This window comes from Methylobacterium brachiatum (assembly GCF_020523825.1).
Classification (GTDB): Bacteria; Pseudomonadota; Alphaproteobacteria; order Rhizobiales; family Beijerinckiaceae; genus Methylobacterium; species Methylobacterium brachiatum.
Genome location: NZ_JAJALK010000012.1, coordinates 1 through 202,714 on the forward strand (window position 1 = coordinate 1; position 202,714 = coordinate 202,714).

General features: G+C 70.6%; 188 protein-coding genes, 1 tRNA gene, 1 pseudogene and 1 riboswitch. Of the genes and pseudogenes, 87 read left to right on the top strand and 103 right to left on the bottom strand.

All coding sequences use genetic code 11. From position 1 onward, the window contains the following. From LGR69_RS22650 to LGR69_RS22685, 8 genes and pseudogenes are all read right to left on the bottom strand, one after another. A pseudogene (locus LGR69_RS22650) lies at positions 1-617 on the bottom strand (IS630 family transposase); the annotation flags it as partial. Positions 618-802: 185 nt separating this feature from the next. After that, positions 803-1,288, bottom strand: coding sequence for a F0F1 ATP synthase subunit B family protein (locus LGR69_RS22655; RefSeq protein WP_193375362.1), 486 nt, complete (start codon positions 1,286-1,288; stop codon positions 803-805). A gap of 15 nt (positions 1,289-1,303) precedes the next feature. Then, positions 1,304-1,882, bottom strand: a complete 579-nt coding sequence (locus LGR69_RS22660; protein ID WP_007566768.1) for a F0F1 ATP synthase subunit B family protein — start codon at positions 1,880-1,882, stop codon at positions 1,304-1,306. A 150-nt stretch (positions 1,883-2,032) separates the two neighbouring features. Continuing rightward, the gene (locus tag LGR69_RS22665; RefSeq protein ID WP_007566773.1) at positions 2,033-2,260 is read right to left on the bottom strand and encodes a F0F1 ATP synthase subunit C; all 228 of its coding nucleotides are present in this window, start codon (positions 2,258-2,260) and stop codon (positions 2,033-2,035) included. Between the two features lie 107 nt (positions 2,261-2,367). Further along, positions 2,368-3,123, bottom strand: a complete 756-nt coding sequence (locus LGR69_RS22670; protein WP_007566775.1) for a F0F1 ATP synthase subunit A — start codon at positions 3,121-3,123, stop codon at positions 2,368-2,370. 73 nt (positions 3,124-3,196) lie between these two features. Next, a complete protein-coding gene (locus LGR69_RS22675; protein ID WP_230367420.1) occupies positions 3,197-3,571 on the bottom strand; it encodes an AtpZ/AtpI family protein in 375 nt (124 codons plus the stop codon). A gap of 188 nt (positions 3,572-3,759) precedes the next feature. Next, positions 3,760-4,404 carry a DsbA family protein gene (locus LGR69_RS22680; protein ID WP_007566782.1) on the bottom strand — a complete coding sequence of 215 codons (645 nt, stop codon included), beginning with the start codon at positions 4,402-4,404 and terminating at the stop codon, positions 3,760-3,762. A gap of 114 nt (positions 4,405-4,518) precedes the next feature. Continuing rightward, positions 4,519-5,001, bottom strand: a complete 483-nt coding sequence (locus LGR69_RS22685; RefSeq protein ID WP_230367421.1) for a DUF721 domain-containing protein — start codon at positions 4,999-5,001, stop codon at positions 4,519-4,521. Between the two features lie 131 nt (positions 5,002-5,132). On the opposite strand from LGR69_RS22685, the gene mutY reads away from it, so the two are divergent. Continuing rightward, entirely contained in the window at positions 5,133-6,473 is a 1,341-nt protein-coding gene (mutY, locus tag LGR69_RS22690; RefSeq protein ID WP_230367422.1) for an A/G-specific adenine glycosylase, read from the top strand. A 137-nt stretch (positions 6,474-6,610) separates the two neighbouring features. Here mutY and LGR69_RS22695 read toward each other — a convergent pair whose 3' ends face one another. Beyond that, a complete protein-coding gene (locus tag LGR69_RS22695) occupies positions 6,611-7,801 on the bottom strand; it encodes a site-specific DNA-methyltransferase (RefSeq protein WP_279884749.1) in 1,191 nt (396 codons plus the stop codon). A gap of 571 nt (positions 7,802-8,372) precedes the next feature. Between LGR69_RS22695 and LGR69_RS22700 the strand changes: the two genes are divergently transcribed. The 5 genes from LGR69_RS22700 (at position 8,373) to LGR69_RS22720 (ending at position 12,976) form a co-directional block, all read left to right on the top strand. Then, a complete protein-coding gene (locus LGR69_RS22700; protein ID WP_007566791.1) occupies positions 8,373-8,723 on the top strand; it encodes a septal ring lytic transglycosylase RlpA family protein in 351 nt (116 codons plus the stop codon). Between the two features lie 174 nt (positions 8,724-8,897). Next, positions 8,898-9,212: a polyhydroxyalkanoic acid system family protein gene (locus LGR69_RS22705; protein WP_039903737.1), complete on the top strand. Its 315-nt coding sequence runs from the start codon at positions 8,898-8,900 to the stop codon at positions 9,210-9,212. 79 nt (positions 9,213-9,291) lie between these two features. After that, the gene (locus LGR69_RS22710) at positions 9,292-9,528 is read left to right on the top strand and encodes a hypothetical protein (protein ID WP_122162777.1); all 237 of its coding nucleotides are present in this window, start codon (positions 9,292-9,294) and stop codon (positions 9,526-9,528) included. A 54-nt stretch (positions 9,529-9,582) separates the two neighbouring features. Further along, complete coding sequence (locus tag LGR69_RS22715; RefSeq protein WP_230367423.1) at positions 9,583-11,382, top strand: ATP-binding cassette domain-containing protein; 1,800 nt, start codon at positions 9,583-9,585, stop codon at positions 11,380-11,382. Between the two features lie 103 nt (positions 11,383-11,485). Next, complete coding sequence (locus LGR69_RS22720; protein WP_230367424.1) at positions 11,486-12,976, top strand: carboxypeptidase M32; 1,491 nt, start codon at positions 11,486-11,488, stop codon at positions 12,974-12,976. A gap of 341 nt (positions 12,977-13,317) precedes the next feature. Here LGR69_RS22720 and LGR69_RS22725 read toward each other — a convergent pair whose 3' ends face one another. The 3 genes from LGR69_RS22725 to LGR69_RS22735 all read right to left on the bottom strand — a co-directional run bounded on the left by LGR69_RS22725 (position 13,318) and on the right by LGR69_RS22735 (position 20,318). Beyond that, entirely contained in the window at positions 13,318-16,794 is a 3,477-nt protein-coding gene (locus LGR69_RS22725; RefSeq protein ID WP_230367425.1) for a YhaN family protein, read from the bottom strand. A 10-nt stretch (positions 16,795-16,804) separates the two neighbouring features. Next, the gene (locus tag LGR69_RS22730; protein WP_230367426.1) at positions 16,805-18,043 is read right to left on the bottom strand and encodes a metallophosphoesterase family protein; all 1,239 of its coding nucleotides are present in this window, start codon (positions 18,041-18,043) and stop codon (positions 16,805-16,807) included. A gap of 235 nt (positions 18,044-18,278) precedes the next feature. Further along, complete coding sequence (locus tag LGR69_RS22735) at positions 18,279-20,318, bottom strand: YgiQ family radical SAM protein (RefSeq protein WP_230367427.1); 2,040 nt, start codon at positions 20,316-20,318, stop codon at positions 18,279-18,281. Between the two features lie 354 nt (positions 20,319-20,672). Between LGR69_RS22735 and LGR69_RS22740 the strand changes: the two genes are divergently transcribed. Then, complete coding sequence (locus tag LGR69_RS22740) at positions 20,673-21,452, top strand: endonuclease/exonuclease/phosphatase family protein (RefSeq protein ID WP_007566806.1); 780 nt, start codon at positions 20,673-20,675, stop codon at positions 21,450-21,452. Here the strand turns inward: LGR69_RS22740 and LGR69_RS22745 are convergent. From LGR69_RS22745 to LGR69_RS22770, 6 genes are all read right to left on the bottom strand, one after another. Continuing rightward, the gene (locus LGR69_RS22745) at positions 21,370-22,806 is read right to left on the bottom strand and encodes a phospholipase D-like domain-containing protein (RefSeq protein WP_230367428.1); all 1,437 of its coding nucleotides are present in this window, start codon (positions 22,804-22,806) and stop codon (positions 21,370-21,372) included. The genes LGR69_RS22740 and LGR69_RS22745 overlap by 83 nt on opposite strands. Positions 22,807-22,872: 66 nt before the next feature. Next, on the bottom strand, positions 22,873-23,187 hold the full coding sequence (locus LGR69_RS22750) for a hypothetical protein (RefSeq protein ID WP_007566810.1): 315 nt from the start codon (positions 23,185-23,187) through the stop codon (positions 22,873-22,875). Between the two features lie 120 nt (positions 23,188-23,307). Next, a complete protein-coding gene (locus LGR69_RS22755) occupies positions 23,308-24,114 on the bottom strand; it encodes an enoyl-CoA hydratase (protein ID WP_230367429.1) in 807 nt (268 codons plus the stop codon). 61 nt (positions 24,115-24,175) lie between these two features. Next, positions 24,176-24,841 (bottom strand): AAA family ATPase, encoded by a 666-nt coding sequence (locus LGR69_RS22760; protein ID WP_230367430.1) that lies wholly within the window; start codon positions 24,839-24,841, stop codon positions 24,176-24,178. Then, a complete protein-coding gene (locus LGR69_RS22765) occupies positions 24,838-25,074 on the bottom strand; it encodes a hypothetical protein (protein WP_007566816.1) in 237 nt (78 codons plus the stop codon). Before LGR69_RS22765 ends, LGR69_RS22760 begins: the two co-directional genes overlap by 4 nt. Positions 25,075-25,156: 82 nt before the next feature. Continuing rightward, the gene (locus tag LGR69_RS22770; protein ID WP_122160483.1) at positions 25,157-25,618 is read right to left on the bottom strand and encodes an AMP-dependent synthetase; all 462 of its coding nucleotides are present in this window, start codon (positions 25,616-25,618) and stop codon (positions 25,157-25,159) included. 273 nt (positions 25,619-25,891) lie between these two features. Between LGR69_RS22770 and LGR69_RS22775 the strand changes: the two genes are divergently transcribed. Further along, on the top strand, positions 25,892-26,302 hold the full coding sequence (locus tag LGR69_RS22775; RefSeq protein WP_007566820.1) for a hypothetical protein: 411 nt from the start codon (positions 25,892-25,894) through the stop codon (positions 26,300-26,302). Positions 26,303-26,306: 4 nt separating this feature from the next. Here the strand turns inward: LGR69_RS22775 and LGR69_RS22780 are convergent, their stop codons facing one another. Then, on the bottom strand, positions 26,307-26,996 hold the full coding sequence (locus LGR69_RS22780; protein ID WP_007566822.1) for a uracil-DNA glycosylase: 690 nt from the start codon (positions 26,994-26,996) through the stop codon (positions 26,307-26,309). Positions 26,997-27,246: 250 nt separating this feature from the next. On the opposite strand from LGR69_RS22780, the gene hemH reads away from it, so the two are divergent. Together hemH and LGR69_RS22790 are read left to right on the top strand one after the other, a co-directional pair. Next, complete coding sequence (gene hemH / locus LGR69_RS22785) at positions 27,247-28,329, top strand: ferrochelatase (RefSeq protein ID WP_007566825.1); 1,083 nt, start codon at positions 27,247-27,249, stop codon at positions 28,327-28,329. A 94-nt stretch (positions 28,330-28,423) separates the two neighbouring features. Beyond that, positions 28,424-28,582 (top strand): hypothetical protein, encoded by a 159-nt coding sequence (locus LGR69_RS22790; protein ID WP_163006024.1) that lies wholly within the window; start codon positions 28,424-28,426, stop codon positions 28,580-28,582. 246 nt (positions 28,583-28,828) lie between these two features. Here LGR69_RS22790 and LGR69_RS22795 read toward each other — a convergent pair whose 3' ends face one another. Next, positions 28,829-29,740, bottom strand: a complete 912-nt coding sequence (locus LGR69_RS22795) for a peptidylprolyl isomerase (RefSeq protein WP_007566832.1) — start codon at positions 29,738-29,740, stop codon at positions 28,829-28,831. Positions 29,741-29,988: 248 nt separating this feature from the next. On the opposite strand from LGR69_RS22795, the gene secA reads away from it, so the two are divergent. The 6 genes from secA to LGR69_RS22825 all read left to right on the top strand — a co-directional run bounded on the left by secA (position 29,989) and on the right by LGR69_RS22825 (position 41,567). Beyond that, positions 29,989-32,883, top strand: a complete 2,895-nt coding sequence (gene secA / locus LGR69_RS22800) for a preprotein translocase subunit SecA (RefSeq protein WP_230367431.1) — start codon at positions 29,989-29,991, stop codon at positions 32,881-32,883. 13 nt (positions 32,884-32,896) lie between these two features. Continuing rightward, a complete protein-coding gene (gene bioD, locus LGR69_RS22805; RefSeq protein WP_230367432.1) occupies positions 32,897-33,568 on the top strand; it encodes a dethiobiotin synthase in 672 nt (223 codons plus the stop codon). A 249-nt stretch (positions 33,569-33,817) separates the two neighbouring features. Beyond that, positions 33,818-35,764 (top strand): potassium transporter Kup, encoded by a 1,947-nt coding sequence (locus LGR69_RS22810; protein WP_230367433.1) that lies wholly within the window; start codon positions 33,818-33,820, stop codon positions 35,762-35,764. A gap of 137 nt (positions 35,765-35,901) precedes the next feature. After that, complete coding sequence (ahcY, locus tag LGR69_RS22815) at positions 35,902-37,302, top strand: adenosylhomocysteinase (protein ID WP_007566841.1); 1,401 nt, start codon at positions 35,902-35,904, stop codon at positions 37,300-37,302. Between the two features lie 392 nt (positions 37,303-37,694). After that, entirely contained in the window at positions 37,695-40,247 is a 2,553-nt protein-coding gene (locus tag LGR69_RS22820) for a sensor histidine kinase (protein WP_091862577.1), read from the top strand. A gap of 87 nt (positions 40,248-40,334) precedes the next feature. Next, positions 40,335-41,567 carry an MFS transporter gene (locus tag LGR69_RS22825; RefSeq protein ID WP_230367434.1) on the top strand — a complete coding sequence of 411 codons (1,233 nt, stop codon included), beginning with the start codon at positions 40,335-40,337 and terminating at the stop codon, positions 41,565-41,567. 186 nt (positions 41,568-41,753) lie between these two features. Here the strand turns inward: LGR69_RS22825 and tolB are convergent, their stop codons facing one another. From tolB to tolQ, 4 genes are all read right to left on the bottom strand, one after another. Further along, positions 41,754-43,100, bottom strand: a complete 1,347-nt coding sequence (tolB, locus tag LGR69_RS22830; RefSeq protein ID WP_007566848.1) for a Tol-Pal system beta propeller repeat protein TolB — start codon at positions 43,098-43,100, stop codon at positions 41,754-41,756. Between the two features lie 65 nt (positions 43,101-43,165). Beyond that, positions 43,166-44,467, bottom strand: a complete 1,302-nt coding sequence (gene tolA, locus LGR69_RS22835) for a cell envelope integrity protein TolA (RefSeq protein ID WP_007566850.1) — start codon at positions 44,465-44,467, stop codon at positions 43,166-43,168. A gap of 10 nt (positions 44,468-44,477) precedes the next feature. Next, a complete protein-coding gene (locus LGR69_RS22840) occupies positions 44,478-44,924 on the bottom strand; it encodes an ExbD/TolR family protein (RefSeq protein ID WP_007566852.1) in 447 nt (148 codons plus the stop codon). Between the two features lie 25 nt (positions 44,925-44,949). Then, positions 44,950-45,666, bottom strand: coding sequence for a protein TolQ (tolQ, locus tag LGR69_RS22845; protein ID WP_007566854.1), 717 nt, complete (start codon positions 45,664-45,666; stop codon positions 44,950-44,952). Positions 45,667-45,980: 314 nt separating this feature from the next. Here tolQ and LGR69_RS22850 point away from each other — a divergent pair, with 314 nt between their 5' ends. Then, on the top strand, positions 45,981-46,769 hold the full coding sequence (locus LGR69_RS22850; RefSeq protein ID WP_091862592.1) for an HpcH/HpaI aldolase family protein: 789 nt from the start codon (positions 45,981-45,983) through the stop codon (positions 46,767-46,769). Here LGR69_RS22850 and ybgC read toward each other — a convergent pair. The 3 genes from ybgC to ruvB all read right to left on the bottom strand — a co-directional run bounded on the left by ybgC (position 46,766) and on the right by ruvB (position 49,479). Further along, positions 46,766-47,194, bottom strand: coding sequence for a tol-pal system-associated acyl-CoA thioesterase (ybgC, locus tag LGR69_RS22855; RefSeq protein ID WP_230367435.1), 429 nt, complete (start codon positions 47,192-47,194; stop codon positions 46,766-46,768). The two genes, LGR69_RS22850 and ybgC, sit on opposite strands and share 4 nt — an antisense overlap. Positions 47,195-47,335: 141 nt before the next feature. Then, positions 47,336-48,061, bottom strand: a complete 726-nt coding sequence (locus tag LGR69_RS22860) for a DUF4142 domain-containing protein (protein ID WP_007566860.1) — start codon at positions 48,059-48,061, stop codon at positions 47,336-47,338. Positions 48,062-48,429: 368 nt separating this feature from the next. Further along, positions 48,430-49,479 (bottom strand): Holliday junction branch migration DNA helicase RuvB, encoded by a 1,050-nt coding sequence (ruvB, locus tag LGR69_RS22865; RefSeq protein WP_007566861.1) that lies wholly within the window; start codon positions 49,477-49,479, stop codon positions 48,430-48,432. A 252-nt stretch (positions 49,480-49,731) separates the two neighbouring features. On the opposite strand from ruvB, the gene LGR69_RS22870 reads away from it, so the two are divergent. Both LGR69_RS22870 and LGR69_RS22875 read left to right on the top strand, forming a co-directional pair. After that, a complete protein-coding gene (locus LGR69_RS22870; protein ID WP_230367436.1) occupies positions 49,732-49,971 on the top strand; it encodes a hypothetical protein in 240 nt (79 codons plus the stop codon). A 118-nt stretch (positions 49,972-50,089) separates the two neighbouring features. Then, on the top strand, positions 50,090-50,467 hold the full coding sequence (locus LGR69_RS22875) for a hypothetical protein (RefSeq protein WP_230367437.1): 378 nt from the start codon (positions 50,090-50,092) through the stop codon (positions 50,465-50,467). Here the strand turns inward: LGR69_RS22875 and LGR69_RS22880 are convergent. Then, positions 50,442-50,795 carry a hypothetical protein gene (locus LGR69_RS22880; RefSeq protein ID WP_007566866.1) on the bottom strand — a complete coding sequence of 118 codons (354 nt, stop codon included), beginning with the start codon at positions 50,793-50,795 and terminating at the stop codon, positions 50,442-50,444. The genes LGR69_RS22875 and LGR69_RS22880 overlap by 26 nt on opposite strands. Before the next feature lie 77 nt (positions 50,796-50,872). On the opposite strand from LGR69_RS22880, the gene LGR69_RS22885 reads away from it, so the two are divergent. After that, positions 50,873-51,769 carry a GGDEF domain-containing protein gene (locus LGR69_RS22885; protein WP_091862610.1) on the top strand — a complete coding sequence of 299 codons (897 nt, stop codon included), beginning with the start codon at positions 50,873-50,875 and terminating at the stop codon, positions 51,767-51,769. Between the two features lie 214 nt (positions 51,770-51,983). Beyond that, on the top strand, positions 51,984-52,658 hold the full coding sequence (locus LGR69_RS22890) for a LuxR C-terminal-related transcriptional regulator (protein ID WP_230367438.1): 675 nt from the start codon (positions 51,984-51,986) through the stop codon (positions 52,656-52,658). A gap of 36 nt (positions 52,659-52,694) precedes the next feature. Here LGR69_RS22890 and LGR69_RS22895 read toward each other — a convergent pair whose 3' ends face one another. Beyond that, positions 52,695-53,960 carry a DNA topoisomerase IB gene (locus LGR69_RS22895; protein WP_230367439.1) on the bottom strand — a complete coding sequence of 422 codons (1,266 nt, stop codon included), beginning with the start codon at positions 53,958-53,960 and terminating at the stop codon, positions 52,695-52,697. A 134-nt stretch (positions 53,961-54,094) separates the two neighbouring features. Between LGR69_RS22895 and LGR69_RS22900 the strand changes: the two genes are divergently transcribed. From LGR69_RS22900 to LGR69_RS22915, 4 genes are all read left to right on the top strand, one after another. Then, on the top strand, positions 54,095-55,258 hold the full coding sequence (locus LGR69_RS22900; RefSeq protein WP_230367440.1) for a glycosyltransferase family 4 protein: 1,164 nt from the start codon (positions 54,095-54,097) through the stop codon (positions 55,256-55,258). Positions 55,259-55,260: 2 nt separating this feature from the next. Beyond that, positions 55,261-55,920 (top strand): class I SAM-dependent methyltransferase, encoded by a 660-nt coding sequence (locus LGR69_RS22905; RefSeq protein WP_230367441.1) that lies wholly within the window; start codon positions 55,261-55,263, stop codon positions 55,918-55,920. A gap of 275 nt (positions 55,921-56,195) precedes the next feature. Then, on the top strand, positions 56,196-56,768 hold the full coding sequence (locus tag LGR69_RS22910) for an NAD(P)H-dependent oxidoreductase (RefSeq protein WP_230367442.1): 573 nt from the start codon (positions 56,196-56,198) through the stop codon (positions 56,766-56,768). 148 nt (positions 56,769-56,916) lie between these two features. Beyond that, positions 56,917-57,525 carry a cytochrome b gene (locus tag LGR69_RS22915; RefSeq protein WP_091862682.1) on the top strand — a complete coding sequence of 203 codons (609 nt, stop codon included), beginning with the start codon at positions 56,917-56,919 and terminating at the stop codon, positions 57,523-57,525. Between the two features lies 1 nt (position 57,526). Here LGR69_RS22915 and LGR69_RS22920 read toward each other — a convergent pair whose 3' ends face one another. Both LGR69_RS22920 and LGR69_RS22925 read right to left on the bottom strand, forming a co-directional pair. Continuing rightward, complete coding sequence (locus LGR69_RS22920; RefSeq protein ID WP_230367443.1) at positions 57,527-58,426, bottom strand: AprI/Inh family metalloprotease inhibitor; 900 nt, start codon at positions 58,424-58,426, stop codon at positions 57,527-57,529. Then, positions 58,423-59,388: a 2-hydroxyacid dehydrogenase gene (locus LGR69_RS22925; protein WP_230367444.1), complete on the bottom strand. Its 966-nt coding sequence runs from the start codon at positions 59,386-59,388 to the stop codon at positions 58,423-58,425. The genes LGR69_RS22920 and LGR69_RS22925 overlap by 4 nt, the downstream gene beginning before the upstream one ends. A gap of 243 nt (positions 59,389-59,631) precedes the next feature. Between LGR69_RS22925 and leuC the strand changes: the two genes are divergently transcribed. The 4 genes from leuC to mqo all read left to right on the top strand — a co-directional run bounded on the left by leuC (position 59,632) and on the right by mqo (position 64,223). Next, complete coding sequence (gene leuC / locus LGR69_RS22930) at positions 59,632-61,044, top strand: 3-isopropylmalate dehydratase large subunit (RefSeq protein WP_007566885.1); 1,413 nt, start codon at positions 59,632-59,634, stop codon at positions 61,042-61,044. An 81-nt stretch (positions 61,045-61,125) separates the two neighbouring features. Beyond that, positions 61,126-61,210, top strand: a tRNA-Leu gene (locus LGR69_RS22935). Between the two features lie 261 nt (positions 61,211-61,471). Next, positions 61,472-61,993 carry a lipocalin-like domain-containing protein gene (locus tag LGR69_RS22940; RefSeq protein WP_091862627.1) on the top strand — a complete coding sequence of 174 codons (522 nt, stop codon included), beginning with the start codon at positions 61,472-61,474 and terminating at the stop codon, positions 61,991-61,993. A 499-nt stretch (positions 61,994-62,492) separates the two neighbouring features. Further along, a complete protein-coding gene (gene mqo, locus LGR69_RS22945; protein WP_230367445.1) occupies positions 62,493-64,223 on the top strand; it encodes a malate dehydrogenase (quinone) in 1,731 nt (576 codons plus the stop codon). A 52-nt stretch (positions 64,224-64,275) separates the two neighbouring features. Here the strand turns inward: mqo and LGR69_RS22950 are convergent, their stop codons facing one another. Together LGR69_RS22950 and LGR69_RS22955 are read right to left on the bottom strand one after the other, a co-directional pair. Further along, on the bottom strand, positions 64,276-64,545 hold the full coding sequence (locus LGR69_RS22950) for a hypothetical protein (RefSeq protein WP_007566890.1): 270 nt from the start codon (positions 64,543-64,545) through the stop codon (positions 64,276-64,278). 134 nt (positions 64,546-64,679) lie between these two features. Beyond that, complete coding sequence (locus LGR69_RS22955) at positions 64,680-64,892, bottom strand: hypothetical protein (RefSeq protein WP_007566892.1); 213 nt, start codon at positions 64,890-64,892, stop codon at positions 64,680-64,682. A gap of 363 nt (positions 64,893-65,255) precedes the next feature. Here LGR69_RS22955 and LGR69_RS22960 point away from each other — a divergent pair, with 363 nt between their 5' ends. Then, positions 65,256-65,423 (top strand): hypothetical protein, encoded by a 168-nt coding sequence (locus LGR69_RS22960; protein WP_007566894.1) that lies wholly within the window; start codon positions 65,256-65,258, stop codon positions 65,421-65,423. 29 nt (positions 65,424-65,452) lie between these two features. Here the strand turns inward: LGR69_RS22960 and LGR69_RS22965 are convergent, their stop codons facing one another. From LGR69_RS22965 to murI, 3 genes are all read right to left on the bottom strand, one after another. Beyond that, the gene (locus LGR69_RS22965) at positions 65,453-65,674 is read right to left on the bottom strand and encodes a hypothetical protein (protein WP_230367446.1); all 222 of its coding nucleotides are present in this window, start codon (positions 65,672-65,674) and stop codon (positions 65,453-65,455) included. Positions 65,675-65,698: 24 nt separating this feature from the next. Further along, positions 65,699-66,415 carry a cache domain-containing protein gene (locus LGR69_RS22970; protein ID WP_230367447.1) on the bottom strand — a complete coding sequence of 239 codons (717 nt, stop codon included), beginning with the start codon at positions 66,413-66,415 and terminating at the stop codon, positions 65,699-65,701. A gap of 136 nt (positions 66,416-66,551) precedes the next feature. Further along, positions 66,552-67,427 (bottom strand): glutamate racemase, encoded by an 876-nt coding sequence (gene murI / locus LGR69_RS22975; protein WP_230367448.1) that lies wholly within the window; start codon positions 67,425-67,427, stop codon positions 66,552-66,554. Between the two features lie 261 nt (positions 67,428-67,688). Here murI and egtB point away from each other — a divergent pair, with 261 nt between their 5' ends. The 3 genes from egtB to LGR69_RS22990 are packed head-to-tail and all read left to right on the top strand — an operon-like array spanning position 67,689 to position 71,007. Beyond that, on the top strand, positions 67,689-68,957 hold the full coding sequence (gene egtB, locus LGR69_RS22980) for an ergothioneine biosynthesis protein EgtB (protein ID WP_007566902.1): 1,269 nt from the start codon (positions 67,689-67,691) through the stop codon (positions 68,955-68,957). A gap of 17 nt (positions 68,958-68,974) precedes the next feature. Further along, positions 68,975-69,949 carry an L-histidine N(alpha)-methyltransferase gene (egtD, locus tag LGR69_RS22985; protein WP_230367449.1) on the top strand — a complete coding sequence of 325 codons (975 nt, stop codon included), beginning with the start codon at positions 68,975-68,977 and terminating at the stop codon, positions 69,947-69,949. A 41-nt stretch (positions 69,950-69,990) separates the two neighbouring features. Beyond that, positions 69,991-71,007 (top strand): adenylate/guanylate cyclase domain-containing protein, encoded by a 1,017-nt coding sequence (locus LGR69_RS22990; protein WP_230367450.1) that lies wholly within the window; start codon positions 69,991-69,993, stop codon positions 71,005-71,007. Here LGR69_RS22990 and LGR69_RS22995 read toward each other — a convergent pair. From LGR69_RS22995 to clpS, 4 genes are all read right to left on the bottom strand, one after another. Next, positions 71,004-72,302, bottom strand: coding sequence for a flavin monoamine oxidase family protein (locus LGR69_RS22995; RefSeq protein ID WP_230367451.1), 1,299 nt, complete (start codon positions 72,300-72,302; stop codon positions 71,004-71,006). The genes LGR69_RS22990 and LGR69_RS22995 overlap by 4 nt on opposite strands. Positions 72,303-72,380: 78 nt before the next feature. Next, positions 72,381-72,665, bottom strand: a complete 285-nt coding sequence (locus tag LGR69_RS23000) for a hypothetical protein (RefSeq protein ID WP_007566909.1) — start codon at positions 72,663-72,665, stop codon at positions 72,381-72,383. Positions 72,666-72,756: 91 nt separating this feature from the next. Continuing rightward, on the bottom strand, positions 72,757-75,252 hold the full coding sequence (clpA, locus tag LGR69_RS23005) for an ATP-dependent Clp protease ATP-binding subunit ClpA (RefSeq protein ID WP_230367452.1): 2,496 nt from the start codon (positions 75,250-75,252) through the stop codon (positions 72,757-72,759). Between the two features lie 37 nt (positions 75,253-75,289). Then, positions 75,290-75,691: an ATP-dependent Clp protease adapter ClpS gene (gene clpS, locus LGR69_RS23010; protein WP_007566913.1), complete on the bottom strand. Its 402-nt coding sequence runs from the start codon at positions 75,689-75,691 to the stop codon at positions 75,290-75,292. Positions 75,692-76,572: 881 nt separating this feature from the next. Here clpS and LGR69_RS23015 point away from each other — a divergent pair. Next, positions 76,573-78,045, top strand: a complete 1,473-nt coding sequence (locus LGR69_RS23015; protein ID WP_007569308.1) for an SPOR domain-containing protein — start codon at positions 76,573-76,575, stop codon at positions 78,043-78,045. A 110-nt stretch (positions 78,046-78,155) separates the two neighbouring features. Here the strand turns inward: LGR69_RS23015 and LGR69_RS23020 are convergent, their stop codons facing one another. Genes LGR69_RS23020 through LGR69_RS23030 form a run of 3 tightly spaced genes read right to left on the bottom strand, consistent with a single transcriptional unit; the run spans position 78,156 to position 80,281 of the window. Beyond that, positions 78,156-78,902: a J domain-containing protein gene (locus LGR69_RS23020; protein WP_230367453.1), complete on the bottom strand. Its 747-nt coding sequence runs from the start codon at positions 78,900-78,902 to the stop codon at positions 78,156-78,158. Between the two features lie 3 nt (positions 78,903-78,905). Further along, a complete protein-coding gene (locus tag LGR69_RS23025; protein ID WP_230367454.1) occupies positions 78,906-79,154 on the bottom strand; it encodes a hypothetical protein in 249 nt (82 codons plus the stop codon). Continuing rightward, complete coding sequence (locus LGR69_RS23030; protein WP_230367455.1) at positions 79,151-80,281, bottom strand: S1C family serine protease; 1,131 nt, start codon at positions 80,279-80,281, stop codon at positions 79,151-79,153. The genes LGR69_RS23025 and LGR69_RS23030 overlap by 4 nt, the downstream gene beginning before the upstream one ends. Before the next feature lie 406 nt (positions 80,282-80,687). On the opposite strand from LGR69_RS23030, the gene LGR69_RS23035 reads away from it, so the two are divergent. Next, complete coding sequence (locus LGR69_RS23035) at positions 80,688-80,903, top strand: hypothetical protein (protein WP_007569315.1); 216 nt, start codon at positions 80,688-80,690, stop codon at positions 80,901-80,903. A gap of 70 nt (positions 80,904-80,973) precedes the next feature. Here LGR69_RS23035 and LGR69_RS23040 read toward each other — a convergent pair whose 3' ends face one another. After that, complete coding sequence (locus tag LGR69_RS23040; protein ID WP_230367456.1) at positions 80,974-84,411, bottom strand: SbcC/MukB-like Walker B domain-containing protein; 3,438 nt, start codon at positions 84,409-84,411, stop codon at positions 80,974-80,976. A 173-nt stretch (positions 84,412-84,584) separates the two neighbouring features. On the opposite strand from LGR69_RS23040, the gene LGR69_RS23045 reads away from it, so the two are divergent. Beyond that, positions 84,585-86,261, top strand: coding sequence for a methyl-accepting chemotaxis protein (locus LGR69_RS23045; protein ID WP_230367457.1), 1,677 nt, complete (start codon positions 84,585-84,587; stop codon positions 86,259-86,261). Positions 86,262-86,372: 111 nt separating this feature from the next. Here LGR69_RS23045 and LGR69_RS23050 read toward each other — a convergent pair whose 3' ends face one another. The 10 genes from LGR69_RS23050 to LGR69_RS23095 all read right to left on the bottom strand — a co-directional run bounded on the left by LGR69_RS23050 (position 86,373) and on the right by LGR69_RS23095 (position 96,971). Further along, positions 86,373-86,999, bottom strand: a complete 627-nt coding sequence (locus LGR69_RS23050; RefSeq protein ID WP_230367458.1) for a DUF4194 domain-containing protein — start codon at positions 86,997-86,999, stop codon at positions 86,373-86,375. Continuing rightward, the gene (locus tag LGR69_RS23055; protein WP_230367459.1) at positions 86,992-88,362 is read right to left on the bottom strand and encodes a Wadjet anti-phage system protein JetA family protein; all 1,371 of its coding nucleotides are present in this window, start codon (positions 88,360-88,362) and stop codon (positions 86,992-86,994) included. Before LGR69_RS23055 ends, LGR69_RS23050 begins: the two co-directional genes overlap by 8 nt. Positions 88,363-88,399: 37 nt before the next feature. Then, positions 88,400-88,816, bottom strand: coding sequence for an FKBP-type peptidyl-prolyl cis-trans isomerase (locus LGR69_RS23060; protein WP_007569323.1), 417 nt, complete (start codon positions 88,814-88,816; stop codon positions 88,400-88,402). Between the two features lie 94 nt (positions 88,817-88,910). Beyond that, entirely contained in the window at positions 88,911-90,974 is a 2,064-nt protein-coding gene (locus LGR69_RS23065) for a methyl-accepting chemotaxis protein (protein ID WP_230367460.1), read from the bottom strand. 392 nt (positions 90,975-91,366) lie between these two features. Further along, positions 91,367-92,581: a carbohydrate porin gene (locus tag LGR69_RS23070; RefSeq protein WP_230367461.1), complete on the bottom strand. Its 1,215-nt coding sequence runs from the start codon at positions 92,579-92,581 to the stop codon at positions 91,367-91,369. Positions 92,582-93,213: 632 nt separating this feature from the next. Then, positions 93,214-94,482 (bottom strand): bifunctional phosphopantothenoylcysteine decarboxylase/phosphopantothenate--cysteine ligase CoaBC, encoded by a 1,269-nt coding sequence (coaBC, locus tag LGR69_RS23075; RefSeq protein WP_122160437.1) that lies wholly within the window; start codon positions 94,480-94,482, stop codon positions 93,214-93,216. Between the two features lie 51 nt (positions 94,483-94,533). Next, positions 94,534-95,256 carry a di-trans,poly-cis-decaprenylcistransferase gene (locus tag LGR69_RS23080; RefSeq protein ID WP_230367462.1) on the bottom strand — a complete coding sequence of 241 codons (723 nt, stop codon included), beginning with the start codon at positions 95,254-95,256 and terminating at the stop codon, positions 94,534-94,536. A gap of 77 nt (positions 95,257-95,333) precedes the next feature. After that, complete coding sequence (locus LGR69_RS23085; RefSeq protein ID WP_230367463.1) at positions 95,334-95,723, bottom strand: transcriptional regulator; 390 nt, start codon at positions 95,721-95,723, stop codon at positions 95,334-95,336. Then, positions 95,710-96,327 (bottom strand): hypothetical protein, encoded by a 618-nt coding sequence (locus LGR69_RS23090; protein ID WP_091864755.1) that lies wholly within the window; start codon positions 96,325-96,327, stop codon positions 95,710-95,712. The genes LGR69_RS23085 and LGR69_RS23090 overlap by 14 nt, the downstream gene beginning before the upstream one ends. A 158-nt stretch (positions 96,328-96,485) precedes the next feature. Beyond that, positions 96,486-96,971, bottom strand: coding sequence for a VOC family protein (locus LGR69_RS23095; RefSeq protein WP_091864753.1), 486 nt, complete (start codon positions 96,969-96,971; stop codon positions 96,486-96,488). 81 nt (positions 96,972-97,052) lie between these two features. Between LGR69_RS23095 and uvrB the strand changes: the two genes are divergently transcribed. Continuing rightward, positions 97,053-99,794 carry an excinuclease ABC subunit UvrB gene (gene uvrB, locus LGR69_RS23100; protein ID WP_230367464.1) on the top strand — a complete coding sequence of 914 codons (2,742 nt, stop codon included), beginning with the start codon at positions 97,053-97,055 and terminating at the stop codon, positions 99,792-99,794. Between the two features lie 11 nt (positions 99,795-99,805). Here the strand turns inward: uvrB and LGR69_RS23105 are convergent, their stop codons facing one another. Next, positions 99,806-100,024, bottom strand: a complete 219-nt coding sequence (locus LGR69_RS23105) for a hypothetical protein (protein WP_007564657.1) — start codon at positions 100,022-100,024, stop codon at positions 99,806-99,808. 140 nt (positions 100,025-100,164) lie between these two features. Here LGR69_RS23105 and LGR69_RS23110 point away from each other — a divergent pair, with 140 nt between their 5' ends. Continuing rightward, the gene (locus LGR69_RS23110; RefSeq protein WP_230367465.1) at positions 100,165-100,698 is read left to right on the top strand and encodes an ankyrin repeat domain-containing protein; all 534 of its coding nucleotides are present in this window, start codon (positions 100,165-100,167) and stop codon (positions 100,696-100,698) included. Positions 100,699-100,702: 4 nt separating this feature from the next. Here LGR69_RS23110 and LGR69_RS23115 read toward each other — a convergent pair whose 3' ends face one another. Both LGR69_RS23115 and LGR69_RS23120 read right to left on the bottom strand, forming a co-directional pair. Continuing rightward, the gene (locus LGR69_RS23115; protein ID WP_007564660.1) at positions 100,703-101,014 is read right to left on the bottom strand and encodes an addiction module antidote protein; all 312 of its coding nucleotides are present in this window, start codon (positions 101,012-101,014) and stop codon (positions 100,703-100,705) included. Between the two features lie 11 nt (positions 101,015-101,025). After that, positions 101,026-101,319 (bottom strand): type II toxin-antitoxin system RelE/ParE family toxin, encoded by a 294-nt coding sequence (locus LGR69_RS23120; RefSeq protein WP_230367466.1) that lies wholly within the window; start codon positions 101,317-101,319, stop codon positions 101,026-101,028. A 110-nt stretch (positions 101,320-101,429) separates the two neighbouring features. Between LGR69_RS23120 and LGR69_RS23125 the strand changes: the two genes are divergently transcribed. Together LGR69_RS23125 and LGR69_RS23130 are read left to right on the top strand one after the other, a co-directional pair. Beyond that, positions 101,430-103,199: a pyrroloquinoline quinone-dependent dehydrogenase gene (locus LGR69_RS23125; protein ID WP_370881394.1), complete on the top strand. Its 1,770-nt coding sequence runs from the start codon at positions 101,430-101,432 to the stop codon at positions 103,197-103,199. 59 nt (positions 103,200-103,258) lie between these two features. Continuing rightward, the gene (locus tag LGR69_RS23130) at positions 103,259-103,690 is read left to right on the top strand and encodes an acyl-CoA thioesterase (protein ID WP_007564665.1); all 432 of its coding nucleotides are present in this window, start codon (positions 103,259-103,261) and stop codon (positions 103,688-103,690) included. 73 nt (positions 103,691-103,763) lie between these two features. Here the strand turns inward: LGR69_RS23130 and LGR69_RS23135 are convergent, their stop codons facing one another. Continuing rightward, on the bottom strand, positions 103,764-104,801 hold the full coding sequence (locus LGR69_RS23135; RefSeq protein ID WP_007564667.1) for an aldo/keto reductase: 1,038 nt from the start codon (positions 104,799-104,801) through the stop codon (positions 103,764-103,766). A gap of 127 nt (positions 104,802-104,928) precedes the next feature. On the opposite strand from LGR69_RS23135, the gene LGR69_RS23140 reads away from it, so the two are divergent. After that, entirely contained in the window at positions 104,929-105,834 is a 906-nt protein-coding gene (locus LGR69_RS23140) for a LysR family transcriptional regulator (protein WP_230367467.1), read from the top strand. A 12-nt stretch (positions 105,835-105,846) separates the two neighbouring features. On the opposite strand, the gene LGR69_RS23145 is transcribed toward LGR69_RS23140, so the two are convergent. Then, a complete protein-coding gene (locus LGR69_RS23145; RefSeq protein WP_230367468.1) occupies positions 105,847-107,166 on the bottom strand; it encodes an O-antigen ligase family protein in 1,320 nt (439 codons plus the stop codon). A gap of 210 nt (positions 107,167-107,376) precedes the next feature. On the opposite strand from LGR69_RS23145, the gene LGR69_RS23150 reads away from it, so the two are divergent. The 4 genes from LGR69_RS23150 to LGR69_RS23165 all read left to right on the top strand — a co-directional run bounded on the left by LGR69_RS23150 (position 107,377) and on the right by LGR69_RS23165 (position 109,851). Next, positions 107,377-107,619, top strand: a complete 243-nt coding sequence (locus LGR69_RS23150) for an AbrB/MazE/SpoVT family DNA-binding domain-containing protein (protein WP_007564671.1) — start codon at positions 107,377-107,379, stop codon at positions 107,617-107,619. Next, positions 107,616-108,005, top strand: coding sequence for a PIN domain-containing protein (locus tag LGR69_RS23155; protein ID WP_230367469.1), 390 nt, complete (start codon positions 107,616-107,618; stop codon positions 108,003-108,005). The genes LGR69_RS23150 and LGR69_RS23155 overlap by 4 nt, the downstream gene beginning before the upstream one ends. Before the next feature lie 151 nt (positions 108,006-108,156). After that, complete coding sequence (locus LGR69_RS23160) at positions 108,157-109,176, top strand: zinc-dependent alcohol dehydrogenase family protein (protein WP_122160424.1); 1,020 nt, start codon at positions 108,157-108,159, stop codon at positions 109,174-109,176. A 54-nt stretch (positions 109,177-109,230) separates the two neighbouring features. Next, complete coding sequence (locus LGR69_RS23165) at positions 109,231-109,851, top strand: GNAT family N-acetyltransferase (RefSeq protein WP_230367470.1); 621 nt, start codon at positions 109,231-109,233, stop codon at positions 109,849-109,851. Positions 109,852-109,873: 22 nt separating this feature from the next. Here the strand turns inward: LGR69_RS23165 and LGR69_RS23170 are convergent, their stop codons facing one another. Then, complete coding sequence (locus tag LGR69_RS23170; RefSeq protein ID WP_230367471.1) at positions 109,874-110,776, bottom strand: alpha/beta hydrolase; 903 nt, start codon at positions 110,774-110,776, stop codon at positions 109,874-109,876. A gap of 134 nt (positions 110,777-110,910) precedes the next feature. Next, on the bottom strand, positions 110,911-111,882 hold the full coding sequence (locus LGR69_RS23175) for a lytic transglycosylase domain-containing protein (RefSeq protein ID WP_230367472.1): 972 nt from the start codon (positions 111,880-111,882) through the stop codon (positions 110,911-110,913). A gap of 435 nt (positions 111,883-112,317) precedes the next feature. On the opposite strand from LGR69_RS23175, the gene LGR69_RS23180 reads away from it, so the two are divergent. From LGR69_RS23180 to LGR69_RS23190, 3 genes are read left to right on the top strand one after another with little or no spacing between them, the layout of a single operon-like run. Next, positions 112,318-113,913: a flavin monoamine oxidase family protein gene (locus LGR69_RS23180; RefSeq protein WP_230367473.1), complete on the top strand. Its 1,596-nt coding sequence runs from the start codon at positions 112,318-112,320 to the stop codon at positions 113,911-113,913. Next, positions 113,910-114,335, top strand: a complete 426-nt coding sequence (locus tag LGR69_RS23185; protein WP_230367474.1) for a c-type cytochrome — start codon at positions 113,910-113,912, stop codon at positions 114,333-114,335. The genes LGR69_RS23180 and LGR69_RS23185 overlap by 4 nt, the downstream gene beginning before the upstream one ends. Then, the gene (locus LGR69_RS23190; protein WP_230367475.1) at positions 114,332-114,841 is read left to right on the top strand and encodes a RidA family protein; all 510 of its coding nucleotides are present in this window, start codon (positions 114,332-114,334) and stop codon (positions 114,839-114,841) included. The genes LGR69_RS23185 and LGR69_RS23190 overlap by 4 nt, the downstream gene beginning before the upstream one ends. Positions 114,842-114,962: 121 nt before the next feature. Here the strand turns inward: LGR69_RS23190 and LGR69_RS23195 are convergent, their stop codons facing one another. The 3 genes from LGR69_RS23195 to LGR69_RS23205 all read right to left on the bottom strand — a co-directional run bounded on the left by LGR69_RS23195 (position 114,963) and on the right by LGR69_RS23205 (position 121,176). After that, positions 114,963-116,747: a putative bifunctional diguanylate cyclase/phosphodiesterase gene (locus LGR69_RS23195; RefSeq protein ID WP_230367476.1), complete on the bottom strand. Its 1,785-nt coding sequence runs from the start codon at positions 116,745-116,747 to the stop codon at positions 114,963-114,965. A 398-nt stretch (positions 116,748-117,145) separates the two neighbouring features. Continuing rightward, positions 117,146-119,530, bottom strand: a complete 2,385-nt coding sequence (locus tag LGR69_RS23200) for a hybrid sensor histidine kinase/response regulator (protein ID WP_230367477.1) — start codon at positions 119,528-119,530, stop codon at positions 117,146-117,148. Positions 119,531-119,790: 260 nt separating this feature from the next. Continuing rightward, positions 119,791-121,176: a CoA transferase gene (locus LGR69_RS23205; protein WP_230367478.1), complete on the bottom strand. Its 1,386-nt coding sequence runs from the start codon at positions 121,174-121,176 to the stop codon at positions 119,791-119,793. Positions 121,177-121,263: 87 nt separating this feature from the next. On the opposite strand from LGR69_RS23205, the gene LGR69_RS23210 reads away from it, so the two are divergent. The 5 genes from LGR69_RS23210 (at position 121,264) to LGR69_RS23230 (ending at position 126,562) form a co-directional block, all read left to right on the top strand. Beyond that, the gene (locus LGR69_RS23210; RefSeq protein WP_230367479.1) at positions 121,264-122,901 is read left to right on the top strand and encodes an ABC transporter ATP-binding protein; all 1,638 of its coding nucleotides are present in this window, start codon (positions 121,264-121,266) and stop codon (positions 122,899-122,901) included. 1 nt (position 122,902) lies between these two features. Then, a complete protein-coding gene (locus LGR69_RS23215) occupies positions 122,903-124,123 on the top strand; it encodes a phosphopentomutase (protein ID WP_230367480.1) in 1,221 nt (406 codons plus the stop codon). A gap of 11 nt (positions 124,124-124,134) precedes the next feature. After that, positions 124,135-124,326, top strand: coding sequence for a DUF1192 domain-containing protein (locus tag LGR69_RS23220; protein ID WP_007564690.1), 192 nt, complete (start codon positions 124,135-124,137; stop codon positions 124,324-124,326). Positions 124,327-124,331: 5 nt separating this feature from the next. Then, entirely contained in the window at positions 124,332-125,630 is a 1,299-nt protein-coding gene (locus tag LGR69_RS23225; protein ID WP_230367481.1) for a leucine-rich repeat-containing protein kinase family protein, read from the top strand. A 98-nt stretch (positions 125,631-125,728) separates the two neighbouring features. Then, positions 125,729-126,562, top strand: coding sequence for a class I SAM-dependent methyltransferase (locus LGR69_RS23230; protein ID WP_230367482.1), 834 nt, complete (start codon positions 125,729-125,731; stop codon positions 126,560-126,562). A gap of 116 nt (positions 126,563-126,678) precedes the next feature. On the opposite strand, the gene LGR69_RS23235 is transcribed toward LGR69_RS23230, so the two are convergent. The 5 genes from LGR69_RS23235 to fliL all read right to left on the bottom strand — a co-directional run bounded on the left by LGR69_RS23235 (position 126,679) and on the right by fliL (position 131,068). Next, entirely contained in the window at positions 126,679-127,509 is an 831-nt protein-coding gene (locus LGR69_RS23235) for an FkbM family methyltransferase (RefSeq protein WP_230367483.1), read from the bottom strand. 306 nt (positions 127,510-127,815) lie between these two features. Beyond that, complete coding sequence (locus tag LGR69_RS23240) at positions 127,816-128,706, bottom strand: MotE family protein (protein WP_230367484.1); 891 nt, start codon at positions 128,704-128,706, stop codon at positions 127,816-127,818. Beyond that, positions 128,703-129,212 (bottom strand): DUF6468 domain-containing protein, encoded by a 510-nt coding sequence (locus LGR69_RS23245; protein WP_230367485.1) that lies wholly within the window; start codon positions 129,210-129,212, stop codon positions 128,703-128,705. The genes LGR69_RS23240 and LGR69_RS23245 overlap by 4 nt, the downstream gene beginning before the upstream one ends. A gap of 19 nt (positions 129,213-129,231) precedes the next feature. Beyond that, positions 129,232-130,446 carry a flagellar motor switch protein FliM gene (fliM, locus tag LGR69_RS23250; RefSeq protein ID WP_007564697.1) on the bottom strand — a complete coding sequence of 405 codons (1,215 nt, stop codon included), beginning with the start codon at positions 130,444-130,446 and terminating at the stop codon, positions 129,232-129,234. A 55-nt stretch (positions 130,447-130,501) separates the two neighbouring features. Beyond that, positions 130,502-131,068 carry a flagellar basal body-associated protein FliL gene (fliL, locus tag LGR69_RS23255; protein ID WP_230367486.1) on the bottom strand — a complete coding sequence of 189 codons (567 nt, stop codon included), beginning with the start codon at positions 131,066-131,068 and terminating at the stop codon, positions 130,502-130,504. A gap of 257 nt (positions 131,069-131,325) precedes the next feature. Between fliL and flgF the strand changes: the two genes are divergently transcribed. The 4 genes from flgF to flgH are packed head-to-tail and all read left to right on the top strand — an operon-like array spanning position 131,326 to position 134,845. Continuing rightward, the gene (flgF, locus tag LGR69_RS23260; protein WP_007564700.1) at positions 131,326-132,066 is read left to right on the top strand and encodes a flagellar basal-body rod protein FlgF; all 741 of its coding nucleotides are present in this window, start codon (positions 131,326-131,328) and stop codon (positions 132,064-132,066) included. 13 nt (positions 132,067-132,079) lie between these two features. After that, positions 132,080-132,871: a flagellar basal-body rod protein FlgG gene (gene flgG / locus LGR69_RS23265; protein WP_007564701.1), complete on the top strand. Its 792-nt coding sequence runs from the start codon at positions 132,080-132,082 to the stop codon at positions 132,869-132,871. Between the two features lie 34 nt (positions 132,872-132,905). Continuing rightward, positions 132,906-134,063 (top strand): flagellar basal body P-ring formation chaperone FlgA, encoded by a 1,158-nt coding sequence (gene flgA, locus LGR69_RS23270; RefSeq protein ID WP_230367487.1) that lies wholly within the window; start codon positions 132,906-132,908, stop codon positions 134,061-134,063. A 32-nt stretch (positions 134,064-134,095) separates the two neighbouring features. Next, entirely contained in the window at positions 134,096-134,845 is a 750-nt protein-coding gene (gene flgH, locus LGR69_RS23275; protein WP_007564703.1) for a flagellar basal body L-ring protein FlgH, read from the top strand. 6 nt (positions 134,846-134,851) lie between these two features. Here flgH and LGR69_RS23280 read toward each other — a convergent pair whose 3' ends face one another. The 5 genes from LGR69_RS23280 to LGR69_RS23300 all read right to left on the bottom strand — a co-directional run bounded on the left by LGR69_RS23280 (position 134,852) and on the right by LGR69_RS23300 (position 139,144). Continuing rightward, positions 134,852-136,150 carry a Gfo/Idh/MocA family protein gene (locus LGR69_RS23280; protein ID WP_007564704.1) on the bottom strand — a complete coding sequence of 433 codons (1,299 nt, stop codon included), beginning with the start codon at positions 136,148-136,150 and terminating at the stop codon, positions 134,852-134,854. 83 nt (positions 136,151-136,233) lie between these two features. Beyond that, entirely contained in the window at positions 136,234-136,608 is a 375-nt protein-coding gene (locus LGR69_RS23285) for a PilZ domain-containing protein (RefSeq protein ID WP_230367488.1), read from the bottom strand. Positions 136,609-136,701: 93 nt separating this feature from the next. Beyond that, entirely contained in the window at positions 136,702-137,460 is a 759-nt protein-coding gene (locus LGR69_RS23290) for a phosphatase PAP2 family protein (protein ID WP_007564707.1), read from the bottom strand. A 31-nt stretch (positions 137,461-137,491) separates the two neighbouring features. Continuing rightward, a complete protein-coding gene (locus tag LGR69_RS23295; protein ID WP_039903188.1) occupies positions 137,492-138,010 on the bottom strand; it encodes a 2'-5' RNA ligase family protein in 519 nt (172 codons plus the stop codon). Between the two features lie 27 nt (positions 138,011-138,037). Then, on the bottom strand, positions 138,038-139,144 hold the full coding sequence (locus LGR69_RS23300; protein WP_122160406.1) for an SPL family radical SAM protein: 1,107 nt from the start codon (positions 139,142-139,144) through the stop codon (positions 138,038-138,040). 193 nt (positions 139,145-139,337) lie between these two features. Here LGR69_RS23300 and LGR69_RS23305 point away from each other — a divergent pair, with 193 nt between their 5' ends. Then, positions 139,338-140,288, top strand: coding sequence for an alginate O-acetyltransferase AlgX-related protein (locus LGR69_RS23305; protein ID WP_230367489.1), 951 nt, complete (start codon positions 139,338-139,340; stop codon positions 140,286-140,288). Here LGR69_RS23305 and LGR69_RS23310 read toward each other — a convergent pair. Then, positions 140,282-140,506 (bottom strand): hypothetical protein, encoded by a 225-nt coding sequence (locus LGR69_RS23310; RefSeq protein ID WP_007564713.1) that lies wholly within the window; start codon positions 140,504-140,506, stop codon positions 140,282-140,284. The two genes, LGR69_RS23305 and LGR69_RS23310, sit on opposite strands and share 7 nt — an antisense overlap. 235 nt (positions 140,507-140,741) lie before the next feature. Between LGR69_RS23310 and LGR69_RS23315 the strand changes: the two genes are divergently transcribed. The 6 genes from LGR69_RS23315 to LGR69_RS23340 all read left to right on the top strand — a co-directional run bounded on the left by LGR69_RS23315 (position 140,742) and on the right by LGR69_RS23340 (position 145,035). Continuing rightward, positions 140,742-141,716, top strand: coding sequence for a glutathione S-transferase family protein (locus LGR69_RS23315; RefSeq protein WP_230367490.1), 975 nt, complete (start codon positions 140,742-140,744; stop codon positions 141,714-141,716). A 93-nt stretch (positions 141,717-141,809) separates the two neighbouring features. Beyond that, a complete protein-coding gene (locus tag LGR69_RS23320; protein ID WP_007564715.1) occupies positions 141,810-142,277 on the top strand; it encodes a hypothetical protein in 468 nt (155 codons plus the stop codon). A 72-nt stretch (positions 142,278-142,349) separates the two neighbouring features. Continuing rightward, positions 142,350-143,264 carry a thioredoxin gene (gene trxA, locus LGR69_RS23325; RefSeq protein ID WP_007564716.1) on the top strand — a complete coding sequence of 305 codons (915 nt, stop codon included), beginning with the start codon at positions 142,350-142,352 and terminating at the stop codon, positions 143,262-143,264. Positions 143,265-143,325: 61 nt separating this feature from the next. After that, positions 143,326-143,991, top strand: coding sequence for an LON peptidase substrate-binding domain-containing protein (locus LGR69_RS23330; RefSeq protein ID WP_007564717.1), 666 nt, complete (start codon positions 143,326-143,328; stop codon positions 143,989-143,991). A gap of 13 nt (positions 143,992-144,004) precedes the next feature. Continuing rightward, complete coding sequence (locus LGR69_RS23335) at positions 144,005-144,211, top strand: Trm112 family protein (RefSeq protein ID WP_007564718.1); 207 nt, start codon at positions 144,005-144,007, stop codon at positions 144,209-144,211. A gap of 434 nt (positions 144,212-144,645) precedes the next feature. Further along, positions 144,646-145,035, top strand: a complete 390-nt coding sequence (locus LGR69_RS23340) for a hypothetical protein (RefSeq protein WP_122160402.1) — start codon at positions 144,646-144,648, stop codon at positions 145,033-145,035. A gap of 8 nt (positions 145,036-145,043) precedes the next feature. Here LGR69_RS23340 and LGR69_RS23345 read toward each other — a convergent pair whose 3' ends face one another. From LGR69_RS23345 to LGR69_RS23355, 3 genes are all read right to left on the bottom strand, one after another. Continuing rightward, positions 145,044-145,406 (bottom strand): SpoIIAA family protein, encoded by a 363-nt coding sequence (locus LGR69_RS23345; RefSeq protein ID WP_007564720.1) that lies wholly within the window; start codon positions 145,404-145,406, stop codon positions 145,044-145,046. Positions 145,407-145,482: 76 nt separating this feature from the next. Next, the gene (locus LGR69_RS23350) at positions 145,483-147,669 is read right to left on the bottom strand and encodes a primosomal protein N' (RefSeq protein ID WP_230367491.1); all 2,187 of its coding nucleotides are present in this window, start codon (positions 147,667-147,669) and stop codon (positions 145,483-145,485) included. A 65-nt stretch (positions 147,670-147,734) separates the two neighbouring features. Beyond that, on the bottom strand, positions 147,735-148,901 hold the full coding sequence (locus LGR69_RS23355) for an MFS transporter (protein WP_230367492.1): 1,167 nt from the start codon (positions 148,899-148,901) through the stop codon (positions 147,735-147,737). Positions 148,902-149,066: 165 nt separating this feature from the next. Here LGR69_RS23355 and LGR69_RS23360 point away from each other — a divergent pair, with 165 nt between their 5' ends. Next, positions 149,067-149,411 carry a hypothetical protein gene (locus LGR69_RS23360; protein ID WP_122160400.1) on the top strand — a complete coding sequence of 115 codons (345 nt, stop codon included), beginning with the start codon at positions 149,067-149,069 and terminating at the stop codon, positions 149,409-149,411. A gap of 164 nt (positions 149,412-149,575) precedes the next feature. Here LGR69_RS23360 and LGR69_RS23365 read toward each other — a convergent pair whose 3' ends face one another. The 4 genes from LGR69_RS23365 to LGR69_RS23380 form a co-directional block, all read right to left on the bottom strand. Continuing rightward, positions 149,576-149,833, bottom strand: coding sequence for a hypothetical protein (locus tag LGR69_RS23365; protein ID WP_091864673.1), 258 nt, complete (start codon positions 149,831-149,833; stop codon positions 149,576-149,578). A gap of 151 nt (positions 149,834-149,984) precedes the next feature. Further along, positions 149,985-151,085, bottom strand: a complete 1,101-nt coding sequence (locus LGR69_RS23370; RefSeq protein ID WP_230367493.1) for an alpha/beta hydrolase — start codon at positions 151,083-151,085, stop codon at positions 149,985-149,987. 271 nt (positions 151,086-151,356) lie between these two features. After that, positions 151,357-152,646, bottom strand: coding sequence for an App1 family protein (locus LGR69_RS23375; protein WP_230367494.1), 1,290 nt, complete (start codon positions 152,644-152,646; stop codon positions 151,357-151,359). Positions 152,647-152,668: 22 nt separating this feature from the next. Continuing rightward, positions 152,669-153,067 carry a DUF3775 domain-containing protein gene (locus LGR69_RS23380; RefSeq protein ID WP_007564729.1) on the bottom strand — a complete coding sequence of 133 codons (399 nt, stop codon included), beginning with the start codon at positions 153,065-153,067 and terminating at the stop codon, positions 152,669-152,671. A gap of 207 nt (positions 153,068-153,274) precedes the next feature. Between LGR69_RS23380 and LGR69_RS23385 the strand changes: the two genes are divergently transcribed. Further along, the gene (locus LGR69_RS23385; RefSeq protein ID WP_230367495.1) at positions 153,275-154,837 is read left to right on the top strand and encodes a hypothetical protein; all 1,563 of its coding nucleotides are present in this window, start codon (positions 153,275-153,277) and stop codon (positions 154,835-154,837) included. A 60-nt stretch (positions 154,838-154,897) separates the two neighbouring features. Next, positions 154,898-156,220: an HlyC/CorC family transporter gene (locus LGR69_RS23390; RefSeq protein WP_007564732.1), complete on the top strand. Its 1,323-nt coding sequence runs from the start codon at positions 154,898-154,900 to the stop codon at positions 156,218-156,220. 321 nt (positions 156,221-156,541) lie between these two features. Here LGR69_RS23390 and LGR69_RS23395 read toward each other — a convergent pair whose 3' ends face one another. Next, positions 156,542-157,930, bottom strand: coding sequence for an aminotransferase (locus LGR69_RS23395; protein ID WP_230367528.1), 1,389 nt, complete (start codon positions 157,928-157,930; stop codon positions 156,542-156,544). A gap of 134 nt (positions 157,931-158,064) precedes the next feature. On the opposite strand from LGR69_RS23395, the gene LGR69_RS23400 reads away from it, so the two are divergent. After that, positions 158,065-158,625 carry a hypothetical protein gene (locus LGR69_RS23400; RefSeq protein WP_039903197.1) on the top strand — a complete coding sequence of 187 codons (561 nt, stop codon included), beginning with the start codon at positions 158,065-158,067 and terminating at the stop codon, positions 158,623-158,625. 40 nt (positions 158,626-158,665) lie between these two features. Beyond that, entirely contained in the window at positions 158,666-159,160 is a 495-nt protein-coding gene (locus LGR69_RS23405; protein WP_230367496.1) for a glutathione peroxidase, read from the top strand. A 12-nt stretch (positions 159,161-159,172) separates the two neighbouring features. Here LGR69_RS23405 and LGR69_RS23410 read toward each other — a convergent pair whose 3' ends face one another. The 4 genes from LGR69_RS23410 to LGR69_RS23425 all read right to left on the bottom strand — a co-directional run bounded on the left by LGR69_RS23410 (position 159,173) and on the right by LGR69_RS23425 (position 161,701). After that, a complete protein-coding gene (locus LGR69_RS23410; protein WP_007564738.1) occupies positions 159,173-159,472 on the bottom strand; it encodes a hypothetical protein in 300 nt (99 codons plus the stop codon). A gap of 146 nt (positions 159,473-159,618) precedes the next feature. Next, positions 159,619-160,407 (bottom strand): ATP12 family chaperone protein, encoded by a 789-nt coding sequence (locus LGR69_RS23415; RefSeq protein WP_230367497.1) that lies wholly within the window; start codon positions 160,405-160,407, stop codon positions 159,619-159,621. Between the two features lie 129 nt (positions 160,408-160,536). Further along, positions 160,537-161,226: an HAD-IA family hydrolase gene (locus LGR69_RS23420; protein WP_230367498.1), complete on the bottom strand. Its 690-nt coding sequence runs from the start codon at positions 161,224-161,226 to the stop codon at positions 160,537-160,539. Between the two features lie 31 nt (positions 161,227-161,257). Next, positions 161,258-161,701 carry a hypothetical protein gene (locus LGR69_RS23425; RefSeq protein ID WP_230367499.1) on the bottom strand — a complete coding sequence of 148 codons (444 nt, stop codon included), beginning with the start codon at positions 161,699-161,701 and terminating at the stop codon, positions 161,258-161,260. 166 nt (positions 161,702-161,867) lie between these two features. On the opposite strand from LGR69_RS23425, the gene LGR69_RS23430 reads away from it, so the two are divergent. After that, the gene (locus LGR69_RS23430) at positions 161,868-162,581 is read left to right on the top strand and encodes an alpha/beta fold hydrolase (RefSeq protein ID WP_230367500.1); all 714 of its coding nucleotides are present in this window, start codon (positions 161,868-161,870) and stop codon (positions 162,579-162,581) included. On the opposite strand, the gene LGR69_RS23435 is transcribed toward LGR69_RS23430, so the two are convergent. The 4 genes from LGR69_RS23435 to LGR69_RS23450 all read right to left on the bottom strand — a co-directional run bounded on the left by LGR69_RS23435 (position 162,548) and on the right by LGR69_RS23450 (position 166,429). Next, positions 162,548-163,957, bottom strand: a complete 1,410-nt coding sequence (locus tag LGR69_RS23435; protein WP_230367501.1) for an RluA family pseudouridine synthase — start codon at positions 163,955-163,957, stop codon at positions 162,548-162,550. The two genes, LGR69_RS23430 and LGR69_RS23435, sit on opposite strands and share 34 nt — an antisense overlap. A gap of 147 nt (positions 163,958-164,104) precedes the next feature. Then, positions 164,105-165,040, bottom strand: a complete 936-nt coding sequence (locus tag LGR69_RS23440) for a PLP-dependent cysteine synthase family protein (protein ID WP_230367502.1) — start codon at positions 165,038-165,040, stop codon at positions 164,105-164,107. A gap of 92 nt (positions 165,041-165,132) precedes the next feature. Next, entirely contained in the window at positions 165,133-165,594 is a 462-nt protein-coding gene (locus tag LGR69_RS23445; protein WP_230367503.1) for an NUDIX hydrolase, read from the bottom strand. A 220-nt stretch (positions 165,595-165,814) separates the two neighbouring features. Next, positions 165,815-166,429, bottom strand: a complete 615-nt coding sequence (locus LGR69_RS23450) for a HigA family addiction module antitoxin (RefSeq protein ID WP_230367504.1) — start codon at positions 166,427-166,429, stop codon at positions 165,815-165,817. A gap of 155 nt (positions 166,430-166,584) precedes the next feature. Beyond that, positions 166,585-166,780, top strand: a riboswitch (cobalamin riboswitch). 289 nt (positions 166,781-167,069) lie between these two features. Between LGR69_RS23450 and LGR69_RS23455 the strand changes: the two genes are divergently transcribed. The 3 genes from LGR69_RS23455 to LGR69_RS23465 all read left to right on the top strand — a co-directional run bounded on the left by LGR69_RS23455 (position 167,070) and on the right by LGR69_RS23465 (position 172,116). Next, a complete protein-coding gene (locus tag LGR69_RS23455) occupies positions 167,070-169,253 on the top strand; it encodes a TonB-dependent receptor (protein WP_230367505.1) in 2,184 nt (727 codons plus the stop codon). After that, the gene (locus LGR69_RS23460) at positions 169,250-170,710 is read left to right on the top strand and encodes a PepSY domain-containing protein (protein WP_230367506.1); all 1,461 of its coding nucleotides are present in this window, start codon (positions 169,250-169,252) and stop codon (positions 170,708-170,710) included. The genes LGR69_RS23455 and LGR69_RS23460 overlap by 4 nt, the downstream gene beginning before the upstream one ends. Positions 170,711-170,955: 245 nt before the next feature. Next, positions 170,956-172,116, top strand: coding sequence for a M20 family metallopeptidase (locus tag LGR69_RS23465; protein WP_230367507.1), 1,161 nt, complete (start codon positions 170,956-170,958; stop codon positions 172,114-172,116). Between the two features lie 22 nt (positions 172,117-172,138). Here LGR69_RS23465 and LGR69_RS23470 read toward each other — a convergent pair whose 3' ends face one another. Then, positions 172,139-173,134 (bottom strand): aldo/keto reductase, encoded by a 996-nt coding sequence (locus tag LGR69_RS23470; RefSeq protein WP_230367508.1) that lies wholly within the window; start codon positions 173,132-173,134, stop codon positions 172,139-172,141. A gap of 107 nt (positions 173,135-173,241) precedes the next feature. Between LGR69_RS23470 and LGR69_RS23475 the strand changes: the two genes are divergently transcribed. Beyond that, complete coding sequence (locus tag LGR69_RS23475) at positions 173,242-174,162, top strand: LysR family transcriptional regulator (protein WP_230367509.1); 921 nt, start codon at positions 173,242-173,244, stop codon at positions 174,160-174,162. Between the two features lie 21 nt (positions 174,163-174,183). Here the strand turns inward: LGR69_RS23475 and LGR69_RS23480 are convergent, their stop codons facing one another. Continuing rightward, positions 174,184-174,972: an SDR family NAD(P)-dependent oxidoreductase gene (locus LGR69_RS23480; protein WP_230367510.1), complete on the bottom strand. Its 789-nt coding sequence runs from the start codon at positions 174,970-174,972 to the stop codon at positions 174,184-174,186. A gap of 108 nt (positions 174,973-175,080) precedes the next feature. Here LGR69_RS23480 and LGR69_RS23485 point away from each other — a divergent pair, with 108 nt between their 5' ends. After that, positions 175,081-175,638, top strand: coding sequence for a TetR/AcrR family transcriptional regulator (locus tag LGR69_RS23485; RefSeq protein ID WP_230367529.1), 558 nt, complete (start codon positions 175,081-175,083; stop codon positions 175,636-175,638). Between the two features lie 90 nt (positions 175,639-175,728). Further along, positions 175,729-176,436: a response regulator gene (locus LGR69_RS23490; protein WP_370881396.1), complete on the top strand. Its 708-nt coding sequence runs from the start codon at positions 175,729-175,731 to the stop codon at positions 176,434-176,436. A 33-nt stretch (positions 176,437-176,469) separates the two neighbouring features. Here LGR69_RS23490 and LGR69_RS23495 read toward each other — a convergent pair whose 3' ends face one another. Next, positions 176,470-177,024: a TetR/AcrR family transcriptional regulator gene (locus LGR69_RS23495; protein WP_230367512.1), complete on the bottom strand. Its 555-nt coding sequence runs from the start codon at positions 177,022-177,024 to the stop codon at positions 176,470-176,472. Positions 177,025-177,193: 169 nt separating this feature from the next. Here LGR69_RS23495 and LGR69_RS23500 point away from each other — a divergent pair, with 169 nt between their 5' ends. From LGR69_RS23500 to LGR69_RS23525, 6 genes are all read left to right on the top strand, one after another. Next, positions 177,194-177,781 carry a sugar O-acetyltransferase gene (locus LGR69_RS23500; RefSeq protein ID WP_230367513.1) on the top strand — a complete coding sequence of 196 codons (588 nt, stop codon included), beginning with the start codon at positions 177,194-177,196 and terminating at the stop codon, positions 177,779-177,781. Positions 177,782-178,089: 308 nt separating this feature from the next. Further along, positions 178,090-178,575, top strand: a complete 486-nt coding sequence (locus LGR69_RS23505) for a MarR family winged helix-turn-helix transcriptional regulator (protein WP_230367514.1) — start codon at positions 178,090-178,092, stop codon at positions 178,573-178,575. Continuing rightward, the gene (locus LGR69_RS23510) at positions 178,572-180,608 is read left to right on the top strand and encodes an FUSC family protein (RefSeq protein WP_230367515.1); all 2,037 of its coding nucleotides are present in this window, start codon (positions 178,572-178,574) and stop codon (positions 180,606-180,608) included. Before LGR69_RS23505 ends, LGR69_RS23510 begins: the two co-directional genes overlap by 4 nt. After that, positions 180,605-180,814, top strand: a complete 210-nt coding sequence (locus LGR69_RS23515; RefSeq protein WP_091858017.1) for a DUF1656 domain-containing protein — start codon at positions 180,605-180,607, stop codon at positions 180,812-180,814. The genes LGR69_RS23510 and LGR69_RS23515 overlap by 4 nt, the downstream gene beginning before the upstream one ends. Then, entirely contained in the window at positions 180,811-181,743 is a 933-nt protein-coding gene (locus tag LGR69_RS23520) for an efflux RND transporter periplasmic adaptor subunit (protein WP_122160375.1), read from the top strand. Before LGR69_RS23515 ends, LGR69_RS23520 begins: the two co-directional genes overlap by 4 nt. 65 nt (positions 181,744-181,808) lie before the next feature. Further along, positions 181,809-182,066, top strand: coding sequence for a hypothetical protein (locus LGR69_RS23525; RefSeq protein WP_091858024.1), 258 nt, complete (start codon positions 181,809-181,811; stop codon positions 182,064-182,066). Between the two features lie 46 nt (positions 182,067-182,112). Here LGR69_RS23525 and LGR69_RS23530 read toward each other — a convergent pair whose 3' ends face one another. The 6 genes from LGR69_RS23530 to LGR69_RS23555 form a co-directional block, all read right to left on the bottom strand. Then, on the bottom strand, positions 182,113-183,585 hold the full coding sequence (locus LGR69_RS23530; protein WP_230367516.1) for an NAD-dependent succinate-semialdehyde dehydrogenase: 1,473 nt from the start codon (positions 183,583-183,585) through the stop codon (positions 182,113-182,115). Then, the gene (locus LGR69_RS23535; RefSeq protein ID WP_230367517.1) at positions 183,578-185,590 is read right to left on the bottom strand and encodes an acyl CoA:acetate/3-ketoacid CoA transferase; all 2,013 of its coding nucleotides are present in this window, start codon (positions 185,588-185,590) and stop codon (positions 183,578-183,580) included. The genes LGR69_RS23530 and LGR69_RS23535 overlap by 8 nt, the downstream gene beginning before the upstream one ends. Positions 185,591-185,881: 291 nt before the next feature. Further along, positions 185,882-186,952 carry a class III poly(R)-hydroxyalkanoic acid synthase subunit PhaC gene (gene phaC / locus LGR69_RS23540; RefSeq protein ID WP_122162769.1) on the bottom strand — a complete coding sequence of 357 codons (1,071 nt, stop codon included), beginning with the start codon at positions 186,950-186,952 and terminating at the stop codon, positions 185,882-185,884. A gap of 97 nt (positions 186,953-187,049) precedes the next feature. After that, a complete protein-coding gene (locus tag LGR69_RS23545) occupies positions 187,050-187,877 on the bottom strand; it encodes a poly(R)-hydroxyalkanoic acid synthase subunit PhaE (RefSeq protein ID WP_230367518.1) in 828 nt (275 codons plus the stop codon). A 175-nt stretch (positions 187,878-188,052) separates the two neighbouring features. Then, positions 188,053-189,228 (bottom strand): iron-containing alcohol dehydrogenase, encoded by a 1,176-nt coding sequence (locus tag LGR69_RS23550; RefSeq protein ID WP_230367519.1) that lies wholly within the window; start codon positions 189,226-189,228, stop codon positions 188,053-188,055. Between the two features lie 43 nt (positions 189,229-189,271). Next, the gene (locus LGR69_RS23555; protein WP_050735171.1) at positions 189,272-190,924 is read right to left on the bottom strand and encodes an acetolactate synthase large subunit; all 1,653 of its coding nucleotides are present in this window, start codon (positions 190,922-190,924) and stop codon (positions 189,272-189,274) included. A gap of 272 nt (positions 190,925-191,196) precedes the next feature. Here LGR69_RS23555 and LGR69_RS23560 point away from each other — a divergent pair, with 272 nt between their 5' ends. Further along, on the top strand, positions 191,197-192,687 hold the full coding sequence (locus tag LGR69_RS23560) for a DUF2252 domain-containing protein (RefSeq protein ID WP_230367520.1): 1,491 nt from the start codon (positions 191,197-191,199) through the stop codon (positions 192,685-192,687). Between the two features lie 319 nt (positions 192,688-193,006). Here LGR69_RS23560 and LGR69_RS23565 read toward each other — a convergent pair whose 3' ends face one another. Together LGR69_RS23565 and LGR69_RS23570 are read right to left on the bottom strand one after the other, a co-directional pair. Next, positions 193,007-193,945, bottom strand: coding sequence for a LysR family transcriptional regulator (locus LGR69_RS23565; RefSeq protein ID WP_230367521.1), 939 nt, complete (start codon positions 193,943-193,945; stop codon positions 193,007-193,009). 152 nt (positions 193,946-194,097) lie between these two features. Next, the gene (locus LGR69_RS23570; protein WP_230367522.1) at positions 194,098-195,741 is read right to left on the bottom strand and encodes a GMC oxidoreductase; all 1,644 of its coding nucleotides are present in this window, start codon (positions 195,739-195,741) and stop codon (positions 194,098-194,100) included. Positions 195,742-195,932: 191 nt separating this feature from the next. Here LGR69_RS23570 and LGR69_RS23575 point away from each other — a divergent pair, with 191 nt between their 5' ends. The 4 genes from LGR69_RS23575 to LGR69_RS23590 all read left to right on the top strand — a co-directional run bounded on the left by LGR69_RS23575 (position 195,933) and on the right by LGR69_RS23590 (position 200,250). Further along, positions 195,933-197,969 carry an ATP-binding protein gene (locus LGR69_RS23575; RefSeq protein WP_230367523.1) on the top strand — a complete coding sequence of 679 codons (2,037 nt, stop codon included), beginning with the start codon at positions 195,933-195,935 and terminating at the stop codon, positions 197,967-197,969. A gap of 152 nt (positions 197,970-198,121) precedes the next feature. Further along, positions 198,122-198,403: a hypothetical protein gene (locus tag LGR69_RS23580; RefSeq protein ID WP_007564802.1), complete on the top strand. Its 282-nt coding sequence runs from the start codon at positions 198,122-198,124 to the stop codon at positions 198,401-198,403. Then, the gene (gene gluQRS / locus LGR69_RS23585; protein ID WP_230367524.1) at positions 198,400-199,263 is read left to right on the top strand and encodes a tRNA glutamyl-Q(34) synthetase GluQRS; all 864 of its coding nucleotides are present in this window, start codon (positions 198,400-198,402) and stop codon (positions 199,261-199,263) included. Before LGR69_RS23580 ends, gluQRS begins: the two co-directional genes overlap by 4 nt. Positions 199,264-199,326: 63 nt before the next feature. Then, positions 199,327-200,250: a class I SAM-dependent methyltransferase gene (locus LGR69_RS23590; RefSeq protein ID WP_230367525.1), complete on the top strand. Its 924-nt coding sequence runs from the start codon at positions 199,327-199,329 to the stop codon at positions 200,248-200,250. A 99-nt stretch (positions 200,251-200,349) separates the two neighbouring features. Here LGR69_RS23590 and LGR69_RS23595 read toward each other — a convergent pair whose 3' ends face one another. Then, on the bottom strand, positions 200,350-202,383 hold the full coding sequence (locus LGR69_RS23595) for a M23 family metallopeptidase (protein WP_007564806.1): 2,034 nt from the start codon (positions 202,381-202,383) through the stop codon (positions 200,350-200,352). Between the last annotated feature and the right edge of the window lie 331 nt (positions 202,384-202,714).

The window sequence follows — 202,714 nt, forward strand, 5'->3', positions numbered from 1 at the left end:
GCGGTTGATCGGTCCGTCCAGCACGAACGGCGCGGCAATCCCGGACAGGCGCAGGCCCGCCACCAGGGTGGTGGTCTTCCAATGGCCGTGCGGCACGGGCGAGCGCAACCGCTCTCCGCGCGGTGCGCGCCCGCGGGTGCGGGCCATGTTGGTCGCCGTCCAGGTCTCGTCGAGGAACACGAGGCGGCTGGGATCAAGGTCGGGCTGGCTCTCAAACCACGCCTCGCGGGCAGCCTTCACGTCCGGGCGATCCTGCTCGGTCGCGTGAGCTGTCTTTTTTTGTACGTCAGGCCGCGGGCGTCGAGGAAGCTCCACAGGGTCCCCAGCCCGACCGTGAGCGCGTGTTCCTCCAACAGGCGGACCCGCATCTCCTCCAGGGTGATGTCGTCCCGCTCGGCGATCAGACGGCGCAGGAACGCCTCGTGCGGGTCGAGCTTGGAGCCGCGTGCCCGCCCTTGTGGTCGGGCCGCCACCGTCCCGGTCGTGGCCAGTGCCGTCATCCAGCGGACCGCCGTTGCGGCACCGACTCCGAAGCGCTTGGCCGCCTGCCGGCGCGAAGTCGAGCCTGCCGCATCCACGACACGCTCACGCAGATCCTGGCTGTAGGGTCGGCCCATGCTCTGCTCCTCATCTGGAGTGCGCAATGAATCAGCCCAACAGCCCCGCGTGAACCCCAGGCATCCGACTCAGCCCAAACCGAAAGTGCTCTAGCCCGCGTCGATGTCCCGATCGTCGACCGGGAGCACCCATAAAAAAAGCCGCCCGAAGGCGGCTTATGGTCGGTGTTTCCGCTCCCGGACGATCAGGACCGGAGGCGGGTCCGGACCTCGCCGAGGCTGGCGCGGATCAGGCCCTGGGCAGCATCGCCTTGCAGCCGCTCGCGCAGGATCGTCTCGGACACCTTCACGGCGGCGTCGGCAGCGGCCGCGCGAACCTGGGCCTCGGCCTGGACTTCGGCCTGGGCGATCTTGGTCTCGGCGGCCTTGGTACGGCGAGCCAGGAAGTCGTCGAGCTTGCGGTGGCCCTCCTCGGCGGCGCGCTTGGCCTCCTCGCGGGCGCTGGCGATGATCGCCTCTGCTTCCTTCTCGGCCTCGGCGCGACGGCGCTTGTAGTCGGCCAGCACGGTGGCGGCCTCCTCGCGCAGGCGCTTGGCCTCGTCGAGTTCGTGACGGACGCGGTTGGCGCGACCGTCGAGGCCCTTGGTCATCGCCGAGAAGGCACCCGCCTTCCAGGCGATACCCATGAAGATGAAGAACGCGACGGCGACCCAGAATTCGGCTTCGAGCAGCATCGTGGGTTCCCGTTAATGTGCGGTGGCGTCGAGAGCGCGGTCGAGCGTCGCCGAATCGGGCGCCTGGCCCGTCAGGCGCTCGACGATGGCCGACGCGGCCTCGCCGGCGATGCTGCGGACGTTGCCCATCGCGGCCTCGGTCCGGGCGCGGATCGTCGCCTCGGCAGTGGCGAGCTTCGCGTTCAGCTCCGTCTCGAGCGCCTTGCGCTTGGCGTCGGCCTCGGCGGCCAGCTCGTTCCGGGTGGTCTGGGCGATGTCGCGGGCCTTGCCCTGGGCATCGCGCAGGGCGGTCTCGTAGGCGATGCCGGCAGCGTCGGCCTCGGCCTTCATCGCCTGGGCCTGATCGAGATCGGCGCGCAGGCGCTCGGCGCGGGCATGCAGGATCGCCTGGATCCGCGGCAGCGCGACCTTGTCCATCAGGTAGTAGAGGAGACCGAAGGCCAGCGCGAGCCAGATCAGCTGCGACAGGAATCCGGAGGTCTCGAAGGGCGGGAAGGCGCCGCTATGCGCTTCGGCATGCTCGACATGGCCGGGCACGAGCTGCGTGTCGGCGCCCGGGGGCGGCGTGGTGAGGGGATTCGGCTGCGCCATGAGACCGCTACACTGACACCGTTCGCTTGGGTCACCGCCGACGCGGTGACGGAAGAAGGTGGACGCCTCGTTCGCGAAGCGCCCACCTGGTGGTCGGGCGGTGAGAGCCCGGTGGAGGCCGCGTCGCCCGCGGCCCCCGGAGCGCGTCGATCAGACGGCGAAGAGCAGCAGCAGCGCGATGAGCAGCGAGAAGATGCCCAGCGCCTCGGTCAGGGCGAAGCCCAGGAGCAGGGTGGCGCGCTGGCCGTCGGCCGCGGAGGGGTTGCGAAGGGCGCCGGCGAGGAACTGACCGAACAGGTTGCCGAGGCCGATGCCCGCACCCGCCATGCCGAGGCAGGCGAGGCCGGCGCCGATGTACTTCGCAGCGACGGGATCCATGATAACTCCTGAGGTCTCTTCAGATCGAAACGTGCGGTGACGTTCGCGGCGGGTGGAGCCGGCCAAACGGGGAGGCCGGGGTGAAGCTGAGCGGCCGGGGCGTGAGCCTAGTGGCCGGGGTGGAGCGCGTCGTTGAGGTAGATCGCCGTCAGCGTCGCGAAGACGTAGGCCTGAAGCGCCGCAACGAGGAACTCGAGAGCGGTGAGCGCGATCGTCAGGAACAGCGGAAGCGGCGATAGCACGCTCCAGGCACCTGCGAGAAGAAGCTGGACCACGAAGAACGCGAAGATCTTCATCGCGATGTGGCCGGCGAGCACGTTGGCGAACAGACGCACCGACAGGCTGATCGGCCGGGAGATGAACGAGATGATCTCGATCGGCACCAGGATCGCCAGGAGCGGCTTCGGCACGCCCGACGGCACGAACAGGCCGAAGAAGTGGGTGCCGTGCTTCATCACGCCGTAGATCACCACGACCGAGATCACCAGGGCGGCGAGGCCGAAGGTGATGATCAGGTGGCTGGTCACCGCGAAGGCGTAGGGGATCATGCCGAACAGGTTCAGGATCAGCACGAACATGAACAGCGAGAAGACCAGCGGCATGAACCGCTTGCCGCCGTCGCCGGTGGCCTGGTGCAGCGTATCCGCGATGAATTCGTAGAAGATCTCGGCCAGAGACTGCATCCGCCCCGGCACAACCGAGCGCGAGGCCGTCGCCACCACGGTGATCAGCGCGATCACCCCGACGGCGGCGAACATGTACAGAGCGGATTGTGTGAAGGCGAGTTGCTGATGGCCGATATGGCCCAGCGATACGAGCGGCTTCAGCTCGAACTGATGGATCGGGTCGATCGTGACCGCCATTCCCGCTTCCGCCCCTCTTGATCCGGCGCATCGACAGCGTCGATCGCCTCAAACCTCTATCGACCGGCGTGCCTTATGGCTCTTGCCCGTCGCCTCGTCCGGGACGCGTGCCGGCAAAACCTGACACCCGCATCACGTTGTAGATCCCCGCCACGAACCCCAGCATCAGGAGGACGATCAGGCCCCAGGGTTTCGTCCCGAAGACATGATCGACGATCCAGCCGAGTATGCCCCCCGCGATCACGCCCGCGACGAACTCCGTGGAGATCGTCATGGCCTGGCCAAGCGAGGAGGGCCCGGCAGCCCGAGGCCGCAAGGAAGGATCGGGAGCGGCTTGCGGACGCTTCCGTTCGATCTGCGTCTCGAGACGTCTGAGCCTCGCGGAGAGTTCGCTGTCCGTCGGCGTTCCCTCGGTCCCGTTCCCGTCCCTGGAATCGTCGCCGTTCACGGCTGAAACTCACAGGGCGGGAGGATCTGAAACCGGCTGGACGCCCCCATCAAGCGGGCGCACCATAGTTTCGCCTATCTTGGGTGTCAAGGCGACGCCGATACAGAGCAAGTCGTTGATTTTGATCTGCTTTTCCGGTTTTTGGGCCAGCGTGGCAGCGGTGCTTCGCGCAACGTGCCACAGACACATCAGGCGCCCAGGATCGGCTTGATCACCTTCTCCATGCCGTCGATCGTCATCTCGCCGGTGTAGCGCTCGCCGTTGATGAAGAAGGTCGGCGTCGAATCCACCTTGAGAACGTCCAGCCCGCGCTGCTTCACGGCGTTGACCGCGCCGTAGACCTTCTGGTCCTTCAGGCAGGCCTCGAACGTGTCCTTGGTGTAGCCGGCCTGCCGGAGCATCTGCTCCAGGGCATCGACCGGCTTCGGCGTGAAGGCCCAGGCCGGCTGCTGGTCGAACAGCAGGTCGGTGATCGGGTAATACTTAGCATCGCCCTGGCAGCGCGCCAGCATGAAGGCGGCGGTGGCCAGCGGGTCGAGCGGGAATTCGCGCAGGGTGAAGCGCACCTTGCCGGTATCGATGTAGCGCTCCTTGAGCACCGGCCAGGTGGTGCGGTGGAAGGCGGCGCAGTGCGAGCAGGTCATCGAGGCGTATTCGATGATCGTGCACTTGGCGTCCGCCGGACCGAGCCAGACATCCCCGAGCGGGCCGGGCTGCATCAAGGCCGCCAGGTCGGCGTTCTGGGCCCAGGCCGAGCGCGCCAGGTAGGGGAGGGCGAGGCCGGCGCCGAGCGCGAGGCCGGTGAACTTGAGAGCGTCGCGTCGCGTGGTCATGGGCAGGCTCCGCCGAATTCGTCGGTCTTGGCGTCTTAGGCTTGGCGTCCCGGTTCGGGTACTCGGGCGCGGCTGTCCTGGCAAGGCGACGCAATCGCCACCGAAACCTGATGCTTAGCGCTCCGGCCGAGTCGCCACGGCCGCGATCCCGAGCCGGTCCAGGGCGGCACGCAGGCCGTCATCGTCGATCGCCGCCACCGCGCGCTTGACCTCGACGGCCCGGGACGGATCGATGCCGGTGCGCGGCGCCGGCCGGCCGCCGCGGCCGACCCGGTCCTGCTGCAGCACGATGCGCGAGACGCAGGCCCAACCGTAATGCGCGTTGATGCGCTGGATCACCACCGGCGCCAGATGCTGGAGCTCGATGGCGAAAACGCCCTCGACCCGGACCACCAGCGTCCCGGATTCCGGTGCGTCGGAATCCTTGCGGCGACGCTTGGGCCATTCGAGTTTCGAGGGCCGGCAGTAGCGGGCCAGCCGCTCGCCCACGATCTCCGGCCAGGCGGCCAGGATGTCGGTCGACGCGAAGCCCTGCGCCGCGAAGGCCGGCCCGATGCAGCTCTCAATCAGCTCGGCCAACGGTTTGACGCGCGCCATGGTGCTTCGGGCCTCGCCATCCTTCACGTGAGTCGCACGAGGTTAGCGCAGCTTCGTTGACGAAGGGAGCACGAGCCCGGCGTTTCGCGGCCCTATGATCGTCCGGCCCCGCCTTGTATGCAGCCTCGCCCATGCCGCCCTGCCCAGCCCCGGATCCCGGGTCCGCCCCCGGACCCCGCGCCGACGACCTGCTCGCCTGGTACGACCGGCACCGGCGGGTCCTGCCCTGGCGCGCGCTCGCCGGCATAACGCCCGATCCGTACCGGGTCTGGCTCTCGGAGGTGATGCTGCAGCAGACCACGATCGCAGCGGTGCGACCGTATTTCGAGCGTTTCCTGGCCCGGTTCCCGGACGTCAGCGCGCTGGCCGAGGCCCCCGAGGAAGCGGTGATGTCGGCCTGGGCCGGGCTCGGCTACTATTCCCGGGCGCGCAACCTCCATGCCTGCGCGAAGGCGGTGGCGGCTGCGGGCCGCTTCCCCGACACGGCCGAGGGCCTGCGCAAGCTTCCGGGCATCGGCGCCTACACGGCCGGGGCGATCGCCGCGATCGCGTTCGAGCGGGCGGAGGCCGCGGTCGACGGCAATGTCGAGCGGGTTCTGAGCCGAGTCTTCGCCGTGGAGGCGCCGCTGCCCGGCAGCCGCCCGGAGATCCGCCGGCTGACCCAGGCCCTGGTGCCGCATGACCGGCCCGGCGACTTCGCGCAGGCGCTCATGGATCTCGGCGCGACGATCTGCACGCCCAAACGCCCCGCCTGCGCCCTCTGCCCCTGGATGCTGCCCTGCCAGGCGCGGGCGCGCGGCACGCAGGACACGTTCCCGCGCAAGATCAAGGTCGCCAAGGGGGCGCTGCGCCGCGGGGCGGCCTTCGTGGCGATCCGCAGCGGCGACGAGGCGGTCCTGCTGCGGACCCGCCCGCCGGAGGGGCTGCTGGGAAACATGGCGGAGCCGCCGGGCAGTGCCTGGGAGCCGGATTACGACGTCGCGGCGGCCCTGCTGGATGCGCCGATCGACGCCCGCTGGAAGCGCCTGCCGGGGCTCGTCCGCCACGGCTTCACGCATTTCCCGCTAGAGCTGACCGTGTTCTCGGCGCGGGTCGCGCTCTCGACCCCGACGCCGCCCGGCATGCGCTTCACCCCGCGCACCGCTTTGGACGAGGAGCCGCTGCCCGGCCTGATGCGCAAGGTGCTGGCCCACGCCTTCGACCCGAAGCCGGAGCCCGAGAAGAAGCCGCGCGGTCGCCCGAAGAAGGAGCCGCCGGCGATGCCGCTACTCGCGGCCATGGAGGCGCCGATCTCGATGGAAGATCCGGAGCCGCGCCCGAGCGTGCGCGCGGTGCCCAAGCCCCGGCCCAAGCCGGCACCCGAGCCGCCGCCGGAGATGGACGATTTCCTGGATGCCGAGCCGGAGGCGCCCGTCGCGCCGCCACGCGCCCGGCCGACGCCGCGCCGACCGGGCGCCGCGCGACGTCGCTAGCTCTGAGGGACCAGGTTCCCAAAGGGCGAGCCCTTTGGTGGGGTTCGGGGCAAGGCCCCGAGGCCTTTGCAGGGCTCTGCCCTGCACCCGCCAAAGGGCGAGCCCTTTGGGATCTCGTGACCAGCAGGGAGAACGGCTCAGCCGTTCGCCATCGCCTGGCGCAGTCCGGCCCGGTAGCTGTCGATGACAACCGGCTTGCCGGAGCGCTCGACGTGCCAGAAGGTCCAGCCGTTGCAGGCCGGGAGCCCCTGGACCAGGGCACCGATCTTGTGGATCGAGCCGATGACCAGGCCGTTGTCGAGCTGGCCGTCCGGACGCACCGTGGCGCGGAACCGGCGGCGCTCGTCGGTGACGATCTCGCCGGGGCGGATATGCCCGGCCTCGATCACCGAGAGGAACGGCACCCGCGGCTCGGCCCGCTTGGTCGGCGCCACCATGAGGGCGGCCTTCGACAGCGGCTGGACGGCGGCGATCCGCTCCATCGCGGCCTTCGCGTAGGTGGCCTCGCGCTCGATGCCGATGAACCGCCGGCCGAGGCGCTTGGCGACTGCGCCGGTGGTGCCGGTGCCGAAGAACGGATCGAGCACCACGTCGCCGGGATTGGTCGCCGCCATCAGGGTGCGGGCGAGCAGGGCTTCGGGCTTCTGGGTCGGGTGGACCTTGTGGCCCTCCGCATCCTTCAGCCGCTCCTCGCCGGTGCAGAGCGGGATGAACCAGTCCGAGCGCATCTGGAGGTCTTCGTTGCCTCCCTTCAGCGCGTCGTAATGGAAGGTGTAGCCCTTCGACTCCGCCGAGCGCGAGGCCCAGATCAGGGTCTCGTGGGCGTTGGTGAAGCGCTTGCCGCGGAAGTTCGGCATCGGGTTGGCCTTGCGCCACACGATGTCGTTGAGGATCCAGTAACCGAGATCCTGCAACGCGCTCCCGACCCGGAAGATGTTGTGGTACGACCCGATCACCCAGAGGGTCGCGTTCGGCTTCATGACGCGCCGGCAGGCGGCGAGCCAGTCCCGCGTGAAGGCGTCGTAGGCCTCGAAGGTCGCGAACTTGTCCCAGTCGTCGTCGACCGCGTCGACACGGCTCTGGTCCGGACGCAGCAGGCCGGCTTCGCCGAGCTGCAGGTTGTAGGGCGGATCGGCGAAGACGCAGTCGACGCTGGAAGCCGGCAGCGCGTTCATGGCCGAGATGCAATCCCCGACCAACACTTGGTCGAGGGGGAGGGGACGCTGGGTGGGTACGAGACCCATCCGTGGCGCCGACGCGGGCCGCCCGGCACGCGAGACCTGTTTCCGGGCGACGGCGTCGGCAGCCACGGTACGCGGGGAAGCCATGGCAAACACCGGTTACGCGACTGACCGGCAGACCATGCGTCGGATACGGTAAAGGTCGCGTTGTCGAAATTGCCCGGCTGCCGTCCCGTTCTGGGGCTGCAGTTTTTGCCGAGAGCGTCCCGCCCAGTCCTTCCACAGATCAAGCGCCTATTGTGCGGCGCATCGAGCCCGCCCGTCTTATGCCGCGACGCGGCTGATCAGACCGCGCACCGTCCGAGAGCCGCCATTCCTGTGGTCCGTGCCGGCACGACTGATTTCGGGTTTCGTCGGCGCCCGCATCCAGCTCAGTGGGACGCAGGGTCACACTCAACGCAGGGCTTAGGAATTTAGGCCGATCCAAGGATCGCTGCACATGACAGTTGTGTGACGCGGCGATTACCTAAGGGGACTGTCGGTCTTACAAATCGTAACACAGTCAGAAATAAACTGAAATAGAACGCACTGTAATCCACATGACCAGGCAGAACCCGGCTAAAATGTGACGTCAACCGATCCGAAAACCCCGCCATATTCCGGCCCGTTTCTCGAACGACTGGCGCCGCCCCGGAAACAACAAGGGAATGCGGGAAGAATGACATCTGGTTTCGGTAAGTTCGTGGCCACCGTTGGAATGCTCTCAGCCTTCGTCGGAACGACCCTCCCGGCTGCCGCCCAGAGCGGCGCGGCCTCCTGGTACGGGAGCGGCTCTCGCACCGCGAACGGCGAGCGTTTCAACCCCAACGGACTGACCGCTGCCCATCGCAGCCTGCCGTTCGGAACCCGGGTCCGCGTCGAGAACCGCCGGACCGGTCGCTCGGTGGTGGTGCGGATCAACGACCGCGGCCCCTTCGTGCGTGGCCGCATCATCGATCTCTCGAGGGGCTCGGCCCGCGCGCTCGGCATGGGCGGCACGAGCTACGTCTCGCTTCAAGTCCTGAACTGAGGACCCGGCGCCACCTGCGCCCGATCGCCGATGGAGGATCGGGATCCGATCCGGCTGCGCGCGCCTTGACGGCGCCCGGATCGGACCGATCCTGAAGCCGAGCGGCCTCCCGACGTTGCCTGCGGCGTCGGGAGGCCCCATGTGCTGTGGGAGCAGCCCGGATCCAGCCGCCCCATGCCCAAGCCCCTGATCGTCGATATCCCGCATGACCTCGGCCGCGACGAGGCCAAGCGGCGCCTCGAACACGGCACCGACCAAGCGCGGGCCTTCCTGGCCAAGAGCGGCGTCACCATCGACCAGCTCGCCTGGACCGGCGACCGCCTCGATTTCGGCGTCTCGGCCATGACCCAGAAGATCGGCGGCACGATCGATGTCGGCCCCGAGAGCGTGCGCCTCGAGGTGAAGCTGCCGTTCCTGCTCGCCCTGTTCGCCGAGAAGATCCAGAAGGTGGCGAGCAAGGAAGGCAATCTCCTGCTCACCAAGAAGTAGCGCGCCGGAACCCCAGCCGCAGGCCTTCGTTGCCGCCCGAACGGTGCGGGACAGCACCGCGGGCCCTCTGGAGGACAAGATGCCGGACTTCACCCTCGCCGATCCGAGCCAAGTGCCGGAAGTTCCGCCCCAGCCCATGCCGGCGCCCGAGACCCCGTACGATCCGCCGCAGGCGCCGACGCAGCCGCCCGGTCCCGAGATCCCCGGCAACACCCCGGCCGAGACGCCGGGCATCCAACCGCCGGAAATCCCGGTCAACGATCCCGGCCCGCCGGAGATCAGCCCGCCCACCGGGCCGGCCAACCCGATCGCCTGAGCGCCGGGAGCGGCCCGGTTTGAACCGGAGGCCCGGCACTGCCATAAGCCCGGCATGGCCGCTCCCCCTCTACTGACCCTCCAGGACGTCGCGCTCACCTTCGGCGGCACGCCGCTGATCAACCGCGCCGACCTGACCATCTCCCCCGGCGAGCGGACCTGCCTCGTCGGGCGGAACGGCTCGGGCAAGTCGACCCTGATGAAGATCGCCGCCGGCCTGGTCGAGCCGGACAAGGGGCGGCTGTTCGTCCAGCCCGGCACCACGATCCGCTACCTGGCGCAGGAGCCGGACTTTTCGGGGTTCTCAACCACCCTCGATTTCGTCGAGGCCGGATTGCCGCCGGGCGAATCCGCCCATCGCGCCCGATACCTGCTCGAAAGCCTCGGCATGACCGGGGCGGAGGATCCGAAGCAGCTCTCCGGCGGCGAGGGGCGGCGCGCGGCGCTCGCCCAGGCGCTGGCCCCCGAGCCCGACGTGCTGCTCCTCGACGAGCCGACCAACCATCTCGACCTACCGGCGATCGAGTGGCTCGAAGCGGAGTTGCGCGGAACCCGCGCCGCGATGGTTCTGATCAGCCACGACCGGCGGTTTCTCTCCGCGTTGTCGCGGGCCACGATCTGGCTGGACCGCGGCGAAACGCGACGGATTGAACAGGGATTCTCCAACTTCGAGGCCTGGCGCGACGCATTCTTTGAAGAGGAGGAGCGCGACCAGCACAAGCTCGACCGCAAGATCGCCGCCGAGGAGCACTGGCTGCGCTACGGCGTCACCGCACGCCGCAAGCGAAACGTCCGCCGCCTCGGCAACTTGCACGAGCTGCGCCAGAACCGCCGCGACGTCCGTCGCCCGGTGGGCAGCGTCAGCATGAACGCCTCCGAGGCCGAATCCTCCGGGAGCCTCGTGGTCGAGGCCCGGGACATTTCCAAGGCCTACGGCGACCGGACCATCGTCGACGGCCTGTCCCTGCGGGTGATGCGCGGCGACCGGCTGGGCATCGTCGGGGCCAACGGCGCCGGCAAGTCGACCCTGATCAACCTGCTGATGGGCCGGCTCGCCCCCGATTCCGGCCAGGTCGTGCTCGGCACCAACCTGATGCCGGTTGTGCTCGACCAGGCCCGGGCGACGCTGGAGCCCGGGATGACCGTCACAGAAGTGCTCACCGGCGGCCGGGGCGACAGCGTCACGGTGAACGGCCAGAGCCGCCACGTCATCGGCTATCTCAAGGACTTCCTGTTCACCCCCGAGCAGGCCCGGACCCCGGTCTCGGTGCTGTCCGGCGGCGAGCGCAACCGCCTGCTGATCGCCCGCGCGCTGGCGCAACCCGCCAACCTGCTGGTGCTCGACGAGCCGACCAACGATCTCGATCTCGAGACCCTCGACCTGCTCCAGGAGATGCTCGGCGACTACCAAGGCACCCTGATCCTGGTGAGCCACGACCGCGACTTCCTCGACCGTGTGGCCGGCAGCGTGTTGGTCTCGGAAGGGTCGGGCCGCTGGGTCGAGTATGCCGGCGGCTACAGCGACATGCTGGTCCAGCGCGGGCAGGGGGTCGAGGCGCGCACGGTCGCGCCCACGAAGAAGGAACCGCGCGAGCGCACGGCTCCGGCCGCCCAGCCGGCCGGAAAGCCGAAGCTCGGCTTCAAGGACCAGCACGAGCTGAAGACGCTCCCGGCCCGCATCGCCAAGCTGGAGGCGGCGATCGCCCAGCTGAAGGCGATCCTGGCGGATGCCGACCTCTACGCCCGCGACCCGGCCCGGTTCGACAAGGCCACCGCCATGCTGGCCCAGGCCGAGACCGAGCTGTCGCAGGCGGAGGACCGGTGGCTGGAGCTGGAGATGCTGCAGGCGGGGTGATACCGACCCGCGGCACAAACCAGGGATACTGTCTTATCGAGCCTCGGCGGGCACAGTCTCGCGGGGCCGCAACGATCGCGAACCGACCGGAACGGATGATCGCATGACCGCCTACCAGACCCTCGAACAGCGCTTCTCCCGCCTCGCGGCCCTGGAAGGCGCGGCCGGGATCCTCGGTTGGGACGCGCAGACGCTGATGCCGGACGGGGCCGCGGAGGCGCGGGGCGACCAGCTGGCGATCCTGCGCGGGCTGGCCCACGAGATCCTGACCGCGCCCGAGACGCAGGACGAGCTCGCCGCCGCCGAGCAGCAGGGCGGCCTGGATGCCTGGAATGCAGCCAACCTGCGGGAGATGCGGCGCGCCCAGGCCCATGCCGGCGCGGTGCCCCGGGACCTCGTGGAGGCGAGCTCCCGGGCCGTGTCCCGGTCCGAGATGGTCTGGCGCGAGGCGCGGCGGGATTCCGATTTCGCCCGGCTGGCGCCGTATCTCGCCGAGGTGCTGCGGCTCCAGCGGGAGATCGGGCAGGCCAAGGGCGCGGCGCTCGGGCTCGACCCCTACGATGCCCTGCTCGACAGCTACGATCCGGGCATGCGCCGGGCGGTGATCGACCCGCTGTTTACCGACCTCACGAGCTGGCTGCCGGACCTGATCGCCCGCGCCCGGGAGATCCAGTCCTCGCGCCCGGCGCCGCTGCCCCTGGAGGGGCCGTTCGACACGGGCACGCAGCGCGCGCTCGGCCTCAAGCTGATGACCGCGCTCGGCTTCGATTTCGCCCGCGGCCGCCTCGATATCAGCCTGCACCCGTTCTGCGGCGGCGCCACCGACGACGTGCGCATCACCACCCGCTACGACGAGGCCGATTTCGGCCGCGCCCTGATGGGCGTGCTGCACGAGACCGGCCACGCCCTCTACGAGCAGGGCCGCCCCGCCGCCTGGCGGCATCAGCCCGTGGGCGCCGCCCGGGGCATGAGCCTGCACGAGAGCCAGTCGCTCATCGTCGAGATGCAGGCCTGCCGCAGCCGGGAGTTCTTCACCTACCTGGCGCCGCTGCTGCGCGAGGCGTTCGGCCGCTCCGGGCCGGAATGGTCGCCGGAGAACCTGCACGCCCTGAACACGCAGGTCCGGCCGGGCTTCATCCGGGTCGATGCCGACGAGGCGACCTACCCGGCCCATATCCTGCTGCGCTACCGGCTGGAGACCGCGATGATCGCGGGCGACCTCGCGGTCGCCGACCTGCCCGGCGCCTTCAACGACGGGTTGCGCGACCTCCTCGGCCTCACCGTGCCGGAGGACCGCCTCGGGTGCCTGCAGGACATCCACTGGCCGAGCGGCGCCTTCGGCTACTTCCCGACCTACACGCTGGGCGCGCTCGCCGCGGCCCAGCTGTTCCGTGCGGCCCGCGCCGCCGAGCCGGCCCTGCCGGGCTGCCTCGCCGCGGGCGATTTCGCCCCGCTGCGCACATGGCTGCGCGCCAACGTCCACGAGGTCGGCAGCCTGCTCGGGACGGATGATCTGCTGGTCCGGGCAACGGGCGCGCCCCTGGGGACGGCGGCGTTCCGGGCGCATCTGGAGGGGCGGTATCTGGGGGGGTGAGGGGTCCATTACGGCAGGGGCTGGAACCCGACGAGCACCTCCTCCGCAAAGGCAGCGCGCCTTCCTTCAGCGAAGCGGGGTACTCATGGGGCGAAACGTTCCTGCTGCGGCAATTGAGGGTTCACAAACCGAACGATCACTCGCCTCGTCATCCCGGGGCCACGCAGTGGAGCCCGGGATCCAGAACCACCGACGGTTGAAGGACTTGCACGGTCGGCGGTTCTGGATTCCGGGCTCGCCTGCAGCGCCCCGGAATGACGGAGAAGTTTATCCGCCGCCGTCGCGGCAGCTGTAGCGGAGCGCGGTGAGGGATGGCCGCGCCCTTCCGTCAGAACCGCCCCCTACAGCTCCAGCACATCCACCGCATCGCCCAACCGATCCCGGGCGATCTCGGCGACGTGGCGGTGGTGGGTGAACAGGATCGGCTGGACGCTGGCACCGATCTCCGCGAGCGCGTCGAGGCCGTACCCGGTTCGCGCTTCGTCAAACGTTGAAAACAGATCGTCGCCGATGAACGGGGCGGGCTCGGCGCGGCCGGCGTAATCCTCCAGATAGGCCAGGCGCAGGGCGAGATAGAGCTGGTCGCGGGTGCCCTCGCTGAGCGCCTCGATCCCGACCAGCCCCCCGCCTGCGCGCTGGCCGGCGAGCTTGGGCGTGTCGGCCTCGTCGTAGGTCTGGGCGAGCCCGGTGAAGGCGCCGCCGGTGAGGGCCCGGAACAGGGCGCCGGCCCGGGCCACCAGAGGGTCCTGTTGGCCGGCCCGGTGCCGGGCCACCGCCTGGCCGAGCATCAGGCCGGCGAGCCGCAGCACCGCCCAGGAGCGGGACGCCGCCTGGAGGTCGGCTTCCGCCGCCTTGCGCTCGGCGGCGGCCAGCTCGGCGCCGCTGCCGCCTTCGAGCTCCGCCCGGCGCCTCTCGGCCCGGTCGCGGTCGGCGAAGATGACCTGGCCGCGCTCGGCCTGCTCCTCGGCCTCCATGGCGAGCCGGGCCAGTTCCGCCTCCACGGCCTCCGGGGGGAGGGCGTCGAGGCCGGCGCGGATCTCGGATTCGGGCAGGCCGTCGGCGGCGCCTGCGAGGCTGCCGCGCAGCCGCAGGCGCTCGGCCCGAAGCATCTCCCGGGCGTTCAGCCGGCCGAACACCTCCGCGATGGCAGGGGTCGGCGCCTCGGCCAGATCCGGCATGGTTTCGGCGACCTGGCGGGTCAGGTCCGATCGGGCGGCGTCGCGCAGGCCGAGGGCGTGGCGCAGGGCCGTGTCCGCTTCCTCGAAGCGCCGGTCCAGCTCGGCGCGGCGGGCCTCCCGGGCCTGGGCGGTGACCAGGCGGGCATGCAGGGTGCGGATCGCGCCGGTGGGCGGCGTATCGGCGAGGTCCGGTGCGAGGGCTTCGACCAGGGCAGCCGCTTTGGTCTGAAAGGCGTCCATGTCGCGCCGGAGCCCCGCCGCCCGGCGCTGCAGGGCGGCGCGCTCGGCGAGCCGGTCCGGCACCGTGCGCCAGGCTTCCAGCGCGCCCTCAGCCTCCTCGGGGCGGGCGGTGGCGGGCAGGCCGAGGGGCCTCAGCGCCTCCGCCCAGTCCGCCTGCCAGGCGGCGCGGCGCGACCCGGTCTCGGCCAGCGCGGCCTGCAGCTTCTCCGCGGTCGCGGCGGCGGCGCGGAGCCGGCCGCCGGTCTCGAGATTGGCCTCCCAGCGGCTCGCGAGCGTCGCGACCCGGGCCTCGAGCCGTTCGAGCGCCTGGCCGATATCGCCGTCCGGGGCCGGATCGAGCCCGGCCCGGGTGAACAGGTCGGCGAGCGGCGCCCGGGCGGATTCGATCCGGGTCTGCAGATGGTCCCGCTCGATCCGCTGCTCGGCCAGACGCTGCTCGGCCTCGATCAGGTTCTCGGTCTCGGCAAGCCAGGCCGCCATCTCGGCCGGGGGGCCGGGGACGAGGCCGGCGGGCTGCCAGGCCTCGCGCCAGGCGGCCTCGCCCTCGGCGATCTCGTCCGCGATCCCGGCGAGCACCCGTTCGGCTGCCGCCAGCGCCGCATCCTCGGCGGCGAGGCGGTCGAGATCGGCCGCGTGGGCTGCGACCCGCGCGGCGTCGGCGGCGCGCTCGTCGGCGAGGCGGTCCGCCTCGAACAGGGCGCGCTCGTAGGCGGCGAGCGTGCCGGGCTCTGTGGTCCGGCCGGCCGCGAGCGCGTCGCGCAGGGGCGCGAAGGCGGCGTCGCGCGCGGCCCGCACGGATTCGAGCCGCTCCTGGGTGGCGATCGGCCGGCCGGCCTCGCGCTCACGCAGGCGGGTCCGGGTGGCGTCCGCCTGGGCTCGCGCCGCGTCCCGGCGGTCGGTGGCGCGCTCCTGCTCGCGCCGCTTGCCGTCGAGCAGGGTGCGGTAGCGCGCGATCGTGTCGGCGCTGGGCAGGGGCATGCGGGCCAGCGCGGCGGTGTCGGCCACCGGCGGCGACAGACGCGCCGCCTGGTTGCGCAGCAGGGCCGTCTCCCGCCGGATCGCGGTGTCCAGCGCCTCGTGGGCGGCGAGGCGCTCGTGCAGCTTGGCAAGCGGCTTCAGGGCCTCGCGCAACGGCGTCGGATCGTGGGTGGCGCCGGCCGCCTCGACCTCCCGGGCCAGGCGGTCGCGCTCGGCCCTGGCGGCCGCAGCGTCGCGCGCCAGCTGCTCCTCCGCGGCGGCGAGCGTCCTGCCGTCGCGGATCAGTCGCTCGACCCGGGCGCGGGCGGCGTCGGTGGGCTGGCTGGCTTCCAGGGACGCGAGATCCGGGGCGCCGATCCGGGCGCGCAGGCGCTCCAGGTCGAGCCCGACCTTGTGGGCGTCGCCCTCGATCCGGGGCAGGTCGGTGCCGCCCTTCTCGAACTCCTTGGTGCCGCTGAATGCCGTCAGGATCTCCTCGGCCCGCAGGATCAGCGCCGGCTCCACCGGCACCGACTCGGCCTCGCCCCGCGCCCGGGCGAGGGCGGCGTCGGCGCGCGCCGCCTCGGCCTCGGCCTCACGGCAGCGTTCGAGGGCGGCGCCCAAGCGCTCGATCCAGGCGGAATCCGCCTCGGCGAGGCCGGCATCCGCGGCGATCCGGTGGTCCAGCGCGTCGATCTCGGCGACGATCGGCCGGGCGCGCTTCAGGCGCTCCAGCCGGGCGCGCTCGGTGGCCACGCGCTCGCGCTCGGCCCGCAGCGCATCGAGCTGCTGGGCGGCGGCCGCGATCTCGTCGTTCAGCGCGCGCCAGTCGCCGGCGCGCAGGCCCTTCTCGCGGATCGCCTTGCGGGCGGTCTCGTGCCGCTCCAGCGCCTGGTAGAAGGTCCGGTGCTTGGCCTGGCGAGGCGCGAAGATGCCCTCGGCCTCCGCGTCGAGGGCGGCTTGCAGCTCCGTGAGGCCGCGCAAGCCCGACCCAGCTGCGAACAGGCTGGCGCCGACCTCGCCCTCGACATCGACCATCTCGCGCCCGCCGGCCCGCAGGCTGCCGGCATCGAGGCCGAAGGCGCGGCAGAACACGGTGCGGGAAATGCCGCCGAGGAACGGCGCCAGGGCGTCGTCGGGCAGCGGCGCCTCGGCGGCGTCGATCAGCGTCCGGGTGTTGCCCTTGCGGCGGCGGAAGGCCAGGCGGCGCCCGTCGGCGGCCTCGACCTCGGCGCCGAGGCGCAGGAGCGGCATGTCGTGCAGGAAGGCGTAGCGGGTGGTCTTCTCGAAGCCGAACAGCAGGTCCGTGACCGCCGCGAGCGCCGTGCTCTTGCCGGCCTCGTTGGCGCCCAGCACCACGTGCAGGCGGGCATCGGGCCGGAAGGTCACGGTCCGATCGGTGAAGGCGCCGTAGCGCTCCAAAGCGAGGCGGATCAGCCGCATTGTGCGCGCCTCAGCAATGCCGGCCGCCGAGGCGGCCCAGGATCAGCGCCTCGGCCTCGGCACAGAGCGCGTCGAACTCGGCCTCCAGATCGGCCTCCGCGGCGGCGGATGCCGGCATGCGGGCGCCAATCTCGGCGAGCGCCGCCTTGGCCCGACTGCGGAAATCCGGGTCGCGGTCGAGATCGGCGAGCAGGGCCGCCGGGTCGATCGCCGCCCCGGAGGCCTCGACCGGAGCGCGGGGCCTCCGGGTCTCGATCTTCAGGCGCTCCAGCCAGATATCCTCGTGCAGCCGGTGGGCGGCGGCCTGGATCTCGGCGGTGACGTTGTCTCTGTCGGCCGAGAGCGCGTCATGGGCCGGGGTCGTGCCGGCCAGATGCACCCGCACCAGCACGAGGCGCTGCGCCGCCACCTCCGCCAGGGGCCGCAGGGCGGTCTCCACATCCTCGAGGGCGGCGCTTGTGTCGGCGGCCTCGCTCAGGTCGACGGTGACCTGCTCGAAGCGGGCCCGGTCGAGGGGGAAGCGGCTGACCCCGGTCACCCGCCCGTCTGCGACCTCCACCAGGACCGCGCCCTTCGCGCCGCATTCGCGCACGCTCCGGCCCTGGATGTTGCCGGGGAACACGATCCAGGGATCCTGGGACAGTTCCGCATATTCGTGGATGTGGCCGAGCGCCCAGTAATCGTAGCCCCGCGCGGTGAGGTCGGCCACCGAGCAGGGGGCGTAGGTCTCATGCGCCGCGTGGCCCGTGCAGGAGGTGTGCAGCACGCCGAGGTTGAACCAGCCGGGCAGGGCGGCCGGGTAGGTCAGCGACAGGTTCTCCTCCACGGCCCGGGCCTGGAAGCTCCGGCCGTGCACGGCGACCCGCAGGGATTCGAGGCGCAGCGTTTCGGCGCGGCTCGCGGAGAAGACATGCACCGAGGGCGGCAGGGTGATCGAGCGGGTGATCACGCTCTCGGCGTCGTGGTTGCCGCGCACCAGGATCGTCGGGATGCCGGCCCGGTCGAGGCGCGCCACCTGGCGGGCGAAGAACAGCCCGATCGTGTTGTCGGCCCAGTCGCCGTCATAGATGTCCCCGGCCACGACCACGAAGGCGACCCGCCGCTCGATCGCCTGGGTGACGAGATCCTCGAAGGCCTGCCGCCCCGCGGTGGCGAGCCGGCGGGCCAGCTCCGCGTCGCGGGTGGCGAGGCCCGAGAGCGGGCTGCCGAGATGCAGGTCCGCCGCATGGATGAAGCTGAAGCCCGACATCGGCCCCCGGTGAGCAATCGGTGAGCCGGGGTCTTAGGCCGCCGGGGCGTGCGGCCTCAAGCGGCGACGGCGCATCGCTGCACAGGCGCGGGGCGCGTGCGACGGCCTCAGGACCGGAACTCGATCAGCATGGCCCTGGCGGCGTCCGAGAAAGTCGCTTCCTGCGTGTCCACGTCGGGGCATGGCACCCCGAAGCCTGCCCGTCGCACGTCCGGCTGCGAGGCGCGCCCGACTGTCACTTCCGCAGCGGCACGCCCTTCGTGGTGAAACGCGGCGCGCCCGGATGGCGCATGGGGCGCGACTGGCTTCCGGACTTGCCCGCGCCGGCACCGGTTCCCGGGGGCTGCGAGAGCGGAACGAGCTGGTCCGGCCTCGGCCCGATGAGATCCGCGCGGCCCATCGCCCGCAGCGCCTCGCGCAACAGGGGCCAGTTCTCGGGATCGTGGTAGCGCAGGAACGCCTTGTGCAGCCGGCGCTGCCGCATCCCCTTGATCGCGTCGACCGGCTCGCTGCCGCCGCGCCGCACGCCCTGCAACGGGTTGATCTCGGTGTGGTACATGGTCGTGGCGGTCGCCATGGGCGAGGGCAGGAACGTCTGGACCTGGTCGGCGCGATAGTCGTTCTTCTTGAGCCACAGGGCGAGGTTCATCATGTCCTCGTCGGTCGTGCCCGGATGCGCCGCGATGAAATACGGGATCAGGTAGTATTTCTTGCCGGCCTGCTTGGCGGCGGCGTCGAACATCTCCTTGAAGCGGTCATACGTGCCGATTCCCGGCTTCATCATCAGGTCGAGGGGGCCGCGCTCGGTGTGCTCGGGCGCGATCTTGAGACGGCCGCCGACGTGATGGGTCACGAGCTCCTTGACGTATTCGGGGCTCCGGACCGCGAGGTCGTAGCGCACGCCGGAGGCGACCATAACCTTCTTGACGCCCTTCACCTCACGGACCTTGCGATAGAGCCGGATCAGGTCGTCGTGCGAGGTGTTCAGGTTCGGGCAAATATCCGGGAAGACGCAGGACGGCAGCCGGCACGCCGCCTCGATCTTCGGGTCCTTGCAGGCCATCCGGTACATGTTCGCCGTCGGGCCGCCGACATCGGAGATCACGCCCGTGAAGCCCGGGGTCTTGTCGCGGATCTTCTCGATCTCGCGCAGGATCGAGCCCTCCGAGCGGTTCTGGATGACACGGCCCTCGTGCTCGGTGATGGAGCAGAAGGTGCAGCCGCCGAAGCAGCCGCGCATGATCGTCACCGAGAACTTGATCATGTCCCAGGCGGGGATCTTCGCGTCGCCGTAGGACGGATGGGGGGCGCGGGCGTAGGGCAGGTCGTAGACCGCATCCATCTCCTCGCTGGAGAGCGGGATCGGCGGCGGGTTCAGCCACAGGTCGCGGTCGCCGTGGCGCTGGACGAGGGGGCGGGCGTTGCCGGGATTGGCCTCCCGGTGCAGCACCCGCGAGGCGCGGGCATAGGCCTCCTTGTCGTCCTTGACCTGCTCGTAGGCGGGGAGCCGGATCACGGTCTCGCCGGGACGACGGGAAGCGGCCTCGTCGGTCGAATCGAGATCGTCGGCGGGCAGTTCGGTGTAATGCGCGGGCACGCGGCGGAACAGGGCGACGCCTCGGACGGAGTCGAGATCGTGCGGGGCCTCGCCGGCCGCGAGGCGGTTCGCCACCTCGACGACGGCGCGCTCGGCATTGCCGTAGATGAGCAGATCGGCCTTCGCGTCCGCCAGGATGGAGCGGCGCACCTTGTCGGACCAGTAATCGTAGTGGGCGATGCGGCGCAGCGAGGCCTCGATGCCGCCGAGGATGATCGGCACGTCCTTGTAGGCCTCGCGGCAGCGCTGCGTGTAGACGATGGTCGAGCGGTCCGGCCGCCGGCCGCCTTCGCCGCCCGCCGTGTAGGCGTCGTCGTGCCGGAGGCGACGGTCCGCCGTGTAGCGGTTCACCATCGAATCGAGATTGCCGCCGGTGACGCCGAAGAACAGCGTCGGCCTGCCAAGCGCCTTGAACGGCTCCGCCGATTGCCAGTCGGGCTGCGCAATGATGCCGACCCGGAATCCCTGCGCTTCGAGCAACCGGCCGATGATGGCCATGCCGAAGCTCGGATGATCGACATAGGCGTCGCCGGTCACCAGGACGACGTCGCAGGCGTCCCACCCGAGCGCGTCCATCTCGGCGCGGCTCATGGGCAGGAATGGCGCCGCCTTCCTGGCAAGCGGCGCCTTGCAGGCGAGGGTCGCCAGGGATCGGCTCGCGGAGGCTTGGAGGTCCATGGGGTCGGTGCATAGACCGCCGAGGCCGCGAGCTCAACGAAGCGCGAGGGGATCGGGTGCTGCAACCTCCTCAAAGCGCCGGAAACCGGCGTTCAATTTGCGCTCGAAATGGCATGCGGGTGCGAGCCGGGAAGCAGGTCGTTCTCTGCCAGCGAGCTTTTGTCTCACCCCGGCATCTGCTCAACGTCCGTTCCTAGACGTCGGGACGGACGCTCGAACGGCCAGGCTGCGACCAAAGCGGCCAGCCTCCGCAAAAGCAGATCGGGCTCGCCCCCAAGCGAACGCCCGAGCTTTCGGCGCGTTGAAGCGCGGCGGTGGCGCCAGAACCACCCGGTGAGGTACGAGTCCGGCCCGATGAACAGCTTCGCCCATCCGGACCGCTCCGGCCTCGCCACGGCGCTTCCGATCCGGCCGGTGGAGCGCGCGCACGCGCCGTTCAAGATCGTGAGCTGGAACCTGCTCCGACGCACCGGCGCGGCGGTGGACGACGTCGTCGCCCTGGTCGCGCAGGAGAAGCCGGACCTTCTGCTCATGCAAGAGGCGACCCGGGCGATCGGCTTCCTGCAGGACCGGATCGGCGGCCATTACGCCTGGGCACCGTTGCCCGGGCGGATCCACGGCCTGGCGATGTGGAGCCCGAAACCGTTTCCGAATGCGCCGCGGGTGATCACGCTCCCCTCAGGCGCCCTGGTTCACCGGGTCTGCCAGGTGCTCGATCTGGGCGAGTTCGGCGTCGCGAACGTCCACCTGTCGCACGGGCAGATGCTGAACCGGCGCCAGCTGCGCCGCATCGTCGGCGAGCTGCCGCCGCGGGCCGCGGTGCTGGGCGATTACAACATCGTTGGCCCGGCGCTGATCCCGGGCTTCCGCGATGTCGGCCCCCGGAGGCCGACCCACGCGATGGTCGACGTGCTGCCGCTGCGGCTCGACCGGTGCCTCGCCCGCGGCATGATCTGCCACGAGCATGCCGTGCTGCCGCGCGGCCCCTCCGACCACCGGCCGATCGTCGTGCATCTCGGGCCGGCGCCGGAAGCGCACGCGCCCGCGCGCTTCAAAGGTATGGCAGCAGCAGTCGCACGGCTGCGTCGCGCAGACGGATCGGCAAAGCGCGCGCGGCGAGATCCTCACGGCTGAGCCGTGATTCCATCTTGCCTTGCATGAAGGCGTCGAGCTGGGCCGCGAGGTCGGCGTCGATGATCTCGACGTTCAGCTCGAAATTGAGCCGGAAGCTGCGCATGTCCCAGTTCGCGCTGCCGACGAAGCACCAGACGTCGTCGACCACCATGGCCTTCGAATGGTCGAAGGGCGGCTCGTCGAGCCAGACCCGCACCCCGGCGCGGAGCAGCGGGTCGAGATGCGCCCGGGTCGCCCAGTCGATGAACGGATGGTCGCTCACCCGCGGGATGATCACGTCCACGATGATGCCCCGGGTCGCGGCCTGCGCGAGCGCGCCGGTCACCAGTTCGTCGGGCAGGAAATAGGGGGTGACGAACCGGACCGTCCGGCGGGCGCAGGCGAGCGCCTGGAGGATGACCTGCTCGATCTTCTCGACATCCGCGTCCGGCCCCGAGGTGACCACCCGGGCGACGCTCTTGCCCACCGGCTGCAGGTCGGCGAGCCACGGCTCGGAATCGAGGATCTCGCCGTCCACGAAAGCCCAGTCGGCCGCGAAGGCCACCGCGAACTGCTCGACGACAGGCCCGCGGAGACGGAAATGGGTGTCGCGGATCGGATGCTCGGGCTTCAGGGAGACCCGGTTCGGTTGCGAGATGTTGAGGCCGCCGGTGAAGGCGACGCATCCGTCGATGATCAGCAGCTTCTTGTGTGAGCGCAGATTCAGGAACGGCATCCGCCAGGGCAGCGCCGAGTGCATGAACAGGGCCGCCGGGATGCCGAGGCTGGTGAGCCGGTGATAGACCGGCGCGCGAAAATAGCCGCCGCCGATCCCGTCGATGATCACGCGGACCTTGACGCCCCGGGCCTTCGCCTCGGCCAGGGCATCGCAGAACGCGCGGCCGGTGGGATCGTCGCGGAAGATGTAGCTCGAGAGCCCGATGCTGGCCTTGGCGTCATGGATCGCCGCCAGCATGACCGGATAGGCGGCGTCGCCGTTGCGGAACATCTGCACGTCGTTGCCCGTGAAGGCCGGGAGCCCGGTGATGCGCCGGATCGCCCGGTCCAGGGGCCAGAGCGTCTCGGGCACCACGGCATCGTCGGTATCGGGCAGCTGGGTCGCGTCGGAGGGCTTCGTGCGCAGCTTGCGCGCCCGGCGCGAGACGCGGTTGATGCCGAAGGTCAGGTAGAGCGCGGTCCCGAAGATCGGGGAGAGCCAAGCCAGCCCGATCCACCCGACCGCGACGCTGACCCGGCGCTTGCGCAGCAGGGCGTGCAGGGTGACGCCGATCGCCAGGGCGAAGCCGATGAGCGCCGCAACATCCGCCCGCAACAGCGCGGTGGATTGCAGCCATCGATACAGGGCGTCTTCCAAGGTCTCGGCATCCGGTTCGCGTCAGATGGCGCCGGATATAGCTGAAGGAAACGCCGAGGCGCGGATTTAATACGGCCGGAGGGGCGGCTGTGCGCCGGTATCGGCGGTTCCGAGGGGCCGGGCGCAGCGATACGGCCCGCTGCCGTCGAGCGCCGCGTACAGGATCCGGCCGCCATCCGCGATGCAGCGCGCCTTGGCCTCGGCATAGGGCCTGTGGAAGCTCCAGATCGTGATCATCGGGCCGACCGTGCCGAGGCAGACGCCGCCGAACAGCAGGGCGGCGGCCCAGGTCGCGCGGTCCGGACGCGGACGCGGCGGCCGGGGCGGCGGCATGGTGCCGACGAAGGCCAGGGTCAGTCCGAACAGGTCGATCGCGCTCATCAGCCGTTCCGCATGGAGGTGCCGAGCCCGGCAGGACAGGATATGCCGTCATCCTAGGGCAGGGCGCCCCCGGAACCTACGTATCCCGACGCGGGGGACCTGCGTCGTATCGCGCGGGGCTCACGGCTCCCAGCGCGGCGACCGCTTGGTGAGGAACGCGTCGATGCCCTCCTGGGCGTCGGCCATCATCATGTTCCGGGTCATGATTTCGGCCGTGTAGCCATAGGCCTCCTCCAGGCCCATCTCGATCTGCCGGCCGAACGCCTCCTTGCCGATCGCCAGGACCCGCCGCGCCTTCCCGGCGATGGTTTGGGCCATGGCGTTCACCGCCCCGTCCAGTTCGGCTGACGCCACCACGCGGTTGACCAGGCCGATCCGCAAAGCCTCCTGCGCACCGACCGGCTCGCCGACCAGCAGCATCTCCAGGGCGGCCTTGCGCGACACGGCCCGCGACAGGGCGACCATCGGGGTCGAGCAGAACAGGCCGATCTGCACCCCCGGCGTGGCGAAGCGGGCCTCCTCGGCGCAGAGGGCGAGGTCGCAGGTGGCGACGAGCTGGCAGCCCGCCGCGGTGGCGATGCCGTGCACCTGGGCGATCACCGGCTGCGGCAGGCGCGTCAGGCTCAGCATCAGGCGGGCGCAGGTGCGGAACACCGCCTCGGTCGCCGCCCGGGAGGGATCGGCGCGCATCTCCTTGAGGTCGTGCCCGGCGCAGAAGGCCGGGCCGGCCCCGCGCAGGATCACGACCCGGACCGCAGGATCCTCCCGGATCGCGTCGAGCGCGTCCTGGAGCGCGGTCATCAGCGCCATCGACAGGGCGTTGCGCGCCTGCGGACGGTTCAGCGTCAGGGTCGCGACGCCGTCGGCATCGTGGCGCAGCAGGACGGGCGCGTCCGTTGAGCTGGGGGCGGCGAGGGCTGCGGACATGGCGATATCCTAAAGCGCGCCGCGCGGGTGCGCATCAAGGCGATTCCGCGGAGGACGCGGATCACCGCTCCGGTGGGCCGCCGTCGAAGGGGTCCGATTGCGATCCGGCGTCGCCGTATGCGTCATCAAGCGTTTCCTCGGCTGGACTCTGCCTCAAGGCGACCGGGATCGCGGCCCTGGCCCCGTGCGGCAAGCTACGGCTGACCAGCTTTGTGTGGTCATTCTCGCGGCTCAAGATCAGCCTGCATCGCTTGCCGCTATTGTCAAACACCAAGCTTAGCTGAGCGATCCGCATGGCGTCTGGCAGGTGCGCCATGCTGCGTGCAAAACGGCGCTCGAGATCGGCGGCGGGAACCGGATGCCCCCCGCGTTTCACGCGCTCAGCTACGCGACTGCGCGATTGTATGATGCTGCCAATCCCTACGAAGACCAGATTGACCTTGAACCCGTGATCGCGGGTCTCGGCCATGAAGGCGCGCTCGCTGCAACCAGCCAGCGTCGTCTCGATGCCGAAGCTCTGGTGGGCATCTCGCAAGGCCTGCCGGCGTTCGATGGCGAGACGGCCCGCCCGGGCCGCCACACTTGGGTCACCACCCCGGCCGCGTGCGATCTCCCGTGCAATGTCGTCCGGACTTACCACCTCGATACGTCCGCATGCATAACGGCGCGCCAGGGTCGATTTGCCGGCGCCGTTCGGCCCGGCAAAAACCCAAAGCTGCGGCGTCATAGATCGCGGATGACTTGGTCGCCCGCCTCGTCGAATCGGACCAGCTCCCGCCGTCCGCCGGGGTATTCTTTAACGAGCAGGCCTTCGGGCGTATCGCCCTCGACGTAGTAGACCGGAAAGCCGGCTTGCAGATGCTCCCGGGCCGCCGCACCATCGTCGTGCCGCGCGTTCAGGAGGTCTCGCCAGAGGCTTTCGCTCGTATCAACGGGCTTCGTGGCTTTTATCGCTGTCATGGAGGAACCCTCCGACCGGATCTGCGACAAGCCTACCACGGAACCGCGAAGCGTGCCCTTTCGAGGTCGCCGAGAGCGCCCCTCAATCCTGCTCGGCGAGAGCGAGATCCAGGCTGGCGAAATCGGCGCCCGGGCCGTTCCACCACACGCTCGGATAGGAGGGCAGCCGGCCCATCACGCCGGCATAGGCGTCCGCCAGAGCCGTATCGATGATCACCAGCGTCGCGCCGGAACGAGCCAGGCTGTCGGCCAGCGCCTCGCCGCGGCGGCTGCCGTCGAGGGCGAGGACGCGGACCCCGATCCGCGCCAGGCCGAGGCGCATCGCCTCCGCCTGGCTGAGGTCGCGGACCAGGAGGGCGACGGTCTCGCCGGCGCGCAGGCCCTCGGCGAAAGCCCAGTGGGCGACCCGGTTGGGGCAGATCGCCGGGGTGGCGCGCCGGTCGCCTGAGGCGAGGCCGAGCCCGGATCGGAAGCGCCGATCGGGATCACGCGGGCCCGGCGCCGGGACCGGAATGTCTGCGACAGTGGAGTTCACGCCAAACATACGCTGCGAACCGCCTGGATCTGGATAAACGGTGGACCTTGGCGTGACGCGCGCAGGTTAACACTCTGTCTCACGTTCGCAGATCTCCGGAACACTGGCCGTTTTTCAGGGCTCCGGACGGCCGGGACTGCGCCTATGCCGAATCGATGATGAACGGGGCAGAGCGATTTGGAGGCAAATTCGGTCGCATTGGCCTCGGGCGCCGGCCGGCCTATCTCCCGCTCGGAGCGGGCGACCCGGAAGAGGTTGCCCCGACTGAGGAAACACCCACCCATGCGCCAGATCGCCCCCTACGCGGCCGCCTTCGCTCTCACGCTTGCAGCCCTGCCGGCGCAGGCGCAGATCCGCAACGCGCCGTCCCCGCGAGCCCTGGAATTTGCCGCCTACATCTTCGCGGCCTCGAATGTCTGCGGCTACCGGATCGGCAACGAGGCCTTCGAGGGTCTCCTGGCGAAGCAGAACGTGCGGGTCGACGACGTCCAGCCGCGGGGCCCGTTCGGCAACCGGGTGCAGACGATGTTCACCCTGATGTCGAATCAGATGGCCCAGAACCGCGACCAGGCCTGCATCGCGGTGGCCGGCGAGTACGGACCGGAGGGTGCGATCACCAAGAACGTCCTGCTGCCGGCCGGTCCGACGACCGGCGCCCCGGCCCCGACGGAGCCGGTCAAGCCCGCGCAGTGATCGTTCAGCCCAGGCGCCACGCGATCGGCGACACCCCGCGCTCGGCCAGCCAGCCATTGGCGCGGCCGAACGGGTCGGAGCCCGGGAAATCCCGGGCGCGGTTGAGCGGGGAGGGATGCCCGCTCTCGAACACGCCGTGGCGGCCTGAATCGATCAGCGCCGTCCGGGCGCGGGCCTGGGCGCCCCAGAGCAGGAAGACCGCCGGCTCCGGACGGGCCGAGACCGCGGCGACCGCCTCGTCGGTCAGAGCCGACCAACCGTAGCGCAGATGCGCGCCGGCCTTTCCGGCCTCGACGGTCAGCGCGCTGTTCAGGAGAAGGACGCCCTGGCGGGCCCAGGGGGTCAGGTCGCCGCCGGCAGCCCGTTCCGAGCCTGCCTCCGCGAGGATCACGCGCAGGGACGCGGGCAGCCGGCCGGAGCCGACATACGAGAAGGCCAGGCCGTTGGCGTCGCCGGGCGTCGGATAGGGATCCTGCCCCAGGATGACGGCGCGCACCGCCGGCAGCGGCGTCTCTGTCAGCGCGCGGAAGATGTCGGCCGGCGCCGGCAGCACCCGCGCGCCCTCGGCGATCCGGGCATCGACCCGGGCCGCTACGGCGTCGGCCGCACCGCCGGCGAAGAACGGCAGCGCCAGCCATGGCGATCCGGAGGCGCGGAAGGCCGCCAGCGCGGCGGCCACGGGGGTGTCGGTCATCGGGTCTCGCCGGGTCGGACGATGCGCTCCGCGGTTGCGGGGCACCGGCGCCATGATTAGGGAGAATGGGTCGGCCCCGCGCCAGCGCGTACGGTCCAGCATGTCGCAGCCGGCCTTCGCTGAGCGGGCGGACACCCTACATGGGGCGGACGCGATACCGAACACCCCGGTTCAGGCCCAAGCGCGTGCGCCGGCTGCCGGGTATCCGAAGCCAGAAGAAGGACTCGGCGCGCGGCGCCGGAACGCTGCCATGAACGAACGCGTCGAACCCGCCGCGCTGGCGGATGGCCGGCCCCTCTCGACCCTCGTCCCCGCCGCGGGCGGCCTTCCGGCCGACCACCCGAAGGTGGCCTGGGGCCGCGTTGGCGTGCTGCTGATGAATCTCGGCACCCCCGAGGGCACCAGCTACTGGCCGATGCGCCGCTATCTCAAGGAGTTCCTGTCGGACCGCCGGGTCATCGAGGTGCCCCGGCTGATCTGGTGGCCGCTCCTCAACCTGATCATCCTGACCAAGCGCCCGGGGCCGAAGGGTCGCGACTACGCCAGCGTCTGGAACAACGAGCGGAACGAGGGTCCGCTCAAGACCATCACCCGCGGCCAGAGCGAGCGCCTGCAAGCCGCGATGGGCGATTCCGTCGTGGTCGACTGGGCGATGCGCTACGGCAAGCCGGAGGTGGCTGAACGCCTCCAGGCGCTGCTCGACCAGGGCTGCGACCGGATCCTGCTGGTGCCGCTCTACCCGCAATATGCGGCCGCGACCTCGGCCACCGCCTGCGACCAGGCGTTCCGGGCGTTGATGGACATGCGCTGGCAGCCGACGGTGCGGGTGTCGCCGCCCTATCACGACGACCCGGTCTACATCGCCGCCATGGCCGATTCGATCCGCGAGGGCCTAGCCAAGCTCGATTTCGAGCCCGAGGTGATCCTGACCTCGTTCCACGGCGTGCCGCGCAGCTACCTGCTCAAGGGCGATCCCTATCATTGCCAGTGCCACAAGACCGGACGTCTGATCCGGGAGGCCCTGGGCATGTCGCCCGAACGGATGCGGGTGACCTTCCAGTCGCGGTTCGGCAACGAGGAATGGCTCAAGCCCTACACCGACGAGACCGTGACGGAGCTGGCGAAATCCGGCGTCAAGCGCATGGCGATCGTCGCCCCCGGCTTCACGGCGGATTGCCTGGAGACGCTGGAGGAGCTCGACGGCGAGAATCGCCATTATTTCGAGGGGAACGGGGGCGAGCGCTTCGCCTACATCCCGTGCCTGAACGATTCCGATCTCGGCATGAAGGTGATCGAGAACGTGGTGCGCCGCGAGCTTCAGGGCTGGCTCTGACGCGAAAGCGCCGCGACGCCGCTTGCGGTCGGGCCCGGCCGGCCTATCATCCTCCGAAGCTGGACGGTTTTCAGATCCGGCGTCGGAGGATCACATGGCGTTCTTCATCGGGATCGCGTGTCCCTGGCTCCTGATCGCGGTGCTCGACCGGATCGCCGAAGGCCGCCGCACGGCCGAGCTCGCCGCGCTCGGCGTCACCGCACCGACGGCCGCCGCCCGGTCCGCCTACCTGCATCCCGACCGGCCGTATTGACGAATCCGGGCGTCCGGAATCGCCGAACGTCTGAGACTGTGAGAGTTCTCCGGTCGTTCGACCACCCTCCTTGTCATCCCGGGGCCGCGACGCGGAGCCCGGGATCCAGCAACGCAGGTTGAGCAGACTTGGCGCTGTCGGCGGCTCTGGATTCCGGGCTCGCCTGCGGCGCCCCGGAATGACACGGTGATTTAACTTGTCCCCCTCCTAACCGGAGGAGGGGGAAAACCGGCCGCCCCTACCCGATCACGGCTTCTTCGTCTCGGGCGCCGGCTGGGCTGCGGCGGGCGCCGCGTCGGTGCGGTCGATCTTGGCGTCGGCGCGCAGCTTCAGGATCAGGTCCTGCTGGGCCTTGCGGACTAGGTGCTGGTCGATCTGCTCCTTCAGCTCGTCGAAGGTCGGCTGCGGCTTGGTGCGCTTCTCCTCGACCTTGATCACGTGCCAGCCGAACTGGCTCTTGACCGGGTCGGAGACCTGGCCGGGCTTCATCGCGAAGGCGGCGTTGGCGAAGTCCGGGACCATCCGCTCCTTGGTGAACCAGCCGAGATCGCCGCCCTCGGCCTTGGAGCCCGGGTCCTTCGAGGTCTCGGCGGCGACCTTGGCGAAGTCCTCGCCGCCCTTGATCCGCGCGGCGATCTTCTTCGCGTCGCCCTCGTTGTCCACGAGGATATGGCGCGCATGCACCTCCTCCTCGGGCTTCATCAGCTTGACGGTCTGGTCGTAGATCGCGTGCTCGGCCTCGGGGGTGACCGCGCGCTTGGCCTCCTGCTCCAGGTAGTCGTCGAGCAGGAGCTTGTCCCGAAAATAGGCGAGCTTGCGCTTGAACTCCGGCGTGTCGCCGATCTTGGCCGCCTCGGCGGCCTGCGCGCCGACCCGCAGGTCGACCATGTAATCCACCAGCAGGGACTTCTTCTGCGCCTCGTCGACGCCCGGCAGCGACAGGGCCGGGTCGTCCGACGCGATGGCCAGGTCGCCCTGCGTGATCGGCTTGCCGTTGACGCTGGCCACCACGGTGTCGGGGCTCGGGGCGGCCGTGTTGGCCGCGGGCGTCGAGGTCTGGGCCGGGGCCGCCTGGGGCGCCTGGGCCAGCGCGACACCGGGCATCGCGAGCATCAGGGCGAGCGCGCTCGCGCGCCGGAGGAGGGCGGTGTTCGGCATGCTGGCGTGGTCCTCGGCTGACGTCCCGGCGCCGCCCCGGTGAGGCCGGGCGGCGCGCCGCGGCACAGGTGGCGCGCGTCGCACGAGAAGGCAAGCGCTGCCGTTTCACCCGTCCTGAGCCCGATGGATCTGAGGCTGCCTCTTTCAGGTGCGCCGGCCGATGTTTACCTCTATAAGCCCGGCCAACTCCGCCAAGGCCGGCCCGCCACGTTCACCCGTGGGCGGGCTCGCGCGTCCGCAGGTCAACGATGCTCGGCTCCATCGCCAAGAAGATTTTCGGCTCCTCCAACGACCGGCGCGTCAAGGGCTATCGCCCGCGCGTGGCGCAGATCAACGCGCTGGAACCGGAGATCCAGGCCCTGTCGGACGACGCGCTCCGGGCGCGCACCGACATGCTGAAGGCGGAACTCGCCGCCGGCAAGAGCCTCAACGACATCCTGGTCCCGGCCTTCGCGACGGTGCGCGAGGCGGCCAAGCGCGTGTTCGGCCAGCGCCATTTCGACGTGCAGCTGATCGGCGGCATGGTCCTGCACGAGGGCGGCATCGCCGAGATGAAGACCGGCGAGGGCAAGACCCTGGTGGCGACGCTGCCGGTCTACCTGAACGCCCTGGAGGGCAAGGGCGTCCACGTCGTCACCGTGAACGACTACCTCGCCTCCCGCGACGCGGAATGGATGGGCCAGCTCTACCGGTTCCTGGGGCTCACCGTCGGCACCATCGTGCACGGGCTCGACGACGAGCAGCGCAAGGCGGCCTATGCCTGCGACATCACCTACGGCACCAACAACGAGTACGGATTCGACTATCTCCGCGACAACATGAAGTACGAGCTGTCGCAGCTCGCCCAGCGCGGACACAACTTCGCGATCGTCGACGAGGTCGACTCGATCCTGATCGACGAGGCGCGCACGCCGCTGATCATCTCGGGCCCGGTGGACGACCGCTCCGAGCTCTACGTCTCGGTCGACGCGATCATGCCCCGGCTGGTGCGCGAGCATTACGACCTCGACGAGAAGCAGCGCACGGTCTCGCTCACGGAAGCCGGCAACGAGTTCGTCGAGGTGACCCTGCGCGAGGTCGGCCTGCTCAAGGACGGCGACCTCTACGACGCCCACAATGTCAGCCTCGTCCACCACGTGAACCAGGCCCTGCGCGCCCACACACTGTTCACCCGGGACAAAGATTACATCGTCAAGAACGACGAGGTGGTGATCATCGACGAGTTCACCGGCCGCATGATGCAGGGCCGGCGCTACTCGGAGGGCCTGCACCAGGCGCTGGAGGCCAAGGAGCGGGTGACGATCCAGCCCGAGAACCAGACGCTCGCCTCGATCACCTTCCAGAATTATTTTCGACTTTACAATAAACTGGCGGGCATGACCGGCACGGCCTCCACGGAAGCCGACGAGTTCGCCGAGATCTACAAGCTCGACGTGGTCGACATCCCGACCAACAAGGAGGTCGAGCGCGTCGACGAGGACGACGAGGTCTACCGCACGGTCGCCGAGAAGTACGACGGCATCATCGCGGAGATCGACAAGGCGCATAGCCGGCACCAGCCGATCCTGGTCGGCACCGGCTCGATCGAGAAGTCCGAGCACCTGGCCGAGATGCTCAAGAAGCACGGCTACACGCTGCTCGACTATTCCGATCCGAACGCGCTGACCGACGTCTACAAGGCCGCCCGCGAGGGCCGGGTCACCAAGCGCTTCGCCGTGCTGAACGCCCGCTTCCACGAGCAGGAGGCCTACATCGTCGCCGAGGCCGGCGTGCCGGGCGCGATCACCATCGCCACCAACATGGCCGGCCGCGGCACCGACATCAAACTCGGCGGCAACCTCGAGATGCGGATCGAGAAGGAGCTCGGCCACCTGCCGGACGGGCCGGAACGCGACGCCGCCATCGAGGCGATCAAGGCCGAGATCGCCGACAACCGCGCCAAGGTGCTGGCCTCGGGCGAGCCGGCCGACCCCGCCGCCGGCCGCAAGAAGGCCCTGCCGGGCGGCCTCTACATCATCGGCACCGAGCGCCACGAGTCGCGGCGCATCGACAACCAGCTCCGCGGCCGCTCCGGCCGCCAGGGCGATCCCGGCCGTTCGAAGTTCTACCTGTCGCTTCAGGACGACCTGATGCGGATCTTCGGCTCCGACCGCATGGACGGGATGCTGCAGAAGCTCGGCCTTGAGCAGGGCGAGGCGATCATCCACCCCTGGATCAACAAGGCGATCGAGAAGGCGCAGCAGAAGGTCGAAGCGCGCAACTTCGACATGCGCAAGAACGTGCTCAAATACGACAACGTCATGAACGACCAGCGCAAGGTCGTGTTCGAGCAGCGCCGGGACTTCATGGCCCAGGAGAGCGTGCGCGAGACCGTGGACGAGATGCGCGAGGGCGTGATCGACGACCTCGTCGCCCGCTACATCCCGCAGAACGCCTATGCCGAGCAGTGGGACGTCGCCGCCCTGCACGAGCAGGTCCGCGAGGTGCTCAACCTCGATGTCCCTGTGGAGGATTGGGCTAAGGAAGAGGGCATCGCCGACGAGGAGATGCGCGAGCGTCTGCTCAAGGCCGCCGAGACCGCCTATGCCGAGCGGGCCGAGAAGAACGGCACCGAGATCACCGCCTATATCGAGAAGCAGGTCCTGCTCCAGACCCTGGATCACCTGTGGCGGGAGCACCTCGTGACCCTCGACCACCTGCGGCAGGTGATCGGCTGGCGCGGCTTCGCCCAGCGCGATCCGCTCAACGAGTACAAGTCCGAGGCGTTCGACCTCTTCAACAACCTGATCACGGCCCTGCGCGAGCAGGTGACGACGCAGCTCTCCCGCGTCGAGATCGTGCACCAGCAGCCCGACCAGCAGGCCTTCCCTGGCGGCACCCCGGAACTGCCCCCGATGTTCGCCCAGCATCTCGACCCGGTCACCGGCGAGAACGAGATGGATTATGCCGGGCGCGGCTCGGGCAGCGATGGCGGCGGCGGTCCGGCCTACGGCTACGCCGCGCAAGGGCTCGCGGCCGACGGCGCCGTGCTGGAACGCGACCCGAACGATGCCACGACCTGGGGCCGGGTTGGGCGCAACGAGCCGTGCCCCTGCGGCTCGGGCAAGAAGTACAAGCACTGCCACGGCACCTTCCAGGCCTGAGGCGGCCCGCCCCATGGCCGCCCGCGCGGTCTTCGTCGCCGGTGCCGGCACCGAGATCGGCAAGACCTACGTTACCGCGGCGCTGACCCGGCGCCTGCGGGCGCAGGGTCGGCCGGTGCGGACGCTGAAGCCGCTCGCGAGCGGCGTGCCGCCGCTGAGCGACCCGGCCTTCGCGGAGAGCGACACGGCCCGGCTGCTCGACGCGCAGGGCCTCGGTATCGACGACGAGACGGTCGAGGCCTGCTCACCCTGGCGGTTCGCGGCCCCGCTCGCCCCCGATCAGGCCGCGGTGCTGGAGGGCCGGTCCCTGGCGCTGCCCGACCTTATCGGCTGGTGCCGGGCGCAGATCGCCCACGGTGACGGAACCCTGATCATCGAGGGTGTCGGCGGGGTCATGAGCCCGGTCACCGAGGCGGCCACCGGGCTCGACTGGCTCAAAGCCCTCGACGTGCCGGCGGTCCTCGTCTCCGGCAGCTATCTCGGCGCGATCAGCCACGCGCTCACCGCCCGCGAGACCCTGCGCCTCCACGGCATCCCGCTCCTCGCCATCGCGGTGAGCGAGAGCGAGGGGGCTCCGGCACCGCTCGCCACCGTGGCCGCGTCGATCACGCGCCATGCCGGCGTGCCGGTCTTCGGCCTTCGGCGCGGCGAAGCCTGCCCCGAGGCGTTGGCCGATCTGGTCTGACCGGGCCTCGTCCATCGACCGGGCCAATACCTCTACCGTCATTGCGAGCGCAGCGAAGCAACCCAGTGTGGCGAGCGCTCTCAGTTCGTTGCGCATCCCTGGGTTGCTTCGCTCCGCTCGCAATGACGTGAGCGTCGAGGACAAGCTCTTCCTCCGCAAACGGATCCGGCCACGCCGGCTTCCACTTCGACGGCCGGCGCTCTACCTGTCCGGCCAGGGCGAACGATGTAATCCCGCGGGAGCCGTGCGTTGAGTCAGTCCCTTGCCCCCGCGGCGGCGCCGGGTTCCCAGGCCGGTGCCGGCGACGAGCCCGCGTCCCAGAAGGGCCGGCTCAAGCCGGCGCTGATCTTCGGGGCGCTCGGCGTCGTCTACGGCGATATCGGGACGAGCCCGCTCTACGCCTTCAAGGAGGCCGTGAAGGCGGCGACCGCGGGCGGCGCCGCGGTGCCGGCGGCCGCCACGGGTGCGGTATCGTTGATCCTGTGGGCGCTGATCCTGATCGTGTCGCTGAAATACGCGGTGTTGATCCTGCGCGCCGACAACAAGGGCGAGGGCGGCATCGTCGCCATGCTGGCCTTGCTCGGCGCCCGACAGGCCCGCCACGGGACCTGGAAGGCGGCGCTGCTGGTTGTCGGGCTGATCGGCGCGGCCCTGCTCTACGGCGATGGCGCGATCACCCCGGCGATCTCGGTGCTCTCGGCCATCGAGGGGTTGAAGGTCGACGCGCCGGCCCTCGGCCATTTCGTCGTGCCGATCACGATCGCGATCCTGGTCGCGCTGTTTTCGGTCCAGCACAAGGGCGTGGCGGCGATCGGCCGGGTGTTCGGCCCGGTGATGCTGCTGTGGTTCGTGGTGCTGGCGGCGCTCGGGATCGGCGGCATCCTGCACAAGCCGGAGATCCTCGCCGCGGTGAACCCGCTGCGCGCCGTCGACTTCATGCTGCATGCCGGCTGGCACGTGAGCTTCGCCATGCTGGGCGCCGCCTTCCTGGCGGTGACCGGCGGCGAGGCGATGTATGCCGATCTCGGCCATTTCGGCGCCATGCCGATCCGGGCGGCGTGGTTCGTCCTGGTCCTGCCGGCGCTGGTGCTCAACTATTTCGGCCAGGGCGCCCTGCTGCTGGCTTCGCCGGACGCGATCGAGAATCCGTTCTTCCGGCTCTGCCCGGATTGGGGCCATTACCCGCTGATCGCGCTGGCGACGCTCGCCACGATCATCGCCTCGCAGGCGATCATATCGGGCGTGTTCTCCCTGACCCAGCAATCGGTGCAGCTCGGCTTCCTGCCGGCGATGCGCATCGTCCAGACGGCCAAGGAGGAGCGCGGCCAGATCTACGTCCCGATGGTGAACTGGCTTCTCGCCGCCGCGACCCTGATCGCCGTGGTGATGTTCGGCTCCTCCGACGCGCTCGCCGGGGCCTACGGAATCGCGGTCTCGATGCTGATGGGGATCACCACCCTGCTCGCCGCGCTGATCGCGCTCCGCTGGGGCTACAACCCGATCCTGGTTTTCGCGGTCAACGGCCTGTTCCTCGCCATCGACGCGGTGTTCTTCGCGGCCAACAGCGTGAAGATCCTCGAGGGCGGCTGGTTTCCCCTGGTGCTCGCCGGCCTCGTCGCCCTGATGATGCTCACCTGGAAGAAGGGCAACGAGCTGGTCGAGGAGGCCCGGGTCGCCCTGCGCCTGCCGGAGGATGCCTTCCTGGCTGGGCTCCAGCACCGGGAGTTGCTGCGCCTGCCCGGCACCGCGGCCTTCCTGTCGGCGGCCGAGCACGGGATCCCGCTCCACCTGTCGCGCTTCGTCGAGCGCAACCGCGCCCTGATGGAACGGATCCTGATCATCACCGCCCTCTACGAGGAGACCCCGACGGTCCCGGCGGAACAGCGCGCCCACGTGACGATCCTGGCGCCGGACTTCTACCGGGTGATCCTCCGCTACGGCTTCATGGAGGAGGCCTCGATCCCGGAGGGGCTGGCCTGCGCCGTCGCCTCGCGCCACCTGCCGGCGCACGTGATCGAGGACATGACCGTGTTCGTCGGCCACGAGACCATCATTCCCCGGAGCGACAAGCGCGGGATGGCGCCCTGGCGGGAGAACCTGTTCGCCTTCATGCAGCGCAACGCCGAGCGCACCGGCGCCTTCTTCGACGTGCCGACGCGGCAGGTGGTCGAGGTCGGCACCGAGATCGAGATCTGAGGCTTCGGAGAGCCGCCGGGAACCCCCGCGCAGACTGGAACGCATAAAGACATGTTTATGTCTTGATTGCTTCGTATCCCGCGAAGTGGTAGGGGCTGGCCCCGAACCGCAACGCGAACACACGGAGCCGCCGACTCATGGCCAAGGATTATATCGTCAAGGACATCGGGCTGGCCGATTACGGCCGCAAGGAGATCTCGATCGCCGAGACGGAGATGCCGGGCCTGATGGCGGTCCGCGAGGAGTACGGCGCTGCGCAGCCCCTGAAGGGCGCCAAGATCGCCGGCTCGCTCCACATGACGATCCAGACCGCCGTGCTGATCGAGACCCTGAAGGCACTCGGCGCCGACATCCGCTGGGTCTCCTGCAACATCTACTCGACCCAGGACCATGCCGCCGCCGCCATCGCGGCCGCCGGCATCCCGGTCTTCGCCGTGAAGGGCGAGACCCTGGAGGAGTACTGGGACTACACCTCGCGCCTGTTCGATTGGCATGACGGCGGCATGCCGAACATGATCCTCGACGACGGCGGCGACGCCACCATGTTCGTCCATCTCGGCCTGCGCGCCGAGAACGGCGACACCGCCTTCCTCGACAAGCCGGAGAGCGAGGAGGAGGAGATCTTCTTCGCGCTGCTGAAGAAGAAGCTCGCCGAGAAGCCGAAGGGCTGGTTCGCCGGCCTCGCCGACAGCATCAAGGGCGTCTCCGAGGAGACCACCACGGGCGTCCACCGCCTGTACGTGCTGGCTAAGGAGGGCAAGCTGCTCTTCCCGGCGATCAACGTGAACGACTCGGTCACCAAGTCGAAGTTCGACAACCTCTACGGCTGCAAGGAGTCGCTGGTCGACGGCATCCGCCGCGGCACCGACGTGATGATGGCCGGCAAGGTCGCCATGGTCGCGGGCTTCGGCGATGTCGGCAAGGGTTCGGCCGCGTCCCTGCGCAACGCCGGCTGCCGCGTGCTCGTGTCGGAGATCGACCCGATCTGCGCGCTCCAGGCCGCCATGGAGGGCTACGAGGTCGTGACGATGGAGGACGCCGCCCCGCGCGCCGACATCTTCGTCACCGCCACGGGCAACAAAGACATCATCACGATCGATCACATGCGGGCCATGAAGGACCGGGCGATCGTCTGCAATATCGGCCACTTCGACAACGAGATTCAGGTCGCCGGCCTGAAGAACCTCAAGTGGTCCAACATCAAGCCGCAGGTGGACGAGATCACCTTCGCGGACGGCCACCGCATCATCCTCCTCTCGGAGGGGCGCCTGGTGAACCTCGGCAACGCGACGGGTCACCCGTCCTTCGTGATGTCGGCCTCCTTCACTAACCAGACGCTGGCCCAGATCGAGCTCTGGACCAACCCGGGCAAGTACCAGAAGCAGGTCTACACCCTGCCCAAGACCCTCGACGAGAAGGTCGCGGCGCTGCACCTGGAGAAGATCGGCGTGAAGCTCTCGAAGCTGCGCCCCGATCAGGCCGCCTATATCGGCGTCTCCGAGTCCGGCCCGTTCAAGCCCGAGCATTACCGCTACTGAGCCGGCCTCGGCCGGTGACACTTCCGGTTCGACGCCCGTCGAACCGGAAGTTGAATTCCCGACCGACGGGACGGTAGCCGGCGCGGCTTTGGCCGCTGCGATCACGAACCAAAAAGGGCCCGGCGCGCTGCGTCGGGCCCTTTCGTTTGTCAAGCCATTCCGGGCCCGACACACTGTGTCTTCTAAGTGTCGTTAACGGATGATTGTGAGCCGTCGGCGTATAGCCACGCTTCGTTCCCCTTCCGGGTGGATTCCGCAGCACGTTAAGGTGCGGGCGAATCTTAGATCGGTGGGTCCGCAACGGTTCGGGAGAATCGCCTGCGGGGACGGTGCGTTCTGCGCCGCGCGGTTGCACGCGCATTCGGATCGCCAGGGGTGGGGGCAGGGCTATCATGGGTGTCGGTCGTGCCGCGCACGTTCGAATCTGCGTGGGTGCGCTCACATTGACGGCGGCGAGCGCTGCGCTCGCCGAACTGCCCGAAACCGCGACCGCGCACGCGCCGCGTGAGATGCACGGCGTCGCCGCCCTGGCGATCTTCGGCGGCCTCGTCGCCTTCGCGGTGATTCTGTCGCTGCTCCACCTCTACGAGCGCAGTCGCTGGACCCGCCGGGAGCGCGAGCTCGCCGGCGCCCTCGACGTGCTGCGTGGCGCCCATGACCGCGCCGAGATGCTGCTCAACGCCGAGCGCCAGATCATCGTCACCTGGGACCGGCGCAGCGAGCCCGTGGTCGAGGGCGATATCAGCCTGGCGATCTACGGCGAGCGGCCGACCTCCGGCTATGCCCGCCGGGTCCTCGCCTTCGGCACCTGGCTGGTCGCCTCGGATGCCGCCGCCGTCGAGGCCGCGGTCGAGACCCTGCGGGCCCGCGGCACGAGCTTCACGCTGAGCCTGCGCACCCAGACCGGGCGCAGCATCGACGCCCATGGGCAGGCGGTGGCCGGCCGGGCGCTCCTGCGCCTGCGTGAGACCAGCCAGGAGCGCTGCGAGATCGCCGACCTGCGCGCGACCCTGGACGAGACCCGCCGCGGCCTGTCGGCGCTGGCCGGCCTGCTCGACGCGATCCCGCAGCCGGTCTGGCGCCGCAACCGCGAGGGCGGCCTGAGCTGGGTCAACGCCGCCTACGTGGCGGCCGTGGAGGCGGAGAGCCGCGAGGCCACGTTGGACCGCGGCATCGAGCTGTTCGACCGTCCGGCCCGCGAGGCCATCGCCCGGGACGAGGCGGCGCGGGCTGCCGGCCTGTCCCGCAGCGTCCCGCGGCTCTCGGCGGTGATGGCCGGCAGCCGGCGCATGCTCGACGTCTTCGAGACCACCCTGGACAGCGGCCGCGTCGGCATCGCCATCGACGTGTCCGAGCTGGAGAGCGTCCGCGCCGACCTGCAGCGCCAGATGAACGCCAACGTCCGCACCCTCGACCAATTGCCCACCGCGGTGGCGATGTTCGACGTGTCGCAGCGGCTGATCTTCCACAACGCCGCCTACCGGCAGCTCTGGGACCTCGATCAGGCGTTCCTGGACAGCCGACCCTCCGACGGCGAGATCCTCGATCACCTCCGGGCCGAGCGGAAGCTCGAGGAGCATGCCGATTTCCGCGGCTGGAAGCAGGGGGTGCTGGCCGCCTACCGGGCCGCCGAAGCCAACCAGAGCTGGTGGTACCTGCCCGACGGGCGCACGCTTCGGGTTGTCGCCGACCCGAACCCGCAGGGCGGCCTGACCTATCTGTTCGACGACGTCTCCGACAGCCTGAACGCGGAATCCCGCTACAACGCCCTGCGCCGCCTCCAGGCGGAGACGCTCGACACCCTCGCCGAGCCGGTGGCGGTGTTCGGCGCGGACGGCCGCATGACGCTCGCCAACCGGGCGTTCTGCACCGTGTGGCGGCTCGATCCGGCGGCCGTGGAGGAGCGGCCGCATGTCGATGCCGTCATCGAATCCTGCCGGTCGCTCGCGCCCGCCGAGGAGCCCTGGCTCGACATCCGCGACGCGGTGGTCGGCCTCGAATCCCGCACCGCCCGGTCCTGCCGCCTGGAGGTGGTGGACGGCACCGTCCTCGATTGCGCCGCGCAGCCGCTGCCCGAGGGCGCGACCCTGCTCACCCTGATCGACGTCACCGCGAGCGTGAATGTCGAGCGGGCGCTCACCGAGAAGAACGACGCCCTGGAGAAGGCCGCGCAGCTGCGCGACACCTTCGTGCACCATGTCTCCTACGAGCTGCGCTCGCCGCTCACCAACATCATCGGCTTCACCCAGCTGCTCGGCGACGAGACGGTGGGCGCGCTCAACGACCGGCAGCGCGAATATTCCGACCACATCATGCGCTCCTCGGCGGCGCTGCTTGTGATCATCAACGACATTCTCGACCTCGCCTCGATCGATGCCGGCTCCCTGGAGCTTCAGCGCGAGGAGGTCGACGTCCAGTCCACGATCGAGGCCGCCGTGCGCGGGATCGAGGATCGGCTGGCCGAATCCCACATCACCCTCGCGCTGGACGTGCCGGAGGATATCGGCAGCGTCCACGCGGACGGAAAGCGCGTGCGCCAGATCCTGTTCAACCTGCTGTCCAACGCCGTCGGCTTCTCGGATGCCGGGCAGCGCGTCGAGGTCCGGGCCCGCCGGGAGGCCCACGATCTGGTCCTCAGCGTGCGTGACCACGGCCGCGGCATGCCGCCCGAGATCGCCGATTCGGTCTTCAACCGCTTCGAGAGCCACACCCTGGGCACCCGCCATCGCGGGGTCGGGCTCGGCCTCTCGATCGTGCGGTCCTTCGTCGAACTCCATGGCGGGCGGGTCCATCTTGAGACCGCGCCCGGGGCCGGGACCCAGGTGACCTGTACCTTCCCGCTTTTCCCTCTTGAGGGCCCGCGTCTCGATCACCGTGAGGCGGGCCGTCCCTTCACCCTCCAGCCCGCCACTGCAACGCGCAAACCCGGCTTGGCACTCCACTAGCGGGTGCAGCGAACAGGCTCGGCCGTTTCTCCGATCCGGCCCCTGCGGCGGACTTGATTAATCCCCCGGGCGGGATCAGCAGGGGGCATGTCCGCGCATGATCGTTCCGGCTGGGCCGTCTTCGGCATCGGCGATTTCCGCCTGTTCGGTTCGGCCCGCTTCCTCACGGGCCTCGCCTATCAGATGCAGGCGGTGGCGATCGGCTGGTTCGTCTACGACCTGACCCATTCCGCCCTGGCTTTGGGCCTCGTCGGGCTGGCGGGCTTCCTGCCCGCGGTGGTCTGCGCCCTGATCACCGGCCATGTGGCGGATGCCTATGACCGGCGCCTGGTCGGCGCCGCGGCCTTCGGCCTCCAGAGTCTGGCGAGCTTCGGCCTCCTCGCCTATGCGCTGGCCGGCCTCCAGGCGGTCTGGCCGATCTACGCCCTGGTGATCGTCGTCGGCACCGCCCGGGCCTTCGCCAACCCGGCCCTGCAAGCGCTTCTGCCGACCCTGGTACCGGGCCCGCAATTCGGCTTGGCGATCGCCTGGAACGCCTCGCTCTGGCAGAGCGCCTCGGTGATGGGCCCGGCGCTGGGCGGGCTGCTCTACGCCCTCGGGCCGTCGGTCGTGTTCGGCGGCGCGACGGCGAGCTTCGCCGTCGCCAGCCTGCTGACGGCCCTGATCCGCTTCCGGCCCGCCGCCGTGACCGAGCGGCCGCCGATCACCTGGGCGGCGCTCTCGGCCGGCATCGGCTACATCCGCTCGCAGCCGGTGGTGCTGGGCGCCATCAGCCTCGACCTGTTCACGGTCCTGCTGGGCGGCGCGACCGCGCTCCTGCCGATCTATGCCGGCGAGGTGCTGCATGTCGGGCCCCTGGGCCTCGGGGCGCTGCGGAGCATGCCGGCCTTCGGAGCCGTCGCCACGGCGGTGCTGCTCGCCTATCGCCCGCTCCGGCGCCATGCCGGGGTGCGGATGCTCCGGGCGGCGGCCGTGTTCGGCGCCGCGACGGTCGTGTTCGGCCTCTCGACCTCACTGCCCCTGTCGATGGCCTGCCTGTTCGTCACGGGCGCTGCCGACATGATCTCGGTCTATGTCCGCCAGACCTTCGTGCAGGGCGAGACCCCGGACGCCATGCGCGGCCGGGTCTCCGCGGTGAACACCGTGTTCATCGGGGCCTCGAACGAGCTCGGCGAGTTCGAATCCGGCCTGCTCGCCGCTGCGATCGGGGCGGTCCCGGCGGTGGTGGCGGGTGGTGCCGCGACGATCGCCGTCGCGCTTCTCTGGGGCCGGTTCTTCCCGGCCTTGAAGGCGCGTGATCGGTTGCTGGTGCAGGGGTAGCCACCGATTCGTCAGCGACCCGCGATTATCCATATTCAGCCGTCCGCGGCTCGAAGCACGGATAAGGCCGGTACCATCAGTGACTTAAACGATAGCTTTGCCGCATGGAGAGAACGTCTCTCTCCGAACACTGCCCTTCGACGATTGGAGCCCGACTGGTAGCCGGGCTCCAAGATCCCAGAAGACTCAGCGGCCCGCGAGCAGCGGCGACCAGGTCGGGTCGGAGGCGTAGGAGGGGGTCGGGATCGGCTGCTCCACCTTGCCGGTGATGTCGACCATGAACAGCTTGCCGCCGCCCTGGCCGCCCGGATCGCGGAAGAACAGCACGTACTGCCCGTTCGGCGCGAAGGTCGGGCCCTCGTTGTGGTAGCCCTCGGTGAGGACGCGCTCGCCGGTGCCGTCGGGCTTCGACACGCAGATGGCGAAGCCGCCGTTGCGCTGGCGGGTATAGGCGATCAGGTCGCCGCGCGGGGACCAGGCCGGCTGTGAGGCCGAGCCGGCGCCGAAGGTGATCCGGTGCGGGTTCGAGCCGTCCGCACCCATCACGTAGACCTGCTGCGAGCCGCCGCGATCCGATTCGAACGCGATCTGCGAACCGTCCGGCGCGTAGGTCGGCGAAGTGTCGATCGCCATGCCGTTGGTCACCGAGTGCTGGGCCTTCGTGGCGATGTCCATCGTCACGATGTCGGCGTTGCCGCCCTGCTGCACGCTCATCACCAGGCGGCGGCCGTCCGGCGAGAAGCGCGGGCTGGCGCTCATCGAATCGACGTTGCCCAGCGCCTGGCGGGCGCCGGTCTCGAGGTTGATCACCTGGACGCGGGGCTGGTGCCCGGTGGCCTGGGACATGAAGGCGATATCCTGCGTGGCCGGCGAGTAGCGCGGGGCGACGATCGAGGTCTCGCCGCTGGTGATCGCCCGGACATTGGCGCCGTCCTGATCCATCACCATCAGGCGCTTGCGGCGGTTCTCCTTGGGGCCGCTCTCGTCCACGAAGGCGATGCGGCTGTCGAACCACGGGCCGAGGCCGGTGATCTTGGTGTAGACCGCGTCCGAGATCAGATGGCCGGTGCGCCGGGCATTGGCGGTGTCGGTGCCGTATTGCTGGCCGGTCATCTGCTGGCCGGAGGTCACGTCCCAGAGGCGGAACTCGACCTTCAGCTTACCCGACGGGTCGCGGGAAACGCGGCCCGTCACGAGGCCCTGGACGCCGGTGGCGCGCCACTTCTCGAAATTCGGCGCGGCGTCGAAGTTCGGCTGCTCGGGGAAGCGCGCATGGTCGAGGGGCGTGAAGTAGCCCGACCGGCGCAGGTTGTTGGTGACCACGCCGGAGACGAGGCCGCCGAGGCTCGGATCGCCGCCGAAATCCGCGATCGCGATCGGCATCGGCTGGAAGCTGCCGCCGCCGATGCGCAGCTGCAGCTGCGCCTGGGCCGGGGCCGCGAAGCCGAGGGCGACCGCGAGGAACGCCAGCAGCGCGACCAGGCGCGCGGCGAGGGGCGCCGGAAGAGGCCCGGCGGAGGGAAGGTTCTGCATGGGTCGGATCCGAGTGACGATCAGACGGGGGAGGGGGATGACGGCAGGCTGCGCGGACGGCGACCTCAGGTCGCCGTGAATTCGAACTCCGCGTTGATGGCCTTCCAGTCGTTGTAATACGGCGCGTAGGTGGCCGGAATGTTATACGGCGCGCAGCGGCGCACCGCCCGGAGCGCGGCTTGCGCGATCGACTGGTCCACGGCGCTCGAACCGCCCCGCATGATCCGCGGCTCGGTGCTGAGCGAGCCGTTCGGGTTCAGGCGGATGTCGAGCACCGGCAGGACCACCCCCTGGGCGGCGCCGGGGGGCGCGGAGTAGCAGCGCTCGATCTGCTGCTGCAGCAACCCGACCAGGGCGTCGCGCAGGGACGGCGACAGGCGCTGCGCGGTGCCGGTCGCGGCGCCGAGGGCCGCCACCTTCTGCACCGTGTGGCCGGTCGCGCCGGTGGATTGCGACGGCACCTTCGACGCCAGCATCGAGCGGATGTCGCCCGCGTTGAACTTGTTGGCGAGCTCGGCCTGCTTGCGTGCCTTGGCCTCGCCGTCGGCCTTGGCCTTCGCGTCCGCCATCGCCTTGGCCTTCGCCTTGGCGGCGGCCTCGGCCTTGGCGGCGGCTTCCGCCTTCTCCTGCGCGGCCTTGGCCTCGGCCATCTCCTTCTGCCGCTCGGCTTCCGCCTCGGCCTTGGCTTCGGCGGCCTTCCTGGCGGCTTCCCGAGCGGCCTCGGCCTTGGCGGCATCCGCCTTGGCCTTAGCCTCGGCTTTCGCGGCGGCGGCCTTCGCGGCGGCGGCCGCAGCTTCGGCCTCCTGCCGCTCGATCAGCTTGTCGAGCTGCTCGCGCTTCTCGGCTTCGGCCTTCGCGGCCGCCTTCGCCTCGGCCTTGGCGGCCGCGGCCTTCTCGGCGGCGGCAGCCTTGTCGGCCGCGGCTTTCTCGGCTGCTTTCTCCGCGGCCTTGGCGGCGGCCTTCTCGGCCTCGCGCTTCTCCTGGGCGGCCTTGGCGGCTTTGGCCACCTCCTGCGGATCCGGCTCGGCGCGCAGGGGCATCTCCTCCGCGTTGGCGAGCTTCATCTCGGCCGTGCGGGTCGGGGCGGTCGGCGCGTCGGTCTTGGCGTTCTCGGGCTCGCGATCCTCGACCTTCTCGGCCTGGCGATCGGCCCGCGGCTGGGCGTTGGGCATCGGCTTGTCGGCCTGGCGCTCGCCCTTGGTGATCTCGGAGAACTGGTTCTCGGTGATCACCTCGACCGGCACGCCCTCCTGCGCCTCGGGCAGGGCCGGAGCCGCCACGCTGAACAGCGCGAAGGCCAGCAGCGCCACGTGGGTGCCGGCGGAGATCCAGACACCCGGTTCCTTGCGGTCGAAGTGGAACTCCACGGTTCAGACCCTACTGATGCTCAGGCTCGGTCACGAGGGCGACCTTCTTGAAGCCGCCGCCGGTCACGATCGCCATCACCTGGGCGACGCGGCCGTAATCGACCCGCTTGTCGCCGCGTACGAACACGCGCTCCTCGGTGCCGGTCTTGGCCGTCTCGAGCAGCTTCGGGATGATTGTGTCGTCGGTCAGCTCGTCCTCGCCGAGGAAAACCTGGCCGGTCTGCCGGATCGAGAGCGTCACCGGCTTCACGTCGGAATTGAGCGGCGACGCCTTGGATTGCGGCAGGTCGAGGGGCACGCCCACCGTCATCATCGGCGCCGCGACCATGAAGATGATCAGCAGCACCAGCACGACGTCGATGAACGGCGTCATGTTGATCTCGTTGATCGGCCCGCCGCGCCGGCCTCTGCGCCGCCGCCGCTTGCCGCCGTGGGATGCTCCCGCCGCCATGCTCATGGATCAATCTCCTGGATCGGCCCGGTCAGGCGGCGAGCGAGAGGCGCTCGTCGATCTGGCGGGAGAGGATCGCGGAGAACTCGTCGGCGAAACCCTCCAGCCGCGATTGCGACTTCGAGACCTCGGCCTGGAGCTTGTTGTAGGCGAGCACCGCGGGAATCGCGGCGAACAGGCCGATCGCGGTGGCGAACAGGGCCTCGGCGATGCCGGGGGCCACGACTGCGAGCGAGGTGTTCTTGGAGGCCGCGATCGAGGTGAAGGCGGTCATGATGCCCCAGACCGTGCCGAACAGGCCGATATACGGGCCGGCCGAGCCGATCGAGGCGAGGAACAGCAGGCGCGATTCGAGCCGCTCGACCTCCCGCTGGATGGTGACGTCGAGCTGCTTCTCGATGCGCTGCGACAGGGACTGGACCTGACGGCCCGAGCCCTCGAACGAGCGCTTCCACTCGCGCATGGCGGCCACGAACACCGCGGCGAGCCCCGTGGCCGGGCGGTCGTTGAACGAGCGGAACAGCTCCTCGAGGGAGCGGCCGGACCAGAACGCATCCTCGAACGCGTCCATCTCGGCCTTGGTACGGCGGAACAGCAGCGTCTTGTCGACGATGATCGACCAGCACCAGATCGAGGCGCTGAGCAGCCCGATCATCACGATCTTCACGACGAAATGGGCTTGCAGGAACAGCCCGAGCAACGTCATGTCGGCGACAGGCGCGGCCTGCATCGCGTCGGCTGGGTTCATCCGTCGAGATCTCCTGCTCCGGATCGCGATGCGCCGGGCGAGGCCCGCGTCCGCCGGATCCGTGAGCGATATCAATGCTATCGCCCGCGAATCTGTCGAAAGTAAGGGCCGTCTTCGCGCCGGGACTCACGGCATCGCGCGGTCTTCGTTAAGGCCGCGACAGGGTTAAGGATCGGTTTCGATCCGGGCGATCCCAAGGCATTCGGAAGTATCGGCCGGGGGGCGCAACAAGGCTGGACCTTGCGAAACCGACGCCCTTATTCTCCCGGGGTCAGAGTGCCGCGCGCACCGCGAGTCTCAGTACAGGAAGCGCCATGACCCTGCCCGTCCCGAGCCTCCACGGCCTGCTGCCCGCCGAGCCCGCCCGATTCCTCGGCTGGTCCTGTATCGCCGACCCGGCCATTGCCGGCGCCCTCGCGCGGTCGGGCTTCGACGCCGTGCTCCTCGACCAGCAGCACGGCGCGCACGATTACCATTCGTGCTGCGCGGCGATCACCGAGGTGGCGCTCGCCGGCAAGCCGAGCCTGGTCCGCATCCCGGTGGGCGACTTCGCCATGGCATCGCGGATGCTGGATGCCGGCGCCTCGGGCATCGTCGCGCCGATGATCAACAGCGTGGCCGACGCGCAGGCGCTGGCCGCCGCCACCAAGTACCCGCCGGTCGGTCAGCGGAGCTGGGGGCCGGACCGCGCCATGTGGATGTCGGGTCAGAGCGATGCGACCGAGTTCCTCGCGGGCGCCAACGCCCGGGCGCTGACCATCGCCATGTGCGAGACCGCGGAGGCGATCGACGCGCTGGGGGCGATCCTGGCCCTGCCGGGCATCGACGGCATCCTGGTCGGCCCCGCCGACCTGTCGATCGCCCTGTCCAAGGGCACAACCATCGACCCGGCCGGCGCGGCGGTCACGGCGGCCCTCGGCGAGATCGTGCGCAAGACCCGGGCGGCCGGCAAGCTGCCCTGCGCCTTCTCGCCGTCGCCCCTGCGGGCCCGGGAGATGGTCGCCATGGGCTTCCAGCTGGTCTCGGTCGAGTACGACGCGATGACCATCGTGAACGCCTTCGCCAAGCTCCTGCGTGACACCGACCCGACGCGGGTCGCCTAGGTTTCGCCGGGCGTCAGGAGTCGGCGCAGGACCTCCGGCAGGCGAATGGCACGGCCGTCCCGCACGCAGGCGACCGTGACCTCGGCGGCGACCAGGAGCTCATCGCCCCGGCGGACCTCCTGGGCGAGCTGCATCGAGGCACCGCGCAGCTGCTGCGTGCGGGTCACGATGGTGAGCTGGTCGTCCATGCGGGCGGGCCGGATGAAGTCCAGCGTCATCCGGCGGACCACGAAGACGAGGCCGCTTGCCTCCCGGTGCAGCTCGGACTGGTCCCCCGCCAAGCCGCGCAGCAATTCGGTCCGGCCCCGCTCCAGGAAGCGCAGATAGCTCGCGTGGTAGACGAAGCCCGAGAAATCGGTGTCCTCGTAATAGACCCGCACCGCCAGGCGGTGAGGCTCCGTACCGGCAGGGTTCGCTTCGCTCATCGGCGTCGTCTACGGCATGGCGCGGAGGCGGGGAAACCCCGTCGTCGGAACAGTCGCGGCGGCTTGCCGCCCGGCCGGGGGGCCGACATGACGAGGGCCGCCCTAGGGCGGCCCTCGCATGGTCAGGTCTGTGCGGTCGGATCAGCCGCCGATGCGGGCGGCCAGGCTCGCCGAATGGGCGTGCTCGTCGGCGATGTAGGGCAGGGCCTCGCTTGCGAAGCGGCGGCCCTGGGCGCTGTCGCCCGACTTGGCATAGGCGTCGTAGAGCGCGAGGGTCTGGGCGTCGGACCGGGCCTGCTGGTCGATATAGGCGCGATCGAAGGACCGGCCGTTCGGGGCCGACTGCAGCCGGGCCAGACGGGCCTGACCGCGCTCGCCCAGCGCCACGCGACGACCCGGCTCGGTCGGGCTGTTGTCGACGATGCCGACCGCGCCGAGCGCGCCGCCGACGATGCTGGTGCCGAGATTGGCCGCGATGGTCACCGGGGCCAGCACGAAGCCGACCGGGTTGCTCAGATCCGTCTTGATCCCCTGGTTGTCCGAGACCACCGTGCCGTTGCGCGACAGGGAGGTGTTCGGCGGCAGCAGCGCGTCGGTGGTGGCCTTACGCTCGACCAGGACGCGGTTGGCGTAGTTGCGGACCCGCGGGTTGCGCGAACGCTGGAGGGCGATGCGGCTCGCCTCGATGCTGGTGGCGTCCGAACGCAGCGCCTCGGCGCGGAAGGCCGGGGTTTCGGTCGCGGCGGCGCCGACATCCTGCTGATTGGCGAAGGGCTGGATGCGGATCGGGAGCGCGTCCTGCGCGAAAGCCGGCGTCGTGAGCGCAGCAGCGGAAAGGCCGAGGACGGCGAGCGTGAGTGTCTTCATATCGGAAGGTGGTCCTTGGTGTTCTTATTGATGGCTCAAAGATCTCTCGAGATTCCGTGGCCGCGGCCACAGTCCCGCAATCTTGCCAGCGCCACGCGGACTGGGCGCGGTCGCGAGCACAACTGTCGCGTTTCCCCACTGTTCCGCAGGCGGGATCGCTTTTGCGTGATCGGATCCCGGGGCGCGACTACGTAAAAGCTGGGCAATAGCCTCAGCGCGTCCGGTGCGAAAACCGTGACCGGACAAGCCTTTGCCGGCTGAGCAGCCGGGCCCGGCAGCGGGCCTGAAACCCGATATCGATGCGGTTTCCTATGAGGCGGGCGTGAACCAGCCCCGTTCCGACCGCATGGATATTGACGAAAAGCAGGTCAGACGGCGTCGCCGTCATCGAAGAGCAGGTTCTGTTCCCGCTTCGGCTCGGCGAAGCCCATGTGCCGGAAGGCGTGTCGGGTGAGCACCCGGCCACGGGGCGTGCGCTGCACGAAGCCGCGCTGGATCAAGTAGGGCTCGATGATGTCCTCGATCGCGTCGCGCGGCTCGGACAGGGCGGCGCCGATCGTCTCGATGCCCACCGGCCCGCCGCCGAACGAGGTCGCGATCAGCGTCAGGTACTTGCGATCCATCACGTCGAGGCCGACCGAATCCACGTCGAGCAACTTCAGCGCCCGGTCGGCGATGGCGCGCGTCACCGTCTCGGCCTCGGCCACCACGGCGAAGTCGCGCACCCGCCGCAGCAGCCGGCCGGCGATGCGCGGCGTGCCGCGGGCCCGCCGGGCGATCTCGTTGGCGCCTTCCGGCGACATGCCGAGCCCGAGCACCCGGGCGCCGCGGGCCACGATCTTCTCGAGCTCGTCGATCTCGTAGAATTCGAGGCGGATCGGGATGCCGAACCGGTCGCGTAGCGGCGTCGTCAGCAGCCCCGCCCGGGTGGTGGCCCCGACCAGCGTGAATTTCGGCAGCTCGATCTTCACCGAGCGGGCCGCCGGGCCTTCGCCGATGATGAGGTCGAGCTGATAATCCTCCATGGCCGGGTAGAGGATTTCCTCGACCGCCGGGTTGAGGCGGTGGATCTCGTCGATGAAGAGCACGTCGCGCTCCTCGAGATTGGTCAGCTGCGCGGCGAGGTCACCGGCCTTGGCGATGACCGGGCCCGAGGTCGAGCGGAAGTTGACCCCGAGTTCCCGCGCCACGATCTGGGCCAGCGTGGTCTTGCCGAGGCCGGGCGGCCCGACGAACAGGACGTGATCGAGGGCCTGGCCGGTCATCTTGGCCGCCTCGATGAAGATCTGCATGTTGGCGCGCGCCGCCTTCTGCCCGATGAACTCGGCCAGGCTCAGCGGCCGGATCGTCTGGTCCACGTCCTCGGCGCGCTTCTCCGGCGTCAGCAGCACGTTGGTCGGGGGCTTCGGCTTGCTCATGGACCTTCGCTCGTGGACCGGCCCGCCTGACCGCTGATCGAGGGTCTACGGGAGCCGTCGCGTCCGGCCGCTTCTCCTAATACGCGCAGCCGGCGAAGTCTAAGCGCGTCGCGCGGTGCGTGCCGCAGCACACCGTCACGCCCATCGCCGTGGGCCGGGCGCCAAGAACCATCGCACCGGATGAAACCGAAATGCTGCGCCGCGCATTCCGTTGAGGAATCCTTAAACTCGGCCGCAGGGCGCTGTTCCACCATGATGATCCGATCGACCGCATTGGGCGCGGCCAGCGCCCTCCTGCTTCTGGTTGGCCTGGCGACCGCCCAGGCCGCGCCGGCCCCGAACGAGACCAAGGTGGCCGAGGCCGCCCCGTCGCAGGTTCACCCGGTCGCCGCCGTCGAGCGCGACGACGAGTCCAGCTGCAGCCGGGCGCGTCGGCGCCTGTGGATCGAGGGCGAGGGCTGGGTGGTCCGCCGGATCACGACCTGCCGTTGAGATAGCGCGTCGCCAACCATACGCATTCTGCGCGGCTGGCCGGTCGGAACGGCCGGTGATCGTGTGGGTTCCCCAGGATCGTTCCTGACGTGTTCCCCCGAGTATCGGAGCCGGCCGCATGAGAAACCGGAAAGCCGTCACCCTCGCAGGCTTCCTCTTCGCGGGACCGGCCTGCGCGCAGAGCGTCTATCCCTACGGCCCGGCCGGGGCGGGCGACTTTGCCGGCCCGTTCGTGCGCGGCACCTATATCGGCGCTCCGCTGACCCGGGTGCCGCGGCCGACCGAGATCGTGCCGTCACCCTGGAGCTACGGGACCTACGGGGTCCCGACCGTGACCGGCATCGCGGCCCCGCCCGCGCAAATGCCGACGATCACGGTCATCAACGCGACGAACCCCGCACCCCGGTCCACGCGCGAGCGCCGGGCCGAACGGACGATCGAGAGCGGCCGCACGGCCGGCGCCCAAATCATCACGGTTCAGGTTCCCCGTCGCTGAGCGCGGCGAACCAGGCGGCGTAGGGCGTGTTCCGGACGAGGTGCCGGTTGAGATCGGGGGCGCCGTCGCGCCACCAGACCGGGCCGCGCTCGCCCAAGCCGATCTTGGCCGCGTCGACCTCCGCCCGGGCGGCCTTCATCGCGGCGGCGGCGTCGGGCTCGCCCGCACGCTCGGCGGCCTTGGCCGCCTTCACGGCCCGGCGCGCATCCATCAGCCGGCCGACCAGGGCCTCGCGCCGCTCTGCCGGCAGGTCGGGATTGGCGCGCCGCCACAGGCGACCGCGGACGACGATATAGCGCAAGTCGGGCGTGGTGATGACCGCGCTCATGCTGGAATTCGGCTCCGGTGTTGGGTCGAAGTTAAGTCTTGTCCGGTAGACACCCGAGACCCGGGCCGGACCATGCCATGCAGATCGTTGTCGTCGATTCGAGCCGTGTCGTCCTGCAGATCATCGCCTCCCTGATCGAGCCGCGCGGTCATGCGGTGCACGCGTTCACGGATTCGGCGCAGGCACTGCAGTACCTCTCCGCGACGCCCTCCGTCCGCGTCCTGATCACCAGCGTCGAGGTCCGCCCCCTCTGCGGCCTCGAACTCTGCTGGTCCGCGCGACTTCTGGCGGAAGAACGCCGGCCGCTGCACGTCATCACCATGTCGTCCGCGCGCAACGTCCGCAGCCTCGCCGAGGCCCTCGACAGCGGCGCCGACGACTTCATCGAGAAGCCGCCCAGCGCCGAGGAGCTGAACGCCCGGCTGCGCGCGGCCGAGCGCCTGATCACCCTGCAGGAGGAGCTGATCCGGCTGGCCGAGACCGATCCGCTGACCGGGTCCTATAACCGCCGCGCGTTCTTCGACCGGGCGCGCATCGCCGCGGAGCAGGACGCGCGCCCGGGCCGGATCTCGGCGATCCTGGCCGACATCGACCATTTCAAGCGGATCAACGACGAGCACGGCCACGATGTCGGCGATGTCGCGATCAAGGCCGTGGCCGAGCTGATCGCCGGGGAGGGCATCGGCGGACGCCTCGGCGGCGAGGAATTCGGCATCGTCCTGCCGGGCTGCAGCCTCGCCGAGGCGACCGACCGGGCCGAACGCCTGCGGGAACGCGTCCAGGCCCTGCGTATCCGCGGCAGCAAGCATGCAATCGGCCTGACCTGCAGCTTCGGCGTCAGCACCTGGATCGAAGGCGACGACGTCCACGCCCTGATCAAGCGGGCCGATATCGCGCTCTATGCCGCCAAGAGCGGCGGCCGCAACCGCGTCGTGCCGTACCAGGGCGATGCAGGCTTGGCCGTCGCAAGCTGAGACAGCCAAGCCGCTCCGGTCTGGCACGGCCAGAAGCGGGACGGGGCCAGGCCGCGACCCATATTGGCACACCAATTCGCGGGTCGAAGACAGGAATCGACCGATTACGCGAATATAAAGCTTAATATTCGCCCCAAACTCGTGGAATGGATCTTGGAACTACGCATCCGATCCCGGCCCCTTTGTATCGGCGGGAGACGAAAGGTGCGAGGTCATGAGTACGGCCGTTGGCGTCCTGATCCTGGATGAACCGCAGGACCTGAGCGCGACTGTTCGCGCCACTCTGGAGCATATGCCGGAGTTCCATACGATCGGCGAGGAAGACTTGGGCCGGGCCGATGCCGGCTCCACGGTCGCGTTGATCTTCCTCGACGAGATCCGGCTGGCGGACGGGATCGCGCGCCTCGTCGGCCTGAAGGAGCGGCAGCCGAACCTGCGCACGCTCGTGGCTTTCGGGGCGCTGACCGCCGACGACCTCCGGGCCCTGCTGGCGGCCGGCGCCGATGCCTTCGTGGCGCGGTCGAAGTCGCCGCGGGAGCTGTGTGCGGCCCTGCTCGCCCTGGCCGAGGGATCCGATTGCCTCGTGCCGCCGGACCAGCAAGCCGCCCTGCCGGCGGAGCCGGGCGACAGCCTCGGGCTCACGCCGCGCGAGGCGGAGGTGCTGCGCTTCCTTAGCTCAGGCTTCAGCAACAAGGAGGTGGCCCGGCGCCTGGCGCTCAGCGTCCGGACAGTCGAGACCCACCGGCTCAACCTGCGCCGCAAGACGCAGACCGGGCGGCTGAAGGATCTGGTCTCGCTGGCGCGCCAGCTCGGCCTGGCTCCAGTGGTCGACAGCGAGCAGAACCGGCGCGGCGGCGGGTCCGGCAGCAGCAACCAGTCCCGGCATTGATCGGGCCAGCGGGCAGCCCCGGTGGGGCTGCCCCGCTCACGCGACGCCGGCCTGCGCCCCGGCGCGGGTCCGCGCAGCCCCGGACGATCGCGTCTTCCCGCTCGAAGCGGACTTGATCGCGGTCTTGGCGGCCGCTTTGGCCCGGGACGCCGTCCCGCCCGGCTTGCTGCGTTTGCGGGCCGAAGTCGAGGCGGGCTTGACCCGCTTGCCGGCAAGCGCCTCATCCTGCGATGCGGCCAGCCGTGCCTGGAGCAACCCGAGCACTGCCGCCTCTTCTGAGCGGAGCTTGCCGAGATCCTGGCTCAGCTCGGTCTCGACGGCATCCTTGACCTGCAGGAGGAGGTCCCCCTCCAGGTAGCAGTCGAGGATCTGGGGGTGGATGTAGCATTTGCGGCAGATCGTCGGCGTGTTGCCGAGGCGCCCCGCGACGCTCTCGATCGCCGCGCGGACATTGCGCTTGGCCCCCGCCTCGCTGTCGAAGCTCTCGAACTCGCGCAGCGCCAGCGCAGCCAGGACCGTCCCGGCCCAGGTCCGGAAATCCTTGGCGGTGAAATCCTCGCCGGTGATCTCGCGCAGATACGCGTTCACGTCGGACGAAGTGACGTCACGCTGGACGCCGTCGGCGTCGATATACTGGAACAGCTCCTGGCCGGGCAGGTCCTGGCAGGCCTTGACGATCCGGGCGACGCGCCGGTCCTTGAGCGACACGTCCCAGGTCTTCCCGCTCTTGCCCTTGAACCGGAACGACAGCTCGGCGCCCGCGATCCGGACATGAGGATCGCGCAGCGTCGTCAGGCCGTAGCTCTTGTTGGTGCGGGCGTAATCGTCGTTGCCGACCCGGATCAGCGTGGTCTCGAGCAGGTGGACCACAGTGGCCAGGACCTTCTCGCGGCACAGGCCCGGACGCCTCATGTCGGCATCGACGCGCTGGCGGATCCCCGGCAGGGCATCGGCGAAAGCCATGATGCGCGAGAACTTGTTGGCCTCGCGGGCCTGCCGGAAATCGGGGTGATAGCGGTACTGCTTGCGGCCCTTGGCGTCCCGGCCGGTCGCCTGGATATGGCCGCTGCTGCGCGCGCAGATCCAGACATCGGTATAGGCCGGCGGGATCGCGAGGGCGCGGATCCGAGCGAGGATCCGCTTGTCGCGCACCGGCGCCCCCTTCGTGTCGAGGTAACGGAAGCCTGTGCCGCTGCGCTTGCGCGTCAGGCCCGGCCGGCGGTCGTCCACATAGACGAGACCGGCCTCCTCGGCCGCAGCGCGCAGGCTTCCACCGTTCTGGTCCGTCTCGACTTCCGCCATCGCCGCCCCTCCCGGATACGCCGCCGGGGTACCGCCCGGCGAGAAGGCGCAGATCAACCGGCGGCGCCCGACCACCGTTCCGGATCTGCGCATCCGCCGCAGGCCGATCCGCGGCGACGTGCTAGAGGGGGCGGATGGATGCCGAACCCGCCCGCGAAACCGCTCCGATCCCGATGCGGAACCTCGTCTTCGTCGTCACCGAGGATTGGTTCTTCGCCTCGCATTTCCTGCCGATGGCCCGGGCCGCGATCGCCATGGGGCTCGCGGTCACGGTGGTCACCCGGGTGCGGGCGCATCGCGCCGTCATCGAGGCCACCGGCGCGCGCGTGGTTCCGCTGGAAGCGGAGCGGGCGAGCCTCAACCCGATGGCGGCCGGCTACGCGGCCGGGCAGCTCGCCGGGATCCTGAAGGCGTTGAACGCCGACATCGTCCATTGCATCGCCCTGCGGAGCATCCTGGTGGGCGGGACCGCCGCCGCCATGGCCGGCATCCCGGCGCGGGTCTACGCGCTGACCGGCCTCGGGTTGGTCGGCGCCCGCACCGATCGGATCGGACGCGCGGCCCGGCTCGGGCTCCGGGCGCTGATCCGCGGGCCGCTGGCCTCCGGGCGCACCCGCTTCCTGTTCGAGAACCCGGACGATGCGCTGGCGCTGGGCCTCGATCCGTCCGAGCATTCCGTCACGGTGATCGGCGGGGCAGGGGTCGATGGCGACGCCTTCGCGCCGCAGCCGCTGCCGCCGATGCCGCCACTGAAGGTCGCCGTGGTCGCGCGCATGCTTTGGTCGAAGGGCATCGACGTGGCGGTCGAGGCGACCCGCCTGGCCCGGGGCCGGGGCGCGGCCGTGGAGCTCGCCCTGTTCGGGGCGCCCGACCCGTCGAACCGCCGCTCCATCGACGCGGCGACCCTGCGCGATTGGAGCCGCGACGGCGTCGCCTGGCACGGCCCGAGCGCGGACGTCGCGGCGGTCTGGGCGAACCAGCACGTCGCCTGCCTGCCGTCCCGGGGCGGGGAGGGGCTTCCGCGCAGCCTGCTCGAAGCCGCCGCCTGCGGACGGGCGCTCGTCACCACCGATGTCCCGGGCTGCCGCAGCCTCGTGCGCGACGGGATCGAGGGCCTGCTCGTGCCCCCCGGCGACGCCCCGGCCCTGGCCGACGCGCTCGTTCGCCTGAGCGGCGATCCGGCCCTGGTCGCGGGCCTCGGCGCCGCGGCCCGGACCCGGATCGCGACGGGCGGCTTCACCGAATCCGCCGTGACCGATCAGGTCTGCGCCGTGTGGCGCGCGCTGCTGGACGCCTGATCATGCGCGCCCCGGACGATCCGCTCGGCTTCATTCAGGCCCATACGAGGCTGCTGCCGGTTCCCTACGCCCCGGAGATCCAGCTCCACGTCGCCGACGAGGCGACCGAGCTCTGGCAGAAGACCGAGGAGGAGTTGCAGGAGATCGGGCTGCCGCCGCCGTTCTGGGCCTTTGCCTGGGCGGGCGGGCAGGCGCTGGCCCGCTACATCCTCGACAATGTCGAGGTGGCGAACGGGCGCCGGGTGGTGGATTTCGCCTCGGGGTCGGGCCTCGTGGCGATCGCGGCCGCCCGGGCGGGCGCCCAGAGCGTCGTCGCCAGCGACCTCGACCCGTTCGCCGTTGCGGCGATCGGCATCAACGCCGCAGCCAACGGCGTCGCCGCCCAGATCCGGCCGGTCTCGAGCGACCTTCTCGGCACGGTGCCGGAGGCCGACCTCGTTCTCGCCGCCGACGTCTTCTACGAGCGCGACCTCGCCGGGGCGGTGACGGCTTGGCTGACCGATCTGCAGGCGCGCGGGCGCACGGTGCTGATCGGCGATCCGGGGCGGACCTATCTGCCGCGCGCGCGACTCGAATGCCTGGCGACCTACGCGGTGCCGGTCTCGCGCGCCCTGGAAGATGCCGAGATCAAGCAGAGCCACGTCTGGCGGTTGCACGGTTGAGACGGTGGTCCGGCCATGACGCGTCCAATCGCTCCGGCTACGGCATCGAGGCTTCATCCGCGGCCGGAATGCGCTACCTTGCGGCTGGACCGCGATCGACGGGCGCGCGTCGCGACGATGCGCCGTCCGGCGTGCCTTACGGCGGCTGACAGACCATTCCCGCGCCGGGCCCGATCGCGTCGCGATCTGGCACGGCACAAAGCCTTTGTTTCAACGCGCTCGCCGATGCCGAACCGGTATCTCTATCGGCGAGCGCTCTTGGTGAGCGTCGAGTCGTGAGCGTCAAGCCGAGCCTGCCCCGTGTCGTCGCCTTCTCCGGGAGCGCCAAGCGACCTTCGCGAACCCGCGACCTCGTCGCGGCGGTCGGCGCCGAGCTCGGCCGCCTGCGCCGGATCGACCTCACGGTCTACGATCTGATCGATGCGGGACCGGGCCTCGGCGTGGCGCTGCGGGAGGATCTGCCCTTGCCGGCGGCGCATCTGGTCGCGGCGATCGAGGGGGCGGACGCCCTGATCGTCGGGACGCCGGTCTATCAGGGCGGCTATGCCGGGCTGTTCAAGCACGTGTTCGACTTCGTCGATCCGGCTAAGATGGCGGGCATGCCGGTGGTGCTCACCGCCACGGGCGGCGGCCTGCGCCACGCCCTGGTGGTCGAGCACAGCCTGCGGCCGCTCTTCGGCTTCTTCGCGGCCCACATGGCGCCGACCTCGGTCTATGCCGGCCCCGACGACATGGCCGACGGCCGCATCACCGACGTGCTCGTGGCGGCGCGGCTCGCCACGGCGGCGGTGGAGCTGGCCGCTTTGCTCGACGTGTCCCGGGTGATCGGGGCCGGCGCGGCCGCCTGACGCATCAAGCGCCCGCTCCCTCAGCCCGCGTGGTCCGGTTTCGCGAGAATAATCTGGGATCATTCTAAAACTTGATCGGGCCCGGCATTGGTCCGCCGATGGCCATCTGTTTAGCTGCGCGGTGGACGACGCCCATCCGCGAGGGATCATGCCAGGTTCAACCGTCAAGACCGGCAGGCCGGCGCCGCTGCCCGCCACCTACGTCACGGCCTCGGGCCTGCCGCGCTATCACCCGGTCTCGCAGGCGCTGCACTGGGTGACGGCCGCCCTGGCGCTGGCGGTGCTGCCGCTGGCCTGGGTGGCGGTGAGCCTGCCGCCGGCGCCCCTGAAGGGCAACATCTTCGTGCTCCACAAGTCGGTCGGGCTGACGATCCTGGCGATCGTGGTCCTGCGGATCGTCTGGCGCATGGTCCGGCCGGCGCCGCCGGATCCCCAGGCGCCGCGGCTGCTGACCTTGATCGGCCGCGTCAACCATTGGCTGCTCTACGCGATCTTCCTGATCATGCCGGTCAGCGGCTACCTGCTGAGCGCGCTGTCGGGGCGGGACACGCCGTATTTCTGGCTGTTCACCATCCCGGGCCTGACCAAGGACGAGGGCCCGCAAAAGATCGCCGAGTCGATCCACCTCGTCGGGCAATGGTTCGTCTACGCGCTCGTGCTCCTGCACATCGCCGGCACGGTCTGGCACCTCGTGATCCGGCGCGACGGCCTGCTGGAGCGGATGCTGCCGGTCCAGGACGGGCGCGGATCCCGATAGCTCAGTCGACCTGGCGCAGCACGAAGGTGGTGCCGACCTCGGGCTCGCGGCGCCAGCGTCCGTCGCCGCTCGGCACGAGGTCGATGGTGTGGCCACGCTTGGCGGTCAGCGTCATGCGGCCATTGGCGTAGCGCCAGCGCACCGGATCGAACACCTCCAGGCCGCCGTCATGGCAGCCCGGGACGACGTGGACGCCACCGCCGGCCCCGTCGAGGGTGATCCGGCAGGTGTCCCGCTCCTGAAAACGGTCGAGGGCGTAGACGCCCGGAGCGGGCCCCGGTCCTGCCGGGGCGGTCGCGGCCGTGGTCCGCTGCAGCTCGGCCGGCACCGCCGGCGCCGTCCGGAGCGGCGACGGCGCGGGTGCGGTCTCGACACCGGCAATGTAGGGCGCCGCCGAGGCGGCCGGACGCATCGCCGCGATATCGAGCGGCACCAGGCTGTAGGTCTCGCCGCCCTCGAGCTTGGCGACCAGGCTGCGCTGGTCGGGGCGCCGGACGAATTCGAGGATCGGGCGGACGTTCCGGTCCACCAGGCGCACGCCCCGGTCGCTGAACAGCCAGCCGGCGATCCCGTTCACGATCGGCAGGGCGCGCCGGCACCCGGCCGGGAAGCTGAGCTTCTGGCCGGCATCGCCGTTCTCGCTCCGCAGGTTCATCACGCAGCGGCGGTTGGTGCCGTCGCGCGACAGGTCCCAGGTCCCGGGCACTTCGCTGAGCCGTTCGGGGAGGCTCGGCGGGGCAGGGGGCGCCGCGGGTGTCGCGATCGGAGGCGCGGCCAGCGTCCCCGGATTCAGCAGGCTCGGCTCGGGCGCCGCCGGAGAGGCCGCGGGATCTTCCTGCGCCGCCGCCGGCCACGGGATCAAGGCCAAAGCGGCGAGCAGCGCGGCCTGTGCGGGTCTCACGCGGGTGGGCTCCAGGGTGTCTCGGAAACGGGGGTCAGCGGGCCACGCCCCTCGAACCACGACACGACATTGTCGACGACGAGTTGGGCCATCGCCGTGCGGGTATGCTCGGAGGCAGAGCCGACATGCGGCAGCAGCACGGTATTGTCGAGGGCCGCGAGGTCCGCCGGCACGTGCGGCTCGTTCTCGAACACGTCGAGCCCGGCCCCCAGGATCGTGCCGGCTTTCAGCGCCGCGATCAGAGCGGTCTCGTCGACCAGGCTGCCCCGGGCGACGTTGATCAGGATCCCCTCGGGTCCCAGAGCCTCCAGGATGGATGCGTCCACCAGGCCGCGGGTGTCGTCGCCGCCGGGCGCGACCACGATCAGGATATGGACCGCCCGCGCCATCCCGATCAGGCTGTCATGGTAGGTGTAGGCCACGTCCGCCTTGCGGCTGCGGCCGTGATAATCGATCGCGACGCCGAAGCTCTCGAGCCGATGGGCGATCGCCTTCCCGATCCGGCCGAGCCCCAGGATGCCGACCCGCCGCCCGCGCAACGAGGCGGTGAGCGGGAACGGCGCCTTCGGCCAATGGCCTTCACGCAGGTAGCGGTCGGCCTGCGGGAGGCGCCGGATCGTCGCCAGAACCAGCCCGACGGCGAGGTCGGCGACCTCGTCGGTGAGCACGTCCGGCGTGTTGGTGACCACGATGCCGCGCCGATGCGCCTCGACCGCGTCGACCGCGTCGTAGCCCACGCCGAAATTGGCGATCAGCTCGAGCTTCGGCAGCTTGTCCATCAGGGCGGCGTCGACCTGGCCGCCGACGCAGAGCCCCCGGATCCGCGGTCCGATCTCGGCGAGCATCGCCTCCGGGTCCGCGGCGCCCGCGAGCCGGTGCACGGTGAACCGCCCCTCGAAGGCGGTCTCGACCAGCGGATGCATTGTCTTCAGGAGCAGGATCTCGGGCGGCGCTTCGGGCATCTCACACTCCCTCGTTCGCCCGGCCGCCTCTGCGGCCGGCACGGGTTTGATCCGGCATAGGGCCTGCGCCCGGTGCGGCGCCACCCGCCCGCGGCCTCCGGCGGTGACATCCGCGGGCGAAACGCCGAGCGGCCATTTGACAGGGACGAGACTCGCCCCTTCCGAAAACCGCGCGCGATGCCTACTAAGGAACCCGCATTATCGCGAGAGTTTTGCAGCGATCCCATCCGAAGACGAAAACCGATGACCAGCCCGCGCACCCTCTACGACAAGATTTGGGACGACCACGTCGTCGATGTCCAGCCGGATGGCACCAGCCTCCTGTACATCGACCGGCACCTCGTTCACGAAGTGACGAGCCCGCAGGCGTTCGAGGGTCTGCGCGTGGCCGGCCGCAAGGTGCGCCATCCTGAGAAGACGCTGGCGGTGGTGGACCACAACGTCCAGACCACCGACCGCTCGAAGGGCATCGACGATCCCGAGAGCCGGACCCAGCTCGAGGCGCTGGCCGAGAACGTGCGCGATTTCGGCATCGAGTTCTACGACGCCCTCGACCGGCGCCAGGGCATCGTCCACATCATCGGTCCGGAGCAGGGCTTCACGCTGCCCGGTCAGACCATCGTGTGCGGCGACTCGCACACCTCGACGCACGGCGCCTTCGGGGCGCTGGCCCACGGCATCGGCACATCCGAGGTCGAGCACGTGCTCGCCACGCAGACTTTGGTGCAGAAGAAGGCCAAGAACATGCGCGTCACGGTGGACGGCGCGCTGCCGCCCGGCGTGGGCGCCAAGGACATCATCCTGGCGATCATCGGCGAGATCGGCACCGCCGGCGGCACCGGCCACGTGATCGAATATGCCGGCGAGGCGATCCGCGCCCTCTCGATGGAGGGTCGGATGACGATCTGCAACATGTCGATCGAGGGCGGCGCCCGCGCCGGCCTGGTCGCGCCGGACGCCACCACCTACGCCTACGTGAAGGACCGCCCGAAGGCCCCCAAGGGCGCGGCCTTCGACAAGGCGCGCGCCTACTGGGAGAGCCTGCTCACCGACGAGGGCGCGTTCTTCGACCGCGAGGTCCGGCTCGACGCCGCCAGCCTGCCGCCGATCGTCAGCTGGGGCACGAGCCCGGAGGACGTGATCTCGGTGCGCGGCCGCGTGCCGGATCCGGCGGCGATCGCCGACGAGAACAAGCGGCAATCGAAGGAGAAGGCGCTGGCCTATATGGGCCTGACCCCGGGCACGCCGATCACCGACATCACCCTGGACCGGGTGTTCATCGGCTCCTGCACCAACGGCCGGATCGAGGATCTGCGGGTCGTCGCCCAGATGGTCGAGGGTCGCAAGGTGCACGAGAGCGTCTCGGCCATGGTGGTCCCGGGCTCCGGCCTGGTGAAGGCGCAGGCCGAGGCCGAGGGCATCGACCGGGTGCTGAAGGCGGCAGGCTTCGACTGGCGCGAGCCGGGCTGCTCCATGTGCCTGGGGATGAACGCCGACCGGCTCAACCCGCTGGAGCGCTGCGCCTCGACGTCGAACCGGAACTTCGAGGGCCGCCAGGGCCATCGCGGACGCACGCACCTGGTCTCGCCGGCCATGGCGGCGGCGGCGGCGGTGGCCGGCCGGTTCGTCGACATCCGGGACTGGCCGCGCGGTTGAGGCCATAAAGGCTGAAATCGCGATTGACGGACACCGTCGGTCCGAATAAACGAAGCCGTCGCCGGCCAAGGCCGGCGGCGAGCCCAGGTGGCGGAATTGGTAGACGCGCTGGTTTCAGGTACCAGTCTTGCAAGAGGTGAAGGTTCGAGTCCTTTCCTGGGCACCATCAGCCGCCTAAAGCGCTGATCCGCACAACACGTACTCCCCGACTTTACGAATGACCGGATTTGAGAGCCGGTCGAAGTCGCCCTCCGGTCCCCGTTGACCGATACGGCGCAATCACCCCCTTCGATACAAGCTTCGCGCGACCGAGCCCTGTTACGGCAGGATTGCGCGCTGTATTCCCACGGTGCCCGCGTCGGGCGGATGGCATGCCCCTGCGGCGGCATGCTCCCGATCCCCGGCGGACCGGAAGGAGAATCCCCGGATGACGAAATTCTCCGCGACGCTCGCGGCCGCCCTGCTCATGGCGGCGTCCCCCGGCATCGGGGCCGAGAATCAGCCCCCGGCCCATACGGACGAGGGCGATCTCGCCGAGAAGATCGTCGGGACCTGGGAGCTCGTCTCCTACAAGGTCGAGGACAAGGAGACCGGGGCGCTCATCGACGCGATGGGCAGCGCCCCGCGGGGCCGGGTGATCTTCACCCAGGACGGATGGGTCGCGTTCAACCTCGAAGGCACGGACCGCCGGCCCGCGGAAACCGATGCCGACCGCGCAGCCCTGATGAAGACCCTGGTCGCCTATATCGGCCGGTACCGGATCGAGGGCGACCAGTGGATCACCCATGTCCAGACCGCCTGGGCGCCGGAATGGGTCAACACCGAGCAGCGCCGTTCGATCACGCTGCACGGGGACGAGGCGGACGTGATGACGCCCTGGCGGATCATGCCCAACTGGGATGCCGGCCGGCTGTCGCGCAGCATCATCCGGTTCCGGCGCGCCCGCTAGCGACCGCGCGGGCGGGCACCGGCATGCCACGCGCGCACGCCCCGCATGTCCGGGCCGAGCATAGGCCGGGTGATTGTCCGACACCGCAGATTGTCCTTTCAGACCTCATCCTCTAAGAGGCGGGCAACAAGCCGCCGCGCCAGATCGGCCGGCGTCTTTCCACCATCGGCGGTCGCCGATCATCGTGCGATCTCCGTATCCGGTCCTGGCTCTCTATTCGGTGCGGCCGCTCCGAACTCGGCCGCGGGTTGAGAAAAGACGTTTCCATTCGGCCTAGAGCTTCCGGCCTCTGATTTTGTCAGTGCTCGGGGCGCCTGATCGGCCGCTAGACAAAAAACGATCGCACAAGATCGATCGATCACGCGTCGCGTGCCGCACCATCTGCGGGGGAACGTTCTGGAAGGCTGGACGCGCGGGGCTCCCGGCGCGTCGCTCCGACGCCTTCTGTACCGGGAAGTGCCAGACGCGCCTGCCCGGTCCGCAACCGTGAGATTTGGCGATGCGTGCCGACGATAAGAACAAGCCCCGGTCCGAGCGCTCGCCGCAGGACACGCTCGCCTTCAGCCGGCGGCAGCTTCTCGGAACGGCGGCGACCGGGCTCGCCGTGGCCGCGCTCCCCGGCAGCCTGGCTTTCGCCGACGGCGCCGACGGCAAGGTCGACGTGCTGCTGATCGGCGGCGGCATCATGAGCGCCACCCTCGGCGTGTGGCTCAATCAGCTGGAGCCGACCTGGTCGATCCAGATGGTCGAGCGCCTGGACCAGGTCGCCCTGGAGAGCTCGAACGGCTGGAACAACGCCGGCACCGGCCATTCCGCCCTCGCGGAGCTGAACTACACCCCCGAGAAGAAGAACGGCCAGGTCGAGATCGCCAAGGCGGTGGAGATCAACGAGGCCTTCCAGGTCACGCGCCAGTTCCTGGCCTCGCTGGTCAAGACCGGCGTCCTGAAGAACCCCCATTCCTTCATCAACTACACCCCGCACATGAGCTTCGTCTGGGGCGACGACAACATCGCCTACCTGAAGAAGCGCTGGGAGGCCCTGAAGGCCAGCCCGCTGTTCGCCGGCATGGAATATTCCACCGATCCGGAGCAGCTCAAGAAATGGGTGCCCCTGATGATGGAGGGGCGCGACCCGAACCAGAAAGTCGCCGCCACCTGGTCGCCGCTCGGCACCGATGTCGAGTGGGGTGAGGTCACCCGCCAGTACGTCGCGTATCTGCAGGGTCAGCCAACCTTCAAGCTGAACCTCTCCACCGAGGTCGAGGGCATCACCAAGAACGCGGACGGCTCCTGGCGCGTCACCTCCCGCAACACCAAGGACGGGTCGCGGCGCAGCGTCGACGCCAAGTTCGTGTTCATCGGCGCCGGCGGCGGCGCCCTGCACCTGCTGCAGAAGTCGGGCATCCCGGAGGGCGACGACTATGCCGGCTTCCCGGTCGGCGGCTCGTTCCTGATCAACGAGAACCCGGACGTGGCGACGCTGCACCTCGCCAAGGCCTACGGCAAGGCGTCGGTGGGCTCGCCGCCGATGTCGGTGCCGCACCTCGACACCCGCGTGCTCGGCGGCAAGCGCGTGATCCTGTTCGGCCCGTTCGCGACCTTCTCGACCAAGTTCCTCAAGGAGGGCTCGTATCTCGACCTCCTCAGCTCGACCACGACCAGCAACATCTGGCCGATGGTCCGGGTCGGCGTCGACGAGTTCCCGCTGGTCGAGTACTTGGCCGGCCAGCTCATGCTGTCGGACGACGACCGGATCGCGGCCCTGCGCGAGTACTTCCCGAAGGCCAAGAAGGAGGAGTGGCGCCTCTGGCAGGCCGGTCAGCGCGTGCAGATCATCAAGCGCGACAAGGACAAGGGCGGCGTGCTGAAGCTCGGCACCGAGATCGTCAACGCCAAGGACGGCAGCATCGCCGCCCTGCTCGGCGCCTCGCCCGGCGCCTCGACGGCGGCGCCGATCATGCTGCAGGTGCTCGAGAAGGTGTTCGCCAAGAACGTCGCGACGCCCGAATGGCAGGCCAAGATCAAGCAGATCGTCCCGAGCTACGGCACCAAGCTCAACGACGATCCGGATCGGGTCGCCGAGGAATGGGCCTATACCAGCGAGCAGCTGCAGCTGCCGGCCCCGCCGCAGATCGACAAGGCGGTGCTCAAGGCCGTCCCGACCAGCCGCAACGTGCTCAACAGCAGCAACACGCCGGTTCCGGCGCCGGTCCACGACCTGGCCCCCTGAGAACCGTCGCGATCCCGGGTCTCGCGCAACCGCGAGGCTCGGGATCGGCCTGTCAGGCGGATCGAACCGCGGCCGCGGCGCCGGCGAGGTGGAGCCAGCCGAAATCCACCGGATAGCCGAGCCCGTGGAGCATCTTCACCCGCTTCCATGAGGCTGCGCGCGCCGAGGCCTCGTTCTGTCCGGCCTCGATCTCCGCGGCTTCCATCTCCTGAAGCTCCCGGGTCAGTTCCTCGCGCAGCCCCGCCGCCTTCATGGCGCCGAGCGCCGCCGTGAAGGCCTGTTCGGTGACCCGCACCTGATCGCAAATCTGACGCACGCTCATCAGTCCTGAGCCCTCTCGCGCTGCCGTTTGACTGCCGTCCTGCAGTGACGACGACCTAGCATCCGCGATGGCGACGGGAGATGTACGTCTTTCGTGCAGGCAGGTTCACTGTTCGATGCCGCAGAGCGCACCGCCTACCGCAGCGGGAGTGAGCCGAGGCGCTGCGCGACGCGGGATGGGCGGCGCCAGCGCCGCTTGCGCCCGAACCGCCTGCGCGGGTCCAGGATGCCGGATGCCAAATCATCCTTCTGGATGATCCGCGGTTGCACGGCGGCTCCGATCGCGACCAGCGCGGCCGATCCGACCAGAGCGATGATCGCGGCACCCCAGAAGAGACTCTCGAACATCTGGCTCTCCCGATCGCTCTATCCTCTTATAGGCATGATGTCTGATCTAAATTGCGGCAAAACCTGGGCAACGCGGATTATTTTGCACATTCATCAGTATCCGTCGGCCTCGCCTGATGGATCGTGCATGGCCGGGTGTTCCGATCATATTGAGCAGCCACCGGGTACCGGAAGCCGGCGCATCTCGGAGACGGACGCCCGACGCGCATCGGCAATGCGGGTTGTATGATTTACGAAGCGTTCATCTTGCAGGTGTCCCCTGAAGCGGTTGGAAGCCGCTCAAGACCTCCGGCGAACCGTGCTTTCTTCGACGGGCCGAGGCCCAGTCCGCAGGACCGACCGCGAAACAGGGATACGCAAGCGATGCCGCGCGAGACCGAGACCACGACCCAAGAGCCGATCATGGAGCTGTGGCGGATCCTGGCGCTCGCGCTGATCGTCGCCGCCGGGATGCTGTTCGTCCACCTGATCGTGCCGGCCGAGGCCGAAGCCGCCGGCCAGGCGGGCGGCACCGTCACGACCATCCGGTAGCCGGCCCCCGGCACCGCCCGCGCCGCCCGTCAGGGGAGCGGCGGCCATAACGCGCCCGGGTCCAGGGAGAACACGGCGTCGGCGAACTCCGTCGGCGTCAGCCCGATCAGCAGGATGGCCGCCAGGATGGCGGCTGCGGGGAGCAGGACGTTCGCGACGCGCTCGGGATCGATCTGCGCCGAGCGCAGCACCATGCAGCCGGCGGTGAAGGTCGCCGCCTCCGTCAGCGGCAGGAGCTGCGCCAGGGCCACGCGTGGCCGTCCGGATCCGGCCGCCTACTCGGCTCCCGCCGTTCGCAGGCCCGCGGAATCCAGGGCGGCCGTGGCGGCCCGGATATCGCGCCGCGCCTGCGCGATGGCCGCCGCCTTCGCATCGCCCTGCGCGTTGAGCGCTTCCAGGAAGGCGATCCAGTCCGCCCGTGCCTGGCTCGGGATCTTTTCATCGAGCGTCTGCCGCAGCTGGGCGACCCGGCCATCCGGCGTCGCCGCCGCGGGCGCCGCCTGATCGGTATCGTAGACGCCCACCGCGCACATCTGGTCGCCGGCCCTGGTGTAATAGGTGGTCTTCGGCTCCTCGACCGTGCTGCCCGGCTTCGGGAACAGGTAATGGATCACCGCGATCTGACCGGGCTTGGCCGTCCCGAGCATGGTCTGGATGAAGTGGTTGCCGGTCCTGTCGTGCAGGTCGCGGACGTCGTGACCCTTCAGGATCGGGCTGGGATGGGCGGTCATGATCCCGTCCGGCCCGACACAGAACACGTAGGTGTCGGCGGTGCGGAAGCCGCGCGTCCCCGCGGTGAAGTCGGCCAACGCCCCGGCCGGGTCGGCCCGCAGCGCCTGGGCGACGCGCCCGAGCATCCAGGACGCGAAACCGTTCGGGCTCGGGTCATCGCAGGCGGTCGGGGCCTCGCCGTCGCCGCAGGCCAGAGCTGAGCCGGGCGGCTGCGCGATGCCCATCAGTGTTGCCACAAGCAGCGCCGTTCGCAGAGCCATACGACTCCCCCGAAATCAATACAGCCGCTCAGCCGAACCGATCAAAGACCGTGTCAGCAGATTATGCAAGAGCGGATTATTGATTTCGCGCGCCGAACAGGCAGGATCGAGCCGCCGGCAACCGGTCCGCGACCGGCTACTGCATCGTGAGCGGCATCGCCTCGACGGCGATCTCGCCGATCCCCCGGGCGGCCAGGGATGCGCGCAGCGGTGCGGACAGCGAGATGCCGGCCGTGAAGGCGCCGTGCACGGATCCGTCATGGTCCGCGTTCCGCCGGGCCGGGCCGATCAGCTGGACGACGCGGCGGGCGATGGCCGGAGCCGGGTCGATCCAGGCCACCGGCCAGGGCGCGAGGGCTTCGAGGCGCGCCAGCAGCAGCGGATAATGGGTGCAGGCGAGGCAGACCACGTCGGTGCGCCGTCCGTCGGGATCGGTGACGAAGCAGGGGGCGATCTCGGCCGCCAGGGCCGCGTCGTCGATCGGCGTGCCGGCGAGCTCGGCCTCGGCAAAGCCGGCGAGGTTCGGCGAGCCGACCAGGGTGACCGCGCAGGACCCGGCATAGGTCGCGATCAGGTCGTGGGTGTAGGAGCGCGCCACCGTGCCGGGGGTGGCCAGCAGGGAGATCAGGCCCGAGCGCGTCGCCGCGGCGGCCGGCTTGATCGGCGGCACCACGCCGACGAACGGCGTCGCGAAGCGCTGGCGCAGGGCCGGCAGGACCAGGGTCGAGGCGGTGTTGCAGGCGATCACGACGAGGTCGGGCCGGTGCGTCTCGAGAAGCCGCTCCATCACGGCCAGCACCCGGGCGACCAGGGCGGCCTCGGCGAGCCGGCCATACGGGAAGGCGGCGTCGTCGGCGGCGTAGACGTAGCGCCCATCGGGGCGGGCCCGGCGCACGGCATCCAGGACGGTGAGGCCGCCGAGCCCCGAGTCGAAGACCAGGATGGTCGGCTCGGGCGAAACGTGGAATGCCGCGGCGGACAGGGTGGCCCCGGCCATCAGATCGATCCGCATGGAAATTCTGGACTCCGCACTCAGCGCCTCGAATCTCGGTGCCGAGGGTTAAGGCCTCCTCACTACGGCGCAAGAAAGACCCGCGACCTTTCGTTCTCCCCGTTAACCTCCGGACCCGCGCCTGCGAAGGGGCCGGTGAGCCCGAGCGCAGGCGGATTCGCCAGCGGAGGTTGTCTGACCTCGGCAGGGACATATCTTCTGCGACCAAGCCTGGCGCCGACAAGACGGTTCCAGGAGACGCATCAATAGGGGAAGATCCGCATGGCAGCGACGGCGGCACTCCGCTCCGGCGACACGCGCGCGCAAACTGCAGCGGCGTTCCCGCCGCCCCCCGTGACGGCCCGGCCGGTCGACCGGGCCGCCTGGATCGCCGCCTACCGGCATGTCCGCAGCGAGACCGAGCGTCGCGCCGCGCCGCTCTCCGCGGAGGACCAGCAGGTCCAGTCGATGGCCGATGCCAGCCCGACCAAGTGGCACCGGGCGCATGTGACGTGGTTCTTCGAGCAGTTCCTGCTGCGCGAGCACCTGCCGGGCTACGCCATCTACGACGAGCGCCTGCACTACCTGTTCAATTCGTATTACGTGGCGGCCGGGCCGCGGCAGCCGCGCATCCAGCGGGGCATGATCACCCGCCCCACCATGGCCGAAGTGAGCGCCTACCGGGCGCATGTCGACCGGGCGGTCGAATCGCTGCTCGGCCAGGCCGCGGAGAGCGCCCTGGAGGCGGTCCTGCCGATCCTGGAGATCGGGCTCTATCACGAGCAGCAGCACCAGGAGCTCCTGCTCACCGACATCCTGCACGCCTTCGCGCAGAACCCGCTCGGGCCCGTCTACGAGTCCGCGTGGCGCTTTCCGGCGGCTTCGGGGCAGGGCGGCCAGGCCCAGCTCCCCCGCGGCATCGCCTGGATCGGGCACGAGGGCGACGGCTTCTCGTTCGACAACGAGTCGCCCCGCCACGAGGCGCTGATCCTGCCGGGCCGGATCGACAAGGCGCTGGTGACCAACCGCGAATGGCTCGCCTTCATGGAGGCCGGGGGCTACGCCAAGCCCGAGCTGTGGCTCTCGGACGGCTGGTATGCCGGCCAGGCCGAGGGCTGGGAGGCGCCGGGCTATTGGCGCCGGGACGGGGAGGGCTGGGCGACGATGACCCTCGGCGGCATCCGGCCCGTGGAGCTCGACGCGCCGGTCACCCACATCAGCTACTACGAAGCGGACGCCTATGCCCGCTGGGCCGGCCGGACCCTGCCGACCGAGTTCGAATGGGAGGTCGCGGCCCGGGACGGTGCCCTGCCGGACGCGTTCGGCCTCGTCTGGCAATGGACCCGCAGCGCCTACGCGGCCTATCCGGGCTACCGGCCGTTGCCGGGGGCCCTGGGCGAGTACAACGGCAAGTTCATGGTCAGCCAGTTCGTTCTGCGCGGCTCGTCCGTCGCCACGCCCGAGGGCCATGCGAGGCTGCCCTACCGCAACTTCTTCTATCCGCATCAGCGCTGGCAGTTCACCGGCCTGCGCCTCGCCGACGCCGCCTGACGCGCCCGGAGCCTCCCTTGACCGTCAAGCCCAGCTTTTCCGACGCGACTCCGGTCGCCCTGGACACACCCGAACTCGCCTTCCTCGCCGACGTGCAGGACGGCCTCGCGAAGACGCAAAAGGCGCTGTCGCCGAAATATTTCTACGATTCCGCCGGGTCCGATCTGTTCGAGGCGATCACGCGGCTGCCGGAATATTACCCGACCCGCACCGAGATCGGCATCCTCGATCGCAGCGGCCCGGAGATGGCCGCCCTGCTGCCGGCCCGGGCCGCGCTGGTCGAATTCGGCAGCGGCTCGACCAACAAGCTGCGGCGCCTGCTGCGCCACCTGGACAAGCTCGCCGCCTACGTGCCGGTGGACGTCTCCGGCGAGTTCCTGCGGTCCCAGGCGGAGGTGCTGAGCGGCGATTTTCCCCATCTCCGGGTCGAGCCGGTGGTGGCCGATTTCACCCGTGACTTCGATCTGCCCGAGAGCCTCGCCGGCATGCCCCGGGCCGGCTTCTTCCCGGGCTCGACCATCGGGAATTTCGAGCCGAGCGAGGCCGAGGAGCTGCTGCGGCGGTTCGGGCGGATCCTCGGGGAGGGGGCGCACATGATCGTGGGCGTCGACCTCGTGAAGGATGCCGCGATCCTGGAGCGGGCCTACGACGATGCCGCGGGCGTCACCGCGGCCTTCAACCTCAACCTGTTGACCCGGATCAACAGGGAACTCGCCGGACGCTTCGACCTCGGCGCCTTCTCCCATCGCGCCGTGTTCAACGCGGACGCATCGCGGATCGAGATGCATCTGGTCTCGGACGGCGCGCAGGAGGTGGCGATCGGGTCCGAGACCTTCTCGTTCGCGGCCGGCGAGACGATCCACACCGAGAGCAGCTACAAGTACACGGTCGAGACCTTCCGGGCTCTCGTGGAGCGGGCCGGCTGGACCTGGGTCCAGGTCTGGACCGACCCGGAGGGGTTGTTCTCGGTCCACGCGCTCCGGCAAGACTGACATCGGCGCCGCGAACCGGCGCGTGGGGTGAGGACGCCCGGATGCGTTTCAGCCCACGCTGGTTCTATCTCGTGGCCCCGGGGCTCGGCGCCCTGGCCGGCCTGCTCTACGGATCGATCTTTCCGGTCGGTCCGCTGCTCGGCTCGGCGATCCGCGGCGCGATCATCGGCACGCCGATCCTGCTCTACGAGCGCCGGCTCCTGTGGCCGCGGATGCGCGAGCGGGTGCGCCATCTCGCGACGCCGCTGTTCCTGCTCGCTACCGTGGCGCTCTACATCGCGATGATTGTCGTCGGCAACGCGCTCGCGAGCACAGTGCTGAACCGCCTGTTCCGCTTCATGTACAGCGAGCGGAACGCGATGCTGATGTCGCAATCGGGCCTGCTCTACGCGCTCGCGATCTCGGCCCTGGTGGTTTTCGTGTTCCGCGTGCGCGACCTGATCGGCCCGGGCGTCTTCGCCAACCTGCTGATCGGCCGCTACCATCGTCCGATCAGCGAGGAGCGGATCTTCCTGTTCCTCGACGTGACCGGCTCGACCCGCTTCGCCGACCGCCACGGCGACCGGGCCGCGCAGGCCTATCTCGGGCAGGTGTTCAACGCCCTGGCGCTGCCGGTCTCGCACGCGCGGGGCTCGATCGACGATTATATCGGCGACATGGCCCTGGTCACCTGGACGATCGAGCGGGGCATCCGGGATGCGGCCTGCCTGCGCTGCGTCTTCGATTTCGCCGCCCGGCTCGCCGACGAATCCGAGGCCTGGACCCAGCGCTTCGGGCAGGTCCCGGAATTCCGCGCCGCCCTGCATTGCGGGTCGGTGGTCACGGCCGAGGTCGGGCTCGAGCGTCACAAGATCGCGTATTTCGGCGATGTCGTGAACACCACCGCCCGGCTGGAGAGCCTGTCGAAGAGCCTCGGCGTGCACGTCCTCGTCTCGGCCGATCTCCTCAACCGGATCGGCCCTCTGCCGCCCGACCTGATCGCCGAGGATCTCGGCGCCCATTCGCTGCGGGGCCGGGACGCGCCCCTGGCGGTGGCGGCGATCCGTAAGCGGGACTAGGCGCCCAGCACCTTCAACACGTCGCGCGCCGCACGCGCGCCGTCGAGGGTGGCGCCGCCCACCGTCATCGCACCGCCGCCGGCCAGGGCCTCGCCGGCGACGAACACCCGCTCGCCGACCGGATCGCGCAGGCGGTCACGGGCCTCCGCGTGGCCGGGCGCGACGATCGAATACGAGCCGCGGGCATGGGGATCCGTCCACCAGCCGGCGAGCCGTCCGGCCTGGACCGCACCCTGCGCCTTCGACCCCAGGATCGAACCGAGCCGCTCGGTGGCGAGGGCGATGGCGGCGGGTTCGCCCGCCCGGCACAGGTCCCGGGCGAGGTCGCCGCCGAGATTGGCCACCGCGATGGCGCGGCCGAACGGGCCCATCTCGAAATACAGCGTCGGGCCGCCGGTGATCACCGACACCGCGTCACCCAGGGCCGCCGGGTCGACCTTCGTGGGGTCGAGGCGCAGACCGATCTTGGTGTAGGCGCCCATATGGAGGCCATCCAGCGCCGCCTCCGCGGGATCGGGCAGGCGCGGCGTGAACCTGATCGCACCGGCTTTCAGCACCCCCACCGGCACCGTGACGATCACGGCCGCCGCCGCGAGGGTGCCGTCCGCGGTCTCGATCCGGACGATCCTGTCCGACCAGTCGATCGCCCGGACCGGACAGCCGAGCCGCACCGGCAGATCGGCGAAGTGCCGCGCCACGAGGTCGCCGTAGCCGTCGACCCAGAGGTCGGTGCCGGACCAGAGCCGATCGTAATCCACCGCCGAGACCCGCTCGGGATCCTCGCCGAGCGACAGTCGGCTCAGCCCGGCCGCCGCCAGCTCGGCGTTCGGGCCGCCGGCCCGGGCCGCCTCGGCCAGCGAGGTGTCGCCGCCCTTCGGCGCCAGCAGGGCGTCGAGCCCGGAGAAGCCAGCGCGCCGGCTGGCATTCTCGGCCTCGGTCGCCGGCCTTCCATCGATGGTCAGCGTGCGCGCCCAGCCGCCTTCCTGCGCGAAGCGCACGCCGGCAGCCCGCGCCACCGGCGCCCAGGGATTGCGCTCGGCCCAGTGGATGTACTCGGCACCGGCATCGAAGCGGCAATCCGGGCCGAGCGACCGATCGGTGAAGGCGCGGCCGCCGATCCGGTCCCGCGCCTCGATCAGCAGGAAATCCTGTCCGGCCGCCCGCAGCGCCGATGCCGCCGCCAACCCGGCCGCGCCGGCCCCGATGACGACCACGGCTCCGCCCCGCGCCGCCGCCCGCAGGGCCGGTGCCGCCAGAACCGCCGAGGCCAGGATCGTGCGTCGGGTCGGACTCATGGCGTACCCGCTCGGATGCTGTTTTTGACCGGGACTCGTCCCAGGGCGGGCGGGCCGCCCGCGCCGATCCCGGAGGCGCTAGCCGCGCGCGCCCTGCGTACCGGAGCGCTTCTCCATCATGGTCTTGACCTGCATCAGCTGGTCCCAGACCTGGCCCGGCGAGGTCCCGAAGAAGTCGAAGCCGGCATTCACGCCGAGATAGATCCCGACGCAGATCAGCGGCACCAGCACCCAGGCCAGAACCTCCTCACCGCGGCGACGCCGTTGGCGGCGCCGACGGCGCTCCTCGCGCCGGGTCAGCTTCTGGGCAGGCGCAGGATGCGTGACGGGGGATAGAGGCCCCTCGTGCAGGTCTTCTGTCATCAGGCGCCCCCTCACCGCGGCGCGTTCGCGTCGCGGCGGTCATAGACCGGCAGGCCGTTGTCCGGAAGCCTGCCGGCCGGCGTGCGCGCCCTTATGCGCGGACGAGTGGCACCTTCGGCACGGTGCGGACGCCGCCGCCCGAGCCGCCACCACCCCCGCCGCCCTTGTCGTCCTTCGGCGTCTTCTTGCGCGTGGCCGCGCGGGGCTTGGCCCGCTTGTGCCGCTTGGCCGCGTTGGTGACGTCCGCCTCCGGCTTCGGCGTGACCGGTCCGGCCGGGAAGTCGAAGCCGAGGCTGTCCTTGGCGCCGGCCTTGGCCTCCTCGTCCTCGGGCTTGCGCACCACCACCCGGACGGCACCGCCATCCTTGAGCTTGCCGAACAGGACCTCGTCGGCGAGCGGCGTCTTGATGGTCGACTGGATCAGCCGCGCCATCGGGCGGGCGCCCATCGCGTCGTCGTAGCCATGCTCCACCAGCCAGGCCCGAGCCTCGTCCGAGAGCTCGATCGTGACGTTGCGGTCGGCGAGCTGCGCCTCGAGCTGGAGGACGAACTTGTCGACGACCTTGGCCACAACGTCCTTCGGCAGGTGGCCGAACGAGATGATCGCGTCGAGGCGGTTGCGGAATTCCGGCGCGAACAGCCGGTTGATCGCCTCGACGTCGTCGCCCGTCCGCTTGGCCTGGGTGAAGCCGTAGGCCGACTTCGCCAGGTCCGAGGCGCCCGCATTCGACGTCATGATGATGATGACGTTGCGGAAATCGACCTGCTTGCCGTTGTGGTCGGTGAGCTTGCCGTGGTCCATCACCTGCAACAGGATGTTGAACAGGTCCGGGTGGGCCTTCTCGATCTCGTCGAGCAGCAGCACGCAATGCGGATGCTGGTCGATCCCGTCGGTGAGCAGGCCGCCCTGGTCGAAGCCGACATAGCCGGGGGGCGCGCCGATCAGGCGGCTGACCGTGTGGCGTTCCATGTATTCCGACATGTCGAACCGCAGCATCTCGACGCCCAGCGACGCGGCGAGCTGCTTGGCGGCCTCGGTCTTGCCGACGCCGGTCGGCCCCGCGAACAGGTACGAGCCGATCGGCTTGTCCGGGTCGCGCAGGCCGGCGCGCGCCAGCTTGATCGCCGAGGTCAGCGCCTCGATGGCGCTCGGCTGGCCGTAGACCACCCGCTTCAGGTTCTCGGTGAGGTGCTGGAGCACCACCGCGTCGTCCTTCGAGACGGTCTTGGGGGGGATGCGGGCCATCGTGGCGATGGTCGCCTCAATCTCCTTGATCCCGATGGTGCGCTTGCGGCGCGCCTCCGGCACCAGCATCTGCGAGGCGCCGGTCTCGTCGATCACGTCGATCGCCTTGTCGGGCAGCTTGCGGTCGTTGATGTAGCGGGCCGACAGCTCCACCGCGGCCTTCACGGCCTCGGTCGTGTACTTGAGCTTGTGGAACTCCTCGAAATACGGGCGCAGGCCCTTCACGATCTCGATCGTGTCCGGGATCGACGGCTCGTTGACGTCGATCTTCTGGAACCGGCGCACCAGGGCGCGGTCCTTCTCGAAGTACTGGCGGTACTCCTTGTAGGTGGTCGAGCCGATGCAGCGCAGGGTGCCCGAGGCCAGCGCCGGCTTGAGCAGGTTCGACGCGTCCATGGCGCCGCCCGAGGTCGCACCGGCGCCGATCACCGTGTGGATCTCGTCGATGAACATGATCGCGTTCGGGTGCGCCTCGATCTCCTTCATGACCTGTTTGAGGCGCTCCTCGAAGTCGCCCCGGTAGCGGGTGCCGGCCAGCAGCGTGCCCATGTCGAGGGAGAACACGGTGGCGTCCGCCAGGACCTCCGGCACCTCGTGCTGGATGATCTTGCGGGCGAGCCCTTCCGCGATCGCGGTCTTGCCGACGCCGGGGTCGCCCACCAGCAACGGGTTATTCTTCTGGCGGCGGCAGAGCACCTGGATCGTGCGCTCGACCTCGGAATGGCGGCCGATCAGCGGGTCGATCTTGCCGTCGCGCGCCTTCTTGTTGAGGTTGACGCAGTAGGCGTCCAGCGCGTCGCCCTTCTTCTTCGCGCCGCCGCGGGGATCGCCTTCGTCGCTCGGACGCTCGGCGGCGCCTTCCTCCTCGGCACCGCGCACGGGCTTCGCTTCGGACGCGCCGGGGCGCTTGGCGATGCCGTGGCTGATGTAGTTGACCGCGTCGTAGCGGGTCATGTCCTGCTCTTGCAGGAAGTAGGCGGCGTGGCTCTCGCGCTCGGCGAAGATCGCCACCAGCACGTTGGCGCCGGTAACCTCCTCGCGGCCCGAGGACTGGACATGGATCACCGCGCGCTGGATCACGCGCTGGAAGCCGGCCGTCGGCTTGGCGTCCTGGCGTCCGTCGCCGGTCAGGTTCGAGAGCTCGGTGTCGACGTAATCGACCAGGCTGCGCTTGAGCGTGTCGATCTCGACGTTGCAGGCGCGCATGACAGCGGCCGCATCCTGGTCATCCACAAGGGCGAGCAGGAGATGCTCCAGCGTCGCGTATTCGTGCCGTCGCTCGCCAGCGAGCGCCAGGGCTCGGTGGAGGGCTTGTTCTAGGCTGCGTGAGAAGCTTGGCAAAGCTGGCCTCTGTGTGGGTGCCTACCGCGAACGGCGCCTATTTCTTTTCCATAACGCACTGGAGAGGATGTTGGTGTTTGCGCGCGAAGTCCATGACCTGCGTCACCTTGGTCTCCGCCACCTCGTAGGTGAAGACCCCACACTCACCGACCCCGTTCTGATGCACGTGCATCATGATGTGGTAGGCGTCCTCGTGGCTCTTGTTGAAGAAACGTTCGACCACCAGCACGACGAATTCCATCGGCGTATAGTCGTCGTTCAGAAGGAGTACCCGGTACAGGCTCGGCTTCTTGGTCTTCGGCTTGGTGCGGGTGATGATCGCGGTGTTGGACCGGTCGTCGCCGCCCGGGGCGCGCGAACCGGAGGCCGTGATCGCCAAGCGCGCCGGCCGTTGAAGCGTCGTCGATATCGCGGTGCCCTGCAGGGGGACCTGTGTCATGTGCGTCGAACCGATCCCTCGATTGGAGCGGGCGTCGCCGGCCCCCAATACCGATCCTGTCACAACCCTGCCGGGAGCGGCGTCTGGGCCAGTGGACATTAATCTACAGATCGTGAGGCCACTTCGCCAGACGCCTGCGCGCACTTGTCCGCCCCGCAAAGCTTGCGCCACGCGCATCGCCCTCGCACCGCCGGGCGAAGGGGAGGGCGACGGGCTCGCCTGATCGGACCGGCCGCGGGCGTCAGGCATGTCCCGACTCGGCCATGGCGGCGATCGGACTCTCCTCTCCCTGCCTCGATCCCATCGTCAGACATCGACTCGTGCAGACCGCGACGTGCCCCCTCTCCCGAGCGGGAGAGGGCTGGGGTGAGGGACCAGGGTCTTCCGGAGAGGTCGCACGCCTCACCCTGTCCCTCTCCCGCACTGGAGAGGTGACCCGCGCCACATCCGACATCGTACGGATGGGGCAACCTCGCCGTCGGCGCGACCGAGATCCCGGCCAGGGTGCATCCTGCCCAGCCCGCACGATGTGGGATGACGTTTGCCGCACAAAAAAACCGGCCCGCGGCGTGTGAATCGCGTGGGTGTCGGGGAGGGCGGGGGATCGCTGCATGGCCGGCCTCCAGCTTGCCGTCGCCGGGCCGGCCCGACTCGGCCGAGTCCGGCGGCGAAACCGGGTCTGCCCGAAGATTGTGCGTCGCATCCGCCATCGTCAAGCCGCGCCCGGAACGACACGATTCGGAAGTCGCGGGGTTCGCATTAACGGGCCTGTAACTGCACCCGCCTAATTCTCAAACGATGCAGCGGGGCCACGCAGTCAGCGTCGGCCAGCACCAGAGATACGACCGGCCAGAGCCGGTCTCGCGAGGCAATCAGGCGTGATGCGTAGCGTTGTAGGCCGCTCCCGGACGATCCCCGCGCTGCCGGCCGCCCTGGCGGCCGCCGCGGTCCTGACCGCCCTGGCCGCCCCGGCCGAGGCCCGGCGCGGGCGGCATCACCATCACCACGCGGCCAGCGGCGGCTACAACCCGCCCTACGCCGCCATGGTGGTGGACGTGAAGAGCGGGAAGACGCTGCACGCGGTCAACGAGGACGCGCTGCGCCACCCGGCCTCGATCACCAAGGTCATGACGCTCTACATGCTGTTCGAGCAGATGGAGCGCGGCAAGTTCGCCCTGGATTCCGACCTGACCATCTCGGCCCACGCCGCCGCCCAGGCGCCCTCGAAGCTCGGCCTGCGCCCCGGCCAGACCATCACGGTCGAGGACGCGATCAAGGCGATCGTCACCAAGTCGGCCAACGACGTGGCCTGCGCGATCGGCGAGAACATCGCCGGCTCCGAGGAGCGCTTCGCCCAGATGATGACCGCCAAGGCGCATGCGCTCGGCATGAGCCGGACGCGCTACGCCAATGCGTCGGGCCTCCCGGATCCCGACCAGCTCACCACCGCCCGGGACCTGACCGTCCTGGCCCGGGCGATCCAGGACCGGTTCCCGCACTATTACCGCTACTTCCAGACCCGCTCCTTCGCGTTTCGCGGCCGGGTAATCGGCAACCACAATCACCTGCTCGGCAACGTCCAGGGCGTGGACGGGATCAAGACCGGTTACACCCGCGATTCCGGCTTCAACCTGATGACGGCGGCCAAATCCGAGGGCCGCCAGATCGTGGCGATCGTGCTCGGCGGCAAGTCGGGCGCCAGCCGCGACCGGATCATGGCCGACCTCGTCCGCTCCAGCCTGCCGCGGGCCTTCGCCGGCGCCCGCCAGGCGCCGCCGGTCACCGAGGTCGCCGAGCGCGCCCGGCCGGCGGTCGTGGCGGACGCGGTCTCGCGCACCCGCACGCAGGTCGCCTCGGCCGACGACGACGATGTCGAGACAACCGGCACCACCGGCGAGCCCCTGGACATCACGCCCTCCCGGGCGACCACGACGCCGGGCGGCACCTGGAAGCCCGGCCCGCAGGCTCTGCCGAAGGCGGCCCAGGCCTATGCCGGCACCAGCAGCGCACAGGCGCCGTTCCCCGGCGCGTCGAAGACCGTGGCCCGGATGGCGTCCTCGGAGCGCGACGAGCCACCGAAGGCGATCACCGGAACCCGTGTCGTCCCCACCGCCTGGGTGATCCAGCTCGGGGCCATGGACGACGAGGCCAAGGCCCGCTCGATGCTCTCCGAGGCGCGCGCCAAGGCCGGGGGCAGCCTGTCCAAGGCGGCGCCGTACACGGTCAAGGTCGAGCATGGCGGGACCACGCTCTACCGCGCCCGCTTCTCCGGCTTCTCGGAGCAGGACGCCGCGCAGGATGCCTGCACGGCCCTGAAGCGCAGCGGCTTCAGCTGCTTCGCGACCCGCAGCTGAACCACCTCAACAACCAGCGTCGCGCCCGACGGGTGCGCCGACACGGCGGAGTCGCGGCTGTGTTTGCCCGCGGCTGCGAATCAGTAAGTATCTGACAACGCGCGTGGAGTTCAGCGATGTCGGTTCAAAAGCCTGTCTCGGGCCGCGTTAACCCGCGCCGCCCTCTCGGCACTTCCGCCCTGGTCGGGGTGGGTGAGCTTCATCAGCGACCTGTGGGCCGTCCGGACCTGCTCAGCGGTCGCCCCGCGCTGAAGCCCCAGGATCTGGTACGCCTCCTCCTGCGTCATCGCCCCTGGATACGCCGGGCGTCCCGGCCGCGGGTCACGATCGCCCTCAGCGTCTACACGCCAGCCGGGCGCCCGGCGGTCGAGATACGGCTCTAAAAGGGCGGCGCCTTCGGGGTCGCTCTGGCGGCAGGTCGCGAGCAGCTCGATCAAGACCGCCACCGTCAAGGCGTCAAGCCAGGCCCCGGCCCGGGGCCCGCCGATCACCCGGCCCTCGCTGAGGCTGCCGTCCGCCCGCACCCGGATGTCGATCAGCGCCGTCCGGTGCCGACGCCCCCGGTCGACGAAGGGCCTGAGCAGCGGGATCAGGCGCGCGTTCATCGCCGCCTGCCCCTCGATCATCCAGATGCCGCCGAGGCCGAGCAGGGCCGCGAGCACGAAGTTCCCGTGCAGCAGCAGGAACCCCGCCGCCGCGAGGGCGAGGACGCCGCCGACCTTCTGGGGCCGGACCGTACCGACGAGGGCACCGAGGCCCTTGCCGAAGGCGCGTCCGAGCCGGCGGCCGAGGCCGTCGTCGTTCTTCGAGAGCCACCAGAGCGTGAGGCCGGCCAGAAGGACCGCAAACAGGACCATCAATTATCGCCGCGCGCCGAACTCGGCGCCGACGCGGCCACCGATCTGAACCGTCGTGCCGCCGCCGAGGTCGTAGAAGCCGCGCCGGGCCGGGGGCGGCTTGGGCGCCGCCGCGTCGCATCCGGGCCGCGGCGGCAGGCGCACGCCCTCGGGCAGGTCCTCCGGGCAGAGGCGCGAGCGCACCGGCTGCTCGGCGGCCGCGGCGCCGGCGGCGATCAGCCCGGCGAGAGCGAGGAACGCGAGGCGTCTCACCGGCGGTTCTCCGCGACCTCGGCGGTGGTGATCCGGATCTCCCGGATCCGGCCGTCGCGCTCGACCTTGAGGGTCACGGGCGCGCCCAGCCCGGCCTCCGCGATTGCCGCCGTGAGGTCGGCGAGGCGATGGACCGGCCGGTCGTTGGCGCCGACGATCACGTCGCCGATGTCGCCGGTCTGCGGATCGAGGCCGCGCAAGCCCGCCTGCGCGGCCGGGGAGCCGGGCAGGACCCGCAGCACGACCACGCCGTCGATCCCGAGGCGCGCTGAGGCCGCCTCCTGGGCGGCGATGATGCCGATGCCGGGATTGCGCACCCGGCCGACCCGGATCAGTTCCGGGACGACGCGATTGACCACGTCGACGGGGATCGCGAACCCGATCCCGGCGCTGGCTCCCGAGGGCGAGACGATCGCGGTGTTGACGCCGATCAGCCGGCCGGCGGAATCGAGCAGCGGGCCGCCGGAGTTGCCGGGGTTGATCGCCGCATCGGTCTGGATGACGCCGGACAATTCCCGCCCGGCGCTGGTCGGCATCCGCCGGCGCACGGCGCTGATCACGCCGGTGGTCAGCGTGTGGTCGAGGCCGAACGGGTTGCCGATCGCGAAGGTCGACTGGCCGACCTTGAGATCATCCGACGACCCGATCGCCAGCGGCGGCGGCATCTTGGTCACGCGCCCGAGCCGGAGGACCGCCAGGTCGTAGGACGGCGCCAGCCCGACCAGGGTCGCGGACACGACTTCGCCGTCGCTCATTCGCACGGAGACCGAGCCGCCCGATCGCGCGGCGTTCTGCACGACATGGGTGTTGGTCACGACGTGGCCGGCGCCGTCCCAGACGAAGCCGGTCCCGGTCTGGGTGCCGCTCTGCTCGCCGCCCTCGTCGTCCGGGTCGAGCAGGTCGCGGCCGGTGGCGGCGCTCTGGGCGAAGACGTGGACCACGGACGGGCTCGCCCGCTCGAACAGCGCCACGGTGGTCTGCTCGGACTGTGCCAGATCGCCCCGGGCCGCGATCACCCGCGGCGCGTCCGCCGAATAGAGCAGCGGCTGCAGGTAGGGCTGCGCGACGTTGAGGGCCAGAAGGACCAGAACCGCGGCGGCCAGGATGCGCACGGTACGGTCCGGCAAGGGCGAGTCTCCAGTCAGGGCCCCGGGGCGGGCGCGGGTCTTAAGTGCGCGTTCAGGATCAGGGCGTCAACACGGATACAGGGCGGTCGCCGCGGTGCTCCTGACGTGTCCTGGCGCACCTCGGATACCGCTGCGCATTGGCTAACGGAATGGTCATCTATCGATGGCCACAATTCTCGCAAGTTCACGGCGGATCAGACACGACCGGTTTGGACATGGAACACGGTACCGCACCTTTTCCTGCGCGTTAGGACTAGATGCTGATGCCTTAAATGCCCAAATTGATCGCAAAGCTGCCGCAGAGATGCTTGCATTGACGCTCAGCCTTTCAATCCCCGCGGCAGGCCGGCTCGACCGGATGGCGGGGATCTGAACGGTCCCAAACGGTTCGGAAGGATAAGGACTCATGGAAACCGAAGCTCTCGAACGCCCGGCCGATCTCACGATCTGGCGCACGGCCCCGGCGAGCACCCCGCTGGCCCAGCCCGAGCGGTACGGCACCCTGCGCGAGGCGATCGCCGCCGCCGCCGGCGCCCTGACCGATCCGGCCAAGCAGCCCTGGATCATCACCGAGGAAGGCGAGATCCTCTCCCCGAACTGGATCCGCACCTACCTGAACTGAGACACGATACCGAGAACAACGGGGATACCGGGGAAGGCGGCCATAGGCTCCGCCCCGGTACCCCGCCGGCTCACTCCGCCGCGTCCGAGCGGCGGAATCCCTCGATCCCGACCTGCTCCGGATTGATCGCGTGCAGCGCCCGGCGCGCCGCCTCCAGCGGATGCTCGGCCTCGATCCGCACCGACGTCAGATCCGGGCTCTTGTAGACGGTGACGATGGTGTCCATCACCTCGGTCAGCGTCGTGCGCTTGTCCTCGGGGGCGGCGATCAGCAGTTGCAGCCCCCAGGCGCGGTAGAGATCGACCAGCGCCTGGCTGTTGCGCACGTCGAGCTTCGAGAACGCCTCGTCGAGTAGGCAGAGCCCCAGCCCCGGATTCTCGTCGCCGGGCCGGTCGCCCGGGTAGTAGGCGCTGGCGAGCGAGGCCGCGATCGCCACGTAGAACGGCGCCTGCGCCTCGCCCCCCGAACCGCGCAGGGCCCGCGCCGACATGGTGGTGCGGTTGCCGGCTGCGTCCTTCATGCCGATCTCGTAGACGAAGTAGTTGCGGTAATCGGCGAGCCGGGCCGCATCCTCCTGGCCGGCGATCAGCGCGGTGATCTCTTCCAGAGCCGCCGCCATCGGCCCCTCGGTCTCGCCCGCCAGCAGCGCCTGCGCGGCCTCCGGCGAGCGGGCGGTCTCGGTGGCCAGCGCGTGGACGGCGGCGTAGCGGCGGTCCACCGCCGCCTCGAACGCGTAGGTCTGGCCGGTGAAGCTGCGCGCCGAGAGCCGCTCGTTCAGGGCCGCGAGCCGGGCATGGACCCGCTCGAACCGGTCGGCCAGGCGGGTCAGCAGATCCTCGGTCATGAGCCGGCGCATCTCGACCTCGGCCCGCTCGGCCTGGGCGCGGTAGCGGCGCAGCTCGTGGCCCTCCACGGCCTCGTATTCCCGCCGGACCCAGGCATAGCCGTCGATCGCCGGGGCGTCGCCGGCATTCAACGGATTCTCGACCCGCCAGGCCGAGCAGGCCTCGGTCAACTCGCGCTCGGCGATCCGACCGTGCGAGCGGGCCGCCTCGGCGGCCTCCCGGGCAAGGCCCCGCTCCGTCGCAGCCCGCGTGCCGGCGGCCTTGGCGTCGAGGCCCGCGAGGGCACCCCGCGCCTCCGCGATCACGCCGACGCTGAACGGTTCGGAGCGGGCGAGGCGCACCCGCGCCGCGTCGCCGCCCATGACCTGCCGCAGGGCCGAGCGCCGCGCCGCCAGGGCAGCCCGGGCCGCCTCGCGCACGGGCCCGAGGCGCGCTCGCAAGGCCGCCTCGTCGGCGAGCAGGCGGTCGAGCTTCGGCTCCAGCTCTTCGGACAATTCCCGCAGGTAGCCGACCCGCTCGGTGGTCAGCGCCGCGATCTCGGCGGTCAGGCCGGCAGTGTCGCGCTTTTCGATGCCCTCGCGCTCGGTCTGGAGCGTGCGCCGCCGTCCCTCCAGCCCGTCGAGCTCGCCCCGCAGGGCGTCGATGTCGTCGAGGCCGCGGGCGATGCGCGCCCGTACCGCCGCGGCGGTGCGGGCGGCCTCGCGCAGGACCGCAGCCTCCCCGCGCAGCCGCCGTGCCTCGGCGACCGCGGCCTCGTGCGCGCGGCGGCTGTCGACCGTGGGGCCGCGATGGCCGCGGGTCATCAGCAGGTCGACGTTGCGGGTGACCGAATAGGCCATGCCGGCGGTGGTCCGGCCGCTCGGCGCCACGGCGCGGGACAGCCGGGCCAGCTCGGCATCGTCCCGGGCGAGGTCGTAACCCCCGAGCCGCACCCCCAGGAACGCCTCCGCGTGCGGATCGCTCGTCTCAATCACGGTGAGCGGCCCGTCATCGTAGCGGCGCGAGCGCTGCTTGGCGGTGTCGGTGGTCTTGACCAGGATGCAGCGGTGGAACCGGTCGCGGCCCGATTGGAGCACACCCAGGGCCTCGCTCAGCCGGTCGGGGGAGACCACCAGGGCCTCGCGGGCGCGGCCGAGCAGGCCTTCGAGCGCCGGCCCCCAGGTCGGATCGACGATCTCGGCCAGCTCGCAGATCGGCAGGGCCTCGATCCCGCGCCGCTCCAGCTCGCCGCGGAACGCCACCGTGTCGGAGGACAGGCGCGCCGCGGAGCCGCCCCCGGTCCGGGGCGCGGTGCGCTCGGCCTCGCTCTCCTGGGCGCGGGCCTTGAGCGCGGCATCCTCGGCCGCCCGCTCCAGGGCCTCGTCGAATTCGGGCAGGCGCGCCAGGCCGTCGATCAGCTCGGCCAGGGGCCCGTCCGGGCGCAGGATCTCCTCGGGCGAGGATTCCCGGCGCAGGCCGGCGCGGGCGCAGGATTCCGCGAGCCGCGCCGCCGGCGGGCAGGCTTGGCGCAGGATCGGGGCGACGGGCTGGAGCTTGCCCATCTGGCCCACGAGGCCGACGAGGTCGGAAACCCGCGCGACCAGCTCCTTCCGGTCCCGCTCCAGCATCGACAGGCCGAGCGTCGAGGCGGCGAGCCGCCCCTCCGCGGCGCTGCCGGCGAGCAGGGCCTTCTTCTCGGCGATCTCGCCGTCGATCTCGCGCACGTGCCCGCGGCTCGCCGCGACGCGCTCCCGGGCGATCCGCAGCGTATCGGCGCCCTCGCGCAGGCGCAGCCTCACCGCGGTGAGGTCGAGGCTGCGGCGGCGCAATTCGGCGCAGGCCGCCCGGAATTCATGGGCTGCGGCGGCCAGCACCGCCTCGCTCCAGGCATCGTAGCGGTCGCGCAGGCGGCGCAGCCGGGCGAGCCGGCTCTCCAGCTCGCCGATCGTCTCCAGCAGGCGGCGCCAATTGGCGATGGACAGCCGCACCCGCTCGACATCCAGCGGTTCCGGGTCGAGCACGAAGGCGCGCACGAAGGCGCTGGTGTCGAAGATCGGCTTGAACGCCACCGCGTTGGCGAAGCTGCGCAGGAAGTGCCGGGGCTCGGGGGAGGGCGCACCCTCCCGCAGGGTGGCCAGGATGTCGGCGGTGAAGCGCTCGCCGGAGGTGCGGTATTCGGTGAAGCTCGCCGCCCGGGCGCGCAGGTCGGCGGCGATCTCGCTCCACGGCGCCGTGTAGCTGCCGCCCGGGGCGGTGCGGGCGTAATCGGCGATCTCGAACCGGTGGCCGACCGCGATGAACCGCGACAGCACGGTCTCGCGCGGCTCCACGGCCCGGGCGGCGAGCGCCAGCCCGACCGTGACGGTACGGCCCGAGGCCGGGTTCTCGAACACCAGGGCGAGCACGGTCTCGCAGGATTCCCGCGTCGGCCGGCCGCCCTCGGCCGGGTCGCTGATCCAGCCCAGGCAATAGTCGCGCACCGTGCGGGCGCTGCGCCCGGAGGCGGAGGCGTTGAGCGCCAGCCGGCTGGCATTGTTGCCGGCCAGCACCGTGCCGACCGCGTCGAAGATCGTGGACTTGCCGGCCCCGGTCGGCCCCACCAGGGCGGCGGCGCCCCGCAGGCGGATCTGCTCGCGGCGGATCAGGTACCAATTGGAGATGGCGATATCGGTGAGGACGTACACGATGTCGGGAGGCCGGGACGCTGCAGGAAGACGCGCGGCCCAGTTGGCCGGGTTCGGCCGCGCATGCAAGCTTCGGCGTTGCCGGCGCCCGCCTGTCACCGCCGGCGCGATCGACCACTTGTCAGACAATTCGGCGCCGGTATCGTTCCCGTCCGGGGGGATCGATAAAAATCATGCGCGCCAGCCTGAAGCTCAAATTGAGCGGCCTCTTCGCTCTGCTCCTCCTGGCCGCCGCGCTTCAGGGGGGATTCGCGATCCATAAGATGATCGCCCTCGACCGGCAGCTCGCGACGCTGCTCGACCACGCGGTTCTGTCGATGAACGAGGCGCAGGCGATCGAGGCCCTGGTGATCCGGACACGGCTCGCGCAGGTCCGCTTCGTCACCGCGGCGGCGGAGACCGAGCGGCAGCTCACCGTGAAGGAGGTCGACGCGCTCACCCGGGAGCGGAACGCCAAGGTCGAGGCCTACCGGGCGCTGATCGCCTCGCCCGAGGAGAAGGCCCTGTTCGACGACCTGCTCGCCAAGCTCAAGATCCAGCACTACGACTGGGAGCGGCTGCGCGGCTTCACCCTCGAGCAGCGCGAACCCGCGATGGCGTATTTCCGCGGCAGCATGAACGGCCATTACGTCGCCGCCGCGGGGGCCGCGCACGCGCTGGCCGAGATGAACATCAAGGCCGGCGACGAGGCCGGCCGGAACGCCCGCCGGAGCCAGGCGGAGGCCGTCCGCTCGACCGTGATCATGCTGGGCGTCACGCTGCTGATCGCCCTGGGGGCGACGCTCTACAGCTTCGTCGGCGTGTCGCGGCCGATCACCATCATGACCCGGGCGATGCGTCGCCTGGCCGACGGCGACACGCAGGCGGCGATCCCCTACGCGGCCCGGCGGGACGAGATCGGCGCCATGTCGGCCACCGTCGCGGTGTTCCGGCAGAACCTGCTGCACGCCCGCGCCCTCGAGGCCGAGGCGGCCCGGGCCCGCGTCGAGGCCGAGACCCAGCGCCGGGAGGCGACGCACATGTTGGCCGACCGGTTCGAGACCGCGATCGGCGGCATCGTCGGCTCGGTCGCGGCGGCGGCGACCCGGCTGCAGGCCACTGCCCAGGGGCTGAGCGCCACGGCGACGCAGACCGCCGGCCAGTCGACCAGCGCCGCCGCGGCGGCCGAGCAGGCCTCCACCAACGTCACCACCGTGGCGGTGGCGGCCGAGCAGCTCGGCTCCACGGTCGACGAGATCGGCCGCCAGGTCGGGTCCTCGGCGGATCTGGCCCAGACCGCCGTCCACGAGGCGGCCGCGACCGCGCAGCTGGTCCAGGCGCTGAGCGCCGGGGCGCACCGGGTCGGCGAGGTCGTGACCCTGATCTCCTCGATCGCCGACCAGACCAACCTGCTGGCGCTCAACGCCACGATCGAGGCGGCCCGGGCCGGCGCGGCGGGGCGCGGCTTCGCGGTGGTCGCCACCGAGGTGAAGGCGCTCGCCGCCCAGACCGCCCGCGCCACCGCCGAGATCGCGGCCCAGATCGGCGCGATCCAGGGCTCGACCGACGAGGCGGTGCGCGCGATCGACGGCATCGCCACCCGCATCCGCGAGATCAGCGGCATGGCGACCGCGATCGCGGCGGCGGTCGAGCAGCAGGGCGCGGCGACCCAGGAGATCGTCCGCAACGTCGCGCAGGCGGCGTCCGGCACCGAGGCGGTGACCGCCAACGTCACCGGCGTGGCCGGCGCCGCCGAGGCAACCGGGAACGCCGCGGGCCAAGTGCTCGATTCGGCTTCCGAGATGGCCCGCCAGGCGTCGCAGCTCGGGGACGAGGTGGCGCGGTTTCTGGCGACGGTGCGGGCGGCCTGAAGGATCACGCCGTCATGGCGCGCGCAGCGAAGCAACCCAGAAGCGCCACCTTCTCAGATCGCGCGCCGCCCGGGGTTGCTTCGCTGCGCGCCATGACGGGGAGGGCTGCTCTCAGAACTCCCCGGCTTCCGACCACGCCCGCAGGCGCTCCAGCCAGGCGTCGGAGGCGAGCACCGCCAGACCCGGCAGCAGCGACAGCGGCGTCACCCGCTCGACCCGGTCGCGCTCGCCCATCCTGAGGCCGCCGCGGCGGGCATAGAGGCGCAGGATGTCGGCGAGCCGGCCCTCCTCCGGGGGCTCGTTGCGGGCCACCGCGCGGATCTTCTCCACGATCTCGTCGGTGGTGCACTCGACGATCCCGTCGGTGCCGGCGCGGTTATCGCGCAATCCCTCCTCGTAGAGCAGCCGGAGCGCCAGCAGCACCAGGGTCTCGTCCTTGCGCAGGCGCTCGGAGGCGATGTCGTGCCGGGGCGCGTCCGCGGCCGGGCTCAGCGAGACCATCTGGTCGCGGTGCGAGACCGTGAGCGCGTAGCCGAGGCAGGCGAAGTAGTCGGTGAAGAACGGCGCGTAGTGCCGCGCGAGCTCGTAGGAGCGGCCGATGCCGGGCGTGTCGGCGTAGATCACCTGGCCCTTGAGCATCACCTGCAGGGCGCGGCACAGCTCCTCGGCATCGGGCGCCCGAGCCCCCGGCGGCGGCGGCTCGTCGCCGTCGATGATCGCGCGAAACCCCTCAAGCACCGACGCGACGCTCCACCACGAAATCCGGGCAATCCAGCCAGCCATTGGCCAGCCGCTCGGGCAGCCGGACCACGGCGTAGCGGTCGCGCAGCCGCGCATCGAACAGCACGTCGATCTCGCGCAGGCGCTGGAACACCACGAAGTCGTCGACCCCCTCGATCGTGATCTGCGAGCCGCGCAGCGACACGGCCTTGCCGAGCCGCGCCTCGACGAAGGCGGTCATGGATTCCGGCGTCACGGTGGTCCGGCGGCGGAACTCGGCCTTGGCGAGCGCGAAGGCGTCGACCGCGGGGTCGTAATCGACATCCGGCAGCGGCTCGACATCGATGGCGCTGCGGCGGGCACGGGGCGTCTGCAGGTGGGCCTGGCCGATCGGCGGCCGCAGCAGCGACACCACCGGCGGCACGTCGGGCGCCACCTCGGCGGCGCCGACGGCGCGCAGCATCGCGGCGGTGCGCTCGATTCCCGTCGGGTCCGGCCGGTCCATAGCGTGGAGCGCGGCGCCGATCCGCCGTTCGAGCCGCGCAACAACGGCGTCGACCGCGTCGAGATGGTTGTCGAGCCCCTCGAACACCGAGAGGATCTGGGCGAGATCCGCCCGGACCGCCCGCTGGGCGGTGTCGAGATCGGGGCTGCGGCCCTCGCGGATCAGGCCCTCGGCGAGCGCCCGGACCGTGAGGGCGTCACGCAGGGCCCGGCCGGCCTCGCGGACCACGCTGGCCCGGAACCGGAACGGGTTGAAGCGGGTGTGCAGCGTCCGGTAGTCGCTGATCAGGTGGCGCTCGACGAAATCCTCGAAGAACAGCCGGAAGGTCTTGGCCCGGTCGGGCTCGCGCAGGATCCGTTCCTCGACCTTGCGCATGCCGGCGGCGAGGCCACGGACATGGGCCAGGAAGGCGGCGGACGCCCGCGCGGCATTCGACAGCGCCTCGGATCGGTTGGCCGGATCGGAGACGGCGCTCTCGAGGCCGCCCAGCACTTCCAGCACCGCGCCACCATACGAGCGGGTCTCGCCGCGCTCCAGGCGCGACAGCTCCTCGAGCAGCAGGCGCGCCTCGGGGTCGAACTCGACCACCGGCACGTAGCGTTCGCGCCGCTCGATCAGCCAGCCGGTGTCGAGGAGACGGCGGTAGAGGGCGTTGCGCCGCTCGGCCGGGTCGGCGGAGATCGGCTCGTCGCCCAGGATCTCGGGGTCGCTCCAGCCGGCGGCGAAATCGCCGATCTCGGCCAGCAACTCGGCCTTGCGCACCGGCTCGGCCCCGAGGACGCGCCGGTGCAGGTGCAGCAGCAGGGCCGCGTTGAAGCCCCGGCTCGGGGAGGCCAGGGGCTTGAACAGCTCGTCGGGCAGCTGCGCGAACAGCATTCTTTCGGGACTCTCTCGCGCTCGCGCAGCGAAGACCTTACTTCGCGCCGAGCAGCTCGACGTCGAAGATCAGCGTGGCGTTCGGCGGGATCACGCCGCCGGCGCCGCGGGCGCCGTAGCCGAGCTCCGGCGGGATGATCAGGGTGCGCTTGCCCCCGGTCTTCATCGTGGCGACGCCGAGGTCCCAGCCCTTGATGACCTGGCCGGCGCCCAGCGGGAAGCTGAAGGGCTGGTTGCGGTCCCGAGAGGAATCGAACTTCTTGCCCTTCTTGCCGCCCTCGTCGAGCCAGCCCGTGTACTGCACGGTGACCTGCTGGCCGGCCTTCGGCTCGGGCCCGGTGCCCACGACCTCGTCCTGGTACTTCAGGCCCGAGGGCAGGGTGACGATCTCGGCATTCGCGGCTGCTGTCATGGCGATGAACGCGGCTCCGGCGATGAGGGACAGGCGAGGCATGGTTTCTCCCTGGAGCCGGCGCCGTGCGCGCCGGCCGTCGGGGGCCTTCTATCGACTCGGGCCGGTCCAGGCCAGGGAGGCGGGCGATCGGCGATCAGGCGGCCCGGACGGTGTCGAGGAAGCGGGCGACCTCGGCGGTGAGATGCTCGGATTGGCGCGACAGCTCGGTCGCCGCGCTCAACACCTGGCCCGCCGCCCGGCCGGTCTCGTCCGCGGCACCCGCGACGCCGGCGATGTTGCTGGTCACCTCGCCGGTGCCCGCCGCCGCCTGGCCGACATTGCGCACGATCTCCTGGGTCGCCGCGCCCTGCTCCTCCACCGCCGCCGCGATCGAGGTCGCCACGCCACTGATCTCCTGGATCCGCGCCGTGATCGCGCCGATCGCCGTCACGGCGCCGCCGGTGGAGGCCTGGATCCCGGCGATCTGGCCGGAAATCTCCTCAGTCGCCCTGGCTGTCTGCTCGGCCAGCGCCTTCACCTCGGAGGCTACGACGGCAAAGCCGCGGCCCGCATCCCCGGCCCGGGCCGCCTCGATGGTCGCGTTGAGCGCCAGCAGGTTGGTCTGCCCGGCGATGTTCGAGATCAGCCCGACCACGTCACCGATCCGGCCGACCGCCATGCTCAGCTCCTGCACCAAGGTTCCGGTCTGCCCGGCCTCGGCAGCGGCCCCCACAGCCAGCTTGGCGGACCCGTCCACCTGCCGGCCGATCTCCTGCACCGACACGCCCAGCTCCTCGGCGGCGGCCGCCACGGTGTTGACGTTGCTGGCCGCCTGCTCGGCCGCGGCCGCCACCGTGGTGGATTGGCTGGCGGTCTGCGAGGCGGTTGCGGTCATCGCCTGGGCGGTGACCTGCAGCTCGGTGGCCGAGGACGACACCATGCCGATGATGCCGCCGACCGCTTGCTCGAACGCCTCGGCCATCTGGCGCATGCCCGCCTTGCGCTGCTCCTCGGCGGCGCGCCGCGCCCGGGCGGTCTCGTCCTCCAGGGTCCGGGCGCGGATCAGGTTGTCCTTGAACACTTGCACCGTCCGCGCCATCGCGCCGATCTCGTTGCCGCGATCGCCTAGGGGCACCTCCACCGATGCGTCCCCGTCGGCCAGGGCCTGCATGGTCCCGGTCATGGTCCGGATCGGCTGCAGTACGAAGCGGAACAGGGCGACCAGAGCGAGGGCGACGAGCAGGCCGGAGACCAACAGCGCCGCAACGTTGCGGATCAGGACGCTGCGCGCCTCCTGGGACAGGGCCTCGGCGCGCGCGATCATCTCATCGAGGGCGGCGCTGGCGAGGTCGACGATGGTGGCCTGTTCCGGCGTGTCGAGCTTGCGCGCCTCCTGCAGCGTGATCCGCGGCGGCTCGTTCCGGGCCAGCGCGTTGGAGACGGCGAGACGCCGGGCGAGGGGCGCCCCTTCGAAGTTGCTGGCGCGGGCCTTCTCGAATGCGGCTCGGACCTTCGAGGACAGATTGGACGCGGTCTCCGTGGCCGCGTTCCACGTGGCGTCGAGCCGTCCGCGCTCCTCGGCGGCCGCTACGGTCTCGGCGGGCGACCAGGGGGTGCCGGCCGACAGGGAGGTCTGGATCCGCAGGGCGACGGCGCCGAGCGCCATCCGGGTTGCCCAGGCCGAGCGCTTGAGAGCGAGGTTACGCTCGAGGACGAGGTCCGTGCGCGGGATCGCGGCATCGACCGCGTCGGTGGTCGCCGTCAGGGTGTCGAGCATGGCCTGGAAGGCCGTCTGCGCCTCCGGAACGGTGCCGGCGTCGCGCTGGGCCTTGGACACCCGCAGGGCCGCATCGACCCGAGGGCGGAGACGTTCCACGCGCTCGCGGGCCGCCTGGAGCGGACCGAGCGTCGCCTTCACGGAGGGCAGATCCAGGTCGTCCACCAGAGCCGTCGCCTCGGCGATGCCGGCCACCGCCCGCTGCCGCTCCGCGTAGAGTCCCGACAGGGTGTCGGCATCCAGGGGTTGGTCGGCGGCGAGGAATTGCAGGCTGGCGCCACGCTCAAGCCGCGTCGCGTACAAGGTCTGAAGCAGCGCCCGGCTCGCCCGCACCAGGGAGATGCCGGCCTCGGCCTGAACCGCCTCCGTCCGCGCCGCGATGAGCGCGTTGGTCGCATAGGTGAAGATGATCAGACCCAAGACGAAGAACACGACGCTCATCGTCGTTCGGACTGAAATATTTTGCAGGCGGATCATCGCACAACTCCAACGGCCTGGTGATAGCGCGGTGATGTCTTATACGACCGCATTTGTCGATCGTTGTGACACGCGACCTGTTTGATCTGCATCTAAACTGCGCCGCACGCGGTGTTTTGCTTTGCAAATTTGCAGAATTCACGGCGTCATCGCCAGAGTTTTTTGCCGGCTTTGTTTCAGGCCAAAGCGATTTAACGCGGCCTTTACCTTCACGAGTCGACGGGTCACTGATCATCGCACTGACAGGCCGCGCGACGCCCCGCCAAGAACAACAGCGTCGCGGATGTCCGGGCCGCGACGATGCCTCGTGGGGTCGATCCCCCCGCGAGCCGGCGGGCGGCTTGCGGGGCGACGGGTCAGAAGGTGATGAGCGAGGTCAGGCCGAACACCACGACGTCGGGCTTGTGCTCCGGCGTCGCGCGCCGGGTGATGTACTGGATGTTGGGCCGCACGACGACGTTGTCGGTCACGGCGATGCTGTAGAAGGCCTCGACGAAGCGTTCCTGCGCCGGCATCCGGCGGTTGGTCCGGTTGATCAGGTTGCCCTGCTCGATGGCCTCGACCGCCCGGGGATTCGGGGTCGTCTGGCCGACGCCGAGTCCGATCCAGTCGTTCGGCCGCTCCGCGCACCAGCCCTTGTAGACGAGCCCGCTCGTCACCTGGGCGGAATACACCGACGTGTCCCGGTCGCTGGCGACGGCCCGGACGAAGGCCGAGACGTTGCGGACGGTGTTGGCGGGATCCGGGCGGTAGACCTCCTGGACGCCGACGAAATACAGGCCGTTGCGGCCGTCATGGTGCAGCGGCTGGCCGCGATACTGGGCGAAGGGCAGGCGCCGGTCGTTCAGGTAGACGTCGTTGCCGCCGCTGGTCTCGTACCAGCCGCCGACCTTGTAGCTGCCGGCGTAGCCCGAGCCCCCGAATTTCGGGAACCATCCGGCCTCGGACAGGATCAGCGCGCCGGTGCCCTTGCTAAAGTTGAAGCTGAAGCCTTCGACGAGGTTGTCCGGATTGACCTGGTAGGCGCCGACCTGGACGTAGGCCGTGTCCGCCGTGCCGACGCGCAGGCGGGTCGCCCACTGGCTGACCGGGAAGTTGTAGATGTAGTTGCCGGCGATCTTGCCGGTCGGGGCGCCGCACAGGGCGTTGAGCTGGAACTCGCAGGCGAAGCCGGCGAAGTCGTCGCCCGACGGCATCCGGCCGATCTTCAGGTCGACCCACGGGCCGAACTTCTGATCGTACCAGAACTGGCTCAGCCGCCAGATGCGGCTGCGGCCGTAGATCTCCTCGACGCTGGTCTGCGTACCGAGATGCGCGTCCAGGGTCAGGTCGCGGCCATGCCGCTGGCTCAGCGTGACCACGCCCGAGCCGCCCTCCAGGCCGAACATCTTCTCGAAATCGAACAGGCCCTTGGCGGTGAACTGGGCGGCCCCGCGCGCCAGGGTGCGAGTCCCGCCGACCGCGTTGGTGGCGCCCTCGTAGACGTAGCCGAGGTTGAGCAGGATCCCGTGCTCCCAGAGCGTGTCGCGGACGCCGCCGAGATTGCCGAGCAGGCCGAATTTCGGGCTCACGCTCCGCGGATCCGCTGACCCCACGGCGGGCTGCGTGGTCGGCGCGGGCGTCGACGGTCGATCGAGGGGCAGCCGCTGGGGTGCGTTCGGCTCCGGTATGATCGTTGATTCGTCCGCGTTTTGGGGTGCCGAAGGCTGTGCTTGAGCCAATCCGATACACGGACTTGCACCGATGACCAGCAAAGCGGCTGCCCATCCCGAAAGAAGTCTACGGTTCATGATCCATAACGCCCCCGAGCCGACAGTTTTCTGTTCGGCGCCATGGGCTTACAGCCTCGTAAAACCGCAGATTTCAAGCCTTTACTGTCGACTTATCTTCAATCTACAAAGCATTGGAATTCGATGTCGTTCTCTTATTTGGGAAGACTGGCAGATTTTGCGCACAGACAAACGGGTTTCAATACGATTTCTTCCATCAATACGGAGCTCGCACGACCCGATAGAGATGCGAGACGATCATTCGCCCGCGACAATGCCGGCCGTGACCGCATTCGCATCGGACATCGCCCGCACCGCCCCGATCGGCAGCCGGCTTTACAAAGCCCGAAGAGCCTCGCAACAGGCGAGGATTCGCAGCAACACCGGCGGCGAAATCGACGGCGATCGGTGCGTCCGGCGGGTCCGATTCCGGCTCAGCGCGTCAGCATGCCGGCTAAATGCACGACGAGCCGGCGCGCGACCTCGTCCTTGCCGAGGCGCGGCCAGGTCTCCATCGCGCCGTCGCGATGGATCAGGTGGACCGTGTTGTCGGTCCCGCCCATGACGCCGCCCGCGGCGGATACGTCGTTGGCGACGATCAGGTCGCAGCCCTTGCGGGCGATCTTGGCCCGGGCATGGTCCAGCACCGTGTCGGTCTCGGCGGCGAAGCCGACCACCAGGGGCGGGCGCCCGGCCTCCAGATGCGACACGGTGGACAGGATGTCGGGATTCTCGACTAGCGGAAGCGGCGCCGGGCCGGTGCCGTCCTTCTTGATCTTCTTCGAGCCGGCCTCGACCTCCGGGCGCCAGTCGGCCACCGCGGCGGCGAAGACCGCGATGTCGACGGGCAGGGCCGCCTCGACGGCGACCAGCATCTCCCGGGCGGTCTCGACGCGGACGACGCGGACGCCCGCGGGATCGGGGATCGCGACCGGCCCGGAGACCAGCGTCACGGTCGCGCCGGCCTCGGCGGCGGCGGCCGCGATGGCGTGGCCCTGGCGGCCGGAGGAGCGGTTGGCGAGGTAGCGCACCGGGTCGATCGGCTCGTGGGTCGGCCCGGAGGTCACGAGCACGCGCCGGCCGGCGAGCGGGCGCGCCGCCGTACCCGGGCGGCCCGACAGGAAGCCGAGACCCGGCGCCTCGGCGCCGGCCTCCTCCAGCATCCGCTCGAGGGCGTCGGCGATCTCGTTGGGCTCGGCCATGCGGCCGGGACCGGTCTCCGCCTCGGCCATCTTGCCGGCATTGGGCCCGACGAGGCGCACGCCGTCGCCCTCCAGGGTGGCGCGGTTGCGGCGGGTCGCCGGATGCGCCCACATCTGCACGTTCATGGCCGGGGCGATCAGGATCGGCAGGGTGGTCGCCAGCAGGATCGTGGTGGCGAGGTCGGCGGCGTGGCCGCCGGCCATGCGGGCCATCAGGTTGGCGGTGGCCGGCGCCACCACGACGGCATCCGCCTGCCGGGCCAGCTTGATATGGCCGATATCGGCCTCCTCGGCCCGGTCGAACAGGTCGGTATGGGCCCGCTCACCGGCGAGCGCCGCGGCGGCCAGGGGCGTGACGAATTCCTGCGCGCCGGCGGTCAGCACCGGGCAGACGCTGGCGCCGCGCTCGCGCAGGCGCCGGATCAGGTCGAGGGCCTTGTAGGCCGCGATGCCGCCGCCGATGACGAGCAGGATGCGGCGGCGGGCGAGGGTCTCGGTCATGGCGGGAAGCCTCTGCCTGAGGCGGCGCGCCCGTCAAGCGGGCGCGGAGGATCAGGCCGCCGCCGGGACCGCCGCCGTCTTCAGGCCGCCGAAGCGCCGATCCCGGCGGGCGAAGTCGGCCACCGCGGCGGCGAGATCGTCCGGGCCGAAATCGGGCCACATCCGGTCGGTGAAGTGGAGCTCGGCATAGGCCGCCTCCCACAGCAGGAAATCCGAGAGCCGCTGCTCGCCGCCGGTGCGAATCACGAGATCGACGTCCACCGGCGAGCCGTGCATCTGTCCGGCGACCAGGGCGCCGAAACTCTCGCGGGTGGCGGCGGCGCCCTGGAGCGCCTGCGCAGCCGCGATGATCGCGTCCCGGGCGGAATAGTCGACGCAGATCCGCAGGTGCAGGCGGGTGCCGGCCGCCGTGGCTTCCTCGGCGGCAGCGATCGCCTCCGGGATGCCCCGGGGCAGGCGGTCGCGCCGGCCGACAACGCTCAGCCGGGTGCCGGTGCGCGCGAGCCGCTGGGTCTCGTTGCGCAGGTAGGAGCGCAGCAGGCGCATCAGGCCGCCGACCTCGTCGTCCGGCCGCTGCCAGTTGTCGGCCGAGAAGGCGTAGAGCGTAAGCGTGCCGATGCCGAGATCCGGGCAGGCCTCGGCGGTGCGCCGGATCGCCTCGACGCCGCGATGATGGCCGGCGAGCCGCGGCAGGCCGCGCTGCGTCGCCCAGCGCCCGTTGCCGTCCATGATGATCGCGGCGTGCAGCCCCCCCGGCCCCGCTTCGCTTTGCATCGTAAAGTCTCCCGGCATGGGCGTATCGCTGAGGTTTATTCGGTTTGCGTTGACAATCTCTGCGCGATCCGGCGGTCTCAGGCCGGTTTCGTGGCCGGATCGAGGCCGCGCACCCCGCCCTCGGGACTTCGCTCCTCCGCAGAGGCGGCGTCGCGAACGACCTGCTCGAGCACGCCGAGATAGCCAATGAAACGCCTGCGCCCGGTTGGCGTCATGCGGCAGATTGTCTGTGTGCGGTTGAGGGCGAAGCCCTTTTCCAGGCTCACCAGGTCGGCCTCGCTGAGCACCGCGAGGTGCCGGCTGAGATTGCCGTCGGTCAGCCCGCACAGGCGCTTGAGGTCGGGGAAGGGCAGGCCCTTGGGATGGGCCACCAGGGAGGTCAGCACGCTGAGCCGGGCCCGCTCGTGCATGATCCGGTCGAGCCCCTCGTAGGAGAAGCGGCCGTCGTCGCGGTCAGAGGTCATCATCGAAGGCCCGGGCGCCGCGATGGATGATGCCGGCCAGCCAGATTTGGCCGACCACGAAGGGAAGCCCCATGGCCCAGGGCGACAGGGCATGGCTCTCGGCCGAGACGGCGAGCACGGCCAGGCCGGTGAGCAGGTACCAGGCGCCGACCCCCTGGACCGCCCGGGGCAGGATCCGCGCTGAGGCGAACAGGCCGAGGCCGACCAGGACCTGCCAAAGGCCGGGCAGCATCCAGATCTCGGCCGGCGCGAAGCGGGCGATGACCAGGGCGAGGCAGGCCCCGGTGCCGGCGGCGGGCAGGAAGACCTCGATCGCGTTCCAGACCATCGCATCGGCGAGGCCGGAATGGAGCCGGCGGCTGCGCCGGACCGCCTCCACCCCGATCAGCGCGAAGGCCACCAGGGCGGCGGCGATCCAGAGGCCGAAGAACAGGACCGGCCGCACGGAAGGGTCGCCGAGCCAGAGGGCCTGGCCGACCGCGCAGGCCAGCGCCAGGCCGCCCGTCCCGGCTACGGTGGCGGCCCCCAACCCGCGGAACGCCGTGTCGCGGGCGATCTGCGAGCGGATCGCCACGATGTCGGCCAAGGCCTTGTCCAGGTCCTGCATGAGCTCCAGCCCCCGCGCTGCATCATGCTTTGCACTGCAAAGTACCGGTGGGCCCCGGCCACCGCAAGCCAATTCGCCGGGTGATGATACCGTTTTTTCTCAGCATCGGACCGGATGGTCGAGGCCAATGCCTGGTGAATTCTACCTAAGAGTTGTAATCACCCGATTTCGCGGCGGAGAGCATCGAGGTCGAGCCGCGCCGTGACCATCCGCAGGGCGCCGTCCGGATCCCGCGGCCAGTCCGCCTCCGGCCGGTCCCGGTACAGCTCGACGCCGTTGCCGTCGGGATCGCGCAGGTACAGGGCTTCGCTGACGCCGTGGTCGCTGGCGCCGTCGAGCGGGATGCCGGCCGCCTCGACCCGGCGGAGAGCATCCGCCAGGGCGGCCCGGGTCGGGTAGAGCAGGGCGAGATGGTACAGGCCGGTGGTGCCCGGCGCCGGCGGCGACCCGCCGAGGCTCTCCCAGGTGTTGAGCCCGATATGATGGTGGTAGCCCCCGGCGGCCACGAAGGCGGCGCGCTCGCCGTAGCGCTGGGTCAGGCCGAGGCCGAGCACGCCGCAATAGAAGCCCAGCGCCCGGTCGAGGTCGGCGACCTTGAGGTGGACATGCCCGATGCGGGTCTCCGGATGGATCGGTGCGGTCATCGGCGGTCCCGTCCGTGAAAGCGTGAAAACTCCGCGCCGCAGAGGGTTTCTCGCGGGACGTGCGGGGCCCATATTGATCGCATGCCCGCTCCGAAGAAACCGCGCGCCGCCTCCGTCTCGGCCTCCTCCGCCAAGGCGTCGAAGCCCGAGCTGAAGCCGCTCGATACCTATCTGGCGGCGTTGCTGAATCCGGCGCTGAACCGCAACCGGCCGCCGCCGATCGCGCCGGAGCCCGAGAAGCCGCGGCCGGGCAAGCCGAAAGGCCGGCCCGCCAAGGAGCCGATCAGCAAGGCCGCCACCCGCAAGGTCGAGATCGCCCGCGACGGCTTCGCCGAGGCGCCGCAGGCCGGCTACGCGCTCGGCGACGCGGCCGATGTCGATCCGCGCCTCGCCCAGGCCCTCGGGCTGACCCCGCCCGAGGACGGGCCCGTGCCCGAAGGCGCCGAGCTGCCGGATCCGGGCGGCGACGGCGGCGCCTCGGCGACCGTGACGGCCCTGGAGCGGCTGCTCACCGAGGGCAACCCGCTGTTCAAGGACGGCCAGACCTGGGTGCCGCACCGGCCGGACCGGCCGCAGAAATCCGAGGGCGGCCTCAAGTTCACCCTGAAATCCGAGTTCGAGCCGGCGGGCGACCAGCCCACAGCCATCGCCGAGCTGGTAAAGGGCGTGCAGGCCCACGAGCGCGACCAGGTTCTGCTCGGCGTCACCGGCTCGGGCAAGACCTTCACGATGGCCAAGATCATCGAGGAGACGCAGCGGCCGGCCCTGATCCTGGCGCCGAACAAGACGCTGGCCGCGCAGCTCTACGGGGAGTTCAAGGCGTTCTTCCCTGACAACGCCGTCGAGTATTTCGTCTCCTACTACGATTACTACCAGCCCGAGGCCTACGTCCCGCGCTCGGACACGTTCATCGAGAAGGAATCCTCGATCAACGAGCAGATCGACCGGATGCGCCACTCCGCCACCCGCGCCCTGCTGGAGCGGGACGACGTGATCATCGTGGCCTCGGTCTCGTGCATCTACGGTATCGGCTCGGTCGAGACCTACACGGCGATGTCGTTCACCGTGACCTTGGGCGAGAAGATCGAGCAGCGCCAGCTCGTGGCCGACCTGGTGGCCCTCCAGTACAAGCGGATCCAGGCGGATTTCGCCCGCGGCACCTTCCGGGTGCGCGGCGATTCGATCGAACTCTGGCCGGCCCACCTGGAGGATCGCGGCTGGCGGATCGGGATGTTCGGCGACGAGATCGAGTCGATCGTCGAGTTCGACCCGCTCACCGGCAAGAAGATCGCCGAGCTGAAATTCGTGAAGGTCTACGCCAATTCCCACTACGTCACGCCGCGGCCGACGCTGCAGCAGGCGATCAAGGGGATCAAGAACGAGCTGAACGCCCGCATCGAGGAGCTGACCAAGATGGGCCGGCTGATCGAGGCCCAGCGCATCGACCAGCGCTGCACCTTCGATATCGAGATGATCGAGGCCACCGGCGCCTGCAACGGCATCGAGAATTATTCGCGCTACCTCACCGGCCGCCGGCCCGGCGAGCCGCCGCCGACCCTGTTCGAATACCTGCCCGACAACGCCCTGGTCTTCACCGACGAGAGCCACGTCACCGTGCCTCAGATCGGCGGCATGTACCGGGGCGACTTCCGCCGGAAGGCGACGCTGGCCGAGTACGGCTTCCGCCTGCCGTCCTGCCTGGACAACCGGCCGCTGCGCTTCGAGGAATGGGACGCGATGCGGCCCCAGACGGTCCACGTCTCGGCCACGCCCGGCAAGTGGGAGATGGAGCGCACCGGCGGCGTCTTCGCCGAGCAGGTGATCCGCCCCACCGGCCTGGTCGACCCGGTGATCGAGGTGCGCCCAGCGCGCGCTCAGGTCGACGACCTGCTGGGCGAGGTCAAGGCGGTGTCCCAGGCCGGCTACCGGACGCTGGTGACCACGCTGACCAAGCGCATGGCCGAGGACCTCACCGAATACCTGCACGAGAACGGCGTGCGGGTGCGCTACATGCACTCCGACATCGACACGCTGGAGCGGATCGAAATCATCCGCGATCTGCGGCTCGGTGCTTTCGACGTGCTCATCGGCATCAACCTCCTCCGGGAAGGCCTCGACATCCCGGAATGCGCCCTGGTGGCGATCCTCGACGCCGACAAGGAAGGGTTCCTGCGCTCCGAGACCTCCCTGGTCCAGACCATCGGCCGGGCGGCCCGGAACGCCGACGCGCGCTGCATCCTGTACGCGGATTCCATTACCGGCTCGATGGAGCGGGCGATGGCCGAGACCGAGCGGCGGCGCACGAAGCAGCTCGCCTATAACGAGAAGCACGGCATCACGCCCCAGAGCGTGAAACGCGGGATCAGCGACATCCTCAACAGCGTCTACGAGCGCGACCACGTCCAGGTCGATACCGGCCTGGCCAAGGACGCGATCACGGTGGGCCACAATCTCAAGGCGGTGCTGGCCGACCTGGAGAAGCGGATGCGCGCGGCCGCGGCCGACCTCGACTTCGAGGAGGCGGCGCGCCTGCGCGATGAGCTAAAGCGGCTCCAGGCCACGGAGTTGCTGGTCTCGGACGATCCCATGGCCCGGCAGGGCGATGTCGAGCGCGAGGCCGGCAAGTACGGCCGCAAGGCGCCCCGGGGCGCCGGCCCCACCCGGATCTCGAAGCCCGACCTCGACAATATGGGCCCGGGCACCGACCGCGAGATGCCGGCCGGTGCCGTACCGTGGCAGGAGCGGCCCAAGCCCCGCTCGACCCAGGGCCTCGGCGGCCAGAAGCCGAAATACAAGGGCGGGGGCGGCCGCAAGCGCGGCTGAGCGCTTCGGCCTCAGGCGGCCCGGTCGTCCCGCCCGGCATAGCGGCTCGCCACCGCCTCGCCCTCGTCCACGATCGCCTCGGCGATCCGGAGGGCGAGGGCGTTGCAGGCCTCGTCATAGGCGTGGGGATCCGCCTGGACGGCCGCCCGCGTCACCGCGCCGACCCGGTCGCGGACGATCTCACGGGCGATGCGCAGGGCATCGGCAAACGGCTCATAGGGGCGCGGCATGGTCGTCGCTCCGGCGGCATCGGGCCATGATGGCCCGGGTGGCGGCTGCAACGGCCTTGCGGGCGAAAGTGTTCCCGCCGACGCTGGACAGGGCCGCGGCCGCGTCCCAGATCGGCTTCGGTTGAAGCAGGCGAGCGACGATGACTTCCGAGACGAATCCACCGCCGGTCCTCGACGACGAGACCCTGGCCTTTGCCGGCCGGGTCTTCCAGTATGCCCGGATGGGCCATGCCGATGAGCTGGCCGAGCTGTTCGGGCAGGGACTTCCGGCGAATCTGCGCAACGACAAGGGCGACAGCCTGCTGATGCTCGCCGCCTATAACGGCCAGACGGAGGCGACCCGGGTGATCCTGGAGGCCGGGGGCGACCCCGAACTCGCCAACGACCGCGGCCAGACCCCGCTGGCCGGCGCCGCCTTCAAGAACGACCTCGCCGTCGCCCGGCTGCTGCTCCAGCACGGCGCCGCCGTGGACGGGACCGGCACCGGCAGCCGCACGGCCCTGATGACCGCGGCGATGTTCGACCGTACCGAGATGGTGACGCTGCTCCTCGAGCACGGCGCCGACCCGGATTTTCGCGACGCCGCCGGCCAGAGCGCCGCCAACATGGCCCGGGCCATGGGCGCCCAGGCGACCCCGGGCCAGCTCGACGCGGCGGCGCGGAAGGCGGGGTGAGGGGTCAGGAGTTTTCGGCGGGCGCTACGGGGAGGACCGCGAGGGTCAGGCCGAGGGCCGAGACCACGCGCTGAACCGTGTCGAGGCTCGGATTCCCGGTCTGCGAGAGTGCCTTGTACAGGCTCTCGCGGCCGAGGCCGCTGGCCTCGGCGACGGCCGCCATGCTTCTGGCGCGCGCCACGTCACCCAAGGCCCGCCGGAACGCGGCGGGATCGTTCTCCTCCAGGGCGGCGGATAGGTAGGCGGCAGCATCTTCGGGCGTGCGCAGATACGTCGCCACGTCGAAGGGCCGGGTGGATGTCTCGGAACCAGCCATAGGCAGTCTCCTCAAACCGTCAGCGCGAGTTTGTGAGCACGGGCGATGTCCCGGACCTGTGAGCTCTTGTCGCCACCACACAACAGGATCACGATCGCACCGTTGGCGCGTTCGACAAAATAGACGCGGTATCCAGGCCCGGTATCGATCTTCATCTCGCTGACCCCGCCGCCGACGGATGCCACATGGCCGGGATTTCCCTCCTGAAGGCGCACGATCCGGCGAAGGATATGGGCGCGACCTGCAACGTCGCGCAGACCAACGATCCACCGATCGAACAGCTCCGTTGTGGAAACGTCGGGCACAGCTTCTGTATCCCATAAGATACAAATCGTTGCAAGCGCCGGCGATCGTCTTGCCAAACCGTCCCCATCACCGGATCGGGTGATCTCAAACGTTCGGGAGCCGAAACGCCGTGCCGCAATCGACTTGGATCGACAGAGGATTTCGCCTTGCTTGCGCGGCGCTGGTTGCGGCGGCGCCGTTCCCAACCATCGCCGCCGAGACCCCCTGGCCGGCCTTCGGGCACGATCACAGCAACCGCAACTTCTCCGACCTCAGCCAGATCGATCGCGCCAGCGTCGGGCGGTTGCGGCCGGCCTTTCTGTTCCAGACCGGGGTGACCGGCTATTTCCAGGCGCAGCCGGTGATGGTCGACGGCGCGCTCTACCTCTCTACGACCCAGAACAACGTCGCGGCGCTCGATGCCCGCACCGGCCGGCCGCTCTGGACCTACACGCACAAGCCGCGCACGGAAAAGATCTTCGGGCCGCCCTCCAACCGCGGGGTCGCGGTATCGGACGGCCTCGTGTTCGAGGCGACCATGGACGGGCGCCTGATCGCGCTCGATGCCAAGACCGGCCGGGTGGTCTGGGACAAGGAGGCGGTGCGCCCGGAAGAGGGGGAGAGCGAGACCGCCTCGGACCTCGCGGGCAAGCTCGGCGGCAAGGCGGTGCAGGGCTCGAGCCGGCTCGGCTTCAAGATGCCGCCCCTGGTGGCCGAGGGGCTGGTGATCGTCGGGGTCACCGGGGCGGGCTACGGCCTGCATGTCGAGGACGAGGCCGGCGGCCTCGATGGCGGCGCCGTGGTCGGGATCGAGGGCGGCTACGGCCGGCGCGGCTGGCTCGCGGCCTACGACGCCAAGACCGGCGCGGAGCGCTGGCGCTGGTACGTCACCCCGTCGGAGGGCTGGGAGGGCGGCTTCGTCGCGCAGACCGTGGACGGCGTGCCGCTCCAGCGGGACATCGCCGCCGAGAAGGTGGCGGCGCCGGCCAACCGCGAGGCCTGGCGGGTCGGCGGCGGCTCCCTCTGGATGACCCCGGCCTACGACCCGGATCTCGGCCTGATCTTCCTCGGCACCGGCAACCCGGCGCCGCAGAATTTCGGCCTCTCGCGCCCGGGGGACAACCTCTACACGATGTGCCTCGTGGCCCTCGACGTCCGCACTGGGCAGCTGCGCTGGTATTCCCAGCAGGTGCCGCATGACGAGTGGGGCTACGATGTCGCCGCGCCGCCCTTCCTGCTCGATGGGCCGAACGGCGCCAAGGCCGTGGCCTCGGCCAGCAAGACCGGCTGGATCTACGTCCACGACCGCGCGACCGGGAAGCTGCTCACCCGCTCGGCCCCGCTGATCGAGCAGAAGAACCTGTTCGCGCCGCCGACCCCGCAGGGCACCGTGGTGGCGCCGGGGCCGCTCGGCGCCGTCTCGTGGCCGCCCACCGCCTATGACGGGCGCCTCGCCTACGTGCAGGTCCGCCACGGCGCGACCACCTACACGGTCAAGACCGTGCCGGCAGCCGGGGACCGGCCGGAGATCCGCTACACCGAGACCGGCGAGGCTAAGGGAGAGCCGTCCTTCAGCACCCTGACGGCGGTCGACCTGGCGGATGGCGGCAAGATCGCCTGGACGATGCGCTCGGGCAGCCGGCTCTCCGGCGGCACGCTGGCGACGGCGGGCGGGCTGGTCTTCTCCGGCGAGGAGGATGGGCATCTCGACGCCCACGATTCCCGCGACGGGACGCTGCTGTGGCGCTTCCAATGCGGTGCCGGCATCAGCGGCCCGGCCATGACCTACGCGCTCGACGGCAAGCAGTACCTGGCGGTGGCGGCGGGCGGCGCGTCCTTCACCAAGGCTTCCGGGTTCGGCACCGGCGACGCACTGCTGGTCTTCGCGCTGCCCGATTGACGCCCACCGGGCTTGACTGGAGGAGTTCCAGCCTTTGGCGGCGGGGATTCGTCCGGACGATGACGCACGAGCAGGGCAGGGACGGCGGGATTGCGGATGGCCAGCCGACCCACCGCGGGGCGCCGGTGATCCGGACCATCGCGATGCCGGCCGACACCAACCCGGCGGGCGACATCTTCGGCGGCTGGCTGATGGCCCAGATGGATCTGGCCGCCGGCAACGTCGCGGCGCGGCGCTCGCGCGGGCGCTGCGCCACCATCGCGGTCGACGCGATCACCTTCCACCACCCGGTCTTCGTCGGCGACGAGGTCAGCCTCTACGCCTGGCTGATCAAGGTCGGGCGCTCGTCCCTGCGCATCCAGGTCGAGGTCTGGCGGCGGGAGCGGGCGAGCGAGACCACCATGAAGGTCACCGAGGCGACCTTCACCTTCGTGGCGATCGGCGACGACCGCCGCCCGCGACCGGTGCCGCCGGAGGCGGGCGGGATGTGACGCGCCTGCGCGGCGCGTCAGGGCTTTACGATGCCGGGGACGTGCTGCCGGGGCGGGGCGCCGGCATGACGGTCTACGCTACGAGCGGCGGGTTCAGGCGGGCGAACCCCTCCTGCCGGTAATACGGACAGTGCGGATAGGGCGCGGTGACGGCGCTGGCAGCGTCGAGCGCGGCGCTCTGCTCGGCGGTGAGCGTCCACCCGATTGCGCCGAGATTGTCGCGAAGCTGCGCCTCGTCGCGGGCACCGATGATGACCGAGGACACCGTCGGCCGCTGGATCAGCCAGTTGAGCGCCACCTGCGGCACGGTCCTGCCGGTCTCGGCGGCGACCCGGTCCAGCGCCGCGACCACGCGGTAGAGATGCTCGTCATCGACCGGGGGCCCGAAACGCGCCGTCTCGTGTAGCCGGCTGCCTTTGGGCAGCTCCGAGCCCCGCCGGATCTTCCCGGTCAGGCGGCCCCAACCGAGCGGGCTCCAGACCAGGGCTCCGAGGCCCTGGTCGGCTCCGAGCGGCATCAGATCCCATTCGTAGTCCCGACCGACCAGCGCGTAATAGACCTGGTTGGCGACGTAGCGGGGCCAGCCGTGGCGATCGGCGGCCGCCAGGGCCTTCATGATCTGCCAGCCCGAAAAGTTCGACACGCCGACGTAACGAACCTTGCCGCTGCGCACGAGTCCGTCGAGCGTGGACAACACCTCTTCCACGGGCGTCGCCGCGTCGAAGGCGTGCAATTGCAGCAGGTCGATGTAATCGGTGCCGAGCCGCCGCAGCGCGTCCTCGACCGCGCGGATCAACCGGAGGCGCGAGGTGCCGGACTCGTTCGGGCCGTCGCCCATCGGAAGCCCGGTCTTGGTGGAAATCAGCGCTCGGTCGCGCCGTCCCTGGAGCGCAGCGCCGAGAATCTCTTCGGACGCGCCGCCCGAATAGACATCCGCCGTGTCGAACAGGGTAATGCCGGCCTCCAAGCAGATATCGACAAGGCGGCACGCCTGCGCGACATCGGTGTTGCCCCAAGCGCCAAAGAGCGGCCCCGAACCCCCGAAGGTGCCCGCACCGAAGCTCAGGACGGGGACTTTGAGGCCGGATCGACCGAGAGACCGGTATTCCATGGGATCGTCCTTTTCCGGCGAAAGCCGCCCTCCGCGGCCCGCCTTCGCTCACGGGGTCTCGGGATAGACGGCGCCCGCAGAGCGACATAGCGTGCCGGAGCGAACATCATTTGTGACGTGAACGACCATGGTCCGCGCCGAGACCAACCGCTCCGGCGAGATGGAAGTGTTCGTCCAGGTGGTCGAACACGGCGGATTCTCGGCCGCCGCCAGGGCCGGCCGCATGACCCCGTCGGCGGTCAGCAAGCTCGTGGCGCGGCTGGAATCCCGGCTCGGCGCCCGCCTGGTCAACCGCTCGACCCGGGCGTTCCAGCTCACGCCGGAGGGCTGCGGGTTCTACGAACGGGCGACGCGTATTTTGGCGGATATCGCGGATGCGGAGCGGAGCGCGGGGGCCGGCGAGCACCCGGTCGGCCGCATCCGGCTCAACACCAGCGCGTCCTACGCAGCCCATATCCTAGCGGGGATCCGGCCGGATTTTCTGGAGCGGTATCCCCAGGTTGCGGTCGACCTGATGCAGACCGACCGGGTCGTCGACCTGCTTTCGGAACGGACCGACGTGGCGATCCGCGCCGGGCCGCTGAAGAACTCACGCCTCGTCGCCCGCAAGCTCGGTGAGACCGCGATGGTCATCGTCGGCGCCCCGGGATACCTCGAACGCTTCGGGATCCCGGCGACCCGCGAGGACTTGGACCGCCATACCCGGCTCAGCTTCGGCTATGCGCGCGCGGTCGATGGCTGGCCGGTGACGGAGGCTGGGGCCAGGACGGTCGTGGCGCCGGTCGGACGCGTGCAGGCGAGCGATGGCGAAGCGCTTCGCCACCTGGCGCTCGGCGGCAACGGGCTCGCGCGTCTCGCCGCCTTCACCGTGCGGGCGGATATCGCGGCGGGCCGCCTGGTGCCGGTTCTGGAACGCTTGAATCCCGGCGATCGGGAGGCTTTCCACGCCATCCATCTCGGTCAGGGCGGCCCGCTGCCGTCGCGGGTGCGGGCGCTGCTGGACTTCCTCGCGGAGCGCGGCCGGGTCTCGTAGGGTGTCCCGACCTCACCCCCGCGCGATCGCGTAGCGCGTCCGCAACCGCAGGCCGAACACCGCCATCATGAACATGCAGCAGGTGGCGTTGTTGCCGTTGTAGAGCACGGTCTCGAACGAGGCCGAGACGAGGCCCAGAAACCACAGGCGCAGGAACAGCAGCGTCTCCGCGTCGAGTTCCCGGCCGCCGCGCTGCAGGTCGCGCACGGGGGCCAGCACGAAGGCCCAGACGGTGAGCACCAGGAACGGGAAGCCGCCGATCAGGGCCGTGTCGAGATAGGCGTTGTGCGAGTGGTTGGCGGTGTTGACCCAGGTCAGTTCCTCGGAGCCGCCATACATGGTCCGCTCGGTCATCCAGAAGGCGCCGATGCCCCAGCCCCGCCAGGGGCGGACCATGATGTTGTCGAGGGCGAATTGCCAGATCTCGCTGCGGCCGGTGAAGGTCGCGTCGGTCAGGAGCGCGCCGATCCCGTCCTGGATCGCCGGGACCAGGATCGAGCCGATGGAGATCAGCGAGAACCCGAGGATCGGCCCGAGCAGCAGCAGGCCGCGCAGGCCGCCACCGGTGAAGACCCGGCACAGGCCGGTGACCGCCAGGATCACCGGCAGAAGCAGGATCGCGGTCTTGGAGCCGCTCGCCACCAGCAGGCCGATCGCCAGAGCGACGATCGTCCAGCCGAGCACCCGGCTCGCCGCCGAGGCGACGTAGAGCCCGACGATCACCAGGATCACCATGGCGGCCCCGGCCTCGTTCTTGTGCGGGAAGATGCCCCGCCACAGGCCCGGATGGCTCGGATCGGAATTCACGTCGAAGGCCGAGTGGATCGCCAGGTTCGGCACCAGGGCCACCGCCAGATAGGACGAGATCAGGATCACCAGGGCCGCGCCGGCCAGGGTCAGGGCCAGCTGCCGCGGCGACCGGGCGACCAGCAGCACCCCGGCCGACAGCATCGCCGCGATGGCGAACAGCACGAGCCGCCGCAGCGACAGGCTCGGCTCCACCGACAGGAGTGCCGTGACCCCGAGCCAGCCGGCGCAGAGCATCAACGGCCAGGTCGCCAGCGGGCGCAGGTGGCGAAACCCGATCCGGTGGATCGCCGCCGCCATGCCGAGCCCGGCCGCGACGAACAGGATCTGGGTCAGCAGGCTGCCCGCCTCGGAGGCGGCGAGCGAGGAGCGGTCGGACAGGTCCTCGAACCAGACATGGTTCCACAGCAGGACGAACACCGCCCCGTTCAGGAGCACGCGCAGCACATCCGGCACGTCGCGCGAAGCCGCGCCGGGCCGAACCCTCCCGGCCGGGATCCCGATCGCCGCATCCGCCGAAGCCATGCCGTTCCACCGCCGGGGCCGCGGATTGCGGCGCTCCCCATTGTAGAGGCTGCAGCCGCCGGGGCGATGGGGGGATCTGCGGTTGCGGCGGAAGATCTGGCGATAACCTTAGCGGGCAGATTCAACGGTGATGGCGTAGACTGGTGGATCTGGCAATGGGAACACCTCCTGGCGTATAGATCCGCTTACGGCATATTAAGGAGTGACCCCATGAAGGCCAAGGTGATGCCTGATGGGCGGATGAGCCTGCCCGCCGACCTCCGCAAGAAGCATGGGCTCGGCAATGGCGGCGAGGTCATCGTCGAAGACATCGGGGACGCCATCGTGCTCCGGACTCTGGATCAGGTGGTGGCGCGCGCGCAGGAGATGAGCCGCCGGTTGATCGGCGGCAAAGGCGGCGCCTCGGTCGAGGATTTCCTGGCCGACCGCGCCCGCGAGGCCGAGCGCGAATGACACGCTTCGTCCTCGATGCCTCGGCGCTCCTCGCGCTCCTGCTCGGAGAGCGGGGGGCCGACACGGTCAAGGCTGGGCTCGACGGCTCCGTCATGACGACCATCAACCTCGCCGAGGTGATCAGCTACTACGCGAAGCTCGGCGCTGGACGCCACGACATCGAGATGCTGCTGCGGCCGCTGCCGATCCGCCTGTTTCCCGTCGATGCGGCATTGTCCTACGACGCCGGCCTCTTACGTTCGATCACGCTCGAAGGCGGCCTATCGCTGGGGGACCGCTATTGCTTGGCTCTGGCGAAGCGAGAGGGCGTACCCGCTCTCACGGCGGAGCGACGCTGGCCGGACATCGCCGGGGCCGTCGGTGTGATGATCGAGCTGATCCGCTGAGACAGGAATGCGTTGCGGCAGGACTTCTTGGATGTGACGTTTCGTCGGTCAGAATGGTCTCGCCGCCGCTCCTGCATCGGGCGTGGCGGTTAGTCCGGTCCGACCAGGCCTCATCGCAATACTTTCGGCCCGCGCAAGAAACAGGTGCATCATGACCCAATCGGCATCCCGGGCGGTCATCGTCCAGCCCGGCGGCGGCTTCGACAAGGTGGGGTTCGGCGAGCGGCCCGTCCCGGAGCCAGGCCCCGGCGAGATCACCGTGCGGCTGCGGGCGAGCTCGCTCAACTATCACGATTATGCCGTGGTCAGCGGCACCTGGGGGCCGAGCGAGCCGCGGGTGCCGATGTCCGACGGGGCGGGCGAGGTCGAGGCGATCGGCCCCGGGGTGGACGGGTTCGCGGTCGGGGACCGGGTGGTCAGCACCTTCTTCCCGACCTGGCTCGACGGCACGCCGCAGGTCGAGGGGTTCGCCACCGTGCCGGGCGACGGAATCGACGGCTATGCCCGCGAGCGGGTCACGGCGCCCGAGACCGCCTTCACCCACGCCCCCCGGGGCTGGGACCACGCCGAGGCCGCGACCCTGACCACGGCGGCGCTCACCGCCTGGCGGGCGCTCCACGACGATGCCGGGCTCAAGAGCGGCGACGTGGTGCTGGTGCAGGGCACCGGCGGCGTCTCGCTGTTCGCGCTGCAATTCGCCAAGGCGGCCGGCGCGACCGTGATCGCCACCTCGTCCAGCGACGCGAAGCTCGAGCGCCTGCGCGGCCTCGGGGCCGACCACCTGATCAACTACCGCGCCGATCCGGCCTGGGGCGAGACCGCGAAGCGCTTGACCGACGGGCGGGGCGTCGACCACGTGCTCGATGTCGCCGGGCCGGGGACCCTGGAACAGTCGATGGCGGCGGTGCGGGTCGCCGGCCACATCTCGGTGATCGGGATCCTCACCGGCGTGGCCGGGCCGCTGCCGCTGGTCCCGGCGCTGATCCGCCAGATCCGGCTCCAGGGCGTGCTGGTCGGCAGCCGGAGCCAGCAGATCGCGATGATCCGCGGGATCGAGGCCTGCGGCCTGCGGCCGGTCGTGGACAGCGTCTACCCGCTGGACGAGCTCGTCGCGGCGTTCCGGCACCAGGAGAGCAACCGGCATTTCGGCAAGATCTGCGTCCAGATCTGAGGGGCCGGGATCGGGTAGGGTGGCGGCCTTCGCGGTCGCCACCCCTCCGAGCCGATGCCCACAGACCCAGCCGCCCCTTTGCTGCCCGTCGGATTCGCGGCGGTGCCGCCGGGGCACATCGCCGCCATCGTCACCAGCCTCGAGATGCTCGGGCCGCCGGTCCCGCGCCCGGCCAAACCCTTGCCGGACGGGATGGCGCTGCACCCGCTCGTCCGACCCGATTGCGAGACCTATCGCGACCTCTATCGGGCGGTGGGCGCCGACTGGCTGTGGTTCTCGCGCCTGACCCTGTCGGACGCGGCGCTGCGGGCGATCCTCGATGACCCGCGGGTGGAGATCTACGCGCTCCGCCGGGACGGGGCGGATCTCGGCCTTTTGGAGCTGGATTTCCGCGAGCCGGAGACCTGCGAACTCGCCTTCCTGGGCCTGATCCCGGGTGCAGTTGGGCAGGGGCTCGGCCGCCCCCTGGTCAATGCGGCGATCGAGAAAGCCTGGTCGCGGCCGATCCGGCGGTTCTGGGTGCATACCTGCACGTTCGACCATCCCGGGGCGCTCGGCCTCTACCAGCGCTCCGGCTTCACGCCCTGCGCGGTCGCGGTCGAAATGGCCGCCGATCCCCGGCTCACCGGCCTCCTGCCCCGGACTTCCGCCCCGCACGTACCGCTGCTGGCGTGACCGCCGTGGGTGGAGACTTACGCTAGCGCCGCATCGTGTACTGCGACCGCCCGGCCGCCTGGCGCATCAGGAACGCGGCCATCTCGGCGAGTTCGGGGGCCTTGGAGCGGAAGGTCACCGAGAGGGCGAGCAGCGTGTCCTTGTGGTCGAGCCCGGCATAGACCCGCTCCTGCACGGGCACGTGGGCAGCGCGCAGCTTGGCGGCGAGGCTCACCGTATGGCGGGGCTTCACCACCGTGTCGGCGTCGCCGGTGGCCAGGAAGGTCGGGGGCGAGAGCGGGCCCGCGAAGGTCGTCGGCTGGGTCAGCGGCAGGTCCGGGGCCTTGCCGAACACCTTGATCGTGGTGTCCTGATCGAGCGGCAGGAAGTCGTAGGGGCCGGACAGGCCGGCCACCGCCTTGATCGCCTTGGGGTCGACCCCGGCGGCGTTGAGGTAGCGCGGGTCGAGCCCGAGCATCACCGCGTTGTAGGCTCCGGCCGAGTGGCCGGCGAGCACGATGCGCCGCGGGTCGCCGCCATAGGCCGCGATGTTGTCGCGCACCCAGGCGAGCGCGGCGGCGCCGTCCTCGAGGAATCCCGGGAAGGCCGTCTCCGGGAACAGGCGGTAATCCGGCAGCACGGTCACGAAGCCCTGCGCGGCCAGCGCGTGGCCGACGAAGGCGTAATCGTCCTTGGAGCCGCTCTGCCAGGAGCCGCCGTAGAAGAACACCAGCACCGGTGCCCGTTCGACCGCGACCGTGGGGACGTAGACGTCGAGCCGGCGCCGTTGCCCCTCGCCGAAAGCCTGATCGCGCACCGCCAGGCGGCCGCCGGCATCGCGCGGGCCGATCGCGTCGAACAGGGTCAGCGGCGAGGCGGCGGTGAAGCCGAACGCCGCGAGCCCCAGGCCGAGGAGGCTGGCGAGCGCGATGAGAAGTCGTGTCATATCCCGTCCGGCTGCCCCGATTGGCCCATTCAAGGCGTCGCTCGGGGCGGTTTGATGACGGGAGCGGGGCGACAGGTAAAAAATCAGCGCTGCCGCGCGAACGATGGAGGCCGGCTTTCGGGTTGGAGGCGGCGCTAGGTTCGCAGCACGATGCAGGCGCCGCCGACCTTGCGGATGCGGCCGCACAGATCGTCGGCGGCCTGCCGGCTCTGCGCCGGGAGGCGGATCCGGTAGAACGCCCGGGTGCCGCGGTTGCGCAGGCGGGTGCCGATGATCATCGGCCGCGCCTCGCCGATCACCCCGGCATAAGCGTTGCGGGCGCGGTTGAAGCTCTGCAGGGCAAGCGCCTTCGAGAAGTTTCCGGCGAGCTGGATGCCCCAGGGCGCCGCCGGGCCCTCGTTCGGCCCGAGCGCGAAGCGGTCGCCGCGGGACGGGATGCGCAGGCTGGCAGTGACCTGCATGCAGGTCACCGGCGCCTCGGGCTTGGTCTCGGCTTTGGCATCCGGCTTGGGCTCGGACTTGACGTCCGACTTGGGCTCGGACTTGACGTCCGGCTTGGCCTTCGCCTCCGGCGCCCTGCTTTCGGGATCCGTGACCGTCGCCGCGGCGCCGCCGCGCCAATCCTCGGCCGGCGCCCCGGTGATGGCGGCGACGTAGGCCCGGGTCTCGGCGGGCAGGCCACCCTCGCCGGTGAGCCATTTGCTCACGCGGGCCGCACCGCCGTTATAGGCGGCGGCCGCGAGCCCGAGATTGCCGAATTGCCGCTTCAGGTCGGCCAGCAGGTGGGCGGCGTGCGGGATCGCCTGCTCGGGATCGAACGGATCGAGCAACCCGCGCTCCCGCGCCGTGCCGGGCATGAATTGCGCGACGCCCTGCGCGCCGGCCGAGCTCACGACGCCGACGCGAAAGCTGCTCTCGCGCCAGATCAGCCGGGTCAGGAACGGCACCGGCAGCCCGCGCGCCTTGGCGGAAGCGTCGATCAGCCGGCAGAGCGCCTGCTCGACGGTCTCGGTCGCGCCCTCGGACGGGGCCGCGGCGGCCGGTCCGGCCCAAAGGAGCGGGAGGAGGGCGAGGAGCGCGCCGAAGCGCAGGCGGGGGGTGATCACACAACCGCTTGTAGCGAGGCGCACGGGCGGATCAATCCGTACGGTTGGGGGGTGATGACGCGGCGGGCAGAGCCGGCCCGCGCGGTGAGCGCCACGCCTCTCCCCGACGCGTCCCGCATCCTCAGGTGCTGCGCCGCAGCCTCGAACGAGCCCTCCGGGAACCGCGCAGCCGGCTGGAGCCCTTCTGCGCAGTCCCCGCTTTGCTTCGTCATCTCAGGACAACGGCAGAAACGGGATAGGCCAATCCTGCGCGCCAAACCGCGATCCGAAGCAAACACCCAGATAGCGATCCGACTATATCTGACCCGACTGCGCAGGCTCAGCTTCAACCCGACAGTGCAAACCACGTTTTTCCTCGCCGCGCTCCGCCTTGGCCCCCGGCTTGCTTAGCCGACCGCGTCCTTAACGCATCCGGATCGGGGGATGGGGAGCGAGATGGCAGAGGGATCGGGATTCAGTCGACGCAACCTGATTGCCATGGTCGGCGCCGCGGCCGGGAGCGCGGCCGCCTATCAGGTCATGACCAGCCTCGGCTTTGCCGAGGAATCGCCGTATCGCGGGCCGATCCGGCTCGACGGCGATCCCAAGGGCACCTCGGTGCTGATCCTGGGGGCGGGGCTCGCCGGCATGACCGCGGCGCTGGAGCTGCACCGGGCCGGGTACCGGGTGCAGATCCTCGAGTACAACACCCGCGCCGGCGGCCGGAACTGGTCGCTGCGCGGCGGCGACACCTACACGGAGCTGGGCGGCGCCACGCAACGCTGCGAGTTCGACGCCGGCCTCTACCTCAATCCCGGCCCCTGGCGGATTCCCTATCACCACCACGGCGTGCTCGATTACTGCCGCCGGCTGGGCGTGGCCCTGGAGCCGTTCGTCCAGCTCAACCACAACGCCTTCCTGCACAGCGCTGCGGGCTTCAACGGCACGCCGCAGCGGATCCGCACCGTCAAGGCCGATTTCGACGGCGCCACCGCCGAGCTCCTGGCCAAGGCCACCCGCAAGGGCGCCCTCGACGCGCAGGTCTCGAAGGAGGATCAGGAGATCCTGATCGAGGCGCTGCGGTCGCTCGGCGGCCTCGACAAGGATCTCGCCTACCGCGCCGGCCCCGACAGTGCCGAGTTCCGGGGCTATGCCCGGGATCCCGGCGGCGGCCTCTCGGCCCGGCCGGTGGACGGCGAGCCGATGGCGCTGCACGACATCCTGACCGGCAGGCTCTGGCGCGGCCTGCAGAATTTCCTGCTCTACGAGTTCCAGACCACGATGTTCCAGCCGGTCGGCGGCATGGGGCGGATCGGCGAGGCCTTCGCACGCGCCCTGCCGCCGGACACGATCCGGTACGGCGCCAAGGTCACGGGCCTCGCCCAGGATGCCCACGGCGTCACCGCCACCTACCAGGATCTCGGCCAGGGCGGCGCCATCCGGCAGGCCCAGGCGGATTGGTGCGTCTGCGCCCTGCCGCTGACCGTGCTCAGCCAGATCCCGACCCAGGTCGGCCCGAAGATGAAGGCCGCCATCGACGCGGTGCCCTACGCCTCGTCCGTGAAGGTCGGCCTGCAGTTCAAGCGCCGCTTCTGGGAGGAGGACGAGCACATCTTCGGCGGCATCTCTTACACGGACCTGCCGATCCGCCAGATCTCCTATCCCTCGACCGGCTACAATGCCGGCGGCAAGGGCGTCCTGCTCGGCGCCTATACCTGGAACGGGCCGAATTCCTACGAATTCACCGCCCTGAGCCCCGCCGAGCGGGTGCGCCGGGCGGTGGCCTACGGCAGCCAGATCCACCCGCAATACCGCACCGAGTTCGAGACCGGGATCGCGGTGGCCTGGCACCGGGTGCCGTTCACCCTGGGCTGCGCCGGCGATTGGACCGACGCGGCCCGGGCCGAGCACTACGACAACCTCTGCGCGATCGACGGGCGGATCATGCTGGCCGGCGAGCACGCCTCGTACATCCCCGCCTGGCAGGAGAGCGCGATCCTCTCGGCGCTCGACGCGGTCACGCGGCTTCACAAGAGGGTCTTGGCAGCATGAACATGTCTTCGATCGCCCGAACCGCCGCTGTGCTGCTGGCGACCGGCGTCGCCGCTGCCGCGCAGGAACCGGCCACCAGCGCGGCGCTGCCCTCGGCCGGGCCCCCGATGAGCGAGGGCCAAGGCTTCACCGAGAGCGGGGGCGCGGCCCTCTACGCCCAGGTCTGCGCCGCCTGCCATCAGGCGGGCGGGGAGGGTGCGACCGGCGCCGCCGCCTATCCGGCCCTCCTGCACAACGAGAAGCTCGCCAGCGCCGGCTATCCCGTCACGGTGCTGCTGTACGGCCAGCGCGGCATGCCCCCGCTCGGGCGCATGATGAGCGACACCCAGGTCGCGGAGGTGGTGAACTACGTCCGCACCCAATTCGGCAACCGGTACGGCGACGCGGTCGCCCCCGAGGATGTGAAGGCAGCACGGCCATGACCGGACAGAGATTCATCCCGCTCGCCCGCCCGCTCGCCGTGGCGCTCGCCCTGTGGGCCGGGCCGGCGCTGGCCGAGGACATCACCCGGCACCCGATCCCGGGCTCGGACTTCCCGATCTCGGAGGCGGTCGAGGTCCCGGCCGGGCACGCGACCGTCTATCTCAGCGGCTTCGGGCCTTCGGTGACCAACCCCAACGCCGAGAAGAACTCGGTCGCCGCCTTCGGGGATACCCGGGCCCAGACCGCCTCGACCCTGGCCGCCATCGAGGCGGCCCTGAAGCGTCGGAACCTGTCGCTGCGCGACGTGGTGAAGATGACGGTGTTTCTGGTCGGCGACCCGGCCAAGGGCGGGCGGATGGATTTCGCCGGCCTGATGGAGGCCTACCGCGAGCAGTTCGGCACGGCGGCCCAGCCGAACCTGCCGACCCGTTCGGCGGTCCAGGTGTCGGCCTTGGCCAATCCGGGCTGGCTGGTGGAGATCGAGGTCACCGCCGTGCGGCCGTGACCGGGGGCGCCTGCCTCCGATCCCCTGCAACCTCCCATCCCGGGGCCGCCCCGTCATCGCGCGTGGCGGCCCGATCCTCGCGGAAACCGGTCTCCCGTTGCCGGGGGTGCCGGACGTCGCCTCACGCCGCGGCCCGGGCGACCCGTTCGTGGTCGACAAGCCAGGCCTGGAAGGGCTCGACCTCCAGCGGGCGCGCGAAGAAGTAGCCCTGCGCCTCGTCGCACTGCATCGCCAGGAGCTGATCGACCGCCTCGGCGGTCTCGATGCCTTCCGCGACCACGCGGTAGCCGAGATCGTGCGAGAGGCCGATCATCGAGCGGACGAGCGACATCTCCTTCTCGCCCTCGCCGAGCTTCAGCACGAAGCTGCGGTCGATCTTCACGACATGGGCCGGCAGATCCTGGAGATAGGCGAGGCTGCTGTAGCCGGTTCCGAAATCGTCGATGGCGAGGCGGATGCCGGCGGCGGCGAGCTCATCCAGCTGGCGCCGCGCATGGGTGGCATCCTGCATGATCGCGCTCTCGGTGATCTCCAATTCCAGCTGCGCCGGCTCGAGATCGTGGCGCCGCAGCGCGTCCCGGACGGAGGTGCCGAAATCCGTCTCGTGCAGGTTGGCCGCCGAGACGTTGACCGAGATCACGATCGCGCGGCCCGCCGCCCGCAACCGGCGCGCCTGCGCCAGGGCCGTCTCCAGGACGAAGGCCGTCATGGCCTGCGCATGGGGCGAATGCTCGATGACCGGGACGAACTCGCCGGGGGACACGGCCCCCAGATCCGGGTGGTTCCAGCGCAGCAGCGCCTCCGCGCCGATACACCGCCCCGTGGGCAGATCGATCCGCGGCTGGAACACGAGGCGCAGCTGGTCGCCGGCGAGCAGAGCCGGCCCGAAATCCCGCAGCAGGCGGTATCGGCGCCGATAGGCGGCATCGGCCACGGACGAATAGATGCCGACGAGATCGGGCGACGAGCGCGCCTCCTGGACCGCACCGTAGAGGGCGCGCAGCACGTCCTGCGGTCCCGTCGCGCGGGGCACGAAGGCGGTGACGCCGATGGCGCTGGTCAGGAGCATTCCGGTGATGGAGCGCTGCTGCTCCTGCCGCTGTCCCTCCGTGAGGGAACGGACATACTCGTCCTGCACGACGCCCCGGGGCGCCAGGAAGGCGAATTGCGTGGCCGCGGTGTGGTAGAGCTTGAGCTCCGAGCCGATGGCCCGCTGTATGCCGAGCGCCGCGTCCCGGATCAGATCGTCGATCCGGCCCAGGCCCATGACGCGGGCATAGTCATTGATCTGCTCGGGACGCGCGAGATCGATCAGCACGGCGAGCCGCGACTCGTCAGGGCGCTCGGCCGCCAGATCGGCGAGGTCATCCAGGAACTGGTTCCGGCTCGGCAGGCCGCTCAGCGGGTCGATCCGCCCGAAGGCGTGCTGCAGCTCGATCTGCGCCATGACCATCGCGGCGAGATCCTTGAGGGCGGCGATCTCGGACTCGACCACGGAGCGCGGCTCGGTTCCCAGGACGCACAGGGCGCCGAGCCCGTACCCGTCGCGGGTCACCAGCGGCGCGCCGGCATAGAAGCGGATGCCGGAGCGGCCGAGCACGCTGTCGGCGTAAGCGGCATCCTGCTGGAAATCGGGGATCACCAGGACGTCGGTGGTCTCGGCCACCTGCGCGCAGGGCGCGCCTTCCCGCGGGATCGACCCGTGGTCGACGCCGACGCGCGACTTGAACCATTGCCGGTCGCGGTCCGTCAGCGACACCGCGGAGATCGGCAGATTGAAGATCTGGCTCGCCATCCGCGTGATGCGCTCGAAGCTCTCGCTCGGCGGCGTGTCGAGGAGGTCGAGCTGGAGCAGCGCGCCCAGGCGCGCATCCTCACGACGGTCTCGGTGCAGGGTTTGGGACATCGAACGACGGCGTGCCTCCGTGCGGCGAAGCGACGGGCGGGATTGTCACCGGGTCCCGACCTCGGCTCGCCCAGGTCCATCTGACGGCCTAGACCTTGCCAATTCCTGTTTCCAACAGAACAGCCGCCGAAGAGGCTGAAAATTCCGTAACTTGTGGTTGATCTCGCCGGAGCGGATCGCCGGTTCGATGCCGCATCGCGGGGGATGCTGGGTAACCTGACGTGGGCCGTCGCCCCCCTTCACGCGACCGCGAACACCCGCGCGCCTGCCGGGCGCTCTCAGGCCGGCCGCGCTCCCTGGAGGGCTCCTGCCCGGGCACCGCCGGCCTTCGCCGCCTGAAGACGAGGGGACGGGTCAGAGAGCCGCGGGATGGATCGCTCGGGCTCCGGCGCGCCCGGTCATGCGGCCGAGCGTTCCTGAACGGGCCCCGCGCCGAGGCTGCGCTCGATGACGGCGCACAGCCGGGCGCGATCGAACGGCTTTCCAACGTGCCCGTCCGCGCCCGCTGCCAGAAGGTTCTGGACCTGCTCCGGGAGGACGTGCGCGGTCATCGCGATGATCGGCACATGGCGCGCCGTCCCTTCCAGATCACGAATGTGCCGAATGGCAGTCATGCCGTCCATCACCGGCATCTCGACATCCATCAAAACCAGATCGTAGGCCTGCTCCCGGACCATGGTCACGGCTTCCTGCCCGTTGCAGGCCGTGGAGATGCGATAGCCCATCGCCTCCAGAACCATCTGGGCGATCTCACGGTTGATGGCCCCGTCCTCGACGAGAAGCAGGTGCGCGCGCCGCGGCGTGTCGCTCGCGCTCGAAACAGGCGGAGCCGTGCCGGTGACGTGATCGAGCGCCTGACTGCCCACCGGCTCACGCGGAAGCGTGACGCTGAACCAGAACGTTGAGCCCTCGCCGTCCCGGCTCTCCAGGCCGATGGTGCCGCCCATCGCCTCGATCAGGCCCTTGGCAATGGCCAAGCCCAGTCCCGTTCCGCCGAAGCGTCGGGTCGTGCTGCTGTCAGCCTGTACGAAGCGCGTGAAGAGCCGCGTTTGCGCCTCGACCGGGATGCCGATGCCGGTGTCGCGAACAGCGACGCGCAGATCGATCCCCGCCGCCGTCGCGGTCCGTGTCAGAACGACGGTCACGGAGCCATGTTGCGTGAACTTGACCGCGTTGTTGACGAGGTTGAGGAGCACCTGCCTCAGCCGCGTCTTGTCCCCCATGACGCGCGGCTCGTCGCTCGCGTCGCCCTCGCATCGCAGGTCGAGCCCTTTGCGCTCGGCGGTGCCGGCGACGAGCGCGACAGTTTCCTCCACGAGGGCGCGCGGCGAGAACGGCTCGGCCTCAAGCACAACGCCATCTGCTTCGATGCGGGCGTAGTCGAGGATGTCGTTGACGACACTCGTCAGGACCTCGCAACCCACGCGCATCTGATCGATGCAGCGTTTCTGGTGCGGGGTAAGGCTGGACTCGTCGCGCAGCAGGTCACCGAACCCGACGATGGCATTCAGCGGCGTGCGCACCTCATGGCTCATCGTCGCCAGGAAATCGCTCTTGGCGCGTTCACCGGCTTCTGCGCGCGCCTGTGCCGCTTCGGCCCGGTCCCGTGCCTGGGCCAATTCCGCGGTCCGTTCGGACACCCGTCGCTCGAGATCGCAATTGGCCTGTGCGAGAGCGCGATCGCGTTCGCCCAGGCGCGCCAGCAATCCGGTCAGGGCGCCCGTCAGCTCGGAGATCTCCAGATACCCGCGCGGCTTCGGCAGACGAGCCTCGGCGGTGTCGTGGCCGATCGTGCTGGCAGCGCCCGCGAGGGCGCGGAGCGGTCCGGCCAGGTACTCGGCCGCCCACCAACCGAGCAACGCGAAGAGCAGCGTGAAGGCCGCGCCGCCGAGCATCAGCCGGTTGACGATCGGACTGGAGATCGCCTTGGCGACCTCGACGGGCTGACGGACCAGGACGGTCCAGGGCAATGTCGGTCGATCGACGGACGGTCGCGCGCGGCTCGCGCCGATGAAGTAATCGCCGCCTTCGGGCCATGTGCCACGGGTGCTCGTGAGTTCGGCGCCGGCGGTCAAGGCCGGGAGCGTCGGCAGTTCGGCCTCGATCCTCCGGCCGGCCTGGTCGCCGGGGCCGAGGATGACGGTCCCGTCACCCGCGAGGATGAGCACCTCGACGCTCGGCTCGCGCTTCAGGGCCGTCGCGATGGCCGCCCGGCTCATCTCGCGCATCCACGTCACGCTGAGATGCCCGCCGACAACGCCGACATTCGCACCGGTCGAATCGCGCAGCGGCACCGCTACGTCGACGAAGCGTCGGGGCTCACCGTAGAGCAGCGCCGGCAACCGCGTCGCGAGAAGTTTGGCCTCATGGATGTCGATGACGGCCGGCGCCCGGATGCCTTGCTGGAACCACGGGCGCGCCGCGACGCTCTCGCCTTCCAGCATGCCGCCGGTGCTGGCCACGACCGTGCCGGCCTGGTCTGCGAAACCGATCCAGGCATAGGCCGGGTAGCTTTGGCGCAGGGCATCCACCCAGGCGCGCCGTGTCTCTGGCGTCGTGGCGTTCGTCCGCGCGACCGAGGACAGCACGGCCATGTCGCCGAGCCGCTCGGTCATGTTCGCGTCGATGATCTGGCGCAGGTGCTCGGCGAGCTCGGCCGCGTGAGCCTCGGCGCGGATCTGAACACGTGCGGAGACGAATTGCGAGACCACGGTCGTGGCGGCAGCGGTGAGCAACAGGGCTCCGACTGCGAAGATGAGGGCGAGGAGCGTGCGCAGCCGCATGACGATAACAGACCTGAGACGCGCGGTGATGGCACGAGGCGGTTAATTCGAAACTCTCTGCGCCCAGAAAATCTTGCGAATAGGTCTATTCCCAGCGCCGTCCGGTCCGCCTCCGGTCTCTCCGGGGGAGCCGGGAAGCGAAGGCTGGATTTCGAAAACGGGATCTGAGGACGGCGCGCCACGGGCCGGAACCGGGCGCGGCCGGGCAGCAGGCCGGCCCGCGCCACCGGCCCGATCCCGATCCATCGCGAACCCGCTGTCTACCGCGCGCGGCTCCCCGGCTGCGACGCCCAGGCCAGCGCGTCATCCCCGAGGTTGCGGGCGGCCCGGTCCCAGCGCAGCGCGGCGCCGGCCACCGTCAGCGGCGGGCGCAGGCGACGGGCCGGGCCCCAGGAGGTCGGCTCGACCTCCGGGGCGCGATCCTCCGGCGTCTCAGGGGCGAACGCCGGCTCCGGTTCGGCCGGGCCGGCCGCGATCAGGAACGCCGCCGTCCGGGCGAGCGACAGGCGAGCCTGGCCACCGGTCCCGTCCGAGAGGCGCCGGGCCAGCAGGCGGAGCACGGAAGCCGCCATGAGGTAGCCGGTGGCGTGGTCGAGCGCCTGGACCGGCAAGGGCACCGGCCCCTCGGCCTGCCGCCAGGCCTGGCCGGCCTGGGCGAGGCCGCAGCTCATCTGGACGAGGCTGTCGAAGCCGCGCCGTCCGGCCCAGGGGCCGGTCCAGCCATAGGCGTCCAGCGACACGTCGATCAGGCCGGGGGCGAGCGCCCGCCGCGCCGGTGCGTCGTAGCCGAGGCCGTCCAGGGCGCCGGGCCGGTAGCCGTGGACCAGCACATCCGCCCCCGCCAGCAGCGCCTCGAAGGTCGCCCGGTCGGCGGCCCGGCGCAGGTCGAGGCGGGAACAGGTCTTGCCCAACGTCATCTCGGGCACCAGGGCCGGCTCGTCCCAGTCGGGCGAATCGATCCGCAGCACGTCGGCGCCGAACCCGGCCAGGAACCGGGTCGCCACCGGCCCGGCGAGCACCCGGGTCAGGTCGAGCACCCGCAGCCCCGCCAGCGGCCGCTCCGTCCGGGGCCGCCAGCGCGACGCGCTCCGGTCGGATCCCGGCGCGAACGCCACCAGGGGCTCGGCCGAAACCGCCCGGCCCTGGGGATGGGAGGCCCATTCTTCCAGCCCGCGCATCTCGGCCGCGCAGCCGCCCTCCGCCAGGACCGCCGCCTCCAGCTCCGCCTTGGCCCAGCCGGCCACCGCCCGCGCCATGCCGGCCCGGTCGGCCTGGGCGCCGAGCACCCGCTCGGCCGCCGCCCGGTGATGCGGGGCGTTGGTGTGGAGCCGGATCCAGCCATCCCGGGTCCGGTAGTCGCCGGCCACCGGATCCCAGGGCGCCGGCACAAGCCAGCCGTCCGGCCGCAGGGAGGTCGCGAACCAGGCGGAGGCGAGCCGGCGGTCCACCGCGACCTCTCCGTCGAGGCCTGCAACCTCCGCGAGCGCCACGCCGGCGGTTGCGATCGAGGCCGCGGCGAGCTCGGTGGCCCGGAACGCGGAGGGGAGGGCGCCGGCCCCGGTGATGCGCGGGGTGGGCGAACGCTGCGCAGAGCCTGCGCCGGGAAGGCGGGTCTGCGCGGCCAATGCGTCGACGAGATCCGGCATGGCGAGTCCCCGGGGCTGCTGGCGACGCGCATGATCGCGCATCCGCGGCCGGGTAGGCTAGGGTGCCGGCCGCGCTATAAGGGTGCCATGTCTGAGGCCGAAACCCCGCCGCTCCTGTCCGTCGAGGGCCTGTCCGTCGCCTTCCGCTCCCGCGAAGGCGAGACGGCGGCGGTCGATTCGATCGGCTTCACCATCCGCCGGGGCGAGACCGTGGCGCTGGTCGGCGAATCGGGCTCCGGCAAGTCGGTGACCGCCCTGGCGATCCTGCGGCTGCTCGACGGCGCGGCGCGCCAGAGCGGAAAAATCCTGTTCAAGGGCCGGGACTTGTCCAGCCTGCCGGAGCGCCAGATGCGCGACGTGCGCGGCGCCGACATCACCATGGTGTTCCAGGAGCCGATGACCTCGCTCAACCCGCTCCACACGATCGAGCGGCAGATCGGCGAGGTGCTGGGGCTCCATCGCGGCCTCACCGGCAAGGCCGCCCGGGCGCGGATTCTCGAGCTTCTGGAACTGGTTGGCCTGCGCGACGCCGAAAGCCGCATGGGCGCCTACCCGCACGAGCTCTCCGGCGGCCAGCGTCAGCGGGTGATGATCGCCATGGCGCTCGCCTGCGAGCCGGACCTGCTCGTGGCCGACGAGCCGACCACCGCCCTCGACGTGACGGTGCAGGCGCAGATCCTGGCGCTGCTCGCCGACCTGCAGAAGCGCCTCGGCATGGCGCTGCTGTTCATCACCCACGATCTCGGCATCGTCGAGCGCATCGCCGACCGGGTCTGCGTGATGCTCAAGGGCAAGATCGTCGAGGCCGGCGAGACCAGGGCGGTCTTTGCCGACCCGCAGCACGACTACACCCGCCGGCTCATCGCCTCGGAGCCGAAGGGCCGGGCCAACCCGGTCCCGGCCGACGCGCCGCCCCTCGTCGAGGCCGGCCCGCTCAAGGTCTGGTTCCCGCTGAAATCGGGGGCGTTCCGGCGCGTCACCGGCCACGTCAAGGCGGTGGACGGGGTGTCGCTCACGGTCCGGGCCGGCGAAACCGTCGGCGTCGTCGGCGAATCCGGCTCGGGCAAGACCACGCTCGGCCTCGCCCTGCTGCGGCTCACCGGCTCGGAGGGACCGATCGTGTTCCTGGGCCAAGCCATCGACGGCTTCACCGTCAGGCAGATGCGCCCCCTGCGCCGGGACATGCAGGTGGTCTTCCAGGACCCCTACGGCTCGCTCTCGCCGCGCATGTCGGTGGCCGACATCGTCGCCGAGGGGCTGATCGTGCAGGGCGCGGCGCGCTCCCGGGCCGAGCGCCGGGCGGTGGTCGCCAAGGCGCTCACCGATGTCGGGCTCGACCCGGTCGCCATGGACCGCTACCCGCACGAATTCTCCGGCGGCCAGCGGCAGCGCATCGCCATCGCCCGGGCCATGGTGCTCAATCCCCGCTTCGTCGTGCTGGACGAGCCGACCTCGGCGCTGGACCGCTCGGTGCAGGCGCAGATCGTGACGCTGCTGCGCGACCTGCAGCGCGAGCGCGGCCTGGCCTACCTGTTCATCAGCCACGACCTGAAGGTGGTCCGGGCGCTCGCGAACTACGTGGTGGTGATGCAGAACGGTCAGGTGGTCGAGGAAGGCCCCGCCGAGACGATCTTCGCCGATCCGCAGACGCCGTATACGCGGGCGCTGTTCAAGGCGGCCTTCGCCCTCGACAGCGATGTCGCCACCGAGCTGGAGCCCGCCTGACGTGGCCCGCGCCCTCCTCATCGTCCTCGATTCCGTCGGCATCGGCGGCGCTCCGGATGCCGACGCCTACGGCGATGCCGGCTCCGATACGCTCGGGCACATCGCCGAGGCCTGCGCGGCCGGACGCGGCGACCGGGCGGGCCTGCGCGCCGGCCCGCTGCGCCTGCCTTATCTCGCCGAACTCGGCCTCGGCCTCGCCGCCGCCGGAGCCTCCGGCCGCATCCCGCCGAACCTCGCGCCCGAGGGGGAGCCGCGCGGCGCCTACGGGCATGCCGTCGAGACGGCCGCCGGCAAGGATACGCCCTCCGGCCATTGGGAGATCACCGGCCTGCCGCTGCCCGAGCCCTGGGGCCATTTCCCGGATACGCGGCCGGCCTTCCCGCCCGCGCTGGTCGAGGCGCTGATCGCCGAGGGCGGCCTGCCCGGCATCCTGGGGGACCGGCACGCGCCGGGCGTCGCCATCATCGACGCGCTCGGGGCCGAGCACGTCCGGACCGGCAAACCGATCTGCTACACCTCGGCCGACAGCGTCTTCCAGATCGCCGCCCACGAGGAGGCGTTCGGGCTGGAGCGGCTCTACGCGCTGTGCCGCGTCGCGCGCCGCCTGTGCGATCCCTACCGGGTCTGCCGGGTCATCGCCCGCCCGTTCGTGGGCTCGGCGGAGACGGGCTTCCGCCGCACCGGCAACCGCAAGGACTTTGCCGTTGAGCCGCCCGGCCTCACGCTCCTCGACCGGGCCGAGGCCGAGGGCCGGGCCGTGGTCAGCGTCGGCAAGATCGGCGACATCTTCGCCCACCGCGCCACCGGCCGCGAGATCAAGCCCGGCGCCAACGCGGCCTGCCTGCAGGCCGGGCTCGACGCCCTGGCCGACCTGCCCGAAGGCGGCCTGATCTTCGTCAACCTCGTGGATTTCGACACGGAGCACGGCCATCGCCGGGATGTGCCCGGCTACGCCGCCGAGCTGGAGGCGTTCGACGCCCGCGTTCCCGAGATCCTGGCGGCGCTCCAGCCCGGAGACCTCGCGGTGATCACCGCCGATCACGGCAACGATCCGACCTGGACGGGGACCGACCACACCCGCGAGCAGGTGCCGGTCCTGGCCTTCGGCCCCGGAATCGCCCCCCGTTCGATCGGCCGGCGCGACACGTTCGCCGATATCGGCGCCACCCTGGCGGCCCATCTCGGGCTTTCCTGGGACGGCGCCGGCCGCGTCTTCCTGTAGGGAGCTGCACCATGCGCGACGACGACGACAGGCCCCGCAAGGCCGTGGCCCACGAGATCGGTCAGCCGCTCGATACGCTCTCGCTCGCCGACCTCGACGCGCGCATCGCGCTGCTGCAGGCGGAGATCGCCCGGATCGAGGCGGCGCGGGCGGCCAAGCACGCGGCTCAGGGCGCGGCCGACGCCTTCTTCAAGCGGGGCTGACGCTGTTGGACCGCACCGAAACCCTCGCGGCCCTCCGGCGCGGCGACCTGGCGGGAATGCGAGAGCTGCGGCTGCCCGACGGGCTCTCGGAATTTCCCCGCGAGATTTTCGGCCTCGCCGACACCCTGGAGGTGCTGGATCTCGGCCGGGGCAGTCTGACCGACCTGCCGGACGATCTCGGGCGGCTGAGCCGCCTGCGCGTGCTGTTCTGTTCCGGCAACCCGTTCGAGCGCCTGCCGCCAGTGCTCGGCGCGTGCCCGACGCTGAGCCAGCTCGGCTTCCGGGGCTGCGGCATCCGGGAGGTTCCGGCGGACGCCCTGCCGCGCGATCTGCGCTGGCTGACCCTCACCGACAACCGGATCGAGACCCTGCCCGACGCCCTCGGCGCGCGCCCGCGTCTGCAGAAGCTGATGCTGTCGGGCAACCGGATCGCGCGCCTGCCCGACGGCCTCGCGGGTGCGGACAACCTCGAACTGATCCGCCTGTCCTGCAACCGGCTCGACGCCCTCCCGCCCTGGCTGGTGCGCCTGCCGCGCCTGGCCTGGATCTCCTACGCGGGCAATCCCGCCGAGCCGGCGACGGAGCCCTCCGTCTCGACATCCGTGCCGTGGTCGGCGCTGGAGGTCGGCGACCTCCTCGGGGAGGGGGCCTCGGGCCGGGTCCACCGGGCGGTCTGGCACGCGCCTTCGGGCATGCAGGCGGTGGCGCTCAAGCTGTTCAAGGGGGCAATGACCAGCGACGGTCTGCCGGAGCGCGAGATGGAGGCCTGCCTCGCCGCCGGCACCCATCCGGCCCTCACCGGCGCCCTCGGCCGGCTCGTCGACCATCCCGACGGCGCCCAGGGGCTGCTGCTGCGGCTGCTCCCGGCGCAGTGGCGCGTGCTGGCCGGCCCGCCGAGCCTGACGACCTGCAGCCGCGACGTCTACGATCCGGCCCTGCGGCTCAGCCTGGACAAGGCCCTGCGGATCGCTCGCGCCGTCGCCGAAGCCGTGGCCCATCTGCACGGGCGCGGCCTGATCCACGGCGACGTCTACGCTCACAACACCTTGTGGGATGCCGAGACCGGTGCGGCCGTGCTCAGCGATTTCGGCGCCGCCTCGGCACTGCCCAGGGGCGCGGTCGGCGCGGCGCTGGCGCGGGTCGAAGTGCGGGCGGTTGGCATCCTGCTGGGCGAGGTGCTGGATTGCTGCGACGCGGCGCCCGATGCGTTGCGGGCTCTGGCAACGGCTTGCCTGCGGCCTAATCCAGCGCAACGACCCGGCATAGGGGACGTGATTGCCGAAATCCGACGGGCGGCAGAGTAAAGTTTCGTAAAAGTTCCCGCCGCCAGCGATCTTCCATTGCAAGCAGCGCCGCCGAGGGGCGATCTTGATCGTCCTCGCAGGTGACGGCAGCGCGTGTCATGGACGATCTCAACATCCAGTCTTTAGGAACCATTCCAGAAACACTGCTGATCCCGCTCGCGGCCCGGATGACCGCGCCCGATCGTCACCCGGATCTTCAGTTCCAGGACGCCGAAGCGATGCGGATCGGGACGGCACTCGGCTTCGATCCCGCGCGTTTCGCCCGGGATACCGGAAGCATGCGCGGGTCGGTGCTCCGGGCCCAATGGTTCGACCGGGTCACTGAAACCTTCATCGCGTCCCACCCGGCGGGCCTGTGCGTCAGCATCGGCTCCGGGCTGGACGACCGCCCGTCGCGGATCCGCTTGCCTGCCACCGTGGACTGGATCGACGCGGATTTCGCCGACGTCATCCGTCTGCGCGAAGCCTTGGTCGCCCGGCGCGCCAATGTCCGGACCATCAGGGTCACGGAAACGGAACCGCTTGCCTGGATGGACGAGCTCGGCTGGACGCCCGGGCGGCCGACCCTGGTTCTGGCGGAAGGCGTCTCGATGTATCTATTGCCGTCCGTGGGCGAAAATCTGCTGCGCGGGCTCGTCGACCGTGCGGCGCGCAACGGCGCCTTGCTCGAACTGGCTGCCGACTTCGCATCCCCGATCATGGTGCGGCAGTCGCGGCGAAACCCGAGTCTCGCCAAGACCCGGGCGTCGTTTCGCTGGGCGGTGCCACGCCCCGAAACCGTCGGCGACATCGCCCCCGGCCTCGCTGTGATCGAGGCGGTCGATATCACCCGGCGCTGCGGCGCGCTGGCTCGGATCATGGCGAGCCTGCACCGGCTTCTGACCGGCCGCCCCGTCTATTTCTGCGGCCACTACCGCTTCCGACCCCGTTGAACACGCTTGGCGGGTCCGCCGACCCACCGGGCGGCAATCATGCCGGTTGAACCCGAAGACACTGCCGGAAGCTGCCCGTCCCGATCTGTCGAGCCGATCGCAAGCACAGACGACGCTCACGCATCGGGCGCCGCGACGATCACCGGCGTCTCCTGCCTCAGCTCCTTGGAGACATACCAACTGTCCCACTGAGAGAAGTGCCGAAATACCCTGACATAGCCGTTCGACGCGAGAAGCGCGTCGATCGCGGCCTCGTTCCTGGGATTGTTCTCGACCGATATGACGTTGAATCTGCGGCTGAAACTGTAGGCCGACAGGATGTCGAGCTCGCTGCCCTCCGTGTCGATCGACAGATAATCGATGCGTTGCGGAGCCCCGTGCTCATCGAGCAGATCGTCCAGGGATATGGTCTCGATCTCGATCCGTTGGCCGCGGCTGCGCGTGTCAGCGAAATGATCGGCATCGGCATAGCGGGCGATACCGCTCAATTCGGGATCGCTGTCGTTGGTCGCGAGGAAGGTCACGGTCTCGTGCGATTTCGAGGAGACGCAACGGTTTTCGATCGCCGCGTCCCGTTCGGCCGCCAATGCGGAATGCCAGATCGGATTCGGCTCCGCGAGAATGCCGGTCCATCCGAGCGTCTTCTCGAGCAGCCACGTGTTGCTGTTCTTGATGCCGTTCGTCGCACCGAATTCTACGAAATAACCGCCCGTCTTCTCACCCAGCTCGAAACAGACCCAGAGATCCTGCAGGATCTGCGATTTCGAACGGGTCCTGCGCGCCAGACAATACCCGAGGAACGCAGCATCACGACTCAGTATGAGGCGCCGAACCTCTTTTCTATTGAGGCGCAGAGCGTTGAATAAAAGTCTTTGGACGGAGACATTGTCGAACAGCTTGTTGCCAAGACCTGCAACGCCAGACAGGATCAATTCCTTTGGAGCCATCACTATCCGGCCTAGATACATGAGTATACGCAGCGAGATAATGGCTCTTACTGTAATGTCAAGGACACGACCCTACCGCGTCCGGAAAGAGCTCAACCGGCTCGAGCCTGTCCTGCACCGGTGGTTCAAGTGGCCGCCCTGAAACGTTTGTGATCTTCAGGTGCTCGGCCCCGGGGCGCCTCGACCAGCGCCCGCTTCGCGCGGATCCGGATGCCGGGCGATCGGGCGTCGTCACCGCCGGACCGGACAGAGGGCCAGGCTCCGCGGCCGCCCAGCACCGTTCCGAAGACCCTGCAGTCGCCCCGCCTATCGAGCCGGCGGCGGCCCCGGATCGATCGCCGGCAACTCGTTCGCCGGCAGCCCTCCGCCGGCCTGGACCTGGGCGCCGCCGACGCCGCGGGCGCGGTTGGCCAGGGTCACGGTCAGGCGCTCGGCCGCTTCCGGCTGCATCGCCGAGAGCACTTCGGACATCTTGCGCGGGTTCATGGCCAGGACGATCGGCACCAGGACGTCGTGCCCCAGGCGGTCGAACACCCGGGCGGCATCCTTGGGCTTCATCGTCTCGTACATCGTGACGATGTTCTTGAGCCCCTGCTTCTCGGCCTCCTCCCGGGCCTTGGCGGCCGCATCGACCTTCTCCTCGGCCTGCTTCAGGTCGCCGAGCCCGGTCTCGAGCTTGCGCTCGGCCTCGTTGAGCATCTTCTCGCGCAACTCCAGCTCGTCGTTCCTCTGGCGCAGCGCATCGCGACGGGCGCCGAGCTTCTCCAGCAGCGCGCGCTCGGTCGGGGAGCCCGAGCCCGCCTTCGCCGGCTCTGGGGCGGGCGGCTCCGGGGGCTTCTCGGCCGGCGCCGCGGGCGCCTCGTCCTTGGCCCCGACCGAGCCGGTGGTCACGGGATCGATCGGCTCGTAGCCGGTGCGGGCGCGGGCCACCGCCCGGCTGTACTCGGGCAGGGTGCCGGCCCCCGGCAGGCCGACCTGCACCAGGGTGAGCAGCTTGAGCACCAGCAGGCCCCCGGCCGCGATCGCCACGGCATCGATCAGGCGCAGCCGCATCGTCCGCACCGGCTTCAGGCGCGGGCGGCGCAGGGCCGTGGCCGGCCGTTGCGCCGCCGGCGTGGGCTTGGGCTTGGGCTTGGGCTTGGGCGCCGGCGGGATCTTCGGGGCCGGCGGGATCTTCGGGGCCGGTACGCCGGTCATGCGGCGCGCGCCCGAACACGGGCGAGGGCGCGCTCGCTCATCGCGAGGGCGGCCGCGGCGGCGGCGCCGAGGCGCTCGCCGTTCGGGCTCGCGGGTTCCGGCCGTTGCGCCACGGGCGCCACGGGCGCCTCGGGGACCGGCCGCGGGGCGGGCGGCGGCTCGGCGCGGACCGGCACCGCGCGCATCTGCGCCACGATCGCGCCGATGCGCATCACCACGGTCTCCCCGGCCTCGACCTGGGCAGCCAGCTCGGCCGCGCGGGCGGTGGCGGCGTCGATGCGCGTGGTGAGCGTGCGGTCGCCGTCGTCGATCGCCGAGCGCAGGCCCGCGATGGCGCGCTCGGCCGTGCCGGTGGCCACCATCAGGTCGCCGATGGTCTGGCGCAGCGCCGCCTCGTCGCCCTTGAGCTGGCTGATCCGGCGGGACAGACGCAGGCACGTGACGATCGTGGCCGCCAGGAGGACGGCGACCAGGATGTCGGCGGCGAGCGTGACGAAGAGACTCATGATCCGGACCTATCGCACGCTAAACGTCAGTGTGGCTGTTCATCGAGGCCTCGTAGGCCTGGATGGTCGTGCGCGAGCGGCGCAGGGGCCGGGTGACCTGAACGGCGATGTTGCCGTCGACCTGGCCGATCCGCCCCTGGGTCAGGGCCCAGTCGCCGCAGCGCACGGCGATCAGGTCTGAGGGCTTGGCGTCGAACATCAGGGTATCGCCGACCTTGAGGCGCATCACCTGCTTGAGCGGCAGCATCATCTCGTGGAGCACCGCCTCCATGGTGACGTCGGCCTGCCAGATCTCGGTGGCGAGGTGCCCCTCCCAGACATGGTCGCGGCCGAGCTTCTCGCCCATGAAGCTCTGGGTCAGCAGCTCCCGGATCGGCTCGATGGTCGCGTAGGGAAACAGGATCTGCAGCATGCCGCCGCGCCCGTCGACGTCGAGGCGCAGGCTGATCAGGATCGCGGCGTTGCCGGGTCGGGTGATGGTGGCGAAGCGCGGGTTGGTCTCGATCCGGTCGATGCCGAAGGTGACGGGCGAGAGCGGCTGGAACGACTGCTCCAGGTCGCCCAGGATGATCTCCACGAGCCGGCGCACCAGCGTCATCTCGATGGACGTGAACGGCCGCCCGTCGAGGCGGCTCGACGAGCCGCCGCGCTTGCCCCCGAGCAGGAGGTCGAAGGTCGCGTAGGCGAGGTTCGAATCGACCGTGACGAGGCCGGAATTCTCCCATTGCTCGGCGCGGAACACGCCCAGCAGGGTCGGCAGCGGGATCGCGTTGAGATAGTCGCCGAAGCGCACCGAGGTGATGTTGTCGAGCGTCACCTCGACGTTGTCCTGGAACAGGTTGCGCAGGGAGGTCGACAGCAACCGGATCATCCGGTCGAAGACGATCTCCAGCATCGGCAGGCGTTCGTACTGGACGACGCCCGAATCGACGATGGCCTGAACGCCCCCGGCCCCTGAGGCCGAGAGCTCGCGCATGGAGAAGCCAAGGACGCCGTCGATCTCGTCCTGGTTGAGCACCCGGTCGTTGCCGGCGAGCTCGGGGAGGTTGTCGCTCTCCCCGTCCTCGATCATCGTCGCCCATTCGGCGGCGACGTCTCCGGCGTTGCGCGTGGTGCCCTGCTCGGCGAGGGCCGCACCCCATTCCTCGGCGAGCGACGTGTCGCCGCCTTCGGCGCCCTGCTCCAGAAGGGCGGCCGACCAATCGTCTTCGGGAAGTTCGTCCTCGGGTTCCATCAGGCGCGTCCGCTCAAGGCCTGGCTCTCGGTGACCGTAGGGGTCATCGGGTCGATCACTGGACGATCACGTCCTTGAACAGCACCGCCTCGACCTTGGCGGGGTAGACGGCGACGTTGACGCGCCGCAGCAGCTCCTCGCGCAGCCGGTAGAGACCGGCTGAGCCTGTGAGGTCGCTCACGCGCAGCTCGCGCATGTAGACCTGGAGGGTATCCTCGATGCGCGGCATCAGGGGCTTCACCTCGTCCTCCACCCCGGCATCCTTCAGCTCCAGGGCGAGACGCAGCTTGGCGTATTTGGCCTTCTCCTGCGGCATGTCGGGGCTGAGGTTCAGCAGCATCTCGCGCATCTCGACGAACACGATCGGCTTCTTGCCGTCGGGACCGGCGCCCTTGGCAGCCGGACCGTGACCGCCACCATGGCCCCCGCCATGGCCACCAGCCCCGGCGGCCTCCTGGCCCTCGGCGCTTCCGCCCCGGCCCATCATCAGGAAGGCGCCGCCGCCGGCGCCGACCGCCAGGACCGCGGCGGCCACGATGATCATGAGCTTCTTCTTGCCCTTCGGGGCGGCGTCGGCGCCGGCCTCGCCGTCTTCGGCGGCCTTCTTGGGCTTCTTGGCCATGGGAAATAATGCTCTTTCGCGGATATCCGCGCGCCGGGTATGCTCGGATATCGAAGCATTACGGTTAACGTGTCGTTAAGCGGGCAAATCCTGCCGGGCCAGGATTGCCGCCACGCAGCTCCGGCCTGTCGGCAGGGTTACCGGCCAGTCACCTAACACCCTACATTTAAAAGAAAATTCGACGCCTAACGCGTTGGCACAGCGGATGCTGAATGGATCGTTGCCGCCACCGCGGCTCGCGAGTGTCAGAGTCCACGATGCAGAATGCCCTCTTCGTCGGCGTGTCGAGCCAGATGGCGCTCCAGCGCGAGCTGGACGTGATCTCCAACAACATGGCGAACGTGTCGACCACCGGCTTCAAGGGCCGGAGCACGCGCTTCCAGGAATACCTGATGCCGGTGGCGAGCGCGGATTCCTTCGCGCGGCCCGATCGGCGGCTCTCCTACGTCATCGACCAAGGCACCACCATCGATCTGGGCCAGGGCCCGATCGAGCAGACCGGCAACCCGCTCAACGTCGCCGTGAAGGGCGCGGCGTTCATCGCGGTCCAGTCGCCCCAGGGCGAGCGCTACACCCGCAACGGCGCCTTCGAGATCGACCCGACGGGCGCGCTCGTCACCAGCGACGGTTACAAGGTCGCCGGCGATGGCGGGCCGATCACCATCAACCCGCAGGAGACCGGTCTCACGATCGGTCTCGACGGCACCGTGTCGACCAATCTCGGCATCCGCGGCAAGATCAAGCTCGTCACCTTCGCCAACCCGCAGCGGCTGACCAACGAGGGCGGCAACCTCTACGCCTCGCCGGAGCCCGCGCGCCCGGCCGGGATCGAGGGGCGCCTGGAATCCGGCGCCCTCGAGCGCTCGAACGTCCGCCCGGTCATCGAGATGACCCGGCTGATGGACGTCAACCGCTCCTACGCGATGGTCTCGAGCATGATCACCCGCCTCGACGACCTGCGGGGCACGGCGATCCGCCGCCTCGCCGACGTCGCCTAAGGGGGCCTGAAAGATGCGCGCCCTCTACTCAGCCGCCACCGGCATGGCGGCCCAGGAACTCAACGTCCAGGTCATCTCCAACAACATCGCGAACCTGCGCACCACCGGCTACAAGCGCCAGCAGGTCCATTTCCAGGATCTGCTCTACCAGAACCTGCGGCGGGCCGGCTCCTCGACCTCGGAGCAGAACACCCAGCTCCCCGCCGGCCTCGCCCTCGGCTCGGGCGTGAAGACCACCTCGACCGCCCGTGTCATGTCGCAGGGCACGCTGAGCTCGACCGAGAAGGATTACGACGTCGCGGTCCGGGGCGAGGGCTTCTTCCGGGTGACGCTGCCGGACGGCCGCACCGCCTATTCCCGGGACGGTTCCTTCGACCTGTCGGCCACGGGCCAGCTCGTGACCCGCGACGGCTACCTGCTCGATCCGGCGATCACCGTCCCGCAGACCGCGACCGCCGTGACGATCAGCGCCACCGGCGCCGTCCAGGCGACGCTGCCCGGCCAGACCGCGCCGCAGGCGCTCGGCCAGTTCCAGCTCTCGCGCTTCGTCAACAAGGTCGGCCTCGAATCGATCGGCGACAACCTGTTCATCGAGACGGCGGCCTCGGGGCCGGCGATCAGCGGCCTGCCGGGGGCGGAAGGGTTCGGTAACCTTCAGCAGAGCTACCTGGAAGAGGCGAACGTGAACGCGGTCACCGAGATCTCGTCGCTGATCGCCGCGCAGCGCGCCTACGAGATGAACTCGAAGGTCGTGACCGCCGCCGACCAGATGCTCTCCACCACCTCGCAGATGTTCCGCAGCTGACCGCGCGTCCTGCCATCAACCCAGGTCTCCGATCATGTATGCCGGTTTCCAGACCCGCGGCGCCCGTGCCGACCTGCCCCTCGTCAGCACGGCTGCGGACGAGAGCGACCTCAGCCCGCTCGTCCGCCGGGGCCGCCCGCGGGTGGCGCCGCCCGGCGCCGCGGTGCTCTTGCGCGCGGCGCTGGCCTTCATGACCTTCGCGGCCATCGGCGCCCTGGCGATCCCCGCCATGGCCGAGCCCGGCCTGCAGCAGGGCGAGACGCAGAAGTCGCAGCCCCGGCTGCGCGGCGACGTGACGGCGCGGGGCGACATCCTGGTCCTGGCCGACCTCGTCGAGGGCGCGCCGGACAGGCTCGCCGCGCGGCCGCTGTTCCGCGCGCCCGCTTTGGGCGCCACCGGCACGATCCAGACCCGGCGCATCGTCGAGGCCGCGGCCGCGCTCGGCATTGCCGGCCTGGAGACCGGGGGGCGGATGCAGATCGCCGTGCAGCGCGCGGCCCGGCGCCTGGGGCCGCTGGAACTCGAGGCGGCGCTCAAGCGCGGCCTGGAATCCGGCTACGGCCTCGATCCGCGCAGCGTCGCGGTGCGCTTCGACGGCGACGGCCCGACCTTGCTGGCGCCGGTGGACCTCGCCGGCCAGGCTGCGGCCCTCGACCTGACCTACGATCCGCGCTCGCGCCGGGTCTCGGGCCTCGTCAGCCTCGGTGAGCGCCAGGCCTCGCTGCGGGTCTCGGGCGTCGTGATCGAGCTGCGCGAGGTGGCGGTGCTGACCCGGGCGCTCAACCGGGGCGATCCGGTGCGGGAGGGCGACCTCGTCGTGGAGCGCCGTCCCCGCGAGGCCGTCGCCAGCGACGCGCAGGCCGGGGCCGCCACGGTCCTGGGTGAAGTCGCCCAGCACGCGCTGCCGGCCGGAACGGTGCTGCGGGTCTCGGACACCGCCCTGCCCGAACTCGTGGCCCGGGGCGAGAGCGTGACCATCGTGTACGAGACCGCCAGCGTCAGCCTGTCGATGCGCGGCCTCGCCAACGAGGCCGGCCGGATGGGCGCCGTCGTCAACGTCGTGAACGTCGCCTCGAAGAAGGTGCTCCAGGCCACCGTGATCGGACCCGGCCGCGTCTCAGTCGGGCCCGGCCCAGTCGCCCAGCAGGCCGCCGCGGCCCCGCAAGTCCAGGCGACGGCGTCCCTGCGCTGATCGCCCATCCGATGCGTGAACGAGTTTCCCCGATGGCCAGCCGCCTTGTCCTGAACCCGCTCGCCGCCGCGTTGATCGCGGGTGCGCTGGGCGCCTGCAACACCGCCGACCGGCTGTCCCAGGTCGGCGCCACCCCGGCGCTGTCGGCGATCGAGGATCCCACCACCCAGCCCGGCTACAAGCCGGTGCGGATGCCGATGCCCGACGTGCAGCCGGTCTCCTACGCGCCGAACTCGCTCTGGCGCACCGGCTCGCGGGCGTTCTTCAAGGACCAGCGTGCCGCGCGCCTGGGCGACCTGCTGACCGTGAAGGTCAACGTCACCGACCAGGCCAACATCAGCAACGAGACCAAGCGTTCCCGGGCCAACACCGAGAGCTTCGGCCTGCCGAACGCCCTCGGCCTGGAGAACAACGCCCTCGGCAAGTCCTTCGGCGTCGGCAGCACCGCGCTCCTGTCGGCCACCTCGGCCACCGCCAACGATGGCGCCGGCTCGGTCCAGCGCGCCGAGACCGTGACCACCAACGTCGCCGCGGTGGTCACCCAGGTCCTGCCCAACGGCAACCTCGTGGTCGAGGGCAAGCAGGAGATCCGGGTGAACTTCGAGGTCCGCGAGATGGTGGTGGCCGGCGTGGTCCGGCCGGAGGACATCGAATCCGACAACACCATCGACTCGACCAAGATCGCCCAGGCCCGTATCGCCTATGGCGGCCGCGGCCAGATCACCGACGTGCAGCAGCCGCGCTACGGCCAGCAGATCGTCGATATCCTGCTGCCGTTCTGACGCGGCTCAGCTCGGCTCCTCCGGCTCCGGTCCGCGGGTCACGTCGAGGCCGGATCCGGCCCCGGCCGGCGGGCCGACCTTGACCGGGGCGCCGGTGCGGGCGGATTCGTAGATCGCCTCCATCAGGACCTGATCCTGCAGCCCCTCCTCGCCGGGGGTGCGGGGGCGCAGGTTCTCCTGGATGCACCGGGAGAAGTGGTCGATCTCCAGCGCGAACTGGTTCTTCGGGCTCAGCACCTTCTCGTCGCGGGCGCCGGACTTGCCGTCGCGATGGGACACGAACAGGCGCTGCCCCTCGTACGCGAAGGCGTTCTGCAGATCGATCGCGGCGTTGCCGGTGTGCAGGGTCAGGCTGCGGGCCTCGTAGACGCCGTAGCTCGACGTGCATTGCGCGATCACGCCGGACGGGAAGCGCATGGTGAAGCTCACCGTCTCCTCGACCTCGCGGAACTTCGGATCGTCGGGCGGCGAGTAGATCTGAGCCTGGATCAGCTCCGGCTCCTCACCGAGCACCGCCCGGGTGGTGTTGAGGCAGTAGAGCCCGATATCCGGCAGCGATCCGCCGCCCGCCAGCGCCTTCTTGAGGCGCCACTGTTCCGGCAGCCCGGTGGTCTGGCCGTTGAACGCCTGGATCATCCGCGGGCGCCCGAACTCCCCCGAGCGGGCGAACTTGATCACCGCGCGGTTATGCGGCTCGTACTGGCAGCGATAGGCGATCATCAGCTTGACGTTGGCCTGGTTGCAGGCCGCGATCATGTCGCGGCATTCCTGCGACGCCACCGCCATCGGCTTCTCGCACAGCACCTGCTTGCCGGCCCCCGCCGCCGCCAGGACGTTGTCCCGGTGCACGCTGTTGGGCGTGACGATGTAGACCGCCTGGATCGCGGGATTGGCCTTGAGCCGATCCCACTCGTCGTAGCCGTAGACCGCGTCCTCGGGCAGGCCGTATTGCCGGGCCACGAGCTTGGCCTTGTCGGGGCTGCCCGACATCACCGCGGCCAGCCGCGAGCGCTTGGTCGCCCCGAAGGCCGGGAGGATCTCGTCGAGGCTCAGCCGGCCGAGGCCGACTACGCAATAGCCGATGCGCTGGCCCGGGGGCTGGGGTGCCGGGCTCGGCGCCGGCGGCCGGTCGGCCTGACCGCGCCAGTTCGGGAACATCACGCGCCCGCCTTGGACCGCGCCGGTATCGGCCGGGATCGCCGGGCCGGGCTGGGCCGCCTGGGCGGCACCGCCGAGGCTCGCGCCGGCCAGCGCGCCCCCCGCGGCCAGGAGATTGCGTCGTGAGAGCCGGATATCGTCCGCCATGAGCCTCGCCGTGTCCCTGAATCCAGGCCGCGGCACCGAATCGCCGCGACGTGGGGCGAGCGTCCGCTATCGGCGCTGTCCCGTCAGTGAACGCAAGCCGGCGCCGGGTCGTTTCCGCCGAGCAGCGCGGCGCGCAGACGCGCGACCTCGGCCTCGCTGTCGGCGAGGCGGCGGGCGAGGGCGTCCGGCTCGGACGCCGCCTGGGTCTGCGCGAAGCCGAGGCCGATCGTTGCGCCCGCGCGCCAGGCGACGAAGGCCCGCCGGGTCTCGTTCCGGCAGGGGATGAACAGGTCGAAACAATCCGGCAGCATGGCGGTGGGCGGGACGCCGATCCGGGCGCCGCCGAGCGAGACATCCCGCACCACGCAGGCGATCTCCGGCAGGAAGGCTGCGATCCGGACGCGTCCGCCGAGGCAGACGCGGCGGCGGGCGGTTTGGCGACGCTCGATCACGATCATGGTCCTCGGCTCCCGGTCGCTCCGACAACCGCCATCGCGTCCGGATCGTACCCGGAGGTCCATCTTAACCTCCGGTTTACCTTAATTGCCCCGTCAGGCCGGGGGCGGCGGGTCCGGCGCCTCGACCTCGCCCCGCCGCTGGAGCTGGAGGGCGACGAACCAGCACAGCGACGCCCAGGCCGCGCCGATGCACCAGCCGGCCAGCACGTCGCTCGGCCAGTGGACGCCGAGATAGATCCGGCTGAGACCGACCAGCAGCGTCAGGCCGACCCCGAGCCCGAGGGCCAGGGCCTTCGCGCCCCGATTGCGATCGACCCGGGCGACCAGGGTCGCGAGGGTCAGGTAGGCGATGGCCGACATGGTGGCATGGCCGCTCGGGAAGCTCGCCGTGAACACCTCCATGCCATGGGGCACGAGATCCGGCCGCGGCCGCTGGTAGAACAGCTTCAGCACCGTCGAGACCAGCTCGCCGCTGCCGACCGCGACGAGCATGAACAGCCCGATCCGCCGTCGCCCCGAGACCGCCAGATAGGCCGCCGCCGCGCAGGTCAGGAACAGCACCGTGAAGACGCTGCCGAGCCCCGTGATGTCGCGCATCGTCTCCTCGAGCCAGGGCGGCCCGATCGGGTCGGAGAGGTCGGCCGGGTTGCGCAGGGCGAGCAGGATCTTGCGGTCCAGCGCCGCGGTCGAGCCCTCGCCGACCTCGTGGGCGAGGTAGAAGAAGCCGTAGCCGAGGATGCTGACGCCCAATAGGGCGACCAGCGGGCCGACCTCGTTCAGCCGCAGGCGCAGCCAGACGGCCATCGCGCGCCCGGTGATGGGATTGTGCTGGAGTCGAACCGGCGCCCTCATGGCGCTCCCTTCCCGGTCAGCATGACACCCATCAGGCATTCTCCCCGAAGGCCAGCGTGGCGACGGCCTCCCAGGGGCCGCCCAGATAGCGCCACAGCCGCGTCGCGGGGGCGGTGAAGTGGAACGGCGCGAAACCGGCCGCCAGGTCGGCGTGGAGGGCGCGCGCCTTGTCCGGGGTGACCTTGTTCTGCACCGTGACGTGCGGGCGCCAGCCCTGGCGATCCTGCGCGGTGAGGTAAGGCTCGAACGTGCTGGCGAGGCGAGCCCGGAAGTTCGCCAGCGATGGGGATTCGAGGATGTAGGCGACGCCGCGACCGGTGAAGCGCAGGCCCGTGACCGCGACGCCGGGAGCCGGCACCGTGCGCGCCAGGCTCGTCACCGCCTCGATCACGCCGCGCTCCCGGTCCCCCGGCAGGTGGTGGAACAGCGTCGCGTGGGCCGGGATGAAGTTCAGGGCTTCGGGGAAGTTGCGTCGGCGCTCGCCGTCGAAGCGCGCGAAGGTCGGCTCGTCGAAGGCGAGCGTCAGGATCAGGGGGGCCGCGTCATGCATGCGAGGCGACATGGCGCCCGAACCCGCTCAGGTCCAGTACAGCACCCGCGCGGCGGGCAGGTCGCGGGCCAGGCGATCGGTGAGATGCGCCCGCATCGCCTGCATCAGCGGCTTCGGGAAGACGTGCTTGACCGTGCCGAACTTGGTGCGCTTCTCGACCCGGTCGGCCTCGTCGAGCGGAAGGTCCGAGCCCGGATACCACCCACGCAGGACCGTCTTCGAGATGGGCGTGAACCGGTGGGTGATGAGTTCCACGGTCAGGTCCAGATCGGGGATCCCGGCGAGCGCGTCGGCGGCGTCGCGGATCAGGCCGGCATAGGCCGCCTCCCAACCCGCCACCGGGATGATCGGCGCGATGGTCAGGCCCACCGGATAACCGGCCCGCGCCATGGCGCCCATCGCGGCGAGCCGCGCGTCGAGGGGGTCGGTGCCGCCCTCGTAGCGCGCGGCGGGCCGGGCATTGACCGAGAAGCGGATGCGCGTGCGCCGGTTGTGCGGCAGGTCGAGGAGCGGCGCGACGGCGGCGAATTTCGTGGTGAAGCGCAGCTGCACCGGCGCGTCCCAGGCGCCGAAATGCCGGATCGCCGCCGAGAGCGAGCCGGTCAGGTGCTCGATGCCCAGCGGATCCGTGTAGCAGGACGCCTCGAAGGTCGTGCCCTCGTGCGCGCGCTCGGCCGAGACCGAGGTGACGGCGCCCTGGCCGGCATAGGCGGCGAGATTGTCAAGGATCGCGTCGAGATTGGCGTAGGCGCGGGTCACCGGCGGGCCCTGCAGCGAGCCGGCCAGATAGCAATACTGGCAATGGGCCGGGCAGCCTTCCGCGAGGTCGAAACGCCAATCGGCCGAGGGCGGGATCGGCTGGAGCCTGAGCTTGGTCGGCGGCGCCACCGTGATGGCGAGCGTCGCCTTGGCCGCGATATAGGCTTGGCGCGGATCGGCGTCGCGCAGGCCGGTGAGGCGGTTGGCCGAGAGCCGTTCCACCGGCAACCCCATCGCCTCGGCCCGGGCCACCATGGCCCGGCCATGGGCGAAATCCAGCGCCGCCGGGGTCACCAGCACCCGGCGCGGGCGCCAGAGCCGGGCCGGACGGGGGCGGTGGTCCGGATCGGGCCGTTCGGCCGGCGGGGCGGGCATCAGGGCTGGGGACGACGACATGCTTGTCGAACGCGTGCCCGCCGCGCCGGGTCCGGCCCAGGCGCCCCGGCCCGGTGCGGCGGAAGCGCTCGCCGCCGTCTTGGAGGCCGGCGCAGTCGGGCTCAAGCCGGCGCACGGGGCGCGGAGCCATTCCCGATTGCAAGCCGATCCGGAACGGCTCTAAAGCACGGCCATGGCTGCAGGCAGGGAGAGCGTACATGTCGGCCGCGACGGATGGCTGTTCCTCACCGGCGGCAGCAACCGCGTCATGGACCGCTACCGGGGCGGCCTGCGGCACTGGCTGCTGCTGCGCGGCTGGACGCGGCTGATCGCGGCCCGGGCCCGGCGGGCTGAAAGCCTCGGGATCCGCTGCCTGCACGTGATCGTGCCGGAAAAGCTCTCGGTCTACGACGACAAGGTCGAAGGGCTGCGCTACGACCCGGCCAAGGCCTCGACCCGGCGCCTGGCCCGGCGTCTCGCGCGGCACCCCGCCTATCTCGATTTGCTGGCCCCGCTCAGGGCGGGGCGCGACGGCCCGGTGCCTCTCTACCTGCGCACCGACACCCATTGGACTATCCAGGGCTGCCTGCTGGCCTATCGCGAGATCATGCGCGCCCTCGGGGCCATCCCGCCGGCCGATATCGGGGCGCGGCCGCAGGTCGTCTCGGAGGCGGTGATGGATCTCGGCGAGAAGCTTCGCGAGAAGCCCCGGGAACGGCTGGACCGCTTCATGCTGCAGCGCGACGCGAAGCGCGTCGAGGTCGGTCCGATGCTCGCCGCCTACGAGGCGCAGGGGCGGGACCGGGAGGCCCATGTCGGCGCCCATGTCGTCTACCGGAACGAGGCGGACGGCGCCGATCCGCGCCGGCTCGTCCTGTTCGGCGATTCCTGCGCGCATTTCGACCCGTTCCTGCTGACCGGGCTCCTCGCCGAAAGCTTCCGCGAGGTGCACTTCGTCTGGTCGGCGAACCTGGACTGGGCCTATATCGAGCGCGTGCGCCCGGACATCCTGCTGTTCGAGCTGGCCGAGCGCTTCCTGGCCCGGCTGCCGAAGGACGATTTCGACGTCGCGGTGGCGGGCCAGCGCGGGACCGGCGGGCGCCTCGCGCAGGTCAACGGCGAGACGGTCGCCCCGGCTCAGTAGATCGCCGGATCCAGCCGTGCGAAATCCGTGACGCTCGCCGCCTGATATTTGGCGAACGTCTCCGGCGCGCAGGCGATGCCGATCATCAGCAGGAGCAGGGTCGCGAGGCAGGCCAGCGTCGCCGTGACCACGTCCGCGTGCCGCCGAAGGGTGTGGATGATCAGGCACCCCAGGGTGAACAGGGCCGCCTCGGCGACGGGCACCAGCACGAACGACATCTCTCAGCTCCATCCAGTCTCCCGCCGGGCCGGGGTCGCTGCGGACGCGCAGCAGCGGGCGGGTGACCGGAAGATGGTCGATTATGTTGCACTGCAACAGAAGCGCGGGCGCAAGCCTGCATTGCGCACAACTCGTAAGCGGGCCGGAACCGAACCCAAGGACGGGGCGCACCCCTTCCCGCGGGCGGCTGGGCTCCCATCTCGCCACGATCCTCTTCTGGAACGGAACATCACCATGGGCCTCCTCGTCGACGGCGTCTGGCGCGACCAATGGTACGACACCGCCTCGACCGGCGGGCGATTCGAGCGCAAGGCCTCGTCCTTCCGCAATTGGGTGACCGCGGACGGCGCGCCGGGCCCGTCGGGGGAGGGCGGCTTCAAGGCGGAGCCGGGGCGCTACCACCTCTACGTCTCGCTGGCCTGCCCCTGGGCCCACCGGACCCTGATCGGGCGCGCCCTGAAGGGATTGGCGGAGGCGATCACCGTCTCGGTGGTCGATCCGCATATGGGCTCCGAGGGCTGGGTGTTCGGGGACACGCCCGGGGCGACGCCGGACCCGATCCATCACGCCAGCCGTCTCTACGAGGTCTACCGGGCAGCCGCCCCGTCCTATACTGGCCGGGTCACCGTGCCGGTGCTGTGGGACCGGGAGCGCGCCACCATCGTGTCGAACGAATCCGCCGAGATCCTGCGGATGCTGAACAGCGCCTTCGGGGGCACCGGCCCGGATCTGTACCCCGAGGACCTGCGCGCCGGGATCGATGCGATCAACGAGCGCGTCTATGACCGGGTCAACAACGGCGTCTACAAGGCCGGCTTCGCCACCGCGCAGGATGCCTACGCCGCCGCCTTCGAGGCGCTGTTCGCCGAACTCGACGGGCTTGAGGCGCGCCTCGACCGCGGCCGCTATCTCTGCGGCGACAGGCTGACCGAGGCCGATATCCGGCTGTTCACGACGCTGGTGCGGTTCGATGCGGTCTATGTCGGGCACTTCAAGTGCAACCGCCGCCGGATCGCCGATTATCCGAACCTGTCGAACTACTTGCGCGACCTCTACGCGCTGCCCGGCGTGGCCCCGACCGTGAACCTCACGCACATCAAGCGCCACTATTACGAGAGCCACCCGACTATCAATCCGACCCGGATCGTGCCGCTGGGGCCGGATCTCGACTTTTCCGCGCCCAACGACCGCGCCCTGCGGTTCGGCTAGAGTGCCGTCCGGTCCGGACCGATCGGCGCGCCTCCCTCGACAGGCCGCCCCAGACGCCTAGTTCGACGGAAAACGGAGGAGACCCGGCCCGCCATGACCATACGCCTGCGCCTCGCGCTGCTCTGCGCCCTGTTCACCGTGCCGAGCGCGGCGCATGCCCAGGCGGCGCTCCGGCTGGAGGGGACCTGCGAGAAGCTGGTCGTCGACGGGCGCGATCTCACCGCCACCTGCAGCACCGTGCTGGTCAACGCGGTGAGCCGCAACCGGACGAGCTTCGACTTCAGCGCCGCGGACGGCCAGACGCTGAGCTTCAGCGGCAACGGCGCCCAGCAGGAGGCCACCGAGGAGACCGACCCGCTGCAGCCGATCAACCTCGTGATGGTCGGCAAGGACGGCGCCCCGACCCTGGCGATCGGCGCCTGCCGGTTCTCCACGCCGGAGCCCGGCCGCACCGCGATCACCTGCGAGGCCAGCACCGCGGATGGCCATGCCTATGCGGGGACCTTCGTGACCGCCGCCAAACCTGCGGAGAAGGCGGCCCCGGGGGCACCGGCACGGTGAGTTTGGGCTGGTCAGACACGGTCCGAAGCCCCATCTAAGGCGCTCCACGTAAAAAGTTCCGAAGCCAGGCCAATGCTGAATGACACCCTCGCCGGCGGCGCCGCCCCGGGCGGCGACGCCGATGCCCTGATCAAGGACACGACCACCGCGGGCTTCCGTCAGGATGTCATCGCCGAGTCGATGCACCGGCCGGTCCTGGTCGATTTCTGGGCGCCGTGGTGCGGCCCCTGCAAGCAGCTCACCCCCGTTCTGGAGAAGGTGGTCAAGGCGGCCAAGGGCGCGGTCGCCCTGGTCAAGATGAACATCGACGACCATCCCTCGATCGCCGGCCAGCTCGGCATCCAGTCGATCCCCGCCGTGATCGTCTTCCAGAAGGGCCAGCCGGTCGACGGCTTCATGGGCGCGGTGCCCGAGAGCCAGATCAAGGAGCTGATCGATCGCGTCGCCGGCCCGGCCCAGGATCCGGTCGAGGCGGCGCTCGCCGATGCCGCCGCCCTGATCGAGGAGGGCGACCTCGCGGGCGCCTCCGAGATCTACGCGGCCGTGCTCGAGCAGCAGCCCGACAACGTGACGGCGCTCGCCGGACTGGCGAAGATGCAGCTCGATGCCGGCGAGATCGAGAACGCCAAGCGCGTGCTGGCCATGGTGCCGGAGGCCAAAGCCGCCGACCCGGCGCTGGCGGGCATCCGCGCCGCCCTCGAGCTCGCCGAGCAGGCGGCCTCCCTCGGCGACCTGTCGGGCCTGCAGCGGGAGGTCGAGGCCAACCCGGACGCGCATCAGGCGCGGTTCGACCTCGCCCTCGGCCTCGCGGCCGCCGGCGAACGCAGCCAAGCGGTCGATCACCTGATCGAGCTGCGCAAGCGCGACAAGGATTGGAACGACGACGCGGCGCGCAAGCAGCTGCTGCAGTTCTTCGAGGCGTGGGGCGTGATGGATCCCGACACGATCCGGGGACGGCGCAAGCTCTCGGCGCTCCTGTTCTCGTGATGCGTCAGCTCGCCCTGGGGCGGAGCTTCCGGCCCAGCTTTAGGCCCATCCGGGAGGCGCCATGAGCACCCATGCGAGCTACAAGGGCCCGGCGGATTGCCCCGCCGTCATCCCGGTCTTTCCGCTGCCCGGCGCCTTGCTGCTGCCGCGCGGCCAGATGCCCCTCAACATCTTCGAGCCGCGCTACCTGTCGATGATCGACGACGCGATGCGCACGGACCGGATCATCGGGATGATCCAGCCCGATCCGGAAGGGTCGGGCGCGGCGAATCCGAAGCTCTACCGGGTCGGCTGCGCCGGACGGATCACGCAATATGCCGAGACCGGCGACGGCCGGTATCTGGTCTCCCTGACCGGGGTCAGCCGCTTCCGGGTCGAGAGCGAGCTCGCCTCGACCAGCGCCTACCGCCGCTGCCACGTCTCCTACGACGCGTTCGCGGTGGACTTCGAGCCGCGGGCGGGCGAGGAACAGGTGGACCGCGACGGCGTGCTCAAGGCGCTGCGCGACTTCGTGGAATCGAACGATCTGAAGGTGGATTGGGCCGGGATCGACGAGGCGCCCGACGAGGCGCTGGTCAACGCCCTCTGCATGATGAGCCCGTTCGGCGTCCGCGAGAAGCAGGCGATGCTGGAGGCGCCCGACCTCAAGACGCGGGCGGAGATCCTGATCGCGGTCACGCAGATGGAACTGGTTCGCGGCTCCGGGCCCGAGCCGACGATGCAATAGGTTCGCACGACCGATGACCAACGACCTGACACAGACCGTCGAGGCGACGCGCGTGGATCCCAAGCTCCTGGAAATCCTGGTCTGCCCGCTGACCAAGGGCACCCTGGAATACGATTCCGCCCGGCAGGAGCTGATCAGCCGCTCCGCCAAGCTCGCCTACCCGATCCGCGACGGCATCCCGATCATGCTGCCGGAAGAGGCGCGCCCGCTGACGGATTGAGAGGCCGAGGGGGTCGCGCGAGGTCGAAAGGCGGCCTTCAAACGCTTGCGGTAGGGGCACCCGGCTTCGCACGACAGTTTTCGCATCGCCCCTAGAGCGCCGACACAAAGCCCGCTCCAACGTTGGCGCGCGTGTCCTTCCCCCGCAAAGGGGGAGGGCGCGGCGCATGGGCCCGGCGGCCATGCTCATCCAGCGACGATCCGAATACGATCTTCGAGCGAACGCCCGCCCGATCCGCCAACACCGCCAAGCAATCGCAAAACGCAGCGTGGCTATTCCCGTCTCGGTCGCGCGCGGATCCTGATCTCATCGCGAAAACCGCGCGGCCATACTCTTGCCGCTTCCTGCGTTCAGCATGGAGTCATCCTCCATCGACGAGTGTGACCCGGCGCGCCATCACGGGCGGCGCGCGCTTTGCTGAAAGAGATTCCCGCATGATCAAGCTGGTCGCCGCCGCGGCGCTCGCCGCCGGCCTGTCCTCCGCCGTGTCGCTGTCGGCGCATGCCGAGCCGGGCGCCAATAACGGGACGTGGTCGGTGGAGCTCGTGACGGAGAGCGGCCTGTGCAGCGCCCGCTACTCCTACGCGCTGGCGATCCGCCAGGGTCAGGTCCAGCTGGTCTCGGGCGAGGCGGGCGCCCGGGTGAGCGGCCATGTCGGTGCCGACGGCAGCGTCGGGCTCGCCGTCAGCAACGGGACGGCGAGCGGGACCGGGACCGGGCGGCTCCAGGCCGGCACCGGCTCGGGCACCTGGAAGGTCGCCTCCCTGTGCTCCGGCCGCTGGACGGCGCGGCGCAGGAACGACCGCACCGCGCAGGCCGACTGAGCGGCGCCTCAGGCGGCGCCGGCGAGCCAGGTCCGCGCCTCGGCGAGGCGGGCGCGCTCGAACACCTTGATCTGGGTCGGCGAGACGAAGTTGAAGGTCTCGGCCAGCGCCTTCAGCCAGGGCGCATCGGTCACCAGGGCGACGTGGCTGACGCTCTTCATCATCGAGATGCCGAAGCGGGGATCCTTGAAGAAGGCCGCCGGCTCCATGCCCTCGAAGGCGCGGATATCCTCGAGCAGCTTGAGCTTGCCGCCCTTGTCGAGGTCCGCCTTCATGGCGGTCATGGCGGCGTTCATCTCCTCGTCGGAGATCTTGCCGTCGACCACGATCTCGGCGACGTTCGAATCCGGCGTCTTGGTATAGGTCAGCACTGATCGCTCCTCCGGGAACCGCACGCGTCCCGCCGCCGGTCTCCGGCCGCGGGTCCGCCGCCCGTGCCCCAGTGTCTTACAAAAAGCTCTGCGGGTCGACATCGATCGCGACCTTGACGTTGCCGCGCACCTTCGGGCCGCGGGCGATCCAGGCGCGCAGATAGGCCTGCATGTCGACGTTGCGCTCGGTCTTCACCAGCAGCCGGAACCGGTAGCGGCCCCGGACCAGGGCCAGGGGCGCCTCGGCGGGCCCCAGCACCATCACGCCCTCCGGCGGGTCGGCGGCGCGAGCGAGCGCCTGGCCGTGGGCTTCGGCGACCTCGCGCTCGGCGGCCGAGACGATCAGCGCGGCGAGCCGCCCGAACGGCGGCAGCCCGGCCGCCTCGCGGGCCTGGATCTCCTCCTGGTAGAAGCGCTCGGCATCCCCGGACAGCAGCGAGGCGATGACCGGGTGCTCGGGCTGGTAGGTCTGGACCAGCGCCCGCCCGGGCTTGTCGCCGCGCCCGGCCCGGCCGGTGACCTGCTGGAGCAGCTGGAAGGTGCGCTCCGCCGCCCGGGGGTCGCCCGAGGTCAGGCCGATATCGGCGTCCAGCACCCCGACCAGGGTCAGGCTCGGGAAGTTGTGGCCCTTGGCCACCAGCTGCGTGCCGATCACGAGATCGCACTCGCCGGCCGCCACCGCCTCCAGCTCCTGGCGCAGCCGGTCGGCGCCGCCGGGAAAGTCGCTCGACAGGACGACGATGCGGCGGTCGGGAAACAGCCCGGCGGCCTCCTCGGCGATCCGCTCGACGCCGGGGCCGCAGGCGGTGAGGTTGTCGAAGGTGCCGCACTCGGTGCAGGCGTCGGGCCGCCGCTCGGTATAGCCGCATTGGTGGCAGACGAGCGCCCGCCGGAACCGGTGCTCCACGAGCCAGGTCGAACAGTTCTTACACTGGTAGCGGTGGCCGCAGGCCCGGCACAGGGTGAGCGGCGCGTAGCCCCGGCGGTTGAGGAACAGCAGGGCCTGCTCGCCGCGCTCGAGGGTGTGCTTCACGGCGTTGACCAGCGGCGGGCTCAAGAAGCGGCCGCGCTCGGGCTGGTCCTTGCGCATGTCGATGGCGGCGATGTCGGGCAGGCGCCGGCCACCGAAGCGCTCCGGCAGCAGGACGTGGCGGTAGCGGCCCCGCGCGGCGTTCACCCGCGTCTCGATCGAGGGCGTCGCCGAGGCCAGGACCACCGGACAGCCCTCCAGGCGCCCGCGCACCACCGCCATGTCGCGGGCGTGGTAATGGACGCCGTCCTCCTGCTTGTAGGCGGCCTCGTGCTCCTCATCGACCACGATCAGCCCGAGGCGGGCAAAGGGCAGGAACAGGGCCGAGCGGGCACCGACCACCACCAGCGCCTCGCCGGCCGCCACGGCCGCCCGCAGGCGCTCCCGCCGCTTGCCGCCGACGCCGGAATGCCAGGCTGCCGGGCGGACCCCGAAGCGCTGGGCGAAGCGGTCGAGGAACTGCGCCGTCAGGGCGATCTCGGGCATCAGGATCAGCGCCTGCCGCCCGGTGCGGATGCAGGCCGCCACCGCCTCGAAATAGACCTCGGTCTTGCCCGATCCGGTGACGCCCTCGAGCAGGATCGGCCGGTTGTCGGCGGCCTCGGCCTCCGGATGCAGCCAGGGGAAGGGCTCGACCAGTTCGGTCACCGCCTCGGCCTGGGCGGGTGAGAGCGGTGTCCGCGGGAAATCGGGGTCGGGCGGCGGGGCGACCGGCTCGGGCTCGACCGCGACGGCCTCCAGGACGCCGTCGTCGATCAGGCCGTCCACCACCGAGAGCGAGACCCCGGCCTCCTTGGCGAGCGCGCTCTTGCCGCGCAGCGCGCGGTCGGCCGCCGCGGTCAGGACCTTGGCCCGCGCCGCGGTCGGCCGGGTCGGCTGCTTGTCGGTGAGGCGCACCGCCACCCGGGCGGTCTCGGCGGCCGCGGCTTCGTCGGGCAGGCGCAGGACCATGGCGAGCGCCGAGCCCTTCGGGGCCAGGGTGTAGCGGGCGATCCAGTCGACCAGGCTGCGCAGGGGCTCGGAGAGCGGCGCGTAGGGCAGGCGGCCGGTGACCGGGCGCAGGTTCGAGCCGCCGGCGGTCTCGGCCAGGCCCCAGACCACGCCGACGATCTCGCGGGGGCCGAGCGGGACCTGCACCACGTCGCCGACCGAAAGGTCGAGGGTGCCGGGCACGACGTAGCTGTAGGGCGCATCGAGCGCCAGCGGGATCAGGATCTCGGCGACAAAGGGCATGCGGGGCGTATCGGGCGGGTCCGTTCCGGGTCCGTACCACAGGGCCGGGAAAAGAACCCGCGGCTTCAGCGGTCGCGCAGGCCCGGCACCAGGGGCAGGGCGGCGAGGCTGAGCGCCGCCATCGCCCAGAAGGCCGAAGCGCCGAATGCGCCGTAGAGCGCACCGGAGGCCAGGGTGGCGAGCACGCCGGACAGGCCGAGCGCCACGGTGCCGTAGAGCGCCAGGGCGGTGGCCCGGAGCTCCGGGGGCGCGGTCGCCTCGATCAGGCCGAGACAGGCGAGGTGTAGGAGGGCAAAGCTCAACCCGTGCAGGGCCTCCGCGGCGGCCAGAAGCGGGATCGCATTGGTGGAGGCGAGCACCGCCCAGCGCAGGGCGCCGGCGCAGGCCGCGACCGCGATCCCGGCGGGCAGGCCGATCCGGGCCAGGAGCGGGGGACCGGCCAGCAGAAAGACCAGCACCTCGGCAGCCACCGATCCCGACCACAGCAATCCGGCGGTCCCGGCTCCGATCCCCGCGTCGCGCCACAGGATCATCGCGAAGGCGTCGTGCAGCGCATGGGCGCCGATCACCAGCGACGCCGCGACGAGGATGCGACGAAAGCGCGCCAGCCGCAGCAACGCGGCGAAGTTTTCGCCGAGCCGCGGGCCGGTCTTCGCCGGACCGCCCCGGACTGGCAGGGCCAGGGCCGCCCCGGACGCCGCGATGAAGAGGAGGCCGCTCGCCACCAGGGCGGCGTCCAGGCCGTACGATCCGATCAGCCAGCCGGCGGCACCGGTGGCGGCGATGAAGGCGGCCGAGCCGGCGGCCCGGACCCAGCCGTACTGGAACACCGTGCCACCCCGGGCGGCGGCGAGCGCCAGCGCGTCGGCGAGCGGCGGCGGGGCGGCGGTCCCGGCAGCGTACAGAAGGGCCGGCCCGAGGAGCTGCCAGAAGCCCGCGCCGGGCAGGTGCGCCAGCACCGCGAGGCCCGCCAGCGCGACGCTCGCCGCCAGCACGGGGCGGGCGGCCCGGCGCCGATCGGCGAAGGCCCCGGCCAGGGGGCCGACTCCGAGCCGCAGGGCACCGGCGGCGGCGAGGAGAGCGCCGATCTGGCCGGGGCTCAGGCCCCGCGCCGCCAGGAAGCCGGGCAGGATCGGCGACAGGAGGCCGTAGGCGCCGTAGAGCGCGGCGTACAGGACCAGGAAGCGGGTGAGACCGCCCCGCCACCCTTCGCTGCGCGCGCCCGGATCCATCGCGGCGCCGGATCAGGAGGCCGGCGGAGGGCAGGGGGGCATCGGGATCCGATCGGTCGGGCGGCGACGGCCCAGACAAGCGTATTCAAGTTGACGAATCAAATCACAAGGTCGGATGCATAACAGATCCGGCCGTCGCAGCCGCCAAGACGGGGGTTCAGACGCATGTATGCACCGAAGGTCATCCGGTCGCGGACCATCCGCCGGCATGACCTCGGCCCCGACCATGTCGGGGTGCTGATGACCGATATCCTCGCCGAAGGCTCGATCCGATACGCGTATCTGCTCGCGATCCTGCCGCGGGGCATCGACGCGCCGATCGCCTATGTCAGCTCGGAACCGAAACCGCGCCGACGCTATGTCCCGCCCGGGTTCGAGGACAATACCGGCAGCCATTTCCTGTGCAGCTTCACGCCGTCCGGGCACATGAACTACGGCGCAAGCGACGACTGGGGCGACGAGGCCAGGTTCGAGGCGCGGGCGCTGGAGATGGCGAGAACCCTGATCTGACGCGGCGGCGCGCCCCCACCGCCCATCCCACAGCGCCCTGTCGTAAGGTGCCACCGTGGCCTCGGAGGCGGGTTCGAGATGCCCCGGCGATCTCCGCTGCACTCCGCCGCCTCAGGATGAGGGCGCGTTTCGGAGGGAGCGTCGGATTGCGAGCCGCGTCCCCCTCACGAATGCCGGCGCACCGCGTAGCGGTAGCGGCGGCCTTCCGCGTCCAAAAGCTCGCTGTCCGAGCCCTCCTGCCAGACGACCTCGTCCTCCGGGCCCTTGGCGTTGGTGAGCGTCGCGCCGCGGACGATGTCGAGGCTCAAGCCGAAGCCGTAATTGGTCGCGGTGGCGTCCGTGATCGCGGCCGAGATGTCGGCGTCGTCGGGCAGGCAGGCGAACAGGACGCCGTCGGCGATGGCCAGGGTGTAGGTTTGCACGGATGGGCTCCGGAGATCGAGGCGAGTGGGGGCCGGCACGCGAGCGACCCAAGCTAGGAGGCCCATTCGGGAAGTGAAGCGCGTTCTCCGAAATGCTGCATTGCAACATGGGGAGAACGCGCTCCATCACAAGGTGTCGAGCCCCGGCCTCTCAGCGGGCCAGATGCGCGTCCAGGAACCGGGCCATCTCGCCGAAGACCTCCTTGGTCTCCGGCGCGTTCGGCGCGCCGAGATACTGGGCGTGCGACATCGCCTCGAACACCTGGAGATCCGCCTCGATCCCGGCCGCACGCAACTTCCGGTGGGTGCGCACCGTGTTCGACAGGAACAGGTCGCGGGTCCCGCTGATCAGGATCGCGGGCGGCAGGCCGGCGAAGTCGCCGTTGATCGGCGAGAGCTGCGGATCCTTCAGGTCGCGCCCGGCCGCGTAGAGCTTGGCGGCGGGGGTCAGATAGCCGGAATAGCTCACCAGCACGTTGTCGAGCCACTCGTTGGTCCGGTAGGTGTCGCCGGTCTCGGTCATGTCCGACCAGGGTGTGCCGAGGCCGATCGCGGCCGGCAGGGCCAGGCCCTCCTGCTTGGCGCGCAGCATCAGCGCCAGGGTCATGCCGCCGCCCGTCGAGGTGCCGAACACGCCCATGGTCTGGGGCTTCTGCATGGCCAGCATCGCCTTCCAGACCGCGGTCGCGTCGTCCATGGCGGCCGGGTAGGGGGCATCGGGCGGCATGCGGTAATCGACCGAGATCACCTTGTAGCCGCCGATCCCGGCCATCAGGATCGCCTCCAGGGTGCCGGCCTCGCCCGGATTGTAGACGTAGCCGCCGCCATGGATGTGCAGCAGCAGCCGGTTGCGGTTGGCCTCCGGGATCGTTTTCGGCTGGACCACGAACACCTTCACGCCGCCGATCACCGTGGCCTCGCTGGTGACGCCGAGCTTGTCGCGGAGCGCCGGCAGGGTCGCGGCGCCGGCCGCCGCCAGCCGGTCGATCAGGGCCTTCCAGCCGGCGGCATCCGGCGGGTTGGCGTTCCAGGCCGGCACCCGATAGGGCGCCGCGACGGCGTTGCGGAGCTCGGGGCTGATCGTCTCGGGCACGGGGATCACCCGGCCCGGCACCGTGCGGGGACCGGGCGCAGCATTGGCCGCCCCCATCTCGGCTTCCAGGCCCTTGAAATCGGCCCCAGGGGCCGCTTGCCCGAAGGCGGCGTGCGTGCCGAGTGCGATCATCAGCAGGGCGGAAAAGCTCAAGCGCATCGGGTTTCCTCCAGCGAACAGCCCTTCGCGACGGCCCGTCATTGCAGGCGGGGGCGTTCGGCCGTCAGGGATACAGGGGTGCGGCCGGGATGGGACCTGTTTTTCGTCCTAGGGTTCGGGCGTTGCACGAACCTTTGAACGCAGGACCGTCATTGCGAGCGCAGCGAAGCAACCTAGGGCAACGCGCGATCTCAGAACGTTGCGCATCACTAGGTTGCTTCGCTCCGCTCGCAATGACGGTGTGGGGGACAGCTCGCACCCCCAAAAAGAATCACCCGGCCACCCGGGGCAGGGCGGCCGGGTGTTCCGGCTCGACCACCACGGTGGCGGGCACGGTTCCATCGCTGACCAGTGCGTCCGCGACGGCGTCGGGGGAGATCGTGGCCTCGGTGGCGGCCTCGCCCGGGGCTTTGGGCTCGGCGGTGATGCGGGCGGTCTCGCGGCGGGGGGCGGCTTCGGCGCCGGCATGCTCGTCGGCGACGCGGGCCACCGCCTCCGGGGTGATCAGCCCGATCCCGGCGGCGTGCTCGGCCATGGCGACGCTGTCGGCGGCCAGCACCAGGCTGGAGCCGGACCGGGCGACCGCTCCGGCGAGCCGGACGATCTCTTCGACCCGGGCGGAATCGTTGGAGACGTTGCGGATATAGACCGCGAGCACCCGCCCGGGATGCTCCTCGACGATCTGGGCGTAGACCTCCGGGTCGTGCTGGCCGCTGTCGCCGATCAGCACGAAGGGCAGGTCGCGGTAGAGGGCCAGCATGTTGCGGATCAGCGCCTGCTTGTGGTCGGTGGCCCGGCGCGGCAGCGGGTGCGTCCAGGACAGGCCCCATTCCCGCAGGAACAGCACCGGCCCGACCGGGATGCCGTGCCGCTGGAAGAACTCGGACAGCATCTCGTAGAGGCCCCAGGGGGCCCGGGAGACGTAGAGCATCGGGTTGCCCTCGGCCCCGCCGGCGCCGTCGTGCAGGGCGCGGTACAGGGCGGCGACGCCCGGGAAGGCGACGCGGCTGTCGGCATCCTCGACGAACAGCCGCCAGAGCATCTGCAGCTTGTTGGCGACGCCGGTATGCATCACCGTGTCGTCGATATCGCTGATGACCACGCAGCAGCAGCCCTCGGGCGGGATGAACACCGCACCCTCGGCGGAGATCGGCGGCTCGTCCTCCAGGACCAGCTCCACCGTCTGCCAGGCCCCGGGGCGTCCGGGCAGGTCCCGCGGCTGCAGGCGGAGGCGGAAATAGCCGTCGCGGTCGGTCTCGGTCCGGGCCGCGTCCCCGCCGAACCGGGCCGTGATCGCGGCGCCCGCAACCGTGCGCCGGGCGATGCGGCGGCGCAGGTCCCGCCACTGCGCCCGCAGGGAATCCGGATCCTCCCCGGGAATGCCGGGGGATTGCCGGAACACGCGGCCGATCAGGAAGATCTCGTCGCGCGAGCCGTAGCCGCGATAGGGCTCGACCACGAGCCCGCCCGGGCCCGTGCCACCATGCCCCTGAGCCCGGCGGACCGGGCGGGTGAGGACCCGCACCGCCTTGTTGACGGCTCGGCGAACCCGGGAAGCCATGCCGCCGGTCTCCGGTTCGGGGTCAGGCCTGCGGCAATTCGGGGCTGAGCCCCATCGCGTCGAGGCCCTCCTCCAGCAGGTCGCCGGCATCCGGCGCGCTCAGCAGCTCCTTCACGGCGCCCTCGCCGACAGATTCGCGCTCCCGGGCGAAGCGCACCGCCTCGCCCCACTCCTCCGGCTCCATGTCGCCGCGGCCGATATAGAACAGCGCCAGGAGCTCGGCCCGGGCGTCGTCGTCCAGCCCGGCGATGGCGCCGCGCACCTCGGATTCCGTGGCGTCGTCGGTGCCCGAGATGAGGACGTCGGTGGAGCCGTCGTCGATCGGGTTCGAGCCGGAATCCGGATCGGTGTTGCCTTCCTTCACCTCGATGGCGCGCAGCCGCAGAACGATGTCGGTGACGGTCTCGACGGCGATATCCATGCGTTGGTCTCCGGACGCTGACTGGGTCGGGCGTTTCGCCCCCTCAAGCCGCGACAACGGGCGAGCGGGCGCCGGGTTCGCCTCGCCGAACGCGGCGGTGGCGCGGGCGGGCCGAACATGCGTGGTCCGCGCCACTTCCCGGTGGCCGGACCATCGGATAGAGGCTGCCGAACATTCCGAACAACCGGATCGACAGCGGCGATAGACGTGACATCTTTGAACGCCGCCGCGACGATATCTGCCGATAGCGTCGAACTGCAGTCTAACAGAACCGACACGCCCCGGCGCCCGGCGGCCCGGGCCGCGGCCGTTCTGGCGACCTCCGCTCTCGCGCTCGGCCTGGCCGGGGCTCCGGTCGAGGCTCGGCCCGCCGGCGCCGAGACCAGCGCGCCGAGCTGCTACGTCACCGGCGGGGGCGGCCTGGAGATCTGCCGCGACGGCGCCGAGGCCGAGGGCGTGCTGATCGCGCCGGCGCCCTGCGCGTTCGTGCGCGGCGTCCAGATCCTGCGGCTGCCGCGGGCGGAAGCCCCGGGACCGCTGCAGATGATCTTCCAGGGCCAGAGCCCGCTGCCGTCGCGCCGCCGGGACGAGCCCTGCCCGGAGCGGCGCGCCACCGACAGCCGCGACGGCGGCTCGCTCCGCACCGGCCGCAGCCCGGAGGCGCTGGCCACGACGCTGCCGCCCTCGGCCGACCGGTTCTGGGTCGATCTCCCGGAGGAGCGTGCGGCCAGGCGCGGCTCGTCCGAGCCGGCCCCCGCCCTCGAGGGTATCGGCCCCCGCGACCCGATCGCGGTCTCAGGCCGCGACTGGGCCGGGGAAGCCTACAGCTACGTCTTCCTGCTCGGCCAGGAGCGCGTCGGCGGCAATACCGATCAGGACGAGGAGCCCACCGGGCGGCGGCGCGGCCGCCGGGCCGAGCGGGACGAGCCGGCGGCGCAGCCGGCCGATATCCGGCGCCGGGTGCAGATCGCGGCAAGGACCCTCGACTTCCAGACCTTCGAGATCCGCACCCGCACCCCGGACGGCTACGGGCTCGCCTGGACGCCGTTCGTGCCCGGCGGCCGCGGCGCGCTGCCGACCCCGGCCCCGGTGGCCGACGAGGCCGGCAAGCCGATCGCCTCCGCCTGCCCGGCCCCGGCCTTCGAGACCCACGGGCTGTCCGGCTCGATCAGCATCGTCGACCGCACGTATCACTACGTCTACACCGACGTGCTGCCCGAGGATTGCGGCCTCGCCCCCGAGAAGCGGCGCACCGCGCTCTACCTGCGCACCGCGAAGGACCTCTCGGCCGCGAAGGTCTGGTCCGCGGCGAGGAAACTCGCCGGGCCGCTGCCGCCGGGGAGCGTCGTCCGGGTGGCGCGGGCCAAGGGCATGCAGCGCTGGGCGGTGTCCTATACCTGCCAGCGCCCGGCCAACGCCCCGGGCGGCCCGGTGGCCGATATCTGCCTGCAATACACACCGGACCTCAACCTCGACGGGATCGGGGCGCTCACCCTCTACGCCGACCCGGTGGAGGCCGGCCGCTCGCCGTCCTATCTCGGGCTGCGCTCGGGGGGCGACGGCAGCGGCCGCTTCGACCGGAGCGCGCATTTCTGGATGACCGACGCGCAGGGCAACCTCGACACTCCGGCGGTCTATCCGGGCAAGGCCGGGTTCCTGACCTGGCTCGACCGGCTCGCCCCCTCGGCGGCCGGGCGGGACGCCTCGACCCTCTACGGAAGGCCGGTCTACTGGGCGACGTGGACGGTGCGTCGGATCGGCGCGCAATAACCGGCGCGAGGCGCTATATGGGCGGCCTCCCCGCCGCACGAGTCGTGCCTCTTGGAAACGATGGACACCCATATCGACCTGTGGTTCGCCGCGAGCATCGTGGTGATCTCACTGCTGCTCTCGGCCTTCTTCGCGGGCGCCGAGACCGCCTTCACCGCCGCCTCCCGGGCGCGGATGCACGCCCTCGAACAGGCGGGCGACCCGCGCGCGGCGATCGTCAACCGGATCCTGGCGATCCGCGAGCGCTTCATCGGCGCGATGCTGATCGGCTACAACATCGTGGCGATCGGCGCCTCGGCATTCACCACCAGCGTGCTCACCGCCCTGTTCGGCAAGAACGGCGTGATCTACGCGACCGTCGGCATGTCGGTGCTGGTCATCGTCTTCGCCGAGGTGCTGCCGAAGACGCTCGCCATCTCCAAGCCCGACAAGGCGGCTCTGCTGATGGCCCGGCCGGTGGCCTTCGCGGTCGCCATCATGGGCCCGGCGGCGATCTCCATCGAGCACCTCGTGCGGCTGATGCTGAAGCCGTTCGGCATCACCATCGGCGAGCACCAGTCGATCCTCACCGCCTCCGAGGAGTTGCGCGGGCAGGTGGCGCTGATGCACCGGGAAGGCGGCGTCGCCAAGGCCGAGCGCGACATGCTGGGCGGCCTGCTCGACCTGTCGAACCTGTCGGTCTCGGACGTGATGGTCCACCGCACCAAGATGCGGGCGATCGACGCCGACCAGCCGTCCGAGGACATCGTCCGGGCGGTGCTGGCCTCGCCCTATACCCGCATGCCCCTGTGGCGCGGGACCCCTGAGAACATCGTCGGCGTGCTCCACGCCAAGGACCTGCTGCGGGCGCTCGACGCCGCCGGCGGGGACGCCTCGGGGCTGAAGGTCGAGGCCCTGGCGCTGGAGACCTGGTTCGTGCCGGGCACGACCTCGCTGCGCGCCCAGCTCAAGGCGTTCCTCACCAAGAAGACCCATTTCGCCCTGGTGGTCGACGAGTACGGCGAGGTGATGGGCCTCGTGACCCTGGAGGACATCCTCGAGGAGATCGTCGGCGAGATCGCGGACGAGCACGACGTCACCGTCTCGGGCGTGCGCCCGCAGGGCGACGGGTCGGTCAATGTCGACGGCGGCGTGCCGATCCGCGACCTCAACCGCGCCATGGACTGGAACCTGCCCGACGACGAGGCCACCACCATCGCGGGCCTCGTCATCCACGAGGCCCGGACCATCCCCGACCAGGGCACGGCCTTCAACTTCCACGGCTTCCGTTTCCAGGTGATCCGCAAGGCCAAGAACCGGATCACCACCCTGCGGATCACGCCGCTGACCGCGACGGGCATCCAGACCACCGCGCAGGTGGAGGCGCAGCGCGACCCGGTGTGAGGTGTGCCGACGGTCGAAACCGGTTTCGATCGTGGTCTTTCCCAGGCCAACACGCGCTTTCCCTCCCCCCTCTGCGGGGGGGCCCCGAAGGGGGTCGGGAGAGGGGAGCGACGCGGCAGAACAGTGTGTTGCCCGTCGTGCCGGTCGCATTCTCTGCTGAACCCGGGCTCCCCTCTCCCGACCCTCGCTCACGCGAGGCCCACCCTCCCCCGCAGAGGGGGGAGGGAGGCGCGCTTGGGGTTGGCCTTGGTTCTCGTTCGGCAGCGCTGTCTGACCATCGTAGCCCGTGCGGGAGAGGAGGGCGAGCCGTCCCGGCTCGCCTCAGCCCGGCATCGCCTCCAGCCCCTCGGCGCGGATCCAGTCGCGGGTGCGGTCGAGCGCCCGGCCGAGCCGGTCGAACAGCGCGTCGATCTCGTCCGGGCTTATGATCAGCGGCGGGCAGAGGGCGACCCGGTCGCCGGTGAGCGCGCGCACGATCAGGCCCTCGGCCTGCGCGAAGGCGACGCAGCGGGCGGCCACGCCCGCCTTCGGCTCGTACTGGCGCTTGCTGGCCTTGTCGGCGACGATCTCCAGCCCGCCGATCAGCCCGATGCCCCCGGCCTCGCCGACGATGTCGTGCTGGGCCAGCGCCGCGAGCCGACGCTGGAAGTGCGGCGCCTTCTCGGCCGCGCCCTCGATCACCCGGTCGCGCCGGTAGATCTCGATCGCCTTCAGCGCCACCGCGGCCGCCACGGGATGGCCGGAATAGGTGGTGCCGTGGCCGAAGGTGCCGAGCTTCTCGCTCTGGCCGATCATCGCCTCGTAGAGCGGCTCGTCGATGCTGACGCCGCCGAGCGGCATGTAGGCCGAGGTCAGGGCCTTGGCGAAGGAGATCGAGTCGGGCCGGATCCCCAGCGCCTCGCTGCCGAACCAGGTGCCGAGCCGGCCGAAGCCGCAGATCACCTCGTCGGCGATCATCCGGACCTCGTATTTCGTCAGCACCGCCTGGATTGCCGCGAAGTAGCCCCGCGGCGGCACGATCGCCCCGCCGGCGCCCATCACCGGCTCGGCGATGAAGGCCGCGACGGTCTCGGGCCCCTCGCGCAGGATCGTCTGCTCCAGATCGGCGGCGAGGCGGGCCGAATAGGCCTCCTCGGTCTCGCCCAGCTCGGCGCCCCGATAGAAATGCGGGCAGGCGACGTGCAGGAAGCCCGGCAGCGGCAGGTCCCAGTCGGCATGGTTCGCGGTCAGCCCGGTCATCGAGGCGCTGGCCACCGTGACGCCGTGATAGCCCTTCTGCCGTGCGATGATCTTTTTCTTGTGCGGCCGGCCCAGCGCGTTGTTGTAGTACCAGGTCAGCTTGACCTGGGTGTCGTTGGCTTCCGACCCGGAAGACGTGAAGAAGATCTTCGAGGTCGGGACCGGCATCAGCTCCTTGAGGGTCTCGGCCAGCTCGATCCCCGGATCGTGGCTGCGGCCGGAGAACAGGTGGGTGAAGGGCAGCCTTCCCATCTGGACCCGGGCGGCCTCGACCAGCTCCGCGTTCGAGTAGCCGAGCGCCGTGCACCACAGGCCCGACATGCCCTCGATATAGGACCGGCCCTCCGTGTCGTAGACGTGGACCCCCTCGCCGCGCTCCAGCACCAGCGGGCCGGTATGCCGGTGGGTCGACAGGTTGGTGTAGGGGTGGAGCAGGGTTTCGACGTCGCGGGTCGCGAGATTCGAGAGCATCGTTCGCACCGTCCTCATGCCCAGGGGATCCGCCACACTACCGACCCGATGCCCGTGCAGGTAGTCCCGCGGCCCTGCGCCCGGCTCATCCCGGATGCATGGCCCCCGTGTTTGACCCGCGCGACGCACGATTCATGCTCACTTCCGGTCCCTCGCCCGTCCTGGCGCCCGAAACCTTCGTGGCGCAGCCGGCCCCCGGGCGCGCCTGCGGCGCCTGCACCCTGTGCTGCAAGGTCTACGACGTGCCGGCGGTGGAGAGCGTGGCGGGCCAGTGGTGCCGCCACACCAAGGCCGGCCAGGGCTGCGCGATCCACGCGACGCGCCCCGACCATTGCCGGGCGTTCCACTGCCTCTGGATGACCGAGAGCTGGCTCGGGCCGGAATGGAAGCCCGACCGCGCCAAGATGGTGCTCACCCTCGACCCGCTGTCGCGCAACATGAACGTGCAGGTCGATCCCGGCCAGGCGAATGTCTGGCGCCGGGAGCCCTATTACGGCCAGCTCAAGCGCTGGGCGGCGGCCTCCGTGCCCCTGCGCCGCCACGTGCTCGTGCACGTCAACAAGACCACCACGGTGGTCCTGCCGGACCGGGACGTCAGCCTCGGGGTGGTCGCGCCGGACGAGCGGATCGTGTCGCACGACCGGATGACCCCGCAGGGTCCGAGCTTCGACGTGCAGAAGGTCAAAGCCGCGTAACACCCTTGCGGCGATCGCCTGTTTGCCCGAGTGATCGCGCATGACGACGACTCACGATTTCACCGTTCCCGCGGCCGACGGGAGCCCGTACCCCCTCGCGCAGCATCGCGGCGAGGTGCTGCTCATCGTGAACACGGCCTCGCGCTGCGGCTTCACCCCGCAATATGCCGGGCTGGAGACGCTGTGGCGGGCGCATCGCGACGCGGGCCTGACGGTCCTGGGCTTCCCCTGCAACCAGTTCGGCGCGCAGGAACCGGGGGACGCCGCCGAGATCGCCAAGTTCTGCTCGCTGACCTACGACGTCAGCTTCCCGGTGCTCGGCAAGGTGGCGGTGAACGGCCCGGAGGCCGAACCGCTGTTCGACCACCTGAAACAGGCCCGCTCGGGCCTGTTCGGCACGAAGGCGATCAAGTGGAACTTCACCAAGTTCCTGGTCGGCCGGAACGGTCAGGTGATCGCCCGGTTCGCGCCGTCGGCGAAGCCGGCCTCGCTGGAGGGGAAGGTGCGGTCGGCGCTGGCCCAGCCGGCGCGGTAGGAGGTTGGCGCCTCAGACCGGATCGGCTTCCGCGAGCCGGCGCGGCTCCGCCGCCAGCCGCAGCAGGCTGCGCAGCGGCGCGATCCGCGACGGGCGCATCGAGTCGCGCAGGATCCCGACCAGGAACCGGGCCTCGGCGATCTTCCCCAGGGTCGAATCCGCGGCGCCGGCGATCAGCGCCTGACGTTCCAGCCGCGACAGGGCCGCGAACAAAGCCTCGCGCGCCGCCTCGTCGTCGGAAGACTGCTTGGTGGCAAGAAGCGCGGCCAATTCGCCGGTGAAACGACTGTCATGGCAAGGATCGGCGCGCATGGATGATCCGACGACTGGAATAGCCCGACCCTAAGTCAATCCTCGCGGCATGTCAGCCGGCTACGCGGCCTCGCGACAGCGAGTCCGGGCATGTTGCGCAAGCGCATCTGCGCAATCCACCCTGCCAGGCGGGCACAGCCGAATGGTCAGACGCTGGCGATCAGCTCGGCCGCGGCCTCGAATTCCGTCCGGCGGATCGCCAGCCGCGCCTCGGCCTCGGCGTCGCTGCCCCAGATTGCCGCCTGGTAGGTCTCGTCGACATGGGCCGCGTCCCAGGCCTCGGCCGGGCTGAGGCGGCCGCGCAGGACCGCGAGCGCGATCAGCAGCGAGCCGGTCAGCGTGGTCAGTGTGTGCAGGCCGGCCAGCCGGAACGGGCTCTCGACCGCGGCGACCGCGTCGGACAAAGCCCGCACGGTATCGGGCGGCTGCTCCACATGCATCACGCCCTCGCTGAGGATCACCCGGGCGCCAAAAGTCTCCCGCGCCCAGTCGAGGATCGGGTCCCAGGACGCGGCCTGGGCCGAGACCAGGCGCTCCGGATCCCCGGCGCGATAGGCGAGCAGATCGGTGCCGGCATAGGCGGAGAGATCCTCCACCACGGCGGCGTGCCGGGGGGCGACGCCGTCGATGCTGGTATTGGCCAGCCGGGTCAGCGGCATCCTGGCCGGATCGATCACCGTGTCCTGGGCCGCCCATTCGGCCGCGATCTTCTCGGCGAGCGCCCGGGTCGGCAGGCTCAGCGGGTTGCGGGCGGGGGTGTTCGCCGGACGGCCGTCGAGGGTCAGCCGGAACCCGTCCGGGCCCTCGGCGAAGCCGGCCTCCTGATAGAACCGCCGGGGCAGGGCGGGCTTGGCATGGCCGCGGGCCGCCCGCACGGGATCGGGTCGCTCCCCGTCGCCCGGTTCGCCGAGCCACTCGTTCGTCACATCGCTCATGGATGCCAGATAGGAGCTTTCGGGTTCGTCGGCGAGCCTCGTCGGAAGTCGCACCGTCATCGCGCGCGGAGCGAAGCGGCCCCGGATGAGGCGCGTTCTCCACGCGGTGCGATTCCCGGGGTCGCGTCGCTACGCCCGCGATGACGGCGAAGCGTGAGAATCCGGAGGCTCCCCCCCGGACAGCAGCCCTTCCAGCGCGCCCGCGCTCGACACCACCGTGACCGCCCCCGCCCCGTAGAGGGCCCCGGCCGGGTGATAGCCCCAGCCGACCCCCACGGCGACGGCCCCGGCCGACACGCCCATGCCGATGTCGAAGGTGGTGTCGCCGACCATGACGGTCGCCTCGGGGGCGCAGCCGGCCTCGGCCATCGCCTGGAGCAGCATGGTCGGATCGGGCTTCGACGGCGCGTCGTCCGCGCTCTGCGTGGTCACGAACCAGTCGGCCCAGCCGTGATGCGCGATCAGGCGGTCGACGCCGCGCCGGGACTTGCCGGTGGCGAGGCCGATCAGCACGTCCTCGCGGGCATGCAGCCGCGCCAGCAGCTCGCCCATGCCCGGGAACAGCGGCTCCTCGTAGGCGGGATCGACCCGCAGGCGGTTGTAGGCCTGCTTGTAGCTCTCCGAGAGTTCGACGATCGGCCCGTCCTCGCCCACGAGGCGGCGGAACGCCTGCGGCAGCGACAGGCCGACCACCGAGAGCGCCTCGCGCCGGCCCGGGGCCGGCAGGCCGTTCTCCGCGAAGGCGAGGCCCTGGGCCGCCACGATCAGGTGCTGGCTGTCGACCAGCGTGCCATCGACGTCGAAGACGATCAGCTTCATCGCCCGGGTGCGCCCGGCGCGGCGCGGCCGGTCACGGCTTGCGGCCCGGCTGCACCGGCTGGCCGGCGCTCGGCTGCGCCGGCTGGCCATGCGTGCGCTCGTAGCCGAGGCGGCAGCGGATCAGGAACCGCCGGCGCTTGCCGCCGCGCAGCCCGCGCTGGTGCGAGGCGCGGTTGCAGGCCGCGTAGGACCGCCGCCGGCGCTCGGCCCGGGCGCTCGAGGCCGGCCGTTGGGCGGCTTGAGGCTGGGCATTCGACGGCGCGGGGGAGGGCGCAGGCTGCTGGGGCGCCTCGGCGGCGGGGGCGGTCTGGGCCGGCGCGGGCGTGGCCGGTGCCGGCTGGGTCTGCCGGGACGCGTTGGATGGCGGTGCCGGATTTGTCGACGCGGCCGGCTTTGCCGCCTCGCCCGGCGCGGCATAGGCCGCCGGCCCGACGAGGCAGAGGGCGGCGAGGCAGGCCAACGTCGCGAGCTTCATACGTCAGGGTCTCGAACCGCGGGAAATCGGCCCCGCGGCGGAACGGCGGGTCACTGATCAGCATATGAGGCGAGTCGGCCGATTGCCAAGGCGTGGCGGACGCGAGACCTATGGGCCGCGGGCGGCGCTGCACCGGGATATCGGGGCCGGCACGCGTGAGAGCCCCATGACCCTCGTCCTGCTCCCCGGCTTCATGACCGATCCCGACCTCTGGGCGGACATGCTGCCGCGCCTCGCACCGCTCGGCCCGGTCCTGCACGGCGACCTCACCCGGGATTCCGGCATCGACGCCATGGCACGGCGGGTCGCAGCGGCGGCGCCCGAGCGATTCGCGCTGATCGGCTTCTCGATGGGCGGCTACGTGGCGCGGGAGATCGCGCGGCTCGCGCCGGAGCGGGTCCGGGCGCTCGTGCTGATCGCCACCTCGGCCCGGGCCGACACGCCGGCCCAGGCGAGGCGGAAGGCGGCGGCCGTGGAGAACGTCCGCCGCCGGGGATTTTCGGGGCTCAGCCGGGCCGCGATCCTCGGCTCGGTCCATCCCGACCGGGCCGGCGACGCGGCGCTGATCGCCCGTATCCGCGCGATGGGCGATCGGCTCGGCGGCGAGGTGTTCCTGCGCCAGGCCGGTGAGGCCCGGACCAGCGACCTGGACCGGCTTGGCGCGATCGCCTGCCCGACCCGGGTGGTGGCCGCCGCCCAGGACGGCCTGCGCAGCCTCGACGAGGCCCGGGAGCTGCAGGCCGGCATCCATGGCGCCGCCCTGACGGTGATCGACGGCTCCGGCCACATGCTGCCGATGGAGGCCCCCGACGCCCTGGCGGAGGCCATCGTGCCGTGGCTCCAGGCTCAGCTTTCCGGCGCCTCGACGATCGGGTCGTAGCGGGAGGCGTCGAAGCCCAGGAGGTTCCAGCTCTGGGCCATGTGCGGCGGCAGCGGCGCGCTGACATCCACCGGCCGGCCGGTGCGCGGATGCGGGATCACGATCCGGCGGGCGAGCAGGTGCAGCCGGTTCTGGATGCCGCCGGGCAGCTCCCAGTTCTCCACCGAGAAGTATTTCGGGTCGCCGACGATCGGGTGGCCGATATGGGCCGCGTGGGCGCGCAGCTGGTGCGTGCGCCCGGTGACCGGCTTGAACGACAGCCAGGAAAGCTTCTGGGCGGCCTGATCGACCATGGCGTAATAGGTGAGCGCGTGGCTCGCGCCCTCGTCGCCGTGCTTGGCGACCCGCATGCGCGCGTCGGCATCGGTCGGCTCGTCCTTGGCGAGGTAGGTCGAGACCCGCCCCTGCCGCACCCGCGGCACGCCCGCGGTGAGTGCCCAGTAGATCTTTCGCGCCGCCCGCGAGCGGAAGCTCTTGGCGAGCGTCGCGGCCGCCAGCCGCGTCTTGGCGATGATCAGGCAGCCGGCCGTATCCTTGTCGAGCCGGTGGACGAGACGGGGCTTCTGGCCGTCCGGCCCGGTCAGCGCCGCGAGCAGCCCGTCGACGTGGCGGACCGTGCCCGACCCGCCCTGGACCGCGAGGCCGAAGGGCTTGTTCAGGATCATCATGTCGGCGTCCTCGTAGAGGATCAGCGAGCGGATGAACTCGGCATCGTCCTGCTCCCGGGCGGCGCTGCGCGGCCGCTCGGTCGGCTGGTCGAGGCGCAGCGGCGGGACGCGCACGCTCATGCCCGGCTCCAGCCGGTCGTTCGGCTTGGCGCGCTTGCCGTCGACCCGCAGCTCGCCCTTGCGGACGATGCTCTGGACCCGGGTGAAGGGCAGCAACGGGAAGCGCGCGGTGAGGAAGCGGTCGATGCGCATGCCCGCCTCGTCCGGTTCGACCGTCAGGGTCTGCACCCCGGAGGCGAGGGTCGCGGAGGCGGCGGCGCGCTGCTCGCGCCGGGTCGGGCCGGCCGGCGGCGCCGATGGCTCGGGCCGCGACTCGACGGACCGGGTCTGCGCCTTCGCGGCCGGCCTGGCGCCGGGCCGGGGCGGCGCCTTGCGCGGGGGCGGCGCATCCTTGCGCTCGTCCCGGGCCGGCCGGGGCTTCGGCTTGGCGGCAGCCGCCGCGGCCGCGGCGACGGCGTGGGGCGTGCCCGCCGCGGTCCAGGGATCGCGCGCGCCGGCATCGTCGCCGCGGTTGCGGGCGGCGCGCTCGGCGGCGTCGCGGGCGCTGGTGCGCGGGCCGGTGCGGGCGCGCTCGCCATACGGCTGAAACTTACCGGCCGGGGGCTTGCGCCCCTTCGGGCCGCCGCGTGGGGGTGGTCGTGTCGTCATGATTCCGCCAGCACCCGTCTCCGCTTCGGACGGAACGTCCGGGCGCATCAGCCGCGGCGTCGCGGAGGACCCGGACCGATGGGGTCGCCCGGCTCTAGCATCGCGGGGGCGCAGCGGCAAAGGCGGTGGTGGCCGGCGCCACAACCGTCAGTACTTGAGACCGGTGTCGCACAGCACCGTGACGGCGATCGCGTCCGCCGGCAGGCGGCCCGAGGCGAGCAGGGATGCGGCGGCGCAGACATTGGCCGCCGCCGAGTAGCCGACATGCAGGCCCTCCCGCGCCGCCAGCAACCGGCGCCAGTGCGCGGCCTCGTCGTCGGACACCGCGAGGGCCAGATCCATGAGCCCGGGATCCCAATGCGGCGGCACGCTGCCGTAGCCCGTCCCCTGCAGGACATGGCGCGGCTTGGCGACGGGCTCGCCCGCCAGCGGCCGGCAGCCCTCGGGCTCCACCGCCGCACAGATAATGCGCGGATCGCGCGCCCGGAGCGCCGCCGCAACCCCGAGGAAGGTCGCGCCCGTTCCCACCGACGCGACCCAGGCCTCGATCCGCCCGCCGCATTGCGCCCAGATCTCCGGGCCGGTCGTATCCCGGTGGATCGCGACGCCTTCCGGAGCGTGAAACTGGTCGACGTAGAAACCGCCGCGCTCCCGGGCGGTGTGCCGCGCCGCCTCGGCAGCGGCCGCGACATCGGCCCCGGTCACCTGTCCCGGCACACCGTCGACCTGCGGGACCAGCACGACCTCCGCCCCGAGCGCCTCCAGCATCCGCGCCCGCTGCGGGCTGTTCCCGGCCGAAAGGGTGACGACCAGCGGGTGCCCCAGCGCGGCGCAGGCCACGGCCAGGCCGGCTCCCATATTGCCGCTCGACATCTCCACGACCGCGGCGGCCGGGGCGAGCCGCCCATCCGCCCGGGCGGCGCGCAGGATCGCGCGGGCCGCCCTGTCCTTGACGCTTCCGCCGGGCTGCATGAACTCGGCTTTCGCCAGGATGCGGCCCGGTCCGGGATGGACCCGGTCGAGGGCGATCAGGGGCGTGCCGCCGATGAGATCGAGGGCGGACGCGGCGATGGTCGATGGCACGGACGCGGACTCGGCGCGGGTGATCACGCCGCACAGCCTAGCAGCGGCTCCCGGGCCCCGACAGGGCCGGAACCGAGGACGCGCATTCGCGGCTATGGCCGCCCCTCGGCGAGAAGCCGCGCCTTGAGCCCGACCGGGTACAGATCCGGCCCGCCCGCGCGATCCAGTTCCTCCAGATCGCACCAGCGGGCGATGCAGGGCGTGCCGCAATCCTCGTGGAAGACCACCCGCTCCTGCTTATCGAGTGCGCTCGGCGGCAGGGCGACCGGGAACAGGAACAGCACCTCGTGCCCCGGGCTGCCCTCGTGCGTGTACAGGTTCTCCATCACGAACGGGGCACCGAGAACCCGCACGGTGAGGCCGAGCTCTTCCCGGAACTCCCGCACGAGCGCCGCCTCCGCCGGCTCGCCGAACCCGACGCTGCCCCCGAGGGGGCGCACGCCCTTGAGGCGCCCGTCATCGGTATAGACCTCGGCGACGAGCAGCCGGCTTCCCCGCCAGGGCAGGCCGAGCGCCTTCACGCGGATCTCCGAAGGGGGGCGCCAGACATGCATGGGGTTCGGTATTCCGCGCCGCCGAGGGGCGCAACGGCCTGCACTGGCCTCCAGAGCGCCAAGCTGCGCGGCGCCGTGTCGGACTGTCCGGCCCAGCGCGGCGCAGATTTCATGGGGTGGCGCGTTTCGACATCCCGGCCGACGCGCAGCGTGCCCGCCGCCGAAACTGGGATCGTCCCTGCGGCTCAGGCCAGGTTATCCGCGCCGCCGAGGACGAATCTCACCCGATCGCGTATGCGCGCTTGACGATCGGTTCGGGCCGATCGACCGGCTCCTGGACGCGCGGCGCGGCGGCGAGTTCGCTCTGGATCTCGGCCTGGTGCTTGCGCGCATTGGCGATCTCGAAGCGCGTCTGCAGCTCCATCAGCGTTTCCATGCTGCACCCGAACACCGTCTCGATGCGCAGGGCCAGCTCCGCCGTGAGTGCCGTCTTCTCGTTGAGGAAGTCGGACAGCGCCTGACGGGTCACGCCGAGCAAGCTGGCCGCGGCCATGACGGTCAGGTTGCGCGCCTCCAAAATATTGCGCCGCACGAAACCGCCGGGATGACCCGGATTTTCCAGTTGATACGTGATACTCATCGCGTCCCCCTCGTCTACGTCAGCTCTAGACCATCGGTTTATATAGATGTCTCGTACGTCCCGTGAGACGATCTTGTTACCTCCCCCTTTCATCAGCTTGGCCGATATACGCGGCAGATCACCAGTGGTTCCACCGACAACGACCCTATGTAACCTGTGATGATGCTCAATATCGGGCAAATCATCGAGAAATTTTTCTCGTAAGTGTTTCATTTTCTGCAACACATGGGGTGAATGACTGATAAGATCACCCATCGATACAAAGCCGAGTTGCAAAAAGACTTGCTATCACATCCGCGCCCGGCGAGCCCGCCAATGCCCCTGACGTGCAGCCGGTCGTCCAGGCCGGTGCGGAAGGGACCCGCCCACAACCGAAGATATCCAGACGCTTGACGTCCCAGCGGCACACGGCCAAGCTGATTGCCGACGGTTCCCCTCGGGGATCAAAAGGGAACGCGGTGAGGGGTCTTGTCCCGATGCCGCGGCTGTCCCCGCAACTGTAAGCGGTGAGCCCTTCACCACCACGTCACTGGGTTTCGGCCCGGGAAGACGGTGCGAGGGCGGCGACCCGCGAGCCAGGAGACCTGCCGTCAGCCGTGGTCACACGCGAAACGCGCCGGGCGGGGTGTCCTGGCGGGTGTCGAGACGCCCGTGCGCGAGCGCGGTCGGCGAGGCCTCGTTCGCGGTGACGTGCCACAGCAAGCGCGCCCGCGTCCCGGTTCCCGATGCCCTCCCTTGTCGTGCCGATCCCGGCCGCGTCTTCGCGCGGCCCGATCCTCCGCCCGAGCCCTTGCGCTCGACGAGCGCGAAGCCCGGCCTGCACGGATAGCAATGTTATAACATTGCTTATAGGACATCCGGGCCGGCGGCCGCCGCGCACGGATTCACGCACGCCATGTCCCGCTCGAAAAATCCTCTCCGCAGCCGGCGCGCGCCGCTCTGCGGAGCCCTCCTCACCCTCCTGGCGAGCCCGGCCGCGTCCCAGGAGAGCGTCGCCCTCGACCAGCTCTCCGTCGAGGGGGAGGGCGGCGTCAGCCTGACCCGGGCCGCCCCGACCGGGCTGAACCTGCGCACCCCCGACCGGACCGCGAGCCGGCTCGGCCTGACGCCGCTGGAGACGCCCGCGAGCGTCGACATCGTGTCCGGCGAGACCGCGCGGCTGCGCGGCCAGGACACGATCGCCGAGGCGGTGACCCAGGACGCCACCGGCATCACCACGATCGCGGCGCCGGGCAACGGCAACGGCGCGTTCACGTCCCGCGGTTTCGCGGGGCCGAACTCGATCCAGCAGCTCTACGACGGCACCCGCTTCTATGTCGGCGCCAACACGGTCACGTTCCCGTTCGACACCTGGAACGTCGAGCGCATCGAGGTGCTGCGCGGGCCGTCCTCGGTGCTCTACGGCGACGGCGCCATCGGCGGGGTCATCAACGTCGTGCCCAAGAAGCCGGTCTTCGTGCCGATCAACACGGCCCGCGCGGTGATCGGCACCGACGGCGTCGCGCGGCTCGCACTGGATTCGGGCGGGGCGCTCGGCCGGGAGGAATTCGGCGAGACCTTCGCGTATCGCCTGAACGTCAGCGGTAACCGCGCCGACGGCTGGATCCGGCCGGAGGGCGATTTCCGCAACCTCGCGGTCTCGGCCGCCCTGCTGTTCCAGCCGAGCCCGGACCTCGCCTTCACGGTGAGCCACGATCTCGGCTACCAGGAGCCGGCGCGCTACTGGGGCACGCCCCTGGTCGAAGGCAGAATCCCGGACCTGATCCGGTTCAACAACTACAACGTCCGCGACGCGAAGATCACCTGGGCGGATAACTGGACCCAGTTCAAGACCGAGTGGACCCCCTCGGCCGACATCATCGTGCGCAACACCGCCTATCGGCTCACCAGCCGGCGGCACTGGCTCGATGTCGAGCAATACAGCTACAACCGCGGGACGGGACTGGTCGATCGCGGCGATTACCTCGAGATCTATCACAGCCAGGAACAGATCGGGAATCGCCTCGACGCCAGCGTCAAGGGCAGCCTGTTCGGCCTGCCGAACGCCTTCGCGGTCGGGTTCGACGTGAACCACATCGACTTCCGCCACACGAACAATTTCTATTTCGACCAGGCTACCAGCGTGCCACTGACCGGCTACGATCCGGGCTACTTCCCGCAGAACGGGCGGGCGCGGCCGGCCTACGCCACGCAGACCAGCCAGGCCTCAGTCTTCGCCGAGGACCGGGTGATCCTGTCCGACAAGCTCTCGTTCCTCACCGGCATGCGCCTCGACGTGCCGACGCTCCAGCGCGAGGACCTGCAGACCGGATCGCAGTTCGAGAAGACCTACCGGGCCCTCGGTTACCGGTTCGGCCTAGTCTACAACCCGACGCCGGACAGCGCGCTCTACGCGCAGTACAGCTTCGCCACCGACCCGGTGAACAGCCTCATCACGCTCAATCAGTCGCTGGCGGGGTTCCAGCTCGCCACCGGCACGCAGGTCGAGATCGGCGCCAAGGGGCTCGCCTTCGACGGCGCCCTCGAATGGACGGTGGCCGGCTACCGGATCGTCAAGGACAACCTGATCTCCGCCGTGCCGGGCCAGCCGACCCTGTCGACCCAGGTCGGGAGCCAATCCTCGCAGGGCTTCGAGCTGGCGCTGGGCTGGCACTTCGCCCCGGGCTGGCGGCTCGACGGCAACCTCGCGCTGCTGCACGCGCAATACGACGCCTTCGACCAGAGCGTGAACGGCGCCACCGTCTCGTATGCCGGCAACCAGCCGATCAACGTGCCCGAGCGGGTCGCCAATCTCTGGCTCACCTGGGACGTCTCCCGGGACTGGACCGCCCGGGTCGGGCTCCAGAATGTCGGCCAGGTCTACAGCGACTTCTCCAACACGGCCCGGCGCCCGGCCTACAACCTGGTCAACCTCGTCCTAGACCATCAGGTGACCGTGGATTCGCGCCTGAGCCTGCGGGTCTACAACCTGTTCGACAAGGTCTACGCGATCAGCGGCAACGCCGTGAACGGCGTCGGCACCAACTGGCTGCTGGGCCGGCCGCGCTCGGTGGAGCTCGCCTACACGGTGACCTGGTGAGGCGCTGGGCCGGTAAGGCGGCCCGCCGCTGGCTGCTCCTGTTCCACCGCTGGGCCGGGATCGCCACGGCCCTGTTCTTCGCCCTGTGGATCGGCTCCGGGCTGGTGATGCTCTACGTGCCGTTCCCGGCGCTCACGCCGCCTGAGCGCCTCGCACGCCTCGCGCCGATCGCCTGGGGCGAGGTCGCGGTCGCGCCAGATGCGGCGCTCGCGACCGCGGGCGTCGCGGGCGTGCCGGCCGCGTTCGCTCTGGAGATGGGCGGCGCCGAGCCGGTCTACCGGATCACCGGCCGTGACGGGGCGCGGGTGACGGTCTCGGGCCGGACTGGCGCGCGGCTCGGCCCGGTCGACGCGGAGGCGGCCCTGCGGCTCGCCGCCGGGGACCGGCCGGGCGCCCGCGTCGAGCCGGTGGAGCGGGACCAGTGGACCGTCACCGCCCGCTACGACCCGCTCCGGCCGTTCCACAAGGTCGCCCTCGGCGATCCCGCTGGGACCGAGCTCTACGTCTCGCAGGTCACCGGCGAGATCGCCCTCGACACGACCCGGTTCGAGCGCGCCTGGAACTGGCTCGGCTCGGTGCCGCACTGGATCTACCTGACGCCCCTGCGCGCCCGGGCGGAGCTGTGGCGCACGGTCCTGCTCTGGCTCTCGGGGCTCGCCGCCCTCGGGGCGCTCAGCGGCCTCGCCATCGGGATCTGGCGCCTGCGCCTGCGCCGTCGCTACGCCAGGGGCGCCGTGACGCCCTATCGCGGGCTGGCGCGCTGGCACCACCTGTTCGGCCTCGCGGGCGGGCTCGGGCTCGGGGCGTTCATCGTGAGCGGCTGGATCTCCATGAACCCGAACCGCTGGTTCGCGTCGAGCATTCCGCCCGCCGGGATGAGGGCCGCCTATGCCGGGACGCCCGGCGCCATCGGGGTCGATGCCGGTCGGCTGCCCGATCTCGCCGGACCGGACGCCCGGGCCGTGCGGTTCACCGCCCTCGGCGGCCGCTGGTGGCTGGTCGCCGAGGCGCCGGACGGCCTGCGCACCGTCGCCTCGGACGGTGGCACCGGCCCTGACGTGGCCACCCTGGCGGAAGCCGCCATCGCGGCGATCCCCGCGGGACACCTCCGCGCGGCCCGGCAGCTCGAAGCCTACGATTCCTACTGGTACCCGCACGGGGCGGACCCACGGCCCCTGCCGGTCCTGCGCCTGCGCTTCGACGACCCGGCCGCCACCTGGCTCCACATCGACCCGCGCGACGGCACGATCCTCCAGCGCCTCGACCGGTCGGGCCGCATCAACCGCTGGCTGTTCGACGCCCTCCACCGCCTCGACCTGCCGATCCTGACCGGCCGCCCCGCTCTGCGCGACGCCGCGCAATGGCTCCTGAACCTGCTCGCCGCCGGGATCGCGCTGACCGGCCTCGTCGCGGGCTGGCGAAGGCTGGGCCGGAGTATGTCGACGCGGGCTCGGTGAGCGGAGGCGCGCGACAGCGCAGCAACCCCCACCGCCATTCCAGGCCCGCGATGCGGAGTTCGGACATGAACGCCAGTCGATTTGTTGCCGCCCGCCCTGCACGCGCGGCGGGGCGGACCTTGCCGGTGTGGCGCGTCGACAGCCCCCGGCGGCCAGGATCTGCGCCGCTTCAAGCCGGCGCGCAGACGTGGAATGATGGATGTCGCGGGTTGTTTTCACCCGCCAGATTTGCCGAGCACAGTTCGATGACCGAGAAAGACGCCGCCGCGATCCGCTGGCTCGAAGGGCAGGAGGGCGCGATGCTGGCCCTGCTCGAGGAGCTGGTGAACATCGATTCCGGCTCCTACGACAAGGCCGGGGTCGATGCGGTGGGCGCCCGCATCGCGTTCTTCCTGGCCGAACACGGCGTCTCGGTCACCACCATCCCGGTGGAGGATTACGGCGACGCGCTCAAGGCCCAGGTCGCCGGGTCCGGGGGCGCCAACCGGCCGATCGTGCTGATGGGCCACCGCGACACCGTCTTCCCGAAGGGCGAGGTCGCTCACCGACCGTTCCGGATCGCGGAGGGCCGCGCCTACGGGCCGGGCGTCGCGGACATGAAGGCCGGGCTGGTGATGAACGCCTTCGTGCTGGCGGCCTTCCACAGAGCCGGCGGCGCGCCGGTGCCCTTGGTCGGCCTGTTCACCAGCGACGAGGAGATCGGCTCGCCGGCCTGCCGGCCGATCATCGAGGAGACCGCCCGCGGCGCCCGCGCGGTGCTGAACGCGGAGCCCGGCCGCCCGACCGGCAACGTCGTCACCGGCCGCAAGGGCGGCGTGTTCATGCATCTGGAGGTCCTGGGCAGGGCCGCCCATTCCGGCGGCAACTACGCCGAGGGGCGCAGCGCCATCGGGGCACTCGCCCACAAGATCATCGCGCTCCACGCGATCACCGATCTCGACCGTGGCATCACGGTCAATGTCGGGCTGATCTCGGGGGGCCAGTCGGTCAACACCGTGGCACCCCGTGCGACCTGCGAGATCGACCTGCGCTACGTCACCCCGCCCGATCGCGACGACGCCATGAACCGGATCGCCGCGATCGTGGCCGACACGCATGTGCCCGAGACCCGCGCGCAGCTGACCATCAAGGGCGAGTTCCTGCCCCTGGTGCAGGACGCCGCCTCGCGGGCGCTGTTCGAGACCTATGCGCGGGTCAGCGCCCAGCACGGCGCCCGGGTCGAGGGGGAGTTCGCCGGCGGCTGCGCCGATTCCGGCTTCACCGCGAGCGTCGGCTGCCCGACGCTCTGCGCGGTCGGCCCGGTCGGCGGCAAGGCCCACTCGCCCGAGGAATATCTCGAGGTCGCGAGCCTCGTCCCGCGGGCGCGGGCCATCGCCGAAACCGTCGCGGCAGCCGCGACGGCCTGAGGCGCCGGCTCCCGGACCGCGATCAGCCGTCCACCAGCGCCAGGGCGGCGTCGGTGTAGCGGCGGCCGCTGACCGCCTCGGGCGGCATCGCGGCGTCGATCGCGGCGAGGTCGTCCGCGCTCAGCACGATCTCCGCGGCGGCGGCGTTCTCCTCGAGGTGCCGGATCTTGCGGGCGCCCGGGATCGGCACGATGCCGTCGCCCCGGTGGAGCACCCAGGCCAAGGCGAGCTGGGCGGGCGTGACGCCCTTGTCGGCCGCCAGGGTCGCCAGCGCGTCGAGCAGCCTCTGGTTGGCCGCGAGGTTCTCCGCCTCGAAGCGCGGCAGGGTGCGGCGGAAATCGTCGGCGGCGAGGCTGCCGCGGTCGCGGATCGCCCCCGTGAGCAGCCCGCGCCCGAGGGGGCTGTAGGGCACGAAGCCGATGCCGAGCTCGACGCAGGTCGGCAGCACCGCGGCCTCCGGCTCGCGGCTCCACAGGGAATACTCGCTCTGCACCGCGGCGATCGGATGGACCGCGTGGGCGCGCCGGATCGTGTCGGCGCCGGCCTCGGACAGGCCGAGCGCCCGCACCTTGCCGGCGCGCACGAGATCCGCCATCGCGCCGACCGTGTCCTCGATCGGCACCGCCGGATCGACCCGGTGCTGGTAGAACAGGTCGATGACCGCGACGCCGAGGCGCCGCAGCGAGGCGTCGCAGACGGCGCGGACATGCTCGGGGCGGCTGTCGACACCGACGATCCGGTCCCGGCCCTGGCCGGTCTCGGCGATCTTGAAGCCGAACTTGGTGGCGATGACGACCCGATCGCGGAACGGCGCCAGCGCCTTCCCGACCAGCTTCTCGTTCTCGAACGGGCCGTACATCTCGGCGGTGTCGAAGAATGTGATGCCGCGCTCGACCGCCCGGCGTAGCGTGGCGATGGCCTCCGCCTCCGGCTGGCCGCCATAGGCGTAGCTCATGCCCATGCAGCCGAGGCCGATGGCGGAGACGGAGAGTTCGGAACCGAGTCGACGCTGTTGCATGTGATTCCCCTGTGAGTCCCCAGGCCGAAGCCGCCGGGACTCTGCGCAGAGGGCCGCCATAGGATAATACGTCTTTCCCGGCGCAGCCTGTCCTATCCGGCTCAACAGTGAGACGCACCGACCTTCCCGCCCTGGCGATCTTCGCCGCCGTCGCGGCGCGCCGCAGCTTTCGCGGGGCGGCCCGCGATCTCGGCCTGTCCGTGTCGGCGGTGAGCCACGCGATCAACGGCCTGGAGGCGAGCCTGGGCATCCGGATCCTGGCCCGGACCACCCGCAGCGTCGCGCCGACCGAGGCCGGCCGGCGCCTGCTCGCGGGGCTCGAACCGGCGCTGGCGGCGATCGACGAGGCGGTCGAGGCCGCCACCGCCTCGCAGAAGCGGCTCTCGGGGACCCTGCGCTTCTCGGTGCCGCACTCGGCCGCCGAGATGCTGATGCTGCCGCTCGCGGCGTCGTTCACCCGCGCGCATCCCGATGTCGCGATCGAGATCCGGGCGCAGGACGACCTGCGCGACATCGTGGCGGAAGGGTTCGACGCCGGCGTCCGCTTCGAGGAGAGCCTGGAGCAGGACATGATCGCGGTGCCGCTCGGCCCCGCCCAATGCGCGGCCATCGTGGCGGCGCCGTCCTATTTCGCGCAGCGTCCACGGCCGCTGACGCCGCAGGATTTGCACGACCACATCTGCATCAACCGCCGTTTCGCCGGCGGCGCCCTGTTCCGCTGGGAGTTGGAGAAGGACGGCGCGGCCGTGGCCGTCTCGGTCTCGGGAAACCTGATCCTCGACGATATGCGGCTGGTCGCCGAGGCGGCCCGGATGGGCGCCGGCCTCGCCTACCTGTTCGAGGCGCAGGTGAGTGACGACCTCGCCGCCGGCCGGCTGGTCCGCGTGCTGGAGGATTGGTGCCCGCGCTTCCCCGGCTTCTTCCTCTACTACCCGAGCCGCCGGCTGATGCGGCCGGTGCTGCGGGCGTTCCTCGATGCCGTGCGGGCCGAAGGGACGGGCGCACGGTCGCCCGGGGCGGTTGCGTGAGCGCGCCGCCCCCGAGCCGCCTCACGCGGCGATGCGGTAGCGCTCCGCCGGCTGCACTTGGCCGAGATTGGGGATCATCGCGGTCCGCGCCCGGTCATAGGCGTCCCACTGCGCAGCATCGGGCAGGGGTGGGATGGTCACGGTCTCGCGCCGGTCGAAGCCGACCAGGGCGGCATTGACGAGGGCGTCGGTGTCCATGACCGCCGGCAGGGCGTTCACGTCGATGCCGGCGCGCTGCCAGATCTCCGTCCGGGTCGCGGCCGGCAGGACCGCCTGCACGTAGACGCCCTTCGGCCCGAGCTCGATGTGGAGCGCCTGGCTGAGATACTGCACGAAGGCCTTGGTGGCGCCGTAGACCGCCATACCGAATTCCGGGGCGAAGCCGACCACCGAGCCGATATTGACGATGGTGCCGGTGCCTTCGGCCGCAAAGCGCGGGGCGACCGCGGCGGCGAGCCGGGTCAGGGCCGTGACGTTGAGGGCGATCAGGTTGCCGATCTGGTCCGGGCCTTGGCCGACGAAGCTGCCGTTCAACGCGGCGCCGGCATTGTTCACCAGCACGCCGATCCGGGCATCCATGCGCAGGCGCGTCTCGACCGCGGCGAGGTCGGCCGGCTGGGTCAGGTCGGCCTGGACGACGTCGACCGCGACGCCGGCCTCCCGCCGCAGGCGCTCGGCCAGGGTCTCGAGGCGAGCGGCATCCCGGGCGACGAGGACGAGGTCATGGCCGCGCCGGGCGAAGCGGTCGGCGTAGACCGCGCCGATGCCCGAGGAGGCGCCGGTGATCAGGATGGCAGGCTTGCTGGACATGGGCGGGATCCCTATCTCTAAACATGATCGCTATCATGTAAAGCAAACATGATGACGATCATGATTGAGGTCAAGCCGACCCTGTCCCAGAGGCGTGAGATTGCGCACATGAAGGTCAGCCGCGAGCAGATGGGCGAGAACCGGCGTCGGATCCTCGACGCGGCCGGGCGGCTGTTCCGGGACCGCGGCTTCGAGGCCGTGACGGTCGCGGAGGTGATGCGCGAGGCCGGCCTCACCCATGGCGGGTTCTACGGCCATTTCCGATCGAAGGACGATCTGATCGCCGCCGCGCTGGCCGAGCTCGTCGTGGCCTCGGAGCCGGGGCCCCTGGCGCTGCCGGCTTTCGCGGCGCGCTATCTCAGTCCCGCCCATCGCGACGATCCGGCGAGCGGCTGCCCGGTGGCGGCGCTCGCCAGCGACACGATCCGGCAGGCGCCGGAAGCCCGGGCGACGATGACCGAGGGCCTGCGTCGGCAGATCGCCCGGCTCACCGACGGCGCCGCGGAGCCCGAAAGCGCCCGCCAGGCCGCGATCGGGAGCTGGGCCGCCATGGTCGGGGCGATGATCCTGGCCCGGATGAGCGACGATCCGGCGCTCTCCGACGAGGTCCTGGCGCAGACCCGCGCCTGGATCGACCGGGCCTCACCCTCCACGCCGGCCGAATAAGCCGGCCCGCGCAGGGGCCGGGATGGGGCACGGGGGCGGCAAGTTCAGCACCCGCTTGCGCCGCGGGGCCGCATCGATCAGTTTTCAGGCATCCAGCGGGCCCCGAAGCTGGATCTCGAGCAAGAAACCGCCCCGTCCGTGCATCTCCTGATCGTCGACGACCACCCGCTGTTCCGCGATGCCCTGGCGGCCACGATCCGCCTGGCCCATCCGGACGCCGTCCTGCACGAGGCCGACGGGATCGAGCCCGCCTGCGCGGTGCTCGCCGAGAACCGCGGCATCGACCTGACGCTGCTCGACCTGTCCATGCGCGGCGTCACCGGCTTCGACGGGCTGATCACGATCCGGGCCCGCTTCCCGCGCATCCCGATCCTGATCGTGTCCGGCCACGAGGATCCGCGCATCGTCCGCGAGGCCCTGCAGCACGGGGCCGCCGGCTTCGTGCCCAAGGCCATGGACAAGACCACCCTGACCCGGGCGATCACCGAGGTGATGAGCGGCGCCCTGTTCCTGCCCCCGGGCCTCGCCGAGGCGAGCGCGCCAGCGCCGCAGGCCAAGAAGAAGCCCCTGGCCGAGCGCCTCGCCCGGCTCACGCCGCAGCAATTGCGCGTGTTGATGATGATCCGCCAGGGCAAGCTGAACAAGCAGATCGCGCACGAGCTGCAGGTCGGCGATTCGACCGTGAAGGCCCATGTCTCGGAGATCCTGCGCAAGCTCGAGGTGATCAGCCGGACGCAGATCGTGATCGACACGGCGGCCCTGGATTTCGACCAGATCCACAACACCCAACCGGCCTGACGGGCGGGATTTCGCCGCCGGGACAGAGGCCCGTCAGCCGTCCGCCCCGACGAGACGCCCGACCAGCGCCCGGATTTCGGCGCGGTCCATCGGCGCGACATCCACCGAACGGTGGATCGACAGGCCCTCGATCATGGCGTCCAGCACCTTGGCGGTGTCGGCCGAGAAGTGCTGCCGCAGGGCCGCGCGGCTCTTCTCCATCCAGCCCTGCATCACCAGGCGCAGCGGCGGATTGCGGGCGGCGAAGGCGTAGAGCTCGTAGCTCAGCAGCATGGTCCGGGGGGTCGCCCAGCTGTCGTCGACGACGAGGTCGACCACGGCCTCGCAGGCCTCCGCGCGGTTCGAGGCGGCGGCCAGCCGCTCCGTGAAACGCGCCGAGACCGTGTCGGCCAGAAGGGTGAAGGCCTCGGTCAGCAGCTCGACCAGGCCGGTGAAATGGTAGGTCATCGAACCGAGCGGCACGTCGGCCGCCGCCGCGACCCGGCGATGCGTCGTCCCGGCGACACCGTGCTCGGCGATCACGTCGAGGGTCGCCTGCACGATGCGGGCGCGGCGGTCCGGGTCGTAGCGGCGCTGGGACGGGGGCACACGGAACTCCTGGAAACGATCATCGCCGCCGGGCGACGGTTGGCATCCGCGTCCGATGCGTACATATGTACGCATCGCCGGGAGCGCTGGGAAGCGCCGCACCGGCGCCGATGCGGGTCGACTGGTACCGGCCCCGCATCGATGCAGCGCGAAGACCGGGAGGATGCCGATGCGGACCGAGCGTGAGAAGATGCTGGCGGGCGAGCTTTACGACGCGCTCGACCCGGAGCTGGTCGCGGCCCGCGCCCGGGTCCGGGATCTCTGCCAGGCGCTCAACGCCACGCGCGATGCCGAGGAGGACCGCCGCCGGGACCTGTGCACGCAGATCTTCGGGGCGGGCGGCGACACGGTGTGGATGCAGCCGCCGTTCTTCTGCGACTACGGATCGAATATCGAGCTCGGCGAGCGGGTCTATTTCAATTTCAACTGCGTGGTCCTCGATGTCTGCCGGGTTCGGATCGGCAGCTTCACGCTGTTCGGCCCGGCCGTTCAGATCCTGACACCGCTCCACCCGTTCAACGCCGCGCTGCGGCGGGTGCAGGAATACGGCAAGCCGATCGAGATCGGCTCGGACGTCTGGGTCGGCGGCGGCGCCCTGATCCTGCCCGGCGTGACCATCGGCTCCCGCACCGTCATCGGCGCGGGCAGCGTCGTCACCCGCGACATCCCGGACGGGGTGCTGGCCGCCGGGAATCCCTGTCGGGTCATCCGCCCGATCAGCGACGACGAGCGGCAATCCTACGGCTCCGCGCCCTGACGCGTGACGTCCGCCGCTCTTCCGGACGCCCGAAGCACTGAAGGAATCCGGGTACGGCGCGAGCGGGTTGGAGCGATCCCACCCGCGCAATCAGCCCGGTGACAAGGAGCGGTCGCAATCGCCGAAGCATAAGGAAGCGCTTTCGGGCGATTCCCGGCGGCGACGGGAGCCGGCATGCAGTCGCCGCAATCCTGGGTTTACCAAACTCGTTCGCATGCAAATCGATATGATGCTATCTATAAGCTTACGAGCTTAACCACCCGCGATCGCCTCGTCGTGGGCCTCGTCGTGGCGGGAGACCCGGCCCCATGCCGATCGCGGATGATCCCGAGGCGCAGATGCGTCTGCGGCAAGCCTATACCCATGCCCTGCAGACCGGTGCCCGCACCTGGCGGCGCGCCGCCAACGCGGTCGCGGAGGTGCACGGCCTGTCCGACGCCACCGCGTATCCCCTGGTGATGATCGGGCGGCTGGCCGGCGAGCCGCGCCAGAACGCCCTGGCGGAGGCGGTGGGGATCGAGGGTCCGTCGCTGGTGCGGCTCCTCGACCAGCTGACCGCCGCCGGGCTGGTGGTGCGCCGCGAGGACCCGTCCGACCGGCGCGCGAAGGTGATCGCGCTGACGGCGAGCGGGCGCGCGATGGTGGCGCAGATCGAGACCGAGCTCGCCACCCTGCGGGCGCGCCTCTTCGCCGAGATCAGCGCCGCGGATCTGGAGGCGAGCCTCCGGGTCTTCGCGGCGCTCCAGGCCCATATCCGCGATCCCGGCGAGACGACGCGGGAGTCGGCGGCGTGACCCTTCCCGGATGGCGTGACTGGGCCTTCGCCCTCAAGACCTGCGCGGCGGCTCTACTCGCCCTGTTCCTGGCTCTCTGGATCGACCTGCCGCGGCCCTATTGGGCGGTGGGCACGGTCTACATCACCAGCCAGGTCCTGTCGGGAGCGACGCGGTCGAAGGCGATCTACCGGGTCTGCGGCACCGTGCTCGGCGCCGCGATGACCGTCGTCCTGGTGCCGAACCTGGTGAACGCCCCGATCCTGCTCAGCCTCGCCATCGCGCTCTGGGTCGCGCTCTGCCTCTACGTCGCCATCCTCGACCGGACGCCGGCGAGCTACCTGCCGATGCTGGCCGGCTACACCGCGGCCCTGATCGGCTTTCCCGCGGTCGACGACCCGGGGACGATCTTCGACACCGCCGTGGCCCGCGCGGAGGAGATCTCCCTGGGCATCCTCTGTGCCGGCCTCGCCGCCACGCTGGTCCTGCCGCAATCGGCCGCGCCGGTCATCGCCGGCCGCCTCGACCTCTGGCTGGCGGAGGCGCGGGAATGGACGCTCGCCGCGCTGAACGGCGCCCGCGCCCCGCAGGCCGGCGACGACAGCCGGGCCCGGCGCCTGCGCCTCGCCTCGGACGCCATCGCCCTGGACGGGCTCGGGCTCGCCTTGCGCAACGAGGCGAGCGGCGCCGAGCGCGCCGCCGCCGCCTTCGCGCCGTTGCGCCAGCACATGCTGATGGTCCTGCCGATCGTCGCCGCGCTGGCGGACCGCGTCCGCGCCCTCGACCGGGCCGGCGCCCTGCCGGCGCGGGTCCGGGCGCTCCTATCGGACATCGCACTTTGGCTGGCGGGGGAGGGGGATTGTGCCGCCGAGGCCGCGCGGCTGCGCGAGCGGGTCGACGCGGTCGAGCCGTCGCTGGGCCGTGCCCCGGACTGGAACACGCTGCTGCTCGCGAGCCTGACAGCGCGGCTGCGCGACGTGATCGACCTGCGGCTCGATCTCCGGGCGCTGCGCGGTCACCTCATAGCCGGAACGAAGCCGACGCCGCTGGCCTTCACCTACACGGCGCAGGTCCATCGCGTCCGGCATCGGGATCACGGGCTGGCGGCGCTCTCGGCCTTCGGGGCCTTCGCCAGCATCCTGGTCTGCTGCGCGGTCTGGATCGGCACCGGCTGGCCCGACGGGTCCGCGGCACCGATGATGGCGGCGGTGACCTGCTGCCTGTTCGCCGCCCTGGACGATCCGGCCCAGCCGATCCTCGGCTTCGCCAACTCGGCCATCGTCGGCGCGCTCGTCGCCGGCTTCTACCTGTTCGCGGTCCTGCCGGTGGTGACCACCTACGAGATGCTCGCCCTGGCGCTCGCCCCGCCGCTGATCCTCTGCGGGCTGATGATGACCCAGCCCCGGACGATGCCCATGGGGATGGGCGCGGCGGTGAACGGCGCGACCCTGATCGCGCTCCAGAACGGCTACACCGGCGAGTTCGCGCCCTTCGCCAATTCGGTGCTCGCCTCGGTGGCCGGGATGTGGATCGCGGCCGTCGTGATCCGGCTGGTCCGGTCCCTCGGGGCGGGCCGGATCGCCCGCCGGCTGCTGCGGATCAACCGGCGCAGCCTGGCCACGGCCGCCGAGGGCGGCGGCGCGGGGCACGGCCTCGAACTCGCCGCCCTGATGCTCGACCGGGTCGGCCTGATCGCGCCGCGTCTGGCCGCGATCCCGGCGGACGATGCCGCGGCGGCCGGCGACCTGCTGGCGGATGTCCGGGTGGGCATCAACCTGGTCGAGGTCCGGCGGGTCCGGCGGCGCCTCGCTGGCGCCGCGCGCCGCGGCATCGACGAGGTCCTCGCCCTGGTCGCGCGGCAGACACGAAGCCGTTCGGCCGTCCCCGGCCCCGACCTGCTTTCCGCCCTCGATGCCGGGCTCGACGCCGTCGCGGCCGCCGCGGACTCGCCCGAGCGCAGGGCCGCGCTGATCGGCCTGACCGGCCTGCGCCGGGGCCTCTTCCCCGACGCGCCGGCCTATCGGGCCCCGGCCCCCCAGGAGATCGCGGCATGAGGGGCGAATTCGATCTCTACGGCGTGTTCGTGCCGACCCTGGCCCTGTGGATGGTCGCAGCCTTCCTGCTCAGCGTGCCCGTGCGCCGCCTGCTCGCGGCCACTGGCTTCTACCGCCTAGTCTGGCACCGGCCGCTCTTCGACCTCGCCCTCTACGTCCTGCTTCTCGGGGGCGTGATCGCCCTCGCCCATCGGATCCTGTCATGACCCGCCTGCTCTCCCTCGTCGGCCGCCTCGCTGTCACGCTCGGCATGGTCGCCGCGGCGGCGATCGTCGGCCTCGCCCTATGGGATTATTACATGAACGCCCCCTGGACCCGGGACGGGCGGGTGCGGGCCGACGTGGTCGCGGTGGCGCCCGACGTGTCCGGCCTTGTCACCGAGGTGCTGGTCGAGGACAACCAGAACGTCCGCAAGGGCGACGTGCTGTTCCGGATCGACCCGGACCGCTTCCGTCTCGGCCTGCGCCAGGCCGAGGCGCTGGTGGAGGGCCGCAAGGCCATGGCGGAGCAGGCCGCGGCCGACTACGCCCGGTACAACAAGCTCAGCGACGCGGCCGTCTCGCAGCAGAAGGTCGAGGCCGCCCGGGCCACCGACCTCAACGCCAAGGCCGCCTACGAGCAGGCCGTAGCCGACCGCGACCTCGCCAAGCTCAACCTGGAGCGGTCGGCGGTGCGCGCCTCGGTCAACGGCCGGATCGCCAACATGGAGTTGCGCCCCGGCGCCTACGTCACCACCGGCCGGGGCGTGATGGCGCTGATCGACCGCGACACCCTTCGGGTCGAGGGCTATTTCGAGGAAACCAAGCTGCCGCGCATCCGCGTCGGCGCCCCGGTGACGATCCAGCTCATGGGCGAGGGCGCCCCGCTGCGCGGCCATGTCGAGAGCATCGCCGGGGGCATCGCCGAGACCGGCCGGACCGACGGCTCGAACCTGCTGGCCAGCGTCAACCCGACCTTCGCCTGGGTGCGGCTCGCCCAGCGCATCCCGGTGCGGATCGCGCTCGACGGCGCGGCGAGCGATCCCCGCCTCGTCAGCGGCCGCACCGCCACCGTGGCGATCACCCCGGCGGACGGCAAACCCGACCCGAGCCTGCGCTGGCCCTGGACCGGGTGGCGCGCGGCGCTGGCCCGCTGAACCATTCCGCCGGCGCCGGGGTTTGCCTCCCACGGGATCCGAGCGATCCAGCCAGAGGACCACCCATGCCGAAGACCACACTCGCCCTCGCTGCCGCCCTGACGCTGGCGCTCTCCGGAGCGGCGCTGGCCCAGGCCCCGACCACCGGCGGCGCCGGGCAGGGCAACGTGAACAAGTCCGGCGCCGTGGGCGGCACCGGGCAGGGTTCCCTGGAACAGACCGCCCCGGCCCGTCCGGGCGCGACGACCGGTTCCACCACCGCCCCGCGGACCGGCACGCCCGGCGCGCCCGCCGGCGGCAGCACGGCGCCGAGCGCCCGCTGAGCCTGACCGGGCCGATCCCGGGTGCGCCCGGGATCGGCGTTCCGGCTCAGGCGCCGAGGCCGCCGACGCAGAGGTACTTGGTGTTCAGGTAATCCTCGATGCCCTGGTAGGAGCCCTCGCGGCCGAGGCCGGATTCCTTAACGCCGCCGAAGGGCGCCACCTCGGTGGTGATGATGCCCTCGTTGATCCCGACCATGCCGTATTCCAGCGCCTCGGCGACCCGGAAGGTCCGGCCGAGGTCGCGGGTGTAGAAGTAGCAGGCCAGGCCGAACTCGGTGTCGTTGGCCATGCGGATCGCCTCCGCCTCGTCGCGGAACCGGAACAGCGGCGCCAGCGGCCCGAAGGTCTCCTCCCGGGCCACCGCCATGTCGGGGGTCGCGCCGGTGATCACGGTCGGCTCGAAGAACTGGCCGCCCAGCGCGTGGCGATGCCCGCCCGCGACCACCCGGCCGCCCTTCTCGACGGCGTCGCGGATATGGGCCTCGGTCTTCTCCACGGCCGCCATGTCGATCAGCGGCCCCTGGGCGACGCCGTCCTCGACGCCGTTGCCGACCTTCAGGCGGTTGGCCGCCTCGGCCATCTTGTCCGCGAAGGCGTCGTAGATCCCGTCCTGCACCAGGAAGCGGTTGGTGCAGATGCAGGTCTGGCCGGAATTGCGGTACTTGGCGAGCATCGCCCCGGCCACCGCCCGGTCGAGGTCGGCGTCGTCGAACACGATGAACGGCGCGTTGCCGCCCAATTCCATCGAGACCTTTTTCACCGTGTGCGAGGCCTGCTCCAGCAGCACCTTGCCGACCTCGGTCGAGCCGGTGAACGTGATCTTCTTCACCAGCGGGTTGCCGGTCATCTCGCCGCCGATGGCCCGGGCCGAGCCGGTGAGGATGCTGACCGTCCCGGCCGGGAAGCCGGCCTTCTCGCACAGCACGCCCCAGGCGAGGCCGGAGAGCGGGGTCTGCGAGGCCGGCTTGATCACGATCGGGCAGCCGGCCGCGAGCGCCGGCGCGATCTTGCGGGCGATCATCGAGGACGGAAAGTTCCACGGGGTGATCGCCGCGACCACGCCCACGGGCTCCTTGGTCACGAGGATCTTGCGGTCGCCCCACGGGGAGGGGATCACGTCGCCGTAGACGCGCCGCGCCTCCTCGGCGAACCACAGCACGTAGGCCGCCGACATCGCGACCTCGCCGCGGGATTCGGTCAGCGACTTGCCCTGCTCGGCGGTGAGGATCTGGGCCAGGTCCTCCTGATTCTCGGTGACGAGGGCGGCGAGCTTGCGCAGCAGCACGGCGCGCTCGTTGGCGGTCTTGGCGCGCCAGGCCGGGTAGGCCGCGTGAGCGGCCTTGATCGCTTGGGCCGTCTCCTCGGCGCCGGCATTCGGCACCCGGGCGATCACGGCGCCGGTGGCCGGGTTGGTGACGTCGATCGTGCCGGACCCGGCCTTCGACCATTCCCCGCCGATCAGGCAGGATTCGACCAGGAGGCTGCGGTCCTTCAGGGTGAGTGTGTCGGACTCAGGCATTCAACGGTTCCTTCGGCGGCTGCGGCCTGTCCGGCTGAGACAGTTCCGTCCGCGACTTGAGGGGCGCGCTCTGGGCCGTATTCCTCGCCTGCGCCTCGGCTTTTGTCTCGAAAACATGGGGAGCCAGATCGCGGCTCGCCAACGAGGCGCCGAGTTTCAATCGCAAGAACGCGCTCGTCGTGTAGCGCGAGGCCGTCTCGTAGTACCGGTTCTCCAGATAAGCGATCGCCGAGAAATAGGCATCGCTCACCGTCGGGTCGATCTCGAACCCGTCGTAATTGGCGATCAGGTGGACCTTGCGGCCGATCTCCTGGCAGGCGCGCTCGTATTCCCGCCGCACCAGCTCGACGTCGTCGATGGTCCGGACCTGGAAGCCCTCGAGGTTCGAGAACAGGATGTTGCGCTCCCGGTCGTAGGTGATCCGCTCCGACAGGGAGAGCCCCAGGAGCCAGGGTTCCAGGCCCATCACGGCATCGCGGAACAGCCGCGGATCCATGGGCTTGAGATCCTGCACGATCGGCACGAAGCCCATCTGCCCCAAAATGTCCCGCTCGATGTCGATCCCGGGGGCGACCTCGGCCAGCTCCATGCCGGCCTTGGTCCGGCGGAACACGCAGCGCTCGGTCACGTAGAGCACCGGCTGGCCGCGCTCGGCCGCGTAGGCGCCCGAGAAGGTTACCTGCTCCACCGCGGCGATGAACTTCCGGGAGCGACCCTCGGTGACGATCCGGATGCCGTCGCCCTCGACCACCACCTCCAGCCCGTCGGCCGTGAAGGTGCCGGCGAAGACCAGGCTCTTGGCGTTCTGCGAGATGTTGATGAAGCCGCCCGCGCCGGCGAGCCGCTTGCCGAAGCGGCTGACATTGACGTTGCCCTCGGCGTCGCATTGCGCGAGCCCCAGGCAGGCGAGGTCGAGGCCGCCGCCGTCATAGAAGTCGAATTGCTGGTTCTGGTGCAGCACCGCCGCCGGGTTCAGCGCGGCGCCGAAATCGAGCCCGCCCTGCGGCAGGCCGCCGATCACCCCGGGCTCGGCGGTGAGCGTCAGGTAGCGCAGCACCCGTTCCTCGGCGGCCACCGCCGCGACCCCCTCGGGCATGCCGATGCCGAGATTGACCACGCCGCCCGGGGGCAGCTCGAAGGCGCAGCGCCGAGCGATGACCTTGCGGGCATCGAGCGGGATCGGCGGGATCCGGTCGAGCGGCACCCGCTGGCGGCCCGTAAAGGCGTGGTTGTAGGCGGTGCCGTAGGTCTGGCGGTGGTTCTCCGGCTGGCTCAGCACGACGCAATCGACCAGCACCCCGGGCACCTGCACCTCGCGGGGGGCCAGCGAGCCGGCCTCGGCCAGGCGCTCCACCTGGGCGATGACGAAGCCGCCGGAATTCTTGGCCGCCATGGCGGCGGCGAGATTGTCGAGGGTCAGCGCCTCGCGCTCCATGGTGATGTTGCCGGCCGGATCCGCCGTGGTGCCGCGGATCAGCGCGATGTTCACCGGGAACGCCTTGTAGTGCAGCCAGGACTCGCCGCCGAGCTCGACCACGCTGACGAGATCCTCCTGGGTGACGGCATTGAGCTTGCCGCCTTCGAGCCGCGGATCGACGAAGGTGCGCAGGCCCACCTTGGTGATGTGGCCCGGCGTGTGGGCGGCGATCTCCCGGTAGAGATGCGACACGACGCCGAGCGGCAGGTTGTAGGCCTCGATCTGGCCGTCGATCGCCATCTTGGCGAGCTTGGGCACCAGGGCCCAGTGGCCGCCGACGACGCGACGCACCAGCCCCGGGATCGCCAGCCGGTTGAGGCCGCGCTCCTTGCCGTCGCCCGGCGCCGCCGCGAACATCAGCCCGAGCCCGTGCGGCCCCTGGCCGGCCTCGAACCGCCGGGCAAGCGCCAGAATCAGCTCGTCCGGCGTGCCGATGCCGACGAAGCCCGAGACCGCGACCATGTCGCCATCCTGCAGGATGGCGAGCGCCTCGTCGGCGCTGACGATCTTGTTCTTCAGGCTGCCCATGCCGTCACCCTCGGAGCCTGGAAGTTGAGATCGCCGCCATCGAAGTAGCAGTTGAGCAACCGCCCGATCCCACCCATCCCCCTCATCCTGAGGTGCCGGGCGATCGCAGATCGTTCGGCCTCGAAGGAGCCCCCCAGGGATCGCGGCGGCCTCTGGAGAGGTCCTTCGAGGGCGGCGCTGCGCGCCGCCACCTCAGGATGAGGGGGAGATTTGGATCGGCCACAGGCAGCGAGCCCGCGTCTCGGCGAGACTCGGACCGCGCCGATCCGATCCGTGGACCATGACACACAGCTACCCACGCGCACCCAGCCAATCGGCGATGCCGGAGCCCAGCAACTTCTGCGCCTTGCCACCGACGAAGACGCCGACATGGCCGCCGGGCAGGCCGAGCTCGGTGTAGTCGTCGGTGCCGATCTTGTCCTTGAGCGCCTGCGAGGTGGCGGGCGGGATGATGTGGTCGTCCTGGGCGAAGACGTTCAGCACCGGGCAGGCGATGCGCTTCAGGTCGACCGTGCGGCCGCCGAGCACGAAGGTGCTCTGGACCAGCTTGTTGTCCTGGTAGAGGTCCTTGAGCCACTGCTTGGCCGCCTCGCCCGGATGGTCCGGCCGGTCGGCGATCCACTTCTCCATGCGCAGGAAGTTCAGGAACTTCTTCTTGTCGTCGAGGGCGTCGAGCAAGTCGAGGTTGTACTTCGTCATGGTGCGCATCGGCGTCATCATCGAGAACACCGAGCCCATGAACGCCCCGGGCAGCGAGCCCTGGGCGTCGATCAGGCGGTCGACATCCTCGGGCGACAGGGAGCGGGTCCAGACGTTGATGAAGCCGTGGCCTGCCCGGGTCTCGCGGGTGTCGGCGTGGAAGTCGATCGGCGTGATGGTCAGCACCATCGCGTTGACCCGCTCCGGGTAGAGCGCCGCGTAGCAGGTGGTGAAGACGCCGCCCTCGCAGATCCCGAGCAGGTTGATCTTTTCGCGCCCCGCGGCCTGGCCGATGAAGGCGACGCATTCGGCGAGGTAATCGTCGACGTAATCGTCGATGGTGACGTAGCGGTCGGCCCGGCCGGGATTGCCCCAGTCGACCACGTAGAGGTCGAGGCCGAGATTGAGCAGGTTGCGGACCAGCGAGCGGTCCTCCTGCAGGTCGGCCATCGTGTAGCGGCCGATCAGCCCGTAGACGATCAGCACCGGCGGCAGGCCCTTGCTCTCGGCGAGCGGCCGGTAGCGGTAGAGCGAGACCTTGTCCTGGCTCCAGACCAGGTCCTTGGGCGTGGTCGCGATCTGCACGTCGGCGTCGCGCACGTCCGAGAACAGCTTGGCCCCCGCGCTGATCCGGCGGCCGAGCTCGGCGACCTCGGCCAGCATCTCGGCGGGGTTGAGCGGAAGCGGCGCGGTCGGAGCCTTCGGGGCGTCCCGGCCTGCGGCCCCCGTTTCGGTGGTGCCCGTGTCGGTGGTGCCCTTGTCAGCCATGCGCATCCTCCGTTGCCGGCGCGGCGGTGCCGTTCGTCCTGGAGACCCGGGCGGCCTCCCGGCGTTCCCGGCGCAGGGCCCGGACCTCGCGGCGCAGCTCGGTCAGGCTCTTGTGCACGTCGTCGAGCTCGGCCCGGGTCGGCTGCCCGTAGAAATCCGACAGGAAGGCCGAGAGGTCCTGCTGGGCGAGCCGCAGGTCGGTGGACGCCTTCAGCACCACCCGTTGCGAGGCCAGGAACGCCTCGGAACGCTGGACCTCCAGCAGCACGGCGTTGGCGGTCTCGGTCCAGCGGGTCATCATCTCGCGGGCGGAGCTGAAACCCTCGCCGCGCTCGGCGCGGTCGTTGGCCTCCTTGGCGAAGGTGCCGGCCGCCCGGGTCCAGGCGTTGAGCATCACCGCCTGATGCTCGGCCTGCGCCCGGCGCAAAGCCGCCCAGGCGGTGAACAGCGCGCCGTAGCGCCGCTCGGTCTGCCACAGGTCGGCGAGCTGCGGGCCCTCGGCCATCCGGGTCAGCGCGGCGTCGAACTCGGCCGAGCCGCCGAGCCAGGCCTGCGGGTCGAAGATCCGGGTCAGCACCGCTCCGGCGGTCGGGTCCGGCGCGCCGGCGCCGCCCTGCAGCGACGCGGTCAGGGTCTGCGACAAGGCGGTCGCCGAGGCCCAGGCCTGGGCGAGGTGGCTCTGCGCCGTGGCGAGGCCGGAGAGATCGGACTGCGGCGGGTTCGGCCAGGCGAAGCCCGGCGCGGCCCCCGGGGCGAAGAACCCCGCGCCGGCGCGGGTCCAGAATTCGCCCATCGCCTTGAACGCGTCGAACTGATCCATGACGGCGTCTCTCCCGGCCGGTCCGGCTTCGCGATGCCGGTATGAGCGTTCAAGTCCAGCGTATGCCGGTCGGACCCCACCGAATCCCGAACCCGCCCCTCTGCCCAAGGTGCCGGACGATCGGAGATCGTTCGGCCTCGAAGGATGCGGTCGCGGGTCGGCGGCCCTCCGGGGATCAGGCCGCCGGGCGCGCCGCGCCGAGCGCCTCGGCATAGATCGCGTAGGCGTCGTCGTAGGTGACCTCGCGCGGATTGTTCACGAGGAGCCGCGTCTGCTTCATCGCGTCGGTGGCCATCCGCTCCAGATCCTTCTGGGCCACGCCGACCTCGGCCAGCGAGGCCGGGACCTTGCAGTCGCGGCAGATCGCGTCGAGGCATTCGACGAACCGGGCGGCGGCCTCGGCCGGCGGCAGGTCGGCGGCGGCCGGGTCCAGGATCGGCGCCAGCTCGGCGTAGAGTGCCTCCGCGTGGGACAGGTTGAAGCGCATCACCCCCATCAGCACCAGGGCGTTGGAGAGCCCGTGCGGCACGTGGAAGATCGCGCCGACGGGATAGGCCAGCGCGTGCACCGCCGCCACCGGTGCGTTGGCGAAGGCCATGCCGGCGAGCATCGAGCCGAGCAGCATGCCGGAGCGCGCCTCGAGGTTGCGGCCGTCCGAGCAGGCGGTGCGGATATTGGACGAGAGCAGGGCCAGGGCCTGCTTGGCGAGCTGGTCCGAGATCGGGTTCTTCTTGTTCTTGCTGGTGAACGCCTCGATGGCGTGGACCATGGCGTCGATGCCGGTGGCCGCCGTCACGTGCGACGGCAGGCCCAGCGTCAGCTCGGGATCGAGCACCGCCCAGTCGGGCAGGAGTTTCGGCGCGACGACGCCCTTCTTCTCGGTGGTCGGCGTCGTGACGATGGAGATCGGCGTCACCTCGGAGCCGGTGCCCGCGGTGGTCGGCACCAGGATCAGCGGCAGCCGGTCGCCCTTGGCCAGGCCCACGCCGTAGATCGAATCCAGCGCCTCGTCGGATTTCGCCAGATAGGCGACCAGCTTGGCGGTATCGAGCGCCGAGCCGCCGCCGATCGACAGGACGAGATCCGTCCCCAGCTCCCGGGCGCGCTTGGCCGCCGCCTCGATCACCGTGGAGGGCGGGTCGGCGACCACGTCCTCGTAGACGTCGATGGCGATGCCGGCGGCCGCCAGCGCCGACTCGGCGGCCTCGGTCAGGCCGGCCTTGCGCACGCCCTTGTCGGTCACGAGCAGCACGCGCTTTGCCCCGAAGGTGCCGACGATCTCCGGCAGCTTCTTGGATGCGCCGGCCTCGAACAGGACGTTCGGGGTGGTCTGGAAAGTGAACGGGTTCATCGCGCTGCCCTGTTGTCGTGCCGGGATCGGGTCTTCGACGGGATCACTCGGCCGGCTCGAAATCCTTCACCTTCTCGCGCAGCTCTTCGACGAGAACGCGCGTGTTCTCCGAATAATCGATCGGTACGGCGACGAGATGAACGCCGCCTTCGGCGAAGGCGCGATCGAGCGTCGGCACCAGATCGTTCACCGCTTCGACCCGGTGGCCCTTGGCGCCGTAGGACTGGGCGTAGAGCACGAAATCCGGATTGCCGAAGGTCATCCCGTAATCGGCGAACTTGTCGACCGCCTGCTTCCAGCGGATCATGCCGTAGGCCGAGTCGTCGAGGATCAGCACCACCAGGTTGAGCTTGAGCCGCACCGCGGTCTCCAGCTCCTGGCTGTTCATCATGAAGCCGCCGTCGCCGCACACCGCCATGACCCGGCGACGCGGATAGAGCATCGCCGCCATCATGGCCGAGGGCAGGCCCGCGCCCATCGTGGCGAGCGCGTTGTCGAGGAGCAGCGTGTTGGCGACGTAGGTGCGGTAGTTCCGGGCAAACCAGATCTTGTACATGCCGTTGTCGAGGCACACGATTCCGTCTTCCGGGATCACACGGCGGACGTCGCGCACGAGCCGCTGCGGCGTCACCGGGAAGCGGTCCTCGCCGGCCCTGTCGGCGATGTGGCCGAGGATGTGCTCGCGCAGATGCAGCAGGGCGCCGGCGTTGGGCAGCTTGCCCTCCAGCTTGTCGGCGAGCAGCTTGAGGGTCGGCCCGAGATCGCCGACCACCTCGGCGTCGGGGTAATAGACCTGCTCCACATTGGCCGGCATGTAGCCGATATGCAGCACCTTCTGGTCGGCCTGGCCCATGAAGAAGGGCGGCTTCTCGATCGTGTCGTGGCCGATGGCGATGATCAGGTCGGCCTTGTCGATCGCCTCGTGGACGTAGTCGCGCTCGGAGAGCGCGGCGGTGCCCATGTAGAGGTCGGTGCCGCTGGCGACCGTGCCCTTGCCCATCTGGGTGGTGAAGAACGGGATCTGGGTGCGGTGCACGAAGCCGCCGAGGTCGCCCGTGGCGCGGGGCCGGCTGGCGGCGGCGCCGAGCATGACCAGCGGCCGCTTGGCCTTGAGGATCATGGCGGCGGCCCGCTCGATCGCGGCCGGATGGGCGACCGGGATGTCGATCGGATGCGGCGGCACGACGTTGGCCTCGGCCTCCTCGGCGGCGATGTCCTCGGGCAGCTCCAGCAGCACCGGGCCGGGCCGCTCCTCGGTGGCGACCCGGAAGGCGTCGCGCACGATGGTGGGGATCGACGAGGCCGAGACGATCTGCCGGGCCATCTTGGTGATCGGCTTCATCGAGCTGATCACGTCGACGATCTGGAACTTCGCCTGGCGGGAGGACAGGATGCCCTTCTGGCCGGTGATGATTATCATCGGCATCGCGCCGAGATGGGCGTAGGCGGCGCCGGTGGAGAAGTTGAGCGCGCCCGGGCCCAGGGTCGAGAGGCACACGCCCGGCCGGCCGGTGAGCCGGCCATGGGTCGCCGCCATGAAGCTCGCCGCCTGCTCGTGGCGGGTCAGCACCAGCTCGATCTTGGAGGTGCGCAGCGATTCGACCACGTCGAGATTCTCCTCGCCGGGGATGCCGAAGATGCGGTCGACGCCCTCGTTCTCGAGGGCCGCAACGAGAAGATCTGAGCCCTTGGGCATGTGATGTCCCACCTGATGCGACGCCTGGCGGCGCCGTCCGGTCCATCCCCGATCCGTCCATCACCGACGCGGTCTGATCCGCGCGGCGCGGACCGGGAAGGACTCTCTTCGAATACGCGACCGGTTAGATGGCGGCCCTGTAGAGGGGTCAAGACCCGCCGGGGGCTGAATGGTCACAGAGCCCGGCCAATCCTATCGTGTACGGGGATTGGTCGGTTTCGGAACGACTGAGTACGGTCAAGGTTGTCCGGCACACGGTTCGGCGGGAGATCATGGACCAGGTGCGAAGCGACGACACGCGCGCTGCGGCGCCGCTCCCGGCCTCCGACCCCCCGGCCGACGATGTGGTCCTGGCGCCGCTGGCAGACTTTCCGCGGATCGATCTCCGGGCCGGCGTCGAGCCCTGGGACAAGCGCCGGCAGGCCGGCAAGGCCCTGCGGGCGACCGTTCCGCACCACGCGCACGCGTCCTTGGATTCGGAGCCGGATCGCCCCGATCCGATCGACCTGATCGAGGCCGCCCATGACGGCCGGCAGGCCCATCTGATCCCGCTCCGGGTCGCCCGGATGGCGACGGGCCCGTTCGCGTTCCTCCGGGGCGCCGCCCACGTCATGGCCTGGGACCTGTCGCGCGGCCCGCGCAGCGGCATCGACGTCGTGATGAACGGCGACGCGCATATCGACAATTTCGGCTTGTTCGGCACGCCGCAGCGGGAGATCGTGCTCGACCTCAACGATTTCGACGAGGTCACGGTCGGCCCGTGGGAATGGGATCTGAAGCGGCTCTGCGCGGGCATCGCGGTCGCCACGGCCGATGCCGGCACAGCGCCGGAACCCTGCCGCGCGGCCGTGATGACGGCGGTTTCGGGATACCAGCACACGATGCGGCGGCTGGCCCCGCAGGGCTCCCTGGAGGTGTGGTACCAGACCACCCCGGCGGATACGGCCCATCTCGGCGGGATCCGCATGGATTCGGAGGCCCGCGCCGTGGTCCGCCGCGCGGTCGACAAGGCGCGGCGCAAGAACAACCGCAGCCTCCTCGCCCAGGTCGCCGAGCGGCGCATCGACGGCGGCTGGCGGTTCCGGACCGACCCGCCGATCCTCACCCCGGTCGACGCCGCCACGCGGCAGAGGATCGTCACCGGGCTCGAGCGCTACGCCGAGACGCTGCCGCGCGAGCGGCGGTTCATGCTGAACCGCTACCAGGTCATCGACGTCGCCCACCGGGTCGTCGGGGTCGGCAGCGTCGGGACGCGGGCCTACGTGGCGCTGCTCTGCGGGAATTCCGACCGGGACGCGCTGTTCCTCCAGGTCAAGGAGGCGGTCCGCCCGGCCCACGCGCCGTACCTGCCCGGCATGCCCGAGCCCTATGCCGGCCACGAGGGCGAGCGCGTGATCTACGGCCAGCGCCTGCTCCAGGCGGTCGGCGATCCGCTGCTCGGTTGGACCAGCATCGATGGCCGACCGTACTACGTACGCCAGATGAAGAACCTGAAGGGCGCGATCCCCCTCGCCGAGATGTCCGGCCCGCCGCTCCTGACCTTCTCGTATGCCTACGGGGCACTCCTGGCCCGGGCGCATGCCCGGACCGGCGATGCGGCCGCCATCGCCGGCTATTGCGGCAGCGGCAAGAGCCCGGACCTGCGCGAAGCCCTGGCCGATTGGGCCGGGGCCTATGCCGAGCGCAACGCCGCGGATTTCGCCCTGTTTCGCGAGGCGATCGCCAGCGGCCGGCTCGAGGCGGCGGACGATCCCTGCTTGTGAGGTCCGGTGAAGGTCATACCGCCTTCTCCGTCATCGCGAGCGCAGCGAAGCAACCTAGGGCGGCGCGCGATCCCCGAACCGTGGTGCATCACTGGGTTGCTTCGCTGCGCGCGCCATGACGGTGTGAAGCAGGAGATCGGATCGCATCCCGCTGACGGCTCATCCCAACCCATCCCCTCATCCTGAGGTGCTGTGGGGCAGCCTCGAAGGAGGCCTCCAGCCAGCCGCGCGATCCCTGGAGGGCTCCTTCGAGGGCTCCGCTTCGCTGCGCCACCTCAGGATGAGGGGGGTGGGTTGGTGAGGCGCATCAAAGCAACCGTCACGGCATCCCGAAGGTCGGGGCCTCGTTGGCGAGCCGCACCAGCAGGTCGCGCAGCCAGCGATGGGCGGGGTCGCGGTCGTAGGAGGCGTGCCACAGCATAGACACCGCCACGTCGTCGAGCGGCACCGGCACCGGACTGACCGCGAGCGACAGGGCGCTGCCGAAGGCCGTGGCGAGCCGCGCATGCATGGTAGCGATCACCGGCGCGGCGCGGACCATGAACGGCACCACGAGGAAGCGCGGCGTCGTCACCGCGAGGATTCGCGAGCGCCCGATCAGGGCCAGGGCGTCGTCCACCACCCCGTGGGCGGTCTCCCGCAGGGAGGTCAGGACGTGCGGGAAGCGCAGGTAATCGTCGAGCCCGATCGGCGGCTGGATCCCGATCAGGTCGGCGTTGAACAGGACCACGTAGCTGTCCCGATAGAGAAGACGCTGCTTGTGGTGGATCTGCCCCTCGGAGAACAACCCGATGGCGAGGTCGACCCGATCGGCATCGAGCTCGTCGAGGATGCGGGTGCGGTCGACCGAGCGTAGGAGCAGCCGGATCCCGGGAGCCTCGCGGCGCAGCTGCGCGATCAGCCGCGGCCCGAGCAGGACCTCGACGCTGTCGGGCAGGCTCACGGTGAAGCTGCGCTCCACGGTGGCCGGGTCGAAGCGCTCCTCGCGATGGACCAGGGCCTGGACCTGCCGCAACGTCGCCCGCAGGGGCTCGGCGAGCTTCAGGGCCCGGGGCGTCGGCCGCATCCCGTCCGGGGCCCGGGTGAGGAGCTCGTCGTCGAACAGGCGGCGCAGCCGGGCCAGGCTCGAGCTCATCGCCGACTGGCCGACGCCGATCCGGGCGGCCGCCCGGGTGACGCTGCGCTCGTCGAGCAGCGCGTCCAGGGCGACCAGCAGGTTCAGGTCGATCCGGCTGAGATCGATGTGGTCAATGGCCAAGGTCGGGGCGATCGGTTCGAGGTCGGTCGCGCTGCATAGCAGAGCCGCGCGGCGAGAGCGCTCTCTGACGACGTGGCTTCGGTTCGACGCAAGAGCGCGCGTTACACCAAGACGTTAAAGCGGTGCCCGACCCGACGTGGTCGGGTACGGCTCTAGGCGGGCACCGGCTCCCGCGGCTCGGTGTGGTCGAACAGGCGCGGCGGCGCGATCTCGTCCTTGGCGCCCATCCGGTCGATCAGGTGCTCGGCCACGCGCAGGGCGTTGGCGATGATCGTCAGGGTCGGGTTCACGGCGCCGATCGACGGGAAGAAGCTCGCATCGGTGACGTAGAGGTTGTCGAGCTCGTGCGCCTTGCAGTTCCGATCCAGCACGGCGGTGTCGGGATCCTCCCCGAACCGCAGGGTGCCGGCCTGGTGGGCGGTGCCGCCGATCGGGATGTTCTTGCCGAGATAGAGCGAGCGGTCGAACAGGTGGGGGTGCATGTCGGTGAAGCTGCAGATCTCCTGGAGCCTGCGCCGCAGCCGCTTATGCGCCTCGACATTGGTCTCGGTGAGGTCGAGATGGACCTTGCCGTCCTTGTAGTAAACCCGGTTCTGGGCGAGCGGGATATCCTCCGAGGTCAGCCAGAAATCGACCGAGTGCTTCGCGATCCAGTCGAACGGCTTGTTGGTGAACCATTGCAGGAAACCCGGCAGTCCCTCCCCATGGATCTGGGCGCCGTCGGACTTGCCGACCATCTGGATGTGACCGAGCGGGAAGTCCCAGCCGTCCTTCGGATCGGGATCGCCGAAGTAGAAGTCGTTGAGCCCGAGGGTCTTCTGGAAGCGGGTCGGGTTCGGGATCTTGGAGATCGCCAGCACCGTCGAGTTGTTGTGGCGCATGTAGTTGCGCCCGACCTGGCCGGAGCCGTTGGCGAGGCCGTCCGGGTGGCGCGCGTTTGCCGAACGGAGCAGCAGCAGCGCCGAGGAGAGCGCCCCGCAGGCCACCACCACGAGGTCGGCCGAAGCCTCGAACGGCGCGTCGTCGCGCGTGCCGACCACGCCGGTGACGGTGCGGCCGCTCGGGTCTGTGACCAGCCGCTCGATATAGGTGCGGGTCAGCAGCGTCAGGTTCGGGCAGTCGCGCAAAGCCGGGTCGACCACCATGGTCTGCGCGTCGGACTTGCCGTTGGTCGGGCAGGGGAAGCCGTCGAAGGATTCGCACTTGATGCAGGGCGAGGTCGAGACGGCGCGCCCGTCCTTCTCCACCAGCCGCACCCCGACCGGAAGGTGGAACGGGTGGTGGCCGGCACTCTTCAGGTTGTCGAATAGCTGCTGGATCCGCGGCTCGTGCGAGACCGGCGGATGCGCGTAGGGCTTGCGCGACCACGGCTCGGTCGGGTCCTCGCCGCGCTGGCCATGGACGTGGAACAGCTCCTCGGCGGCCTGGTAATGCGGCTCGAACTCGTCGTAGCCGACCGGCCAGGCCGGGGCGACGCCGTCCTCGTGCCGGATCGCGCCGAAATCCTTCTCGCGCAGGCGAAACAGGACCGAGCCGTAGAATTTCGAGTTGCCGCCTACGTAGTAGTGAAGGCCCGGCTGGAAGGTGCTGCCGTCGGAGGAGTGCCAAGTCTCCTTGGTCTGGTAGGTGCCGTCGACGATCACCGCCTGGCTGTCCCAGTTGCGCGGCTCGCGCAGCAGGTAGTCGCCGCGCTCGATCAGCAGGATGCGCTTGCCCGTCTGGGCCAGGCGCCACGCCATCGTCCCGCCGCCGGGGCCGGATCCGACGATGATCACGTCGTAATGCTCACCCGGCATATGCTCTATCTCCGTCCGGACCGATTGTCCTGGCAGGCAACTCGCGAGCCGGATTTCGGATCGCGCTGCGGCGACGTTTAGCATTCGGTGCCGACGATCCGTGCAACAGGCGGTTAAGGGCTTTTCCCAACGCGGCCTTCAGCTTCGCCTGCGATCCTGCACCGAGCCGGCCTGCAGCCGGGGAGGCAGCCATGGTCGTCAACGATATCGCGCTCGTGCTGGCGCTGCTGATCGCGGCAGCGCTCGCGCTCGGCCACTGGCGCGCCCGGCGCTCCGTCGCGGACGAGGCCGAGGCCGAGCGGCTGCAGGATCGCATCTGGCGGATCAGTGAGAGCGAGGACCGCTATCGCGCCCTGGTGGCGGCCACCACCGAGGTGATCGTGCAGCGCGACGCCCGCGGGCGCATCACGTACGCCAACGACGATTACGCCCGGCTGCTCGGCCGCCCGGCCATCGACCTGCTCGGCGCCCAGATCGATCTCGAGATCCTGGAGCGGAGCGAGATCGAGGTCGGCGAGGACGGCGTCCGACGCATGGAGGCGCAGATCCGTTCGGTGGACGGCCAGGTGCGCTGGTTCGCCTTCGTGGAGATGCCGGTCGCGCATGGCGACGCGATGCACTGGCTGCGCGCGGGCCGCGACGTGACCGCCCGGGTCGAGGCGCTGCGCAGCCGCGACGCGGCGCTCGAACGCGCCGAGGCCGCCAGCGTGGCGAAGTCGCGTTTCCTCGCCACGGTCAGCCACGAGATGCGGACGCCGCTCAACGGCATCCTGGGCATGGCCGATCTGGTGCTCGGCACGAATCTCGACCTGGAGCAGCGGACCTATGTCGAGGCCGTGCGCACCAGCGGACAGGCCCTGCTGGGGCTGATCGACGGCGTCCTGGATTTCTCGCGGATCGAGGCCGGGCGCCTCGACCTCGCGGCCGAGCCCTTCGACCTGCCGGCCCTGGCCGAGAGCGTCGTGGAGCTCCTGGCCCCGCGGGCGCAGGACAAGGGCATCGAGATCGCCCTCGACGTGACGGAAAGCTTCCCCCGGGGGCTCGTCGGCGACGCCGATCGCGTCCGGCAGATCCTGATCAATCTCGCGGGCAACGCGATCAAGTTCACCGAGCGCGGCGGCGTCGGCGTCAGCCTCGGCTTCACGCCCATCCAGGGCGGGGGAGGGGAGGTGACGCTGGCCGTCTCCGATACCGGCTCCGGCATTCCCGAGGACCGTCTGCCGATCCTGTTCGAGGAGTTCGAGCAGGGCGACGGCAGCGCCAGCCGCAGCCACGAGGGCACCGGCCTCGGCCTCGCCATCACCCGCCGCCTGGTCACCCGCATGGGCGGCCGGATCGAGGCGGATTCCCGCGTCGGGCGCGGCTCGACCTTCCGGGTCGTCCTGCCCCTGCCGGAAGCCGAGGGCGCCCAAACCGGTCCGGCCCCTCTGCCCCGGCTCGAAGGGCGCCGCTGCCTGATCGTGGCGGATTCGCCCTACCAGGCGCCCTACCTGGCGCGCAGCCTGTCCCGCGCCGGCGCGGCCACCGTGATCGTCGGCACCCTGGAGGACGGGCTCGACGCGCTCTCGGGCGCCGCCTTCGACGCGGTCCTGGCCGACCGGGCTTTGGGCGACGCGGCGGTGCGCCAGATCGCCGATGCCGCGCGTGGCTGCGGAATCCGCTCGAGCCTCGTGCTGCTCTCGCCGTTCGACCGCCGCGGCTTCGGGGCGCCGGGCGCAGCCGGCTTCGACGGCTACCTGATCAAGCCGGTGCGCGCCCGCTCACTGTTCGAGCGGCTGCTCGCCCCACCGGTGGCGGTCGAATCCGCAACCATCCCGGTGCCGGCCCCGGCCCGGACGGGAGCGGGCCTGCGGGTTCTGCTCGCCGAGGACAACCCGATCAACGCGCTGCTCGCGACCCGCGCCCTGGAGCGTCTCGGCGCCGAGGTCGTCCACGCGGTCGACGGGGTCGAGGCGTTGGAGCGGTTGCAATCGAGCGGCCCGTTCGACCTCGCCCTGATCGACGTGCGCATGCCCCGGCTCGACGGCCACGAGACCGCCCGCCGCATCCGCGCCGCGGAAGCGGCCGGGGAGGGGACCCGGCTGCACCTCGTGGCGCTCACCGCCAACGCCGGCCGCGAGGACGAGATCGCCGCCCGCGCCGCCGGGTTCGACGGGTTCCTGGCCAAGCCGCTCAATCTGAAGCTGCTCCCGGCCCTGCTGGAGCGCCGAACCGCGCAAGCCGCTTAGCGCGTCGTGCCGGGCCCTGGAAGCGGCACGACGCGCCGGCTTTCTGTTTCGCATCGTCTTTCCGACATCCAGCGCTCACCTTTCGCGGCGAAGCGCTCGGCCCGCCGAACCCGCGTTGACAGCCGGCCGCTCCCCGCGCCAACAGAAAGCCCATGTCGACAGCCGCCACCATGCCGCCTGCACCGCGCTCCGCGACCGGCGCCCTCGCCGCCTGGGGCATCGCGATTCTCGTGATCGCGACGGTGCTGCTCGGCGAGCTGCTGCCGGCCCGGCACCCGGCTCCGGCGCGCTCGGTCGCCGACGACCCGGCCTGCCTGGAATGGACCGACGGCTGCCGCGTCTGCCAGCGCTTGGCCGAGGGTCCGGCCTGCTCGCTGCCCGGCATCGCCTGCCAGCCCGGCACGCCGCACTGCCTGCGCCACCGAGACGGGTGAGGCCGGGCGCACCGATCCTGCGGTTCGCGCCGAGCCCGAACGGACGGCTCCATCTCGGCCACGCCTATTCGGCTCTGCTCAACGCCGACCTCGCGCGGCGGATGGGCGGCCTCTGCCGCCTCCGGATCGAGGATATCGATCCGGTCCGGTCGAGGCCGGACCTGGTCGCGGCGATCGTCACCGACCTGGCCTGGCTCGGCCTGACCTACCCCGAGCCTTCGCGGCATCAATCCCGCCACCTCGATTCCTACCGGGCCACGCTCCAAGGCCTGATCGCGAGGGGGCTGGCCTATCCGTGCTTCTGCTCGCGCGGCCAGATCCGGGCGCGGGCGGCCGCCATCGCGGGCAACCCGCACGATCCGGACGGCGCACCGCTCTATCCCGGCACCTGCCGCGGGCTCGATCCCGGGATCACGGCCGAACGCCTCGCCCGGGGCGAACCGCATACCTGGCGCCTCGACATGGCCGCCGCGCTGCGTTGCGCCGAGGCCCCGCTCAATTACGAAGCCTTCGACGGGGCCGAGACGCGCCGGGTCGCGGCCGATCCGGCCAGATGGGGCGATGCGGTGATCGCCCGCCGCGACGTACCGACCAGCTATCACCTCGCCGTGGTTCACGACGACGCGGAGGAGGGGATCACCCACGTGGTCCGTGGCCGCGACCTCGAAGCGGCCACCGATCTTCACGTGCTGTTGCAGCGCCTGCTCGGCCTGCCGACGCCGCGCTACCATCACCACGCCCTGATCCTCGACCCCGACGGCGAAAAGCTCGCGAAGTCCCGGGGCTCGCAGAGCCTGGCCGACCTGAGGGCGGCGGGCGTCACCCCCGAGCAGATCCGCGCGCGTCTCGGCTTCGCCTGAGCGGATGGCCGTTGCCGAAGCCAGCTTCGGCCAACACCATGGCAGGCGAACCGGGGGATTCGCATGCCGGACGAAGCGACGCGGCGCATGCCGCACTCGGCCGAGTATTTCGGCGCCGAGCGCGACTATTTCTGGAACGCCGATTATCTCGATCTGCTCTTCGGGCGGCTTGGCCTGCCGCGGCCAGCCGCGATCCTCGACGTCGGCTGCGGCGAAGGCCATTGGGCGCGCCTGATCGCCGGACGCCTGTCGCCCGGCTCATCCGTGACCGGCGTCGATCGGGAGGCCGTGCATCTCGCCGCGTTCGTGCGCGCGCTCGCGACGACCGAAACGGCCGGCCTCTCCGTCAGCACGCTGCAGGCGAGCGCGTACGATATCCCGGCCCCGTCCGCCACGTTCGACCTCGTCACCTGCCAGACACTGCTGCTGCATCTCCGGGAGCCCGCGAAAGCGCTTGGCGAGATGAAGCGCCTGGTGAAGCCCGGCGGTCAGATCCTGTGCGTCGAGCCGAACAACCTCGTCGGGCGCTTGCCGATATCCAGCCTCATGTCGGTGATGCCGGTGGACGAGGTCGTCCGCCTCTCCGAATTCGCTCTCCGCTACGTCATCGGCCGGGCACGCCGGGGCCTGGGTGATGAAACCATCGGCGAGTCGCTGCCCGGCCTTCTCGCCGAAGCCGGCCTCCAGGATATCCGCGTCTGGCTCTGTGACCGGGCTGCCGCCGTCTTTCCACCCTACGACACGGCCGAACAGGCGGCCCTTCTCGACGCCGGGAGGCGCTGGCGACGGGAAGGCCTCGGCCCCTTCGACAAGGCGGAGATGCGCAGCTGCGTCCTCGCTGGGGAGGGAAGTGAGGCGTTCTTCGAGCGCGCCTGGGCCGATTACCTCCGCCTCGACGATCGCATCGCGGAAGCTGCCGCAAACGGCCGATGGCACACCGCGGGCGGCACGCTGTTCTACATCGCCGCCGGGAGGAGGGGGCCCTGATCCGGCTCCCGGCCGGACCGTTCATGCGGTGCCGTCCTCACCGGTGCCGCGCCGCGACCTTCAGCAGCGCGATCCCCGAACGCCGCACCGGCCGTCGCCTCAGCGGACGGCCGCATCCCGCTGCGCCAGTGCCGTCGCGCTCTTCGATTTCAGCATGGTCGCGTCGACCTGCTCACGCTGGCGCTTGAACTCGGCGAGCAGCCGGCCGTCGAGCTCGCGGCCGCGGGGCACGCGGATCTTCATCGGATCGACGAAGTGGCCGTTGATGATCACCTCGTAATGGAGGTGCGGCCCGGTCGAGAGGCCGGTGGAGCCGAGATAACCGATGATCTGCCCCTGCCGGACCCGGACGCCCTCCTTCACGCCCCGGCCGAACCGCGACATGTGGTTGTAGGTGGTCACGTAGCCGTTGACGTGCTGGATCTCGACCCGGTTGCCGTAGCCCGAGGTCATCTCGGCCCGGATCACAACGCCGTTGCCGGCCGCGGCGATCGGGGTGCCGATCGGGTTCGCCCAATCGACGCCGGTATGCAGCTTGGCGTAGCCCAGAACCGGGTGGCGCCGGTAGCCGAAGCCAGAGCGCATGATCCCGTCCGGGATCGGCTTGCGCAGGAGGAACTTCTTCAGGGAGCGCCCCTGCTCGTCGAGATAGTCGATCGTGCCGTCATCCGGGGACTGGAAGCGGTAGACCTTGCGGGTCTCGCCGCCCAGGGTCAGGGCAGCGTAGAGCAGGTCCGGACGATCGGCCCCGGCCTCGTCGTCGTAGGTGTAGAACACGTCCAGGCCGTCGCCGCTGCTGATCCGGCGCTGGAAATCGAGGTCGTAGCTGAACACCCGGACGATGTCCTCGACGGTCGCGCGCGGCAGGTCGTGGCGCGCCGCCGTCTCGTAGAGGCTCTGGTACAGCCGGGGGCCGGAGCCCGAATCCTCGTCCTCGTCTTCACCCGCATCCGCCTGTGGCTGCGGCTTGGCAGAGGGCGCCTCCTCGGTGGGCGGGGCCACCGAGACGAAGGCGCTCCGGTCGTTGAGCGCGGCGATGCCCTCGATGCCGTTCTCGCCGTAGAGCACCACGCGGGTGACCTGGCGCGGATCGCCGGGGCGGGGCCCGGGGGCGATCTGCACCCGCATCTGCTGGCCCTCCGCGAGCGCGCCAGTGCGGGCCTTGCCGCCCAGGGCCGCGACGATGCCGCGGATCTGCTCGTCCCCGGCCAGGCCGGTGGCCTTCAGGATGCCCTCCAGGGTCTCGCCGCGCTTGAGCGCGATGTCGCGCTCCTCCACGAGCGGCGCCTCGTTGGGCTTGAGCTCGACCTTGGCGACCTTGGTGACGTTCTCGGGGACGACCAGCACCTCGATCGCTTTGAACGGGTTGGCGTCCTTGGCGACCGAACCTTCCGCATCACCGCCGCCCGCGCCCTGCTGGAGGGTACGCGACAGCAGGATCTGTGGGGCGATCGGGATGGTCGCGCGGCGCCCGGCCTCGGCGGCGATGCGGCGCTCCTCTTCCACCTGCGCGGTGACGTCGTCGTCGGTGAGCGCCGGGGCGTTGGCGTCGACCGGGGCGTCGGCCAGGTCGCGCTTGACCACCGTCACCTCGGCCCCGGGCGCGTCGGCGGCCGCATCGGGCGCGCGCTCCAGGGGCTCGTCGGAGACGAACTTCATCGGGTCGAACCGGGGCAGATCGCCGGCATAGACGCCCGTCGTCATCGACAGGGGCGTGGTGATCCGCACGAAGGCCTTGGCCTTGATGATCTCGCGATCGCCCAGGCGGACGGTCACCGGCGCGCGAAAGCTCTGCTTGGCCGAGGCGATCATCAGGTTGCGCACCAGCCGGTCGCCCTTGCGGGCGATGTTGGCGCCGCTCTCGCTCGGCTGCGGCCGGGCCATGAGGGTGGCCTTCTCGGGAATCGCCGCGAAGGACACGTCGCCCTGGAGAGAGACGTGCAACGCCGCCGCGATCAGGCCGGCGCCGGTCAGGCCGGTCAGCGTGCTGGCACAGAGCCAGCGCAAATTGACCGCGCGCCGATCGATCTGGGTCGCATCCGCGCCGAGGAGATCGAGGGGAGCCTGGACCCCGCGCCCGACGCCGGGGGCGAGGGCGGCCACGTCGCCGATCTTGAGTCGCTCGCGCTTCACTCGAAGGTCCCGGAAAGACGACGGCGCACAAGCGCTCCCGCCAGCCTGACTGATCCGCGGCCGCTCAGGCTCAGGCCGCCCGCGCCGTATAGGTACGAGCGGTTCATCTCGGAGCCCAGCATGTCGAGATTGAGGCGCCTTCCGCCGCCGCCGCGCATTCCGCAGGGAGATTTGCGGCGCCGCGAGAGGGGAGGGGGCCCGATCCGCGACGTCGCTGGAAAATCTGCGAATCGGTGTTGACGGCCGGGAACCGGCTGCGTATACACCGCTCATCGGCGCCGGCCGCGGAAGTGGCCCGGGCGCTGAGGCATCTTCTGACAGATCGGCGGGG

Excerpts from the sequence above, each read along its gene's own strand:
- LGR69_RS22660 (WP_007566768.1), bottom strand. The coding sequence starts at position 1,882 with ATGGCGCAGCCGAATCCCCTCACCACGCCGCCCCCGGGCGCCGACACG.
- LGR69_RS22665 (WP_007566773.1), bottom strand. The coding sequence starts at position 2,260 with ATGGATCCCGTCGCTGCGAAGTACATCGGCGCCGGCCTCGCCTGCCTC.
- LGR69_RS22670 (WP_007566775.1), bottom strand. The coding sequence starts at position 3,123 with ATGGCGGTCACGATCGACCCGATCCATCAGTTCGAGCTGAAGCCGCTC.
- LGR69_RS22680 (WP_007566782.1), bottom strand. The coding sequence starts at position 4,404 with ATGACCACGCGACGCGACGCTCTCAAGTTCACCGGCCTCGCGCTCGGC.
- LGR69_RS22685 (WP_230367421.1), bottom strand. The coding sequence starts at position 5,001 with ATGGCGCGCGTCAAACCGTTGGCCGAGCTGATTGAGAGCTGCATCGGG.
- mutY (WP_230367422.1), top strand. The coding sequence starts at position 5,133 with ATGCCGCCCTGCCCAGCCCCGGATCCCGGGTCCGCCCCCGGACCCCGC.
- LGR69_RS22695 (WP_279884749.1), bottom strand. The coding sequence starts at position 7,801 with ATGGCTTCCCCGCGTACCGTGGCTGCCGACGCCGTCGCCCGGAAACAG.
- LGR69_RS22700 (WP_007566791.1), top strand. The coding sequence starts at position 8,373 with ATGACATCTGGTTTCGGTAAGTTCGTGGCCACCGTTGGAATGCTCTCA.
- LGR69_RS22705 (WP_039903737.1), top strand. The coding sequence starts at position 8,898 with ATGCCCAAGCCCCTGATCGTCGATATCCCGCATGACCTCGGCCGCGAC.
- LGR69_RS22710 (WP_122162777.1), top strand. The coding sequence starts at position 9,292 with ATGCCGGACTTCACCCTCGCCGATCCGAGCCAAGTGCCGGAAGTTCCG.
- LGR69_RS22715 (WP_230367423.1), top strand. The coding sequence starts at position 9,583 with ATGGCCGCTCCCCCTCTACTGACCCTCCAGGACGTCGCGCTCACCTTC.
- LGR69_RS22720 (WP_230367424.1), top strand. The coding sequence starts at position 11,486 with ATGACCGCCTACCAGACCCTCGAACAGCGCTTCTCCCGCCTCGCGGCC.
- LGR69_RS22725 (WP_230367425.1), bottom strand. The coding sequence starts at position 16,794 with ATGCGGCTGATCCGCCTCGCTTTGGAGCGCTACGGCGCCTTCACCGAT.
- LGR69_RS22730 (WP_230367426.1), bottom strand. The coding sequence starts at position 18,043 with ATGTCGGGCTTCAGCTTCATCCATGCGGCGGACCTGCATCTCGGCAGC.
- LGR69_RS22735 (WP_230367427.1), bottom strand. The coding sequence starts at position 20,318 with ATGGACCTCCAAGCCTCCGCGAGCCGATCCCTGGCGACCCTCGCCTGC.
- LGR69_RS22740 (WP_007566806.1), top strand. The coding sequence starts at position 20,673 with ATGAACAGCTTCGCCCATCCGGACCGCTCCGGCCTCGCCACGGCGCTT.
- LGR69_RS22750 (WP_007566810.1), bottom strand. The coding sequence starts at position 23,187 with ATGAGCGCGATCGACCTGTTCGGACTGACCCTGGCCTTCGTCGGCACC.
- LGR69_RS22755 (WP_230367429.1), bottom strand. The coding sequence starts at position 24,114 with ATGTCCGCAGCCCTCGCCGCCCCCAGCTCAACGGACGCGCCCGTCCTG.
- LGR69_RS22760 (WP_230367430.1), bottom strand. The coding sequence starts at position 24,841 with ATGACGCCGCAGCTTTGGGTTTTTGCCGGGCCGAACGGCGCCGGCAAA.
- LGR69_RS22765 (WP_007566816.1), bottom strand. The coding sequence starts at position 25,074 with ATGACAGCGATAAAAGCCACGAAGCCCGTTGATACGAGCGAAAGCCTC.
- LGR69_RS22770 (WP_122160483.1), bottom strand. The coding sequence starts at position 25,618 with ATGTTTGGCGTGAACTCCACTGTCGCAGACATTCCGGTCCCGGCGCCG.
- LGR69_RS22775 (WP_007566820.1), top strand. The coding sequence starts at position 25,892 with ATGCGCCAGATCGCCCCCTACGCGGCCGCCTTCGCTCTCACGCTTGCA.
- LGR69_RS22780 (WP_007566822.1), bottom strand. The coding sequence starts at position 26,996 with ATGACCGACACCCCCGTGGCCGCCGCGCTGGCGGCCTTCCGCGCCTCC.
- hemH (WP_007566825.1), top strand. The coding sequence starts at position 27,247 with ATGAACGAACGCGTCGAACCCGCCGCGCTGGCGGATGGCCGGCCCCTC.
- LGR69_RS22790 (WP_163006024.1), top strand. The coding sequence starts at position 28,424 with ATGGCGTTCTTCATCGGGATCGCGTGTCCCTGGCTCCTGATCGCGGTG.
- LGR69_RS22795 (WP_007566832.1), bottom strand. The coding sequence starts at position 29,740 with ATGCCGAACACCGCCCTCCTCCGGCGCGCGAGCGCGCTCGCCCTGATG.
- secA (WP_230367431.1), top strand. The coding sequence starts at position 29,989 with ATGCTCGGCTCCATCGCCAAGAAGATTTTCGGCTCCTCCAACGACCGG.
- bioD (WP_230367432.1), top strand. The coding sequence starts at position 32,897 with ATGGCCGCCCGCGCGGTCTTCGTCGCCGGTGCCGGCACCGAGATCGGC.
- ahcY (WP_007566841.1), top strand. The coding sequence starts at position 35,902 with ATGGCCAAGGATTATATCGTCAAGGACATCGGGCTGGCCGATTACGGC.
- LGR69_RS22820 (WP_091862577.1), top strand. The coding sequence starts at position 37,695 with ATGGGTGTCGGTCGTGCCGCGCACGTTCGAATCTGCGTGGGTGCGCTC.
- LGR69_RS22825 (WP_230367434.1), top strand. The coding sequence starts at position 40,335 with ATGTCCGCGCATGATCGTTCCGGCTGGGCCGTCTTCGGCATCGGCGAT.
- tolB (WP_007566848.1), bottom strand. The coding sequence starts at position 43,100 with ATGCAGAACCTTCCCTCCGCCGGGCCTCTTCCGGCGCCCCTCGCCGCG.
- LGR69_RS22840 (WP_007566852.1), bottom strand. The coding sequence starts at position 44,924 with ATGAGCATGGCGGCGGGAGCATCCCACGGCGGCAAGCGGCGGCGGCGC.
- tolQ (WP_007566854.1), bottom strand. The coding sequence starts at position 45,666 with ATGAACCCAGCCGACGCGATGCAGGCCGCGCCTGTCGCCGACATGACG.
- LGR69_RS22850 (WP_091862592.1), top strand. The coding sequence starts at position 45,981 with ATGACCCTGCCCGTCCCGAGCCTCCACGGCCTGCTGCCCGCCGAGCCC.
- ybgC (WP_230367435.1), bottom strand. The coding sequence starts at position 47,194 with ATGAGCGAAGCGAACCCTGCCGGTACGGAGCCTCACCGCCTGGCGGTG.
- LGR69_RS22860 (WP_007566860.1), bottom strand. The coding sequence starts at position 48,061 with ATGAAGACACTCACGCTCGCCGTCCTCGGCCTTTCCGCTGCTGCGCTC.
- ruvB (WP_007566861.1), bottom strand. The coding sequence starts at position 49,479 with ATGAGCAAGCCGAAGCCCCCGACCAACGTGCTGCTGACGCCGGAGAAG.
- LGR69_RS22870 (WP_230367436.1), top strand. The coding sequence starts at position 49,732 with ATGATGATCCGATCGACCGCATTGGGCGCGGCCAGCGCCCTCCTGCTT.
- LGR69_RS22875 (WP_230367437.1), top strand. The coding sequence starts at position 50,090 with ATGAGAAACCGGAAAGCCGTCACCCTCGCAGGCTTCCTCTTCGCGGGA.
- LGR69_RS22880 (WP_007566866.1), bottom strand. The coding sequence starts at position 50,795 with ATGAGCGCGGTCATCACCACGCCCGACTTGCGCTATATCGTCGTCCGC.
- LGR69_RS22885 (WP_091862610.1), top strand. The coding sequence starts at position 50,873 with ATGCAGATCGTTGTCGTCGATTCGAGCCGTGTCGTCCTGCAGATCATC.
- LGR69_RS22890 (WP_230367438.1), top strand. The coding sequence starts at position 51,984 with ATGAGTACGGCCGTTGGCGTCCTGATCCTGGATGAACCGCAGGACCTG.
- LGR69_RS22895 (WP_230367439.1), bottom strand. The coding sequence starts at position 53,960 with ATGGCGGAAGTCGAGACGGACCAGAACGGTGGAAGCCTGCGCGCTGCG.
- LGR69_RS22900 (WP_230367440.1), top strand. The coding sequence starts at position 54,095 with ATGGATGCCGAACCCGCCCGCGAAACCGCTCCGATCCCGATGCGGAAC.
- LGR69_RS22905 (WP_230367441.1), top strand. The coding sequence starts at position 55,261 with ATGCGCGCCCCGGACGATCCGCTCGGCTTCATTCAGGCCCATACGAGG.
- LGR69_RS22915 (WP_091862682.1), top strand. The coding sequence starts at position 56,917 with ATGCCAGGTTCAACCGTCAAGACCGGCAGGCCGGCGCCGCTGCCCGCC.
- LGR69_RS22925 (WP_230367444.1), bottom strand. The coding sequence starts at position 59,388 with ATGCCCGAAGCGCCGCCCGAGATCCTGCTCCTGAAGACAATGCATCCG.
- leuC (WP_007566885.1), top strand. The coding sequence starts at position 59,632 with ATGACCAGCCCGCGCACCCTCTACGACAAGATTTGGGACGACCACGTC.
- LGR69_RS22940 (WP_091862627.1), top strand. The coding sequence starts at position 61,472 with ATGACGAAATTCTCCGCGACGCTCGCGGCCGCCCTGCTCATGGCGGCG.
- mqo (WP_230367445.1), top strand. The coding sequence starts at position 62,493 with ATGCGTGCCGACGATAAGAACAAGCCCCGGTCCGAGCGCTCGCCGCAG.
- LGR69_RS22950 (WP_007566890.1), bottom strand. The coding sequence starts at position 64,545 with ATGAGCGTGCGTCAGATTTGCGATCAGGTGCGGGTCACCGAACAGGCC.
- LGR69_RS22955 (WP_007566892.1), bottom strand. The coding sequence starts at position 64,892 with ATGTTCGAGAGTCTCTTCTGGGGTGCCGCGATCATCGCTCTGGTCGGA.
- LGR69_RS22960 (WP_007566894.1), top strand. The coding sequence starts at position 65,256 with ATGCCGCGCGAGACCGAGACCACGACCCAAGAGCCGATCATGGAGCTG.
- LGR69_RS22970 (WP_230367447.1), bottom strand. The coding sequence starts at position 66,415 with ATGGCTCTGCGAACGGCGCTGCTTGTGGCAACACTGATGGGCATCGCG.
- murI (WP_230367448.1), bottom strand. The coding sequence starts at position 67,427 with ATGCGGATCGATCTGATGGCCGGGGCCACCCTGTCCGCCGCGGCATTC.
- egtB (WP_007566902.1), top strand. The coding sequence starts at position 67,689 with ATGGCAGCGACGGCGGCACTCCGCTCCGGCGACACGCGCGCGCAAACT.
- LGR69_RS22990 (WP_230367450.1), top strand. The coding sequence starts at position 69,991 with ATGCGTTTCAGCCCACGCTGGTTCTATCTCGTGGCCCCGGGGCTCGGC.
- LGR69_RS22995 (WP_230367451.1), bottom strand. The coding sequence starts at position 72,302 with ATGAGTCCGACCCGACGCACGATCCTGGCCTCGGCGGTTCTGGCGGCA.
- LGR69_RS23000 (WP_007566909.1), bottom strand. The coding sequence starts at position 72,665 with ATGACAGAAGACCTGCACGAGGGGCCTCTATCCCCCGTCACGCATCCT.
- clpS (WP_007566913.1), bottom strand. The coding sequence starts at position 75,691 with ATGACACAGGTCCCCCTGCAGGGCACCGCGATATCGACGACGCTTCAA.
- LGR69_RS23015 (WP_007569308.1), top strand. The coding sequence starts at position 76,573 with ATGCGTAGCGTTGTAGGCCGCTCCCGGACGATCCCCGCGCTGCCGGCC.
- LGR69_RS23020 (WP_230367453.1), bottom strand. The coding sequence starts at position 78,902 with ATGGTCCTGTTTGCGGTCCTTCTGGCCGGCCTCACGCTCTGGTGGCTC.
- LGR69_RS23035 (WP_007569315.1), top strand. The coding sequence starts at position 80,688 with ATGGAAACCGAAGCTCTCGAACGCCCGGCCGATCTCACGATCTGGCGC.
- LGR69_RS23045 (WP_230367457.1), top strand. The coding sequence starts at position 84,585 with ATGCGCGCCAGCCTGAAGCTCAAATTGAGCGGCCTCTTCGCTCTGCTC.
- LGR69_RS23055 (WP_230367459.1), bottom strand. The coding sequence starts at position 88,362 with ATGCTGTTCGCGCAGCTGCCCGACGAGCTGTTCAAGCCCCTGGCCTCC.
- LGR69_RS23060 (WP_007569323.1), bottom strand. The coding sequence starts at position 88,816 with ATGCCTCGCCTGTCCCTCATCGCCGGAGCCGCGTTCATCGCCATGACA.
- LGR69_RS23065 (WP_230367460.1), bottom strand. The coding sequence starts at position 90,974 with ATGAGCGTCGTGTTCTTCGTCTTGGGTCTGATCATCTTCACCTATGCG.
- coaBC (WP_122160437.1), bottom strand. The coding sequence starts at position 94,482 with ATGACCGAGACCCTCGCCCGCCGCCGCATCCTGCTCGTCATCGGCGGC.
- LGR69_RS23080 (WP_230367462.1), bottom strand. The coding sequence starts at position 95,256 with ATGCAAAGCGAAGCGGGGCCGGGGGGGCTGCACGCCGCGATCATCATG.
- LGR69_RS23085 (WP_230367463.1), bottom strand. The coding sequence starts at position 95,723 with ATGATGACCTCTGACCGCGACGACGGCCGCTTCTCCTACGAGGGGCTC.
- LGR69_RS23090 (WP_091864755.1), bottom strand. The coding sequence starts at position 96,327 with ATGCAGGACCTGGACAAGGCCTTGGCCGACATCGTGGCGATCCGCTCG.
- LGR69_RS23095 (WP_091864753.1), bottom strand. The coding sequence starts at position 96,971 with ATGACCGCACCGATCCATCCGGAGACCCGCATCGGGCATGTCCACCTC.
- uvrB (WP_230367464.1), top strand. The coding sequence starts at position 97,053 with ATGCCCGCTCCGAAGAAACCGCGCGCCGCCTCCGTCTCGGCCTCCTCC.
- LGR69_RS23105 (WP_007564657.1), bottom strand. The coding sequence starts at position 100,024 with ATGCCGCGCCCCTATGAGCCGTTTGCCGATGCCCTGCGCATCGCCCGT.
- LGR69_RS23110 (WP_230367465.1), top strand. The coding sequence starts at position 100,165 with ATGACTTCCGAGACGAATCCACCGCCGGTCCTCGACGACGAGACCCTG.
- LGR69_RS23115 (WP_007564660.1), bottom strand. The coding sequence starts at position 101,014 with ATGGCTGGTTCCGAGACATCCACCCGGCCCTTCGACGTGGCGACGTAT.
- LGR69_RS23130 (WP_007564665.1), top strand. The coding sequence starts at position 103,259 with ATGACGCACGAGCAGGGCAGGGACGGCGGGATTGCGGATGGCCAGCCG.
- LGR69_RS23135 (WP_007564667.1), bottom strand. The coding sequence starts at position 104,801 with ATGGAATACCGGTCTCTCGGTCGATCCGGCCTCAAAGTCCCCGTCCTG.
- LGR69_RS23140 (WP_230367467.1), top strand. The coding sequence starts at position 104,929 with ATGGTCCGCGCCGAGACCAACCGCTCCGGCGAGATGGAAGTGTTCGTC.
- LGR69_RS23145 (WP_230367468.1), bottom strand. The coding sequence starts at position 107,166 with ATGGCTTCGGCGGATGCGGCGATCGGGATCCCGGCCGGGAGGGTTCGG.
- LGR69_RS23150 (WP_007564671.1), top strand. The coding sequence starts at position 107,377 with ATGAAGGCCAAGGTGATGCCTGATGGGCGGATGAGCCTGCCCGCCGAC.
- LGR69_RS23155 (WP_230367469.1), top strand. The coding sequence starts at position 107,616 with ATGACACGCTTCGTCCTCGATGCCTCGGCGCTCCTCGCGCTCCTGCTC.
- LGR69_RS23160 (WP_122160424.1), top strand. The coding sequence starts at position 108,157 with ATGACCCAATCGGCATCCCGGGCGGTCATCGTCCAGCCCGGCGGCGGC.
- LGR69_RS23165 (WP_230367470.1), top strand. The coding sequence starts at position 109,231 with ATGCCCACAGACCCAGCCGCCCCTTTGCTGCCCGTCGGATTCGCGGCG.
- LGR69_RS23170 (WP_230367471.1), bottom strand. The coding sequence starts at position 110,776 with ATGACACGACTTCTCATCGCGCTCGCCAGCCTCCTCGGCCTGGGGCTC.
- LGR69_RS23180 (WP_230367473.1), top strand. The coding sequence starts at position 112,318 with ATGGCAGAGGGATCGGGATTCAGTCGACGCAACCTGATTGCCATGGTC.
- LGR69_RS23185 (WP_230367474.1), top strand. The coding sequence starts at position 113,910 with ATGAACATGTCTTCGATCGCCCGAACCGCCGCTGTGCTGCTGGCGACC.
- LGR69_RS23190 (WP_230367475.1), top strand. The coding sequence starts at position 114,332 with ATGACCGGACAGAGATTCATCCCGCTCGCCCGCCCGCTCGCCGTGGCG.
- LGR69_RS23195 (WP_230367476.1), bottom strand. The coding sequence starts at position 116,747 with ATGTCCCAAACCCTGCACCGAGACCGTCGTGAGGATGCGCGCCTGGGC.
- LGR69_RS23200 (WP_230367477.1), bottom strand. The coding sequence starts at position 119,530 with ATGCGGCTGCGCACGCTCCTCGCCCTCATCTTCGCAGTCGGAGCCCTG.
- LGR69_RS23205 (WP_230367478.1), bottom strand. The coding sequence starts at position 121,176 with ATGCCGGATCTCGTCGACGCATTGGCCGCGCAGACCCGCCTTCCCGGC.
- LGR69_RS23210 (WP_230367479.1), top strand. The coding sequence starts at position 121,264 with ATGTCTGAGGCCGAAACCCCGCCGCTCCTGTCCGTCGAGGGCCTGTCC.
- LGR69_RS23220 (WP_007564690.1), top strand. The coding sequence starts at position 124,135 with ATGCGCGACGACGACGACAGGCCCCGCAAGGCCGTGGCCCACGAGATC.
- LGR69_RS23230 (WP_230367482.1), top strand. The coding sequence starts at position 125,729 with ATGGACGATCTCAACATCCAGTCTTTAGGAACCATTCCAGAAACACTG.
- LGR69_RS23235 (WP_230367483.1), bottom strand. The coding sequence starts at position 127,509 with ATGGCTCCAAAGGAATTGATCCTGTCTGGCGTTGCAGGTCTTGGCAAC.
- LGR69_RS23240 (WP_230367484.1), bottom strand. The coding sequence starts at position 128,706 with ATGACCGGCGTACCGGCCCCGAAGATCCCGCCGGCCCCGAAGATCCCG.
- LGR69_RS23245 (WP_230367485.1), bottom strand. The coding sequence starts at position 129,212 with ATGAGTCTCTTCGTCACGCTCGCCGCCGACATCCTGGTCGCCGTCCTC.
- fliM (WP_007564697.1), bottom strand. The coding sequence starts at position 130,446 with ATGGAACCCGAGGACGAACTTCCCGAAGACGATTGGTCGGCCGCCCTT.
- fliL (WP_230367486.1), bottom strand. The coding sequence starts at position 131,068 with ATGGCCAAGAAGCCCAAGAAGGCCGCCGAAGACGGCGAGGCCGGCGCC.
- flgF (WP_007564700.1), top strand. The coding sequence starts at position 131,326 with ATGCAGAATGCCCTCTTCGTCGGCGTGTCGAGCCAGATGGCGCTCCAG.
- flgG (WP_007564701.1), top strand. The coding sequence starts at position 132,080 with ATGCGCGCCCTCTACTCAGCCGCCACCGGCATGGCGGCCCAGGAACTC.
- flgA (WP_230367487.1), top strand. The coding sequence starts at position 132,906 with ATGTATGCCGGTTTCCAGACCCGCGGCGCCCGTGCCGACCTGCCCCTC.
- flgH (WP_007564703.1), top strand. The coding sequence starts at position 134,096 with ATGGCCAGCCGCCTTGTCCTGAACCCGCTCGCCGCCGCGTTGATCGCG.
- LGR69_RS23280 (WP_007564704.1), bottom strand. The coding sequence starts at position 136,150 with ATGGCGGACGATATCCGGCTCTCACGACGCAATCTCCTGGCCGCGGGG.
- LGR69_RS23285 (WP_230367488.1), bottom strand. The coding sequence starts at position 136,608 with ATGATCGTGATCGAGCGTCGCCAAACCGCCCGCCGCCGCGTCTGCCTC.
- LGR69_RS23290 (WP_007564707.1), bottom strand. The coding sequence starts at position 137,460 with ATGAGGGCGCCGGTTCGACTCCAGCACAATCCCATCACCGGGCGCGCG.
- LGR69_RS23295 (WP_039903188.1), bottom strand. The coding sequence starts at position 138,010 with ATGCATGACGCGGCCCCCCTGATCCTGACGCTCGCCTTCGACGAGCCG.
- LGR69_RS23300 (WP_122160406.1), bottom strand. The coding sequence starts at position 139,144 with ATGCCCGCCCCGCCGGCCGAACGGCCCGATCCGGACCACCGCCCCCGT.
- LGR69_RS23305 (WP_230367489.1), top strand. The coding sequence starts at position 139,338 with ATGGCTGCAGGCAGGGAGAGCGTACATGTCGGCCGCGACGGATGGCTG.
- LGR69_RS23310 (WP_007564713.1), bottom strand. The coding sequence starts at position 140,506 with ATGTCGTTCGTGCTGGTGCCCGTCGCCGAGGCGGCCCTGTTCACCCTG.
- LGR69_RS23315 (WP_230367490.1), top strand. The coding sequence starts at position 140,742 with ATGGGCCTCCTCGTCGACGGCGTCTGGCGCGACCAATGGTACGACACC.
- LGR69_RS23320 (WP_007564715.1), top strand. The coding sequence starts at position 141,810 with ATGACCATACGCCTGCGCCTCGCGCTGCTCTGCGCCCTGTTCACCGTG.
- trxA (WP_007564716.1), top strand. The coding sequence starts at position 142,350 with ATGCTGAATGACACCCTCGCCGGCGGCGCCGCCCCGGGCGGCGACGCC.
- LGR69_RS23330 (WP_007564717.1), top strand. The coding sequence starts at position 143,326 with ATGAGCACCCATGCGAGCTACAAGGGCCCGGCGGATTGCCCCGCCGTC.
- LGR69_RS23335 (WP_007564718.1), top strand. The coding sequence starts at position 144,005 with ATGACCAACGACCTGACACAGACCGTCGAGGCGACGCGCGTGGATCCC.
- LGR69_RS23340 (WP_122160402.1), top strand. The coding sequence starts at position 144,646 with ATGATCAAGCTGGTCGCCGCCGCGGCGCTCGCCGCCGGCCTGTCCTCC.
- LGR69_RS23350 (WP_230367491.1), bottom strand. The coding sequence starts at position 147,669 with ATGCCCTTTGTCGCCGAGATCCTGATCCCGCTGGCGCTCGATGCGCCC.
- LGR69_RS23355 (WP_230367492.1), bottom strand. The coding sequence starts at position 148,901 with ATGGATCCGGGCGCGCGCAGCGAAGGGTGGCGGGGCGGTCTCACCCGC.
- LGR69_RS23360 (WP_122160400.1), top strand. The coding sequence starts at position 149,067 with ATGTATGCACCGAAGGTCATCCGGTCGCGGACCATCCGCCGGCATGAC.
- LGR69_RS23370 (WP_230367493.1), bottom strand. The coding sequence starts at position 151,085 with ATGCGCTTGAGCTTTTCCGCCCTGCTGATGATCGCACTCGGCACGCAC.
- LGR69_RS23375 (WP_230367494.1), bottom strand. The coding sequence starts at position 152,646 with ATGGCTTCCCGGGTTCGCCGAGCCGTCAACAAGGCGGTGCGGGTCCTC.
- LGR69_RS23380 (WP_007564729.1), bottom strand. The coding sequence starts at position 153,067 with ATGGATATCGCCGTCGAGACCGTCACCGACATCGTTCTGCGGCTGCGC.
- LGR69_RS23390 (WP_007564732.1), top strand. The coding sequence starts at position 154,898 with ATGGACACCCATATCGACCTGTGGTTCGCCGCGAGCATCGTGGTGATC.
- LGR69_RS23395 (WP_230367528.1), bottom strand. The coding sequence starts at position 157,930 with ATGCTCTCGAATCTCGCGACCCGCGACGTCGAAACCCTGCTCCACCCC.
- LGR69_RS23400 (WP_039903197.1), top strand. The coding sequence starts at position 158,065 with ATGCTCACTTCCGGTCCCTCGCCCGTCCTGGCGCCCGAAACCTTCGTG.
- LGR69_RS23405 (WP_230367496.1), top strand. The coding sequence starts at position 158,666 with ATGACGACGACTCACGATTTCACCGTTCCCGCGGCCGACGGGAGCCCG.
- LGR69_RS23410 (WP_007564738.1), bottom strand. The coding sequence starts at position 159,472 with ATGCGCGCCGATCCTTGCCATGACAGTCGTTTCACCGGCGAATTGGCC.
- LGR69_RS23415 (WP_230367497.1), bottom strand. The coding sequence starts at position 160,407 with ATGAGCGATGTGACGAACGAGTGGCTCGGCGAACCGGGCGACGGGGAG.
- LGR69_RS23420 (WP_230367498.1), bottom strand. The coding sequence starts at position 161,226 with ATGAAGCTGATCGTCTTCGACGTCGATGGCACGCTGGTCGACAGCCAG.
- LGR69_RS23425 (WP_230367499.1), bottom strand. The coding sequence starts at position 161,701 with ATGAAGCTCGCGACGTTGGCCTGCCTCGCCGCCCTCTGCCTCGTCGGG.
- LGR69_RS23430 (WP_230367500.1), top strand. The coding sequence starts at position 161,868 with ATGACCCTCGTCCTGCTCCCCGGCTTCATGACCGATCCCGACCTCTGG.
- LGR69_RS23435 (WP_230367501.1), bottom strand. The coding sequence starts at position 163,957 with ATGACGACACGACCACCCCCACGCGGCGGCCCGAAGGGGCGCAAGCCC.
- LGR69_RS23445 (WP_230367503.1), bottom strand. The coding sequence starts at position 165,594 with ATGCATGTCTGGCGCCCCCCTTCGGAGATCCGCGTGAAGGCGCTCGGC.
- LGR69_RS23450 (WP_230367504.1), bottom strand. The coding sequence starts at position 166,429 with ATGGGTGATCTTATCAGTCATTCACCCCATGTGTTGCAGAAAATGAAA.
- LGR69_RS23455 (WP_230367505.1), top strand. The coding sequence starts at position 167,070 with ATGTCCCGCTCGAAAAATCCTCTCCGCAGCCGGCGCGCGCCGCTCTGC.
- LGR69_RS23465 (WP_230367507.1), top strand. The coding sequence starts at position 170,956 with ATGACCGAGAAAGACGCCGCCGCGATCCGCTGGCTCGAAGGGCAGGAG.
- LGR69_RS23470 (WP_230367508.1), bottom strand. The coding sequence starts at position 173,134 with ATGCAACAGCGTCGACTCGGTTCCGAACTCTCCGTCTCCGCCATCGGC.
- LGR69_RS23480 (WP_230367510.1), bottom strand. The coding sequence starts at position 174,972 with ATGTCCAGCAAGCCTGCCATCCTGATCACCGGCGCCTCCTCGGGCATC.
- LGR69_RS23485 (WP_230367529.1), top strand. The coding sequence starts at position 175,081 with ATGAAGGTCAGCCGCGAGCAGATGGGCGAGAACCGGCGTCGGATCCTC.
- LGR69_RS23500 (WP_230367513.1), top strand. The coding sequence starts at position 177,194 with ATGCGGACCGAGCGTGAGAAGATGCTGGCGGGCGAGCTTTACGACGCG.
- LGR69_RS23505 (WP_230367514.1), top strand. The coding sequence starts at position 178,090 with ATGCCGATCGCGGATGATCCCGAGGCGCAGATGCGTCTGCGGCAAGCC.
- LGR69_RS23515 (WP_091858017.1), top strand. The coding sequence starts at position 180,605 with ATGAGGGGCGAATTCGATCTCTACGGCGTGTTCGTGCCGACCCTGGCC.
- LGR69_RS23520 (WP_122160375.1), top strand. The coding sequence starts at position 180,811 with ATGACCCGCCTGCTCTCCCTCGTCGGCCGCCTCGCTGTCACGCTCGGC.
- LGR69_RS23525 (WP_091858024.1), top strand. The coding sequence starts at position 181,809 with ATGCCGAAGACCACACTCGCCCTCGCTGCCGCCCTGACGCTGGCGCTC.
- LGR69_RS23530 (WP_230367516.1), bottom strand. The coding sequence starts at position 183,585 with ATGCCTGAGTCCGACACACTCACCCTGAAGGACCGCAGCCTCCTGGTC.
- LGR69_RS23535 (WP_230367517.1), bottom strand. The coding sequence starts at position 185,590 with ATGGGCAGCCTGAAGAACAAGATCGTCAGCGCCGACGAGGCGCTCGCC.
- phaC (WP_122162769.1), bottom strand. The coding sequence starts at position 186,952 with ATGCTGGCCGAGGTCGCCGAGCTCGGCCGCCGGATCAGCGCGGGGGCC.
- LGR69_RS23545 (WP_230367518.1), bottom strand. The coding sequence starts at position 187,877 with ATGGATCAGTTCGACGCGTTCAAGGCGATGGGCGAATTCTGGACCCGC.
- LGR69_RS23550 (WP_230367519.1), bottom strand. The coding sequence starts at position 189,228 with ATGAACCCGTTCACTTTCCAGACCACCCCGAACGTCCTGTTCGAGGCC.
- LGR69_RS23555 (WP_050735171.1), bottom strand. The coding sequence starts at position 190,924 with ATGCCCAAGGGCTCAGATCTTCTCGTTGCGGCCCTCGAGAACGAGGGC.
- LGR69_RS23560 (WP_230367520.1), top strand. The coding sequence starts at position 191,197 with ATGGACCAGGTGCGAAGCGACGACACGCGCGCTGCGGCGCCGCTCCCG.
- LGR69_RS23570 (WP_230367522.1), bottom strand. The coding sequence starts at position 195,741 with ATGCCGGGTGAGCATTACGACGTGATCATCGTCGGATCCGGCCCCGGC.
- LGR69_RS23575 (WP_230367523.1), top strand. The coding sequence starts at position 195,933 with ATGGTCGTCAACGATATCGCGCTCGTGCTGGCGCTGCTGATCGCGGCA.
- LGR69_RS23580 (WP_007564802.1), top strand. The coding sequence starts at position 198,122 with ATGTCGACAGCCGCCACCATGCCGCCTGCACCGCGCTCCGCGACCGGC.
- LGR69_RS23590 (WP_230367525.1), top strand. The coding sequence starts at position 199,327 with ATGCCGGACGAAGCGACGCGGCGCATGCCGCACTCGGCCGAGTATTTC.